The sequence below is a fragment of the Ponticoccus litoralis genome (assembly GCF_039769985.1).
Lineage (GTDB): Bacteria > Pseudomonadota > Alphaproteobacteria > Rhodobacterales > Rhodobacteraceae > Ponticoccus > Ponticoccus litoralis.
The window spans coordinates 3535147-3761224 of the sequence record NZ_JBDNCH010000002.1 but is presented as its reverse complement, the minus strand read 5'-3'; the positions used below and the strand labels follow the sequence as shown (position 1 = coordinate 3761224).

The window sequence follows — 226078 nt, the reverse complement described above, 5'->3', positions numbered from 1 at the left end:
TGCCGGAGGTCTCGCAGCCGATGAGGACGCGCAGCTGGAGGCTCATTCGAACACCCTCACAGCTGTAAGACAGGCGGCAGAAATCACGATGATCACGATTGCCCAGCGGACCGCCGCGGAACCGTAGGCTCGGGGTCTCAGTGTCCGCGAGGTGCGGCGACGGTCGCCGCTCTGGAAGCTGACCAATGCCTCGGGCGTGCGGGGGAGGTTGTCCTTGTCGGGCCTCATGTCTGGGTCTCCCTAGAGAGGGCGTGGAGGGCGGAGCGAGAGGCCTCGCTCCACCTACTGGGCGCTATTGATGCGCCTTCGTGTGCGTCGCTTGTCCAGCCATCCATCGCGTCACCGGCTGCGGTCAATTGCTGTATGTGCGTCTGCGCCTCTGCAAGCTGGCGCTCTAGGTCGGCTATGCGGGCGGTGTCTGCGTTGTGCCGGTTGTCGAATTCGGTCAGCAGTTTTCGGACGCGTTCATTCTCAGGCCCCAGCCGCTCGACCTGACAGATCAGGCTTTCGTTCTGGACCTGAAGCGCCTTCATCATGACGTCGCTCATGCGCTGCCACGCTTTCTGTAGGGGTCGAAGGTGTCGCGCATCATCGTCTCCATCTTGTGCCCCTGCCCACCGTGAACGACGCCCGAAGTTTCGGCGGGCAGGGGATGCGGGCCACCACGGCCCGGCATGGGGTCAGGTTTCAGTCTCGAAAGGTGGGTTCAGGCCATCCCAAGCGCGGCTTTGTACATTTCCATCACCGCCTCCTCTTCGGCGATGTCGTCGGCGTCGCGCTTGCGCAGGGCGATCAGCTTGCGCATGACCTTGGTGTCGTAGCCGCGGCCCTTGGCCTCTGACATGACCTCCTTGATCTGCTCGGCGACCTCCTTCTTTTCCTCTTCGAGGCGCTCGACCCGTTCGATGAACTGCGTCAGCTCGCCAGCGGCGATGCCGTAGGCCCGGTCCGAAACGGCCCTGTCTTCGTCGGTCTGTTTCGTCGGAGGCGCCTTCCTGATGTTTCGCGCGGCTGCGGCGAACTGGCCTTCGGTCATTGGGCCTGTGGTTGTCCCGTCCGCGGCGATGATAGAGAGGGTGGCTTGCTGGCTCATGGATACATCTCCTGCGGTCGGCTGGTGTCCTGCTGGTGCTGCGGCTCGGCGTGCCACGGCCAAGGCTGGCGCCGGGCCCGGGTGCGCTGTTCCAGCGTCTTTGCCCGGCCCCGGGTGCCGCACCATGACCACCTTGTGGTCCGCGTAGCGCCTTCACCCGACAGGTGAAGGTATTCGCCGGTCAGGGGGTTGCGCAGGCGGATCAGGTCCCCGCGGGCAATCTGGGGCTTCTCGGTGATGAAGGCGACCATGGTGCTACCTGTCGAAGAAGCCGGGGCCCCGGCTTTGTGCGTCGGTGGGGCGGGCGATGTGCACGACCTCGAGGACGGCGAAATCGGCGCCGTTCTTGCCCGCCAGCTGCTCGGCGGCCTCGATGGCATAGGCCTTCGTCACGTAGGCGCGCTTCGGGTTGCTCTTGCCGTGGCGCGCAGCCTCGGCATGGGCGACCATCCAGAACACGGACAGGGTCATGGCTGCGTCCTTTCACGGGGCGAGGGGATGCGCCCGCGCCATGCGTCGTATTCGGTGCGGAGCGCCTGCCAGCGCGCAGCAGCATCGCCGTCGCGGTCCAGTTCGGCGCGGCTGCTTACGCCACATTCCTGGCGCACGAATTCCGCCGCTGCGGTGGCGGTTACGGCGCCGGGGATCTGCAAGCGGGATGCGGCAAAAATCCGGAACGGATCCTGTCCGCAAAGGATGCCCGCCTGTTGCGCGGGCGGAAGGTTATCCAGCACTCGGCTCATGCGGTCTCTCCTTCGATCAGGACGCGCAGGTCGCGGGCGCGGTCCCGTTCGTCCGGGTCGGTGCTGTTGTTCTCGATCACGCTGCATGCGGCGGCGACGGTTGCGTCGTCATGAGACGTCACGTCCGCCACCGCCGCGCGGGCGTGCCACAGAGCGCTGTCATCAGTTCCGTGAGTAGGGCTGGCTGTGCGCGTCATGTGGCAATCCAGAGCGTGAGGGCGGAAAGGGCCAGAACGGACCCGGTGAAAGCGGCGATCTGGCGTCCCTCGACGTCCCCGTTGCGGACTGCCGCGCGCCACGCATGGGCGCAGCCTGCCGTGAGGAAGCAGAGCAGCAGGCCGGAAACCTGCATGAGGATCACGGCGGGCGTCATGGGCGGACGCTCCAGAGCGCGGCGGTGAGGGCCACCAGTAATCCGACGATGGCCGTGCCGAGGATCGCATCGCTGGCCGTGAGGTCCGGGCCCAGCGCGGCAATCCGCAGGGCAAGGAAAGCCGCGGCCAGCAGCGCGCCGGCGGCGATGACGCGCATGATGATGAATATCGCCCACATCACGCAGCGCCCGGCGAAGCGGTGGTTTCGTGCTGCGCCACCAGCGCCAGCAGCAGGGGCGTGTCTCCGGTGGTCCGGGCCGCGGCGCTGGCGACAGCGGCCTGTGCGACCATCTCGCCCAGCATCGGGTCGACGGCGCGCAACTCGCGCGTGGCCCGGACGATCAGCGCGGCCAGCGCCTCGGTCGGCGTGATGTCGCAAACCTCGGTCAGCGCCGTCACGGAGCTGTGCGTCAGGCCGCAGGCTGCGGTGTCCCGGAAGTGGGTTTCGGTGATGGTCGGGTCACAGGCGGCGGCGAACAGGCCCAGAGCGGCAGGGTCGAAGGTGGTCATGCCGCGCCACCCTGCGGGGAGCGGAGGCTGTCGATATAGGCGCGGATCCTCCGCTGGCGCCGCATGAACGCCTCGTCGTCATTGACGGCGGGGCGCATGCTGGAGCCGGGCAGTTGGCTGGGCATCTGTGCGAGGCGGCATTCCCGATCGGGGTCGATGCGGGCGGAAGTGCCATCAGAAAGCAGCTGTTCTGCTTTGAGGGTGCGCCAGCCGTCCCAGACCGCGGCGGGCAGGGCGCGACCATCGCTCGGGACGATAACGGCGGAGAGGGCGTAGGGGGAAAGCTTCATTCTTGTCTCCAGCAGTAACCCAGAATGGGATTGATGCCAGAAAACATAGATCGACGTTTTGTCGATAGTCAAGAGAATGAATCGAAGAAACTTCGATTGCGTAGAGGATATTGAGCCTAGATGATTTCGATAAAAGTTGCCCGAAGGATGATTCTGTCATGCAATACGATGTTGAGGAGCGAATACTCTTCGCATTTGCTGCCGTGTTCGCGGTGTCCGTGGATAACGCCTATTCTTGGCGCTTGGTGAGGTTCTGCATGAGGGTGTCGGCCAGCTTGGCCGGGATCTCGGTCAGGCGACCGCGGTAAAGGAAATCCATGCTGACACCCCACCTTTCCGCTATCCGATAAGCCATGTCGGCCTTCAGGGGTTTCTGACCTTTTTCAATCCGTCCGTAGCTCGTTGGGTCGATGCCTACGCTGGTTGCGAACTGGGCGCGGGTCATCTCGTTGTATTCGCGCAGGGCCTCCAGGCGTTCGCCTACAGCTTCGGGATGGAACGGGCTGTGGTTATCCATAGGTCTCACTTCTGCCAGTTGGTCGTATGGAGTGCCTATTCATCGACAAAACGTCTATCGACGTTTCGTCATGCGTTGACAGATCGAAGAAACGTCGATTAGAGATGCTGTCTATGAGCAACATCGAGACGATCCGCGAACTCCTCGCACTTTGGCCAAGTCGCCGCGACATCGTCGCGGAGCTTGCGATGGTGCACCCGGGGCTCAACGTCACGCTCCATCGCGTCAACAAATGGGCGGAAACTGGGTCTATTCCGGCCAAGTATCACCTCGCTTTGATTAGGAGCGCCAAGAGGCGTTCACTACCGGTCACTGCGGAACTTCTCGTAAAGCTGCATGCTCCTGCAGAAGGCAGCGGGGGCCTTCTGCAGGCCCAAGCGGGGGACGCCGCATGATGCTGCCCTCCTGCCTGCATTCCTCGCTGCTCCCTCTGGTCCTGCTCTTCGCTGGCTTGACGATTGCAGGCTTCCGGTCGGTGCGCCGCGCCGCGGCTCGCCGTCGCGCCGGTACGGCCCGTTTTCATGCCGTTCTCGATGAAATCGAGGACCAAATGCGCGCCGAGGCAGCTGTGACGGTCGAGCGCGGAAAGCGCTTCAATGCAGCGACCCCGCAGCTGGGTGAGACCGAAGCGGATAGGTCCAGGCTGCTGGCGAGGGTGCAGTGACATGACGAAACTCCATCGTGATCTGTCCTCACATCCTCGCACAGGCCGCCCGGAAACATCTTGGAAGGAAAGCGTCGATGGACCGCCGAATTCCGAAACATCCTGCGCGCCGGTCAACCGGGTGAGCCTTCAGGAGGTCTCTCGCGAACGTTTTGCCGACCTGTTGCGCGTGGCCTTCCCTGCGCGGTCGGATGCGGCCACGGCCCGGGCGGCGGCGGCTTTCCTCGATGTCTCGGACCGGGCGGTGCTGAACTGGCTGCGCGGCGAGACCTCGGCACCCTTCGACGCGGTCTTCGCGATCGGCTGCCGGGTCGGGGTGTTCCAGCTGATGGAGGTCATGACCCGCGGCGAGTCCCGCGGGTCGGTGCTGGGTCGGATCGTATCGGGGGCGCGTCGTGTCTTTGCAAGGTGAAGTCTGGGCCCTGATGATGTCGGACGTCTCGTCGGCTTCGGTCGACATGCTGGTGTCGAAAGCGGGCCTGTGGGTGCGCAACACGCTGATCCACGGCTTGGCGCCGTTCTTCCTGTTCCACGTTGCCTATCACTATCCATGGTCTCGGCCATACCTCTGGATCGGTCTGGCGCTCTACATCGCGTTGCAGGTGGTGCAACTGTGGTCGCCGGGGCCGTTCGGGTGGATCCTGATGGACTCGATCTTCGATCTCGTGCTGGCGGGCGCCTCAGTCGCCTTCGCCTGGACGCTGGCCATGCGGGGGTGCCGAGATGAGCGCCGCACGCGGTTGGACCCTTTGCCGCTGGAGCGCCTGCACGGGCGCGCTGTCGGCCACTTTCGCCACGCCTGTGGCGAAACCTGAGCCGGGTGCACCCGGCCAACTGGATCGCGCGGTCGCCAAGGGTGGGGGCCTCTCCTCCTCCTCCCGGCTTGCCGCCCCGGCGTCTCGCGCGGTCCTCTTTCCTTTGTGGTGGCGGTCATGAGTGGCGCGGCGCAGAAGATCGTGCCGACCCTGTCGGCTACCGTGCCTTTCGGCCACCTCGATTTGCTGCTGCGCGTCGTCGACGGCGCCGCGACCTGGGCGCTTTATGACCCCCTGCCGCCGGAAGAGCGCGCCAGCCGGAGGCCGCTGGTTTGCGGCTTCCTTGGCACGTCGGACGCGCTGGCGGGGCCGCAGCCGGATCTTCACCTGACACCGGACAGCCTGCGCGAGGCGGCCCTACACCTCGAAGAGTTCATCGGCATGGCGGAGGGCGCATGAGTGATCTCAACCCCCGCGCCGCCTTGGTGGCCTCGGCCACCGCAGTCGCCTTGCATCGGGGCGGCTTGTCTCTGTGCGGTTCGCAGATCGCTGCCCTTGCCGTCGCGCTGGAGCGTCTGCCGCGCCTGGCCGTCGGGGACCGGCTGGCGGTGCTGATGGGGCCGGTGGGGGACGTGATCAGCGCCCGGCTGGACGCAGACGAATTTGCCTTCGACCGCGCGCGCGATGCGTTGCAGCGGGCGATGTGCACCTACTGGACAGAAAGGATGGTAGCTTGAACACCATGCGACCGACCCTTGTGGCCTGCGAGGCTGGCGGGCTGCCGGAGTATCCGATCAGCGCCTGTGAGCGCCTCGACAGCCACTTCTTCCTGCAATGGAACATCAAAAGGCATGACCGGAGTATGTTCCGGCGGCTGTCTTACCGCGATCCCGAAGTCGGCTTCTTTGGCCTGCAGTTGATCTACAAGTCTCATGGCGAGACGCCCCTCGGCACCTTGCCGCAGGATGACGAAGAGCTCGCCTTCCTGCTTGGGCTTTCACTGGAGAAGTGGATTGGACTGCGCGAACGGCGGTTCAACCCGCTGTACAACTGGCACCCGGTCCAGTGCGACAACGGGCTCGTGCGGCTTGCCAATCCGGTGGTGACCGAGGTCATGCAGCTGGCCCTGGATGGGCACAAGGAGCTCAAGGCCAGCAATGAGGACAAGGCCATCTGGCAGAGGCAGAAGCGTCTAAAGGAGACCCTGAAGGCCTGCGGGTGCAGCGAAGACCTGCTGACAGATGATGTCGCCGTGGCCTGGGTCGACGAGTGGCTCATGAAGAACCATCCCGGCCAGCGGCGGATGCCGCAGTTTCAGGCCTCGATCGGTCGCGCCCTGAAGGCGGCGATTGAAAATGGCGTTCTGGGTCACCGTGCGCGGGGCCACTGAAATCACACGATAAATCGGCGCGTTTGAAGATGGAACAGTATCGGAACAGTTCCGCACAGAAGTGGAACAGTTCCAGACATAAGAGAAGAAACGAAATGATATTGATATGAAATCGCGCCGCCCAACACATCAACGGACAGCCTGTGGATAAGTCGCAAGGCATGGAAGAGGGGAAGGCCATGACAGCAGGGGTGGAGACAAAGAGGGGCCGGGTGCGCAGGCTGGTACTGGAGCCGCTGGCGGAGCTGGGCTGGATCAGGCCGAAAGGCATGAAGGCGGGCGCCCACGCGGACGAGCTGGTGCGCCTGAGCGACGACCTGACCTACATGTCGGACCTCTCGCTCGGCGCACTCTGCGACATGCTGCGATCCAAGGCGCAGGGCAAGGCGCGGAACGAATGGCCCAGTGCGCGGAACGATCCTGCATCTGGCCGAAATCGTGCAGCCGCGCCCGGTTGAGGAGATGCCGAACCTCGTCAGCTGGTTCCGGTCCGTCGAGGGTCCGCGCGCGGACCGTGAGGGAGTGTTGGTGCGCGAGTTCCTCTTCTTCGAGAAGTTCAAGCGCCCGCCGCTTAACGATGGTGACCGGCGCCTGATCCGGGACCGGACGCGGGACGACGAGCACTTGCGCCTTTTGGTGGCGGAAGGCCGGGTGCCGGATGAACAGGACGCAGCCAAGCTGCGCTGGCTGGACAACGCCGAGCGGCGGGTGAGGGCAATCATGGAACAAGACGAGGGGCGTGCGGCATGATGCAGGCATACCGGACGGACTATGTCGAGGTACTGCAGAGCGGCCCGACGATCGGTCGCCGCTGTGGGCAGCCTCTGGCGGCGGACGGCAGGGAGATGGTCAGTGTTCGCATCCTGCTGGATTGGGCCTTCGGAACCGAAAAGGCGCAGCTGGATCGGGATGAGATCGGCGCGTCTTCAGGGGGCCAGGGCCGCGGCAGAGGGGCAGAGGCGGCAATTGCGGAGCAGTTGGCCCTTGGCAAGCACTATGGAGAAGGGGTTCGGGTCGATCGATCCTTCGGCTCGACTGGTCCGCATCACGATGCCGAGCAGGTGGCGACCGTCCTGCGCAATGCCGTGCCATGGCGGTTGGCCGTGCAGGTAGCCGAGCTGGCACGGGCCGGGCGCGCTCCGCAGTGGGATCTTGGGCCGCAACGGTTCGTGCCTCGCAACTGGGGGCGCACCAACAGGTTCGGTCGTCTCGGGAAATCTGAGGTGTTGGATATCATTGAGTATCGTTCGGCTCGGCGTGGTCGCGTTCGCCGCGAGGTGCGGTGGACCCCAGTTTGTATCGTTCCCTCAGCTAGAGAGGTTGGCGCGGCCCGGCGCGCCTGGCTGGATTGGTGGGGCGCGCTGCTGGCTGTGCAGTCCGGGCTTCGGGGGAGCGATCTGGACCTGTTTGGCGTAACCGATGCCATGCCGCCGCTGGAGCCGTGGAAGAAAGGGCTTGACTGAACCGTAGTTGTATTGACATTTGGTCCCCGAACCGAATTGCGCCCGGAGCAGAGATGCCCCGGGCGCTTTGCGTTTGGAGGCCCCCTCATGTCAATGATCCTGACCGCAGCGCTGGAGCAGCGTTCCCTGCGGTTGCGCGCCTGATGGGGCGGCTCAAGGCGATGCCCGGGCGGCTGGCAGTGCCTGCACCGAGGATCGGTGCCGCGGCAGGCGATGTTCGGGCGCAGGATCGTGAGCGCGACCGGGTAAAGCCGTGGCGTTCTTGGTATCGCAGCAAGCGCTGGTATGCGCTGCGCTCTATGGTGCTGAAGAGGGCAGGATATGTCTGCGAGCAGACCGGCGTGCCGTTGATCGGCAAGGCGGGAGCGCCCGACAGCCCGGTGATCGACCATGTGCGCGAGCACAAAGGCAACCCGGTGCTGTTCTGGGATGAGGGCAACCTGCAGGCGGTTAGCAAGCGCTGGCACGACAGTGAAAAGCAGAGACTCGAGCGCCGGCGGCACTGACCGCCCCCCTGTCGACGCTACGGGTGGGGGTGGGTCGAAAGTCGCCAGGCGAAACTTCAGGGAACCAGCGCCCCCCACACTCGGAGATTTTTTCCCATGAGCGATGAAAATTCGCCGGGCTTGGAAGAGCGCGACCTCTTCGGCAATCCGATCCTGCCGCTGCGGGATCGGCGGGGCCGTCCATCCTTTGCAAAAACCCCAGAAAATCAGGACTTTGTGGCGGTTCGCGCGGCGGCGAACTGGTCGCACAAGGCCATCGCCGAGGCCATCGGATGCGATGAGAAGACGCTTCGGAAACATTTTTCCCGTGAGCTCCACGGCGGCGCGCTGATCCTCGAGGGGCTGTGTCTCGACGTCCTGATGCGCAAGGTGCGCGAGGGCCACACGCCGAGCATCCGGGCGCTACAGGATCGGTTGGATCGGACTGCGCCGCCGGCACCTCAGACGCCTAAGGGCGACGAGGCCAACGAGGGCACGCCCCGTGGCAAAAAGGAACAGCGCCTCGCCGATGCCGCGAAACCGGCGGCGGGTTACGGTGAGCTTTACGACCGGATCCGCGGCAAGGGTCGAGCGCAATGAGCGATCTTTCTTGGGCAGCCTGCCCGGACTGGTGGGAAAAGCTCCAGCGCGGGGCGACGCCGATTCCGCCGCTCGAGCTTGACCCGGATCTTTCCGAGGTCGCGGTTGAGCTCTTCGACAAGCTGGTGGTGCCCGACATCGAGGGCCAGCCCACCATGGGCGAGGTGGCAGAGGACTGGGCCCGCGACATCGTCCGCGCGGCCTTTGGGTCGATCGGCAGCGACGGGGCCCGGCGCGTGGGCGAGATCTTCTGCCTGGTCCCAAAGAAAAACACCAAGACCACGCTGGCGGCCTGCATCGGGCTCATCGCGCTGCAGATGAACACCACGCCCAACATCAAGGGTGTGGTGGTGGGGCCCACGCAGTCGGTGGCCGATACTTGCTTTGGCCAGATGTCGGGGATGATCGACGCCGACGAATGGCTCCGGAAGCGCTTCAAGGTGAACGAGCACAAGAAGGAGATCACCGACATCTTCCCGGATCCCGAGACCGGGCGACCGCTCAACGCCAAGTGCAAGGTGACCAGCTTTGACCCGGCGGTGACCACCGGCGGGATCCCGGCCTTCGCGATCCTCGACGAGCTACACGTCATGGCCGAGCGCCACTTCGCCACGCGGGTGATCGGCCAGATCAGGGGCGGGATGATCACCAACCCGCGAAGCCTGCTGGTGATCATCACCACGCAATCCGAGATCCCGCCGCAGGGCGTGTTCAAGACCGAGCTGGAGTATGCCCGCCGGGTGCGCGACGGCGAGGTCACCGAGAACGTGCGAATGCTGCCAATCCTCTACGAATTCCCGGAGGCGCTGCAGGCGGACAAGGAACAGCCCTGGCGGTCGCCGAAGCTCTGGCCGGCGGTGCTGCCAAACCTCGGCGCCTCGATCACGATCGAGCGCCTGGTGGGGGAGTTCGGCAACGCGCTCGAGCGCGGCGAGGATGAGTTCGCGCGATGGGCATCGCAGCACCTCAACATCCAGATTGGACTTGGCCACCACAAGGGCGGCTGGATCGGGGCCAGCCACTGGGTCGACGCCACGGACGTAACGCTCGATCTCGACGAGCTGCTCGAGCGGGCCGAGGTCTGTACGGTAGGAATCGACGGCGGCGGGATGGATGACCTACTTGGTCTCGCGATCCTCGGGCGCGACCGGGACACCAAGCGCTGGCTGCTCTGGTGCTCGGCCTGGGTTCACGAGGTGGCGCTGGAGCGGCGCAAGAAGATCGCCGAGAAGCTGCGCGACCTCGCCGCTGAGGATACGCTTACCATCTGCAGCGAGCCGACGCAGGATCTCGACGAGCTGATCACGCTGGTGGCGCGGGTGCACGAGGCCGGGCTGCTGCCCGAGCGCGGCGGCGTCGGGCTCGACCCCGAAGGTGTGGCGGCCATCGTCGATGGGCTCGAGCTGGCGGGGATCCCGTCCGAGACGATGGCGAGCGTGACCCAGGGCTACAAGCTCAACGGCGCGATCAAGGGCACCGAGCGCAAGCTCTTCGACGGATCGCTGGTGCATTGCGGCCAGCCGCTAATGGCCTGGTGCGTCGGCAACGCAAAGACAGAACCGAGGGGAAACGCGGTGATCGTGACGAAAGCGGTATCGGGGGCGGGCAAGATCGACCCGCTCATGGCAAGCTTCAACGCCATCTACCTGATGAGCCTCAATCCCGCGCGACCTAAGCGCAAGCGGCTGGACGGCATGCTCGCCAGCCCCGTGGGGGTGTGGTGATGCTAGGCCGGGTGATCCGTGGTGCCTGGCGCGGGGTGCGGCAGGAACTGTCGGCAGGGTCAAGCGGCTGGGAGGTGGTTTCAGGCTCGGACCCCTGGAGCGGATCAGGTCGGATGAGCAAGGCCGGGGCCATGGTCTCGGCCACCTCGGCGCTGTCGATCTCAGCGGCCTGGGCGTGTGTAAAGGGCAACTCCGAGCTGATAGGCGCGCTGCCGGTGGCGATCTACGAGCGTCAGGACAACGGCTCGCGCAAGAAGATCGAGCCGGACGTGTCCGAGGTGCTGACCGCCAACCCGAACCGGGTGCAGACCGCGCTCGAGTTCTGGGAAACGGCGGCGGCGCACCTGCTGCTGCAGGGCAATGCCTATGCCGAGAAGCTTATGATCGGGCAGCGGATCGTCGGGTTGCGGCCGCTATTGTCAGTGACTCTGAAGCGCCGCAGCGACGGGCTCTTCGATTACCAGTTCTACGAGGACGGCCAGCGATACATTCTGCCGCCCGAGAAGGTGCTGCACATCCGCGGTTTCGGCGGCGGTGACGGCCTCGGGATGAGCGCCATAAACTTCGGGCGCCAAAGCCTCGGCTCGGCCATCGCCGCCGACGAGGTCGCCGCCAAGGTCTTTGCCAACGGCATGACCGCCGGGGGCTTTCTTGAGTCCGACCAGGAACTGACGCCCGAGCAGCGGGCACAGCTGCAAAGCTACCTCGAGGGGTTCTCGGGCAGCTCCAAGGCGGGCAAGACCCTGATCCTCGAGGCGGGGTTGAAGTTCAACGGTGCCACCATGAACCCCGAGGACGCGCAGCTGCTGGAAACCCGGCGCTTCGCGGTCGAGGACGTCTGCCGCTGGTTCGGCACCCCGCCGGTGGTGATCGGCCACGCGGGGCAGGGCCAGACCATGTGGGGCACCGGCGTCGAGGCGATCATGCTGGCGTGGCTGCGCATGGGCATCAACCCACTGCTGCGCCGGATCGAGGCGCGGATCGGCAAGGAGATCATCCCGGCCAACCGCCGGGGCAAGTGGTTCGCGGAATGGAACCGCGAGGCAATGCTGCAGATGGACAGCAACGCCAAGGGCAACTTCCTGTCGCGGATGGTCGCGGCCGGGATCATGTCGAGCGACGAGGGCCGCGACAAGCTGAACCTGCAGCGTCGGGGCGGGGCCGCCGACGAGCTGCGTGCGCAGGTCGCGACGGCGCCGCTCGATCTTTTGGGAAAGGACAAGGCATGACCATTCGGAATCTGCCGAAGGCGCTGGCCAGCACCCGGCCCGGCGTGCAAAGCGACATCTCGCCCCGGGCGCTCGACCGCTGGGCGCCGGACCTGCGGGCATCGGTGGAAGAGGACGCGGCCACGATCTCGGTGCTCGATCCGATCGGCGCCGACATGTGGGGCGACGGGGTGACCGCGCGGCGGGTCGCCGGCGCGCTGCGCTCGATCGGGGACCGCGAGGTGGTGGTGAACATCAACTCGCCCGGCGGCGACTTCTTCGAGGGTCTGGCGATCTACAACCTGCTGCGCGAGCACAGGCAGAAGATCACCGTGAACGTGCTCGGGATCGCGGCCAGCGCCGCGTCGGTCATCGCCATGGCCGGCGACGAAGTGCGCATCGCACGTGCAGGCTTCCTGATGATCCACAACACCTGGATCATGGCCGCCGGTGATCGCCACTCCATGCGCGAGGTGGCCGATTGGCTCGAGCCGTTCGACGGCACCTCGGCCGAGATCTACGCAGCGCGCTCGGGCCTCGATGCGGCGACGGTGGCGGGAATGCTTGACCGCGAGACATGGATCGGCGGCGCCGCAGCCATCGAGCAGGGCTTTGCCGACGATTACCTGCCGTCCGACCTGGTCGACAGCGGGGCGGGTGATGCAGCCCGGGCGTCGCTGCGGGCCGAGCGCAAGTTCGACCTGATGGCCCGCCGCGCGGGCCTGACCAATTCCGCCTCGCGCAGCATCCTGCGCGAGCTGAAATCCGGCATGCCCGGCGCTGCCGATGACGTGCGGCCCGGTGCCGCCGATGTCCTGCAGGAGCTCGCCGGGCTGCTGCAAACCGCAAAATCCATCTGAGGATACCTTACATGACCAAGATGATCGCATCGGCAGCTTCGCTGGCCGCAATGATGGCGCACGCGCCCACCGCCGTGATCGGCACCCCGCGCATGGATGCGGCGGGCAACGTCGAGAAGCTGCTCGGTGAGGTGAAATCCGAGCTCGAGCGCGTGGGCTCAGATGTGCGCCAGACCGCCGAGGAAGCGCTCAAGCAGGCCAATCGGGTCGGCGATCTCAATGCCGAGACCAAGGCGGCTCGCCGACAAGGCGCTTGCCGAGTACAACGGCTTGTCGGGCGCGCTCTCGAAGCTCGAGGGCAAGCTCGAGGCGCTCGAGACGCGCAGCCTCGACATCGAGCAGACCGTGGCGCAGGGTGACCGGGGGCGCGGCGCGCCCGAGATGAGCGTGGGCCGCGAGATCGCCGAAAGCGATGAGCTCAAGGCGTGGGTGAAGGGCGGGCTGTCCGGCAACCTGATCCTGAAACCCAGCGCGGCGATCACCTCGGCCACCGGCTCGGCGGGTGGGCTGATCTGGCCGACCGAAGACCGCACGCCCACCAACATGCCGCGCCAGCGCCTGCCGATCCGGGCGTTGCTGTTCCAGGCGACGACTGACAGCGACGTGGTGAAATTTGCCCGCCAAACCCTGCGCACCAACGCTGCCGCGCCGGTGGCGGAAGGGGCGGCGGCGCCGGAATCCTCCTACGGCTGGACGCAGGCCGAGACCAACGTGCGTAAGATCGCGCATGTGACGCACATCTCGGACGAGGCGCTGGAGGATGCGGGCCAGCTGCAGGCGGCCATCGACGGTGAGATGCGCTATGGCCTCGACCTCGAGGAGGAAAACCAGATCCTCTCGGGCGACGGCACCGGGCAGAACTTGTCGGGCCTCATCACCGAGGCCACGGCTTTTGCGGCGGCGGCGGGCCTGCCCAACGCCACGCGGATCGACCGTCTGCGCCTTGGCCTGCTGCAGCTTGCGCTGGCCAACTACGCCGCCACCGGGATCACGCTCAACCCGATCGACTGGGCGGCCATCGAGCTGCTGAAGGACACGCAGGGCCGCTACGTGTTCGGCGATCCGAACACGCTCAAGACTCCCATGCTCTGGGGCGCGGATGTGGTGCCGACCTTGTCGCATTCGGCGGGGGAATGGATGGCCGGCAACTTCAGCATGGCGGCGACGCTCTATGACCGGAAGGCCGCCGAGGTGCTGATCTCGAGCGAACATGGCGACAACTTCGTGGAGGGCATGAAGACCATGAAGGCGTCCAAGCGACTCGCTATGGCCACCAAGCGCCCCGCCGCACTGGTGACCGGCGACTTCATCTTCGTCTGATCCGAACGGGGCGGGCGCGCGAAGCCGCCCGCCCGATGATCCATCCTCATGAAGGGCACTCCCATGCTGCTGAGACTCAAGCGAACCCAGACCACCGCCATCGGACGGCTACAGGCGGCGACGCCCTATGCCTTCGACATGAAGGACAGCCGCCATGCTGCCGTGGCCAACGCGCTGCTAAAGCGCGGCATGGCCGAGAAGCTCACGAAGGCCGATCTAGACGTGGCAGGGGCAGACCCGGCGGCTCTGCAGCGGGCCATGCAGGCCGCCACCAGCGACGGGCGCGGTATCGCGCCTGCGCTGGCCGAGCGCGCGGCGATCCTGGAACAGGAAGTTGCGGAGCGCCTCGCGCGGAATGATGCTGCCAAGGCCAAGGCGCCCGCTGCCGGAAAGGCGGACAAGGCGTGAGCCAGCTTGGCCTCGAGGAGCTCAAGCGGTTCTGCCAAGCGGTCGGCTTCGAGGACGACGACGCACTGCTGGAAGACCTGCAGGGCGCCGCCGAGGACTATGTGCGGGCGCATACGCGTCGCGACCTAGATGCCGAGCTGCCCGGCGCGTGGCCTGCCGATTGCATCCTCGCGGTCAAGCTTCTGGTGGCGACTTGGTACGACGACCGCTCGGCGGCGATGCCCGGCGCGGTGCGGGATCTGCTCTCCCGTCACCGGGATCTTAACTGATGGCGGGGCCTCATGCAGGTGAGCTGAAATGGCTCGTGCAGTTCCGCCGCGCGGTGACGGGGGATGACGGTATCTCGGAGGTTCAGACCTGGGAGGATCTCGGGCAGCCGCAACGTGCCCGCAAACTCGACGCGAGCGACAGTGAACGCTGGCAGGCCTCCGAGGTGGGATCCTCCATCACCACGCGCTTCGTGCTGCGTCGCTCGGGCCTGTCGGAAATTGTCGCCCCGAAGGACCGGCTGATCTGCGAGGGCGTGCTGCACGAGATCACCGGCAAGCGCGAGCTGGCCGGCAATCGCCGCTGGCTCGAGATCTCCACTGTTGCAAGGACGGATCGGACATGAGCGTGACCATGAAACTCGAAGGCTTCGCCGAGCTGGAAAAGGAGCTCGAGAAGATCAGCAATTCCGCAGGCAAGGGCGCGCTGCGCCGCGGGGCGCGCAAGGCGGCGCAGCCCATGGCTGATGACATGGCCTCCCGGGCGTCGCGTGACCAGGGCGACCTGGCGGACAGCTTCGCGGTGTCGACGCAGCTTTCGCCGCGCCAGCGCCGAGCGCATCGCAAGACCACCCAGGACGACAAGGCCTCCGTCGAGCTATTCATTGGGGCCGGTCCGCTGCCACAGGCGCACCTCGAAGAGTTCGGCTCGATCCACAACGCGCCGCACCCCATGGTGCGCCCGGCATGGGATGGCGGGCGCGAGGCCCTGCTGAACCGGCTCAAGTCAGAGCTTTGGGCTGAGATCCAGAAAACGGTCCGCCGCGCAGAGGCCCGTGCTGCCAAGCGCGCGAGGGGCTGACATGGAAGAAGAGCTTCGCGCACTCCTGCGCGCGGATCCCGGCATCGCCGCTCTTGCCCCCGGCGGGGTGCATTGGGGCGCGCGACCGCAGGGCGGGGCGCTGCCGGTGCTTGTGCTGCATCTCATCGACGCCTCGGAGGGCGCGACACTCCAAGGCGGTGACGGGCTCGAGACCGGGCGCGTCCAGGTCGATGCCCGGGCCGGTGATCTCGGGGCCGCGATCCGGCTGCGCCGGGCGGTGCATCGACTGCTGCACGGACACCGTGGGGGCGGGTTCGACAGCATCTTCGAAGACGGCTCGACGCGTCGATCGCGCGGGTGGCACCAACGACGCGGACCGGCCTTGGCGGGCCTCCGCAGACTTTTTCACCAACTGGAGTTCAGAGACATGACGAGAAGCAAGGCCAAGACCGGCTACAAGTCGAAATTCGGTATCGGGACAGAGACCGAGGGTGAATACCTTGACACTGCTGAGGTGGTGCGGATCAAGCCGGTGGGCTTCTCGCGCGACGAAGAAGAGGTGACACACCTGCAAAGCCCAGACGGCTACAAGGAGTTCATCGCCGCGATGAAGGAAGCGACGCCGGTTGAGATCGAGTTCAACTGGACGCCCTCGGCCACCGACCCGATGATCGCTGCATTCGAGGCCGATACCGGCAACTACCAGATCACCGCGCCGAACGGCGTTCGCATGCAGTTCACGGGCTTCTTCACTGCCTATGAGCCGGGCGAGCTTACCAACGGTGCCATGCGCGGCACCGCGACGCTGCGTCCCTCGGGCAAGCCTGTACTGCTGCCGGCGGTGTCGGCGTGAGCGGGCGATTCAAGGGCGAGATCTCGGCGAGTGCTGATGGTATCTCCTACAAGCTGCGTATGGACATGAACGCCTTCGCGGCCTTCGAGGATGACACCGGCCTTTCGGCGCTTGACTGGGCCGAGACCGCAGAGGCTGGAAAGGCCAAGATTGGCGACATGATCACCATGGTGCATTGCACCCTCTATCGTCACCACGAAGAGGCTGGCCGCCGCATCGCCGGGGACATCCTGTCGGAAGAGCCGGGCGTGCTGGCGCGGCTTTTCCAAGCAAGCTCTCCAGATTCTTCGGCAGGCATTGTGGGAACACCGCCGGGAAAGTGACGCGCCGCGATCCCCTTATGGTGGGCGATCTGCTGCAGGCTTACGTGGCGGCGGGGCTTGATCCTTCGGGATTCTGGGAACTGTCGCTGCATGCCTACGCACGGCACATGCAGGGCGCGCGGGACCGCCTTCAGGCCGAGCAGCAGGGCCGGGCGTGGGTGGCCTGGCATGCGGCGGCACTGCTGCGCCAGGACAAGCTCATGGGTTTTGCGGAGTTCATGGACGGGCGCGATACCGGCCCACAATCGCCTGAGGATCTGCAGGCAGCCTTTAACATGATGGCCACAGCTTGGGGCGCCGAGCCCTACTCGGGAGGGTAGCTCTCGCATAGGACGATTTGCGCATCAATGCGATTCTGCATGGCCTTCATCAAGGCCATTCTGGCAGCAATCAGGCTTTCACGCTGCTCTGCCAGTGCGCTTGGGACTGTCTCATACTCGGCAGCGTAAAGGGCTTCGTGATCCAAGCCAAAGCTGCCTGCACGCATGACCTGAGAGAGCTCGCGCAAGCACCCATCGCGGGTGCTGTAGTCGACCCCCAAGTCGAAGGCGGCGGCCGGGGTCGCGGCAAGAATGATCAACAGTGCGGTGCGCATGCAGCGTCCTTTCAATTGCAGTCTGCAGAGATGCTAGCTCTGCCTTCAATTCCGAGCAAGGAAACCAATTAGATGGCGCAATCGGTGATTGGGGCGCTGCGGGTCAATCTCGGCCTCGACAGTGCGAATTTCATGGGCGGGGCAAAGCGCGTCTCGCCCGCGATCAAGGCCATGCGGACGCAGTTCCTCGCGGTGTCGGCGGCGGCTTCTGCCTTCGGCGCGGCCCTGTCGGCGGCGGCGCTCAAGGGAGCGTCCGAAATCGATCGCACCGCCAAGGCCGCGCGGCGACTCGATGCGTCCATCGGCGCCTTCCGGGCGTTGGAGACGGCGGCAGGCGAGGCGGGCGTGCCGGTAACCGCCGTGGCTAACGACATCCAGTCCATGAACCGCGAGATTGCCAACATCGGCACCAGCGGCAACGGCGCCCGGGCGCTCGAGCGGCTTGGCCTCACTGCGGGGGAGCTAGCCGGGATCGACGCCGACGAGAAGGTGGCGCGGATTGCCGATCGGGTGGCGGCGCTTGGCCTGTCGGCTGGCGAGGCAACGGCGGTGCTGCGCGATCTCGGCGTGCGCAACCGCGAGATGGCGCTGCTGATGATCGGTGGCGGTGACGCGATCCGCCGGGCGCGGGCGGACGTTGAGGACTACGGCCTCGCGCTGAGCGCCGTCGAGGCGGGTAGCATCGAGCAGGCCAACGACCGGATCGGGCGGCTTGGCTATATAAGCCAGTACGCGGGCCAGCAGCTTGCCCTGGCGCTGGTGCCGGCCATGGGGCGGCTTGCCGAAGCGATGACCGACAGTCTGCGCGAGGGTGGCCTGCTGCGTGGTGTCCTCGATGCGATCGCCGACAACGTGGTGCGGCTGTCGACCTACGTGGCTACGGCTGCCGCTGCCTTCGGGGTGCGCTATGTGGGCGCGCTGGTGGCGGCGCGGCTGGCGACGGCGACTCTGTCGGGTACGCTTCTCGTGCTGCGCGGGGCCCTGATCCGAACCGGGATCGGGGCGTTGGTCGTTGGGGCGGGCGAGCTTGTCTACCAGTTCTTGCGACTGGTGACGGCAGCGGGTGGCTTCGGCGAGGCCATGTCGCTGATGCGCGACGTGGCGGTCGAGGTTTGGGAGCGCATCAAACTCGGGGGTGAGTGGCTCACCACCGCGCTGAAGATCGTGTTCAACGACATCCGCTATGACTGGGCCGTGATGGTCGGTAACATGGCAACCGACTGGGGGCGGCTCCTCGGACGGGATTGCCAGCACGAAGATTGGCGAGTTCATGGGCTTCGAGGGCGGTAACGCCGAGGCGGCGATGGCGTCTCTCGGGAAGACGATGAGTAGAACTCAACGACGCCTACGGCAACATGATCGAGGGGCAGCGGGCTCTTTCCTCCGGCATGCGCGCCCCGCTCGATAGTCTCCAGTGCGATGCGGCAGGCGGTCATCGGCGCCACCGAGGATGCGGACAGTGCTGCTGCGGTACCGCCGCCCGTCTTGATGAGGCGTTGGCGGGGGCCGAGGGTGGTGGCAAGTCCGGCGGCGGCGGGGCCGCGTCGGGCGCGGAGAAGCTCAAGGACAAGCTGTCAGAGGTTGAGCAGAAAGCCAGATCCGCGTCCGAAACCTTGCGCCAGAGCTTCACCGGCACCTTCAAGGAGGTGCTGTCTGGCGCCAAGACGTTCGGCGAGGGTGTGATGACTATTCTTCAAAAGATCACCGACATGATGCTCGACCAGGTCGGAAACCTACTGTTTTCCGGAGTGTCGGACTGGCTTGGCAATGCGATGATCACGCCATTCGCCAGCGCAGGCAACTTGCCCGGATTTGCGAATGGGACTGACAGCGCGCCTGGTGGACTTGCATGGGTCGGTGAACGGGGACGCGAGCTGGTCAATCTGCCGTCCGGCTCTCAGGTGATCCCGCATCACAAGATCAGACAGTCGGCTGGGCCTCGCTCCGTCGCCATGTCTGTCGATCCGGTCATCAACATGCCTATCAACATCGAAACGCTCCCCGGCGAAACCGCCGAGGTCACCCGGACGCCCGAGGGGGGCATGAACATCCGCATGGTTCGGCAGGTCATGCGGAACGAACTCGCCAGCGGCAGCATGGACAGCGCAATGCGTCAGCGCTGGGGCGGCCGCCCACTACCGAAAGGATCCTGATATGCCAGCATGGCCCGTCGGCCTGCCTTTCTTCCAGTCCTCGCGCGGCGCGCGCCGGGATGTGGAGCCGGACGTCATCCGCACGCAGATGAGCAAGGGCCCCGCCAAGGTGCGGCGGCGTTCGTCCTCGGCGCCGATGCCGCGCCGGGGACGGATGTCGCAGATCACCTTGGCGCAGCTCGATGTCTTCGAGACCTTCTTCCGCGAGGATCTGGGGGAGGGCGTCCTGTCCTTCACGGCCACGGATCCGCTCGACGGGCTTGAGCGCACGTTCCGGTTCGTCGGGGGCTATTCGGTGGAGCCGCGTGGTGTCCGCCGTGAAGTCACTGCCACCCTGGAGATCCTGCCATGACGCATGAGATCAGCACGCGCCTGCGCACGGCAATCTACGCGCAGGAGAGCCCCGAGGTCCTGACCACGATTTTGCGGCTGACCCATCCCGCACTGGGAGGCGCCTGTCTGCCTCGTCAGCAACGGCGAGCCGCTGGTTCACGGCGGAGAGACCTATCACCCGTTCCCCTTCACGCTCACCTTGCCAGAGAGCGAAGAGGGCGTGCTGCCGGTCCTCAAATGGGAGGCGCAGAACGTGACCCGCGAGCTGATCCCGCAGCTGCGCAGTGTCACGGGCGAGATCTACGCGCGGGTGGCCTGGGTGCTGACCTCAACCCCGGACGTGATCGAGCGGGGGCCGTTCGAGGTTCAGATCTACGGCGTCGAGTACAACGCACTCACCATCAGCGGAACCATGACCCTTGAGCCTGTGCTTGAGGAGCAGTTCGGCTGGCTCACCATGACGCCGGGCAACACCCCGGCGCTGTTCTGAAGGAGACCCCCATGAACGACGGACCGAAAATCACCGCTCAGGAAGTCAATGAGTCTGTCCATAGGGCGGTTGTACATCGGGTGGCCCAGCTTGAGGCGATGGTGTCCTATCTCCAAACCCGGTTGAGGATGCTCGAAGGCGAGGTGGGTACCAAGGCTGAGGCATCGGCCTTGGAAGACGTTGCCGACAGCGTTGATGCGATAGAGGCATTGATTGAGGAGAACACCCATGAAAGCTGAATACGCGAAAGAGGCTGCCGCCTACCTGCGTGGCTATGTCCAGCGCCCCGGCCATGATGCCGATCTCGCCGCCGCTCTGTGGTTGCAGATCCTGCGGGAGGAGCGCGGCGATGTGCAGGCTGCGCCTGTTGACACGCTTGTCAGTATCGAGCCGCCGGGCGGGCATTTCGTGGAAGCCAGCCGGACATCCGATGGTGGCATGAATATCCGCTTCGTCCCCCAGCTCACGGGCGGGAAAGATGCGGCCACGGCGGAAGGCACTGCCGAGCAAGAGCCGGAGCGGCCCCATGTCCATGTTTTCGGGAAGCATAATTGGAAGACCGCGGACGGCGGCGTCATGCTGCTGTCGGATGGTGCCCACCCGATCGCCTCGGCGCTCATCCGGGATGGGGAGATGCACAGCCGGTACGGGATGCGCCCGAAGCCCACGGGCTGCTGAACGCTCACCCCATCACCACGAACACGGAAAGCCCTCATGTGGACCGACAACTGGATCGGCCTGCCTTACGCGGAGCGGGGGCGGGGGCCGGAGGCGTTCGACTGCCTCGGGCTCTGGTTGGCGTTACAGCGCTTGCGGTTCGGGCGCGAGATCCCGGACCCGGCCTGCGACATGGTCGGGGCGGTGCGCCTCGGGGTGGTGGATCGCTACCGCACCGACTTCATCTCGGTAGAGCGCGCCCAGGAGGGCGATGCCCTGCTGTTCACGATGCGGGGGCGCCCGCTGCACCTTGGCTATGCCCTGAGCGATCAGGACATGCTGCACACCCTTGATGACATCGACCATTGCAGCCGCATCGAGCGGTGGCGCGGCCCCTTCTGGGGTGGCCGTCTCGAAGGAGTCTCATCGAATTGCTGGATGATCAGACCATGATCGAGGTGGCGGGCAACCGTCACCCGCTGCGCCGCGACCCGTTTTCGGCCTATGTGCCTGCCGGGACCACCGTGGCCGAGGCTGTGGGGCGGATGGATCTGGACATGCGCCGCTATGGCCCGCCGGTGGTGCTCCTGATCCGTGGCGTGAACATGTCGATTGTCCCACTCGACATGTGGGCCGGGACCCGCCCGACCATCGGCACGCGCGTTGAAGCCTTCTGGCCGCCGCAGGAGGGCGGGGCGCTGATCGGGATGATCGCCTCGGCGGCGCTGCCGTCTGCTGCGACCTGGGCGGCGGGGGCGTTGGGCTCGGCTGGCATTATCGGGGCCGCCGGTACTCTCTCATACGCCCTCACGGTGGCCGCCATCACCGTGGTCGGATCGCTGGCGATCAACAGCCTGATCCCGCCGGCACAGCAGGGCGGAACGCGTGACCCGGAGAACTACGCGATCACCGGCACCGGCAACGCGATCAACAGGTACGGGGTCTATCCCTATGTGCTTGGTCGTCACCGCATGTTCCCGCCGCTGACCGCCACCGGGTTCTCGGAGACGGTGGGCCGGGACATCTACTATCGCGTCCGCGCGACCTTCGGGTGGTGCGGGCCGACGGGGTTGGTCCTTGAAGATCTGCGCATCGGCTCGACGCCGATCTGGGAATACGACGGCGTCGAGCTGGAGTTCCTGAATGTCGACGAGGCGCGGACACTCGCGAACATGCCGCAGCTGGCGGACCTGGTGAAGCCGCGCACCGAAGAGGAGCATGTGCCCCGGAAACTGCTGTCCGGAGTCGGTGACCTCTATGAGTTCCAGCCCGCGCAGGCGGCTCGGTCGGCGGTGATCGCGGTCGAGCCGACCGCGCTGCGGCACGGCACTGTCTATTCGTTTGTGGTCGAGGTGGCCGAGGCGGGTGTTCCCGGATGGACCACGGTCGCGACCTATACCGACATCACCACAGGGCAGGAGTTCCAGGCGGACGGCTTTTCCGATGGGGTCGCGCGCCGCTGGCGCGTTCGGATCACCAACAAGCGGCGGCTCTATGAGGAGACCACCACCCTGCCGTTCATGCGCCCGGAGTCCGAGGGCATGACGGTCACCCGGGCCTCGGCGACCTATCAAGTTCCGGCTGCCGGGTGGCGGCAGGGCAGTGAGGTCATGCGCCTCTATTCGGATGACGTCGCCGAGGATGCCTATAGCGATGTCCCGCAGGAAAATGATCCCGTCATCAAGTACACCCGCCAGGAGACGGTTTCGGCGGCTGTTGATCTGACGTTTCCGCAGGGTCTCTACAACAGCACGTTCGACGGTGACCTCAGCAGCCACCGTGCGCGGTTCCGCTTCGAGTACCAGCGCACGGAAGGCGGCCTCGTTGAGGAGGACTGGGTGGACCTCGGCGAAACCGAATGGTCGGGCAAATACGTCAGCCTGTACCGGGTGACCCGCGAGATCGCCTTCCCGGCGCCGGACGAATACGCCATCCGGATCACGCGCACCAATGGCATCGATCAGGATGTGGGCGACGTCAACAGCGCCACGCTCACCGCGATCCGGTCCATTCGCGACGGCAAGCTGCCGAGTCACGCGGGCATTGCCGAGGTGGCGTTCCGCATCCGGGCCAACGAGCAGCTCAACGGGCGCATCGACAGTCTCAACGCCATCGTGCAGCAGCTGGCGCCGGAGCTGGACAGCAACCTGCAATGGACCGAGCCGCGCCCGGTGCGGCATCCGGCATGGCTCTACGCGCAGGCGCTGCGGGGTCCGCACCTGCGCCGCCCGGTCACCGATGACCGGATCGATCTCGCCGCGCTGCATGCCTGGGCCACGGAAGAACCGCATTGGACCTGCGATTACGTGGTGGATACGGCCACGCAGCTTGCGGACGTTCTCGACATCATCTGCGCCGCGGGGCGCGGGCGGCGCACGCTGGCCGATCTGCGCTACAGCGTTGTGCGGGACGGGGCGGCGGGGCCGGTGCGCCAGGTGTTCACGCCACGCAACAGCTGGGATTACCGCTCCAAGCTGACCTTCCCGCGCGAGATCCACGGCTTCCGCTGCATGGTCCGCTCCGAACGCCTGGACTGGCAGGAGGATGAGGTGCTGGTGCTGAAGGACGGCTACACGCGCCAGACCGCCACCGAGCTGGAGACGCTGCAGCTGCCCGGCACGGTGGTGACCGCCGAGGATGAAGACGAGGGCAACACCTATCGCCTTGGCCGCTATCACCTCGCCACCGCGCTGCACCGCCCGGAGACCCACTCCTTCAAGGCTGACTGGGAAAGCATCCACATCCAGCAGGGCGACCGGATCCGGCTGGTGCATGACGTGCCCCTGATCGGCGTGGGGGAAGCGCGCGTGAAGGCGCTGACCATCGAGAATGGCCTCGTCACCAGCATCACGCTGGATGATGTGTTCGACCTCGAACAGGCCAGCTTCCGGCTGGTGGTGCGCAATGTGACCGCTGGCATCCATGCCTTCGCTGCGGCCTCACCGGTGGACCCGCACATGCGCGTCTGGACCCCGTCCGTTGGGGTGGTCGAGGGGGACATCGACGTGGACGACCTCGTCGCCATCGAAGAGACTGAGCAGCGCAGCGCCGACATGCTGGTGATGGCGGTGCGCCCGGAGCAGGACGAGACCGCGCTGATCGAGGTGGTGGACGCGGCGCCGCATGTGCTGGACGCGGCCTCTGTAATCCCGCCCTATGATCCGGTCATCACCAACCCGCGTCCCCCGGCATCGGACCTGCCGCCCGCGCCGGTGATCACGGCGGCCCGTTCGTCGCAGCTGACCCAGATCGTTCTGCCGGATCTGTCGGTCCGCCCGCGCATTGCCGTGCAGCTCGCGCCCATTGCGTCCCGCGCGGACCTCGACGGGGTCACCGTGCAGCTGCGGTGGCGTGAGGCTGGCGAGGATGAGACGCCCCGGACCTACGGCGAGTCCGTGCCGGCGGGTGAGTATAACCTGCTGACCGGCGCGCTGGAGGAGGGTGCAAGCTATCTGGTCGAGGCCCGGACCGTTGGTCGGGCTGGGAAGACGCGCGGCTGGTTTGCCGCCCCCACGCAGGTCACGGCGACGACAGCCGCCCCTGCGCCGCCGACGATCGTTGCCTCTGTCGTGCCGGACAGCATCCAGGACGCCAGCGGCATCGCCCGGCGCGCGGCGATCCGCCTGTCCTGGTGGCGCCGGCCAACCGCACCCTCCGGGTGACCTGGCAGCTGCGCGTGGCCGCGACCGGCGAGGTGATCCCTCAGGGCCTGTTTGCCGATGCTTCGGAGCGCGTGATCACCCTCGCGGACGGGGTGCTGCCGGATGTCGATTACGAGATCCGCGCCAGCTTCGTGACCGGCGCCCCGGACCTGCGCAGCTGGTCGGCCTGGCTGCCGGTGACCACGCCTGACCTGCGTCTCTCGACTGCGGACTTTGCGGACGACATCCGCGACAGCGTCACCACGTTGAACCAATGGATCACCGACGGCGTCACCGACCTGGGCGGCGATCTGGCGGCGCTTGAGGACGGCCTGACCGCCGAGGCAGCGGCGCGCGCTCAGGCGATTGCCGACGAGGCGGCGCAGCGGATCGCCGACGCGGCGGCGCTGGCAGATCGCTGGCGCGGTCTTCGGGATGCTGTCCATGACCTGCAGTCCGAGGTTGTCGAGCTGGCGGCGGGCGATCATGCCGCCCGAGAGGAAATCCGGCGCACCCTGACCGCCACGCTGGAGGATGCGCGGGCTTTCTTCGAAGAGCAGATCGTCACGCTGGCCGACGAGGATCTGGCGGCGGTGCTTCGCATTGTGGGTCTTGAGGCAGAGACAGGCGCGTTGTCGGCCTCCATCACCAGCATCGACCAGGCGCGGGTGGATGGCGACAACGCGCTGGCAGCGACCATCGCCGCGCTGTCGGTCGGATCGGCCACCCAGTTCGATGCCGCGGAAATCTGGCACTTCGATGCCGACACCGAAGGCTGGACCGGGGGAGCCTGGCAGGCAGGCGGGTTCCTGCGGGCGACTGACACGCTGCACTCGCCCACGGGACTAGCGTTCGACGCGGCGCGATACTCGCAACTGCGGATGCGGCTGGTGCGCACCGGGACACCGACATGGACCGGGACGCTGGAATGGAACGCGGCGTCCGGCTGGGACAGCGTGTCGATCCCTGAGCCGACGTGGACCGACGACGTGGCGCTGGTCACGGTTACTGTGCCCTGGACCGGCACCGTCGATCAAATCCGGTTGGATCTGGTGACCGGTACGGTGGACGTCGACTGGATCGCCATGGGGCGGCCAGCGCCCGGGGCGTCCTCCGCCGATCTGGACGCGCTGCGGCAGGTCATCAGCGACGGCGACAACGCCAACGCCTCGGATATCGTGGCCCTAGAGGCCCGCATGACGGACGCCGAGGGTGAGGCGTCCGGGCTGGCCTCGGCTGTCGGCGGGCTTGATGCCCGTGTCGGCGTCACTGAGGACGGGGTGCTGTCGAACAGCAACGCCGTGAGCGCGTTGCAGTCCAAGGTGGACGACCCGACCACCGGTCTGGGGGCGCTGGCGGACGCGCTGGATGTCCTGTCCACCACGGTTGCCACCGGAGACGGATCGCAGCGTGTCCAGTCCGAGGCAATCCGCTCTGTGCGGGCCGCCCTGAGCCTGCTGGAAGCGGAGGCGACAGAGGCGGCGGTACGGGAGGAAGAGGCCCGCCGTTCCCTGCGCGACTACACGGCATCCGCCGAGCAGTCCCTGAACACTCGCATCGACGCGACGGACGGCCAGGTCGCGGTGGTGGCCGAGGCTGTGGCGCTGCTGGGCGTCGAGGTCGAGGGAAAGGCCAGCGCCTCGGTGTTGGATAGCCTGACGGCCACGGTCACGCAGCGGGGCGAGGACATCACGGCGAACACCGACGCGATCAACTTGATCAACGCGGCCTTGCCCGGCAAAGCCAGCACCTCGGCGCTGGCCGCCCTGAGTGGCACGGTCAGCCAGCAGGGCGAGGATATCGCGGCGAACTCGAACGCGATCACGGCGATCAACGCGGCACTGCCGGGCAAGGCCAGCGCTGCGGCGTTGACCGCCCTGTCGGGCACAGTCACGCAGCAGGGCGAAGACATCACGGCGAACACCGACGCGATCAACTTGATCAACGCGGCCCTGCCCGGCAAGGCCAGCACCTCGGCGCTGGCCGCCCTGAGTGGCACGGTCAGCCAGCAGGGCGAGGATATCGCGGCGAACTCGAATGCGATCACCGCGATCAACGCTGCCTTGGCCGACAAGGCCAGCGCTGCGGCGCTGACGTCCCTGAGCGGCACGGTCAGCCAGCAAGGGGATGACATCACGGCGAACGCGGAAGCACTGGTTGCGACCTCGGCGGCTGTTGGGCGCGTGTCCGCAAACGGGTATTTCCGCGTCACCAACAACGTGGACCAGCACGGCGCCTTGTCCCGAATTGGTTTGCTGGCCACCATTCTCGACGATGGCACCAGCGACGAGGCGGCAATCTATCTAGAAGCGCGCACTGGCGAACCCAACAGGGTTGTGGTCGATGCGGAGCGGTTCGCTATTGCCGACAACAACGGGGCGAACGTGGCGGTCCCCTTCGTGGTCGATGGCGGAAAGGTCTACATGGACTACGCGTTTATCCGGGATCTGTCGGCCACCGCTGCGACCATCGGCACGTTCAGAACATCACCCGCCGGAGAACGCACCGAGATCAGCGACAATGGCGTCGTCGTCTACGACAACGCGGGCAACGTCCGCGTGAAACTGGGGGACCTCAGCTGATGGCACAGGGGCTGGAGATACGGCGCGCGGATGGCACCGTGCAGATCTCGACAGAGGAGGGGCTGACCACGTTCCGGTATCTGTCGAGTCATGTATTCGACGAGTACTTGGACGGCTCCGAAAGCGGCGTCTATTTCGATGAAGCCGTGGGCACCATAGAAATCGTGTACCACGCGGAACGGACGGGGCACCCGGATTTCGCGCACCACTACGCGCCCAATGTTCTGGACGTGCCGACCGTGAATTTCAACGAGGGCACCCTGACGTACACCAAGCCCACCTCAAACAACAATACGGGCGTGGACCAGGTGCTCACCGTCAACCTGTACCATTTCTCATGACGCACGGGCTTCAGGTTTACAACAAGTTCGGCGACAACGTTTTCCGGGACGGACGCTGCCTTTTCGTAAAAGAGAAAGGGGTCTGTTTTCAGCACTCGGGTAGCGACCGAACCGTGGTGGGCTGCTGGCCCAACGTGAGCCCCACGGGGTCTCTAGCCTCTTGGTATCCGCTGGCCCACGCGTTCGACAAAAACGACTATTTGTCCGGCGCCCTGAATGCGTACATGAACAGGCATTGGCACTGGGCTTCCACAGGGCCTGAAGCAGGCATGTACACCCCGGGCCATAATGCGCAGTTGGTGCCGCATTCCGGGGCCACGGCGCTGTCGGATGTGGTCTTTTTCGAAGTCCCGCCGAACGGCTTCGTCTATTCAACCATGTTCTGGTACGACAAAACGCCGGGCGCCTACGGGCGTATCGTCTCGGGGATCTGCGTGCCGGAAATGGGACCGGGCTCGCCGCTGGACCCCGTGCGGTATTTCGTGGCGTCGTACCAAGGCCTTCCTGCCCCGACGGAAGATTACGGGCTGGTGATCAACAGCCCAGAAGGGGGCATCCTGTACGACAGCCGTTATGAAAACACGCGCGTCCGTGACTTCTTCGTGGTTCCACCCTCGGACATCGAGGACGTCTTGGAAAACAACGCGGTGAAGACCTACACCCCGAGAGAGCCGCTGACGAACCCTTTCGTCTCTACCTCCCTGAACTGGTCGGGCCACAGGCTGGCCGGGAATGGATGGATGAACTTCATAAGGTTCGCCTGGACCGGCACGGCTTTCCAGCTGTCCAGAGTTCGACACGACATTGGCTCAAGCTCAGGGGCGGGCTTCGACATCTACCGGGGTTTCACGGTCACCGTGGCCGACCCTGAAATCTAGCAGTTGAAACAATCCAAAAACGGAGGCCGACATGGCTCTTGATGGCGTCTTCACCGGCGGCACGGTATCAATTGGTGCGGGCAGCACCTCTGTCACAGGGGTGGGCACGACCTGGCTGTCGCTGAACGTGCAGCCGGGCGATCTGCTGGTGGTCGGGGGCATGATGGCCCGGATCGCGTCGGTGACCAGCAACACGGCCCTGACCCTCGCCCGTGGCTGGCCCGGCGGGGCGGTCTCGGGCGCCGATTACGACATCTACACGATCAGCGAAACGGGTCGCGCGCTGCCCGCCATGAACCGCATTGTGCAGGATCTCGGGAGCGGCAACATTTCCTCGTTGGCGGCGCTGAACGGCGCGGCGAACAAGCTGCCGTATTTCACCGGGCAGGGTGTCATGGCGCTGGCGAACTATGGCAACGCGGCGGGCAAGACCGTGCAGAGCGGCCCGCTGGACACCACTCCGGGCCGGGTGCAACTGGTGGGCGGGTTTGGCTGGGGCGCCTTGGGGGGTGGTGTGTCCTGGATCCCCGATCTGGATGCTTTCGATACGCCCACTGGGGTATACGGGGTGCAAACGGCAACTTCCGGGACGCGCCCCGACGGGGCGAGCAACTTCGCGTTTCTGCGTATCGAGCGTCAGGCCTCGACCGCCATTCTGCAGACCTGGGTCAACTCGAACAATCAGCTGGTTGCGCATCGCACCGCCACATCTGGCGTCTGGGATCCATGGCGGAGGCTGGACTCGCAGCAGGGCAGCAACGGGAACGGCGAATTCGTGCGGTTCGCGGATGGGATGCAGATTTGCCGGGGCCAGTTGACCGGCATCAACATCGATACGGCTTACGGAGCGCTTTACCGTAGCGCGGCTTTGAGCTGGGTCTTTCCGGCGGCTTTCTTCGGAGGGGGCGACAAACGGACCCCATGTTTTCGGTAGCGTCCTTCGCCCGTCTGGGCTTGTTGCTACGTCCCCCTACGGGGGCCGAAGCACGAGCGCAGACGATATGCGGGCTTACAGCGCTGCCTCGGAAACAAGCGCAAGCGTTCATCTGACTGCAATCGGTCGCTGGTACTAAGGGGCATCTCGAATGAAAATCACCGCACACCTGCAAGCCGCACTGCCTGGCGTCCCCGAGACAATCGCATCCGTCTCCGGCGATGCGCTGACCGTCGACGGCACGGTCTACGACCTGTCCGCCGTCCCGGAAGGCGGCGAGGCGTGGCCCGAGGGAGACCATCCGTTCTCCGGCCCGATCACGCGGACTGGCGGGGAGATCGCCTGTGCTGTCGCCTGGGCCTATGACCCGGCGACCGCCGAGGACCATCAGGGGCCGACGCATCCCGTCATGACCATCGCCAGTGGCCCGGTGCCCGACCCGGTGACCCGCAAACAGGAGGCGCAGCAGTGACCTTTTCCATGACGATCAAGACGCCTGCGGACCTGGCCGCAGAGCAGCAAGAGCGGCGCAAGGCCGGGCTCTATGCCGAGCGCGAGCGGCGCCTTGCGGAGGGCGCGACCTTCCTCCTGACCTTCGGCAGCATCCCGATGCAGGGCAGGCCGCAGGATCAGGCGACCATCACGGCACTGCTACAGATCGCGAACATGCGGGCGGCGGCGAATGACACCTCTCCGCTGACCTTCCGCGATGCTGCGAACGTCATCCACTCGCTCAGCCCTGCCGAGATGATCGAGATGGCCACCGCCGGCATTGCTTGGGTCGAGTCGGTCATGGCCGCCAGCTGGGCCATGGTGGACAGCGGCGATATCCCGGCTGACTACACCGCCGACACCCGCTGGCCCGCGTAAGCGCCCACAGAGAGCTGACCGGGTGCCATCGCCCGGTCAGCCGCATTTCCGCGTGGCTGGCGGTTTCCCCGTTCCGCTGCCGCTGACCATCGCCCGGCCATCGCGCCGGGCTTTTTCATGACCCCGGACCATCGGAGGCCGAATGGGAGATAGAAACATGACGGGAGACCAGTTCCCCAAGAGCAGAAGCGGGCGCCTGATCGAGGCCGGGAAGATCATGGGAGCCATCGCGGCGATATTCGGCGGGGGCAGCCTGATCTGGGGGCTGACCTTTGGCCCGCTCCGGGACATCTACGACATGGCCTCGGACTTCGTGGACGACTTCCGGCGTCTTGAGGTGACGGTCCAGCAGCTGCAGGCGGATGTGGCCCGCGCCAACGGCGAGGATCGCGTGATCCGGCAGCCGGAAGGGCTGAGCTACATCCAGGAGCCGGTGACGCAGGGCGACAACGTGGTGATGATCCTCGTCATTTCGCGGACCAGGCTGGGGGAGGGGTGCCGCCTGATCGACTGGGTGCCCATCTTCACCGACGAGCTGAACATCCCGACGCCCGGTGAGCGGGCGCGGCGCGGCCCGGTCAGTCGCCAGATCGACACCAATACGCAGCGCCTGCGTGTCGAGATGGTGCCGCCGGAGATCCTGCGCCCCGGGCGCATCGTCGTCTACCTCACGCTGACCTATCGCTGCCCCGGTTCTGACGGGGATGGGCCCCTGGAGGACCGCACCGAAGGCCTCCCGTACCGGCTGCTTCCGGCCAGCTGACCCACCCGGACATTTCATCCACCACGCCCCGCCTGCGGGGCCTTTTTGCATGGGAGATCGTCATGCGCACCATCTCAGAAATCATCGTTCACGCCACGGCCACACGTCCTGACTGGATGAATGGCTATCCGACCAGTGCCAAGGTGGCAGAGGTCAAACGCTGGCACATGGACGACAACGGCTGGTCTGATATCGGCTATCACTTCCTGATCGACCGGGATGGCACAGTGGCGACGGGGCGCCCGATTGAGCGCACCGGGGCGCATGTCCGGGGCCACAACAGCGGGACCATCGGGGTCTCGCTCTTCGGCGGCCATGGCAGCGCCGAGACTGATGACTTCACGGAGCACTTCACCGAGGCGCAGGACGCCGCGCTGCGCGCGCTTCTGGCCGAGCTCGACGGAACCTACGGGCCGGGCCTCAAGATTAGCGGCCACAACGATTTCGCGGCCAAGGCATGCCCGGGTTTCAACGTGGCCAAGTGGCTCTCCGGCCCGCTGCCGTCGCCCGACGTTGATCCGGCGACCAAGCTGCGCTGGCGGCTGGCTGAGATCCGCGACGCTGCCGATCGCGCGCTCGCGGGCAAATGAACTTCATCACCGACTGGCGGGCATGGCTCGCCCTTACCGCGGCTTCGTGCCGCTCTCCCCTGAAAGGATATGGCCATGGAATGGCTCACCTCACTGCTCGCTATGCCCGAGCTGCAAACCGCGCTGATCTCGCTCTTCGGCATCCTTCTCACGATCATCATCAACCGTGCCGCGGGCGCCTTCCAGGCGGCCACGGGTATCGCATTCGAAGAGAAGCACCGGCGCGCCCTGCACTCGGCCATCCAGTCCGGCGTCGAGGCGGCGCTTGCCGAGGGGCCGGAGGCCGGGCTGGACATGATCAAGGCCCACGCGATCTACCACGCACAGCAGTCGGTGCCCGATGCCATCGAGGCGCTGGTGCCCGGCGACGGCGTGCTCGACCGGATCGCGGTCCGCTACTACCGCGAGGCTATGGCCCGCGTTGGTGTGGCTGTCCCGGCGTGATCAGATCCCCGCCCGGAAGGGCGGGGGTATTGCTAGCTTCTTCGCCGGTCGACACGGGCGGAGAATCGACCTTCAATGTGGGTTCGGAGATGTAATCGTACCGCAGACACAAGCGATGCGGTGGACCTGAAGGGTGGATTTTCGAACCTACTTTCTCGCGAAATCTGGCGGTTCGAGGCGCTAATTTCTCCCTAGCCGGCATCTGTCGAACACTACCGCCACCAACGTTGCTCGTCTCCAAACTCGTTTGGCTCACCACACTTTCCGTGTGCAAGAATGGCTCCAATAATTTTCTGGAGAATCGTAACCATTACATTGCATGGTGTCCCAAGATCTCGAACAGTATGGAACGATTATCTAGAATGGCTCTTTCATCCACCTTTCGCTGGGTTACGATTGGAAAACTGAAGCTACAAAATGAAAAGCGCGCTCCTCTTGGCGCACCCACTGTAACTTTGGCCGAACTCATCGAAGCCCTCCGCGCTCTCGAAGGGACGCCGGCAGGGCAGCGTTCGTACCAGAACAATAACCGCCGAATGTGGTGCTCACCGGTGCAGGAATGCGGAGACTACTACCACCTTCTTTTCCAAACTGGCGACAAGACTGTCAGTGACATGGCCTATATCGACTTCGTTACGGGAGACTCGCGAGATGGCGGAAAGACCGATAGCGAAGGCGGCCACTTCTGCTCGCATGTCCTTGTCAGGAAGGTGGCTGACGCGGTCGGAAGGCACCTTATCCTCGTCGAAAAGGTTCCGGGAATAAATTTTACAACCCTTGAAGCGTTCATGAAATGGGTTCTCGCGATGCCTGCGAGTCTCAAGAAAGCGGACGAAGACGGCACGGAAAAAGAGTACCGTGCGACCGCTGACCTTGCGGGATTTCAATCGAAGACCGTGCAGGAAGCGATGACCACCGGCACAGTAATGGACGTCCAGTTTGTCGGCCACGAGGTGCAAGAGGGCGGTGTTGATGAAGACCCACTCGTCCGCGAGACTATCAGCGAGGTAAAGTGGACGATCAAGCGCACGCTTGACGGTGGCGGCGCACGTACTCTGATGCGGCGCGGTATCGACTACATCCGCGGATGGGATGCAGTCGAGCAGGATAGCAGGCAGCTTCTGGTTCGGATAAAGTCCGAAGACGGCCAGATAAGGACTGTTCCGATTTCCCCTGAGGCTCAGGAAGCCGAAGCAGCCGCGAACGAAGCACTGCAAAGCGCGGTCGTGCTCAACGAATTCATGAGCGGATTCGAGGTTCCTCTCACGCAGCGGCACGATGGCATCCGTGCAGACATACTTCAGAAGATGCGCACAATCGGCAATGGAGCTGGAGGAGCTTGATGCGCAGGGGTTACATAAAGTTTGTCGCAAACTTCAAGAAATTGTTAACGGCGTTTTCGTTTTTCCGCTTGCGCAGTGCAGATCTCGAGTATTTTCAATACAAATACCCGAGCATCTTTGCGGTTTTTCTCGTGGTATCGTATTGGGTTCTATCAAGGACAATATTCGAAATAGACCTCGACGCGGCGATAGCAAATGCTACGACGCTTATGGGTGTGCTTATTGGTTTCTACATAGCCGCGCTGGCAGCTGTAACGAGCTTTCCAAATGAGAGCCTGAATTCAGTAATGGCTGGAAACGCTCCAAGAATCAAGGAGAGGGGAGGAGCCGAGTTCTCCCCCATCACGCGACGACGATTCCTTTCAATTCTATTGGGGTACTGCGCCTTCCTTTCCATTGTGGTGTACATATTGGGGTCGGCATCAGCATCCGTAAAGTTCGCTGCTCGCACAAATGAATTTCTTGAGGTGATCTTGAAGGCGATATGGTGGAGCGGATATACTTGGCTTCTTGCGAGCCTGCTTACCGTCACCATGCTCTGCTTGCACTACCTCATCGACCGCATGCATCGCCCTTAGACCAAATAGCCTCCGTGACCTGCCACGGATCTTTTATCCAGTCGCGACTGGAGTCCGGTTTGCGTTTACGCTGAGCGGCGCAGGGTGAGCAATCGCCCGCCGCGCCAAGGTACGGTGATAGCGGCGCTGCAGCTTGAGATGTTCTGAGAAGGCGGGTTCTTGCTGCCGTGTGGCGGCCGGGGCGGCGTGTGGATTGGTGTCGGTAGGGGGAGTAGAATGTCCGGGGTTCATTCAAATGCGGACCTATTCGAGAAGATAGCAGAAGAGCAATTTGCTGAAATCGAAGCTGCGCGCAAGAGGTTCAGGCAGTCGCGACCCGATGGCGAGGGGTGGATTTTCGCTCTAGACCCAGCTCAGTCAGAGTTCAAAGCGGCTCTGATCTCGATAGCATTCTCTGCTATGTGGCTGGACGCAAAGTTGCATTTGGTAATGGTTGAGCGTTTAGGTAAATCCCTCGCGAAGAAACACGACACCAAGACATACGAAGGTAAGTTGGTTGAGTTAGGTGTAAGTGATGAGGCGCTCTTGTTGCGGGTAAAGGACTTCAGGGCGTTGAGGCGAGAGCTGATGCATGAGAAGGCGTTCCAATCGAATGACGACTTTCGTTTTGCTCAGGACGAGGCCAAAAAAACGCGGTCCTTAATGGCCGAGATCAGTGCACGCCTGATGGAGAGTTGAAGGTCTGGGAGTTCAGCGAGCGCGGCGACGGTTTGCTTTCTTACCGGCTGGGGCCTCGGCGCGGGTCATAGCGATTTCCACGGGCGGTGGTGGCTGCATGCCGACCCGCTGCTCATCATGTTCTGAGAGTTGGAGAGGGAAGCAATGCGCTCCTTGATCATCATCATCTGTCTCGCGCTGCCGGTCCAGGCTGTTGCGCAGTCCCTCCACGTCCGGGACGCCGACACTATCGTCGTGGACGGGACCCCGGTGCGACTGAATGGCGTGGACGCGCCCGAGCTCAAGACCCGTGCGGGCCGCGATGCAAAGCGCTGGATGGTCAACTATCTACGGGGCCGGTCGATCACCTGTGATCTGAACGGTGACCGAACCTACGACCGCTGGGTTGGCGTCTGCTTTGCGGACGGGCAGGACATTGGTGCGGCGGTTATCGCTGCGGGTCATGCCTTGGACTGCAGGCGGCATTCTGGGGGCCGCTATCGCCACCTAGAGACACCAGCGGCCAAGTCGCGGATCCGGCGCGCGCGCTACTGCGGTTAACCAGGAGCGGATCTGGTATCCGGTGACCGGGGCTGCAGGTCTAGGCTGAGGCGCGGGCGATCGGGTAGCGCGGGCGCGCATGACGGGCCGGATGGCGGCGCTGCTGGCGCGGTGATATGCCCGCGTCATGCACATGCTCTGGCTCAAATGCTCCTGCTGCGGCGCGGAGGCCGATGTTCCGGCACCTGACAATGTTCTGTCGCTGTCCCGCGCCGAGATACTGGCGCGGGCGCGGTGTCGTCGCTGTAGGGGCGGGCCTGCTGTGGATATGCGCCGGTACTGGTCGCCGCGGGCCAATGCGCTGGAAGGCGCGCGCGAGTCCGGGAAGGGGCTGGACTGGGATGGGTGAGGGGCTTCCTGACCCGCGGTCTGGCGGGGCTGGCGGAATGGTGGGGGCGGTAGTCCCGGCGTGGTCCACCTTGCATACAAGTCATTGAAAAGACTTGGACCGCTTCGAAAAATCGTGGTCCACATTTTTCCTATAAGATGTTGATTTATAATAGAAAAATTGAGACTTTGGTGGGCCCGGCAGGACTTGAACCCGCAACCAAGGCGTTATGAGCGCCCTGCTCTAACCAATTGAGCTACAGGCCCACCGTGGCGATGTCACTACGGCGCGCGGCAGGTCTGGTCAAGCGGCTGATGTCCGCGCTTCCTGTGCTCTTGCATCGTGCCGCGGGGCGCTCTGCGCTTCCCTTCTTTGCGCCCTTGCGGTAAGTGCGCCGCAAACCAAGCGGAGCGCAGACATGAGCGATGGCAAGAACGGCATCACCTATGCCGAGGCAGGGGTGGACATCGATGCGGGCAACGCCTTGGTGGAACGGATAAAGCCCGCCGCCAAACGCACGAACCGCTCGGGCGTCATGGCGGGGCTGGGCGGCTTCGGCGCGCTCTTCGACCTCAAGGATGCGGGCTACACCGACCCCGTTCTGGTCGCGGCCACCGACGGCGTGGGCACCAAACTGCGCATCGCCATCGACACCGGCACCGTCGACGGCGTGGGCATCGACCTTGTCGCCATGTGCGTCAACGACCTTGTCTGTCAGGGTGCCGAGCCGCTGTTCTTCCTCGACTACTTCGCCACCGGCAAGCTGGATACCGACACCGCCGCGCGTGTGATCGAGGGCATCGCCGAGGGCTGCGTCCTGTCGGGCTGCGCCCTGATCGGGGGCGAGACCGCCGAGATGCCCGGCATGTACCCGGCGGGCGACTTCGACCTTGCCGGTTTCGCCGTCGGCGCGATGGAGCGCGGCACCGCGCTGCCCGAGGGCGTGGCGGAAGGCGACGTCCTGATCGGCCTGACCTCGTCGGGCGTGCATTCCAACGGCTACAGCCTAGTGCGCAAGCTGGTCGAGGTCTCGGGCCTTGGCTGGGACGCCGATTGCCCCCGGGCGGAGGGTACGCTGGGCGCGGCCCTGCTGGCGCCCACGCGGCTTTACGTCAAGCAGGCGCTCGAAGCGATCCGGCAGGGCGGTGTGCACGGGCTGGCCCATATCACGGGCGGCGGCCTGACGGAAAACCTGCCGCGCGTGCTGCCGGAAGGCCTTGGCGCCAGCATCGACCTGTCCGCACTGGAGCCTGCCGCCCGTCTTCGGCTGGCTGCGCCAGACCGGCGGCATGGATCAGGCCGAGATGCTCAAGACCTTCAACTGCGGCATCGGCATGATCCTCGTGGTCGATGCCGCCCGCGCGCAGGCGCTGTCCGAGGCGCTGACCGCGATGGGCGAAACCCCGGTGCGGCTGGGCCACGTGACGGCAGGGCAGGGCGTGACCTACGAGGGCGCGCTTTCGTGAAGCGAGTCGCCATCTTCATTTCGGGTGGCGGGTCCAACATGGTCTCGCTGGTCGACGACATGACCGGCGACCACCCGGCGCGGCCCTGCCTGGTGTTGTCGAACAACGCCGACGCGGGCGGGCTGGCCAAGGCCGCCGCGCGGGGCATCCCTACGGCGGTGGTCGATCACCGGCCTTTCGGCGGCGACCGCGAGGCCTTCCGAGGCCGCTCTGAACGCCGAACTGGACAAGGCGGCGCCGGACATCCTGTGCCTGGCCGGGTTCATGCGGGTGCTGACCGCCTCTTTCGTGACTCCCTGGCGGGGACGGATGCTGAATATCCACCCCTCGCTGCTGCCCAAGTACCGCGGCCTGCACACCCACGCCCGGGCGCTGGAGGCAGGCGATGCAGAACACGGCTGCACGGTGCACGAGGTGACGCCGGAACTGGACGAGGGCCCGATCCTCGGGCAGGCCCGGATCGCTGTGAACCCGGGCGACACGCCGGACAGCCTCGCCGCGCGGGTGCTGGTCGAGGAGCACCGGCTTTACCCGGCGGTCCTGCGCCGGTTTGCCGCCGGCGACCGGACTCCGGTCCTGCTCTAGCGGCATGGTTTCCATTTCCGCCCGTGCTGTTGTATGGTCGGTCCCGGGGCCGGAGTGACTTTACGAGCAACGATAATACAGAAAAGACTGCACCGATGCGGACATTGACGACGACCGAAGACCTCGCGGCTTTCTGCGAGGAGGCCAAGGGCCAACCCTATATCACCGTCGACACGGAATTCCTGCGCGAACGGACCTATTATTCCAAACTCTGCCTCGTGCAGCTGGCGCTTCCGGGGCAGGGCGACGAGAATGCGGTACTGGTCGATCCGCTGGTCGAGGGGCTGTCGCTGGATCCGCTGATGGACCTCTTCCGGGACGAGAGCATCGTAAAGGTCTTCCACGCCGCGCGGCAGGATCTGGAAATCTTCCATATCGACCACGGCGTGATCCCCCGGCCTCTTTTCGACACGCAGGTGGCCGCCATGGTCTGCGGCTTCGGCGAACAGGTCGGCTACGAAACGCTGGTCCGCAAAATCGCCAAGCAGCAGCTCGACAAAAGCTCGCGCTTCACCGACTGGTCCCGGCGCCCGCTGACCGACGCGCAGAAGACCTATGCGCTGGCCGATGTGACGCACCTGCGGCAGATCTACGAATATCTCGCCGCGCAGCTGGAAAAGACCGGGCGCGACCGCTGGGTGGCCGAGGAACTGGCGGTGCTGACCGATCCCGAGACCTATGTGACCCATCCCGAGGACGCCTGGAAGCGGATCAAGACGCGGTCCAACTCGCCGCGCTTCCTCGGCCATCGTGCAGGAACTGGCCGCCTTCCGCGAAACCCATGCCCAGACCCGCAACGTACCGCGCAACCGCGTGTTCAAGGACGATGCGCTGGTCGAACTGGCCTCGACCAAGCCCGCCGACATGGCGGACCTCGGGCGGTCCCGCCTGCTGCTGCGCGAAGCCCGCAAGGGCGATATAGCCGACGGTATCCTGGCCGCGGTGAAGGCCGGGCAGGAACGTCCCAAGGACGGCCTGCCGCAGATCGACAAGAGCCGCGACAAGTTGCAGGTGAACCCGGCCCTGGCGGATCTTCTGCGGGTGCTGCTGAAGGCCAAAACCGAAAGCTCGGGTGTGGCCTCGAAGCTGATCGCGCCCGCCGCCGACCTCGATGCCATCGCCGCAGGCGAACGCGATGTGGCGGCCCTGAAGGGCTGGCGCAGGGAGGTCTTCGGAGAGGATGCCCTGCGGCTCTGCGAGGGCAGGATCGCCCTCACCGCCAAGGGTGTCGACGTCAAGGTCATCGAGCTGGACTAAGGCCTGCGTGGCCCCGGGCGTGACGGGGCCGCGTTCGGGTAGCCTGGCAAAAGGGGGTGGACCTGTCCCGGGGACAGGCCGCCATTGCCCGCTTGCGCGTGGTGTTTCGCGATGACGTGGGGCGGTCGGGCCGGGGCCTCAGCGCCGGACGGAACGGATGTTCCGGGCGCCCTTGACCTGGATGACACCGACCTCGGCTAGTTCGGCATCGGTCAGCCAGACGGCGGCGGTCAGGGTGCGCGACCAGTCGCTGCCGCGCGCGGCAACCACCTGCACGCCGCGCAGCTCGTAGGTCAGCGCGCCGTTGCCGGTCTCTGCCGCGACCGGGACCAGCCGCACCTCGAAGGGGCCCTGCATGTCCGACACGCCGGTGGCGCGGATCACGGCCCCGCCCGGGCGCCGCTCGACCAGAAGCTCCGAGACCTCTCCGATCAGCGAGCCGGCATAGGCGGCGTCTTCCTTGCTGCGCCGGAAGATGCTGTTGTTCCGGCGCGGGATCAGCGGGTTGGCCGCGGTGCCGTCTGCAACCGGGCGCGAGACGCTGTTGCCGAACCAGTTGAAGGGGTTGATCCGCGACTCGCGGACGGTGCCGCAGCTGGTCAGCACAAGTGCCGAGAGCACGAGAACGGAGATCGGTCTGAACATCACGGGCTGCCCCTTCTTGCCTTGTGCCGAAAGGCCTAGCGCAATTGACGGGCCTTGAAAAGCACCCGCCGGACCGGGGCGACGGAAAAGCCGGGACGGTTGTGGGGCGGCAGGGCTGGACCTTTGCGCTGTTCCTGCCTACCTCGGGCAGAAGAAGGAGAACTGGCAGATGGCACAGGCGGCATTCGAAGCGGTGGTCGAGGATTTCGAGTTCCTGGAGGATTGGGAAGACCGGTACCGCATGGTGATCGAGATGGGCAAGGCGATGGAGCCGCTGCCCGAGGCGCTGAAGGTGCCCGCCACCAAGGTCGAGGGCTGCGCCAGCCAGGTCTGGCTGCACATGACCCCGGATGCCGGGGTTTTCCACTTTCACGGCGAAAGCGACGCGCTGATCGTCAAGGGGCTGATTGCCCTGCTGCACCGGCTCTACGATGGTCTGCCGCTGGCGGAGGTGGCGGCCGTGGACGCCCGCGCCGAACTGGGGCGGCTTGGCCTGCACGATCACCTCTCGGCGCAGCGCTCGAACGGCCTGCGGGCGATGATCGAGCGTATCCGGGCCGAGGCGCAGGCGGCGGCGTAGCAAGGGGGCTCCGCCCCCGGCCTGCGGCCTCCCCCCGAGGTACTTTGGGACCAAAGAAGCAGGGGAGGCTTTCGGACGTGCAACTTCATGCGGCCCAGCCGTCGGGCCCTTGGTCGTCGCAGCGCCCAGGATCCACCCCCGCTCCCGATTTTGCCTTGAAACATGCACTCTGGGAGGCGGGGGCTTCTCCGGTCGCGGACATCGGCGCCTCCGCCTGTACCGCACAGGAAGGAGACACCATTCGGGTTAAGAAACCCTTACGCTTCTTTGGTCCAAAATACCTCGGGGGCGCGCAGCGCGGGGGCAGAGCCCCCTCCGGCCCCCGCAGCCGGATGCGCCCTCAGCGGTTGCCGTCGCCGGTGAAGCGGGCCGCATCGGCGGCCGCCCGGCGGATGGCGTTCGACTTGTGGACCGTCTCCATGTACTCGGCCTCGGGGTCGCTGTCGTAGACCACGCCGCCGCCGGCACTGGATATAGAGCTTGCGGTCCTTCACGATGGCGGTGCGCAGGGCGATGCACATGTCCATGTCGCCGCCCGCCGAGAAATAGCCCACGCCGCCGCCGTAGACGCCGCGCTTTTCCGGTTCCAGCTCGTCGATGATCTCCATCGCGCGGACCTTGGGGGCACCCGAGACCGTGCCCGCGGGCATGCCCGCGAAGAAGGCCGAGAGCGCGTCCTGATCCTCTGCCAGTTCGCCCACCACGTTCGAGACGATGTGCATGACGTGGCTGTAGCGTTCGATGATGAACTGTTCCGTCGGGCGCACGGTGCCGATCTTCGAGACCTTGCCGGTGTCGTTGCGCCCGAGGTCCAGAAGCATCAGGTGTTCGGCCAGTTCCTTTTGGTCGGCGAGCAGGTCTTCCTCCAGCGCCTTGTCCTCTTCGGGGGTGGCGCCCCGGGGCCGGGTGCCCGCGATGGGGCGGATCGTGACCTCTTGCCCGAAGACCCGCACGAGGATCTCGGGGCTGGCGCCGATCACCTGGAAGCCGCCGAAGTTGAAGTAGAACATGAAGGGCGAGGGGTTGGTCCGCCTGAGCGAGCGATAGAGCGCGAAGGGCGGCAGCGGAAAGTCCTGCGTCCAGCGCTGCGAGGGCACCACCTGGAAGATGTCGCCGGCGCGGATGTAGTCCTTGGCCGTCTCGACCGCCGCCTTGTAGCCCTCGCGGGTGAAGTTCGACACCGGCTCGCCCAGCTCTGCGGCATCACCCAGATCGCGGGTGGCCTGCGGCATGGCCCGTTCCAGGTCGCGCACCGCGTCCATGACGCGCTCGGCGGCCTGTGCATAGGCGGCGCGCGCCGACAGCCCGTCCTGCACCCATGCGGGCGAGACAACAGTGACCTCTCCCTTCACGCCGTCGAGGACCGCCACCACCGAGGGGCGCATCATCATGGCGTCGGGCAGGCCCAGCGGATCGGTGTTCACGTCCGGCAGGCGCTCGACCAGCCGGATCATGTCGTAGCCGAGGTAGCCGAAGAGCCCGGCGGCGGCCTGCGGCAGGTCGGCGGGCAGGTCGATCCGCGATTCCGCCAGCAGCGCGCGCAGGGCGGTCAGCGGGTCGTCGGACTGGTCCTCGAAGGCCTCGGGGTCGAAGCGCGCCTGCCGGTTCAGGCGGCTGGCGCCGTCGTGGCACTGCCAGATCAGGTCGGGCTTCATGCCGATGATCGAGTAGCGGCTGCGCACTTCGCCGCCGGTCACCGATTCCAGCATGAAGGCGTCCTTGGCGGCGCCGGTCAGCTTCAGCATCAGCGAGACCGGCGTGTCGAGGTCGGCGGCGAGGCGGGTGTAGACGATCTGGTTCTGCCCGGCCTCGTAGGCCTTGGCGAAGGCATCGAAGCCGGGGGTCAGAGCGGACATGGGCGGGACCTTACTGGAAGTTCGCGTGTACGGCGTTCAGTGCCGCCTGGTCGATGCTGACACCGGCGCGGTCCTGAATGTCGGTCGCCAGCGCGCGGAAGAGATCCTGCGCCACGTCCTGTGCCGCCTGATCGCCGAAGAACCGCGCCAGTTGCTGCGCCTGCGGGCTTTCGGTCTCGGCGGGCAGGATATCGTCCAGGCGCACCACGATCGCGCTGTCGCCGGTGGCGATGGCCGCGGTTTCGGCGGGGCGCATGGTAAAGACGCGTTCCAGCACCTCGGGCGGCAGGTCGGAGCCGAAAGAGGTGCGCGACAGCCCGGTTTCGGTGCGTTGCTCCAGCCCCATCTCCTCGAAGCTGGCATCCCCGGCCAGCGGCGCCAGCAGCGCCTCGGCCTGTTCCAGCGCGGCATTGGCGCGGGCCTGTGCATCGTAGGCGGCGCGGACGTCGTCGCGAACCTCGTCGAAGGGGTAGGGCGCGGCCTCGGCGATGCCGTCGACACGCAGCGCGAAGACGCCGCCGTCGCCCAGTTCGGCGATCTCGGGATAGTCGCCTTCTTCGGCGGCCTCGGCGGCGGCGCGGAAGGCCTCGTAGCCCGTCACCGCCCCTTCGGCCCGTGAATTCCAGTCGATCTGCCCCAGTTCCATGTCGGTTGTCTCGGCCAGTTCCTCCAGCGTCACACCGCCGGCGAGTTCATCGTCGAAGCCCTGCGCCTGCTGTTCGACCACGCGGCGTGCGCGGTCGAGCGCAAGTTCGCCGCGCAGGTCGGGCAGCGCGTCCTCGAAGCTGGTTTCCTGCGCGGGCAGCACGGCGTTGACGCGGTAGAGCGCGACGCCGAGGTCGCTTTGCGCGGGGCCGACGACGCCGCCGACCTCTGCGGCAAAGACCGTCTCGGCGGCCTCGCCCAGATCGGCGCGGCTGACGTCCCCAAGATCGACGTCGGCGAGGTCGAGATCGCGTTCCGCCACGAGGTCTTCGAAGGTCACTTCCCCGGCGGCGATGCGCTCTGCCGCGTCCTGCGCCTCTGCCTCATTGGCGAAGACGAGCCGTTCGGCCAGCCGCCGCTCGGGCATGTTGTACTGGGCCGAGCGCTCTTCATAGGCGGCGCGCAGCGAGTTCTCGTCGACCTCGACGGTCTCGACGATCATCTCGGGCGTCAGCCAGGCATAGGTGATGTCCTTGGTCCGGGGCCGGGTGAAGGCGCCGATGTTCTCTTCGTAGAAGGCGCGCAGGTCGTCCTCGGTGGCCTCGGTGGTGCCGGTGTCCAGACCACCCGCGTCGGCGCTGACCTCGGCCCAGCTGAAACTGCGGCGCTCGCCGGTATAGGCGATGAGCGTGTCGAGATAGGCCGGCGGCATCTTGATGCCGGCCAGGACCGCGCCCTGCAACAGTGTCGAGGCGCTTTCGCCGCGCAGCTGTTCCTCGAACTCGCGTTCCGACAGGCCCGCGTTTTCCAGTGTCATGCGGTAGGCTTCGCGGTTGAAGCTGCCGTCCGGCCCGCGAAAGGCCTGGATCGCGCGCAGGTCCTGCGCCAGCTTGTCGTCGCCGACCGAGATGCCCAGCGTGTCGGCCTCTTCCTTCAGGGCGGCGGTCACCACCATCTGCGACAGCACCTGCTGCGGGATGTTGCGTGCCTGCGCCTGCTGGAAGGTCATGGCGCCGCCCTGCTGGGCCTCGATGGCGCGGATCTCGTTCTGCAGGCTGCGGGCGTAGGTCGAGACCGGGATCGGGGTCTCGCCGACAGAGCCGATGCTGCGGAGGTTGCCCGAGAAGCTGGTCGCGCCGAAGCCCCCCAGCGCCAGCAGCAGAAGCCCCAGCAAGAGCCAGCCTGCCATACCGCCGACTTTCCCGGTTTTCCGTGCCATGCTGCGCTCCTCTGCCCGCGAATTTTCCGGGCTTGTCTACGCTGCGCCCGAAGGGGTGGCAAGGGGGCCCTCCACCCCTGCCAGCCGGTCGAGGACCCGGGCCAGACCGGCGCTGTCGGTATTGGCGAAGGCCACGCGCAGGCAGCGCTCGCCCGAGGCATCGCCGGATGGCGTGAACATGGTGGCGGGCAGGGTCAGAACGCCTGCCTCGCGCACCAGACGCGGGGCGAGGGCCGCGGCGCCTTCCGCGAAGGGATGGTCGAGATAGGCGAAATAGGCGCCCAGCCCGCGCAGCCGCCAGCCGCGATCCCGCAGGGGGGCGAACCCCTCGGCGATGGCGGCGCGGCGGGTCAGGATCTCCTGCCGCTGCGCGTCTTTCCAGTCGCCCAGGTTCTGCAGGCCCCAGAGCGCGGCCTTCTGGCCCGGGGTGGGCGCACAGATCGCCACGGTGTCCTGAAACTTCTCGATCTGGTGCAGCAGCTCCGGGTTGGCGATCACCGCGCCAACGCGGTGGCCGGTCAGGCGGTAGACCTTGGAGAAGCTGTAGAGCTGGACCAGCGTGGCGTCCCATCCGGGCGTGGTCAGAAGATCGTGCGGCGCGCCGGGCCGGGAATGGAAATCGCGGTAGGTCTCGTCGACGACCAGCTTCAGACCATGCGCGCGGGCCAGGTCGAAGAAGGCGCGCAGGGTCTCGGGCGGATACTCTGCGCCGGTCGGATTGTTCGGCGTGACCAGGACGATGGCGCGGGTTCTTGCGGTGATCAGCGGGCGCGCGGCATCGGCCTCGGGGATCAGGTCGGCGCCGGTGGGCAGGGGCACGGCGCGCAGCCCGCTCATGTCCAGCCACATCTTGTGATTGAAGTACCAGGGCGTCGGGACAATGACCTCGTCACCCTCGGTGGTGAGCGCCGAGAGGGTCGCGGCGAAGGCCTGGTTGCAGCCACTGGGTGATGCCGATCTGCCCGGCCGTGACAGGGGCGCCGTAGTGCCGGGCCCAGTCGTCGGCCAGAGCCGCGCGGAGGGCGGGCAGGCCGAGAACCGGGCCGTAGAGATGTGTCGCGGTCTCTTGCAGCATTGCGGCCATGGCGCCCAGCATCTCGGGCGGCGGCGGCTCGGCGGGGGCGGCCTGGCTGAGGTTGATCAGCGGGCGGTCGGGCGGAAAGGTCACGCCTTTCAGCCAGCGTTGTGCTTCGGGGATCGGGGGAAAGAAGGTGGCGTCGGTGCGTGTGGTCATGGGCGGCCTCTGGGCGAAGGGGGCGGGGCGCGGTCGCGGGGGCGGTCTCTGCTGGAGGGCGGAAGGGCTGCCGGGTGTCGCAGCGGCTTTGCCGCGCCACCGGCTGTGCCCGGGGGATCGGGGGGCCAGGGAAGCGGCATGGGCCGCAGGGCGGCGTGGCAGCGGATGCAGGCGGCGCGGGGGTGTGGCGTGGGTCTTTGCGCATCCGGCGGCTGCGGACGCTATCGCGGGAAACCGGATCCTGTCGCGGCTGATCGGGCGCCCGGGCAGGGGGTGGCGCCGGTTGAGGCGGGTTTGCCGCGATGGGCCCCCTTTCGGGGGCGCATTTCCCCCGGGGGCTTTGCCCCCAGACCCCCGTCCGGGGCGCTGCCCCGGGCCCCGCGGTATTTTAAGACCGAAGAAGCCGGGGTGTCCCCGGGACTTGGCGGAGGGTCCGCGCGGTCCCTGTCCCCTCAGTCGGTGCCGCGGTAGGGTTTGACGTATTGCAGCGCCATGTCCCAGGGGAAGAAGATCCAGGTGTCCTGGCTGACCTCGGTGATGAAGGTATCGACCTGCGGGCGGCCCTGCGGCTTGGCGTAGACCGTGGCGATCTGGGCCTTGGGCATGTGACCGCGCACCACCTCGAGCGTGCGTCCGGTGTCGACGAGGTCGTCGACCACGAGGATGCCGGTGCCGTCGCCTACGACCTCCGGATCGGGGGCCTTGATGATCCGGGGGGCGGACTGGGTCTGGTGGTTGTAGCTTTTTACGCTGATCGTGTCGACGGTGCGGATGTCGAGTTCGCGGGCGACGATCATCGCGGGGGCCATGCCGCCGCGGGTGATGGCGACCACGGCGCGCCACTGGCCCTCGTCCGGGCCCTGTCCCTGCAGGCGCCAGGCCAATGCGCGGGCGTCGCGGTGCAGCTGGTCCCAGCTGACGTGGAAGCCCTTCTCGTGGGGCAGGCGGTTGTCCATGGGGCTCTCCTTGGTTGTGGCGGCTGGGGTCGGTCAGGTGAAGGTGATCTTGAGGCCGAAGACGGCGATGAGCGATCCGAAGGCGCGGTCGATGCGGGCCTTGACGCGCGCATAGGCGGCGCGGGCCTTCGGCAGCGAGAAGACACGGCTGACAAGCGCGTACCAGAGGCCCTCGTTCAGGGCGATCACGGCAACCAGCGCCGCGCGGGCGGCCAGCGGCGTCTCGGCGGGCACCAGGCCCACGAAGACGGCACCGAAGAAGATCGCCGGTTTCGGGTTGGTTGCATAGGTCAGGAAACCGAAGCGGAAGGCGGCCCAGGCGCTGCGGGGGCGGGTCTCGCCCAGCTGCGGCAGCGGCTCGGGGGCGTGGCGCCACATGCCGATGGCGATCCACAGCAGGAAGAGGCCGCCGACCACCTTCAGCGCGGTGAAGAGCGGCGGGATCAGTTCGAACAGCAGCGCCAGGCCGGCCATGGCGCCCGCCGCCCAGAGCCCGGCGCCCAGGCCGAAGCCCGCCGAGAGCGCCAGCGCCGTGCGCAGCCCTTCCGAGGCCGCCGTCCTGACGCAGACCACGAAGGAGGGGCCGGGGCTCATGGCGGCGAGAAGGTGCACCAGCACGACAGAGGCAAAGAGGGCAGGGGTCATCCTAGCGGTCCAGCAGGAGCCGCAGGCCGAGCGCGCCGAGGATGGCGCCGGCCACACGGTCGATCACGGGTTTCAGACGCAAATAACCTGCCCGGGCGAGCCGGGTCGAGAGCAGCGCCGCGAAACCGGTGTAGACGACCAGTTCCACCGCCAGGTGATTGGCGACGATCAGGGCCTTTTCGGCGGGCGCGAGGTCGGGCGGAAAGATCACGATCAGCACCGAGGCGGCGAAAAGGATGCTTTTCGGGTTGGCGAGGTTCACCAGCATGCCGCCGAGAAAGGCGCGCGCGCCCGGCTAGGGCGCTGTCGGAGACCGGGCGGCGGGCATCGCGCCAGAGCGTATAGGCCACGTAAATCAGGTAGAGCGCGCCGGTGATCTTCAGCGCGAGATAGGCCCAGGGCACCAGCGCGAAGACCGCGTTCAGGCCCGAGGAGCGCGGCGCCGGTCCAGAGCGCCGCCACGGTTCCCAGCCCGGCGCCGGTGACCATGCCGGTGCGAAAGCCCCCGGCAATGGACTGGCGCAGGGCATAGAGCAGCGCGGGACCGGGCGCGGCCATGGCGGCCAGCAGCGTCAGGTTGAAGGCGATTACATGGGTCAGGGTCATGAAGCTGGCTCCGCCGCGCGCGTGGCCCCCTTTTGGCCCGGCGCGTTCCGGCAGAGTGGCCGGAAGGGGCGGGCGCCGCAAGAGGGCGCGCCGCCGCGCTCTCAGCCCTTGGTGATGTCGGGGGCGTCCACGGCCTTCATGCCGACGACGTGATAGCCGGCATCGACGTGGTGGGTTTCCCCGGTCACGCCGCTGCCCAGATCCGACAGCAGGTAGAGCGCAGAGTTGCCGACGTCCTGGATCGTCACGTTGCGACGCAGCGGCGAGTTGTACTCGTTCCACTTCATGATGTAGCGGAAATCGCCGATGCCCGAGGCCGCCAGCGTCTTGATCGGCCCGGCGGAAATGGCGTTCACCCGGATGCCGTCCTTGCCGAGATCCTCGGCGAGATAGCGCACCGAGGCCTCGAGCGCCGCCTTGGCCACACCCATGACATTGTAATGCGGCATGATGCGTTCGGCGCCGTAGTAGGTCAGCGTCAGGGCGCTGCCGCCGCGGTTCATCATCTTCTCGGCCCGCTGCATGACGGCGGTGAAGGAGTAGACAGAGATGTCCATGGTCAGCTGGAAGTTGCCGCGCGTGGTGTCGACGTAGCGGTCGCGCAGCTCGTTCTTGTCGGAAAAGCCGATGGCGTGGACGATGAAGTCGAGATTGTCCCATTCCTCGGCCAGCGCGTTGAACAGCATGTCGATGCTGCCCTCGTCACCGACGTCGCAGGGCAGCACGATCGAGGAGCCCAGCTGCGCCGCCAGCGGATCGACCCGCTTCTTCAGCGCCTCGCCCTGGTAGGAGAAGGCCAGATCGGCCCCCGCGTCGCCAAGCGCCTTGGCGATGCCCCAGGCGATCGACTTGTCGTTTGCCAGCCCCATGATCAGGCCGCGTTTTCCCGTCATCAAGCCGTTCGACATGACCACCCCTTCCACCTGTGGTTTATTTCGTGTCGTTTAGGCGATGGCCTCGTGGTCTTCAAGACCGCTTTGCTGTTAAGCCGTCATCGAGCCGCCGCCGCGCGGCGCCCCGAGCGGCCCATTGTCCGCCAGCGCAGGAGACCCGAGATGAGCGACAGAACAGGCATTTTCGCCGGAGACGACCCCTTTGCCATCGCCCGTGCCTGGCTGAAAGAGGCCGAAGGCAGCGAAGCCAACGATCCCAATGCCATTGCCCTGTCCACCGTGGACGCCGACGGCCTGCCCAATGCCCGCATGGTGCTGCTGAAGGAGATCGAGGCCGATGCCTTTGTCTTCTACACCAATTACGGATCGGTGAAGGCCCGGGAAATCGAGGGCTCCGGCAAGGCGGCTTTCGTGATGCACTGGAAGTCCCTGCGCCGCCAGATCCGCGTGCGCGGCACGGTCGAGCGTGAGGACGGCCCGCAGGCGGATGCCTATTACGCCTCGCGCTCGCTCAAGAGCCGTCTCGGGGCCTGGGCCTCGGACCAGAGCCAGCCGCTGTCGTCGCGTACCGCCCTGATGGCCGAGGTTGCGAAGGTGACGGCCGGCAAAGGCACCAACCCCGCGCGCCCGCCGTTCTGGGGGGGCTACCGGATCCGCCCGACGGAAATCGAATTCTGGGCAGATGGCGCCTTCCGGCTGCACGACCGCTTCCGATGGAGCCGGGAAACAATCGCGGCGGACTGGGCCGTGTTGCGCTTGTGTCCGTGACAATCCTTTGAGGTTGCTTGATCTTTTCATGTCACGTCAATTGCATGGGCGCGGCATTGGCGCGTCGTCTGACACAAAAAGACGGTAAACCTCTCTTGCACGCGGGGACCGTTTTGTTCCAAGCTTTGCCTGGGGGTAAGTCGGTACAGTGGACTCGGATTTGACGACGACCAGCAGCGAGGCTCCGCCGGTATTCGGCAGAGTGAAGTGGTTCGACCCGTCCAAGGGCTTTGGGTTCGTGATCGCCGATGACGGCGGGCCGGACATCCTTCTTCATGCCAATGTCCTGCGCAATTTCGGTCAAAGCTCTGTCGCCGACGGCGCCCGGATCGAGATCGCGGTGCAGAAGACAGAGCGCGGCGTTCAGGCCACCCGGGTGCTGAAGATCGAACCGCCAGAACCAGAGGCCGGGCTTCCGCTGACGGATTTCGAGAACATCGACCCCGAGGTCATGGCCAATGCGCCGCTGGAACCCGCCCGGGTGAAGTGGTTCGACAAGGCCAAGGGTTTCGGGTTTGCAAATATCTTCGGAAAGCCGGAAGATGTGTTCATTCATATCGAGGTCCTGCGCCGCTCGGGCACTGGCGGATCTGCAACCGGGCGAGGCCCTTGCGATCCGCGTGGTAGAGGGCAAGCGCGGGCGAATGGCGATGGAAGTGCACGCATGGGAAACCGCCTTGTCGCGTTGAGTTCGGTTCTGGTTCTGGGGCTGGCAACGGCACTCTGCGCTGCCGATGAGGGGGCGGAACGCTTGCGGATACCATCGCAGACGGTACGGAACCCCGGATGCGCCAGCAGCCGATCCAGCGACGGCGAAACCGGCAACCGAGGACGAGGCCCGATCCCCGGGCGCTGCCCTTGCGGGGTCCGATCAGCCATCCGCTATGGCACAGAGCGACGACCCCGACGCGGTCGCGGCACCGGCACGCGACAGGATCGCGACCCCGATTGCCCCGATCGGCCAAGAGGATGCGGCCCCGCCGCAAGGCGATGCCACGCTTCTGGCCGGGGAGTTCCCGGCGATTGATCCGACCGCGCCCGCCTGCCGCGAGGACACGATCCTGCTGCGCGGCGACTTCGGCAAGGCGCGGTTTTCGGTGACGGTGGCGGACGACGGCCCCGAACGCGCGCAGGGGCTGATGCACGTCAAATCGATGCCACCCAGTTTCGGCATGCTCTTCGTCTTTCCCTCGGCGCGGTACGGTTTCTTTCTGGATGAAGAACACGCTCATTCCGCTCGACATGATCTTCGCCGACCGGCACGGCGTGGTGCGGCGCGTTCACGCCATGGCGCAGCCGGGCGACCTGACGCAGATCCCGGGCGGCGACAACATCCAGTACGTGCTGGAAATCAATGGCGGGATGGCGGGCATGCTGGGGATCAAGCCCGGCAGCCAGATGCGCCACCCGGCCATTTCCGATCCGGCCTGGCGCTGCAACTGACGGGCGCGCCGTGGCAGCGCGCGCGCGCGGCGGGCTCTACAGTCTATTGCGGACCCGGGCGCAGGGCCGGGCGCTTTTGGGCTTTCCTTCGTGGTCCGCGGGCGCTAAACGCCAAGCCTGTCGGGGCGTAGCGCAGCCTGGTAGCGCGTCTGTTTTGGGTACAGAAGGTCGTGAGTTCAGAATCTCGCCGCCCCGACCATTTTCCACAGCGTCGACCCAATCCCGTGCCGCAGGCAATGTCGCCTTTTTGCGACAGGTCGCGGGGACAATTGCTACCTCCTCAAGATTCATGCGCAGGCAGATCTCTGACCGGGCTACCACAGGGGCATCTTTGAAGCGTGCCCGATTCCATTTCAGTCAGTGTTTCGGTCACAGGTACATATTTACACAGGGAGCTTTTTCATGAAGCAGCCAGTATCCCGCATTGCGCTTTGGGTGGCTATGGGCGGTTTTGTCCCCGGCATCGCGGCAGCGCAGGAAATCATCGACAACGGCACGGTCCAGCTGGGCATCAACCCGCGCGGCAACCTCGTCACCGGCGGAACCGGTCTGACCTTTCTGCCGACCGGCGGCGAGGCGCTGGCGCCGGGCTGCGCCTGTGAAGGCTGGGGCATCGCGGATCTGACCTCGGGCGCCTTCGGTATGGCCGGGCAGAGCTTCGGCTTCAGCAACATCGGCGCGGGCAGCATCGTCGCCGCCGGGACCGGCACCGACGCGGCCTCGGGCGGCGATTCGGCGATCAGCACCGTTACCGTCACCGACGGCGCCTTCGTCGTGGATGTCGAACATGACTTCTCGGCGTCGTCGTCGGACAACCTGTACCAGGTGGACGTGACCCTGCTGAACGCCGGTGCCGCCGAAATCGGCCAGCTGGTCTATCGCCGTGCGATGGACTGGGACGTGCCGCCCACGGAGTTCTCGGAATTCGTGACGATCCAGGGCTGGCCGGCCTCGCGGCTGATCGGCAGCTCTGACGACGGTTTCGTCTCGGGCAACCCGAACGTGCCGCTGACCACCATCGCCGGCGACGCGGTTCTGAACGGCAACTTCACCGACAGCGGCCCGGCGGACCATGGCGCCGCCTTCGACTTTTCCTTCGGGACGGTCGCAGCCGGAGACGAGGCCGATTTCACCATCTTCTACGGCGCCGCCGCATCCGAGGACGATGCCCTGATGGCCCTGTCGGAGGTGGGTGCCGAGGTCTATTCGCTGGGCCAGCCCAGCAGCGCCGACGGTGCCACGCTGGGCGTGCCGAACACCTTCATCTTCGGGTTCGCCGGGGTCGGCGGCACGCCGATCGGCGGCCCCCTCGGCCATGCGATCTCGCCGCTGGGCGATCTCGTCCTGATGGGGACCAACCACCACCTCGACATGGCGACGACGCGGTTCGACGCACTGTCCTTCTCGTCGCTCGACGCGGCCACCGTCTCGACTCAGGGCGACGCGCTGATGGCCTTTGGCGGGCTGAAATTCTCGCTGACCGGGCTTGGCGCAAGCGGTGAAATCGACTCGACCACCAACAACACCGGGCTGGATTACACCGCGCGCTACTTCGGCCTGAACGCCGAGTACAGCATGGGCCGGGCGGCGGGCTTCGAACGCTCGCTGATCGGCGCCAGCTTCGGCAAGGAGAGCTTTGACGCCAACCGCAAGGACGACCTTGGCTCTCTTGACGGGACGATCAAGTTCGCCTCGGTCTATGCGGCGGGGTACAATCCCAGCGGCCTGTTTGGCGACCTGCACCTGTTCCACGGCGATATCGAGATCGACCAGACCCGCCTGGGCATGCTGTCGAACTTCTCGTCCAATCCCGAGGCGGACCAGCGCGGTGCGCGCATCCGGCTGGGCTACAACTTCGGCCCCGAAGTGATCAAGATGCCGGGATCGCTTGGGTTCTACGGCGAGATCACCCGCAGCAACACCAGCTTCGACAGCTTCAGCGAAGACAACAACGGCGTGACCACCGATGCCTTCGACATCGACAGCAATATCGTCGGGATCGGCACGCGCTATGCCTACGAGGCCGCGAAGTCGAACGGCATGCTGTACGGGTACTTCGACCTCTCCGCGATGAAGGATACCATGGCGAAGGATTTCTCGGTGACCCAGACGACCGCGGGCGGCGCCAGCTTCCAGACCGCCGTTGACGGGCGGGACGATATGTTCGGCAAGGCCTCTGCCATGATCGGCTTCGACTTCAACAACGGCCTTCAGGGCCGCCTGGAAGGGCAGCGGATCTTCGGCAACGGTCGCACGGAGAATTCGGTTTCCCTCTCCGTGGGCATGGTGTTCTGACCCCGGGCCACAGTCATTTTCCAGGGCACCCCGGACGCGCTGCGCCCGGGGTGTTTTCGTTTCCAGAGACAGGCGGGCGACCGGCCCGGGCGGCGACTGACAGTGGTGCCGCTACAGGACATGGTGCCGGTTGCGCCCGCGCCATGCCGGGCCGGAACGTGGCATTGCGGCGCCGGGGGCGTGTTGTGCACAGTTTTCCGGCACCGGGTCGGAGCACCCGGGTTTTGCGGCAGAAACAGGCGTTTGCCTGAAAAGCAGGCAGGGTATTCCGAATCGCTTTTCCGGTCAGATATGTCGGTTGCCTGTGTCATTCCCGCTAGATGTGGTGCAGGACTGCCGCAGGTGCCTTTCGCAGGGATGCGCTGGCGGATGACCGGGCAGCACAAAGGGGCTGTGGATAAACCTCGGGATCAATAGGGCTTTTGGCTGGCTTTGCGGGGCCGGAACTCATCCACAGTCTGTGAGTGAATCGGAGCCCCTCACTGCCCCTAGTGGGGGCCGCACGGGTCAACACTAAATATATGGGGAAATCTCAAAAAACTTCGTTGACCTGAGGCGGTCAGATTAGCCATGTTGTGCGGGCCGGTTGGGGATGCCACTAGATGTTGTGGCACAGAGCGGCGCCAAGGACAGAGTGACACGATATCCAGCGGCGGGGACGGGCAGTTCCGCGATGCGATCGTCTTTCTGTCCTGCGCGGACCCGGGATCGGCAGGTGACTATCAGCACAGACCGCTTCAGGGGCAGCACAATGAAAATCGAGAGACAGTACACGAAGGCCGGACGGGACGCTTACGCAGGCATCTCTTTCGTCACCACGCGGTCCGAAATCCGCAACCCGGACGGTTCGACCGTCTTCGCTCTCGACAACCTCGAAGTGCCCAAAAGCTGGAGCCAGGTCGCCAGCGACGTCATCGCCCAGAAGTATTTTCGCAAGGCCGGCGTCCCGACCGAGCTGAAGCGCGTGCCCGAAGAGGGCGTGCCCGAGTTCCTGTGGCGCTCTGTCGCCGCCTCCAAGGACACGCCGCGCGTGGGCGAGACCTCGGCCCGTCAGGTCTTTGACCGTCTTGCAGGCGCCTGGGCCTACTGGGGCTGGAAGGGCGGCTACTTCACCACCGAGGCGGACGCCCGCGCCTATTACGACGAAATGCGCCACATGCTGGCCTCGCAGGTTGCTGCCCCCAACAGCCCGCAGTGGTTCAACACCGGCCTGCATTGGGCCTATGGCATCGACGGCCCCGGTCAGGGCCACTACTACGTCGACTTCCAGACCGGCAAGCTGACCCGGTCCAAGTCCGCCTACGAGCACCCGCAGCCGCATGCCTGCTTCATCCAGTCGGTTGCCGACGATCTCGTCGGCGACGGCGGCATCATGGATCTCTGGGTCCGCGAGGCGCGCCTGTTCAAATACGGCTCCGGCACCGGCACCAATTTCTCGTCTCTGCGCGCCGAGGGCGAAAGCCTGTCCGGCGGCGGCAAGTCGTCCGGCCTGATGGGGTTCCTCAAGATCGGCGACCGCGCGGCGGGCGCGATCAAGTCGGGCGGCACCACGCGCCGCGCGGCCAAGATGGTGATCTGCGATGCCGACCACCCGGACATCGAGGAATTCATCAACTGGAAGGTCAAGGAAGAGCAGAAGGTCGCCTCCATCGTCGCGGGTTCGAAGATGCACGAGAAGATGCTGAACGGCATCTTCCAGGCGATCCGCTCCTTCGACGGCACCGAGGATGGCGCCTATGACCCCAAGGTCAACGAGGCGCTGAAGGGGGCCGTGCGCGCCGCCAAGGGCGCCATGATCCCCGAGACCTACATCAAGCGCGTGCTCGACTACGCGCGCCAGGGCTATGCCTCGATCGAATTCCCGACCTATGACACCGACTGGGATTCCGAGGCCTATGCATCGGTCTCGGGCCAGAACTCCAACAACTCGATCCGCGTCACCGACGCCTTCCTGACGGCGGTCCGCGAGGGCAAGCCCTGGAGCTGATCCGCCGCACCGACGGCACGGTCGCCAAGACCGTCGACGCCAAGGAGCTGTGGGAGCAGATCGGCCATGCCGCATGGGCCTGCGCCGATCCGGGCATCCAGTTCCACGACACCGTGAACGCATGGCACACCTGCCCGCAGGACGGCGAGATCCGTGGCTCGAACCCCTGTTCCGAGTACATGTTCCTCGACGACACGGCCTGCAACCTTGCCTCGATGAACCTGCTGACCTTCCTCAAGGACGGTCACTTCGACGCCGAGCGCTACATGCATGCGACCCGCCTGTGGACGCTGACGCTGGAAATCTCGGTGACCATGGCGCAGTTCCCCTCGAAGGAAATCGCGCAGCTCAGCTACGACTTCCGCACGCTGGGCCTGGGCTATGCCAACATCGGCGGCCTCTTGATGAACATGGGGCTGGGCTATGACAGCGACGCGGGCCGCGCGCTTTGCGGTGCGCTGACAGCGATCATGACCGGCGTGTCCTACGCCACCTCCGCCGAGATCGCCGGAGAGGTCGGTGCCTTCGCCAAGTTCGAGAAGAACCGCGCCGACATGCTGCGGGTCATCCGCAACCACCGCAATGCCGCCTATGGCAGGACCGAGGGCTATGAGGGCCTCGCGGTGAAGCCGGTTGCGCTGGACCACGGCAACTGCCCGGTGCCCGCGCTGATCGACCTTGCCACCGGTGCATGGGACGAGGCGCTGGCGCTGGGGGAGAAGCACGGCTACCGCAATGCGCAGGTTTCCGTCATCGCGCCCACCGGCACCATCGGTCTGGTGATGGACTGCGACACCACCGGCATCGAGCCCGACTTCGCGCTGGTGAAGTTCAAGAAGCTCGCCGGCGGCGGCTACTTCAAGATCATCAACCGTTCGGTTCCGGCGGCACTGGAGAATCTGGGGTATGGCAGCGCCCAGATCGAAGAGATCATCTCCTATGCCGTCGGTCACCAGACGCTGGGCAATGCGCCCGGCGTCAACCACACCCGCCTGATGGCCCATGGTTTCGGCCCGGCGCAGATCGAAAAGCTCGAGGCCGCGCTGGCCACCGCCTTCGACATCCGCTTTGTCTTCAACCAGTGGACGCTGGGCGAGACCTTCTGCAAGGATACGCTGGGCATCCCGGCGGCCAAGCTGAACGACCCGACCTTTGACCTGCTGCGCCACCTGGGCTTCACCAAGGCGGAAATCGACGCGGCCAACGACCACGTCTGCGGGACCATGACGCTGGAGGGCGCGCCCTTCCTGCGCGAGGATCACCTGACGGTCTTCGACTGCGCCAACCCCTGCGGCAAGAAGGGCAAGCGCTACCTGTCAGTCGAAAGCCACATCACCATGATGGCCGCCGCGCAGAGCTTCATCTCGGGCGCCATTTCCAAGACCATCAACATGGCGAACTCGGCCTCTATCGAGGACTGCCAGAAGGCCTATGAACTGTCGTGGTCGCTGGGTGTGAAGGCCAACGCGCTGTATCGTGACGGCTCGAAGCTGTCGCAGCCGCTGGCCGCCGCGCTGGTCGAGGACGACGAAGAGGCCGCCGAGATCCTCGAAACCGGCAATGCGCAGGAAAAGGCGCAGGTGCTGGCCGAGAAGATCGTCGAGAAGATCGTCGTGAAAGAGATCATCAAGTCCGAGCGGACCAAGATGCCCGAGCGCCGCAAGGGCTATACCCAGAAGGCGATTGTCGGCGGTCACAAGGTCTATCTGCGCACCGGCGAATACCAGGACGGCAGCCTTGGCGAGATCTTCATCGACATGCACAAGGAAGGCGCGGGCTTCCGCGCGATGATGAACAACTTCGCCATCGCGGTGTCGGTGGGCCTTCAGTACGGTGTACCGCTGGAGGAGTTCGTCGACGCCTTCACCTTCACCAAGTTCGAACCGGCGGGCATGGTGCAGGGCAACGACTCGATCAAGAACGCGACCTCGATCCTCGACTACATCTTCCGCGAACTGGCGGTTTCCTACCTGGACCGCACCGACCTTGCGCATGTCAAACCCGAAGGCGCGTCCTTCGACGATCTGGGCCGGGGCGAGGAAGAGGGCGTCTCGAACGTCAAGGAACTGTCGGAAACCGCCGCGACCCGCTCGCTGGAGGTGCTGAAGCAGATCAGCTCGACCGGCTACCTGCGCAAGCGCCTGCCGCAGGAACTTGTGGTGCTTCAGGGCGGCATTCAGGGCGCGGTGGCCCTGAACAACGGCGCCGATGCGGACAGCGTGCTGAAAACGCTGGTGCCCGCCACGGCGTCGGGCCCGGTGGCGACAGCCTCGGCGGCGGTCTCAGTGTCCGGTGGATCGGGCGCGTCGGCCATGGCCATGAGCGCCGTGACCAAGGCCAAGATGCAGGGCTACGAGGGCGAATCCTGCGGCGAGTGCGGCAACTACACGCTGGTGCGCAACGGCACCTGCATGAAGTGCAACACCTGCGGCGGCACCTCGGGCTGTAGCTGAGGCAGGGTCGGGCAGGGGCCACGGTGATCCGGGCGCCGAGGCCGCGGCCCATGGCGCAGGCCCGCCGGGCCTGAGCGCCGCCCATACGGAACTTGCGCTCACCGGTGGCGCAACAGGGGGTCCGGCCCGAGACCTGTCGGCCCGGCCCCCGACGAACAGGGTGGGGGCGGAGGGCCTGTCCTTGCCCATCCTCGCACGGGGCCGGTGCGCTGGCCCTGACGCGGACAAGGACGCAGGCAGACAACCGTCACGGGCAGTGAATCACACGAGCCTTGTCAGCGAGACTACGGGGTCCCCGCCGGGGGCCCTTTTTCGTGCCAAGCGGCGCAGCGGCCCGGCGTCACGCGGCGGGGTCTTGGCGGTGAGGCCTCAGGACCGGGCGATATAGCGGTCGCGGCGGTGGTTCACGGTGATCATGACATTCAGGATCACCGCGCCCAGAAGCGACCAGAGCACCGTTTGCCAGTCGAAGAGGAAGGCCGCGAGGGTGAAGACGCCCAGATCGAAGACAAGCTGCACGTTGCCCGCGCGGATGCCGCGCGAGTCCTGCAACCACAGCGCCACCACGCCCACGCCGCCCAGCGTCGCCCCGTGCCGGAACAGCACGATCAGCCCGATGCCGCCCAGCACGCCGAAGAGGGTCGCGGCGATGGCCGGGTGCAGCGGGTCCAGCGTCAGGACAGAGGGCAGGGCGTCCGCCATGGCCGACATGATGGTGACCGCGGCAAAGCTCTTCAGCGTGAAACGCAGGCCCATCTGCCTCAGCGCCAGCAGGTAGAAGGGCAGGTTCAGGACAAAGAAGACCGCGCCGAAGGACCAGCCCGAGACGTAGGATCCAAGCAGCGACAGGCCCGCGATCTGGCCGGTGATCAGGTCTTCGGTGCGCAGGAACTGCACCGACAGCGCCATGATCACGCAGCCCACGGCAAGCCCCAGCGCATCTTCCCAGAGGCTGTGGCGGTCGGCGGGTGGGGTAGAGAGCAGCGTCATGGCGTCTCTATCCAGCCAAGCGGCGCGGGGCGCAAGGGCGCAGGCGCCCGGATTCTCCTGAAACCGCTGGGGTACAGAATACGCCCGGGCCCCGCGCGTGCCTGCCTAGCCGTTCAGTGCCTTGTTCAGGTTCTCGTCGATCTTCTCGAGAAAGCCCATGGTGGTCAGCCAGCCCTGATCCGGGCCGACCAGCAGCGCCAGGTCCTTGGTCATGTGCCCCGATTCCACCGTCTCGACGATCACCCGTTCCAGCGTTTCGGCAAAGGCGCGCAGGGCCACGTTCTCGTCCAGCTTGGCGCGGTGCTTCAGCCCACCGGTCCAGGCATAGATCGAGGCCACCGAGTTCGTGGAGGTGGACTCGCCCCGCTGGTGCTGGCGGTAGTGGCGGGTGACCGTGCCATGGGCGGCCTCGGCCTCGACGATCCTGCCGTCGGGCGTCATCAGCTGCGAGGTCATCATGCCGAGGCTGCCGAAGCCCTGCGCCACGGTGTCGGACTGCACGTCGCCGTCGTAGTTCTTGCAGGCCCAGACGAACTTGCCGTTCCACTTCAGCGCGCAGGCGACCATGTCGTCGATCAGCCGGTGTTCGTACCAGATGCCCTTTTCCTTGAACTGCGCTTCGAACTCCGCCTCGAAGACCTCCTGAAAGAGATCCTTGAAGCGCCCGTCATAGGCCTTGAGGATGGTGTTCTTGGTGGACAGGTAGACCGGCCAGCCAAGGGTCAGCCCGTAGTTCAGCGAGGCGCGGGCAAAGTCGCGGATCGACTCGTCCTGATTGTACATGCCCATGTAGACGCCCGCGTCGGGGGCATCGTAGACCTCGCGCTCGATCACCTCGCCGTTCGCGCCTTCCCATTTCATCGTCAGCTTGCCCGCCGAGGGGAAGTGGAAATCGGTGGCCTTGTACTGATCGCCGAAGGCGTGGCGGCTCGACGACGATGGGCGCGGTCCAGCCCGGCACCAGGCGCGGCACGTTGCGGCAGATGATCGGCTGCCGGAAGACCACGCCGCCGAGGATGTTGCGGATCGTGCCGTTGGGCGATTTCCACATCTTCTTGAGGCCGAATTCCTCGACCCGCTGTTCGTCCGGCGTGATGGTCGCGCACTTAACCGCGACGCCGACCTCTTTGGTCTTCTCGGCGGCGTCGATGGTGATCTGGTCCTCTGTCCGGTCCCGCTCTTCTATGCCGAGATCGTAATAGAGCAGGTCGATGTCGAGATAGGGCAGGATCAGCTTCTGCTTGATGAAATCCCACATGATGCGGGTCATCTCGTCGCCATCCATCTCGACGATGGGGTTGTCCACCTTGATGCGGGTCATGAAGACTCCCTTGCTCTGCTTGGTTGGGCCCGCTCCTGCCATAGCGCAAAAACCGCGCATCGGGAATATGGTATGCCGTTGTATACCGCTGTCGCGCCACTGAATGGGCGGTATGTGCACCACCAGCCTGCCCGATGCCCCCTAAGGAAACACTTTCGAAACGGGGTTTTGTCTTGCGGATTTGAGAATAAACAATTCGAGACCTGGGAAAGGCGAAACCGTCCCGGTTCCATGGCCGGACTGTCGGACATGGAGAAAGAGATATCCTTGCGGGGCTGTTGCCCTGCGCGGGTGCGCCATGGCGTCGATGCCACGGCACTGGTGCAGGACATCCGCAAGCGACACCCCCGGCCCGGCGGACCGGGGGCAAGCGGCGCTCAGGCCGCTCTCAGGCTTCTACGGCCTGCTCGATGCGGCGCAGGCGCGCCATGGTCAGTTGCGCGCAGATGGCGAAGAGGAAGGCGCCCGCCACCAGCGGCAGCGGCGTGCCGTCGAACAGCAGCCCGACCGGCACCGCAAGCACCACCGCGATCACCGTCGACACGGCGCCGATGATCGAAGCGGCCATGCCGGCGATATGCCCCATGGGCTCCATGCCGATGGCGTTCAGGTTCCCGATGGTCATGCCCATCTGGTAGAACAGCAGCAGTTGCCAGATGATGAAGACAACGAAGAGGCCGGTGCCCGACACGCCGCTGGCGATCAGTGCCGTGGCCACGGCGCTGGCGGCGATCTGAACCCAGAGCATCGTGGTCACAAGGCTGCGCATCCCCAGCCGCATGACCAGCCGGGCGTTCAGATAGCTGCTGGATGCGCCGATGATCGCGGTCAGCCCGAACCACAGCGGAAAGCTGTCGGCCCGGCCCAGTGCGGTCTCGTAGATCGGCTGGATCGTCGAAATGGTGGCGATCAGCATCGCGAAAATGAAGGCCTGCGCGAGGATCGACAGACGCACCACCGGATGCGCCATCATCTCGCGGATCGCCGCCCCGAGGGCGTTCAGGCGGAACGGACGGCGATGGGTCTCCGGCAGCGTTTCCGGCAGGCGGAGGGTGAACCAGATCGCACCCACCGCCGAGAACAGCGCGAAGGCATAGAAGACCGAGTGCCAACCGGCGGCGGCGATCAGAACCGCACCGATCGAGGGGGCGAGCGCCGGGACCAGCGTGAAGACCATCATGACGAAGGACATGATCTGCGCCATGGCCCGCCCCGAATAGAGGTCGCGGACGATCGCAATCGCCACGACCCGGGGACCGGCGGCGCCCAGACCCTGAAGCAGGCGCGCGGCCAGCAGCACCTCGAGCGTTTCGGCCTGCGTGGCCATCAGCGCGCCAGCAATGTACAGCACGGCGCCGACCAGCACGATGGGCTTGCGCCCGAAGGTGTCGGACAAGGGCCCGGTGAAGAAGGTGCCCAGGCCCATGCCCAGCATGAACATCGTCACCACCAGCTGCACCTTGTTGGGCGCCTCGGGGCTGAGCGCGGCGGTCAGCTCGGGCAGGGCGGGCAGCATGGCGTCGATGGAAAAGGCAATCGTGGCAAAGAGCATTGCCAGAAGCGCGATCAATTCCGCACGGCCCGGAAGGCCGTCGGGCGCGACGGTGTCATGTGCAGGGGTCATGGGAACCTCAAAGGGGAAATTGCCCCCGGGACGAGGCAAAAAGCGTTTACCCTTCGACCTATCAAGGCCCGGCGCCCTTGGCCAGAGCACGGGCCGGGTTATCCCTTCGATCCTCTGTGCGCTGGCGCAGGGTGATCCCGCCGTCCGGGCGAAGAGCGTGCCTAGCCCGCCCGAGTGGCGGCGGCAATCTCGGCAATGACCTGCGCCCAAAGCTCGGGCGGCTGGGCCCCGGGCACCGCGTGGCGCTTGCCGACCACGAAGGTCGGGACAGAGGTCACGCCCATGCCGCGCGCCGCCGCGTCCCGCTCGACGATCTCCTGCCGGTCCTGATCGGTGCTCAGAAGCCGCAGCACGAGGCTGGCGTCCAGCCCGGCGCCATCGGCCAGGTCGGCGAGGGTCTCGACATCGCCGATATCTCGGCCCTCGACGAAATAGGCCCGGAACAGCGCCGAGACCACGGCGGTCTGCACCCCCTCGATCTCGGCCCAGTGGATCAGCCGGTGCGCGTTCACCGTGTTGGGCGTGACCTTGATGCGGTCGAGGTTGATCTCGACACCGGCCTTCTCGGCGTGCTCCAGCACCGGCGTGTAAGCCTTGACCGCCCCGTCCTGACCGCCGAACTTCTCTTCCAGATACTGGCGCCGGTCCATGCCGCCCGCGGGCATCGCCGGGTTCAGCATGAAGGGCAGCCAGCGGATGCGGAACGGGTGATCGGGATGATCCAGCAGCGCGCGGTCTAGATTGGCCTTGCCGATGTAGCACCAAGGACAGATCGGATCGGAAAAGATGTCGAGTTGTGTCATTGCGGGAGCTCCCTTTCCCTCAGCCTTACCAAGCGGCGCGTGGAATGGCGACAGGGCTCAGCCCGGCGCGTGGTCGCGCAGCGCCCTGCGGATGACCTTGCCGTTGGCGTTGCGGGGCAGCGCCTCGACCCGGATGAAGCTGCGCGGGCATTTGTAGCGGGCCAGCCGCGTGGCGGCCTCGGCCTTCAGCGCCTCTTCGTCCAGCGCCTCGGGCGCGGTGTAGAAGGCGGCGACCACGCGCACATCGGCCTTCACGGCGATGTCGGTCACCGCCAGTTCCGTCACACCCGGCAGGTCCGCCAGCGCCGCCTCGACCTCGGCGGGCGAGACACGGTAGCCACCGGCGTTCATCATGTCGTCGCCGCGCCCCAGGTAGGTGACGCGGTCGTCCTCGTCCATCTGGCCGTGGTCGCCGGTCAGGAACCAGCCCCCGCGAAAGCGCGCCTGCGTGGCCTCGGGCGCACCCACATAGCCCAGCATCAACCCCGGATCGCTGCGGTCGATGGCAATCTGGCCGGGGGTGCCGCGCGGGACCGGCTGGCCGTCCTCGCCGAGGATGGCGATGCGGCGGCCCTGCTGGGGCCGCCCGAGATGCGCGGCCCCGACCGGGCGGGCGGGCGCGCCCGAGATGAAGGTCGAACATTCGGACATGCCGAAGGCCTCGTAGATCTCGGTGCCGGTGGCTGCGCGCCATGCCTCGAGGATGGCGGGCGACAGCTTCTCTCCGGCGGCGAGGCCGTGGCGCAGACGGGGCATGGGGGCCAGCGGCGCCTTGAGCAACTGCCGGTAGACGCCCGGCGCGGCGGCCAACAGGGTGGCATCGTTGCGCTTCATCAACAGGCCCAGCTGCGCCGGGTCGGTACCGGCGGCGGGGATCAGCGCCGTTGCGCCGCGCGTCCGAGGGATCCATCAGGCCGGTGCCCAGCGTGAAGGTCCAGTTGAAGGCCCCGGCATGCAACAGCCGGTCCTCCGGGGTCAGGCCGTACCAGCCCTCCATCATCATCTGCCGCGCCCAGATCGCGCGATGGGCATGGCCCACGGCGCGCGGCGTGCCAGAGGTGCCGGAGGTCATGACGATATAGGCAAGGCGGTCGGGATCGCCCAGAGCGTAGTCGGCGGGCGGCAGATCGTGCCAGCCCCGGAAGGTGTCGGTGTCGAAACAGGGCAGGTCGGTCGGCGGACAGGGAACGTCTTGTGCACGCAGCACGGCCTGCGGCGCCAGATGCGCGATGATGGCAGAGACTTCCGGCGCGGTCAGCTGCGACGAGGTCGGGATCGGCACGATCCCGGCGGTGATCGCCCCAAGGTAGGCGATGGGGAAGTCGACGGTGTTTCCCAGCCGCATCAGCAGGCGGTCGCCGGGCTTCAGCCCCTGTTGCAGGAGGCCGGTGGCGGTGCCGCGCACCGCTGCCTCGATCCGCGCGTAGGACCAGCGTTGCGCGCCGGTGGGCTTCAGGACCGCAAGGGCAATCTTGTCGGGCGTCCGGGGCGCGGCGCCCAGAACGTGCCGGGCAAGGTTGAAGGGCGCGGGGCAGGGCGCAAAGGGCCCCTGATCGAAGATCGACAGCATGCCAGTGGATTAGGCCGCGCCGGGTGGACTTGCAAGCTCCGGGGCACGGACCTATAGGCAATCCCCATGACGCAGGACCCTAAATCGCTGATCCGCATCGCCCGCGAGAGTGGCGAAGAAGGGCAAGCCGAACCGCTGGACCTTGGCAGCCGCGTGCGCGCCCTGCGCAAAGAGCGGAACTGGACGCTGGAGCAGGCGGCGAAGCAGGCCGGGCTTGCGCGCTCGACCCTGTCGAAGATCGAGAACGGACAGATGTCCCCGACCTACGAGGCGCTGAAGAAGCTGGCGCTGGGTCTGGAAATCTCTGTGCCGCAGCTGTTCACCGCGCCCCGGCAGGACAAGGTGACGGGCCGGATGACGGTCACGCGCGGGGAAGAGGGCCAGCATCAGGTCACGACCACCTATGAGCATACGCTGCTGGCGGAAACCCTGACCCGCAAGAAGATGCTGCCCTATCGCGCCCGCGTGCGCGCGCGGTCGATGGAAGAGTTCGACGGCTGGGTCCGTCACGACGGCGAGGAATTCCTCTACGTCCTGACCGGCGTCGTCCGGCTTTACACCGAGTTCTACGAACCGGTCGAGATGAAGCGCGGCGACAGCGCCTATTACGACGCGACCATGGGCCATAACGTCGTCTCGCTCTCTCCCGAGGATGCGACGATCCTCTGGGTCACATCGCTGTCCTGAGAAGGGGCCGCCGGACCGCTTTGCAGCGCTTGAGGGCGGCGTGATGCGGGAAGCGGTCGTTTCCCTGCGCAGGGTGCTCTGACAGGGGCGGCGTGCCGCGGGGTTCAGCCGAGCATGGTCCGTTTGCGCTCTGGAGTTTGCCGGGTGACAGGATGCGCGCGGCCCCGCCTTGCCCATTGCCCTGATCGCCCTGCTGTCCCTGCAAAGCCACCGTCCCCCGGGCGGGCATGCCGGAACAGGTTGACCCCGGCGTGGACACGGGCCATTTCCCTGCCATGTCCACGCAGAAGATCACAATCGGGGGCGCCCCCGAAGGCTTTGACGCGCAGCTTGTCCTGCGCGAGGTTGCCCGTGCCGAGGGCCCGGTTGTCCATATTGCCCGCGACGACAAGCGCCTTGCCGCCATGCGCGATGCGCTGGCCTTCTTCGCGCCCGACATGCCGGTGGTGGTCTTCCCGGCGTGGGATTGCCTGCCCTATGACCGGGTCTCGCCGAACGCCGATATTTCCGCCACGCGCATGGCGACGCTTGCGGCGCTGGTGCACGGCATGCCGTCGCGGTACATCCTGCTGACCACGCTTTCGGCGGCGATGCAGCGCCTGCCCGCCCGCGCGGTCCTGCGCGAGGCCGCCTTTGCCGCCCGCGTCGGCGACAGGGTGGATGAGGAAGCCCTGCGCAAGTTTTTGGTACGCATGGGTTTTTCTCAGGCGCCCACGGTGACGGAGCCGGGCGATTACGCGGTGCGCGGCGGGATCGTCGACATCTTCCCGCCGGGCGATCTGGGGCCGGTGCGGCTGGATTTCTTCGGAGATGTGCTGGACGGCGCGCGGCGCTTCGACCCGGCCTCGCAGCGCACCACCGAAACGCTGGAGATGGTCGAGCTGGCGCCGGTCTCCGAGGTGATCCTCGACGATGCGGCCATCACGCGCTTCCGCCAGAACTACCGGATCGAGTTCGGCGCCGCAGGCACCGACGATCCGCTGTACGAGGCGGTCAGCGCGGGCCGCAAACATGCCGGGATCGAGCATTGGCTGCCGTTCTTCCATGAAGAACTGGAAACGCTCTTCGACTACCTGCCCGGCGTGCCGGTGCTGATGGACGACCAGACCAGCGCCGCGCGGCTGTCGCGGTGGGAAGGGATCGCCGACCAATACGGCACGCGCAAACATGCGCTGAGCCAGAAAAAGACACTTGGATCAACGGTCTACAAGCCGATCCCGCCAGAGCTTCTGTATCTGGACGACGCCGCACTGGGACAGCGCGCTTGCGGACCGCCGTCAGGTGGCCTTCAACCCGCTGCCGCAGGCTTCGGGCCCCGGTGTGACGGATGCGGGCGGGCGCATCGGGCGCAATTTCTCGCCCGAGAGGCAGCAGGAAAACCTTAGCCTTTTCGGCGCCTTGGCGCAGCATGTTCAGGCAAAGATGCAGGACGGGCCGGTGGTCGTGGCCTCCTATTCCGAAGGCGCACGGGAACGGCTGTCCGGGCTGATCGAGGACGAGGGGCTGGCCGAGGCCATCCCGATCCCGCATGGCGGGCGGATCGGCAAACAGGGTCTTCACCTTGCGGTCTGGGCTCTGGAAGCGGGGTTCGAGGCGCCCTGGCAGGACGACCGGCGCATCACGGTGATCTCGGAACAGGACGTGCTGGGCGACCGGCTGATCCGGCAGCCCAAGAAACGCCGCCGCGCCGAGAACTTCCTGACAGAGACGCAAAGCCTGACGCCGGGCGATCTTGTGGTCCACGTCGACCACGGGATCGGGCGCTACATGGGGCTGGAGGTGGTGACCGCCGCCGGTGCCGCGCATGAATGTATCCTGCTGGAATATGCTGAGGCGTCAAAGCTTTACCTGCCGGTCGAGAATATCGAGCTGCTGTCGAAATACGGCCACGAAGAGGGGCTGCTGGACAAGCTCGGCGGCGGCGCATGGCAGGCCAAGAAGGCCGTGCTGAAGGAACGCATCCGCGAGATGGCGGACCGGCTGATCCGCATTGCCGCCGAGCGCGCGCTGCGCAAGGCGCCGATCATGGACCCGCCGCCGGGCAGCTACGAGAGCTTTGCGGCACGGTTCCCCTATAGCGAAACCGACGACCAGCTTGGCGCCATCGACGACGTGATGACCGACATGCATTCCGGTCAGCCGATGGATCGCCTGATCTGCGGCGACGTGGGCTTTGGCAAGACAGAGGTCGCCATGCGCGCGGCCTTCGTTGCCGCCATGTCCGGCGTGCAGGTGGCGGTGATCGCGCCGACGACACTGCTGGCGCGGCAGCACTACAAATCCTTCGCGGACCGGTTCCGGGGTTTTCCCGTGCAGGTGGCGCCCCTGTCGCGCTTTGTCGGCACGAAACAGGCCGCTGCGACGCGCGACGGCATTTCCAAGGGCACCGTCGATATCGCCGTGGGCACCCATGCGCTGCTGGCCAAGGGCATCCGGTTCCAGAACCTCGGCCTGCTGATCATCGACGAGGAACAGCACTTCGGCGTGCAGCACAAGGAGCGGCTGAAGCAGCTGCGTTCGGACATTCACGTGTTGACGCTGACCGCGACGCCCATCCCGCGCACCCTGCAACTGTCGCTGACCGGCGTGCGCGACCTGTCGATCATCGGCACGCCCCCGGTCGACCGCCTGGCGATCCGCACCTATGTCAGCGAGTTCGACGCCGTCACCCTGCGCGAGGCGCTGCTGCGCGAGCATTTCCGCGGCGGGCAGAGCTTCTTCGTGGTGCCGCGGCTGACGGACCTGCCGGACATCGAGCAATTCCTGCGCGATCAGGTGCCCGAGGTCAGCTTTGTCGTCGCCCATGGCCAGATGGCGGCGGGCGATCTCGACGAGCGGATGAACGCTTTTTACGACGGCAAATACGACGTGCTTCTGGCCACGACCATCGTGGAATCCGGGCTGGATATTCCCACCGCCAACACCATGATTGTGCATCGCGCCGACATGTTCGGCCTGTCGCAGCTTTACCAGATCCGTGGGCGGGTGGGGCGGTCGAAGACCCGGGCCTATTGCTACCTGACCACGAAGCCACGGGTGAAACTGACGCCGCAGGCGGAAAAGCGGCTGCGGGTGCTGGGGGCCATCGACACGCTGGGCGCGGGCTTCTCGCTGGCCTCGCAGGATCTGGATATTCGCGGCGCGGGCAACCTGCTGGGCGAGGAACAGTCCGGCCAGATGCGCGACGTCGGTTACGAGTTGTACCAGTCCATGCTGGAAGAGGCGATTGCCAAGATCCGCTCTGGCCAGATGGAGGGTCTGACAGAGGACGACGGCCAGTGGGCGCCGCAGATCAACCTTGGCGTGCCGGTGCTGATCCCCGAGAATTACGTGCCGGATCTCGACGTGCGGCTGGGTCTCTATCGCCGCCTCTCGGGCCTGACCACCAAGGTCGAGCTGGAAGGCTTCGCCGCCGAACTGATCGACCGCTTTGGAAAATTGCCGCGCGAGGTCAATACCTTGCTGCTCGTTGTTCGCATCAAGGCGATGTGCAAGAAGGCGGGGATTGCCAAGCTGGACGGCGGGCCGAAGGGCGCGACGATCCAGTTCCACCAGAACAAGTTCGCCTCTCCCGAGGGACTGGTGACCTTCATCAAGGCGCAGGACGGGCTGGCCAAGATCAAGGGCGACAAGATCGTCATCCGCCGCGACTGGCCGCGCGACAAGGACAAGATCCAGGGCGCCTTCGCCATCGCCCGCGACCTTGCGGAACAGGCGGGCGCGGTGAAGAAGAAGGCAAAGGCCTGAGGCGGATTTCGCCTTGCACTGTCGGGGGGCTTGGTTGTCCATTACCGGGCGCCGCGCGTCGACGGGTGCCAAGGTCCGGCACGGTTGCGGCGCAGGCAAAGGCCTTCCCTGAGACACGTTCAGGTTGTGTTTGACGGCGTTCAATCCGGCCTAAGCCCGGGTTGGATGCTCAGCGCCGCGCGGCGGCACGCTGTGGACCGTCGCCCTATAAAGCCTTCAGGCGGCGTGATTTTCAGGCGGAGGGAAGGCAGTGGAAAAGCGCCCGCTGTGGTTCTGGAAAACGGAATTTTCAGAAAGACCCTATCAACGCCTCAATTGAGACACAGAATTGTCCAAGATTGATTCAACCATTGGGAGAAATCGGGCGCAGCGAGTTTCGCGCCGACGATATCCGGCACTGGCGCCCGAAAGTGATCGCGTCGGCTCTGGAGGCAAGGGCCGGACAAGGCGCCCGTGACGCTGACGGTCTACAGCGCGGACCGCCCGGTCCGGCTGGAGCAGTCAAATCTTACCCTGGGTGGGGGCCCGGGAAAGACGGCGCCCGGTTCCTTCGACAAGGGGGAACCGGGCGCCGATCTCTCAGGCGCGGCGGCGGCGTCCACCGGCGCGGCGACCACCGGCCTCTCCGGCGGGCTTGTTGAAGGCGATCCAGTTGCCGCCGCCAGCGTCCTGATTCATCAGGAAATTCGCGGCGCGGATGGCCTCCATTTCCTTGCCGGGACGCGCTCTGGTCGACCCCATGCCGAAGAGGCTCACGAAGGTTTCGTCGTCCATGTCCGGCGGCAGCATGACGCCCGCCGCCTCGACCGCCGCGCGCTTTTCGGCGATGGCCTTGGGGCCGACGGGCAGGGCAACCGGGTTCATGATCGCGGACGTCATGCCCGCACCCATGGCCATGGGCAGGAAGGCGTTGTTGATGCCGTGGCGGTTCGGCAGCCCGAAAGAGATGTTGGACGCGCCGCAGGTGGTGTTCACGCCCAGTTCCTCGCGCAACCGGCGGACCAGCGTGAAGACCTGAAGACCGGCGCTGCCCATGGCCCCCACCGGCATGACCAGCGGGTCGACCACGATGTCATGCGCGGGGATGCCGAAATCGGCGGCGCGCTCGACGATCTTCCCGGCGACGGCAAAGCGGACCTCGGGGTCTTCGCTGATCCCGGTGTCGTCGTTCGAGATCGCCACCACCGGCACGTTGTATTTCTTGACCAGCGGCAGGACCAGTTCCAGCCGCTCTTCCTCTCCGGTGACCGAGTTCAGAAGCGGGCGGCCCTCGGCGGCGGCAAGGCCGTTTTCCAGCGCGCCCGGCACCGAGCTGTCGATGCACAGCGGCACGTCAACCACCGCCTGCACCTTTTCCACCAGCTGCCGCATCAGGTCCGGCTCGACGAAGTTGTTGTCGGCGTAGCGTGGGTCCTCGGCCATCTTGTTGGAAAAGACGGCGCCGGAATTGATGTCCAGCACCGTGGCCCCGGCGGCGACCTGCGCCAGCGCGTCGGCCTCGACCCGGCTGAAATCGCCCCGCTCCAGCTCTTCGTTCAGGATCTTGCGGTACGGTCGGGTTGATCCGCTCTCCGATCACGCAGAAGGGCTGGTCGAAGCCGATGATCGCGGTCTTGGTCTTCGACTCGACGATGGTGCGGGTCATTGGGCGGGCTCCTCCGTGAAGCGCTTCAGGACATCCTCGAGCGCGGGGTCTGTGTAATCTTCAAGCGTCGCGGCGGCGCCCGCCGCGCGCAGGGTGGCGTCATCGGCAGAGGACCGGATGCCCACGGCGTAGGCGCCGCTGGCGGCGCCAGCCATCATGCCCGAGGGGCTGTCCTCGAAGGCGATGCAATCGCCGGGCGCGACGTCTAACTGCTTCATCGCTTCAAGATAGGGGTCCGGCGCGGGCTTGCCGCGCGCGCATTCGTCGCCGATCACCAGAACCTCGAACCGCGCTTTCAGGCCGATCGCCGAGAGCATGTGCTCGGCGTTCACGCGCGGCGCATTCGTCACCACGGCGACCTTCCAGCCAGAGGCCGCGGCCCGGTCCAGCAGGGCGACAGCGCCCGGCATCGGCGGGTGGCCGTCATCCAGCCGCTCGCGAAAGCGCGCTTCTTTCTGGTCCGACAGGGCGACGGCGTCCTCGCCGGGGAAGAGATGCGGAAAGGTTTCCAGATTATGCGTGCCGTGGATCTTCTCGTAGTAGAAGGCCTCGTCGATGGTACGTCCGCGCTCTTCGAACATCTCCATGAAGACCTGAACGTGCAGCGGATCGGAATGCAGCAAGGTGCCGTCGAGATCGAAAAGAAGTGCCTTGCCCATGTTTGTCCCTGCGTCCCTTGTGATGTCAGCCGTTGGCGGGGCGGCCCGAGGCGCCGCCGTTCTGGATGGTCCAGTCCGCCGTGGCATTGATACCGCCGAGGGGAAAGAAGTGCACGCGCTCGATGTTGAAACCGGGGTTCGCCGCCTTGTGCGCGGCCAGCCGGGTCAGCACCTCGGTGGGCTCGTAGGGCAGCAGCAGCTTGGTCACATCCATGGCGCGCTTTTGCAGAACCTTGAGCGAGGGGCCGACGCCGCAGGCGATGGCGAACTTGATCAGGGTCTGCAGCTTGGCCGGGCCCGCGATGCCGATGTGGATCGGCAGGTCGATGCCCTCGGCCTTCAGGCGGTCGGCCCATGCGATGATCGGATCGGCGTCAAAGGCGAACTGCGTGGCCAGCGCCATCTTGGCGTCGGTGCGCTCCGCAAAGGCCTGCTTCCAGCGCAGCGCCTCCATCACCGCCGCGTCGCCGCCGTCGGGGTCGATGTCGCGGTTGCCCTCGGGGTGGCCGGCCACATGCAGGCGGGTGAAGCCGTATTTGTCGAAAAGCCCGGTCTCCATCAGTTGCATGGAGGAGTGGAACTGCCCATGCGGCTCGGACACGCCACCGGCCAGCAGCAGCGCCTGTTTCACGCCCGCTGCGTCGCGGTACATCTGCAGCCAATGCTCCAGCGTGGCGGCATCGGGGATGATGCGCGCGGGCAGGTGCGGCATGACGGCATAGCCCTCATTGGCGAGGCGCGCGGCGGTGGCGACCATGTCCTCGATCGGGGTGCCGTCGATATGGGCGATGTAGACCCGCGTGCCCTCGGGCAGCAGATCGCGGAACGAGCTGACCTTGGCCGCGGTGCGCGGCATGACCTCGATGGAATACCCATCCAGGAAGGCCTCGAGCGCGGCGCTGCCGGGCTGGTGCGTTTCGCGCTTGCGGAAGTTCAGCAGGGCCATGAGTCTCTCCTTCAGGGTCATCGGGGCGATGGTCAGGCGTGGCCGCCGTTGGCGATCAGCGCCTTCAGGCGGTCGCTGTCGTATTCGCTGTCGAGGCGGGTGGCCTCGGCTTTGGCGGCCTCGTCGGGATCGCCCTCGACCGTGCCGGAGGCGACCTTGCGCCATTCGGCGAGGTAGTCGTCGGTCCCGGCAGCGCCGGATTTCATCGCGGCGCGGTCGATGGCCTGCTCGAACCGCTCGGGCAGCTGCACCTTGGACCCGCGACGGCCCTTGCCGACGATGACCTGCGCCGGGATGTCGCGCCAGTAGACGATGGTGAGTTCTGCCATGGGGCTGATTCCGTTCCTGCTTGCACCGCTGTTTAGCGGCGCGGCGCGCGGCGTCTGTGTCGGATTTCGACCCCTGCGGTGCCGCGAGCGACAGCAGGCCGCCCAAGGTCGGGCCAGGCCACTGTTTGCCGGAACCCGGGAAATCGTAAGGGGGAGGCCGCATCGTTCTGCGACAGCTGTCACCGGCGACGTCGCATGCCCCGCGCGTTAAGGACATCCCGCCGGGCCGGTCAGGCCCGGCCCCGGTGGCACATATGCGCTGCTGCTCGTACCGAATTTTCAGCCCTGTCGGCGGGGCGCCTTTACGGCTCTTGCGCGGTGCCGGTCGCCCGCGTATCGTGATCCACAAGTAGATATCGGAAAAGGCGCATCGTCATGGCGCCAGAGCGTCCCAAGGCAGCGGGCGCTTTCCCGAAACCGGTCGAGAGTCCCGCGCCTGAACGGCCCGATCCGAATGCGTTGTATGCTGCGCTGGATCTGGGCACCAACAGTTGTCGCATGCTGATTGCCCAACCCAAGGGCAGCCAGTTTCACGTGCTGGACAGTTTCTCGAAGTCGGTCCAGCTGGGCCAGGGGCTTGAGAAATACGGAAAACTCAGCCGCGCCTCGATGGGGCGGACGGTTTCCGCTCTGCGCGTCTGCCGGCAGAAGATCGAACGGCACAAGGTCTCGCGCATGCGGCTTGTGGCGACAGAAGCCTGCCGCCGGGCGCGCAATGCCCGCGAGTTCATCCGGCACGTCAAGGCCGAGACCGGCCTGAGCCTGGAAATCATCCAGCCCGAGGAAGAAGCGCGTCTTGCGATGATTTCCTGCGCGCCGCTGGTGTCCACCAAGACCGAGCAGCTGCTGGTTGTCGACATCGGCGGCGGGTCCACCGAGCTGGTGTGGATCGACCTCAGCCGGGTCGAGCCGCGCGAACGCCCGCGGGCGATCATGCGCCTGCATGCCGGGTTCCACCCGCCCGACAGCCCCTTTCCGACCGCGAAGGTGGTGGACTGGATCTCTGTGCCGCTGGGCGTGGCGACCCTGCGGGACCAGTTCTCGGATGTGGTGGACGACGCCGGGCGCTATGCGCTGATGAGCTGGTATTTCGAAGAAAACCTTGCGGAATTCAGCCCCTATCAGGATGAGCAGGCGCGGGAGGGGTTCCAGATCGTGGGCACCTCGGGCACCGTCACGACGGTCGCGGCCTCGCATCTGGGCCTGCGGCGCTACGACCGGACCAAGGTGGACGGGCTGCGCATGACCTCTGACCAGATCGAAGCGGTGATCCGGGGCTATCTTGAATTGGGTCCGTACCGGGCGGCGGCGGGATCCGCGCATCGGACCGGACCGGCACGCGCTGATCATGTCCGGCTCGGCGATCCTTCAGGCGCTTTTGCGGGTCTGGCCGACGGATCGGCTTTCGGTGGCCGACCGGGGGCTGCGCGAGGGACTTTTGTATGCGCAGATGTCGGCGGATGGCGTTCTGGAAGATGGGCCATTATAGAACGATTTTTCGGGGAAAATCGTACGGGGGGCGCTGCCCCCGTCCTTCGGACTCCCGGGATATTTTTGGACAGAAGAAACAGGGGGCCGGGATGGCAAAGGAGCCGAAGAACTCTTCGGGACGCGGGCAACGCGATCTGAAGGTCAAGGTCAAGACTGCGCGGGGGCGCAAGACCTCGTCGACGCGCTGGCTGCAAAGGCAGTTGAACGACCCCTATGTGAAGCGCGCGAGGCTTGAAGGGTATCGTGGAAGAGCGGCCTTCAAGATTCTGGAAATAGACGATAAATACAGGTTTTTGGTGCCCGGCGCCCGGGTGGTCGACCCGGGCTGCGCACCCGGCGGCTGGTGCCAGGTTGCGGTGCCGCGCGTCAATGCGCTTGGCGAGAAGAGCGGCAAGGCGCAGGGCTTTGTGCTTGGGGTTGACCTGCAGGCTGTCGATCCGATTGCCGGCGCCGAGCTGCATCAGCTCGACTTCATGGAGGACGGTGCCGACGACAAGGTGAAAGCCTGGCTTGGCGGGCGCGCGGATGTGGTGATGTCGGACATGGCGGCGGCCTCGTCGGGGCATAAGCAGACCGATCACCTGCGGATCATTTCGCTGTGCGAGGCGGCGGCGGAGCTGGCCTTCGACGTGCTCGAACCGGGCGGGACCTTCGTGGCCAAGGTGCTGGCGGGCGGCGCTGAAGGATCCCTGCAACAGATCCTCAAGCAGCGCTTCGCCAAGGTGGCGAATTACAAACCTCCTGCAAGCCGTTCCGATTCCTCTGAAAAGTTTGTCGTCGCCACGGGGTTCAGGGGCTGAGCGCCAGGGTCTTGACCCTTTGACCGGCGCGCGCTTCGGGCTGCGCGCCGCATTGGATCCCTGTGGCCCTGTGCTTTGCGACACCTTCGCGGCGCCGAAAAAGCCGCGCCGGGGATTGACCATTGCCCTGGCGGGCGGTCTGTTTCCGGCAGGCTGGTTGAGGAGAGGTTGGGTGGCGATGATAGGGATGCGGTGGTGGGCCTTCTGCGTCCTGACGGGATGCACCGCACTGGAGGCGCCGAATACCTCTATATCGGTTCCGATGCGCAATCCGACCGCTTCGGTCGCGTCGCAATCCGACGTCACGGTCGGTCGGCTCTCCGGTCCCTGGTGGATCGTGCAGGGCGCCGGTGTGGCGCCGGGCGGCATGGTTCGGGTGGAGGCAGAGAGGATCGTTCTGGACGGCGTCGCCCTGCCGCTTCGCCCCTTGGGCGAAGGCCGGTTCCGCATGGGCGACGAGGTGGTCTGGGTGCATTGGCTGGACTTTGACAACCGGACGGCGGCCCTGGGCAATCCCGACGGCTCGCGGGTCTGGATCATGGATCGCATCGGTGATCCGGGGGAGAGGCTGGACGCCGCCCGCGACGTCCTGGCCTGGTACGGCTATGACGTGTCCCGGCTGGACGGGGCGCCGCAATGAGAAAGCTGGCCTGCGTCATCGGCGGCGGCGTGATCGGGGGCGGCTGGGTGGCGCGTTTCGCCTTGATGGGCTGGGAGGTTCGGGTCTTCGATCCGGATCCGCGCGCCGCCGAGAGGATCGGCGCCGTCGTGAAAGGCGCAGAGCGGGCCTTGCCGATGCTGTTCGAGTCCCCCATGCCAAAGCCGGGAGGGGTGAGTTATCACGCGACGCTCGCCGAGGCGGTGCAGGGTGCCAGCTATATCCAGGAAAGTGTTCCCGAAGATCTGGACCTGAAAGTCAAAGTTTTTCAGGAAGTTCAGTGCCATTGTTCCTGTGATGCTGTCATTGCATCCTCGACAAGCGGTTTCCGACCGTCGCAGCTGCGCGAGGGGCTGGAGCGGCCCGGGCAGCTTGTCGTGGCGCATCCCTTCAACCCGGTTTACCTTCTGCCACTGGTGGAGTTGGTTCAGGGCGCGAATGCCGATCCATACTTTACTGATAAAGCAGAGGAAATTCTGACGGGTATCGGGATGTATCCGCTGCGGATCAGGTCCGAGATCGACGCTCATATCGCCGATCGGCTGCTGGAGGCGGTCTGGCGCGAGGCACTTTGGCTTGTGAAGGATGGTCTCGCCACGACGCAGGAGATCGACGATTCGATCCGCTATGGCTTCGGTCTGCGGTGGGCGCAGATGGGGCTGTTCGAGACCTATCGCATCGCCGGGGGCGAAGCCGGGATGGCGCATTTCCTGGAAAAGTTCGGTCCGGCCCTGAAATGGCCCTGGAGCAGGCTGACGGAGGTGCCGGACCTCGATGCGGACCTGGTGAAAACCATTGCGGATCAATCGGATGCGCAGTCCGGAAATCGGGGCATCCGGGATCTGGAACGCTTGCGAGACGACAACCTCGTGGCGATCCTGCGGGCGTTGAAGGGGCAGGGTGCGGCGGCGGGCAAGCTGTTGAAAGAGCAGGATGATCGCCTGCGTCGCCCGCTTGGCGACGGGGTGCCGCTGGTGACGGTGCGAAGAAAGGTGCCGGTCGACTGGACCGACAGCAACGGGCACATGAACGAGGGGCGCTACGGGCAGGTCTTCAGCGATGCCTCGGAGGCGCTGATGGCGCATGTTGGTGCCGATCAGGCCTATATTGCGGCGGGGAACAGCTATTTCACCGCCGAAACCAACATCAGGTATCGCGCGGAAACCCTTGCCGGAGAAGATATTGTTGTCGAGACGCGTGTCGCGCTTGGCGCCGGGAAGAAGCTGCGCCTTTTGCATGAGATGAAGGGGGCCAATGGCGATCTGCGCGCCACCTGCGACCAGTTCCTGCTGCATGTATCGCTTCAGACGCGGCGCTCTTGCCCTCCGCTGCCGGATGTCCGACAGAGGATAGAGGCCTTGGCCAGCCTGCATGACAGGGCGCGCTGACCAAGGGGGAGGCAACCGGTCAGAGCGGTGTTCTGGCCGGGCCGAAGGAGGAGACAACGACATGGATGACCGCGCCTTTCTGACGGGGCTGTTCGAGACGGCGGTTGCTGCCGCCGATCCGAAAAGGGCGCTGGCGCCCGTCTTGCCGGAAAAACCGAAGGGCCGCACCGTGGTCGTCGCGCTTGGCAAGGGCGCGGCGCAGCTGGCCGCGGCCTTCGAAGAGCTGTGGGAGGCGCCGGTCGATGGGGTCGTCGTGACGCGCTACGGCTATGCGGCGCCCTGCCGCCACCTGCCGGTGCTGGAAGCGGCGCACCCGGTGCCGGACGCGGCGGGGGAAAAGGCGGCGCAGGCGGTTTTCGACGCGGTCGAGGGGCTGACGGAGGATGACCTTGTGGTTGCGCTGGTCTGCGGCGGCGGTTCGGCCCTGCTGCCTGCGCCGCCGGAGGGTCTGACGCTGGAGGACGAGCAGGCGCTGAACAAGGCCCTGCTGGCCTCGGGCGCGCCCATCGGCGTGATGAACGCGATCCGCAAGCATGTCAGCCGGATCAAGGGCGGGCGGCTGGCCGCCGCCTGTGCGCCGGCGCGGGTCGTCAGCCTTGTGGTCTCGGACGTGCTCGGGGACGATCCGGCGCAGGTGGCCTCGGGGCCGACGGTGCCGGATGCGGTGACCCGCGAGCATGCGCTGGCGCTGATCCGTGCCCGGGGCATTCGACTGCCAGAGCGGATCATGGCCCATATCGAGGGAGAGGGCGCCTCGGCCCCCTTGCCGGACGACCCGGTTTTTGCGCGCAACGAGGTCAGTGTCATCGCCTCGGCCCGGCTGTCGCTGGAGGCCGCGGCAGAGCGGGTCCGGGCGGCGGGGTTCGAGGCCGCGATCCTGTCGGACGCGATCGAGGGCGAGGCGGCGGATGTCGGCGCGGTCCATGCGGCCATCACGCGCGAGGTGGTCCTGCGCGACCGTCCCTTCACCAAGCCGGTGGTGATCCTGTCGGGCGGCGAGACCACGGTGACGCTGGGCGATACGCCGGGCCGGGGCGGGCGCAACACCGCCTTCCTGCTGGGCTTTGCCGAGGGCATCGAGGGGCTGGAGGGCATCACGGCGCTTGCGGCGGATACCGACGGGATCGACGGCAGCGAGGACAACGCCGGGGCCTTCGCCGACGGCGGGACGCTGGCGCGCATCCGGGAAAAAGGGCAGGATCCCCGGCGTTTCGTGCAGGATCAGGACCCTTACGGGGCATTCGATACCATTGGCGATATCTTTGCGCCGGGCCCGACCGGGACCAATGTCAACGATTTTCGGGCGATCCTCGTGCGCGAGGCCTAGCCGTAGTCGTAGCCCAGCCGCACCTCCAGCGTCAGGTCCAGCTGCGTGCGCAGAAAGGCGAGGTCGTCGACCGACAGCGCCCGGGGCGTCTCGGGGCGCTCTGCCACGGCGGGCCGGAACCCGGAGCCGAGGCGCCTGACGACCGTACCGGAAGGGCTGGGCCGGGGCGGGCAGCTCCAGCGCCGCGCTGACCGCCTGGACAAAGCCCTCGGGGTTGGCCTGCGCCAGTTCCATCCGGCACAGCAGCACCGTGCAGCCGCGTTCCAGATAGGACAGCAGCGCCTCCAGCTTGGTCCGGCGCAGGGCGAAGAGGTTGGCGAAGGCCTGCCCGGTCAGCGGGTGGCGGTCGTGTTGCAGGGGGCGCCCGGCGCCGCCCAGTGCGGCGACCTGCGGAAAATAGCGCGGATGGTCCGCGACCGTGGCCCATTCGGCGCGCAGGAACGCGTCAAAGGGCAGGCGCTGCATCGCCGCCGGGCAATGCCAGGGCTTGGCGTGCATCGACAGGGCCCAGGCGCGGGCGTCGCGGAGGCAGGCCACCACCATGGTCTCTGCCGGGATCGCCGTCATCTGGGGAAAGCCGTGTTTCCAGCCAAGCTCTTCCGTCGGTTTCAGCGCCGTGTTTCGCCCCAGCAGGCGCTTGACCAGATTGGTGCCCGAGGACCGCTCTCCGAAGACCTGAAAGCGGGTCGGTGCGGTGTCCGTGCGCAGGATCTGAAGGCCCTGTGTCGCGAAGGCGGGGCTGAGGCGGCTGCTCATGTCGCGTCCTTTTTCGCGCGATCCTAGGCCTTCGCCGCATGGAAGGCGATTCCGTTCTGCGCTAGGCTGCGGCAAAACAAGGAGCCCTCGCATGCAATCCGACGTGGCCGCCGTGACCATGGTCCGCGACGATCCCTTCTTTCTGAAGGCCTGGCTGCGGCACTACGGCGGCCTGCTGGGTCGCGAGAACTGCACGGTCATCAACCACGGGCACGGCGCGGCGGTGGCGCGGCTGGCCGAGGGCTGCAACGTCATCGGCATTCCCGGCGACCCGCACCCGAACTTCGACATGAAGCGGTGGCGGCTGTTGAACAACGTGGTGCAGGGGCTGCGCTGCTATTACCGGCACGTGATCGTGGGCGACGTCGACGAATTGGTGGTGGTCGATCCCGAGGACGGGCGCGACCTGCTGAGCTACCTGCGCGACACGCGTGGCAAGCGCATCCTGACGCCCTTGGGGCTGGAGGTGATCCACCGCACCGACCTTGAACCGGCGCCGGTGACGGACCGCATCCTGGGGCCGCGCCGCCACGTCCGGTTGGCGCCGCATTACTCGAAGCCCTGCATCGTCAGCCATGGCGCCAAGATCGCCCGGGGCGGGCATTTCACCCAGTACGACACGCTGCACACGCCGGAGGCGCTGTACCTGCTGCACCTGAAGTTCTGCGACTTCGACACCTATGTGCAGACCATGAACGCCCGCAACCGCGTCACCGAAGAGGTGGGGGCCAGCGTGCAGGAGGCGGCGATCGGGCGGCACTGGTTCGCCGAGGCGCGGGGCGAGGACCGGGCGGTGTTCGACGGGTTCCACGCGCAGGAGGTCCGCGAGGATTTTGACCTTGGCTGGGTGCGCAGGCGGATGCACCGATCCCGGGCGCCGCGCGGAGAGACCGGCTACTGGGCCTTCAAGCGGCCCGATTACGCCGAACAATACCGTCTGCCCGAACGGTTCACCGGGCTGGTCTAGCGGCTGGAAGAGGCGACGAAGGACACCGTCTCGATCCGGATGCCGGGGAGGGTGTCTTCCAGCGCGGCTCCGGCCTGCGACAGGACGGTCCGGGAATGCCCGTCCAGCATGCCAAAGCCACTGGGTCCAGAGGCTGGCGGGGGTGTAGAACAGCATCAAGGCGCCAAGCGCCCCAAGCAGGATGCCGCCCGAGTTCCGCTTCTTGTTGCCGCCATGGAACAGCCAGCGCGCGATATGCAGCAGGATCATCACCGCCGAAACGGCCAGAAGCACGGTCAGCCCGGCGAAGATCCACGGGTGATACTCTGTGGGCAGGCTGCCCTCTCGCAGCGATCCGGCGATGTGGTCTCGTGCCGTTGGCGATCGCGGTGACCGTGTAGATCCAGCCGAAGCCCAGCAGCGTCGAGACGGTGCGGCGGCGTGGCCTGCGGTCCTTCGCATAGGCCGCCTCGCCGTGGGTATGGAATTTCGGGTCCACGCGGCGCACGCGCAGCATGAAATCCGAGTGGGTCTGTTTCGTCAAGGTCCGTGCCATACCCTTGGTCTAGGGGGCGATTCAGGCAAATTCGGGGTGGATCTGGGCGAAACCGCCGTAATCCACCGCCGCAATACGCAAAGTTTTAACCTTTTGCGCGTGACGCTGCGTGAGGCGCGGGCCGGATCGGGGTGAACACCCGACCCGGCCCGCCTGCGGTCAGGTGATCGCGTCCAGAACGCGCGCCCAGCTGCGGATGCCCTTCTGAAAGCTCTCGACGTCGTATTTCTCGTTCGGAGAGTGGATCTGGTCGTCGTCCTTGGCCCAGCCGACCAGCATGGTGTCCATGTCCAGGATGGTCTTGAAGTAGCCCGCCACCGGGATCGACCCGCCGCAGCCGGTGAAGGCGGCGTCGTGGCCCCATTCGGCGCCCAGCACCGCGCGCGCCTGTTCGAAGGCCGGGTGCTCGGTCGACATCTGCCCGGCTCGGAGAGGCGCCGTGGCCGTGGAACTCTGCGGTCACATCCTCGGGCAGCTGCGCCTGCACCCAGGCGCGAAAGCTTTCGCGGATGGCGTGGGGATCCTGCTGGCCGACCAGCCGGAAGGACACCTTGGCCGAGGCCTTGGAGGGCAGCACCGTCTTGAAGCCGTCGCCGGTATAGCCGCCGATGATGCCGTTGACCTCTGCGGTGGGTCGCGACCAGATCATTTCCAGCGGGGTCTTGTCGGTCTCGCCCGCCGGTTGCGACAGGCCGACGCCGCCAAGGAAGGCGCCATGGTCGAAATTCAGCGCCTGCCACTGCTGCGCCATGTCCTCGGGCAGATCCGGCACGCCTTCATAGAAACCGGGCACCTGGATCCGGCCCGCCACGTCGTGCAGGTTGGCGAGGATCTTCGCCAGCACCCGGATCGGGTTGATCGCGGCGCCGCCGTACATGCCCGAATGCAGATCCTTGTCGGGGCCGGTCAGGGTGATCTCTTCGCCCAGAAGCCCGCGCAGCTGCGTCATGATCGCCGGCACGCGGGATTCAAAAAGGCCGGTGTCGCAGATCAGCGCGAGGTCGGCCTTCAGCTCTTCCGCGTTCTCCTTGAGGAAGGGGATCAGCGAGGGCGACCCGCTTTCTTCCTCGCCCTCGAAGAAGAAGGTGATGCGACAGGGCAGGGTGCCGTTGACCTCTTTCCAGGCGCGGCAGGCCTCTACGAAGGTCATCAGCTGGCCCTTGTCGTCGCTGGCGCCGCGTCCGCGGATCACCCGGCCCTTGGGCGTTTCCTCGATGGCGGGGTCGAAGGGATCGCGGTCCCACAGTGTCAGCGGGTCCACCGGCTGCACGTCGTAATGGCCGTAGAACAGCACATGCGGGCCGTCCCCGGGCACATGGCCCACGACCATCGGGTGGCCGGGGGTCGGGCGCTTCTCGGCGGCGATCCCGAAAGAGGCAAGGTCGGCCACCAGCCAGTCTGCGGCGCGGTCGCATTCCGCCTTGTAGGCCGGGTCGGTCGAGATCGAGGGAATGCGCAACAGGGCCATCAGCCGGTCCAGCGCGGCGGGCATGTCGGCGTCGATACGCGAAAGGGTGGCGTCGAGGGTCATCATCTGCTCCGGCGTTTTTGGTTTGACCGGACCCTAACAGGGCGGCGCCTGCTGTCCAGTGGACGGACTGTTGACGGACCGGTGCTGCCGGTGCGCGGCGGGGAAACCCGCCGAGCGGCCCCGTGCCCATGCTGCGACAGCCCGGGTTTCCCGCCCGCGGCGCGGTGCCGGGCGGCGCGCGCCCTGCCGGGCATCGCCGACATTCGAATCGCGGCCTCCGGGGTGGCGGGGCAATCCTGTTTCCGATATGCGCCTTTTCGCGCGGACCCGCGCCAATGGTCGCAAGTCCGGCTCCGGGCACTTGACCTGGATCAAGGCTGCGACGGAAGGTCCGAGGGCAAAGAGGTGGACAGACAAAAGCCTTGGCTTTAGTTATTCACGAAGCTGAATGCGGATCAACCACCCGCAGGCAAAGGGCCATTGCAGCGCAGGGCCCGAAGAACTGGAAGGACGCGCGCGATGGACTATACGGCGAAGCTGGACGAGGCCCTGAACCGCCTGCACGAAGAAGGCCGCTATCGGACCTTCATCGACATCGAGCGGACCAAGGGTCAGTTTCCGCATGCCATCCGCCGCAAGTCCGACGGGACCGAGCAGCCGATCACCGTCTGGTGCGGCAACGACTACCTTGGCATGGGCCAGCACCCGGTTGTTCTGGAGGCCATGCACGAGGCCATCGACGCCACCGGCGCCGGGTCGGGCGGCACGCGCAACATCTCGGGCACCACGGTCTATCACAAGGGGCTGGAGGCAGAGCTTGCCGACCTGCACGGCAAGGAAGCCTCGCTGCTGTTCACCTCGGCCTACATCGCCAATGACGCGACGCTGTCGACCCTGCCGAAGCTGTTCCCCGGCCTGATCATCTATTCGGATGAGCTGAACCACGCCTCGATGATCGAGGGCATCAAGCGCAACGGCGGCGCCAAGCGCATCTTCAAGCACAACGATCTCGACGACCTGCGGGCCAAGCTGGAAGCCGACGATCCCGAGGCGCCCAAGCTGATCGCCTTCGAATCGATCTACTCGATGGACGGCGATTTCGCCCCGATCGAGGCGATCTGCGATATTGCCGACGAATTCGGTGCGCTGACCTATATCGACGAGGTGCACGCGGTGGGCATGTACGGCGCGCGCGGCGCCGGCGTGGCCGAGCGCGACCGCCTGATGCACCGGCTGGACATCATCAACGGCACGCTGGCCAAGGCCTATGGCGTGATGGGCGGCTATATCGCCGCCTCCGAGAAAATGTGTGACGCCGTGCGGTCTTATGCGCCGGGCTTCATCTTCTCGACCTCGCTGGCCCCGGCGCTGGCCGCCGGTGCGCAGGCCTCTGTCGCCTTCCTCAAGACCTCTGCCGGTGCCAAGCTGCGCGAGGAACACCAGACGCAGGCGAAGATCCTCAAGACCCGGCTGAAGGCCATGGGCCTGCCGATCGTCGATCACGGCAGCCATATCGTGCCGGTCATCGTGGGCGACCCCAAGCACACCAAGCTGATGTCCGACATGATGCTGGACGGCTACGGCATCTACGTGCAGCCGATCAACTTCCCCACCGTGCCGCGCGGCACGGAGCGTCTGCGCTTCACCCCGTCCCCGGTGCATGGTCCGAAAGAGATGGATCACCTGGTTCACGCGATGGATGAACTCTGGAGCCATTGTGCGCTGAATCGTGCCGAAATGGCGGGCTGACCCCTGTAAAACCTGTCATGAACCTTGCGGTGTGGTAAGCTTGTCGTAATAAGCGGGCTACGCGAGTCGCTGTCCGTGGACAAGAACACGGGCAGTCACGGAAGTTGGGGAAGATGGGGCAGTCTCGCATGATTGGGCGCATGACCCAAAAACGCACCGATCCGGAGGACACGTCACAGCAAAGCTTTGACGACTACACGATGCGTCTGGGCGATGTCATGCGCGGCGAGCGGGCGACGCTGGGCAAGTCTCTGCTGGACGTCCAGAGAGAGCTTCGGATCAAGGCCAGCTACATCGCCGCCATCGAGAACTGCGACCCCTCCGTCTTCGATACTCCCGGTTTCATTGCCGGTTACGTCCGCTCTTACGCGCGCTATCTGGGCATGGACCCGGACGAAGCCTTTGCGCATTTCTGCGCCGAAAGCGGCTTTGCCGTTGCGCATGGCATGTCGCAGAAGGCCTCGACCATCCGCAAGGCCGATGCCGCCGATGTGACAGAGCGCGGGGGCCGGGCGCGCAATCCGCTGAGCGAACCGCTCATGCCCTTCGCCCCGGCTTCGGACGGGTTTCTTGCGAATATCGAACCGCGTGCCATCGGCTCTTCGCTGGTGCTGATCGGACTGATCGCCGGGATCGGCTACGGCGGCTACGCGGTGCTGCAAGAGGTCCAGCGCGTGCAGCTGGCCCCGGTGGACCAGACCCCCGTGGTCCTGAGCGAGCTGGACCCGCTGGATGCGGCGATCTCGCCTTCCGCCGCGCGCACAACCGAAGACGCCATGGCCGGTGTCTTCACGCCGCCCACGACAGAGGCCTTCGACCGGCTCTATCGCCCGCAGGCGCTGGACGTGCCGGTTCTGGTGGCCCGCGATGCGCCGATCTCGACGCTGGATCCCGAAGGCGTGGGTGTCTTCGGCGGCTCTGCCGCCGGTCTGCCGCGGGTTCAGGACAGCACCGTCGGCGCTGCTGCTCTGGCCGAGTCGCTGGTGGCGGGGGGCGCGCCGGGGGCCGGGGCGGCCGGTCCGCTGGCAGGGGCGCAGGGTGTCATGGTCGTGGCCGCGCGCCCGGCCTGGGTGCAGATCAAGGACGAAGGCGGTCGGGTCCTGTATTCCCGCGTCATGAATGCGGGCGACAGCTTTGCCGTGCCGCGCGACGCCCGCGCACCCGAGATCCGGGTGGGGGAATCCGGCGCCGTCTATTTCACCGTAAACGGCACCACCTACGGCCCGTCCGGTAGCCGGGGCACCGTGACCTCGGGCATCTCGCTGGCCGCCGCCGACCTGACGCAACGCTACCGGCCAGCAAGGCCCGGCGCCGACGACGATCTGATGTCGGCACTGGTTGCCCTTGATCTTCAGGCGCCGACCGCCGTTGCCGCCGCCCGGCCCGCGCCCGAACCGGTGCTGCGGATCAAGTCCCCGTCAGAGCCGTCGCCCGCGCTGCGTCCGCAGCATTTCGCGCAATACGCGCCGGCGGAACCGGTGATCCCGGTTTCCCAGCCAGAGCCCGCGCCGACCGCTGCCATCGCGGCGGCACAGCGTCCGGTCAACCCGCTGCCGCAGGTCATGGGCACCCCGGGCCGGCAGGCCGCACCGCGGCCCGATGCCCCGGTGCAACAGGCCGACGCCCGTCGCGACGTCCCTGCACAGGTGGCAGAGGCACAGCCCGAACGTCAGGTGCCGCAGGTCACCGCCACACCGGCGCCGGGCATCACCGTCGTCGCCACCGCCGCCACATGGGTCGAGGTCTCGCTGCCGTCGGGGCAAAAGATCTTCGCCGCCGAAATGCAGCCCGGCGACACCTACAAGGTGCCGCAGACCGCCGAAGCGGCCCGGATCTTCTCGGGCAACGCGGGCGGGGTCTATTTCGCGATGAACGGCCAGACCTACGGACCCTATGGCGAAAGCGGTCAGTTCGGGCGTGATCTGCAACTGGCCTCCTCGGACATCACGCAGCGCCTGCAGCTCGCCGACCTGAACCAGAACCAGACCCTGGCCAGGGTCGTGGCAGAGCTGAACCTGCAGTCGCAACTGCCGCCGCGCTGATGCGCGGGGCCTCTGTTCGGGGCAACCCCGACACATCTGGCGTGTGACACCTTCGTGACAGCAACCCCGTGACCCCGCGCCGCGCTTGAAGCGCATGGGCGGGGCCGCTACCTATGCCGCAACGGGCGCAGCCCATTCCGACCGAGAGGACGAACCGTCATGAGCCTCAATCCCGTCCGCCCCTGGCGCAATATCTACCGCCGCAAGTCGCGCCAGATCATGGTGGGCTCTGTCCCGGTGGGCGGCGACGCGCCGATTTCGGTGCAGACCATGACGAATACCGTCACCACCGACATTCCGGGCACCATCGCGCAGGTGCAGGCGGCGGCGGAGGCCGGGGCCGATATCGTGCGGATCTCGGTGCCCGATCAGGATCTCGTCCGGGGCGCTGAAAGAGATCGTGCGGGAAAGCCCGGTGCCGATCGTCGCGGACATCCATTTCCACTACAAGCGCGGGATCGAGGCCGCCGAGGCCGGCGCCGCCTGCCTGCGCATCAACCCGGGCAATATCGGCAGCCAGGAGCGGGTGCGCGAGGTCATCAAGGCGGCGCGCGATCACGGTTGTTCCATGCGCATCGGCGTCAACGCCGGTTCGCTGGAAAAGCACCTGCTGGAGAAATACGGCGAGCCGTGCCCCGATGCCATGGTCGAAAGCGGCATGGATCACATCAGGATCCTCGAGGACAACGATTTTCACGAGTTCAAGATCTCGGTGAAGGCCTCGGACGTCTTCCTTGCCGCCGCCGCCTACCAGGGCATCGCAGAGGCGACGGACAAGCCCATCCACCTTGGCATCACCGAGGCGGGCGGGCTGACCTCTGGCACGATCAAAAGCGCCATCGGCCTGGGCAACCTGCTGTGGATGGGCATCGGCGACACGATCCGCGTCTCGCTGTCGACCGATCCGGTCGAAGAGGTGAAGGTCGGCTACGAGATCCTGAAGTCGCTGGGCCTGCGCCATCGCGGGGTCAATATCATCTCTTGCCCCAGCTGCGCGCGGCAGGGGTTCGACGTCATCAAGACCGTCGAGGCGCTGGAACAGCGGCTGGAACATATCAAGACGCCGATGTCGCTGTCGATCATCGGCTGCGTGGTGAATGGCCCCGGCGAGGCGCTGATGACCGACGTGGGCTTCACCGGTGGCGGCAATGGGGCGGGCATGGTCTATCTGGCGGGCAAGGCCAGCCACAAGATGACCAACGACCAGATGATCGAGCATATCGTCGAAGAGGTCGAGAAGAAGGCCGCCGAGATCGACGCCCGCGAGGCGGCGCAGGCGGCGGAGTAGGGGAAGGCCCTTCGAAGGGCCTTCCGAAACGCTCTTCGAAGAGCGTTGAACGCCGCTTCCAGGCGGCTTTGTCTCACTCGGACAGGTAGCGTTCCAGCACGAAGGCGGGCATGTGGCCCCGGATCAGCCGGTCCGACATGACGTAGGCGGGCAGATCCTCCAGGGCCAGGGCCTCGTGCAGCGCCGCAGAGGCCGGGGCGCCGGTGTCGTGCAGGGCAACCGGATGGCCCGGGGCCTCCAGCTCTGTCCGGGCCGTGGCGCAGTCCGCACATTCGGGACCGACGAAAAGCGCGATCCGTTCCGCCTGCGGAAACAGCGCGCCCGCGTGCGCCGCGATCCGGTCGAGGTCGCGCTCGCGGTCCTCGGCATAGAGGTCGCCGGTCACCACCGGCACCTCGGCGGCGCGCAGGGCGTCGATGCGCTCGCGCAGGCTGTCCTGCGCCGAGGCGGCCCCCGCAAGGGCCGCCAGCATGAGTGTCAGGCGCAGGATCATTCCGCGCGCAGCTGCGCAACGATCTGTTGCATGCCCTGAAGCGGCACGTAGCCCCGCACCATCTGGTCACCGAAGACGAAGCTGGGTGTGCCGTTGATCTGCATGTCGATCGCCAGTTCGCGGGTCTCGGCGATGCGGCGCTGGACCTCGTCGCTGTCCATCTCGGCGGCGATGGCGTCGAAATCCAGCCCGAGCGTTGTCGCCATGCGGCTCAGCTGGGGCTCTCCCGGCGCGCCTTCCAGCGCGATCAGCGCGTCGTGCACCGCCTTGTAGGCCTCGTCGCCGGCGACGATCTGCGTGGCGATGGCGAATTTGGACGAGAGCACCGAGGCCTCTCCGAGGATCGGGAATTCCTTCACGATCAGGCGGATGTTGCCGTCTGCCGCGATCAGCTCGTCGACCTCGGGCTGGGCCTTGCGGCAGTAGCCGCAGCGGTAGTCCATGAACTCGACCACCGTCACGTCGCCCTCGGGGTTGCCGCCCACCCGGGAATAGCCGTCATTCAGCAGCCGGTCGAGATTGTCCGAGACCAGCGAGTCGTCGGCGGCGGCCTGCTGGGCGGCCTGCTGTTGTTCCAGCGCGGCGACCGCATCCATGATCACCTGCGGGTTCTCCATCAGGTAGGCGCGGACCTGGGCGCCGAAGGCGGCGCGCTGGTCTTCGGTCATGGCGTCGAAGTCAAAGCTGTCCTGCGCGAAGGCGGGCGCGGCGAGAAGGCTCAGCGCCGTGGCGGTGGCGGTCAGGGAAGGGCGTGTGAACATGGGGGACTCCGAATGGTTGAAGGTCAGTCTACAGGGTTGGCGGCGCGATCGAAATGGCCGGGCCGCGGATCATTTCGCGCGTTTGGCGGCGATCAGCACATCGTCGGCGCGCTGCCAGGCTGACGAGCCGCGCGGCAGGGCGCCAAGCGCGCGCTTGGCGTGCAGTTCGGCATCCTTCATGCGGCCCATCAGGGCGTAGCGCTCTGCCGTCACGACAGAGGCCATGGCCAGCTGGCCGGTCTGCGCATAGGCGACCGCGAGGTCGCGCAGGATGCGGGCGTCGCGAAAGTCGCGCGCGCGGGCCTGTTCCAGCGCCTGCAGGGCGCCCTTGGGGTTGCCGGCGGCAAGATGGGCGCGGCCCAGCCCGCCGAGGATCAGCGGCTCGCGCGGGGCGCGTGCGGCGGCGGCCTGATAGACCTGCACGGCGGCGCCGAACTGCCGCGATTCCAGCAGGATCTGGCCCTTGAGGTCCAGGAAATAGGCATCGCCCGGGCGGATCGCCAGCGCCCCGTCGATGGCCCGCAGCGCCTTGGACAGGTTCGACTGCCGGTGCCAGGCGACGGCCTCGCGCATCAGCGCGATGTCGCGGCTGCCCGAGGCGTCGAGCCGCCGCAGGGTCCAGTCCGGCGCCCGTTTGAAGGCCGAGAGCTTGCCGCTGGCGCGCTGGAACCAGTAGTTCGCCGTGGCGTCCTCGGGGATGCCGGTATGGCCCGCAATCATCCCCTCGACGGCGCGCAGCCGGTCGCGGGTCAGCGGGTGCGTCCGCATGTAGGGGTCCTGCCGACCGAGGCTCAGCGCCTCCTGCCCGCGAAAGAGGTCCAGCACTTCCTTCGCGCCGACGGGATCGGCCCCGGCCCGCAGCATGTAGCGTACCGAGGCCGCATCGGCGGCGGCTTCCTCGGCCCGGGTGTGGCTGAACAGCCGCCGCATGGCGGCGCTGTTCGAGCCGATGGCGATCCCGGCGGCCGCATCGGTCGATCCGGCGGCGGCGGCGGCCACCGACAGCAGCATGCCGAGGCCCGCGGCGGTACTGGCGTTGCGGACGTTCGACATGCGCCGGGTGATATGGCCATTGGCGATATGCGCCGCCTCGTGGGCGATCACCGCCTGAAGCTCGCGCGCGCTGCCCAGCCGCATGATCAGGCCCGAATGCAGGAAGATGTGCCGCGGGTCGGTCACGAAGGCGTTCAGGCTGCCGTTGTCGATCACCATGATCTTCACCCCCGACGACCCCAGCCCCGCCGCCGAGAGGATCGGCGCGGCAATCTGCTGAAGCGCGCGTTCCATGTCGGCATCGCGCAGAAGAACCGCGGCGGCGCGCGCGGGCAGGGTGGACAGCACAAGCAGCACCACGAGGGGCAACAGCCGAAGGAGAGACATTGACGCGGGGCTCCTGTCGCGGATAGGCGGACGGTATTCCGGCGCACAGTAGAGAGGCAGGCATGCGGAATTCAAGACGCGGTTCGGTCGATCCCTTCATCGTGATGGATGTCATGGAAGAGGCCCGCCGCCTCGAAGAGGCGGGGCGGTCCATCGTCCACATGGAGGTCGGCCAGCCCGGCACCCCGGCACCCGCAGGCGCCCGCGCCCGCGTGGCGGAGGCCATGGCGCAGGGCGCGCTAGGCTACACGGTCTCGCTGGGGCTTCCGGCCCTGCGGCAGAGGATCGCGGCACTTTACGGCGACTGGTACGGCGTGGACCTCGATCCCGGGCGGGTGGTGGTGACCAATGGTTCCAGCGGGGCCTTCCTGCTGGCCTTCACGGCCTTTCTGGACGCGGGCGACCGCATGGCGCTTGGCACGCCGGGTTACCCGTCCTACCGGCAGATCCTGCGGGCGCTGGACATCGAGGCGGTGGAAATCCCCGCCGCCGACGAGAACCGCCTGCAACTGGTGCCGGGCGATCTTGCCGGGGTGGACTATCAGGGGCTTCTGGTGGCCTCGCCGGGCAATCCCACCGGCACCATGCTGGATCGCGATGCGCTGGCCGCGCTGATCGCCGACGCGCAGGGGCGCGGCGCCTGCTTCTTCTCGGACGAGATCTACCACGGCATCGAATACGAGCGCAAAGCCGTCTCGGCGCTGGAAATCTCGGACGAGGTCTGCGTGATCAACTCGTTCTCGAAATACTTCTCGATGACCGGCTGGCGCATCGGATGGATGGTGGTGCCCGAGGACCGGGTGCGCCATGTCGAGCGGCTGGCGCAGAACATGTTCATCTGCGCGCCCCATGTCAGCCAGGTCGCGGCGCTCGGCGCGCTCGACTCCATCGAAGAGCTCGAGGCCAATCGCGCCGTCTATGCCGCCAACCGCAAGCGCATGATCGAGGGCCTGCCCGCCGCGGGCTTCGACCGGATCGCGCCGCCCGACGGCGCCTTCTACGTCTATGCCGATGTCAGCGAGCTGACCGACGACAGCCGCGCGCTGGCCAGCGAGATCCTGAACGAGGCCGGGGTGGCGGTGACGCCGGGGCTGGACTTCGACCCGGAACGCGGCGCCCGAACGCTGCGGTTTTCCTACGCCCAGTGGCACGGCGGAAATCGAAGAGGGCTTGGTGCGGCTTTCGGATTTCATGGCGCGGCGCGGCCCGGGCAAGGCCTGACCCGGCGCCCTGGTTGATGCGTGCATTGGCCCGGGCGGGGTGGTATCGTCGGGGCCAAATCACCGGGAACCGGGGCGGATGAGCAGAGCATTCCTTTACCTTTTGGCGCTTGGCCTCTGGGCCGCGCAGGCCGTGGCGCAGCCCGTGTCCGGCCTTGCCCGGTTCGAGGCCGGGCAGGTCAGCGACATCAGGGGCGGGGTCGCCGTGGACCTGGACCTCAGCCGGGGCGTGCCCTGGCGGCTGTTCACCCTCGACGAACCGCGGCGTCTGGTGCTGGATTTCCGCGAGGTCGACTGGACCGGCGCAGACCCGGAAGAGATGGCCCAAAGCGACAGCGTCGAGGCGCTGCGCATGGGGCCCTTCCAGTCGGGCTGGTCGCGGATGGTGGTGGATCTTGCGGAGCCGCTGGCGATCAGCAGCGCCTCGATGCGGGTCGACCGGGACAGCGGGCGGGCGGAACTGCGCCTGGCGCTGTCTCCGACCAGCGAGGAGGCCTTTGCCGAGGCCGCCGGGGCGACCGCGGACCCGGCCTGGGAGGGGCGCAGCCCGACCGCGCGCCGCACGGCGCCCCGGCAGCCCGGCGACCCGGTTGTCATCGTGCTGGACCCGGGACATGGCGGCATCGACCCCGGCGCAGAGCGCGACGGCGTCAACGAGGCCGACCTGATGCTGACCTTCGCGCAGGAATTGCGCGAGGTGCTTTTGCGGGCCGGGAACTACCGGGTGGCGCTGACCCGGACCGAGGATGTCTTTGTCTCGCTGGAGGCCCGGGTGGCCCGGGCCCATGACGCGGGCGCCGACCTGTTCATATCGCTGCACGCCGATGCGCTGGCCGAGGGTGCGGCGCATGGCGCGGCGGTCTATACCCTTGCCGAAGAGGCCTCGGACGCGGCCTCTGCCGCCCTTGCCGAGCGCCACAACCGCGACGACCTGCTGGGCGGGCTGGACCTCTCGGGCTCTGACGACCGGGTGGCGCAGGTGCTGCTGGATCTGGCGCGGGTCGACAATACCCCCCGTTCGCAGGCCCTGGCAGAGCATCTGGTGGATGGCATCCGCACTGCGCTGGGGCATGTCCACAAGGACCCGATGCGCCAGGCGGGCTTTTCGGTGCTGAAAAGCGCCGACATCCCCTCGGTGCTGATCGAACTGGGGTTTCTGTCGACGGCGCGCGACCTGAAGAACCTGCAGGATCCGGCCTGGCGTGCGGGCATGGCCGCGGGTATCCGCGACGGCATCGCCGCCTGGGAACTGGAAGACGCGGCGCTGGCGCGGTTGCGGCGGCAATAGGGGCGTTTCGGATCGGGATGCCGCCGGGCCCGGGCGGCGCGCGCGGGCCGAAGCGGTGTCACCCGGGGCCGGGCGGGGAGGGGGCTCTGCCCCCGCTGCGCTCCCCCGGAGGTATTTGGACCAAGAAGAAACATGGGGCGCGGCAGCCCGGTCGGGTGGTCGGTGCCCTGCCTCGCGGCGGGCGCAGCGGGGTCGGCGGTCTCTTGCGTGATCGTGTTTTGACGGCGGGCGAGGCTGGATATATGCAGGCGACAACGGGATTTCCGGGGGTTCACGCGTGACGCGATTCATCTTTTCTTTCTTCGGGGCGATCTTCGCGGTCGTGACCATGGGCGCCATGATGGTGGCGCTGACCGTCGGCGCGGTGTTCTGGATGTACGGGCGCGACCTGCCCAGCCACGAGCATCTTGCGCAATACACGCCGCCGACGATCAGCCGGATCTTCAACGGCGAGGGACGGGTGATCGACGAATTCGCGCAGGAGCGGCGGCTGTTCACCCCGGCGGCGCAGATCCCCGACATGGTCAAGCACGCCTTCATCTCGGCCGAGGACAAGAACTTCTACAACCACCAGTGGCTATGACATTCGCGGGATCGTCGCCGCCGGCGTGCAGGCGGTGCAGTCGCGCGGGCGCGATGTGCGCGGCGCCTCGACGATCACACAGCAGGTGATGAAGAACTTCCTGCTCTCCGGCGACCGGCGGGCCGAGCGCAAGATCAAGGAGATCATCCTGGCCTCCCGCGTCGAAGAGGCGCTGTCGAAGGAGAAGATCCTCGAGCTGTATCTGAACGAGATCTTCCTCGGGCAGAACGCCTATGGCGTCACCGCCGCCGCGCAGGTCTATTTCAACAAGTCGCTGGGCCAGCTTGCCCCGCACGAGGCGGCCTTTCTTGCCGCCCTGCCCAAGGCGCCCTCGTCCTTTCACCCGGTGCGCAACAAGGAGCGGGTGACCGACCGGCGCAACTTCGTGCTGCGCGAGATGTACGAGAACGGCTATATCGACGAGGCCACCTACCAGGCCGAGCGCGCGTTGCCGCTGGCCACGGTGCAGAACGGCGATTACGAGCCCTACCAGCGCTCGCTGCCGCCGCGCGACTATTTCACCGACGAGATCCGCCGCCAGCTGAGCCGCGATTTCGGCGAGGACCAGTTCTTCTCGGGCGGCTACTCCGTCCGGGCGACGCTGGACCCGGACATGCAGGAAGAGGCGGCACGGTCGCTGCGCATCGCGCTGGAGGATTACGACCGCGGGCTTGGCCGCTGGCGCGGTACCGGCAAGACCATCCCGGTCGAGACGCTGGGCGAAGAGGCCGCGTGGCGCGCCGCGCTGGCGGATGTGCGCGTGGCGCGCGACATCGTCCTGCCGCATCCCCGGCATGTGGCCGTGGTGCGCGAGGTGCGCGAGAATTCCCTGCTTCTGGGCATCGAGGACGTGCCGCTGGACGATCCGCGCGGGATGGAACTGCCGCGGTCGGACACCAACTGGTTCTCGGGCAGCCTGTTCGACAATTTCGAGGCGGGCGACGTGATCCACGTGCGCCAGATCACCGAAGACGGCAGCGGCGGTTTCGTCCGCTGGTCGCTGCGGCAGGTGCCGGGCGTGCAGGGCGGCTTCATGGCGATGGACGTCCACACCGGCCGCGTCATCGCCATGCAGGGCGGCTTCAGCTACCAGCACTCGGTCTTCAACCGCGCCACGCAGGCGATGCGCCAGCCCGGGTCCAGCTTCAAGCCCTTCGTCTATGCCTCGGCGCTGGACTCGGGCTATACCCCGGCCACGATCATCGTCGACGCCCCCATCGAGATCAACACGCCGCAGGGTGTCTGGCGGCCCAAGAACGCCTCGCACCGCTTTTACGGGCCGACGCCGCTGCGCACCGGCATCGAGCAGTCGCGGAACCTGATGACCATTCGCCTGGCCCAGGAGGTCGGCATCGACACCGTCGACCGCTATGCCGAGAAGTTCGGCGTCTACGAGAACATGGGCCGCAACCTTGCCAATGCGCTTGGCGCCGACGAGACGACGCTGTTCAAGATGGTCGCCGCCTACGCCATGTTCGCCAATGGCGGCGAGCGGGTCGAGCCGACGCTGGTGGACCGGGTGCAGGACCGCTATGGCGCCACGGTCTACAGCCACGACGCCGCCGAGGGAAACCGGCGGGTCTGCGTCGACTGTGACGATCCCAACATCGCCCCGGGCCGCAGCCCGCGCATCGTGAACGAGCGTGAGCGCATCATGAACGCAGTGACCGCCTATCAGCTGACCTCGATGATGCAGGGCGTGGTGGAACGCGGCACCGCGCGCAGTGCGGTCAACCTGTCGGTGCCCACGGCGGGCAAGACCGGCACCACCAACGATCTCGAAGGACGTGTGGTTCCCGGGCTTCACCTCGAACATCGTCGCCGGCTGCTACATCGGCTACGACACCCCCGGCCGCTGGGCCGCGGGGCCTCGGGCGGGCGTTTCTGCGGGCCGGTGTTCCAGCGCTTCATGCAGAAGGCTGTCGCGGAATATGGCGGAGGCGCCTTCAAGGTGCCGGCGGAATGCGAGTTCATCAAGATCGACCGCTTTTCCGGTGCGCGGCTGTCTGACAGCGCCTCCGGGCCGAACGTGGTGTCCGAATGCTTCCGCTTCGGCGAAGAGCCGATCTTCGGCATCCAGTTCGACGGAGGTTTCGCGATCTCCGGCAGCTTCGACCTGATCCGCCCCGAGGGCGGCAGCGCGGCGCGCGAGGTCACCACCTCGACCGGCGAGAAGGCCATCGTGGGGCCCAAGGCGGGCTTCGGCACGCTGTCCTCCGGCGGTCTGTACTGAGACGGATGGGGGCCGCCCCCGGGCGTGGGCCCGGGGCGGCGCGACCGGGTGCGACCGGACAAGACGCTGTCCTGAGGCGGTGGCAGTCTGCGCTGGGATCGACCCGCCGTGTGCGCCGCCACGGCCTGCGTGATGGGCCGGGGCAGGGCGGTCTGCAAAGGGAAGGCTGACCTTCCGCGCATCCGGTCCGACCCCGGTCTTTGGCCGTCCGCGCCCTTGCGCAATCCGCTGGCTGCCCTGCATGCGCGCTCTGCGCTTGCCCGTCCGCTGGCGCCTTGGTATCACGCGGCACTCAGGACATCTGAACAGGAACCCTCCCATGCGCGCCGAAGCCCAGAACAATGTCGAGAAGATCCAGAAATCGCTGGACCTGCTCAAGCAGCGGCTGGGCTGGGAGACGGCGCAGCACCGGCTGGAGGAATTCGACGCGCGGATGGAGAACCCCAACCTCTGGGACGATCCCGCCAATGCGCAGAAGCTGACGAAGGACCGGCAGGCGCTGGTTTCGGCGATGGAGACCTACAGCAACCTCAAGCAGGAGCTGGAGGATCAGGTCGAGCTGATCGAACTGGGCGAGATGGAAGAGGACGAGGAAGTCGTTTCCGAGGCCGAGGCGGCGCTGAAGGCGCTGGTGGAAGTCGCCGCCAAGAAAGAGCTCGAGGCGCTGCTGGACGGCGAAAGCGACGGCAACGACGCCTTCCTCGGAAATCAAGGCCGGCGCCGGCGGCACCGAGGCCTGCGACTGGGCGCAGATGCTGGCGCGCATGTATGTCCGCTGGGCCGAGAAGCGCGGCTTCGAGGTGGATCTTCAGGAAGAACAGGCGGGCGCCGAGGCGGGCATCAAGTCCGCAACCTACCAGATCAAGGGGCCGAACGCCTATGGCTGGCTGAAGTCGGAATCGGGCACGCACCGGCTGGTGCGGATCTCGCCCTTCGGCAAGGGTACGCGTGAGACCTCTCTTCGCCGCCGTGGGCGCCTATCCGGTGATCGACGACAATATCGAGATCGAGGTGAATCCCGCCGACATCCGCATCGACACCTTCCGGTCGTCCGGCGCGGGCGGTCAGCACGTCAACACAACCGACTCGGCGGTGCGGATCACCCACCACCCGACCGGCATCGTGGTGACGAGTTCCGAGAAATCGCAGCACCAGAACCGCGACATCGCCATGAAGGCGCTGAAATCGCGGCTGTACCAGCTGGAACTGGACCGCCGCAACGCCGAGGTGAACGCCCTGCACGAGGCCAAGGGTGACGCGGGCTGGGGCAACCAGATCCGGTCCTACGTGCTGCAGCCCTACCAGATGGTGAAGGACCTGCGCACCAGCTACGAGACGGCGGACACCCGGGGCACGCTCGACGGCAACCTCGATCCCTTCATGGAAGCGACACTGGCGCTTCAGGTCTCCGGCAAGAGCCGGGCCGACGCCCGCAGCGAGGACTGACGGCGCCAGGGCGGGGAAATCCTTTGGAAAGGATTTGAAAATTCCATCGATGGAATTTGCCCGCGCCCGCGGCCCATGTGCGTCGGAAGCCGCCAGCGGTGCGGGGCACAGCCGTCAGTTGCGCGGCGCGTAAAACCCGTCCCAATCCACGCGCTCGGGGAAGCGCCTTCCGAGGGCCCGCTGCCCCTGCGCCGTCAGCGTCCATCCGGTCATCGCCGTCGCCCATCCGCCAGCCGAGGCTGTCACGCGGCATGTCCGGACGCAAAAGCCGGGGCGGCTGAGCGAGCTGCTCCGGCAGGTCCGGCACGCCAGAGCGGATCTCCAGAAAGGCCGCGCGCAGCGCCTCGGCGCCGTTCGAGCGATCCAGCAGTGCCTTGACGCCGATACGCTGGGTTATGCCCTCCGGACCGCGCTGCATGGGGCAACTTGTCCCGGGGCATGGACAGTCCTGCCGCGCCCGAAACACAGCCTTTCCGGGCAAGGCAAAAATCTGCCGGCCATCGGGCTTGCGCAATGACCCTGTCCGCCATTTACTGCCCCACGTGATGACAACTCGTGCAGGGATGAGGCTCGATGCCCGATACGCCCAAACCCGGAGTGCCCGACCCGGGACCCGTATCGCCCGCGCTTCTGCGCGAAGCCCTGCGCCGTGGCTGGCGCGATCTGCTTCGGGCACCGGGCTACGCGGTCTTGTTCGCGGGCTTCTACGTCGCGGCGGGCTGGCTGATGACGCTGGTGACCTGGGCAACGGGGCAAAGCTACTGGCTGGTCTTCGCGGCCATCGGCTTTCCGCTTTTCGCGCCCTTCGCCGCCGTGGGCTTCTACGACATCAGCCGCAGGCTGGAACAGGGGCGCCCGCTGGAGCCGGGCCAGATCCTGTCGGTCGTGGCGCGCCAGTCAAAGCGGCAACTTCCGTCGATCAGCGCCATCATCATCGTGGTCTTCCTGTTCTGGTTCTTCCTTGCCCATATGATCTTTGCGCTTTTCCTGGGCCTGTCGGTGATGACCAATGTTTCCAGCAGCTTCGAGATCTACCTGACGGCCAACGGGCTGACGATGCTGGCGGTCGGCACGGCGGTGGGCGCGGGCTTTTCCGTGCTGCTCTACATGATCACGGTGCTGTCCCTGCCGCTGCTGCTGGACCGCGAGGTGGATTTCGTCACCGCGATGGTGACCTCGTTCCAATATGTGCAGGCGCATGCCGTGACCATGCTGGGCTGGGGCGCCTTCATCGCGGTGGTGACGCTGGCGTCGATGCTGCCGGGTTTCCTGGGGTTGTTCCTGACGCTGCCGCTGTTCGGCCACGCGACATGGCACGTCTATGACATGCTGGCCTATGGCAGGGCGCCCGCCCCTGCGGGCGTGACCGCCTGAGGCCTTCAGGCGAAGGGCTCGCCGACCTTCAGCAGCGTGCGGTGGTAGGGCAGCAGTTCCGAGGCGGCGCAGAACCCGGCGGCGCGGGCGACCGGCAGGACATCGGCCATGGCGTGCCCGAGATACTCGTAGACCAGCCGTTCGACCCGGCGCCCGGCGACGTTCTCGCGCACCGTGCGGGCGACATAGCCGACCCAGAAGTTGTTCTCGAAGCTGGGCACCCGGGCGAGGTAGTTGAAGGTGGTCGTGGTTGCGCCCCTGCGGCTGACCAGTGCCGCAACGCCCTCTTCCTGCGCCAGTACGGGGCCGCGGAACTCTCGTGTGGCGGGGGTGGTGGGCAGGCCCTGCCGGGCCATGGCGTCGCGTGCCTCGAACCCCTTCAGGAAGGTGTGGTCCTTGTCGCGGTAGACGAAGATCAGCCCTTGCACGTAGCGCGTTTCGTCCGAGAAGCTGCGCCGTGAAAAGCGGTAGAACCCCGAGGGCAGCTCCTTTTCGGGCACCACACCGGCGGTCGCGCCCATGAAGTCGACGACCGCGGGGTGGAGCAGCAGGCTGTCGCCGCTGGCGGTCACCTCCTCCACCGGCTCCAGCAGGATGCGGGCGTCGACGCTGAAATAGGTGCAGATGCGGTGCAGCACGTCGGGGCGCGGAAAGCTCTCGCCCGAAAGGTAGCGATTGTACTGTGTCCGGTTGATGCCGAGGTCCCGACACAGGGCCGAGATGGACGCGGCCTGCTTGGACAGCTGACGCAAATTCGCACCAAGCACAGAGCGGAGATCCGCCGGGCTGGGGCTACTGCTGTGGGAAGCTGTGGCGTTCACCGGCATGACGTGTACTCTTTTGGTTGAGGAGTCACCGGCTTGCACAGCCAATACACTCCTTTCGTACCGCGTTTGGGTAAAAGCTGATCCTGCTTGGCGTCACTGGTGATGCGTACTGGCGCCAATTTTGCGCATCAGAGACACAAAAATCAAGAAGCCGGCGCGGAAAAAGTCATACACAGCGATCGGGATTTCATTCACCCTGATCGCACAACCTTTTGGAACGGGTGAAAAATGTCGGACCAAATGATGGGCGTTGTTCTCTGGGCGGATGCTCACGACCGTAGGGCCGTGATCTGGTGCGAGGATCACGGAAATCTGGCCTACTATACCGCGCCGAACCAGACAGCGCATGATGGCGAGTGCCTCGACGCGGGCGACCTGATCGCCTTCGATATCCGCGAAGAGCACGATTGCCGCCTTGCGCGGAACCCGCGCCGCATGAACGCGGGCTTCGCACCCTATCTGGCACATGATCTTTCGGGCGTTCGGCGGACCACGGCCGATATGGCACCGGGTGGCAACGTCCTGCCCTTCGTCAAGCGCGCGGGCTGAGGCAGGCAGGGCAGGGCAGCGATCCCTGTCGCGCGTCTTGCAGGGCGCCGGGGCGACATCTGCCCGGCGCCGGGGTTTAGGGCGCCGGGATCCGACAGCGCCTAGAGCGCCGTCAGGCTTTCGGCAAAGCGCGCGGCTTTCGCGCGGTACGATGTGGCGGACCGGCGCAGTCCTTCGATGGCGGCCTCGTCCAGCTGCCGGACAACCTTGCCCGGCATCCCCATGACAAGCGAGCCGTCGGGGATCTCGCGGCCCTCGGGGATCAGCGCGCCCGCGCCGATCAGGCAGTTGCGCTCGATCTTGGCGCCGTTCAGCACCGTGGCCCCCATGCCGATCAGAGAGTTCTCGCCGATGGTGCAGCCGTGCAGCATGGCCTTGTGGCCGATGGTGCAGCCCGCGCCGATGACCAGCGGATGCCCCATGTCGGTGTGGCAGACCACGTTTTCCTGAAGGTTCGTGCCCTCTCCGACGCGGATTTCCTCGTTGTCGCCGCGCAGCACCGCGCCGAACCAGATCGAGGCGCCCGCCTCCAGCACCACGCGTCCCATGACATGGCTGCCGGGCGCCACCCGGGCATCCGCGGCGACCTGCGGCGAGACGCCGTCGAAAGCATACAGGGTCATTGGTCTCCTCCTCGAATTCCGCCTGAAGGCTGCGGACGTGATCCAGCAGCCCGGGCTGTTGCGTCCGCCGCAGCCGGGCGGCGGTGACGATGCTTTTCAGCCGCTCTTCGGTGCGGTCCAGATCCTCGTTCACCAGCACGAAATCGTAGGAGCCCCAGTGGCTGATCTCGTCCCAGCTTTTCTGCATGCGCCGGTCGATCACCTCGGCGTCGTCCTGCGCCCGCGCCTCCAGCCGCCGTTTCAGCTCGGCGATGGAGGGCGGCAGCAGGAAGATCGACAGCGTGTGCAGCGCCAGTTCAGAGTTCGTCATCTGCTGCGCACCCTGCCAGTCGATGTCGAACAGCACGTCCTTTCCGGCGATGATCGCATCGCGCACCGGCCCCTTGGGCGAGCCGTAGAAATTGCCGAAGACATGCGCGTGTTCCAGCATCTCGCCCTCGGCTGACCGCCTTCTTGAAGGCGCTTTCGGACATGAAGTGGTAATCCTCGCCGTCCACCTCTCCGGGGCGCGGCTTGCGGGTGGTGGCCGAGACGGAGAAGTTGATCGAGGGATCCCGGGACCGCAGGCGGCGGGCCAGCGTGGATTTCCCCGCGCCCGAGGGCGAGGACAGGATGATCAGAAGGCCGCGACGCGACGCCATGGGCTTACTCCACGTTCTGGACCTGCTCGCGCATCTGGTCGATGACCGTCTTCAGCGCCAGCCCGGTCGAGGTCAAGGTTGGATCGCCGCTCTTGGAGCACAGCGTATTGGCTTCGCGGTTGAATTCCTGGCAGAGGAAATCCAGCTTGCGGCCCACCGCGCCATCCTCGGCCAGCAGGGCGCGGGCGCGGGTCACATGGGCGCGCAGGCGGTCGATTTCCTCGGTCACGTCGGCCTTGACGGCGATCAGCGCCAGTTCCTGCGCCAGCCGCGCCTCGTCGACGCCCTCGGCGTTCTCCATCACGCGGGCCAGTTGCGTCCGCAGCCGTTCGCGGGCCTGCGGCATGCGCGCCTCGGCGGCCTCTGCCGCCTCGTCCACCAGCCGCGCGATCTCGTCGAACTGGCCCTGCAGGATCGCGGTCAGCGCGGCGCCCTCGGCGCGGCGGGCGGCGATGAACTCCGCCAGTGCCGCCTCGAAGTCCGACAAGAGCAGGGCGCGGATCCGGGCCACGTCGACCTCGGCGGCTTCGCTGGTCAGAACCCCGCGCAAGGCGACGATATCCGCAGAGGTCGAGGGCGCCAGCGACAGGCCCCGGGCCATGGCGGCCTCTTCGATCTCGTGCATGGCGGTCAGCAAAGCCTCCAGCTGCGCGGCATCCAGGCGCTGCGCGCCCTCGGTCCCGTCAGAGGCCAGCTTCAGCCCGATCTGCACATTGCCGCGATCCGGGGCTTTCGTCGCCAGCGCACGCACCTGCGGCTCCAGCCCTTCGACCCAGTCGGGCAGGCGCAGGCGCAGGTCCAGCCCCTTGCCGTTGACGCCCCGCATCTCCCGGGTCGAGGTCAGGCCAAGGCCCTGACCCTGCCGGCTGGCGAAGCCCGTCATGGATTGCCGCATCTCGTCTCCTTCGTTGCGGTTGGGCCTAGCGGCTCTGCAACCACAAGACAAGTCCATGAAGAGGGCGTTAACCTCGCCCGGACAAATGAGGCGAAAACTTGGTGCAAATCTGGTAGTAATACTTTCGTAACGAAGTTTAAGCAGGGTGGTGGCAGGGGGCTCGCCTACCCGCACCCGAGAGGAGCGGATCGTGTTGGGCAAAGGTGGAAACGATCATGGAAGCGATCACGGGATCGTCTCGATGACAGAGCGCGAAAAGCGGCGGCGGCTGGCCCCGCTGCGGCAGGTCGAAGCCTACTGGCACGGCCTGAGCGCCGAGAACCGGGTGCCGCTGCGGTCGCAGATCGACCCGCGCGGCATGGAAGACGCGCTGGAATACGCCTTGCTGATGGAACGCATCGCGCCGACCATGGCCAAGGTCCGTGTCGCCGGTTCCCATCTGAACGACCTGATGGGCATGCAGATCGCCGGCATGCCGCTGTCCTCGCTGATTGCCCCGTCCGACCGGGACCGCTTTGGGCAGGCGGTGCAGCATCTCTTCGACGATCCGGCCATCGTGCGCCTGAGGCTGACGGCAGAGGGCGGCTTCGGCAAGCCCGACATGGAGGCCGATATGGTGCTGCTGCCGCTGCGCTCGGATTTCGGCGACCTGTCGCGGGGGCTGGGCGCGCTGATCAGCCATGGCCGGATCGGGCGCACGCCGCGCCGCTTCCTGATCACCGGGATCGAGGTTCTGCCGGTGACGGGGCAGGGGGCGGCGGAGCCTGCGCCGGTCGGGACGGACGCAGCAAAGCCCGCCCCCGCGTTCCGGGAAGAGGGCGCGCCCTTCCGGCACCGGCATCCAGCCGCGATGGAAACCAAATCCTGCGCGTCCCGCCGGGGGCATCTGCGGCTGGTCGTGGACAACGACAACTGAGGGGCGCCCCGTACCCGTGACCCGGTTCGGGGTCGCCTTCGGGCTGGCCCCGGTTCTCGGGCGGGCGCCGTCCGGCTGGCCGCGATGGCGCAGCGCTGCGACCGGGGCATCCGGTCGTTACGGACATCCGGCGGAAACCAAAAGGGCGCCGGGTTTCCCCGTGCGCCCCGGCACTGTTTCTCTGTCAGCCTGTTACAGCCGGACGTTGACCTTTGCGGCCTCTGTACAGGCGGCAAGCTGCGTCAGAAGCGTGTCGGGCATCACCCGCGCCTCATGTTCGATGTCCGGCTCGTTGTCGGCCAGGTCAGAGGCGTGTGGCACCCCGCCCAATGCCGCCGCCAGACCGATCAGCGCGACCAGAGCCGCCGCCTTGCACAGTGTGAAATCCCGATAGTATAGATTGCGTGCCATCCCTGGCCCTCCCGGGGTCCCTTGCCCCACCTGCTTTTGGGTGCAAATCACCCTGTTTCTGTGTCATCAGGATCACAAATTTGACCCTTTCTGGCAATTCACAAACATGAGCGCATTGTTGCAATTGACTCTCTGCGCACAGGTCGGCGCGCATGCGCGCACCTGCCGGCAAAATACCGCGCAATAATCGCAAAGAAAAAACGCCGCGCGGGACAGATTTTTCGGGTGCGCCCGGTTGACCTGCCCGGACCCCGGTCATAATGTCTCGACGCGGAGTAAAGGAGCCTGAACAGGTGATCACGCTAGTCGTCATCGTAGGGAAAGCGCGCATGGGCCGGTAACGGTTTCCCAGATGAGGACCCATGCGCCCCCGCCAGACCGGACGGGGGCTTTTTTATACCCGCTAAACGCAGTGTCGGAGATGGAGATGAACCGATGACACGTCAGATGACCGGAGCGAAAATGGTGGTTCAGGCCCTGAAGGATCAGGGTGTGGACACGGTATTCGGCTATCCCGGCGGCGCCGTTCTACCCATCTACGACGAGATTTTTCAGCAAAACGACATCAAGCACGTTCTCGTCCGTCACGAACAGGGCGCGGTGCACGCCGCCGAGGGCTATGCCCGCTCGACCGGCAAGCCGGGTGTCTGCCTCGTGACCTCTGGCCCCGGCGCCACGAACGCCGTCACCGGCCTGACCGATGCGCTGATGGATTCCATCCCGCTGGTCGTCCTGACCGGGCAGGTCCCGACCTTCATGATCGGCTCTGACGCCTTTCAGGAGGCGGACACCATCGGCATCACGCGGCCCTGCACGAAACACAACTGGCTGGTGAAAGAGACCGACAAGCTGTCGGGCACCATCCACGAGGCCTTTCACGTCGCCACCTCGGGCCGTCCCGGTCCGGTGCTGATCGACATCCCCAAGGACGTGCAGTTCGCCAGCGGCCAGTATACCCAGAAAGCCAAGGCCAAGACCTCGCATTACATGCCGCAGGTCAAGGGCGACCCCGAGATGATCCAGGCGCTTGTCGAGGCGCTGGAAGTGGCCGAGAAGCCGGTCTTCTACACCGGCGGCGGCGTGATCAACTCTGGCCCGGCGGCCAGCCAGCTGCTGCGCGAACTGGTCGAGGCGACGGGTTTTCCGATCACCTCCACGCTGATGGGGCTTGGCGCCTATCCGGCGAGCGGCAAGGCCTGGCTGGGCATGCTGGGGATGCACGGGCTTTACGAGGCCAACCTCGCCATGCACGGCTGTGACCTGATGATCAACGTGGGCGCGCGCTTCGACGACCGGATCACGGGGCGCATCGACGCCTTCAGCCCGAACTCGAAGAAGGCCCATATCGACATCGACCCCTCGTCGATCAACAAGGTGATTAAGACCGATTTCCCCATCGTCGGCGATGTGGCCCATGTGCTGGAAGACGTGCTGCACCTGTGGAAATCGCGCGGTCGCAAGGTTAACCGCGAGGCGCTGGCCAAGTGGTGGACCCAGATCGAGAAGTGGCAGAAGGTCGATTGCCTGAAGTACAAGCCGTCCGAGGGCGCGATCCGTCCGCAGCACGCGCTGGCGCGGCTGGAGGCGCTGACAAAGGGCCGTGACCGCTATATCTGCACCGAGGTCGGCCAGCACCAGATGTGGGCCGCGCAGTACCTGGGCTTCGAGGATCCGAACCGCTGGATGACCTCGGGCGGTCTGGGGACGATGGGCTACGGCTTCCCGGCCTCCATCGGCGTGCAGATGGCGCACCCCGAGGCGCTGGTGATCAACGTGGCGGGCGAGGCCTCGTGGCTGATGAACATGCAGGAGATGGGCACGGCGGTGCAGTACCGCCTGCCGGTCAAGCAGTTCATCCTCAACAACGAGCGTCTGGGCATGGTGCGCCAGTGGCAGCAGCTTCTGCACGGCGAGCGCTACTCGCAAAGCTGGTCCGAGGCGCTGCCCGACTTCGTCAAGCTGGCCGAGGCCTTTGGCGCCAAGGGCATCCAGTGCTCGGACCCGGCGGATCTGGACGACGCGCTGATGGAGATGATCGAGCACGACGGCCCGGTGATCATGGATTGCCTCGTCGAGAAGCACGAGAACTGCTTCCCGATGATCCCGTCGGGCGAGCCGCACAACAAGATGCTGCTCGGCGACGCCAAGGCGACCAACGCGATTGCCGGCAAGGGCGCGGTGCTGGTCTGATCGGACTGGCATGAAGGATAAACGCCCGGGCTTCGGCCCGGGCGTTTTCATGTGTGGGGGTCCGATTGGTCCGGCTTTTGGCCCGGGGCCGGTGTCGGCAGTCCGGGACCGGGCGGCGAGGGGTCGCGGCCCGTTGGACGCGTCCCCTTTGATTTGACGGTGTCCACGTGGCCTTGCGCAGCAAGCGATCCGGCCTCAGCCCGGGCAGAGCCAGGCCGTCAGCTGCGTTTCCAGCCTGTTCTCAACATTCTGGCTGCTGTGAAGCGCACAAAAGCTGAAGGCGATCGAGCTGATGCAGAAGGCCTGAATGCCCTCTGACAACAATTCGGGCGAAACATCCTGCCTGAACTGCTCTCTGTCCAGCTTCTCGATGAGAATGCGATCCAGCCTGACCAGCGACTCCGCGATTTCGCCGATTTCCTCGACCTTCAGCGCCCCTGACAGGCGCAGGTATAGGTCGAAGACATAGCGCTCGCTGGATATGAAGGCCAGATAGGGCATCAGGCCTGCCACCACGTCCGCGACGCTCTGGAATTTCGGGGCCGTTTCCATCCCGTCAAGCAGCGCGTTCAGCCGCTCGGCGATCAGGATGTCCATCAGGGCGTCTTTGTCTTTGAAATGAGAAAAGAACGTGCCCTTGGCCATTCCCGCCGCCGAGACGATGTCTTCGACGCGCAGCGCGCCATAGCCGACGGCAGAGGCCTTTTCCCGCGCCAAACTTAAAAGCGTCTCTCTGGTTCGAATGCTTCTGGCTTGCCTGGCGCGCGTCATGGAATTTTCACTAATGCAAATATTGACCATGGTCAACATTGTCCGTATTAAAGTGACCACGGTCATTTATTGGATCATCATCTATGAAGAAACGAATATTCGTCCTGAACGGGCACCCGGGCGGAACCTCGCTGTCAAAGCGGCTGTCCGAGGCCTACGCGCAGGCCGCGACCAAGGCAGGTCACGACCTGCGGCTGACCCATCTGCACGATCTCACGTTCGATCCCGACTTTGGCGAGGGCAGCTACAAGACCCTGAAACCGCTGGAGGGTGACCTGAAGGCGGTTGCCGCCGACCTGGAGTGGAGCGAGCACATTGTCCTGTTGACCCCGATGTGGTGGGGTGGTGTTCCGGCCAAGCTGAAAGGCCTGTTCGACCGCGTTCTTCTGCCCGGCTTTGCCTTCGATCCGCGCCAGAAACGGCTGGGGCTGCCCAAGCCGCTTCTGGCCGGTCGGACCGCGCGGCTGATCATGACATCCGATACCCCGGACTGGTTCTTCCGGCTTGCCTATGGGCGGGCGATGGTGCGCCAGCTGCGCGCGCAGGTCTTCGGCTTCGTCGGGATAAAGCCTTTGCGCGTCACGCATTTTTCAGAAGCCAGCCATCCGGCGCCGAAAGACGTCGAGAGATGGTCGGACGCGGTGGCCGCGCTGGGGCGTGCCGCCCGCTAACCCTTTGGAAATGTTTCAGGTCCGCGCGCCGGTGTCCTCCGGGGCCGCGCGCCCTGCACAATGGAGAGACGCCTCATGGTAAAAATTGTAAAACGACTTCTGCTTTGGCTCACAGGCGCCTTGGCGGCGCTGATTGCGGTCTATTCCCTGCGCTATTTGTTTCAGGGGGCCGATGCGGTGGACGCACTGGCCGAAACAGATGCGTTCTTCAACAGCCTGTCCGGGCAAATGGGCAGCTTCTGGACCGAGTTCGCGTCCCATCAGAAGCCGCTTTACCATCAGCATGAGTTTACCCTCGTCGGGCATATTGCAGGGGCCTCTATCGCCCTGTTGGTCGGGATGGTTCAGTTTGTGCCCTATATTCGGGACAACATGCCGCTGCTGCACCGCGCGTCGGGATATCTTTACACGTTTACGGCGGTACTCGGATTGGGGCTTGGGGCCTATGTTTCTGCCGCTTTGCCCATGGAGGGCGGCCCCAAGGCCATCGTTGCCAATATCCTTGGCGGATGCCTGGGCATTGCCTTCATCGTGATCGCCTTCTTCCGCATCCGGCAGGGTCAGTATGAAAAACACGGCCAGTGGATGCTGAGAAGCTACGCGATCCTGATGGCAATCCTGACGGTCTATCTTCTGGTCACGCTATTTGCCGCGATGGGTATGGACTCCATGCTTGGCCTCACGCTGGCGCATATGGTCTGTTTCCCGATCAACCTCGCCATTGCCGAGATGATCATCCGGACATCCCCTCAGAGCTTCCGTGCAGGGGCGCAACCCGCGCAAACCGGCGCGAAGCTTGGGGTCGCGGCAATCTGACGGTCGTGAAATGACGGACGCGCGGCGCCTCGACAGGGGCCGCGCGTCCGGACGCAAGGCAGACCTTCTTGGCGGCGTTTGCCGCTTTCGGACCGAGGGCCGGTCAGCGCCTGGCGGGAAGGGCCGGGCGCGCGGCTTTGCCGGGTCCGGCGCGGCGGTCACTCCAGCGGCAGCAGGATGGTGACCGTCGTGCCTTCGCCCCCGGTGCTGTCCACCCGCAGGCGCCCGCGGTGGCGGTTGACGATATGTTTCACGATGGCAAGTCCAAGCCCCGTGCCGCCTTTTTCGCGAGAGCGGTGGCTGTCCACGCGGTAGAAGCGCTCCGTGAGGCGGGGCAGGTGGATGGCCTCGATCCCCGGTCCGGTGTCCGCCACCACCAGCTGAACACCGCGTCCGCGCAGGCGCGGCTCGAAATCCGGGACACTCAGCCGCACGGTGACAGAGGCATCGCCGCCCGCGTATTTGATGCCGTTCTCCACGAGGTTCGTCAGCACCTGCCGCAACTGGTCCGGATCGCCGGGCACGCGCACCGGCTCGTCGGGCAGCTCCTGCACCAGCGTGACCCCGGCGTCAGAGGCAATCGTCGTCAGGCCGTGCAGCGTCGCGCGCACCAGATCGCCAAGGTCGACCGGGTCAGAGGGGCGCACGCGCTCTTCGGCCTCCACCCGGCTCAGCGACAGAAGGTCCGCCACCAGCCGCACCATGCGCTGCGCCTCGCCCTCCATGATGTCCAGAAACCGCGCCTGTCCGGCCGGGTCGTTGCGGGCCGGGCCCTTGATCGTCTCGATGAAACCGATCAGCGCGGTCAGCGGCGTGCGCAGCTCGTGGCTGACGTTGGCGACGAAGTCGCGGCGCATCTGCACGGTCTGTTCGAGATGCGAGACATCCTCGAAGCTGACCACCACGCCGGTGCCACTGGCCAGCGGAAGCGGCACCACCAGCACCCGGTAGGTCATTTCCTGCCGCGCGTTCAGGCTCAGGAAATCGGTGCGCCGCGCGGTGCCGTCACGCAGGCAGCCTTCGATGGCATCCAGCAGGTCGGGCTGCCGAAGGGCGGTGATGAAGTGACGCTCGACGATTTCGCGGCCCAGAAGCGCCCGGGCCGGGGCGTTGGCGGCGCCGATGCGCTCGTCCCGGCGGATGATCAGCGCCGGAAGCGGCATGGCCTCGAGCATATGGTCGGCGGGAACCTGCATCGGGCTCAGCCTGCCACGGCCCGCGCCGCGGCGAGGCCGTCGGCGAAGGTAGCCAGAAGTGCCCGGGGATCCTCAAGGCCGACCGAGACCCGGAAGAAGCCTTCGGAGATGCCCAGTCCGGCCCGGCCTTCGGGCGTCAGGGCCCGGTGCGAGGACGAGGCCGGGTGCGAGAGCGTCGTGCCCACATCGCCCAGCGTCGGTGCAAAGGCGATGCCCTGCGCGGCGGTCGTCAGTGCATTGGCGGCGGCGCGCCCGCCCGCGATCTCGAAGCTGACCATGTTGCAGCCGCGTCCTTTCAGCAGAGACTGGGCGCGCGCGGCCTCGGGGTGGTCGGCGCGGGTGGGATACAGAACGCGGGTCACGCCGGGGGTTTCGGCCAGCATGTCCGCAAGCCGCTGCGCAGTCTCCTGCGCGCGGGCAAAACGCAGGTCGAAGGTGGCAAGGCCGCGCTCCGCCAGCCAGCAATCGAAGGGGCTGGCGGTCATCCCGGTGGTGACGGCGAAGACGCGCAGGCGCTCGTTGATCGCTTTGTCCTTCGCAGCGACCCAGCCCAGCGTCGCGTCAGAGTGCCCCGCCAGCAGCTTCGTGACCGAGTGCAGGACGATGTCGGCGCCGTGTTCGAAGGGTTTGACGGCGGCGGGCGTGGTAAAGGTGTTGTCCACCACCATCAGCACACCCTTGTCGCGGCAGAGGGCGGCGATGCCGTCGAGGTCGGCGATCCGCAGCGTCGGGTTCGAGACGACCTCGATCAGCACCATGCGGGTTTCCGGGCGGATCGCCTCGGCCACCGCCTCGGCGCGGGTGACATCGACGAGGGAGGTCGTCACGCCCATGCGCGGCAGGTCCTCGGCCATCATCCGCAGCGAGCGGCCATACAGCTGGTTGCCGCCGATCACGTGGTCGCCGGTCCGGGTCAGGCCCAGCAGGACGGCGGCGACGGCGGCCATGCCAGAACCGGTGACAATGCCGTTTTCGGCGCCTTCCATGGCGTCGATGCGGCGGGCCAGCATCTCGGCGTTGGGGTGGCCTTCGCGGGCATAGGTAAAGCCCTGCGTGGCGCCTTCGTATTGCGCATCAAGGCTGTCGGGCGTGTCAGAGGCATAGACGACAGAGGGCATGATGCCGGGCACCACCGGGGAAGAGACACCGGCGAGGGGCACGACGGGGCGTTGCAGGGTCTTCTTCACGGGCGGCTCTCCTTCGGGCGTGTTGGCGCATAGCTGCCGTGTCGGGAAGGCGGGCGCAAGGGGGATGCGGCGACGGCTGACCCGGAGGAGCGGAAAGGGGCGCGACGGTCAGAGGACAAGACAAGGGCTGCGTCGGCCCGTGGGGGGGCGCAGTCGGGTGTGCCCCGGGGGCACTAGGGGGGCTTGTGGGCCTGGAGGGCGGCGCCCATCCGTAGCGGTCTGTGTGATGGGCTGCGCATGCGGGTTCCGCCCGACGGCAGGTCGGGCTGCGCCTTCCCGCCCCTCTGAGGCGGCGCTTGTGCGCCACCCGCGCAGGATGGCGTAGCCCTTGTCGCTGATCGGCGAAGAAACGGGGCGCGGTGGATTTTTCGGTGCGCTTCGTGGCCCGCGTGCGCGCCACGACTCAGCCCGTCATGCGTTACGCGCCGCGGCTCAGCGCGGCTGGCTTGTTATGCGCCGCGGCTCAGCGCGGCGACGCCCGTCCGGGCCACTTCCATCAGGCCAAGCGAGTCGCATCAGGTCGGCAAAGGCATCGATCTTGTCCGGCGTGCCGGTCAGTTGGAAGACAAAGCTCTCCAGCGTCGAATCGACCACATTGGCGCGGAAGATATCCGCCAGCCGCAGCGCCTCGACGCGCTTTTCGCCACCGCCCTTGACCTTGAACAGCGCCAGTTCGCGCTCGACAGAGCCACCCTCGACCGTCAGGTCGTGCACGTCGTGGACAGAGACGATCCGGCCAAGCTGCGCCTTGATCTGCTCGATCACCTGCGGGGTGCCGCTGGTGACGATGGTGATGCGGCTCAGGTGGCCCTCGTGGTCGACCTCGGCCACGGTGAGGCTGTCGATGTTGTAGCCACGCCCCGAGAACAGGCCGATCACCCGCGCCAGCACGCCGGGCTCGTTTTCCACCAGAACGGCGATGGTATGGGTTTCGGTCACGTCCGAGAAGCTGGGCCGCAGGTTATAGGCGGAATGCTTCGACGATCCCTTCTTGATGTTCAGTGCGGACATGTCCCGGCCCCTTCTCGATACTGGCCGGGTCCTGCGCCGCCCGGCGCCCCGGCGACGGCCTGCTTAGACCGGATCATGCGTGAAGACCAGTCTTTAAGGGGGCCGTAGAGGCTGCTTTCCCCGGATTCACCGGGTCTGCCGGTCTCGCCCGACCATGGCCGGGGTCAGGGCCCCCTCGGATGGGCCGGGGATGCGCCGCCTTGGACAGAACGGGCGAAGCCGCTGCGCTATCCTGCTCTCGTCCCGGGCGGGGCGGCGGAGCGGCCTGTTGCCCGTGCTGCGCTGGTCGATACCTTCCTTGCCGGGCCGGACCGCTGCAAGGCCATCGGATCCGCGCCGGGGCGCATTCGGGCGCGGGGCAGGGCGCCGGGGTGTGGTCCCATGTCAGCCAGGGCCGCCCTGCACTCTGCGGTGGCGCAGAGCACTCAGGCGCAACCATAGGGTGTAGGGCTTGCCACCCGAGCGGCAATCCGCGCCGCCAATCTGACACTGTCATAAAATCGTTACGCAAGTGTCACAAAAGCTTGGTCCGCCGGGTCTAGGCGTCACACCCGGAGATCACTGGTTCGGTGATCGATTCCGAAAAGATACCTGGATGGAGTTTTCCACATGTCTGTCAAACTGACCGCCTCCGCTCTGGCGATTGCCGCCGTCGCAGCAACCTCTGCCGCTGCCCGCGACAACGTGCAGGTCGCCGGTTCCTCGACCGTGCTGCCCTATGCCTCGATCGTGGCCGAAGCCTTCGGCGAGAACACCGACTTCCCGACGCCGGTCGTTGAATCGGGTGGCTCCTCCGCCGGTCTGAAGCGCTTCTGCGAAGGCGTGGGCGAGAACACCATCGACGTCGCCAACGCCTCGCGCAAGATCCGCGAAAAGGAAATCGAAGCCTGCGCGGCCAACGGCGTGACCGACATCATCGAAGTCCGCATCGGCTATGACGGCATCGTCTTCGCCAGCCAGCAGTCCGGCCCCGCCTTCACCGCTTTCGAACCGGTCGACATCTACAACGCCATCGGCTCCAAGGTGATGAAAGACGGCGAACTGGTCGACAATGCCAACACCACCTGGGACGAGTTCAACGGCGACCTGCCCGCCGTCGAGATCGCCATGTTCATCCCGGGCACCAAGCACGGCACGCGCGAAGTCTTCGAAGAGAAGGTCCTGCTGCCCGGCTGTGAAGCAACCGGCGCCATGCAGGCGATGATCGACGGCGGCATGTCCGAAGACGACGCCGAGGACGCCTGCCTGGCCGTGCGCACCGACGGCAAGTCGGTCGACATCGACGGCGACTACACCGAGACGCTGGCACGCATCGACAGCAACACCAACGGCATCGGCGTCTTCGGCCTGGCGTTCTACGAGAACAACACCGACAAGCTGAAGGTCGCGACCATGTCCGGCGTCGAGCCCACCACCGAGAGCATCTCGACCGGCGAATACCCCGTGTCGCGCCCGCTGTTCTTCTACGTGAAGAAAGCCCACATCGGCGTGATCCCGGGCCTGAAGGAATACGCCCAGTTCTTCGTCGCTGACGAGCTGGCAGGCCCCTCCGGCCCGCTGGCCAACTACGGCCTCGTGTCCGACCCCGAGCTGGCAGCCACCCAGGCCGCCGTCGAAGCAGAAGAGACCATGTCCTCGGGCATGTAATCCGGTCTGACGACCACGGGGGCGGCGCATTCCGCCGCCCCCAATTTCCATCACGGACCGTTACCGAAAAGGAATACGGGGGGCATATGCCGATTTTCTGGCTCATCTTAATCGTGCTCGCGATCGCCGCGACCGGCTTTGTCATAGGGCGCAAGCGCGCCCTGCAAAGCGTCGGGGGCGACGGGCGCCGCCTGCATTCCCTGCCGGGCTATTACGGCTACAATGTCGTGCTCAAGGCCATCGTGCCGGCCTTCCTGCTGATGATCGTCTGGCTGCTGGTACAGCCGCTGGTCGTGAACAACAGCGTGTCGGGCATGATCCCCGAAGAGGCCGCGCAGACCGCCGGCAGCCAGAGCCTGGTGATGTCCGAGATCCGCCGCCTGTCGAGCGGGCTGGACGCCGTGACCGGCATGGGGCTTCTGTCCGAAGAGGCCGCCCGCGACCCCGGGGCCGATCCCGAAGCCATCTCGCAGACGCTGCGGGACGCGGGCCAGATCGTGACCTCCGAGGTGACGACACCGATCCTCAACGCGGCGCAGCGGTTCCGCGGGCTGAACGCGACCGGCAACCTTGCCATGAGCGCGCTTGTCATCCTTGTGGCGCTGGCCGGTGCGCTGCTGGCGATCCGCGAGACAAACCCCGAGTTCCGCGCCCGCAACACCGTCGAGCAGGGCGTCAAGGCGCTGCTGATCGGGGCCGCCTCGATCGCCGTCCTGACCACCATCGGCATCGTGCTGTCGCTGGTCTTCAACACCGTCGAGTTCTTCCGGCTGTACCCCGCGACCGATTTCTTCTTCGGCACCGAATGGGCGCCCAGCTTCTCGGGCCGGGGCGGGTCGTCCCAGCTTGGCATTATCGCGCTGCTCTGGGGCACCTTCTACATTTCCATCGTCGCGCTGGCGGTGGCCGTGCCCATCGGCCTGTTCGCGGCGGTCTACCTGTCGGAATACGCCTCGCCGCGCGTGCGGTCCTTTGCCAAGCCCATGCTCGAAGTGCTGGCCGGTATCCCGACCATCGTCTACGGCCTCTTTGCCCTGCTGACGGTCGGCCCGCTTCTGATGAGCGTCTTCGGTCGCGAGGGCTTTGGCTGGATGCAGTCCGGCACCGCCGTCATGACCGCCGGTCTGGTCATGGGCATCATGCTGATCCCCTTCGTATCCTCGCTGTCCGACGACATCATCAACGCCGTGCCGCAGGCCATGCGGGATGGCAGCTACGGCCCGGGCGCCACCAAGTCCGAGACCATCAAGCAGGTTGTCCTGCCCGCCGCCCTGCCGGGCATCGTGGGCGCCGTCCTGCTGGCGGCCAGCCGCGCCATCGGTGAGACCATGATCGTGGTGCTGGGGGCAGGGGCCGCGGCCCGGCTGTCGCTCAACCCTTTCGAGGCCATGACCACCGTCACCGCCAAGATCGTCAGCCAGCTGACCGGCGACGCCGATTTTGCCTCGCCCGAGGCGCTGGTGGCCTTCGCGCTTGGCATGACCCTCTTCGTCATCACGCTGGGGCTGAATGTCTTCGCCCTTTATATCGTGCGCAAATACCGGGAGCAGTACGACTGATGTCCGATCTCAGCCTTCACGACGGCGGCAGCGCTCCGCGCCGCTCTTCGATCCACTCTGTCAACGCCCGCACGAAGAAGCGCAACGCCTCGGAAAAGCGGTTCAAGGCCTATGGCATCGCCGCGATCTGCGTGGGCCTGTTCTTCCTGGTGGTGCTCGCCGCATCGATCCTGTCGAACGGCACACGGGCCTTCACCCGCACCGTGGTCTCTGTCGACTTCACCCTGACTCAGGAACAGTTCGACGCCGCCGAGGGCACGCTTTTCAAGACCAAGGCCTATTCCGACTACTTCATCGCCGCCGTGCAGCAGAAGCTGCAGGAGGACGGGGTCCAGATCGCCTTTGACGAGGCCACCATCGAGCGCATGATGGGCAAGGTCGGCTCTGCCATCCGCGAGCATTACACCGCGAACCCCGGCGACCTCGGGCAGGCGGTGGCCTTCAGCCTGCCGACCTCCAGCCGCGTCGACGGCTACTTCAACGACCGCGTGACCCGCGAGACGATGGAAGACAGCCGCTTCCTGATGGCCGCCGACCTCGACCTTGCGGACGCGCTGTCCGAGGCGGGCGTGATCACGTCAGAGTTCAACTGGCCCTTCATCACCGGCGCGGACTCGGGTGTGGACAACCCCGGCGGCGCGGGCATCGGCGCCTCTGTCATCGGCTCGTTCTTCATGATGCTGGTGGTGCTCTTCCTGTCGCTGCCCATCGGCGTCGCGGCCTCGATCTACCTCGAGGAATTCGCGCCGCAGAACAAGTGGACCGACCTGATCGAGGTGAACATCTCGAACCTCGCCGCCGTGCCGTCCATCGTCTTCGGTATCCTCGGCCTTGCGGTGTTCATCCAGTTCATGCACCTGCCGCAGTCGGCGCCGCTGGTCGGTGGCCTGGTGCTGACGCTGATGACTCTGCCGACGATCATCATCTCGACCCGTGCCTCGCTGAAGTCGGTGCCGCCGTCGATCCGCGACGCGGCGCTGGGGGTCGGGGCCTCGAAGATGCAGGCGGTGTTCCACCATGTCCTGCCTCTGGCGATGCCCGGCATCCTGACCGGCACCATCATCGGCCTGGCGCAGGCGCTGGGGGAAACCGCACCGCTGCTGCTGATCGGCATGGTCGGCTTTGTCGCCCGGGGCTATCCCGACGGCTTCCTGCAGGGCTTCGTGGAACCCAACTCTGCCATGCCCGCGCAGATCTACACCTGGGCGGCACGCTCTGACGCGGCCTTCTACGACAAGGCCTGGGGCGGCATCATCATCCTGCTGATGTTCCTGCTGACCATGAACATCATCGCCATCATCCTCCGCCGTCGCTTCGAGCGCCGCTGGTAACCACCCCCAGCCAAGGGCCGCGCAGACGCGGCGTTGGTAACCCGAACCGGGAGAGGTATATGAATATGTATGACGCACCGCACACGACGGAGAGAACCGTGACGCAGAACGACGTGAAGATCGCCGCCGGGGGCGTGCAGGTCTACTACGGCGACACCCATGCCATCAAGGACGTGAATGTCTCCATCGAGGACAAGACCGTGACCGCCTTCATCGGTCCCTCGGGCTGTGGCAAGTCGACCTTCCTGCGCTGCATCAACCGGATGAACGACACCATCGACATCTGCCGCGTCGAGGGCGACATCCTGATCGACGGCGAGGACATCTACGACAAGCGCGTCGACCCGGTGCAGCTGCGCGCCAAGGTCGGCATGGTGTTCCAGAAGCCGAACCCCTTCCCGAAATCGATCTACGACAATATCGCCTATGGCCCGCGCATCCACGGGCTGGCCAAGAACAAGGCCGAGCTTGACGAGATCGTCGAAAAGTCGCTGCGTCGCGGCGCCATCTGGGACGAGGTCAAGGACCGTCTGGACAAGCCCGGCACCGGCCTGTCCGGCGGCCAGCAGCAGCGCCTGTGCATCGCCCGCGCCGTTGCCACCGAACCCGAGGTCCTGCTGATGGACGAACCCTGCTCGGCGCTCGACCCCATCGCAACGGCGCAGGTCGAGGAACTGATCGACGAGCTGCGCAGCCAGTATTCGGTGGTCATCGTGACCCACTCGATGCAGCAGGCCGCGCGCGTCAGCCAGAAGACCGCCTTCTTCCACCTCGGCAACCTTGTCGAGTTTGGCGAAACCGGGAAGATCTTCACCAACCCTGAAGATCCCCGCACCGAAAGCTACATCACGGGACGGATCGGATAATGAGCGACCTGAAGCAGCATATCTCCAGCGCCTTCGACCGCGACCTCGAAGGCATCCAGGCGCAGATCATGAAGATGGGGGGCCTCGTGGAGGCCGCCATCGAGGGCGCCGCCAAGTCGCTGGACACCCGCGACCAGGAACTGGCCGAAAAGGTGCGTCAGGGCGATGCCGTCATCGACGCGCTCGAAGAGGCCCTTCAGGACGAGGCCGCCCGCGTGATCGCGCTGCGCGCCCCCTCGGCCATCGACCTGCGCGTGGTGCTTTCCGTCATGCGCATGTCGGCCAACCTCGAACGCATCGGCGATCTGTCCAAGAACATGGCCAAGCGGACCGGCGTGCTGGTGCAGCTGCACCAGGTCGGCGGCACCGCCACCTCGCTGCGCCGCATGGCGCGCGAGGTCGAGCTGATGCTCAAGGACGCGCTCGACAGCTACATCCAGCGCGACACCGCGCTGGCGGCGGACGTGATCGAGCGCGACCGCGACGTCGACGAGATGTACAACACGCTGTTCCGCGAGTTCCTGACCTTCATGATGGAAGACCCGCGCAACATCACCGCCTGCATGCATCTGCATTTCATCGCCAAGAACATCGAGCGCATGGGCGACCACGTCACCGCGATCGCCGAGCAGGTGATCTTCCTGACCACCGGCGAAAAGCCCGACGAACAGCGCCAGAAGGCGGATCTGACCTCGTCGGACCTCAGCCTTTCGCCGCAGCACGAGGCCTGACGCCTTGAGCAACGACCAACCCACGGTCCTCGTCGTCGAGGACGAACCGGCACAGCGCGAAGTCCTGTCCTACAACCTCGAGGCAGAGGGCTTTCGCGTGGCCCGCGCCGAGAACGGCGAGGAGGCGATGATCCTCCTTGCCGAGGAAAGCCCGGACATCATCGTGCTGGACTGGATGCTGCCGAATGTCTCGGGCATCGAGGTCTGCCGCCGCATCAAGACGCGGCCCGAAACCCGCAACGTGCCGATCATCATGCTGTCGGCGCGCTCGGAAGAGGTGGACCGCGTGCGCGGGCTGGAAACCGGCGCCGACGATTACGTGGTCAAGCCCTACTCGGTGATCGAGCTGATGGCGCGGGTGCGCGCCCAGCTGCGCCGCACCCGCCCGGCGGCGGCGGGGCTGCGGCTGGAGTATGAAGACATCGTGCTGGATGCCGAAACCCACCGCGTGACCCGCAAGGGCAAGGAGCTGAAGCTTGGCCCGACCGAGTTCCGGCTGCTGTCCACCTTCATGGAGAAGCCGGGCCGCGTCTGGTCGCGCGAGCAATTGCTGGACCGGGTCTGGGGCCGCGACATCTATGTCGACACCCGCACCGTCGATGTCCACATCGGGCGCCTGCGCAAGGCGCTTGGCCAGCACGGCGGCGCCGACCCCCTGCGCACCGTCCGCGGCGCGGGCTATGCCCTAGGGTGAGCATCGGGTCGCGCCTTCGGCGCGATGAAAGGTCCGGGGGACCTTTCAAGATGCGAACGGGCGGAGCCCCGGGGCCGGGTCGCGCCTTGGGCGCAACGGTTGAGATGCGGGGAAGGCGCTTCGAAGCGCCTTCCGTCCCGCCCCATGGCTCCGGTGTTTGAAAACCGGGCAGGTTGGCGAAGAGCCAAGAGCCAGCCAGTCGGGGGCGGAACCGGTGGTTTTTCGGAGCGCCGCAACCGTCGATCCCCCAAGGCTCAAGACAAATCCCTCCGGATGTGTCGGGGCAGGGCGCTCAGCCCCCATTCTCGCCAACCGGGACACGGCCCCCGTTCCACTTTCGCCGCGTGGCCTGCGGGGCAGTGCCTGCTGTGCCGATCCGCGCGCCACGGCCTTGACCGACCCTCTCGCCGCGTCATCTTCTGCCGAGGACTCCCGGACAAAAGGCCGCCTGCATGACCCGTCTTCTCTGCGCCGCGCTGGCGCTGTTTCTTTCGATCACCGCCGCCGCCGCGCATGAGGTCCGGCCCGCCATCGCAGACCTCGAGACCGAGGGCCGCGCCCTTTCGCTGGTGCTGCGGCTGACGGCGGAGCCGCTGCTGGCGGGCGTCGATCTGGAAGGGGTCGAGGACACCAACGACACAGCCGGATCGGGGGCCGTGGACGCGTTGCGCGCGCTGGCGCCCGCCGAACTCACGGCCCGCGTCGAAGCGGAGCGGGGCAGGCTTCTCGGTCCGGTCTCCGTCACCTCGGATGGTTCGGCGGTGCCGCTGAGCCTGGACCGGGTCGAGGTGGATGACATTGCAAACCCCGAGCTTCCGCGCGAGACCCGGCTGTTTCTCGGCGGCACCCTGCCGGAAGGCGCCGGCACGCTGGTGGTCACCTGGCCCGCGCAATACGGCACGCTGATCCTGCGCCAGCAGGGGGTCGAGGCGGGGTTTACCGGCTACCTGACCGGCGGTCCGTCCGAGCCGATCACCCTTGCGGGTGGCGATGCCCCCGGCGGCATCGAGACCTTCCTCGGCTATATCCCCGTGGGCTTCGAACATATCCTGCCCATGGGGCTGGATCACATCCTTTTCGTGCTGGGGCTCTTCTTCCTCTCGACCCGGCTGGGGCCGCTGCTTTGGCAGGTCTCGGCCTTCACGCTGGCGCATACGGTGACGCTGGCGCTGGGGGCACTCGGCCTTGTCACGATCCCGGGCAGCATCGTCGAGCCGATCATCGCCGCCTCGATCGTCTATGTCGCGGTCGAGAACATCTTTGCCCATGGGTTGCACCGCTGGCGCCCGGTGGTGATCTTTGTCTTCGGCCTGCTGCACGGGCTGGGCTTCGCCAGCGTTCTGGGGGAATTCGGGCTGCCCGCCGGCCAGTTCCTTCCGGCGCTGATCGGCTTCAACCTGGGCGTGGAACTCGGGCAGCTGACGGTCATCGCCATCGCCTTCCTGCTGGTGGTGCTGGCCCAGCGGGTCGATGCGCTGCGGGTCGATCCGCGCACCGGGCAGGTGGTCTACGGCGTGCTGGCCCTGAGCTTCCTGGCGCTTGGATTCCTGCTGGACGGCCCGGGTTTTGTCCAGAGGATGGGCGCGGGGGCGCCGGTCTTCCTGTGGCCGCTGGCGGGGCTGTCGGTGCTGTGCCTGCTGTCGGCAAGCTTCGTCGACCGCCTGCATGCCTACCGCCGCTTCGTCGCCGTCCCGGCCTCTGCCGCCATCGCGCTTGTCGGCTCCTACTGGGTCGTGGAGCGAGTTTTCCTGTAGCGCCGACCGCAGCGCCGGGCGCCTGCGGCCCGGGCGGAGGGGGCTCTGCCCCCGCTGCGCTCCCCCGAGGGTATTTGAGGGACCAGAGAAGCAGGGGGCGGGGCCGAGGTTTCGCGGGGCCTTTGCGACGCCCTGTTTTGGGGTGCCGCCCGGCGGCACAGGCGGGATTTGCGCTTGCCTTCGGGCGCGCCATGGTCTAATGGCGCGCTCACGAACCCCGCAGGCGGGGGCGGGCCCATTGGACAGACATCCCCGGGGGTCCACCGGTTGAGGCATACGCCTTGATCCCCCGCCGAGGCATGAAACCGGAAAGGATAGAAGGCATGGCTCTTCCCGAGTTCACCATGCGCCAGCTGCTTGAAGCAGGCGTGCACTTTGGCCACCAGACGCAGCGCTGGAACCCCCGCATGGGCGAGTTCATCTACGGTGCGCGCAACGGCATCCACATCATGGACCTGACGCAGACCGTCCCGATGCTGGACGCCGCGCTGAACGCGATCCGCGACTGCGTTGCCAAGAACGGCCGCGTGCTGTTCGTCGGCACCAAGCGCCAGGCCGCGCAGCCGATCGCCGAGGCGGTCGAGAAATGCGCCCAGTACTACATGAACCACCGCTGGCTGGGCGGCACGCTGACCAACTGGCAGACCGTCTCGCAGTCGATCAACCGCCTGCGTCAGATCGACGAGACGATGGAAGGTGGCGCCGAGGGGCTCACCAAGAAAGAGCGTCTGGGCATGGAGCGTGACCAGCAGAAGCTGCAGGCTTCTCTGGGCGGCATCCGTGAGATGGGCGGCGTGCCGGACATGCTGTTCGTCATCGACGTCAAGAAAGAGGCTCTGGCCGTTGCCGAAGCCAACAAGCTGGGCATCCCGGTTGTCGCCATCGTCGACACCAACTGCTCGCCCGAGGGTGTGGATTACATCATCCCCGGCAACGACGACGCGGCCCGCGCCATCGCGCTGTACTGCGATCTCGTGTCCCGCGCGGCCCTGGACGGCATGACCGGCCAGATGGAAGCCGCCGGCGTGGACATCGGCGCCTTCGAAGAGGCCCCGGTCGAGGAAACCCTCGCCGAGACCGGCGAGACCGCCTGATCCCGCTGTCGCGAAAGCGATACATCTGCGTGACAAGGCAAGGGGGCCCGGGGCCCCTTTGCCGCCCCGCAAGACAGACATGAGGAGAGCCAGCACATGGCAATCACCGCATCCCAGGTGAAAGAACTGCGCGAGATGACCGGCGCAGGCATGATGGACGCCAAGAAGGCACTGGTCGAGAACGACGGCAACATGGATGCCGCCGTTGACTGGCTGCGTACCAAGGGCCTTGCCAAGGCTGCCAAGAAGTCCGGCCGCACCGCGGCAGAGGGCCTTGTGGCCGTCGCCATCGATGGCGGCACCGGCGTTGCCGTTGAGGTGAACTCAGAAACCGACTTCGTTGCCAAGAACGCGGGCTTCCGAGGAAATGGTCGGCGGTATCGCCAAGACCGCCCTGACCGTCGACAGCACCGAGGCGCTGGCCGATGCTCCGCTGAACGGCAAGCCGGTCAGCGAGAACATCACCGACGCGGTCGCCAAGATCGGCGAGAACATGACCCTGCGCCGGATGGCCAAGGTCACTGGTGATGTGGTCGCATCCTACATCCACAATGCAGCCACCGATGGCATGGGCCAGATCGGCGTGCTGGTCGCGATGAAGGGCGGCTCGGAAGAGTTCGGCCGTCAGGTCGCCATGCACATCGCCGCCGCGAACCCCGCCGCGCTGAACGAGTCCGAGCTGGACGCATCGGTCGTCGAGAAAGAGCGTCAGGTTCAGATCGACATCGCGCGCGAGTCCGGCAAGCCCGAGCAGGTCATCGAGAAGATGATCGAAGGCCGCATGAAGAAGTTCCTCGCCGAGATCACCCTTGTCGGTCAGCCCTTCGCGCTGAACCCCGACCTGACGGTGGAGCAGGCCGCCAAGGAGGCCGGCGCCGAGATCACCGGTTTCGTGCGCATGCAGGTCGGTGAAGGCATCGAGGTCGAGAAGGAAGACTTCGCAGCCGAGGTGGCCAAGGCCGCTCAGGGCTGACACCGGTCCGGTACGACGGAGAAAACAGGGCGCGGGGGAAACCTCGCGCCTTTTTCTGTGCCTGCACGTCTTCCGCCGCGTAACCGTGCCGCACGGGGCAGGGGCCGCGCGCCCCGCGGCCGTAGCGGCAGGGGCATACTCAGCCGCGCAACGGAAGGTTTGGCGCCGGTCCTGCCTGTTTCGGAAAAAGAGCCGGTCCAGGCAAGCGATCACGCGGGTCGGACTGCGTGTCGGACTGGCGGGGGGTGCGCCCGTTGAGGGATCGGGGCCCCCGGAACGAGACATTGGGGATGATGTCCGGGGACCCCGAAGGGGATGCTGACTTGGTGGCGCGGTAATTGCACCACCAAGCCAGCCCGGCTTGCGCCGATGATGAGACTCCAGAGCCCGGAAATCCACGGGTTGGCGCCCCTTCGTTCCATGGCCAAAGCCACCACTCACGGAACGGGTTCAGATTGACCGCTTCCGCGATTCAAAGGAAGTCCGGATTTCCTGACCAACCGGTAAAAGAGGTGAATTCACGGGGGATTAACGCAGCTTACCCGGTTGGACCTGTCATAATTAGCAGGGCTTTCGGACGAAGGGCTCGGGCCGCGCCGCCTCGCGACGACCGGGGCGATTCACGCCTCGATGATGAACATCTGGTTGTGGAACGCGGCCTTGGCCACGGCCTGCGCGGTGGTCTCGACGTTCAGCGTTTCCCGGGCAAGGCGCAGGTGCTTTTCGATGGTGGCCTGGGTCAGGCCCATGATCTGCGCAATGTCCTGCATGGTCTTGCCGTCTCCGACCCATTCCAGCGCCTCGCGCTGGCGCGGCGTCAGGTTCTGGTTCGGCAGCGGAACGGGCAGGGTGAGGATCTTCAGATGCGCCAGGTTGTTGCACAGCACGATATCCGGCCCGTGTTCCGCCCAGATGGCATCCGCCTGATCCTGGTTCATCTCGGCCCGGGTGGTCAGCGAGATCGCGCCCTTGGTGCGGTGCGACACGGACTTGAAGCTGATGGTATAGCCCGCATGCACCTTGTGGGTCAGGTTGAAGGCCACGACCTTCTGCGCAAGCTCGTCCAGCGTGCCCTTGTTGATCTGCTCGGCCAGCGCGCGCCAGCTGCAATGGCCCTCGTTCTCCAGCGCCCAGCGGACCATGGGCGCGTGCTTGTAAAGCCCGTCCTCGACAAAGCCCTTGCGATAGGCCGCCGTGTGGTTCGACAGCACGACGAAGTCGTTGGGATCGCCGAAGGAGGTCGCGGTCATGAAGCGCGTGAAGCCGTAGATCAGACGGTCGAAACCATAGCCATCCATGCGCTGGCAGTGCATGGCCCACAGGTCTTCGACCGTGGCGGCATTGGTGAGCGCAATCAGGTATTCCCTGAGATCCTCCTTCATCACGCCGCTCCGAGATGCGCGGCCAGCGCGTCGATGGCCAGGATATAGCCACTGGGCGCCGAAGCCCGCGATGACCCCAATCGCCACCGGAGAAATGAAGGACCGGTGCCGGAATTCCTCCCGCGCATGGACGTTTGAAAGGTGAAGCTCAACCACCTTGGCCTCGGCGCCCTTGATGGCATCCATCAGCGCGATCGAGGTGTGCGTATAGGCGCCGGCGTTGAAGACGATACCGTCATGGGTGCCGCGCGCGTCACTGGATGGCGGTCACCAGAGCGCCTTCGTGGTTGGACTGGGCACAGGCGATGTCGATGCCACGGGCCTTGCCATGGCTGCGGCACATCTCTTCGACATCGGCGAGCGTGGTGTGACCGTAGATTTCGGGCTGGCGCGTGCCGAGCAGGTTGAGGTTCGGCCCGTTGAGGATAAGGATGGATGTCATTGGAGGCTCCGGAAAACTTGGCGGGACGGTAAAGGCCGGATCACGGCACTGTCCAGCGCCTAAAACCGGTCGGTCCGGGACGGTGACCCTTCAGACACGAAGGCGCTGCGGTCAAGAGATCCTCGCGGGCGGCGCGATATGGGCGCGCGCATGACCGGAGCACTGAGGGGCGCGGCGAGGCCGAAACCACGGCGGTGCCAGTCCGTGTCTTGATCCACTATTTACATAATAACGATTATCAGATGTATGGGTTGGTTGGGTGCAGGTGCAGGTTCGGGCCGATATTTCTCCATCAGGACAACGCCCTAAAGGGTTTTGTTGAACCTTTTTCATTGCGCACGGAAAGCCTTTGAAGACGACCGGACCGCTGCAGAGTGTGGCGAAGCCAAGAACCGGCTCCCGCAGGTTACAGATCCGCCCTCAGGTCCGACATGGGACCGGCGTCCCGGACGACAAGACAGGCCCATGCTGTCGCTGCCTTGACCCCCTGCGGGTGTCCGGCTGCATGCGCTTGCCGCCGGAATGCTGCCGGTTGACCATCACCGCCTCGCTGCCAGGAAGGCCGCCGCGCCGACACCGGTCCAGACATTCCGGGCGGTCCGGCTGTCCCTGTGCTTGGTGCGGATCACCATGCCCGATGGCGCCGTGGCGCGCGGCACAGCGCGCACTGACGGCGGCGAACAGCCCCAACCGGCGCCTGTCTCAGGCCATCAGCGAAGCCGTCTCGGGATGCGCCGCAACCCGCTGGCCCGTGGCGCTGTCGAAGACATGGGCGCGGGACAGGTCGGGCCGCAGGCCGACGGTCTCTTCCATCCCCTCGACCGCGCGGCGCGGCGCGGTGACCACAAGGCGGCCCGCGTCGGTATCGACGTGCAGGGTCACGTCGGAACCGGTCATCTCTGACAGGATCACCCGTCCCTGTAGCCCCTGCCCCGCTGGCGCCAGCGCGATCATGTCGGGCCGCAGGCCCAGCGTCACGTCCCGCGCACCCTGCCAGCCCGGCATATCCCCGGCGAGCAGGAAGTTCATCGGCGGCTGGCCGAGGAACCCGGCGACAAAGCGGTTCGCGGGCCGGTCGTAGATCGCGGCGGGCGTGTCGAACTGTTGTAGGTGGCCGCCATGCATGACGGCAACGCGGTCGGCCATGGACAGCGCCTCTGTCTGGTCGTGGGTCACGTAGACCAGCGTCGCGCCGACCGTGCGGTGCAGCGCCTTGATCTCGGACCGCATCTCGACCCGCAGCGCATTGTCGAGGTTCGACAGCGGCTCGTCCATCAGGAAGACACCAGCGTCCCGCGCCATGGCACGGCCCATGGCGACCCGCTGCCGCTGCCCGCCCGAGAGCGCGCCGGGCTTGCGGTCAAGGTACGGGTCGAGGTGCAGCATCCGCGCCACCTCTTCGGCACGCGCGGTGCGGGCGGCGCGTTTCATCCCGCGCAGCTCCAGCCCGAAGGCGATGTTCTCGCGCACCGTCATATGGGGATAGAGCGCGTAGTTCTGGAAGATCATGGCAATGTCGCGGTCGCGCGGCGCGATCTCGTTCACGCGGCGCCCGCCGATGGCGATTTCGCCCTCTTCACAGGTCTCCAGCCCGGCGATCATGCGCAGAAGCGTGGACTTGCCGCAGCCCGAGGGGCCGACGATCACCACGAATTCTCCGGCGCGGATGTCCATCGACACGCCGTGCAGCACCGGGGCGCCACCGGCATAGCTCTTGCGGATGTCGCTGAGCGTGATGCCGGTCATGCCGCCGCCCCCGGTGCAGGGCGCGGCGCGCGATGGCAAGGCTGGGCCGGTCGGTGGTGAAGACCTTGATCCCCAGCGCCAGGGCCCGGTCGATCTGCGCCGCCGTATGCGCGGCGAAACAGCCGAAATCCAGCCCGGCCTCGCGGACCTGCCGCATCAGCGCGGCATCGGCGCAGTCGATCGGTACGGCGATCTCGGGGATGGCATGGGCCTGCGCCAGCTCGATCACCCCGTAGCCGTTCCGACCTGCCGCAGCACGGCGGGGCTGACCAGCCACAGCCGGGGCCGGTCGGTCAGGCGCGCCAGCGCGTCCTGCGTCTCGATCAGGAAGGATGAGAAGGTGGTGCGGTGCAGCATGCCCTCGGCCTCCAGCACCGCCAGCGCCGGTTCGATCAGGCCCCGGTAGGCGCGGCCCTGCGCGTCGGGCTTGAACTCGCAGCGGAAATCCACGTGGCTGTCGCGGTAGAGCGCGCAGAGCTCGGCCAGCGTCAGCGGGTGGCCGCCCGCGCCGAAGTCGATCACCGCGGCGCGGACCCGGGCCTCTGTCAGCTCGGCGATGGCGCCACGGGTGTCGGTGGTGCGGTCCAGCGTGGCATCGTGGTGCACGATGATCGCCCCGTCACACGTCGGGTGCAGGTCGAATTCGACCTCGTCCACGGCCATTGCGGCGGTGGCGCGAAAGCCCTGCGGGGTGCTGTCGCCGAATTCCAGCGTGCCGCCGCGATGCGAAGCGATGCGGGTCATGCTCTGCCCTTTCTCTTGGGTCATTTGACCGCTCCCATGGTGATGCCGCGCACCAGATGGCGCTCGACCGCAAGGAAGCCGATCAGGATGGGAAGGATGGTGATGGTCGAGGCGGCCATGACGAGCGGCCAGTTGATGACGTCCTCGCCGGGGTTCTCGCGGTAGAGCTTGGCCAGACCGATCTGAAGCGTGTAGAGATCGCTGTCGCTGATCGCCACCAGCGGCCAGATGTAGTTGTTCCACTCGGCGATGAAGATATAGAGCCCCATCGACAGGATCGCCGGGCGCGCCAGCGGCACGATCACCCGCCAGAGCACCTGTAGCGGCGTGGCGCCGTCCATATAGGCGGCCTCGTCCAGCGCGCGCGGGATGCCCCGGATGTACTGGCGCAGGAAGAAGGCCGCGAAGCCGTTGGAAATGGCGGGCAGGATCAGGCCCGCGTAGGTGTCCAGCAGGCCCACGCGGGCCAGCGTCAGGTAGTTCGGGATCAGCGTGATATGGCCGGGGATCATCAGCGTCGCGACAACCGCGGCAAACAGGAAATCGCCGCCGGGAAAGTCGAAGCGCGCAAAGGCGAAGGCCGCCATGACCGCCAGCGCCAGACCGCCCAGCGTCACCACCCCCGACACCAGCAGGGAGTTCAGCAGGTAGCGCAGGAAGTCGTATTGCCCGAAGGCGGTGCGGTAGTTGTCCAGCGTCAGCACGGGGTCGCCGGCATAGTAGCTGTCGACCGTCAGGACCGACATCCAGATGGTGTAGAGCACCGGCGATAGGAACAGCAGCCCCGCCACAAGCGCGGCGCCGGTCCAGAGCGTCTCAGGCTTCATAGTGAACCCTCCGACCCAGAACCCGGGCCTTGAAGATGGCCAGCGCGATCAGCAGCACGAAGAGCAGCACGGCGATGGCCGACCCCTGCCCGATGTCGAACAGCGTAAAGCCGACGCGGTAGAGCATATTGACGATCATGTCGGTGGCGCCCGCCGGGCCGCCCCGGGTCATGACATCGACGACGGTGAAGACACGGAAGGCCTCGATGACAGAGATCACCAGCAGGAAATAAGTGGTCGGCATGACCAGCGGCACGGTCACGCGGCGGAAGACATGGAAGCGCCCGCCCCCATCGACATCCGCCGCGTCGTAAAGATCGTTCGAAATCGCCTGAAGCCCGGCAATGTAGAGCACGATGTCATAGCCCAGCTGCTTCCAGGTGTTGACCAGCACGATCACCCAAAGCGCCAGTTGCGGGTTTTGCAGCCAGTAGACCTTGGGGATGCCGAAGGCCGCGAGAGCGGCATTGATGACCCCGTAGTCGGTGGCGAAGAGCCACGAGAAGACCACCGCGATGGCCACGGTCGAGGTGACCGAGGGCAGGAACAGCGCGCCGCGCAACAGGCGCTGCGGCAGGGCCTCGCGCACGAGGTAGCTGGCAATGGCCAGCGCCAGCGCCAGCCGCAGCGGCACCGAGATCAGCGCGAAGATCCCCGTCACCCGGACGGCGTTCCAGAACTCGGACGAGGACAGCACCAGCCGGTAGTTTTCCATCCCGACCCAGGGCTTGCCATCGGTCAGGAAATCCCACTCGCGGAACGACAGGTTCACGCTGGACAGGATCGGCAGGTAGGTGAAGACCGCGATGAAGGCCAGAAGCGGCGCGATCAGTAGGTAGGGCGTCAGGCGGCGGGACATCGAAGGCTCCGGTCAGGGGCCGGACCCGGGGGCGCGGGTCCGGCAATGGGCGCAATGGCCTCAGTTGGTGCGGGCGGCTTCGTTGCGGGTGCGCGTGGCGAAGTCGGTCAGCGCCTCTTCCGCGTCGCGCTGGCCCAGCGAGATCGCCTGCCAGACGTCGTATTCGCTGGCCCGCATCCAGGTGACCACCGGCGGACGCGGACGGCCCCGGGCGACGTCCAGCTGCTCGATTGCCACGGTGATGCCGGGCTCGCCTTCCAGCGCCTTGGCGGCGAGGGGTTGGTCGGCGGTGTTGCGGTTGATCGGCATGTAGCCGGTGCCCGCGAACCACTTGGCGTTGGATTCCGCACCGGCGGCGAAGCTGATGAACTGGTAGGCCGCGTCTTTGACCGCGTCGTCAGAGGTCGACAGGATGCCGATCCCGGCCCCGCCGATGGGTGCCGCGCAGGTCTTGTTGCAGGGCATCGGCAGCACCAGCAGGTCATCCCCCAGCGCGTCCTTCGACCGGCGGTAGTTGCCGGTGGAGTTCATCATCATCGCGGCCTTGCCCGCGAGGAAGGCATCGCGGTCGTTGTTTTCCTTGGACACGCCGTCGACAGAGGCGACCTTGTGCTCATGCACCAGCGAGGCCATCCATTCGTAGGCTTCGATGGTATTGGGCGCGTCGATCAGGATCTCGCCCGAGACGCTGTCGATCAGGTCGCTGTCGTTGGCCATGATCAGGCCCCAGCGGGCGAACTGGCCCGGTGCGGCCATGCCGAAGATGCCCTCGCCGCCCAGCTCTGCCTGCACGGTCTGTGCGGCGGACAGGATCTCGTCGAAATCGGTCAGCGGCGGGATTTCTTCCATGCCTGCCTCTGCGAACAGCGCGGTGTTCACGTAAAGCACCGGGGTCGAAGAGTTGAAGGGCACGATGAAGTTCTTGCCCTCATAGACGCCGACCTCGCGGGCGAAGTCGAACAGGTCGTCCTTCAGCGGGTCCGCGTCGAGGTAGCCGGTCAGGTCGGTCAGCACGCCGCGATCCGCGAACAGGCCGTAGCGTGTAACCTCCATGATCACCGCGTCGGGGGCGCGGCGCGCCGGGATGGCGGCCTGAAGCTTGGTCACGATGTCGTTGTAGTTGCCGATGTGCTGGGCATCGATCTCGATGCCGGGTTTCGCGGCCTCGAAGTCGGCGACGATCTCGTCGAGGACGGCGCCGCTGTCGCCGGAGAAGCTGTGCCAGAACTCGACGGTGACGTCGGCGGTGGCGGTGCCCGCCGTCAGGGCCAGCAGGCTGGTGGCAAGGGCGGTCTTGAGCGTATCGAACATGGGGGTCTTCCTTTTGTTCGCTGCGTTGGGGTTGGGTGGTTTCTTGTTGTTATGACGGGCGCGCCTACTGCCATTCGGGCGGCAGCGCGGCGCGGAATTTGCGGTGCTCGTCCAGCGCCGCCAGCAGAGCGCCCGCCGTCGATCCGCGCAAGGTCGAGGATCACGGCATTGGCGACGGCCATGGGCACCGTCAGCGACTGTGTCTCGCCGATGCGCCCGCGCGAGGCGGCGATGGAATGGTCCGGGACAGGGCGGATCGGGGTGCCGCCATCGTCGGTCAGCGCCAGCAGGGTGGCGCCCCGGCTGCGGGCGATCCCGGCAAGGGTCAGCGTGGTGGCATGGGGCTTGCGGAAGGAGAACAGCCAGAGGGCATCCCCCTGCCCCAGCCCCTGCAGCGCCGAGGGCCATGCGATCCCGTTCGGCGCCAAGGTCGCGGGCGTCATAGCCCGAGCGGCCCAGCCGCAGTGCCGCCAGTTTCGACAGGCTGGCGGCGTGGCCCTGCCCGAACAGGAAGACCCGGCGCGCGCCGCGAAGGACCTCGGCGCAGGCCCGTATCCGGGCGTCGGTGACGGTGTCGCGCAGGGCCTCGAGCGCCGCGATCTCTCCTTCGACGACAGAGGCCAGCAGGCCGTCTTCCGCCCGCACCAGCCGCGCCGCCATCCGGGCCGAGGCGGTGCCGAAGTCGCGCCCACCCTCTGTCAGGTTGGCGCGCAGGAAGGCGCGGAACGCCGGGTAACCGTCGAAGCCCAGCCGCTGCGCCAGCCGCACGGCAGAGGCCGGGTGCACGCCCGCCCGGTCCGAGATCTCCTTGCCGTTCTCCAGCGCCGCGCGCATCGGATCCTGCAAGAGCACGTCCAGCAGGCGCCCATCGGTGGCGGTCAGCCTTTCGGCGTTGCGGGTCAGAAGCGCGTTCAGCGCGGATTGCGAAGCGGCATGGGTCATGGCAACGGCAATTGCATCCGCAATGTAAATTGCGGGCGTCGCTTCGCTGAAGGTTTTGTGACGTGTGACGGGCCGCCCCGGGCGGGTCAGCCCCTGCGCCCTGCGCCCACCTCAGGCGGCAGGCCAGCGCGGCGCAACAGCCCCGGCGCCGTCATTGGCGCCGGGGGTGCGTGCTGTGGGTGGTGGCCCCGTGGGGTCAGGCGCCGCCGCGGTAAAGGCGGGGCGCCTGTGCCGGGGGCCTCAGAAGAAGGCCTGAAGCCCGGTCTGCGCGCGGTAGAGGATCAGTGCGTGTACGTCATGCGTGCCCTCGTAGGTATTCACCGTCTCGAGGTTCAGCATGTGGCGGATCACCTGGAATTCCGCCGAGATGCCGTTGCCGCCATGCATGTCGCGGGCCATGCGCGCGATATCCAGCGCCTTGCCGCAGTTGTTGCGCTTGATGATGGAGATCATCTCGGGCGCGGCCTGCGCCTCGTCCATCAGCCGACCGACCCGCAGCGCGGCCTGAAGGCCCAGAGAGATCTCGGTCTGCATCTCGGCCAGTTTGCGCTGGAACAGCTGGGTCTGGGCGATGGGCTTGCCGAACTGCTTGCGGTCCAGCCCGTAGTTGCGCGCCGCGTGCCAGCAGAACTCTGCCGCGCCCATGGCGCCCCACGCGATGCCATAGCGCGCCCGGTTGAGACAGCCGAAGGGCCCCTTCAGCCCCGAGACATGCGGCAGAAGCGCGTCCTCGCCCACCTCGACGCCGTCGAGCACGATTTCCCCGGTGACCGAGGCGCGCAAGCTCAGCTTGTTGCCGATCTTGGGGGCGGACAGGCCCTTGGTGCCCTTGTCCAGCACGAAGCCGCGGATCTTGCCGTCATGCGCGTCGGACTTGGCCCAGACCACGAAGACATCGGCGATGGGCGCGTTGGAGATCCACATCTTCGAACCCGACAGACGATAGCCGCCGTCGATCTTGGTGGCGCGGGTCTTCATGCCGCCCGGATCGCTGCCCGCGTCCGGTTCGGTCAGGCCGAAGCAGCCGATCCACTCGCCCGAGGCCAGCTTCGGCAGGTACTTCTGCCGCTGCTCTTCGCTGCCGTAGGCGTAGATCGGGTACATCACCAGCGAGGATTGCACCGACATCATCGAGCGATAGCCCGAATCCACCCGCTCGACCTCGCGGGCGACCAGCCCGTAGGACACGTAGCCCGCGCCGATGCCGCCGTATTCTTCGGGCACCGTGACGCCCAGAAGGCCCATCTGCCCCATCTCGGCAAAGATCTCGGGCTCGACGGTCTCGTTCTCGAAGGCCTCGGTGACGCGCGGCGCCAGCTTTTCCTGCGCGAAGGCGCGGGCGCCCTCGGCCAGCATGCGCTCTTCCTCGGACAGCTGGTCGTTCAGGCGGAACGGATCGTCCCATGTGAAGGCGCCGAGATCGGGGGCGTCCTTGGGCTTCAGGGCGGGTTTCGCGGCGCTCATCTCGTTCATGACGACTCCTCCGGGTGGTTTGCGCGTCAGCATAACGCGGCGGGGGCAGGACGAAAGGGGGCACGCGCCCTGCCCCGGCCCCGCGCCGCCGCGTCAGCACCGCCATGGCTTGCGCAGAGAGCCCGCACGCGGCATGACGGGATATGACCCGCGCCCCGGATATCCTCTGCATCGGCTCCGTCCTCTGGGACGTGATCGGTACGCTCCCCTAGTGCCATGGCCTTTGGCGCCGACGTGCCCGGGCGCATCACCCGCATTCCCGGCGGCGTGGCCCTGAACATCGCCATGGGGCTGGCGCGATTCGACCTGCGCGTGGCGCTGCTGTCGGCCACGGGGTCCGATCCCGAGGGCGAGGAACTGGCCGCCGAATGCCGCAGGCTGGGGCTGGACACCGCGTTCCTGTACCGTTCCGAAGACCTGCCGACCGATCGCTACATGGCGGTCGAGGGCGCCAACGGGCTGATTGCCGCTATCGCCGACGCCCATTCGCTGGAGGCGGCGGGCGACAAGATCCTGCGCCCGCTGACCGACGGTCGCCTTGGCAGCGCGCAGGCGCCCTATTCCGGCGCCGTCGCGCTGGACGGCAACCTGACCGGCGCGCTGCTGCAGACCATTGCCGAGGGCGCGGCCTTTGCCGCCGCCGACCTGCGCATCGCGCCCGCCAGCCCCGGCAAGGCGGAGCGGCTTCTGCCCTTTGTCGCCGCCGGGCGCGGCACGCTTTACGTCAACCTCGAAGAGGCCGGGCTGCTGTGTCACGCCCGCTTCGCCTCGGCGCCCGAGGCGGCGCTGGCGCTGGTGGCCCGGGGCGCGCGGCGCGCGCTTGTGACCCATGGCGGCAAGCCCTGCGCCGATGCGGATGCCACCGGCGCGGTCTCTGCCGCGCCGCCCGAAGTTCTGGTGACCCGCGTCACCGGCGCGGGCGATACCTTCATGGCGGCCCATATCGCCGCCGAACTGGGCGGGTCGGCCCGCGACGACGCGCTGAATGCCGCGCTTCAGGCCGCCGCCATCCACGTCTCCGGAGAGCACCCGGCATGAGCCTGAACCTGAAGATCACCCCCGAAGTCCGCGATGCGATTGCAGAAAATCGTCCCGTGGTGGCACTGGAATCGACCATCATCACGCATGGAATGCCCTGGCCGCAAAACCTCGGAGATGGCGCAGAAGGTCGAGACGACAGTGCGCGAGGCGGGCGCGGTCCCGGCCACCATCGCGGTGCTGGACGGCGCCCTGCACGTCGGGCTCGAGACCGACCGGCTGGAGGCGCTGGCGCAGGCCAAAAACGTTGCCAAGCTGTCGCGCGCCGACATGGCCGCCTGCATGGCCCGGGGCGGCACCGGGGCGACGACCGTCGCGGCGACGATGATCGGTGCCCGGCAGGCCGGGATCGCGGTCTTCGCCACCGGCGGCATCGGCGGCGTGCACCAGGGCGCCGAGTCCAGCTTCGACGTCTCCGCCGACCTGCACGAACTGGCGCAGACCGCCGTGACGGTCGTGGCTGCCGGGGCCAAGGCAATCCTCGACCTGCCCAAGACGCTGGAAGTGCTGGAAACGCTGGGGGTTCCGGTCATCACCTACGGACAGGACCGCCTGCCCGCCTTCTGGTCGCGCGATGCGGGTCTGGCCTCGCCTCTGCGCATGGACAGCGCGGTCGAAATCGCCGCCGCCCATGCCATGCGCGCGGCGCTCGGCCTGCCGGGCGGCCAGCTGGTGGCCAACCCGATCCCCGCCGAGGCCGAGATCGCGCGCGACACCATGCTGCCGGTGATCACCCGCGCCACCGAGGACGCCGAGCGCCATGGAATCACCGGCAAGGCGCTGACACCCTACCTGCTGCAACGCATCTACGAGCTGACAGAGGGCCGGTCGCTGACTGCAAACATCGCGCTTGTTCTCAACAATGCGCGCCTCGCCGCTGAAATTGCACGGGAATTGAGCGTTCGCCCTGCTTGAGTGCCGCTTTGGTGAACAGACGTATTGTAGTGCGCCCGGCCAATGCCTAGTTTCCATGGGGCTGCCCATGGAAAGACGATGACGACCCCGAATCCTTCTCCGTTCGACCCGGAACCCAAGAAACGCTCGGGCCTCTTCGTCCGTCTGCGCACCTCCTTTCTGACCGGCATCGTCGTGATCGCCCCCGTCGGCCTGACGGTCTGGCTGATCTGGACGGTTGTCGGCTGGGTCGACGGCTTCGTCTGGCCCTTCGTGCCGGGCGCCTATCACCCCACGGAGCTGCTGAACCGCTTCCTCGGCCTCACCGGCGAGGACCGGATCGAGGTCAACGTGCGCGGGCTTGGCGTGGTGGTCTTCCTGCTGTTCACCATCATGGTGGGCTGGATCGCCAAGGGGCTGATCGGACGTTCGCTGATCAATTTCGGCGAAAGCCTCGTGGACCGCACGCCGGTGGTCCGCTCGATCTACTCGGGCATCAAGCAGCTGGCCGAAACCGTCTTTGCCCAGACCGAACGCAGCTTCGAAAAGGCCTGTCTGGTCGAATATCCGCGCAAGGGCATCTGGGCCGTGGCCTTCATCTCGACCGACACGCGCGGCGAAGTGGCGCAGAAGGCGCAGACCATGGGCGGGTTGGTGTCCGTCTTCGTGCCGACCACGCCGAATCCGACCTCGGGCTTCCTGCTGTTTTTCCCCAAGGAAGACGTGATCGAGCTGGACATGAGCCTCGAGGACGCCGCCAAGCTGGTGATTTCGGCGGGGCTGGTCTACCCGAACGGCACGGATGCCAAGCAGGCCGCCGAAGCGCGGTTCCGCGAGGCCTCCTAGGCGCGCCCGCCCGGGCCGCCCCGCGCGGAAACTGTGTGGAAAATGCACCGCGCAAGCAAGATTTTACTTTATATCCGCCAAAGACAGTCTATCCTATAGAAAGAAGGCGCCAGTCCCTCGGCGCTTGTGTTCAAGGCCACCACACGGTCGCGCGCCGCATCGTATCCCCGGTGCGGCGCGTTTGTTTCCATCGCTTTCTCAATCGAACATCTCGCGCAGATCCACGGTCTGGCGTCGGCCAAGATCGGCGCGATGCCTGCGCAGGAAGTCGCCCGCCGCGCGGCGCCCCGCCTCTTTCAGCTGCGCGATGACAGAGGGGATCGCCACCATTTTCGTCGCCACCGACAGCGCGTTCATCAGCCCGTCGTCGGCGATCATATGCACCAGCACGTTCTTCATCGCGCCCTCGACGACAGAGCCTTCGGCGATCAGACGCTGGACGAAGTTGATCGCCCGCAGGTCGCGCAACAGCGAGGCGTTGAAGCTGATCTCGTTGATGCGGTTCTGGATCTCGGGCGGGGTGACGGGCAGTTTCTCGCGATGGATCGGGTTGATGTTCACGATCACGATGTCGTCGGGCAGATGCGCCGCATACAGCGGGAACAGCGCCGGATTGCCCGAATAGCCGCCGTCCCAGAAGGCCTCTGTCACACCGGTGACCGGGTCTTCCATCTCGACCGCCTGGAACAGCGTTGGCAGGCAGGCCGAGGCCATGACCGCCTGCCCCGAAATCCTCTCTCCGGTGAAGGTCCGCACCTTGCCGGTCCGCACGTTGGTGGCGCAAAGATGCAGCTCCGGCCCGACACCGGAACAGACGTGGTCGAAGTCAAGCTCGGCAACGATGGGTTCCAGCGGGTTGCGATAGAGCGGACCCAGCCCGTAGGGCGACAGCATCCGCGTCACCGTATCGGCCCAGAGGTAGCCCGGCGAGGCCTCGATCGCGCGGCTGACCAGCCCCGGGTGCGGCATCCAGGGCATCATCCAGGCGGGCAGCGCCTGGTCGTTCAGCCGCGTCACCTGCCCCCACAGCCAGGCCAGCCTTGCCCGCGCGCCCTCGTGGCCGCCCTCGTGCCACCCGGCCTTCAGCGCCGCGCCGTTCAGCGCCCCCGCCGAGGTCCCGCTGATGGCGGCGATCTCCAGTGTCCTCCTCCTCCAGCAGCCGGTCCAGCACACCCCGGTATAGGCGCCATGTGCGCCGCCGCCCTGCAGGGCAAGATTGATCCGTACGGGCTGTGCCATCACCGGCCCCCTGTTTCTTCTGTCTGCAAATATCCCGGGGGGCGCCGAAGGCGGGGGCAGCGCCCCCCTGCCCGTACCGGCCTCAAAGCGCCGTCCAGCCGCCGTCGACGGAAATCGTGGTGCCGGTGATCTGCGCCGCCGCGTCCGAGCACAGGAAGACCGCCGTGCCGCCCAGCTGCTCGACGGTGGCGAATTCTTTCGAGGGCTGGCGCTCCAGCATGACCTTCTCGATCACCTCCTCGCGGCCCATGCCGTACTTCTCCATGGTGTCGGGGATCTGCGCCTCGACCAGCGGCGTCAGCACGTAGCCCGGGCAGATCGCATTGGCGGTGATCGGCTCCTTCGCGGTTTCCAGCGCCACGACCTTGGTCATGCCGACGATGCCGTGCTTGGCGGCGACATAGGCGCTTTTATAGGGCGAGGCGGTCAGCCCGTGCGCCGAGGCGATGTTGACCACCCGGCCCCAGCCCGCCCGGCGCATCAGCGGCAGCGCGGCGGCGGTGGTATGGAAGGCAGAGCTGAGGTTGATCGCGATGATCGCGTTCCATTTCTCGACCGGGAACTCGCCGATGGGCGCCACGTGCTGGATGCCCGCGTTGTTCACCAGGATGTCGCAGGCGCCCGCCGTCTCGATCAGCGCGCGGCACTGGTCCTCTTTCGACATGTCGGCCTGGATATAGCGCGCCTCGACGCCATGTGTATCGGCGATCTCTTTCGCGATGGCGTGGTCCGCCGCGCTGTCCGAGAAGGAGTTCACGACAATCGAGGCCCCGGCCTTCGCCAGTTCATGCGCGACCCCCAGCCCGATGCCCGAGGTCGATCCGGTGATGACGGCGGTTTTACCCTTGAGCGACATGGTCTCTACTCCTGTTGATGTATTGTGCTGTTGCAGCATATATGAGCATCCCACCCCTGTTGCTGCAATGCAGAAGAAGCGTTTCGCTGCGGGGCCGCAGGCCGGGGGCGCCGCCTTTGGCACGGAACCCTTTCGTGATTGGACGCGGCGCGCGGGATCGGGCAAAGCCCTGTCTGCAAACCCCTGTTGGCAAGGCCAAAAAAACCCCGGTACCGAGGCCGGGGTTCAGTCATTGAGGCAGGTTTCATACAGGCAAGAAACCTATCGAGCAGTGCCCCTGTTATAGGCGCTTTCGCGCCCGAGTCCAAGCTAAAAGTTTGAAAAGGCGTAAAAGCGCAGGTAATCATGGCTCAACAAAACAAGGGCAGTGCGGGGCGAACTTCAGAATGCGCATCAAATCTTCCATGTCCGGGGCATTTTCTTGCGCGATCCCGGCGCTGATTCTTTCGGCTGTTCAGGGAATCGCCGAACCGCAGCATGGAATCGCCATGTATGGCGACCCGGCGCTGCCTGCGGATTTCGCGTCCTTCCCCTATGCCAACCCCGATGCGCCCAAGGGCGGAAAGATCGTTCTGGGCGAGGTCGGAACCTTCGACAGCCTCAACCCGCATATCCTCAAGGGCACCACGCCCTGGCAGCTGCGCTTCCTCGCCTACGAGAGCCTGCTGGAGCGGAATTATGACGAGCCCTTCGCGCTTTACGGGCTGCTGGCAGAATCGGTCGAGACCGGGCCGGACCGCAAATGGGTGGAATTCACCCTGCGCCCCGAGGCCGAGTTCAGCGACGGCAGCCCGGTCACCGTCGAAGACGTGATGTGGTCCTACGAGACGCTCGGCACCGAGGGCCATCCGCGCTACCTGGGCGTCTGGAAAAGCGTCGAGAGCATGGAGCAGACCGGCGAGCGGTCGGTGCGCTTCACCTTCAGCGAGGACAACCGCGAGCTGGCGCTGGTCATCGGCATGCGCCCGATCCTGAAGAAGGGCCAGTGGCAGGACAAGGATTTCACCGAATCCGGGCTCGGCACCATCCCGGTCTCCTCCGCGCCCTATACCATCACCAGTGTCGATCCGGGCCGCTTCGTGGAACTGACGCGCAACCCCGATTACTGGGGCAAGGACGTGCCCGCGCGGCAGGGGTTCCACAACCTCGACACCATCCGCATGGAGTTCTTCGCCGACAGCACCGCCATGTTCGAGGCCTTCAAGGGCGGCGTCCTGAATTCGAACCGCGAAACGGATGTCGAGAAGTGGCGCAGCCAGTACGACTTTCCCGCCGTGCAGTCGGGCGAGATCGTGAAGTCCGAGATCGGGCACGAACGCCCCTACGGCATGTACGGCTTTGCCATGAACACCCGGCGCGACAAGTTCAGCGACTGGCGCGTGCGCGAGGCGCTGCTGAACGCCTTCAACTTCGAATACATCAACGACGTGCAGACCGGCGGCAGCCAGCCGCGCATCACCTCGTATTACGGTAACTCGGTGCTGGGCATGCAGGAGGGTCCGGCGACGGGCCGCGTGCGCGAGATGCTGGAGCCCTTCGCCGGCGACCTGCCCCCCGGCGTGCTGGAGGGCTATGCCCTGCCCGTCTCTGACGGCTCGGTGCGCAACCGTGCGAACCTGCGTCGCGCCATGGACCTGATGGCCGAGGCCGGCTGGACCGTCGAGGACGGGGTGATGCAGAAGGACGGGCAGCCCTTCACCTTCGACATCCTGATCCGTCAGGGCAAGGGCGAGGACGAGGCCATCGCGCTGATGTTCACCACCGCGCTGGAGCGCATGGGCATCCGCGCCACCGTGAACATGACCGATTCCGCGCAATTCGAGGCGCGGTCCAAGAGCTTCGACTTCGACATGGTCTATTACGAGCGCGGCCTCTCGCTGTCGCCGGGCAACGAGCAGCGGCTTTACTTCGGCTCTGAACAGGCCGACGAACCGGGGTCGCGCAATCTGATGGGCGCGAAGTCCGCCGCGGCGGACGCGATGATCGACACCATGCTGAACGCCGAAAGCCAGGGGGATTTCGTCGCCGCCACCCGCGCGCTGGACCGCGTGCTGACGGCGGGGCGCTACGTGATCCCGATCATGTACCGCTACGACCTCAGCCGGATCGCGCATGCCAAGGAACTGACCTATTCCCCCGACACGCCGATCTACGGCGACTGGCTGGGCTTCCAGCCCGATGTCTGGTGGTGGGAAACGAAATAACCAACCGGCGGGACGTCCCGAAGAGGCCGCCCGCCCCCAAGCAGAGCAGAGACATGAAACAGGCACTTCTTCTGACACTGGCCCTGATGCTGGCCGGCTGCGGCACGGTGGATGGCATCGGGCAGGACATCTCGGACGGTTCCCGCATGGTGCGCGGCTGGTTCTAGGGCGCTGTCTTCGGCGGTCTGCGCGGCACCTGCCCCGTCCCCGGCGCGGTCCCGGGCCGGGCGCCCTGTGGTGCCCGCCGGGGCAAGGCCGCTGCCGGTGGCAGGCGCGACCCTAGACCTTTGGGCAAGAGACCGCAGGACCATTGCCGCCTATGCTGGATGGACCGAAAGACAGGCGTGACCATGATCGAGAAAGCCCAGGACAGGACCCTCTGCACCGACCGGCCCGGCACCGCGCTGGTGGTCGACGACCACCCGCTGTTTTGCGACGCCCTGACGCTGACCCTGCAATCCATCGCCGACTTCGACGAGATCCGCACCGCCGGGACACTTGAAAAGGCGCTGGACGTGGTCACGCGGGAACCGGAGGTCGGGCTGATCGTGCTCGATCTCAACCTGCCGGACGTGAACGGCCTTGACGGGCTGGTGCGGCTCAGGAATGCCGCGCCGCGCGCCGCGATCCTGATCGCCTCGTCCATGGCCGAGAACCGCATGATCAGCCATGCCATGAAGGCCGGGGCCAACGGCTTCGTGCCCAAGCACTCGCAGCGCTCGGTCTTTCGCCGCGCCTTCGAGGCGGTCTCTGCCGGACAGCCCTTCGTGCCCGATGGCTATATCGACCCCAAGGGCGGCGAAGGCGCCGAACCGGACGACGCGCTGGCCCGGCTGGCCTCGCTGACCAACCAGCAGGCGCGCATTCTGCACCTGATCTGCGAGGGCAAGCTGAACAAGCAGATCGCCTTCGACCTGTCGATCGCTGAAACCACCGTGAAGGCCCATGTGACCGCGATCATGCGCAAGCTGGGCGTCCACAGCCGCACGCAGGCGGTGCTGGTCGCGCAAGAGGCGCGTTTCACCAACGTCTTGCCAAGCGAGGGATAGGCGCCCTATCCTGCCGCCCACCGGGAGGGGATGGACATGGACGGGGCGAATACCGGCTCCGCCGGAGAGGAGAGACTGGCCGAAACTGCCCTGCGGGTGGCACAGGTCGCCGTCGACGACCCCCGGCCCGCCGAGACGCTGGCGCGGCAGCTGGGCGCCGGTCCCTTCGCGATGGTCTGCCTTTTCGCCTCGCCGGAGGCGGATTTCCAGGCCCTGACCCGCGATGCCCGACAGGTCTTTCCGGGCACCGACGTTCTGGCCTGCACCACCGCCGGAGAGCTGGGCCGCCATGGCTACGAGAGCGGCCAGATCATGGCAATCGGCTTTCCCGCCGCGCTGTTCACGGCGATCACCTGCGCCATCGACGATCTTGACCGGCTCGACGAACGGGCGCTGATCGACGCGCTGATCCGCCAGCGGATGCAGTTGAATCGCGACGCCGCCGACAAGGCCTACGAGTTCGCCTTCCTGATGGTCGACGGTCTGTCGCTTTGCGAAGAACGGCTGGCCGCCGCGCTGGCCTCGGGCCTTGGGCCAATGCCGCTGTTCGGGGGGTCTTCGGGCGACGGCACCGCCTTCCGTGGCACCTGGCTGTCGCGGAACGGCGCGGTCCGGCGCAACGCGGCGCTGCTGGCCATGGTGCGCAGCCATTGCCCGGTGCGGGTCTTCAGCCTCGACAACCTCGTGCCGACGGATGTGCGCATGGTGGTGACCCGCGCCTCGCCCGACCGGCGGGTGGTGCACGAGATCAACGCCGAACCCGCCGCGCAGGAATACGCCCGGCTGCTGGGCAAGGACCCGAACCACCTTGGCAGCTTCACCTTCGCCGCGCATCCGGTGGTCGTGCGCGTCGGCGACAGCCACCATGTCCGCGCCATCCAGCAGGTGTCGGAAAACAGCGATCTCGTCTTCTTCTCGGCCATCAACGAAGGCATGGTGCTGACGCTGGCCTCGCATCAGGACATCGCGCAGCACCTCGAAGCGGGGCTTGGCGCGCTGGCCGGGTCCGGCGCGGCGGCGCCCGAGCATATCCTTGGCTGCGACTGCCTGCTGCGGCGCATCGACGCCGAGCAGGTCCAGAAGGGGCGCGAGATTTCCGATATCCTGCAACGGCACCGGGTCGTGGGCTTTTCCACCTACGGCGAGCAGATGGGCGGGCTGCATGTCAACCAGACCTTCACCGGCGTCGCGATCTACCCGCCGCCGCGCCGCTGAGCCCATGTCCCTGATCAATCCCTCCGACAGCCTCGAACGCCAGAACGAAAAGCTTCTGCGCATCGCCGAGGCGCTGATGAACCGGGTCGAATACGGCGCCGAGAACTCTGGCGATGCCTACGCCCAGTTCGAACGCGCGGCCCTGCTGGAAAAGCGCGTCCGCGAGCGCACGCTGGAGCTGGAGCGCACGCTTGACCTGCTGCACCAGTCCAACGCCCAGCTGGCCGAGGCCAACCGCGAGACAGAGGCCGCGCGGCGTAACCTCGCCGACGCCATCGAGACCGTGTCAGAGGGTTTTGCGCTGTTCGACAGCGACGACGTTCTGGTCATGTGCAATTCGCGATTCTGTCGCGATTTCAGGGATATGACGCAGCATCTTCGCCCGGGGATGCCATTTGCCTCCTACGTCGCCAAGGTCAGCCGCTCGCGCTATCTGGCGCTGCCCGAAGACCTGACGCCGGACACATGGGCCGAACGGCGCAACCGCCGCCATCAGGACCGGCACGTGATGTTCAACGTCCAGCTCTCGCAGGGCCGCTGGTTGCAGGTGTCCGAGCATCGCACCGCCAATGGCGGCACGGTGGTGCTGCAAACCGACGTGACCGACCTGATGCGGCTGGAGCGGGCAGAGCGCGACCGGCTGAAGGACAAGCAGGCGCGCATGGTGCGCGCGACGCTCGACCACCTGAACCAGGGCGTCTGCATCTTCGACGATCACGGGCGGCTGGTGGGCTGGAACCAGAAGACCGGGGACCTGTTGTCCCTGCCCGCCCGCCGGCTTCAGATCGGCGCCGATTTCGCCGGGCTGATCGACCGGCTGGACGACGAGGTGCAATTCACCCGCGGGCTGACGCGCGAGGGGTTCCGTCTCTGGGCCGCCTCGCCGCAACCGCGCCAGCCGGTCTCTTTCGAGATCCGGCGCGGGCCGCAGATGGTCTTGCAGATCTTCGGGCGCGGGATGCCGGACGGCGGTTTCCTCATGGCGATCACCGATGTCACCGCCGAACGCGAAGCGGCGCAGAAGCTGGCCGAGCTGAACGAGGTGCTGGAACAGCGCGTGATGGAGCGCACGCTGGAACTGGAGGATGCGCTCTCCGCCGCCGAGCGCGCCAATGCCTCGAAGTCGCGTTTCGTCGCCGCCGCCTCGCACGACCTTCTGCAACCGCTGTCGGCGGCCAAGCTCTATGTCTCATCGCTGGCCGACCGGACCCAGAACGGCGCCGATCAGGCCGTGTTGCACAAGGCCGAAAGCGCCCTGACCAGCGCCGAACAGATCATCGACGCGCTGCTGGACATCTCGAAGCTGGACGGCGACGGGCTGCACTTCGACATTCGCACGGTGGCCCTGCACGAGATCTTTCGCCCGTTGCGCGACGAGATGGCGGTTCTGGCAGAGCGCAAGGGGTTGCAACTGGGCTTTGTCGACAGCGGGCTGATGGTGCAAAGCGATGCCAGCTACCTGCGGCGCATCGTGCAGAACCTGCTGGCCAATGCGATCCGCTACACCGATGCGGGCCGCGTTCTGGTGGGGGTGCGGCGCAACGGCGCCTCTGCCCGGATCGAGGTCTGGGACACCGGACCGGGCATCGCCGAAGAGGACCAGAACGCCATTTTCGAGGAATTCCGCCGCCTCGACACCAAGGCCAGCCGGAACGAGGGGCTGGGCCTTGGCCTTGCCATCGTCGAACGCGCCTGCGCCCGGCTGGGTCACCCGCTGGGGCTGTGGTCCGAGGTCGGGCGCGGGTCGTGCTTCATGGTCAATGTGCCGATTGCAGGGCGGGCCTCTGCCGCGGTGACGCAGAACCCGCGCAGCGCGCGGCCCGTCGGGCTGTCGCAGGCCGGGCTGATCGTGCTTCTGGTCGAGAACGACCCGCAACTCAGCCGCGCGGTCACGGTGATGCTGGAAAGCTGGGACGTCAGCGTCCTGCAAGCCGCCAGCGCGGAAGAGGCGCTGGCCCTGCTGGCCGACCTGCAGATCGTACCGGATGCCCTGCTGCTGGACTACCAGCTTGGCCCCGGCCCCACAGGGATCGGCCTCTATCACAGCCTGAAGGAACACATGGGCGCCTTGCCCTGCGCGATCATCTCGGTCGACCGCAGCCCGGAGCTGCGGCAGGATTGCAAGGCGCTGGACCTGACCTTCCTGCCGAAGCCGCTGGACCGGCACCGGCTGGGCCAGTTCCTGACCGCCGCCGCCGATGCCCTTTGCCGGATGGGCTGAGCCTCTGCCGCCATGGCCGCGGCGTTACATCATGCCCTTGCAACTGCGCGGAGAGTTCGGCAGGCCGATGTGCTTCGGGTTCAGCACGAGGATCCAGCGCGGCGGATAGCCCGGCGCCTGCGTGCGGCGATAGGTGCAGCCCTGCGCCGTGGTCATGTAGTCGCCCTGTGGCGCGATATAGCCCTGCGTGCCGATGAAGGGCGCGGCCTGCGCAAAGATCAGGGTTTTGGGCGTCTCGGCCTCTGTTGCGGTCAGGGACACCAGCCCCAGAGAGGCGGCGGCGACGAGTGTTGTCAGGCTCATGATGTCTTGTCTCCTGTGGCATGGGGGACGCGGGCAGGCATCCGTGCGGGCCGCCGGGCAGCGCCGCCGACCACGGGGAAACTCGCCGACCGTGGCGGCGGAAAAGCGGCGCCATCACGTCGGATCCGTGTCTCAAACCCTTGATTTTACGAAAACTATAGCGGGTTTATGCCTGTTCCATCGGACCTGCGACGCGTCGTGCCGACAACACCCAAGCCGCGGCCAGACCGTCTTGTCCCATCGGCCTGCCGCGCGGGTCAAAGCCCGATGACGATATCGGCGCGCAGCCCGCCCATATCGGGGCTTTCCGACAGCCGCAGCACACCGCCATGGGCGCGCGCGATATCGGCGGCGATGGCCAGCCCCAGCCCCACGCCAGAGCCCCGGTCCTGATTGCGCGCGGGGTCCAGCCGCACGAAGGGCCGCAGCGCCTTCTCGCGATCCTCTGGCGCGATGCCCGGGCCGTCGTCCTCTACCCGGATGCGCAGGGATTTTTCGCTGACGGTGACGGACACCCGGCAGGTCTTGGCGTAGCGCCGCGCATTGGCCACAAGGTTCTGCACCGCCCGCCGCAAGGGTTGCGGATGCAGAGGCACCTCGCCCACGGGATCGCCGGGCGCCATGATGACCGCCTGCCCGCCGCGCTGCGCATCCTCGACGACGCCGCGCACGAGGGCCACCGGGTCGACCGGCTCTGCCAAGCCCTTCTCGGCATCGCCCCGGGCGAAATCCAGAAAGGCGTCGATCAGCGCCTGCATCTCTTCGACGTCCCGCTCCAGCGGTTCGCGGTCCGCGTCGTCAAGCAGCGACAGCCCCAGCCGCAGCCGCGTGATCGGCGTCCGCAGGTCATGGCTGACCCCCGACAGCATCATGGTGCGCTGCTCGATATGCCGTTCGATCCGCGCCCGCATGTCCAGGAAGGCATGGCCCGCCGCGCGCACCTCTGTCGCCCCCGAGGGTGAATAGCGCATCGCCCGCCCGCGCCCGAAGGCTTCTGCCGCCGCCGCCAGCCGGGTGATCGGGCGCAGCTGGTTGCGCAGGTACAGGAAGGCGATCAGCGTCATCAGCGCGCCGAAGAAGAGCATGTTCACGAACAGCTGGTGCGGGTTCGAGGCCGAGACCCGCTCGCGCGCCGCCTCGGCCCGATAGAGGACACCGTCGCGCCGGATATACAGCGTCACGCCGTAATCGTCCGGCAGCATCACCCGCTCCAGCCCGGGAATGTGGGCGTTCAGCTCGCGGATGACCACAAGCCCGGTCAGGTCGAACCAGCGCCGCTGGTTCGCGGCGGGCAGCGCCTCGGCCTCGACCCGGTGCAGGTCGATCCCCAGCAGCCTTTCCCCGGTGTCATCCTCGCCTTTCGCTTCCAGCGCGAAGGTCACGGCCCGCGCCAGTTCCCGGCTCAGCTGTTCCGTGACGCCTTCGAAGTGGCGCTGGATGAAGACCACGGAAACCACAAGCTGCAGGGTCACCACCGGCAGGATCAGGATCGCGGCGGCGCGCCCGTACAGGCTGCGGGGCATATATCGTTTGAGCCATGCAAAGGTCATGGGCTACATCTACCGCGCCCGACCCCCATCGAAAAGGTTTCCCGCATGCAGGACCCCCAACCCGCGTTCCGTCCCGAACCCGGCATCGCCGAGGACCTGGAACCCGGCCTGCGCCGGATCCTCGGCGCCCAACCCTTCGGCGATGACCTTTCGCGGCACGAACACCTATCTGCTGGGGACGCGCGGGATTGCGGTGATCGACCCCGGCCCCGACAGCCCCGGGCATCTGGAGGCGATCCTCGCGGCCCTGGGGCCAGGCCAGCATGTCTCGCATATCGTGGTGACCCACGCGCATCTCGATCACAGCCCCCTCGCCGGTCCGCTGGCGCAGCGCACCGGTGCGCCGGTTCTGGGCTTTGGGCGCCACGATGCCGGGCGCAGCGCGATGATGCAGAGGCTGGCGGTCGAGGGGCTGGTCGGCGGCGGCGAGGGTGTCGACGCGGGCTTTGCGCCGGATATCGCGCTGGCGGACGGTGCGCTGATCGCCGGGGACGGCTGGCAGATGCGCGCGCTGCACACCCCCGGGCACATGGCCAACCACCTCTGTTTCGACTGGCAGGGCCGGCTGTTCTCGGGCGATCTGGTGATGGGCTGGGCGACCTCGCTTGTCTCGCCCCCGGATGGCGACCTGACCGCCTTCATGGCCTCGCTGCGGCGGCTGGGGACCGAGCGCTGGCACAGCCTGTACCCGGGCCACGGCGCCCCGGTCACCAGCCCGGCGGCGCGACCTCGCGGACCTGCTGGCACACCGCGAAGGCCGCGAGGCCGAGATCCTCAGCGCCCTGCGCGCCGGTCCCGCCACGGCCGCAGGCCTCGCCGCACAGATCTACCGAGAGGTTCCGCGCCAGCTACTGCCTGCGGTACGAACGCAACGTCCTCGCGCATCTCATTGATCTGGTAGAGAGATCCCGGGTTCAGCCCGTAGAAACCCTCAGCGCGGCGGCCCGTTTTTCCCTGCTCTGAAAGAAACTGAAAAATATGTGACAAAAGCCTCTGGACGACCGGAATCTTGGTTGCTATACGGCCCGCATGTTCCGGCGTAGCTCAGCGGTAGAGCAGTTGACTGTTAATCAATTGGTCGTAGGTTCGATCCCTACCGCCGGAGCCAAAAATCTCGCAAGAGACTGATTTGGCAAAAAAACCACTCCCTCGGGAGTGGTTTTTGCGTTTCTGGTGCACACCAGTACTCAACGTCGGGCACAGGCTCGTGCACGGTCGCGCCTCCGTGGATGCCCGGGAAGTTTTCGGTGGCAGCCAAGTGGCCGGAGTCGCACATACCCCCTCCTTGAAAAACGCCCCTCGGGCTATGCTTTCCACCGCCGGAGCCCGGCGAGGACTGTTGAGATATCGAACCTTGATCAAGGTTCTGCGCTCTGCCTCTCGCTGCGTACCGACGTCTTCTCCGAGGCGAAAACCCTCACTCGCGCCCTGACGGCGCTCACGGACCTGGGTTTCGCCGTGATGACGGAGAGACGCATGGCCCACCTCGACGCAGACGGCCCGACCCTGTCGACAGAACCGGCGCGCTGCCAGATCGCCCTGCACGAGGAATCCCGCGCAATGGCCGACCCACGCTTGGAAGTGCCCGCGAATGCAACTGCCGCGGCTCGAGCGGGTCCCCGGTCGATAGGACGGCTGCACGGAGTGCGGCAGAAAACGACACGGCGGCCTCGACACCTGCCGTGCGTCGCATCGGCGCACCGGCAGTGGACGACGAGACTGCCTTCCGTCTCACGTTGCGGCCACCCTGGCTCGGGAACATCGGTCTGCGCGACCTGACCGGCGAAATGCGCCAGATCCTCCGGGGAAAGCCTCGCGGGATCAGCATTCAGGAGGAAATCGCGCTCATGTGGCAGCGGAAATGCGCGGGCTATGGTTAGGATTTCTCCGTCCAGCAGATCGGCGACGCGGTCGCGGGCAAGAAATGGCAGAGCGGCAGCGCGGGTAATCCCCCGTTTTTACGGGAGGCGTGGACGTTGGGTTTACGCAGCCATTCTTAGTTTCCGGGCGGGTGTTATGCCGCCGTTGCCCATGTCCGGGTGTTTGGTGTTGCAGGACCGGAGCCACCCGGCAGCAATCTGCTGCACCTCTCCTCCGCCATCTTTTTCCCGCGGGAATCAGGCACGCATCCATCCCGCCGTATTTGGCCCGCCACTTGTACAGGGTGGCACCGCGCATGCCATGCTCGCGGCACAGCTCGGCAGCTGGGACATCCAGCTGGCGCAGCACGTCCATGGTCTGGGCTTCGGCCAGTCACGTCTGCTCATCGGACTCTCCTTGTTCATCCTGCCGAGAAAAGTCCGCTTCCGCATCGCTTTGACATCGCGGGGGCTTACCCCTCCGACACCTCCAACCCGCCCTGTTTCGAGCGCCACTTGCAGAACCTCGTTTGGAGAACAGGCCAACCTCAAGCCGCGGGCGTCTCAGGGGAGCCGGTCGCGCTCCATGATCCATTCGACCTCGGGCGCGGCAACGAAGCGCCAGTTGCGGCGGGGCCCGGCCATAACGTTGAGATAGTACATCTCGAAACCATACGGCGCGCCGCAGGGGTGGTGGCCGCGCGGTACGCAGACCACGTCGCCGTCATGTACGGCCATGGTCTCGTCGAGCTGAAGGTCATCGGTATAGACCCGCTGGACCCCGAAGCCGTTCGCCGGGTTGAGGCGGTGATAGTAGGTCTCTTCGAGGTAGGTGATGCGCGGGAAATCATCCTCGTCATGGCGGTGGCTGGGGTAGGACGACCAGTTGCCCGCCGGGGTGAAGACCTCGGTCACCAGCAGCGCATCGCAGTAGTCCTCGCTCTCCATGGCGATATTGTTGATGAAGCGCGTGTTGCTGCCGGTGCCGCGCTGGGTCAGCGCGATCCTGTCCGGGCCGATGCGCCGCGCCTCGTGACCGCCCTTGCCGGGGGCGCTGCAGACCGCGATGGTGCAATCCGTGGTCGCCTCGGCGCGCCAGTCGGTGCCGTTCGGCAGGTACAGACAATGCGGCGGCGTCTTCTCGAAAACATTCATGCGCTCACCCAGCTCGCCCCATTCGCGCCCCGCGCCGGACAGCCGGGCCTTGCCCTCGACCATCACGAGGATGACTTCACGCTCTCCCGTGGCCTCGGCGACGGTCTCTCCGGCCCGCAGGCGGTGCAGGCTGAACCCGACGTAGCGCCAGCCCGCGCTTTCGGGTGTGATGCGGTGAACTTCGCCATGGGTGCCGAAGGGGCGATGCAGAAGATGGCTCATGTCCTGTCCTTTCCGTCAGTTGACCAGCCGCGCATTGGCGATCTGGCCGAGGTATTCCTGAAAACGGTCCCTTTGCTTCTGGCGCTCCGACACCTCCGGCACGGCGACATCCCAGAAGAAGCCGTGGTCGCCGGCGGAGGTCTCGAGCCCCGTGCCGGGGAAGTCCTTCGCCGGGGTCTCGATGACGATCACCGTGGGGATGTTGCGGCTGCGCGCCGCGGCGACCTCGGCCTCGAGCGCGTCGGTGCCCGCCACCTTCACCGCATGGGCGCCCATGGCGGCCGCATGCATGACGTAGTCGATCTCGGGCTGCACCTCGACGTTGCAATCGACGTACATGTTGTTGAACGGCTCGCCGCCGCAGCCCATGGTCTGCAGCCGATTGATGCAGCCGTAACCCCGGTTGTCCGTCAGCACCACGGTGAAGGGGATGCGCCGCATGACCGCCGTCGCAAGCTCTGAGTTGGCCAGCATGTAGCTGCCGTCACCGACAAAGCAGATCACGTCCCGCTCCGGTGCGCCGAGCTTCAGCCCCATGGCACCGGCCACCTCGTAACCCATGCAGGAATAGCCGTACTCCATGTGATAGCCGCCCCGGCTTGGCTTCCACAGCAGCTTGAGCGCGCCGGGCATGGTGCCGGCGGCGCACATGGCAACGGCGTCCGGGCCGGTAGCCCGCTGGACCGCGCCGATGACCTGCCCGTCCGTGGGCTTGGCGGCCTGATCCTCGGGGCGGGCGCAGTAGGTGTCGACCGCGCGCAGCCAGTCCTCGCGCGCCGCCTCGTCGGGGGCCTCTGCCCTGTAGTCGCCAAGCGCCTCGCCCAGTGCCTCCAGCGTCACCTTCGCGTCGCCCACAAGGCTCTCCGCCCCGTGCTTGGCGGCGTCATAGCCGTGGATGTTGATCGACACGAGCCGTGCGCCCTCGCCGAAGAGGGTGCGCGAGCCGGTGGTGAAGTCCTGGAACCGCGTGCCCACACCGATCACCAGGTCGGCGTTCTGCGATGCGGTGTTCGCCGCTGCCGAGCCATCCACCCCCGAGGCGCCGAAGTTCATCGGATGCGCCTGCGGCAGGCCGGATTTGCCCGCCTGCGTTTCGGCTACCGGGATGCGGTGCCTTGTTGCGAACTTTGCAAGCGTGTCCTCTGCCTGCGAATAGATCGTGCCGCCCCCGGAGATGATCACCGGGCGCTTCGCCCCGCGCACCATGTCGGCCACGCGGGCAAGCTCATCAAGATCGGGGCGCGGACGGCGGATGTGCCAGACGCGCGGCACGAAGAACTCTTCGGGGTAATCATAGGCTTCGCACTGCACATCCTGGCAGAAGGCCAGCACCGCCGGGCCGCAGTTCGCCGGGTCGGTCATCATGCGCAGCGCGCGCGGCAGGGCATAGAGGATATGCTCGGGCCGCGAGATCCGGTCGTAATACCGCGCGACGGGGCGGAAACAGTCGTTGGCGGACATGGTGCCATCGTCGAAATCCTCGACCTGCTGAAGCACCGGGTCCGGGCGCCGCGTGGCAAAGACATCGCCTGCCACCACCAGTAGCGGCAGGCGGTTCACATGCGCCAGCGCCGCCGCCGTCACCACATTGGTCGACCCCGGCCCGATCGAGGATGTCACGGCCATCGCCCGCGTGCGCTTTTTGGCCTTGGCATAGGCAATGGCCGCATGGGCCATCGTCTGTTCGTTCTGCCCGCGCCAGGTGGGGAAGACGTCGCGATAGGCATGCAGCGCCTCGCCCATCCCCGCCACGTTGCCGTGGCCGAAGATCGCCCACATCCCGTCGATGTAACGGTCCAGCTTTTGCTCGCCTACCGCTTCGCTGCCTGAGGCGGCGGGTGTCATCTGCACCGAAAGCCACTTCACCATGGCCTGCGCCGCCGTCAGCCTGATCGTGCCGCCACTCTTGCCCATAATGGCTCTCCCTTTCAGAGGCTCACGCCCCGTCTTTTCATCAACAATATTCCCGGGGTTCCGAAGACGCGGGGGCAGCGCCCCCTCCCCGTCTCAGGCTCAGGCCGCGTTGCGCCGGGCCTCTGCCCGCGCCGCATCCCACAGATCGCAAAGCCGCCGGAACCGCTCGGCCATCTGCGCCACCGCGTCCTCGTCCGACAGCGCGCCCTTCATCCAGGCCCGCGCCGCATCGCCAAAGATCGTGCGGCCCACCGCAAAGCCCTTCACCAGCGAAAAGCGCGAGGCGACCTCGAAGCTTGCGGAAAGCTCGGCCTCCGGTGCATCGAGGCCAAGCACCACGATGCCGCGCGTGTGCGGGTCGTTCTCCTCGATGGCCGCGACCGCCTGCATCCAGGCCTCTGCGGTCTTCAGCGGCTCCAGCTTCCACCAGTCGGGGTAGACGCCCGCCGCGTAGAACTGGCGGATCAGCGTCGCCGTGGTGCTGTCGTCGACGGCGCCGACCTTCGACGGGATCACCTCGAGCAGGAATTCGAGCCCATTGCGCCGCGCCGCCGTCCAGAGCGCCTTGACCTTCGCCTCCTGGTGGGCCCGCGTTTCGGCATCGTCATCGGGGTGGCAGAAGACCAGCAGCTTGACGACGTTTTCCCGCGCCCATTCGCGGAACTGGCCCATGTCCTCGCCCAGCTCCGGCTCGAAGCGTATGGGGCGCGAGCCCGGCAGCTCGGTCTGACCGCCCGATCCACAGGCCGGACCCCGAGGACGCGTGCAGCGCCGCCCGCCCGATGCGGTTGTCGCACAGGATGCCGTAGCCCCCCTGTCCGTCCTGCACCTGCATCGCCGCCTGAAGGCACAGCTCCTTGAACGCGCCGCCCTTCTCGAGGGTGTATCCCTCCATCTCCTCGAGCTGCATCCGGTGATCAAAGGCAAAGGTCCGCACCGTCGACCAGTCGCCATGCCGGTTGGTCGCCCAATGGACCTGTTCCAGCGCGGCATCGTTGCGCAGATCGGGGCGCTTGACGCCTCTTTCGAAGAAGAACTGCAGCTCGTCCCAGGACGGATAGGCCGGGGTGCAGCCATGGCGCGACACCGCGAAGGCCCCGCAGGCATTGGCGTACTTCAGGGCCACCGGCCAGCTTTCGCCGTCAAGCCAGCCCTTGAGCAGCCCGCTCATGAATCCGTCGCCCGCGCCCAGCACGTTGAACACCTCGATAGGGAAACCAGGCCCCGAGACACCGTCATCTAGGCTGTCCGGGATGTCGCCTTCGAAGGCCACCGCCCCCATGGGCCCGCGCTTGCAGACCAGCGTGGCCTTCGACACCGCCCGCACCGCGCGCAAGGCCGCAACCGTATCGGTGGAGCCGCCCGCGATGTGGAATTCCTCTTCGGTGCCGACGATCAGGTCGAAGAAATGCAGGCTTTCCTGAAGCTTGGCCGTGACCTTGGCGCTTTCGACAAAACGGCTTTCGCCGTCGCCATGGCCCGCCACGCCCCAGAGGTTCGGACGGTAGTCGATGTCCAGCGCGGTCTTCAGCCCGTTTTCGCGGGCGATCCGCAGCGCCTTCAGCACCGCCGCCTCGGTGCGCGGATGACTCAGATGCGTCCCCGTCGCCACCACAGAGCGCGACCGCGTCAGCAGCGCCTCGTCGATGTCATCCTCGCACAGGGCCATGTCGGCACAGTTCTCGCGGTAGAAGATCAGCGGGAACTGCTCTTCGTCGCGGATGCCCAGCAGCACCAGAGCCGTCAGCCGCTCCGGGTCCGTCGCGACGCCGTCGACACAGACCCCGTGACGCAGCAGCTCTTCGCGGATGAAGCGCCCCATGTGCTCGTTGCCGACGCGGCTGATCAGCCCCGAGCGCAGCCCCAGCCGCGCCGTCCCGCAGGCCATGTTGGTCGGCGACCCGCCGATATACTTGTCGAAGGACCCCATATCCTCCAGCCGCCCGCCAACCTGCGAGCCATAGAGATCCACCCCGGCGCGCCCGATGGTGATTACGTCCAGATCTGCCATGTTCTTTCCCCTCGCAGGCGTCTTGCGGGTCAGGAGACGTTTATCGTCTCGAAAGTGAAGTTGCGGTGGAACGGCTCGTGGAAGGCGATGAAGTCCTTCGTGTGCTGCTGTTCCATGTGGAAGCCGTGCGCCGCCTCGTCCGTCCAGGTCTCGACAAAGACCAGCCGGTCCGGATCATCGGTGCAGGTATAGAAGTCATAGGCGATGCAGCCCGGCTCGGCCCGCGTGGCGGCCTGCGCCCCGGGCGCACGGTCTAGGATCTTCGAACGCGTGCCGGGCTGGCAGTCGATGGTTATGATGAACTTGTACATCAGCCTGTCCTGTCGTGATCCCGGACGGAAAACCGGTGCCCACTTATCCTCGGGATCGCTTACCGGATGATCGTCGCCTGAAGCGCGTCGATGGAGGACCGGATGCCCGCTTCGGTGGACATGGTGAAATCCTCCATTTCCAGCGAGACCCAGCCGTCGTAGCCCATCATGCCGACTACCGAGAAGAACTCCTTCCACCATTGCAGGTCATGCCCCGCACCGACGGCGACGTAGTTCCAGGCGCGGTTGGCGACATCGGTGACCTCCTTCATCTCCAGCAGGCCGTTCACGTCACACAGGCCGCGCTCGATGCGGGTGTCCTTGCCGTGAACGTGGTGGATCGCCGGGCCAAGCGCGCGGGCGACGGCAATCGGGCAGGCCCCCTTCCAGAAGAGATGCGAGGGGTCGAGGTTCATGCCGACCATCGCGCCGACCTCGTTCCGCAGGCGGAACAGGGTCTCGGGGTTCCACACCAGCATGGCCGAGAAATTCTCGAGCGCGATCTTCTCGACGCCCATCTTGCCCGCGTGCTCGACCAGGCCGTGCCAATAGGGGAACGCGCGGTCCTCCCACTGGTAACGGTCGCGCTCGGGCATCTCGTCGGGCCAGCTCTTGGTATAGGTCAACCAGTTCGGCACCGTGTCGCCGGCGGCGGCCTCCGGCAGGCCCGACATGGTGACGATCTTCCTGACGCCGATCTCTCCGGCGAGGGTGAAGGTCTCCTCGATCTCCTTGCGATGCTTCTCGCCGAGGTGACCGGGGTCGAGCGGGTTGCCCGAACAGTTGAGCGCGGCGATGGTCAGGCCACGCGCCTCGATCTCGGCAAGGCGGCGGGACAGCTCACTCGGGTCGGCCAGAAGCGTCTCGGCGCGGAAATGCGGCGCGGGCGACCAGCCTCCGCCAGTCATCTCGATGCCCTCGACGCCCAGCGCGACGCATTTGTCGAGCATGTCGGTGAAGGACAGGTCGCCCATCACGTCGGTGCAGATGGAAAGTTTCATTGTCGGGTTCCTGCTCAGGCGTAAAGCGCCGGTTTCTCGATCATGCTGATGACTTCGTGCCCGCCGCTGTCCACGGCGCGCAGCGCGGCGTCGGCCACCAGGGTCGAGGCATAGCCGTCCCAGGCCGACGGCCCGGTCGCGGTGCCCTGCCCCGCGGCAACGATCCATTCGCGGAATTCCTGGTCGTAGGCCTCGATGAAGCGCTCGCGCCAGTCCTCGGGGATCGCCTGCCGGATGCCGAACTGGTCGGACACCACCGTCGCGGGCCGGTTCGGCAGCGCGGCAACGCCGGTCTCGCAAGAGACCTCGCCGCGGATGTCGTAGCCGTAGGCGATATTGACCGAGATCTCGACGATCACGATGGCCCCCGACGCACAATGCAGCAGCACGATGGTGGGATCGCGCAGGTCCTTGCCGACGGTCGAGCGGCGCGGCAGCCGCACCTCGACGCCGGTCACCTCGTCCGAAAGCAGCCAGCGCGAGATATCCGCATCATGCACCAGCGTGTCGTTGAGCGGCATATCCGAGGTGTAAAGCCCCTCGGGCACCGAGGCATTGCGGTGCACCGACTTGTACATCAGCGGCGCGCCAAGGCTGCCGGTGTCGATCACCGCCTTGAGGCGACGGTAGTCGGCGTCGAAGCGGCGCATGAACCCCACCTGCACGAGGCGGCGGCCAAAGGCGGTTTCCGCCTCGATCACGCGCAGGGCGGCGTCTTCGCTGGTAACCATGGGCTTTTCGCAGAACACCGGCTTGCCCGCGTCGATGCAGGCCAGCAGCTGTTCCTCGTGCGCAGGCCCCCACGAGCAGATCACCACCGCATCCACCGTGTCGGACGCAATCAGCGCCTTAGGGTCATCGAACACGGCGGCCCCCTCGGGCGCGGCCGCCTCGGCGCGTTCGCGCGAGATATCGGCCACTGCCGTGACCGCCACGCCGCTCAGCACCTGGGTGAGGCGGCGGATATGGTCCTGACCGATCATGCCGGTCCCGATGACTCCGACCTTCAGGCTCATTTGCCCACTCCGTATTTCTCGACGTAACGCTTGGTTTCGGCCAGCATGAAGCGCGCGCTGTCCTCGGCGCGGTCTTCCCAGCCGAAGACGCAGTTCGACAGGACGCCGTCGAACTTCATGTCGGCGAGGGTCTTGAAGAACAGATCCCAGTCGATCTCGCCCTGGCCGAAATCGAGATGCTGGTGCACCCGAACCTTGGATTCCGGCGGGTTGACGATGTAGCGCAGCTCGGACGACTTGTTGTGATCGTAGGTGTCCGCAAGCCGCACATGCTCTAGCAGCCCGGCGGTGGCGCGCAGGTTCGCCTCCATGTCGGGGCCGTAGAAGAAGGTGTGCGGCGCGATGAAGGACGCGCGGACCATCGGCGAGTTGATGGTCTTGATGATGTCGATGGCGGGGTGGATCTCCTCGATCCAGTCCTCGGGGTGCGCTTCGAGCGACAGCTTGATGCCCTCGCGCTCGAGGATGGGCACCAGCACATCCATCGCCTTGAAGAACTGGCCCTCGCAGACCTCGGGGCGGTGGATGCCGGAGGTGTCGTTCAGCGAGCGGTTGGGCGATCCGCCACGACCGAATTCCGACACGAACATCGGGCATTCCAGCTCGACCGCGAACTCGATGGCGCGCTTCCAGTTGTCGATTGCCATGTCCCATTCATCGGCATAGGGGGACGCCCAGCGGTACATCGGCTGGATCGTGGCAAGGCCGACATTGTGGTCCTTCAGCGCCTTTTTGAAGGATTGGATGCGCTCGGGGTAGAGCTTGGGCCGCGTCCACCACGAGAAGAAATCGGGGCGCGGCGACATCTCGACGCAATCATAGCCCAGCTCGGCGACCTTGCGGATCGTATCCTCGAGCGACAGGTGCCGGATCATGTGGGGGTCGAGGGTGTACTTCATGATGTCCTCCCAGAGGGTCGTTGTCGGGCCGCGCCTCCTCTGGCGCGGAGTGGTTCAAAGGGCGACCGAGGCGCCGATCTCGGCGCTGCGGCGGGCGGCATCCAGCACCGCGATGGTGCGGGACGCCTCGATGGCGGTGACGGGCGGCGGGGTGCCGCCGGCGACCGCCTTGGCGAAGGCGGCGTAGTAATCGTGGTAGCGGCCCTGCTGCGCGGGCAGGCGTTCGTCGCCATGGCCCACGCGCAGGACGGGCCAGTTCGCCTCGGGCTCGTAGCCCCAGTTTTCCGGGTCGTCCGCCGGGCGCTCCCCGGCGAAAAGCTGCTGCGCCTGCACGTCGGTGGCCTGGCTGGTGAAGCTGCCCTTCGCGCCATAGGCGCGCAGCTCGCGCAGGTGCAGGTGGTTGCACTTGGAGGCGTTGATATGGCTGTGCGCGCCGCCCTCGTGGCGCAGGGTGATGGTGAAGCTGGCGTCGGTCCGCCCCTCGGGCAGGTCGAGGTGATCCATCTGGCAATCGACCGACGCCACCGGCCCCAGCAGGTAGATCATCTGGTCCACGAGATGGCTGCCCAGATCGCGCAACAGCCCGCCGGTCGGCCCGGCCTCCAGCGTCGCGGGATCGTCGAAATCCATCCGTGAATGGATGCGCCAGACCTCGCCCAGCGCGCCGTCCTTCAGCACCGATGCCAGCGTCTGCAGATCGCTGTCGAAGCGGCGGTTCTGGTAGACGCCCAGCACGATGCCCGCCTCTTGCGCAGCACGATCCAGATCCAGCGCCGCGCCTTCGGAGGGGGCGAAGGGTTTGTCGGCGATGACGTGCAAACCAGCCTCGATGGCTTCCAGCACCAGCGCGCGCCGGGTGTGCGGCGGGGTCGTGATGGTGACCGCATCGCAGGCGCCTACCGCGATCATGGCGGCAAGGCTGGGGAAGACCGGCACGGCGGGCCAATCGGCCTTTGCCTGCGCGACGGTCTTCTCGGCGCGGGCGACGATGCCGGTCAGGGTGCAGCCCGTCGCGGCGTCGATAAAGGGGGTGTGGAAGTGGCGTCCACCGGTTCCGTAGCCGACGCATCCGATCCGCAATGTCATGGTTCGTGCTCCGCTTCGGGCATGAGGGGGAATGCGGTGGCCCGTCCCCGAGGAGACAAAGGCCGCGCCACCGCGACTGGACGGTGCAGGGCGCACCGCCGATGGGGCAGAACGGGTCAGCCCGCAGGGGGCGGCACGTGCCCGTCGTGGGTATCCATGTAGCCCTCGATGGAGGCCTCGAGATCGGCCATTGACTCGCCGCCTGCCATGAGGTCGGCAATCTCTTCGCGGGACTTTTCGCCCTTGCGGAAGTCTGCGGCGATGGCGCCCCGGATGAGAACCGCGAAATGGTCCCCCACCGCCATGGCATGCATCACCTGGTGGGTGATGAAGATCACTGCGAGCCCCCGGCGCCGTGCCTCGCCGACGATGCGCAGGACGTGCGCCGCCTGCTTGACGCCAAGCGCCGCCGTGGGCTCGTCTAGGATCAGCACGCGGGCGCCGAAATGCACCGCCCGGGCAATGGCGAGCGACTGGCGCTCGCCGCCCGACAGGCCGCCGCAGAGGCGGTCGCCGTCGGTGATGCGGGTGATGCCGAAGTTCTGCACCGCCTCGACCGCAATGGCGTTGGCCTTGTGTCGGTCGAAGATCTTGAACGGACCCCAGCCCTTGGTCGGCTCCTGGCCGATGAAGAAGTTCCGGCCCACGGACATCAGCGGATAGGTGCCGCCGAACTGGTGCACCGTGGCGATGCCCGCCGCCTGCGCCTCTTTCGGCCCCGAGAAGGTGACCGGCTTGCCGTCCATCAGCATCTCGCCGCGGGTGGGCTTGTGAACGCCCGAGAGGGTCTTGATCAGCGTCGACTTGCCGGCGCCATTGTCCCCGAGCAGGCAGAGCACTTCGCCGGCGCGGACCTTGAGGGTGATCTCGTGCAGCACGTCGATGGGGCCAAAGCTCTTGTCGACGGCTTTCATTTCAAGAACGGGTGCGGTGGTATCGGTCATTGGATCACTTCCCCTTTTTCGAGGCGGACATGGAGGTCGCCATGTTGCGGAAGGTGTCGTTCATCAGGACCGCGATCAGCAGCATGACACCGATGATGAGGGACGACAGGTTCCGGTCGAAGGGCGTGTAACCGATACCCTGCTGCACGATGGCCAGCGTTGCGGTGCCGAAGAACACCCCGGCCACGGTGCCGAAACCGCCGGTCAGAAGCACGCCGCCGACGACCACCGCGATGATGCAGTTGAAGATCAGCGCGAAGTTGGTGGTGGTGGTGGCAGAGTTCGACAGGATCGCCTCGCAGGTGCCGGACAGGGCGGCGGCCATGGCGGCCAGCATGAAGAGCGCGATCTTCAGCTTGTCGATGGGGATACCGGCGTTGCGGGCGCTTTCCTTGTCACCGCCAAGGGCGAAGATCCAGTTGCCCCAGGGCGACAGGTGCAGGATGTAGTACAGCACCGCCGCCATGCCGAGCCACCAGAACACCGAGCTCTGGAACCCCCGGGCGTGGTAGTCGCCGAACACCGCCTTGGCCCATGCCGGAGAGGTCAGCGCCTGGCTGGTGGTGTCCGTCAGCCACAGCGACAGGAACAGCGTCAGGCCCGAGACGGCAAAGAGCGTGGCCAGCGTCACGATGAGCGAGGGCACGTTGGTACGGGTGACCAGCATGCCGTTGACCCAGCCGATGAAGGCCGCAAGGCTGAAGGTGATCAGCAGGCCGACGCCCACCGGCAGGCCATAGTAGCCGACCGCAATGGCCATGGACATCTTGGCCGCGGGCACCACGGCGCCGATGGAGATATCCAGTTCCCCGGCGATCATCAGGAAGCCGATGGGGATGGCGATGATGCCCACGGTCGAGGCCATGTTGACCCAGGACGAGGTGCCGTAGGGCGACAGGAAGTTCCGGTCATAGCCAAAGTAGGCGAAGAAGAGGAAGACCAGCACCATGCCCATGAAGGCCCCGGTTTCGGGACGCCGGAACAGGGCGCCGACAGAGAACGGCGTCGAGGTTGCGGGCCGTGATGGCCGCGAGGTCTGCGATGTGGTTTCCATGGTCATATCTGTCTCTCTCGGCAGGGTGCGGTGCCAGGCCTCGGTTCGAAGCGACCCGGTTCTGGCGGGCATCCCGGGCCTGACGCGGCCCGGGAGAAAGGTCAGCGGATCAGCGGGCGCCCGCAGAGACCCCGGCCAGTGCGGTTTCGATGTTCGAGGCATCGACGATGGCGGGGCCGGTCAGCACCGGATCGGTGGCCAGCTCGGTGCCGAAGTCGATATGCGCGGCCAGCATCGAGGTGGCGAGAAAGCCTTGCAGATAGGGCAGCTGGTCGATGGCCATCTTCTGGGTGCCCGCCTCGGATGCGGTTCAGGGCCGCTTCGCTGAGGTCGAAGGCGCCGACCATCACCCGATCCCCTGCCCCGATCTGCTGCACCGCGTTGGTGGAGGCATCGGCGGAGGACGCCGACAGCGAGATCACCGCGTCGAAGCTCTGGTCGGCGACCAGTTCGGACTTGATCGCCTCTGCAAGGCCGGTGATGTCACCGTCGAGGTTGGCGGGGGTGCGCAGGATCACCACCTCGGCGCCTGCCTCGGTGCCGCCCTTCTCGACGCCGCCGCAGCGGGCTTCGTGGTTGACCGCGCCGGGGGTGTGGATGTGGCAGAGGATCTTCTGGGCGCCCTGCTCGGCCATGTAGCGGCCACCGGCCTCGCCGGCGACGAACTCGTCCGAGCCGAAGTAGTTGATGCCCGAGATGTCGCCCTTCACGTCCATGCCCGAGTTGTACATCATGATCTTGATGCCCTGCTCGAGCCGCCTTCTGCAGCGCGGGAACCTGTGCCTCGGGCACCCAGACCGGGATCGCGATGCCGTCGACGCCCTGCGCCACGGCCTGGTTGATCAGGTTCACCAGGTCAGGGCCGAAGTTGTCGTAGTTCGGGGTGCGCAGGTAGTTGACCGAACCGCCATTCGCCTCGACCACGAGGGTCGCATCGTCAACGCCCTTCTTGATGAGGTTGAAGAAGCCGTCCTCGATGGACCCGGCGATCACCGCGATGTCCGCCGCGGATGCGGGAACGGCGGTCAGCGCGAGGGCAGCTGCGGCAACGGTGGCCTTGAGGGTCTTGGTCAGGTTCATCCGGGTTTCCTCCCTTGGATCGTGGGTGCCGCCCCGGGGGCGGCGGTCTGGCATCTGTCGGCCCGCATCTCCTGTCCGCATCGGCGGACGCCCTGTGCGGGGCGTGCTTCCACCGCACCGGCACGGGGTGCCGGGGGCGTTTGGTCCCGTGTGCTGCGCGGCCCTGCCACGCGACACCCGGTCATCGGGTCTGTCTGCTTGCTCCGGCCTGCCTCCCAGCGGGACCGGATTCTGCCTCGGCACTCCTCTGTACCCGGCACCTACTGAATGCCTCATTGACATTGAATGGATCAATATCCGTAATCTGTCTCAAAGCGTTTCGTTTCAAATCATCTCATAATCGAGATTAAATGAGACAAAATGAAACACTGGATCACGACCGGAGAAGCCATGTCCCGACCCACCATCAAGGACCTTGCGCAGGAGGCAGGGGTGTCCGTTTCCACGGTGAACCGCGTCATCAACAATGCCCAGGCGGTGCGGGGCTCAACGCGCGAAATCGTTCTGGGAGCCGCTGAAAGGATTGGATTTTATGGCCTCGGCAGCATCGAGCATTCGGTCCTGCAAAGCCGTGAGACCATCCGCCTCGGGGTCATCCTGCACCAGGGGCACCGGGTGTTCTACCGCGAGCTGGGCGCCGCTTTGCGCCGTGCGGCAGAGCAATACACCGGGGCCAACGTCACCCTCGAACTCGAGTACATGGACGACCTGTCACCGGACCATATCGCGCACAGGATTACCGAGGTCGGGCAGCAGTGCGATCTCGCTCGGCGTGGTGGCGGCAGAGCATCCGGTGATCTCCGACGCGATCACCGCGCTGCTGGACAGCGGCACCCCGGTGTCGGCGCTGATCGGGCCTTTGTCGGCACAGGGCAACGTCGGCTACATCGGCCACGACAACTGGAAGAAGGGGCGCACCGCCGCCTGGGCCTTCCACCACACCTGCCGCAGCCCCGGCAAGATCGGCGTCCTGCTGGGCAATCACCGCTACCGCAACCAGGAAATCAACGAGAGCGGCTTCCGGTCCTACCTGCGCGAACAGGATGCCGGGTTTTCCGTACTCGAGCCGCTGCAGACCTTCGAATCCGCCGCCGTCGCCCGCGAGATGACGGAAAAGCTCCTGGGCGAACATCCCGACCTGTGCGGTCTCTTCGTGTCCGGTGGTGGCATCACCGGGGCGCTCGCCGCGCTGAAGGACCGGCCACGCCGCAAGGATTTCGTCTGCGTCGCCTACGAGATCTTCGACGCGACACGGGCCGGGCTCATCGACGGGACGATCACGATGACCCTCTCTTATCCGATCAGGACCTTCGCCCGTGAAATCGTCGCCACCATGGTCAAGGCCCACAAGGCCGGTCCGGACGCGGGTGCACAACGCGTCAACATTCCGATTGCGATCCATACCTCTGAGAACGTCTGAGCCTTACCCGACCGCCACCATGCGACGGCTGCCAGCCCCAATGCCGGGTGCAAAGTATCGTCGCGAAGGATGGCCAGGCATCACAAGTTCTCGAAAGGCCTGGAACCGGCCATCCGCCCCGGCGCCTGACGCACCGGCTGCGCGGTCTATTGCGGGCCAACGGAAGCCTGTGTGCCTGCGTGATGCGGAAGACTTGATCGGGGGCCCGGGTGCCGCGCCTTCGGCCTTGAGCGGACAAAAACGTGTCCTCGGCGTCAATGGACATTTTTGGCAGCGATGCCTATCTTTCAGGCATGTTCGCCCGTGTCCTCTCCATGCTTGTCATACTCTCGATCGCCGTGGTTACGACGATCGGCGCAGCCCATGCTGCGCGGATGGATGGCATGCAGGCGGATCACGCGCTTCATCCGGTCGAGACGTCTCACGCATCGACTGTCGTTCATTCCTCTTGTGAGGGTGGCCAGCATTGTGGATCCGCAGAGGCAGTAATGTGCGACGTCGTCTGCGCGGGTCTGCCGGTCTTGCTGACGAGCCCTGATATGGACGCCGGAGTTGCCTACGGACCCGCCGGCCACGATCTTCCCGCAGAGGAAATCCATGCCGGCCGGGTGCCGGGACTGAACAAACGACCGCCGAAGCCTCGTCTCCTCTGAACGCGCCGCAGGCCGACGCCCGCGGCGTCCCACAGGCATTGAGACACGGGACGGAATGTCCCGAGGAGAAGACCATGAATACCCTTTCGAGACGCGGCTTTCTTGCCGCAGGTGCAGCAACCTTTGCAGTTGCGCAAATGCCCCGTCATGCCCTCGCGCAGTCGGCGGCCCCGATCCGGCTTTCCGCCGCCACGCGCACGCTGGACATCGACGTACCGCGCGGCCTCTGTCTTCGGCCTTGCCGGACCCGGCGGCCGAGGGGCTGATACTCGACCCCGGACAGCGGTTCCGGGTCGATCTGACCAACGATCTGGACATCGGCACGATTGTACACTGGCACGGGCAGATCCCGCCCAATGCACAGGACGGCGTGCCCGACATGCCGATGCCCCTGCTCACACCGGGAGAGACACTGTCCTACGACTTCGAGGCGCGGCCCGGCACGCATTGGATGCACAGCCATGTCCCGGTCCAGGAGATGCAGCTGCTTGCCGCGCCGCTGATCGTGCGGTCTGCCGAGGAGGCCGCCGCCGACAGGCAGGAGGTGGTGATGTTCCTGCACGGCTCACCACTTCTCATAAATTATCCTTTCCCTGTTTGGGTTTGGTGTCGTATTTGACGAACCTCTTGGGAAGGTTCGCCAAATTGCGCTCGCCATTGGGGCGGGCGATCAGTTTCTCAATCGCGGAATCGGCCATGCCTTCGCGGCCAGCGGCCTCGGTGTAGCGCTGCACGAGGGCCAGCGTTTTGTGGCCTGTGACCGCGCCGATCTGGTGCGCAGTAGCCCCGGCCTCGGCCAAACGACGTGCGCAAGCCTTGCGCAGCCCGTGGGCGGAACACTGGGGCAGTTTGGCCTCTTCGGTCCAACGTTGCATGAGATTGCCCAGGCCGCCGGCGGACCGCATGGTGCCTTTCTGGGTGGCCAGAAAGGGCCTGTCCTTCGGCAATTTGTCCAGCACCTCCGCCAAGTCCGGGTGGATCGGGACGGAAACCAGCACACCGCCTGAGCGTTGCGTCTTCTGCCGCCGATACTCGATCTTGCCGCTGCGGACGTTCTTAGGCCCCAGCGTCACCGCATCGACACGCGCCGCGCCGGTATAGAGCATCAGCGTCACCGCCGTATGCGCAAGTGTGCCGGGCTTGTGGACCTTGAAGAACTGCGCCAGTTCCTCTTCGTCCCAGGTATGAAAACCATCACCGCCCACGCGGAAAGGCTTTGTCGCCCGTGCCGGATTATCACCGCGCCAGTCCAGCGTAATCGCGAAATCCATCAACTGGATCAGCCGCTTGCGCAGGTTGTTCGCCGCTGTCGGGGTCTCGGCTTTCTCGGCCAGGATCGTCTGCACATGCCGCCGCTGCATCAGCCGCACCGGCTTGTCGCCATGCTCTCCCCGGAATTTTTCGACGACCCCGCGATACACCTTCTGCGTACTGGGCGCGAGGTCGAGGAACTCGGGCGAGCGATACCAGAGCGCCACGAGCTGGCTGACGCTGTAGGGCTTGGTCCGGTTCGCCCCAATCAGGCCGCGCGTCTTGTGCCCGTTCACCGCGTCCTCATAACGGCGAACGAAATCCTCCGACCCGTAGTCACTTCCCAACTCCGCCGAAAACCCACCCTTCCGAAACCGCCACCGCCGTTTCCCGTGCCGGTCGAAATAGGCCGTCGCGCCGGGAAACTGCTTGCGGCGTTTCACGGGCGATCCCACGGGTTGTTGACCTCGTCGGTCTGTTTCTCGGTGCTGTAGATCACGACCTTACCGTCCCGGCTGATCTCAGACCGTACGACCGGAATACCTGCGTCCCGGTACGCCTTGAGGTATCGGGTCAATTCGCTCTGCGTCAGCGTTGCGCGGGGCATGGCCATAGGGGTTCCTTCCACGTCAAAGGCTTGAGTGCTGCGGCTCGCCCAAGGGCAGGCTCGGTTGCTCGCCTTCAGGGCGTTTGAACCTGGTCGCGTTGCGCTGGAACCGCTCCCAACCACTCATGGTCAGCATCTTTGTCTTCGCGGAAATCTCCACGAACTCTAGCCGTCCGTCGTTCATCAACGCGCGAACTTGCGCGGCGCTCAGCCCGACAAGCTCGCCCAGTTCTTTCGGGGAAAGCAACTTTTCCTGTGCCAAAACCCTCTCCTTTTAGTAACGTGGCGCGAATCGGGTTGAATGCGCTCAAGCGTCATGGCCCGACAACGAAACACAACGAATAACGTTCATTTGTGCATATAGCATTCATATGAGCGCAACCGCAAGTGGATTGCTCACGATAATGGCTGATCGTCCGTATGACTACTTGAGCGCCCTTGGCGCGCGCATCGCGATCGCACGCAATGAGCTTGGTATGTCGCAGGTGAAAATGGCCGAAGCTCTCGGAATCTCTCTCCGCGCTTATCAGAGCTATGAGCTGGGCAAGCGCTCGATCCCTGTCGAAGCATTGGTCGAGTTGCACCGTCAATTTCGGGTAGACCTGAACTGGATTCTGTTAGGAGTCGAGGCCGTCCGGTTGGAGCATGATCTGACTGCGCTGGAAGACTTCGAGGTCGCTCTGGACAAGTATTTGTCTGACAGCGGGACCAAGCTGAAAAGCGAAAAGCGCGGGGCGATTGCCGCGCGCTGGTACCGATCCTTCCTGGAAGGAAAGGAAATAGCCATGGACGATGTCCACACCTGGATAGAATTGTTGAGAGAATAAAAATGGACCTGAGACAACCCGATACTTGGAGGCGTCACCAATTAGCGGCAACCGAACGGATGCAATGCGACATTGGCCGTTTCACGCGCCCTGTGATCGACGTTATGTGTGTTTTTCATTGACTTACTTGATGGCGTGGGGTGCGCTATGTGTCCTCTGGAACGGAGATGGCATGCCATGGGCGCCACTCCTGACTGCCACGGTTGCGGGTTTTGTCGTGGTGGCGGCCCTTCCGGCCTTTATGCTAGCCGTTGGGATTGAGAGCTATTTCTCTCGGCGCCTGCGTTCAATGAGTAGAAACGATATAATCTGACTCGACCACGCGGATTCACACCATTTCTGAAACGGAATGTATTGATGATCAACGATGTTGCTCCATTGGGTGGTGAGGTAATTGGCAAAGCCGCAAGCCGCGAAGATGCCTGGTGGCTTTGTAAGCGCTATGGACTGAAGCCATTTCCATTGGATGACGCCTCAGCGGTGAGCCTTGAGGACGCCGAGAATGGATCGAAGGTGTGGACTGTTCCCTGTGAGCATACCCAATTCCCATATGATCGTGCTGCCTTTGAAAACCGGCGCCGTGATGGTTTGGCTGAATTTGAGAGCGGTCTCCCAGCTTGGCCGGTTGCTGAAGAAAATGGGATAGCATTTCAAACCTTCAGACAGCGCCTCAAACGAGGTTGGTCGGGTGAAAGGGCTGCAACTGAAGGTGTTCGGGACATAGCGCATAATCCGAATGATGAGTGGGAGGTAATTGCGCTGGAAAACGGGCTATCTGTACGCGCATACCGAAGTCGTGTTCAAGCTGGCTGCCCTGAACCTATCGCGGCAACAATGGGACTAAGCTGGCGACGGTGGTAAGATGCCACTCTTGGCGTGCATATACGGCCCAAATCCACCCTTCGATGGTGGTCACGGGCGCTGCGGCGCAGCCCGTTAGAACGGACTTTCGCTGCAGGCGCAAATTTTTTAGGGCGTTGAAAAACAGCAAGCGAACTTCCGGCCCTTCGCGAGGGCGGTCAAATTGACTTTTCTCGCCTCACGGACGATAACGCCCGCATGGTTGAGAAGGACATCCACATAGTCGCCCGGTCGGTACGGTATCCCCTTGGCGGGATGCCGGGAAGACAATCACGCGACCTGACCACGCCGATTGCCAGCCTCGGCCTCGCCCTTTTGGACGAGGTACTTTGGCGTGGAAAACGTGCCTCGTCCTCCCCTTTCTCTGGAGACACACATGGCACAGAATATCTACGACGATCCCGATTTTTTCGCTGGCTACAGCCAGCTTCCCCGGCAGGTGCAAGGGCTAGATGGTGCGCCGGAATGGCCCGCCATCCGCGCGTTGCTGCCGGACGTCACAGGCAAGCGTGTGGCCGATTTGGGCTGCGGCTTCGGTTGGGCATCCCGTTGGTTCCGCGAGAACGGTGCGGCCTCGGTTCTGGGGCTTGATCTGTCACAGAACATGATCGAGCGGGCGCGGGCCGACACTGACGATGCCGCCATCACCTATCGCATTGCCGATCTCGACGCGCTCGACCTTCCGGACGCCGCGTTCGATCTGGTTTTTAGTGCGCTGACCTTCCACTACGTGCAGGACTTCGGGCGGCTGATGCGGGCGATCCACCGCGCGCTGACGCCCGGCGGCGATCTGATCTTTACCATCGAACACCCGATCTTCATGGCCGCGACCCATCCGCATTGGATCAAGGACGAGGACGGTCGCAAGACATGGCCGGTCAACGGCTATTCGATGGAGGGCGAACGCCGCACCGACTGGTTCGCGGAGGGGGTGCTGAAGCATCACCGGACGCTGGCGACCACGCTCAACACCCTGCTCGGCGCGGGCTTCGCGCTGCGCCGGATCGAGGAATTTGCGCCGACGCCGGATCAGATCGCGACGATGCCGGAGCTGGCCGAAGAGATGGAACGTACCGATGATGCTGATGGTTTCGGCATACAAGAGCTGATCTGGTTGCCGCCCGGTCCTTCTGGCCGGGCGGCATACTACAGAATGGCGTGAAAGGGCTCGAGCGGTCATGCGGCGCTGCAACCGATCGCTTACACACCTGGCAGGGCGCGATGATGCGCTCGGCCCAAACCTGCCGTCCACATAAGGAAGCGGTGCTGCATTGCAGCTTCCCCAAAATGGTCATCCGGTCTAAGTAGCTTTCCAACTTCCAGTTCGTTCAGAGTCCGTATGATCCAGTACAGAACCCTTGTTGGTGCGACCGCCACAAAAGAAGAGGTGGATACCTTCGTCGAGTTGGTTGGGTCAGGCGGTGCCGTTGATGAGAACTATGTCCGGAGAGGTGCGGTAAGACCGGGCGCTCAAATCATCTTCGCAGAAGTTGATGGCCAAACGGTTGGCGTTGCTGCCTTGAAAGTTCCGCTGGTCGGATACCGATCTGGCCTTCAAGAAGCCGCAAAGGCGGGCTACTCGCTGCCGGAAAGCGAATATCCGTATGAGCTCGGCTATGTCTCAGTTTCGCCCAAATATTCCGGCCAAGGTATAGCGAAAGCATTGGTCGCAGAAGTGCTGCTCCTTGCGACCGGAAACGGCGTCTTTGCGACCACAAGCAATCCCACGATGAAAAAAGGTGTGCTACCATCCTTCAAGTTCGTCCCTGTCGGCAAGACCTGGAGGAACGGATCGGGAGACATCCTCAGTCTTTTCGTTCGGAAGTCACAAACGAAATGACGGTACCCAATCGTGTCCGGCCCAATCCAGACATTGGTGGGTTCGTTCGACGCCGGACCGCAGCTTCCTCAATCCCGGCATTCGCTTAGCTAGAAGTTTAGGTGCGCTATTTGGACTCGCCTAGCCGTTCGGGCAACGAGTTGGAGATCGAATGTGTGCGCTTGATCACCTTGCCTCTGCGGTTCTTATGCTCGGTAAAGATAAATGGGATATCGGTGCGCTCACAGATATTCGCAACGAGTTTCTCTTTCTGGTACCAAAACCCGATTCCGCAAGCCCAGTCGCGAGCGCTCATGAGCCAGACATCTTCTCCACCGAAATCAAATGCGACTATGACCCGAAGATCGAACCACTCCTCAATCAAACGCACGTCGTAAGGCGACATTCGCGAAAGAGTCGGTTTTTCAGGCCGTCTCCAAAATTCAGACCCGAGCGCTTTCTCGAACTGGGTCTTATCTGTTTTGCGTCGAAGTCCATCAACCACCCAAATCATAGGGGCGTGAAACAGAGTGCGTTTTTTGGCTTCCACTGACTTGATGGCGGAATGCTGAACCTCGACCACGAGACCATTAGGAACCTTGACATCGGCGATATGCAACTCGCCAGCCTTGTCTCGGGAGGGAATCTCTTGCCAATCGGCAGGAAAATAGTTCTTCCACGATCTGTGCCAGTCGGTTTCAGGCTCCCACCAATCATCACAATGGCGTTGTCCCTTATGGGCCCAGTGCCAAACTTTCTTCGAGCCGCACTTTGCGATCAGCGGTGCTCCGCACCCAGGGCAGAGCCCAACAGCGCCGGGAGTGGCCTCTACTCGTATGTCTTCGGAAAGCGCAAATCTCATCTTGAAGACCTAGGCATGGGGTGCGGGAGCAACAAGGTATAGTGGGCTGAAATTTTTCAGAGCCTTGATGTCCTACGAACACGATAATCAGCTGAGGATATCGTCCACAAAAGCCAAAATCCACTCGGCCCAAAGGAGACCTCAATGGACACGCTCTACGCCGCAGCACAGCGCCGCCGGTCCAGCCGTTCGTGCATCGCGCAACATTGGTATGCCGACTTAATACTTGACCCAACGAAGGTAAGATGCGGTGAATGGTCCGCCTATTGGCTGGATACTGCGAACCTCCAAGTCTCTTGGATATCCTTCTTGCCAGATTTCTCAGTGCGTCGCCACGAGTGGGATTTGATTGAGATCGGGCCAAAATATTGCTCGTATGCCTCCCGACCTTTCTTTGACAAAGTCACCATTTGACCGTTCCCATAGCGCCCATCGTCGTCGATGGATTGACACAAGCCATCACGCCAAACAATCGTCTTGGCGCGCCAATTTCCATCGCTATCATAGTACACGTAAGGATCATTGGTGATACTGTGCCAATTCAGTAGCTTTGCAACCTCGGGATTGAGAACGATAACTTGCGAAGGCTTCAGGTCGAGCTGATGTGGCAAAAAACGGCACACTGGGTCTGGCTTCTGAGACTTGCTTGCGTCCAGAGCGACCAAATATCCGATGCGCACAACACGACCGAGCTTGGAGAGCGCCTCATCAAGGCTCGGCACTACCGGAAACTCCAGCCTGTCACACATCAATTGCTCAACAATCAAGACATCTCGCGAATCCTTTGCCTTCCATTCTCGGAACTCTCCGATCACAATTCCAAAAAACGGATCTGCTTCTGCGACATCTAGGGCAACATTTTCCAACCACTCATCCAGATTGTCCCCCCAAAGATGCCGAGGAATATCTGGCCAGGGCAGCGTGGGCGGCCTCTCTTCGATCATCGGGAGTTTCGCGCGATCCGGATCACAATGTAGTTCATGGAGAACCAGGCGTACTTGGTCAAAACTGAGATGATCCGCAAACCAAAGCTCGCGGGCAACGTGCCGCAGTGCTCGAATTGCCACCTCCGAGTGCGGGCGGCGGTAGGTCAACTTTATGCCAACCCGCGATAGCTTCGCCTCTTGTTGTTTTGAGGCCTCGTGCCCAAACACGTTGATGCCGCCCCATGAACTAACCAACCGAGCCACTCGAATTCGAATTTTCACGGCGGGGATACCAGAGAAGTCCTCCAGTACTTCGACGACACGCAACCAGTGTTCAGTCCAACCCAGGGCATCGTCTAACAACAGCGCATGTGAGTGATCGTCTCGCAATGCCGTCCCTTTCGCCCTATCATCCAGTGCGAATTCCAGTGAATAGAAGGGCGGTAGTTCGGTTGCAGGCATTTCCAAGGGTTGCCCCCACTTAGAACCCAAGAAGAATGCCGAAGCAGAAACACCAACGTCCGGATCGGAAACCAAGTCTGAAAGATCATCCCGAAATGCCCGTCGGACATCTCTGTTTTCATGTGATTGCACCAACAAATCCATGGCACGCATTCGTTTTTCCCCACCGCCGCCAAGTAACCTCCTTATGAGCGACTCGACGATAGGTTCTTGTCTCTGATCCAATAGATCGCAGACTAGGTTGGACGCTTGAAGTGCCAAGTCAGTTGCGCCCAAATCCAAGCTCATTTCCACCAGCCTGACGACAAGTTCATCATCGTCCTTCAACACGTCGGAGAGCGGCAGATCGCTCCCGGCCTGAAAATCTCGTCCCGCCCGAATGTTGTCTTCTAAACGGTTCCACAATCCGGCCCATGGCACCGTTTCAAAAAGGAGCGGGAAAATCTCATCAATCGACCACAGCGTTGTTGAGACGCCGTACTTGGTCACCGCAATGTCTTCGACGAAATCGTGAAGCGCGACATTGTGTACATCGCTCTCCCCAACGATGTGCCTAATCTGGTGATGCCGGAAACGACCGCGGCTGCTAGGCCAACTCCATCCGGTCTCCAGATCTCCTTTGAACGGTTTTAGGATCTCCCTAGCACGTTCGCTTCTGCCCGCTTGAACTGCTTTTTCCGCAAAGGCCTTCGCGATTTCCCAGTCTTTTGTGACCTTCGGGTGTTCTCCTAGGAAGCTATCCGTTTCTGCCCATGTCGCAGCCCCAATCACCCGAACGATGGCTTTCCGTAGGCCATGGCTAATCCCGCCAATGTGCCAGTTTTCGTTTCTTTTCTTGTGGTATTGGGCCTCGTGTTCGATCTCGACGGAGATTTGCCCGAAGTCCACCAAGTGACCGTAGTCTCGGTTGTCGGGGTTTTCTTCATCTTCGGGTTTCTCCTCGGATTGCCACCTGTTTCTGGCGGTTTCCGCCAGCCCCCCACCATACCGTTTTTTCGCAGCGTCCTCGACTATTCGAAGGAGCGTGGTCTTGACGTAGGGTGGAGCGTTTGTTCCGATCGCGTGGACAACTACTTCTTCGAGACCGTCGAGTTGTTCGCGAGGTGCAACCTGGAATAGCCTTTCAAGGAAGGCACCCGTTTCAGTCGTGCTCCTCCAGCCATCATGAAGCCATGGCAGTGCAAGATGGCACCACACCAGTAGTGCGACATTCGCCTTTTCCGGGCTCCTGACGACCAAGCCATGCAGGCACGAGTCAAGAACACCAAACCACGAAAATGCTCCACAATCCGTGGCCCATTGCACTGCGCTCCAAGCCGTAGTTGCGTCTGGAACCGATGCTTCAAAAAGCACCTGTTGCGCCATTCGCGCCGCTTTGTCATATCCGCTAGTGTTCTGCAGCCCATCAACGAGGCGAACCGCAACAAGAGAACGGGATTTTCGGTTGGAGGGATCATCCTGGTTGGCAAGCGCCAACACGTCGGTCCAAAGTTCGTAGTCACCATCTTTTTTTGCGGGTCGATACGAACCGAGAGCTTCCGACCGGAGACCTCGCAAGATCGCCTGTGCGGGTTCAATATCGCCAACCTTCGCGCAGGCGATTGCGAACTCAACTTTCTCTGAAAGCGCCTCTTGCGGATCATCAACTCGGATATCCTGGAGCGCGGCGTTCAAGCGTTCGATCGCGCGTTCGCGATCACCATCCAAGTTGAAGAGACCAAGGATCAGTTTCCGGCGAAAACCAAGCCACCAACGAAACGCCGTTCCTTCTTGCAGGATAAGTTGATCATACGCGCGAACCAAGGGCGTGTAGTCTGCTTTGGCCTGCTTGATCAATTCTATGAGTGCCAACGCAATCTGCGCCGCCAGGGTCGGCATCAGATGACCGACAGACCAGTCGTCGTCGTTGGTTAGTCTCGCCGACGCGAGGAACTGCATCGCTTCTGATGTGACGCGAGAAACCTCGCCAACTTGGAGGGAACCACGTGTGCGGGCTGCACCAAGTTGACGGCCCAACTCAATCAAGTGGTGTTGCGCACCCCTGAAAAGGCGTTCTTTGGGCGTCACGATGTCCGGCAGAGGCAAATCGAGCGCCGAGAACAAGGACGCAACGGACACCAACTCCACGCTGGCTGCACCAATTGCCTCAAACAGCTGGTATCGCTCGTGGTCGAGTGGCTTGGGTGACAACAGCTTCGCGATCGATCGCGCAAGCGCCTGATCACCGGCACGGAATGCCATTCGAGCTGCAGAGAGATGCCATGAGGAATGCAAGTCCTGGAACGAAGAACATTCGGTGAGAGTCTTCAGAACTTGCAACCCGCTTTCCGCGTCGCCACCGGCGAACAGGTTTTCTGCGTGCTCCAAACGGAGCAGCGGTATTGCGTTTTCGTCTACAGCCCAGAAAGCTAGGAGTTCGTCTACATTTGAGTACTCTGTGAGCTCGACCGAAGCCCGAGCAAGGCAGTATCGCAAGTGCTCTGTGACCTCTTCGAGATCAGCCTCGTGAGGAGAATGACGGTTTTCGTGCTGCAGCCCCGTCAGGTAGTCCTTCAGGGTTGTGACAAGCGATGAACGATCCATGAAACGCACGGCTCGTCGCGCCCACTCTAATGCGGCTCGGTCTTCGCCTCGGGTATGCACATTTAAACTGGCGAATGCCCCCCAAAAAGGTCAGCCTCTTCGAACAAATCCCTTGCCTGATCGAGCCGCCCTTGTTCGAGGAGGGCATCCACCACCAGCCATTCCTTCCCTGCCGGATGGGTGTGACGTAACTGCTCAATCGCCGTATCAAAAAGCCCCGCCGCGAGGTAGGCATCGATCAGCGGATCGACGCCCTCAAAAACTTCAGACCGGCGAGATACCTCATCGCCGGCAAGCATGAGATCAAAGAGTTTTTCCGGATCACGGTCATTCTCGACCAACCGATAGGCATCAGAGATGTCCCCGTGAACATCGTATGGAGACCGTCCATCCAGATACTGTTGGACAAAAAATTGCCGCCCCGACATCGCCAGTGCTCGCTCATGTTCACCGGCAAGAAAAAGATATCGAAATGCGAGCCATCTCTGTGGGCTGGATTCCATTGCCCTCCCAGAGAGTTCCGCGAGAGTTGAGTAGACCTTTGGAGCCCGGAAGGCCTCGTCCGGTTTTCCAAAGCGGAGTACAGCCTTCTCTCTCAAGAAGAGGCGAAAACTGTTGTGGAATACGTCCCAATAATCGCGCTTTTTCTGGAGTAGGTGACCCGCGTATTTGAGCGCCGTTTCCACGGCTTCGTCAGAGGTGGCTGATGCAAGAAGGTCTGGCTCGATCCCTCCCTGTGCAAAAGCGATCAAGAGCAAGACTTGCTGAACGAGAGTGGCACCGTCGGAAGACGACGCGCCAAGCCAAGCTGTTTCGTAGACCTTTTCGAGATCGCCGTCGAACACGAAGGCCCCGCCCAGCAGGTCATCCGCTTTGGTGGGGTCCTGTCGGAGCAGTTCCACCAAATATCGAGTGACCAAGGGGTGCCCTTGCCCGACGTCATGAACCGATCGTCGGTCTATTTCAATTGGAAGACCGAGTTGATCGGACATGCGTTTTGTCGCGCCGAAGTTCAGAGGCTGGACGCTGACTTGTCGCCCTTTTTTACTAGCTTGGCTCCTCACCGCTACGGGCATGTCTGATAGATCGATCCGCTGCGTTCCCAACACAAACACGACACCATCCGGCACAGCATCGGGTAACGGCAACGCGGAGAGAAGAGACCTATCGGGCATCTCTTCCCTTGGAATGTGATCCAATCCATCGACCACAACCATGAATCTGGTGCCGTTCTCGCTGAACTCCTTGCCCGCACGGAGCAAAGAACCTTCAAAGGCACGTTGGCGTCCGAGCCGACTGGTTTCAAACAGCCGCTTGCTGCCGCCGAGGATTTCCGAAAACTGAGCGTTCAGGTCGTCAAAAAAGTTGTCTGCTTCCCCGCGTCCCTGCCCCTGAGCGCTACCGGGTACGAATGCGAGGTAACGAAGCACTTGAACGCCAGGTTTTCCTTTGAGGGCTCGCTGAAGTAGCGTCGATTTCCCAGAGCCGGGTGGGCCAACCAACCCAAGATACCCGGACGAACAGTTATCAATTGCCGTTTGCAGTTCGGCTTCCGTTTGTTCGTTCTTTTGGACGAAATTCCCTAGCGGAAACCGGTGGTCAAAACGAAGCCGGTAGCTATCCGGCCAGTTGAGTGCCTGAAGGAGCTCTTGCCGCGACCATCGGCTCTTCTGATCGTTTTCCACGATCAATGCTGGAATTCTGTCACGCAGGCCTAGGATTTGTTGCTCGACCTGAACATCGTCAGAAGATGGGATCAAACGCGAAACGGAACTTCCGGCGACCACTTCAAAACAAGTAAAGAAGTCGGCGAACTCCGCGTCATTTAGTTCCGAAACCCGACGCAGCTGATCAAGTAGCGGCTTCCATTTGGTGTTTTTGAATTTCTCAAATAGGAAACGGTTGGCATTCCAGTCTCGCATGAACTGCTCAGTGGATGCCTCGTCCTCATCCTTCAACAGGCAATCATTCTTAGTGAGAGGATCGTCGGTTACATAGATCAGCCGCAGTTTTTCATCTGGAAATTGCTTCCGAAGCATTAGAAAGGATGATGCGAGCCGCTTGACCTCTTCACCTTTTCCCAAGAGCAGCGCCGTTACGCCTATACCTTGAGGGTTCTTCGAACTCTTAATCTGGTGCGCCAAAACGCCGTCAGTAGTACCTAGGACAAGATCATCCAGAACACCTGCATCGCGATCCGCCCATCCCACCCAGGCGAACGAGCGTTCAAGAAGCAATGAGTAGATGCGGCGCGCGGAAAAATCATCTTGACGCAAGTAGCCACGACGGGCAGCACGTTCGCCTTCGCTTGGAGGTTTTTGGGGATCAATGGTCAATTTTGGCATACTTAAAACACTCTTCGGCGTCAGGTTGAACGTAAGCGTCCGTTGAACCCTACCTAACCCTTGCGTTTGGCGGAGGCTCAGTCTCCACCATCGATAGTGGTACTATGCGGCACTCCTTGAGCGGGCGGAAGAAGCGTCTTTGGGCAGATGAGGAGAAACGGGAGATCTAGAGACCGTCTACGTCTAGCCGCCTCGGCATCGCTGAAGTCGGAGTGAACGACTGCTTTCAGCGATACGCCATGCGGCAATCGCACCTGCAGCGAATGGCAGTTCTCCGCCCTTCGTGCTAGCGCCCAGGTTCATCTGCGTTTTCTACGAATGCCCTGATTGGGCTGACTACAATAGTGCAACTTGCCATGCGCGGGGCTGTGATCAACAGAGACACGCATTGCATTGTCGGAAGACGGCACCGAGCCATTCTGTTCGATGCATAACTTTCGGTCTTGAGGGCTCAAGTTGGCTTCCTGACGCCTCAAGTTTGAAAGTTGTTATGCAATTGAAATTTAAAAATAAATTCCACCTCCTGTAGCGTTTTTGACCTGTCCGGTAGAATCGGGTCAGCGAAAAAGGAGGGCAAAATGCTCACTATTAGAAAGCAACTTTCGGCAATCACGATGGCGACATCGTTGATCGCTTCCCCAGTGATCACTATCGCTGCGGAAAATGCCTGGCATTGCGATGGCGCGACCAACATCGACGATGATGAAATCAGGGCGCGCGCACCCAACCGCGCAATGATGCGTGTGCTTCAGGAATACCGTGACCGGTGGGATGCCCAACACATGCGCGCCCAATGTGAAGCCTTCGCAAAGGGCCAGCCATATGAAATCGCCTGCCTGAACGACCGGCGGAACTGGGACGAGATTGAAGCGATGGTACCGGAAGAGTTCTGGGAGCTGCCACGCAGCGCGGTTCGTCCGATTTATTTGGCCCTGCAAGAAGAGGATAGCGGAGCCAGTGCCGCGCTAGCCTACTGCCGCGACGTCGGCGCTATCGAGTAACGGAGGCACGAGTATGGCGACGCATATTGCAGATACAATGAAGCTGATTGACGATGCTGTCGAAGGATATTCCAAAAGCGTTTTCGAAACATTTGGCGAGCCCGTCGCAAAGATGGTGGATGCCATGGGGATCGTAGGGGTCGCTTTCATCGCCGCGAATGCTCTCCTTCAATGGGCGCCGATACGGGCCTCGGATTACATGAAATGGAGTATACGCTACATTCTGGTCTTCGCCGTGGCGACCAGTTGGGCATCGTTCCAGCCAATCTACACCATCATAACAGAAACGCCGGGTTCCATCGGTGCAGCCCTATTGGGCGCGACGGACGCGCCAAACCTGAATGAGGCGTTGGATCGCATGATTACGGGGCTGTTCGATTTCTCGGATCGCGCCGGAGATCAAAGCGGGTTGATCGGGATCAGCATTACATCCGTGCTGGTATGGGTTTTGGGAGCATTGATGGCTTGCGTGGCGATCATCGTCACCTCCATCGGAAAATTGGCCTGGCCATGTCGGTCTCTCTTGCCCCTGTCTTCGTTCCGACTTTGCTATTCAAGGCCACCAACAGCCTGTTCGAAAGCTGGGCGAAATTTACGATTGGCTTTGCCATGATCCCACTGGTCTCAGCTGGCATCATGGGGGCGGTCGTCGGCGTCGGGGAGGGAGTGATCGACGACGCTGGGAAGGCGAAAGAGTTGAGCCAGGCAGCAGGCTTTCTGATCGTGGGGCTTGGTGCCGTCATTATGATGGCGAAGGTGCCGGATATGGTGAGTGGCCTGGCTGGGACAATCGTAGCGACGACCAGCGGATTGCAGGAGGCGCGGAGCGCCGCAAGCGCGAGCAAAACGGTTGGCTCCCGCGCGATAGACGCGACCAGACCACGGGTTACGCAAGGCATGTCGGCAGCTGGCGCGGCGCGCGCCGCACAACCCGGAAATCGGGTTGCTGCCGCCCTGCAAGACGCCAAGATGACCTCGGATGCGATGAAAAGGAACCGTGAGACAATCGGCCAGAAACATGCCGAGCGCGGCTCCGTGGTCAGCCGCGCCGAACGGCGGGAGGCCGGTCGCGCAGGCATGATTGAAGCCGCTCGCTCCAACAAGGCTGCCCGCACCACCGAAGAGATCCGTCGGCACAAAGGCGAAGGCGAAGACAGCGCCAAAATCAAGCTCATACGCGCTCAGGTGGCGAGGTCTTCCCAGCGGAGGGGATCATGATATTCGCCCCAATGCGCCACGCGGTGCAAGAGGTAGAGGTTAACGTGCCTATAGGCACACCAAGCCAAAGCCAGCCTAAGTTGTAGGCTGTCCCGAACAGCCTTGCTCCTGTCAGACCTCTTTAAAGCCCGCGTCCACCATCGCGTTCGCGGGCTTTCCTTTCTGCGTTGCGCCGCTCTTGATCGAGGCGCTGTTGGTCTTCGGGCGCGGTCTTTTTCGTAGCGTTCACTTCGGTTGCGTGGCTTGCGCCCGCCGCATCCATGCTCGGAACGGTTTCCGTATGCTGTTTAGGGCCTTCAACGGTCCCGCCGATCTCGCGGGCCATCGCATTGGCGGCAGCGTAGATCACGGCGATCTCGTCGTGCATCCGGGCAAACTCCTGGTCGCGTTGCGCAGCGGTTTCCTTATGGTCGCCATGCTCGCTGCGGTGACGTTCTCGCTCCCTCGCCTCTGCATCGCTATACTGATCGGCCAGAGCCTTCGATGGTGAGCCCCCGGAATACCGTTCGACAGTGGCGCTCGGGTTTACTCCATACTTCTCGGCAATCTTGCGGACCTGTTTGTCGGCTTCCTTTTTGATTTCGATTTCGCGGGGTGTTCTTGCCACCATACCCTCAAAGCGCCCCCGCTCGGCAGGTCGCTGATAATCGGTCATTTGGGGCTGGCCCATGTAGGGGGCCGCTTCGGCCTTCAAAGCTGCAACCTGGCGCATGAACCGGACATGGGTGGCCGCATCATCAATATTCTCAAGCCCCTCGTCCATCTGCCTAAACTTCTCGCGGGCTTCGGCTCGGGCCGTCTCAACACGCTCGGCCATAGTCGTGATTTCCTTCGCGCTGACCGTCGATCTGTGGAATTTCTCTGTGACTTCCTGGCCGTTCTGGATGGCTTCGGCGGTGTTACGCAGAAGTTCGGCCAGCTCGGGCGCCGGCCCTTTCAGCAATTTCGCTTCGGCAGAGAAGCTGCGGGCATAATGGATGATGGCCGCCGCGCTGCGCGCGACCGTCACCGGCGTATGCTCCGGTGCTTTCGGTTCGCGGCTCTCCGCCTGCGCACGACGATACTCGGCATCGGGGATAGGGCGGCTTCATGCGCCCCGTGCCAAACGCGGTGTCGCCTCAAGCTCGATGCCTTCCGCCTTCCCTACCTGCACAGCCACATCACGCATGTTCTGATAGTTGAAATCGCTACGCTTCGACACTTTTAGCCACGTCTCGTTGTCTACCCCGCGCCGGTGAACGACAACATGCGTATGGGGATGATCCCGGTCGGTGTGAAAGGCCGTGTAATAATCGAAGCTGTCGCCGCCATAGTTGCCCGATCCGAACATTTCCTCGGCCCAGGCCCGTCCGGCCCGTTCGACCGCCATCACGCCGGTTTCACGAGGAAAGCTCACGATGAAATGCGACGTGCGATCTGCCTTGCCGCGCCCATCTGTCGGCATGTTCCAGCCTGCCACCATACTTTCGACTTCTTCCGGCCCGATCTCTATGCCCATGAATTGTTCAGAACGATGCAGCTTCACATCACCGTCTCGTACGAGATAATTCATTTGCGCCTTCAATCCGGTCGCGTCGCGCGCTCCCCCGGTTCGCACCATCTTGACCACCACCTGCGCGCTGTAGCCCGGCACCGTCGTGGGCATGGGAGAACCGCTCAAAGCAATGTCACGCCGGTGAGCTTCCATAAGAGATCGGCGTATTTGTTGCCGCGTCGGACCACCTTCCCCGAAATCGACGATGGCCCAATCCTCGCCCATGATGGCATCGAGCGGAGACACATGAAGCGGCGCGGCCCAACCACGAGCGAGCATGTTCAGAACAAGGTCGCTCATTGTTTCCCCGCCTTTTGCAAGCGGGCGTCTGCGTCACCACGTCGCTGCGCAGTGTCCATGATCTTTCGAATCTTGTCCTGGACCCGCATCAACTCCTTTCCGAGAAGGGCACGCTCTTTCATAAAATCCTGATAATGCGGGTCGTCCTTCTGGTTTGCCGCCTTCGCGATCTGGTTCACGTTTCGGGCGATACCGGAAAGCTGTGCGTCCATGTTCTTCAGGAGGGCCAAAGTCTCTGTATCGACCTCCACGAACCTTGCGACCCGGCGAACGGCGATCCGTAGCGCCCGGTTTCGGTTCAGGCCACGGCGTTCGATCTCCCTGTCGAAATCAGTCAGTTCATCAGCCGTCATCTTCACTGAAATTGGACGATCAACGCGACCGGTCTCTCCGGTTTTGGGAGCCCCCACCCAGTTGCCGCCCTTCATGCGGCGGCTCTTCCATGGCGCCTGGCCTTTGTCATCTCTGATCATTGCGGATGGCCTGTCGGCGTTGGGTTTTCTCTATACTCGCAAAAGTTCTACTTTTGAATATATCCTGCCTCGCAAAAAACCCAACCCTTCTCCCTTCTCTCTCTCAGATGCCTCTCACGCCCGAAGGGTGCGAGACACAAAAGCGACGCCTCCGGCAGGGGCCAACCTATTGTAAATGAACAACGCCACGGAACGGTTGTAAGGGGGAGGAGGTGCAAAGCGCCGTTCTATGACCCCGAAACAACCGGGCACACCAGTGCGGCCTCCAGCGGACCGCTATGGCGTTCTTTGTGTTCCAGGCTCCAATTTTGGGACATCAGGGCAGCAATATCCCAATGCAGCAATGCCCCGTTGCAGCAACGCAGCAATACATCAAAACCGCTATCCCCCATTACAGAAATACAGCAATATCCCATTGCAGCATTGCAGCATTGCAGCATTGCAGCATTGCAGCGGTGCGGCAACGTACCGGCACGTCACTTCAGTAACGGAAAAGTCCGAAAAGGCCGCAAAGCCCCAGCTACGTTCTGAAACTTGACTGCGAAGAAGCCCCTATTTTCGGAAACTTTCCCGTTTTTCTGTTGATCTTGCGGCCAGGTCACTACTTGACCCGCGCCCGCTTCGGAAAATCAAGCAAAAGGTAGTAAGTTTTACATTGACAGTGCATGTGCGCAGGTTATTTTGCGGCCATGGATGACATTGACCTCAAAATCATCGGCCTTCTGGCCCTGGATGCGAAAAGATCGCTGGCGGATATCGGCAGCACTGTCGGACTGGCCCCGTCCAGCGTGAACGAGCGCATCCGGCGGCTGACCGCCTCGGGCGCCATTCGCCGGTTTACCCTCGATCTCGATCCGGCGGCGATGGGGATGCAGACGCTGGTGTTCGTCTGGATCGCGCTGCGCGAAGATGCAGATGAAACGGCTTTTCGCGAATATGCGGAAAACCACCCGCTGATCCTGGAATGCCACCATGTCACCGGGGCATGGGCCTACTTGGTCAAGCTCCGCGTCAACGCCCCGCCCGAGATCGAGGGGTTTCTGACCGACCTGAAGGAGCATCGTTTCCTCGGGCGCAGCGAAACCGTGATCGCCCTGTCCTCGCCCGTGCCCGGCTCGTTTACGCCAAAGGAAGTGTAACCATGGACCCCACCCTGTTCCTGAAGTCCGTTCTACTCGGGCTGGCCATCGCCGCGCCGCTCGGCCCTATCGGGGCGCTTTGCATCAACCGCACGCTGGAGCGCGGTTTCATTGCCGGGGCGGCGGGCGGCTTGGGCACGGCGCTGGCCGATGGTGTCTACGCGACACTCGCGGCCATGGGGTTTGCCGCGTTCTCAGGCGTGCTGGCGCAGATTGACACGCCGCTGCGGCTGATCGGCGGAGCGTTCATGCTGTGGCTGGGCTGGAAAAGCCTGACACCGAAACCGCCCCGTGCGGCGGCGAAGATATCGGCGCGCGATTTGCTGGGAACGACCGCGGCAACCTTCCTGCTGACGATCACCAACCCGATGACGATCCTGTCCTTCGCGGCGTTGTTCGCCGGTCTGGGGCTCGCCTCGGCCTCGGGGTTTTCAGGCGCATGGCCGGTGGTGGCGGGAGTCTTTGCCGGATCAATGCTGTGGTGGAGCTTGCTCAGCGGCGGTGTCGCGCTGGTGCATCACCGCCTGCCCGAAGGCTTCACGATCTGGGTCTCACGCCTGTCCGGCGCTGTTCTGATCGGCTTTGGCGTCTGGGCGGTAACATCGGCCTTGGTCTGAACCAGCCAGTAGGAAGGTACAGGAAATGTATTCGGTGCTGCTATGGATGTTGACGGTCTCTTGTCGGATCGGCGGCGTAGACAGTAACGCAATTGAAAAGGCGCGCGCAAAACGCAACGCAACTGATTCAGAGCGCTTTGATCGATGACGAAGTGGGCATGGGGCAGTCGAAGACTGTCGGCAGGCCTGGGCAGTTCAACCGACAACGCCAATGTTCATGAAAAGAGCAGCGGCGGACGGCTGAGCCCCAAAACAACGAACGCAGCACAGCCGATGATTGTCGGCTTTTTTCAAGACATATCATCTCGATGGGGTGTAGTGCCAACTTGCATCAACCCTGTCTGAGGACCTTTAAATGATCTTTCGCTATACAATTTTATACGTGGATGACGTCCCGGCGTCCGTGGATTTCTTCGAAAAGGCATTTGGTTTTGAACGCGCTTTCCTTCACGAAAGCGGCGACTACGGTGAGCTGATGACTGGAGCCACCAAACTGGCCTTTTCCTCAAAAGCGCTGATGCGCCAGCTGGAGAAGAATCCTGCTTCACCCAGACCGGACGCCCCGACATTCGAGATCGCCTTCGAGACGGATGACGTTAAGGGCGCTTTGAAAAGGGCCGTCGATGCTGGCGCTACGCTCATTCAGGATGCGCGGGATGAGCCATGGGGGCAGACGACCTCATATGTTGCCGATCTCGAATGGCTACCTGATCGAGATTTGCTCTGCGGTGCAACTGCCGGAGTGACGCCATGATGAACGAGATATTCGAGCAGGTGAAAGCCCTGATCCTGACGGTTGAGCCCAACGCGGCATTCTTTGAAAAATATGGCGGCATAATTGTCGAGAGTGCCCCCGGACATGCCAAATCGCAGTTCTGCGGTGTCTTCGCCTACACAAACCACGTGTCCCTGGAATTTACCCATGGCGCGGAGCTGGACGATCCCGATGGAATTCTGGAAGGCCGTGGCAAACATCGCCGCCACATCAAAATCGCCCGCCTGTCTGACATCACCCAAAAGCGATGCGAAGATTTTCTACGCCAAGCCCGCGGGCTTCAGGGGGATTTCCTCTGACCAGTTACCCAGACCAGGTTGCGCCAGATCGTCCATGGCGCTTGAGTTTCGGCGTAGTTGTTCGGGCGTCCGTCCAAACCACCGCACGAACTCTCTCGTCATATGGGCCTGATCGCTGTAGCCATATTCCAATGCGATCTCTGAGAGCGGAACGCGGTATGGCAATGCCTGAACAGCCCGTCTGGCCCGCCCCAGCTGACGCCAGAAGACCGGAGTGGGAAGGGACAGTTTCTTGAAGTGACGTTGCAGGGTCCGCTCCGATACGCCCTGCTGCCTGGCCAGCCGCTCCACGCTGCTGCCTGGAAGGCCGAGGGCATCAATGATCTCGGTAATTTCCTGATCATGCCTTATTCTATCCCCGATCTCTGCGCCCAGATTTGAAGGGTCGTGGTTTTCGATCTGGAGATCGGCCAGCGATACGGTAGCCCCAGGCCGTAAGCGATAGCCAATCAAGGACATTCCCGCCGTGAGCCTCACCTGTCTTGGCGAAAAATCCCAATCAGTAACGCGAACCAGATCGCGTCCGGTCTTACCACAGGAAGAGACGAGGATATCGACACATCCATCGGGCAATACGACCGATACTTCATCCGCCGCAGAGGTGTAGGTCCAGCGATGAACGCGCGGATTGTTATCATTGGCAGGGCAACGCATAGGCCCAACATGAACCAAAGGCGGTCCTTGATCCAGTGGGCAGGAACACCTGCTTTTCCCTCGCATGTCGTACCGCGAACCGGAAAGATGTGGGACAACATGCCGTTAGCCCGGTCAGCAGAAGTGGCTGCTTTGCTTTCCGTGCCATCAACAGTCTTCAGCGGCCTAGAGCTGGTCTGCGGGGCAGTTTGCCCGACAACCGCAATCCGTCGCGCATATTTAGTGCAAGGAGCGTGATGTTTGCCGCCCCGGCGATAAGCTCCAATGCCTGGATGACATAGAACCCGGTGTCGAAAGCGCCGGCCTGGGCTTTGACCGACAGGTAGAGCGCGGATGGAATAAGCACCAGGAGTCCATTGACCGCAATGATGGGCATTCGCTTCCGTTTCCGTGTAACCACTTTCCCACGCCAGGTTTTGCCAAGCCTGAAACCGGACGCTCCGGTTATTGCCAAAGCGGGCACAAGGATCAGGAAGCCCCAGGGGATCAATGTCTTGATCGTGGTGACAACTACGGTGCTCGCGAAGAGTTCGGAAAATACGGTCGACGCCCAGAACGTCATGATCATGACAAGCGCCAGGGTACCGGCGATGGGATGGGCAACTTTCATCATCGATTTTTCTCCGTAAATTATATAGCCTGCTATATATTATTGCATAGCTTGCTATGCAAGTGCTAAAAAGCGCTATGGAGTTCAAAAAAACCAGTCTGCGGGCTACCTACTCAACCATCTGGCACGCATCTTCGCGCGCGGTCTGACGGCACGCATCAAACCGCTCGGCCTCACAACCGGTAATTTTCCGGCACTGCTTGAACTATGGGAAGCGGACGGCCTCACCCAGAAAGAGCTGGTTGAACGGCTGGACATTGAGCAGGCGACGATGGCCAACACCCTGGCGCGGATGGAGCGCGATGGTTTGATTGTTCGAAAGAAAGACGAAAACGACGGGCGCGTGCAGCGGGTCTGGTTAACCGAGCAAGCCAAGGGCCTGCGCGTTCCTGCCGTCTCAGCAGCCCTGGACGAGAATGAATTTGAACTGGCTGGACTGTCGAAAGCCGAAAGGGACCAGTTCGTCGCCCTGATGCAAAAGGTGATCACGAGCATTTCTAATGAGACAGGCAGCAAAAGCTAACATATGCGCCTTCGCGTAGACCAGCTATTACCTCACAGCCAGATTTCGCCGCGCATGTCACAAACCTCCGCTCTGCCGCTCCCGCAAGGGCATCAAGCGTTTCGATATTTTGGGGTCTCCACGCTCGATGCCCTTGCTAACCTCTCGCGAAGGCGTTGACCGAAGATGCACGGTAGATATTTCCAGAAGGTGAGGAACAGGCGCAATTTCGCCTATGGCGCTTCTGTGGATTCAGCTATGGACTGTAATTTTCTATTCCGTCACAGAACAAAAAAGTGAGGTAGGAATGCGGTTTAACACAATTTTCATTTCTGGATGTGCGGCGCTGGCTCTCGCGGCCTGTAAGCAAGACTTGGCTGAAATCAGCGACGAACAGCTTATCGCCCTTCTGGGCGACGGCGGTGAGCCTGCGCAGATCACGACGAAAACGCGCGAATGCGCCGAGGTCCTGGGCGGGATCAATGAGGCGGTTTATCAGGACGTGCCTCAGGACATGCTGGGCATGGTGAAAACCGAATGTCGCAAGCGGTTTCAAGGCTGGCTGAACGATTCAGAGCGCAACAGCACGGAGCTGACCTTGGAAGATTTCGAACGTGCGGAGCTGGCCGAACGGATCGTTGCGCTGGATGATGCGCAGGAAGCGGCGCGGGCCGAGCAACGCGCGGCTGAGGACGCCGCAAAGATCGAGGCCATGAAAGCAGAACTGGCCGAGGCCGCCGCCGCAGGGCAGGAACTGAAGGCCGGGCTTCAGGAACGGCGCGATATTCTGGCCCCCGCCTGCACAAACCTGCGGGGGCTCCGTGAAGAATTGCAAGAGGTGAACAGGGTGCATAGCCTGTTCAACCGGGGCCTGCCGGCGGTTTGCACTGGCGAGCCGCTGCGGCGTGAGGTCGAGCAGATCGAAAGATTCGAGGCTCGGATAGACGGCTTTGAGTTGCCGGAGCCCGGCGACCGCATTTTCTCGTCCGTGCCGCCGCTGCCGCGCATCGATCTCGACGAGATCGACGGGCAGATTGCGCAGGTCGAAGCCGTCACAGCGGACTATCGCGCCGCACTGGCGGAAAACTGACGCCCCGCCGGGTTGCTTTTGATGGCCCGGCCAGTAACCTGATCGAGCGGAACGGGCGGAGACGCCCGTGGCCGCGACGGCCGGCGCGCAAGCACCGGCCGATCAGTTGCCGCCTGAATCGAGGAGCGTCATAGATGAAGTTTGGCAAAGCCTTGGTTCGGAGCGCTGAGGAAGCCTTGGACATTGCGCAAGGCAAAGCCGAACCGGCCCGGGAATGGGTGTTCAAAGCTCATGATGAGGATGTTTCTGGCTCTCCTCCAGCGCAAGAAGACCCGCGAAAGTAGCACGGTACCGTCAAGCGCCGGAGACGTTCAGGACGTATTCGTGACGGTCGATGAGGCAGCGTCACCATGGGGCCGAGTTCAGCCAACATGGCGATAATCCTTATGTGCCCATGCCTGCCGGTACATATCGCGCATCACGACAAGCTGTTCTCGCCATTCTGAACTGTCCCGTGGTGCGGGAGTCCGTGCAGGCAACCAGAAACCGACATGCTGACCATGAGGCGATACAGATAGGTTTCGCTCCAACGCCCCCATACCATATTCTTCCAGCCTCTTGTCCCAATCCCTGACGAAACAGATACCCCTTGGCACAAAAACCAGCCGCCGACCATCTGGGCGTGTTTCGCCGGATTGCCCCTCATCAGGCAAATCCGGCGCAGACGCGACCAGCCGTTCTTTTCTAAGTTCTTGTTCTCTATTCGGGGGGCGATTTTGTCCCCCTTTGCTGGACAAATCTGTCCCGCTTTGCGGACAAGGTTGTCCCCCTTTGGTGCGGCTAAGGGGGACAACCTTGTCCCCTTCACGGCGCCGATCCGAGGCCCGCTGCATAGCCGCCTCGGTCGGGCGGTAGCGGGATGATTTCCCCTTGTTGGTCCCGCGCTCCACGGTCATATAGCCTGCCGCCTCGACCTTGTTCAGCGCCCGCTTGACGGATTTGGCATGTTTGCCGATAGCCGCACCGATGGTCTCAAAGGAGGGGTGGCTTTCGCCGGTCTCATGATCCGCATGGGCCAACGCCAGGTAGAGCGCCACGCGCAGAGCGTTGTCGTCCAACTCGTGATCGGTGACCATCTCCAGCAGGTATTGCAGCTTGATCTTGCAGAAGGGCAGAAACTCAGACATCGGCCCCTCCCGCGATTGCGATCACGCCTGCGATCTGGTATCCAGTCGGAGCAAACTTTTCGATTTGGCCGTTGACACGGGTGCCAGCCCAGTCAGCGGCCTTTCGGTTTCTGGGACCTCCGAAACGGTTCGCCAGAGGCCTGAAAAGCCCAATCAAATCAAGGGGTGGGATTTTTCGGTTCACCAGCGCAAGCCGTTGATTTCCCTCACCCCGCACAGTCCTGCACGACTTCTCGTTCAAGACCCCGGAAGAGGTGCTGGACGAGATCAGCCAAGGCCACGCAGGAGGCGGCCACGGCGCGCACGCGCATCACGGCGGCGCCGAACCCGCGCCGGGCACACCCATGGGCGGCACCGGCGCCATGCCGGGCATGGATCACGGCGCGACGGGCCGGATGCCGGGCATGAGCGGGATGACGGCCATGGGCGGTCAGAGCGGCGGCATGGCCATGGATCTGAACGACTACGACTGGGATGCCTATCTCGCCAACGACCGGACGCTGTCGGATCCCGAGGTGGTGCAGGTCGAGCGCGGCGGACGCATCCGGCTTCGCGTCATCAACGCTTCGGCGGCCACGGTGTTCTGGATCGATACCGGCGCGGCAGAGGCGCGCATCGTCGCGGTGGACGGTCATGCGGTACAGCCGCTGACGGGCAGTCGGTTCGGGCTGGCCATGGGACAGCGGCTTGATCTCGAGATCGACCTGCCGGACGAAAGCCGCGCCTGGCCGATCCTTGCGCTGCGCGAAGGCGCGCGAGAGCGCACCGGCCTGATCCTTGCCACGCCCGGCGCCGAGGTGCGGCGCGTCGATGCCCTGGCAGAGGCAGACGCGCCCGCGTTCGACATCGATCTTGCGCAGGAAGCACGGCTGATCGCGATGGAGGCCCTGCCGGAGCGCTCTGTGGATCGCAGCCAGATGCTGATGCTGGGCGGCTCGATGCAGCCCTATGTCTGGACGATCAACGGCGCCGTCTGGGGCCAGCACAAGCCGGTTGTCGCGCGCAGCGGCGAACGGGTTGTTCTTTCGTTCCACAACATGTCGATGATGGGGCACCCGATGCATCTGCACGGCCACGTGTTCCAGGTGGTCGGCATCAATGGCCGGCGCTTTGCCGGCGCATTGCGCGACACGGTCTACGTGCCGCCGATGTCGATGGTGGACGTGGCGCTGGACGCGGGCGAAGCGGCGCGCTGGATGCTGCATTGCCATCACATGCCGCACCTGGAGACCGGGATGATGACCGAGTTCGCGGTCTCGTCTTCGGTCTGAGCGCAGGCGGGGCGTTCGCTTCGGGCGCCCCACCCTTCCGACCGCTGCGGCGGTGCTGTCTTGCGAAATCCGCAGAGACGGGCCTCTCGCAGTCCGGAGAACAGGAGGAAGACGTCATGAACTGGAACGACATGGGCACCGGAATGGGTTTCGGCATGGGGTTTGGCTGGCTGCTCGGCCTGCTGATCCTCGTTCTGCTGGTCTTGGCCATAGCGGCGCTGATCAAGTATCTCCGGAAATAGGAAAAAGCGCTTGGTCATGTCCGGCGGGATCAATTGCATGATCCCCGGGACAGGGACCGACGAAGTCGACGCCCGGGCGCGAAAGGCACTGGCGGATCGCGGCTTCGGCCCTCCCACCGGGCGGCGACCGTGCCGCTGGTCATCCTGGCGATGGGCAAACTGGTGGCCTTGCCGGTGCGCGGCTGGATCGGGCACCGAGTGGCCGTCCATCGTGAGTGCCCGCTGGCGACGCCCATCGTCCCCTGGGCAGCCCTGCCCTTCTTCCACCGCGGGATCGAGCCAATCCGCATCCTCTCGCCAGACATGCGGACGCTGATTTCGCTTGGGGTCGGTGCCGCGTCTCTCTGCTCGCTGGTCGCGATGGTCGGGGTCGGCGTGAACGACGCCCCTGCGCCGGCGGCTGCCGATGTCGGAATCCCCATGAGCACCGGGGCCGGCGTGGCCGTGGAAAGCACCGGGATCACGCTCATGCGCGGCGATCTCGCGGGGCTTGTCCGCGCGCGAAAACTGGCCGCCGCCCTCATCCGGTTCTTGCCAAGCGCCCCCATGCCGAGGCATTCGGATGGGCGGCTTGCCCTGAGCAGAATACGCCGGGCCGATACAGGCGCGTCGCGGCCCGTTGGGCTCGATGCCGGAAGACCTTCTTCGGGCCATCGCACTCGCGGCAACCGTCATCGAATGGTCCTGAAACCCGACCCTGGAACGACTGCGCTTGATGGCGCCGGCCTCCGGAAAGCCTTGGCGAGGGATCACATCAACCCGCGCCCCGATCTGTGCAAATTTTGCACAGATGCCCCATCCACATCATGAAGGCGGGCCTATACCCACCGATCATGCACATTTTGCACCGGAGGAGACCATGAAGACACTTGCAACGATCACAGCTGCCATCGCCGTGCTGGCAAGCCCCGCCCTGGCCCAGCAGACCTTGAAGTTTGCCCATGTCTACGAGGCAAACACCCTCTACAACGAAGCCGCCGAATGGATCGCCGACGAGATCGAGACGCGTACCGACGGCGCCTTTGTCGTCGACGTGTTTCCCGGCTCGCAGCTCGGAAACGAAGAGACGATTACCGAGGGGCTTCAGATCGGCTCGATCCAGATGGCCTATACCGGGCCGACCTTCCTTGGCCAGTTTCACAAGCCGATGGCGATCTCGGAAGCCCCCTTCATCTGGAAGGACTACGCCCACTGGAAGTCCTACCAGGAGAGCGATGTCTTCGCAGAGGTCAGCGAGGGCTATTTCGACAAGACCGGGAACAAGGTGACGTCGATCCTGTACTTCGGGTCGCGCCAGACCAGCTCTCGGGACAGGATCGAGACGCCCGAAGACATGCAGGGCATGAAGATCCGCGTGGCCAACGCGCCGCTGTGGAAGATCTTCCCGACCGCGGTCGGGGCCAACCCGACGCCGATTTCCTTTGCCGAGGTCTATCTCGCGCTTCAGCAGGGTGTCGTCGAGGGGCAGGAAAATCCGATCACCATCATCGAGTCGAACAAGTTCTACGAGGTTCAGAACTACGTCGCGCGGACCAGCCACATCACCTCTTCGGTGGTCTCGGTCTTCGGCGGCCCGCTCTGGTCCGGGCTGTCCGACGAGGAAAAGGCGCTGTTCACCGAAATCACCCGCGAAGCCTCGGCCCTGTTCAGCGACAGGATCGTGGCGCGCGAAGAGGAACTTTTCGACAAGTTCCGTGCCGGTGACGATGTCGAGATCGTCGATGTCGACCGCGCACCGTTTGCAGAGCTCGTGATCCCTGCCGTCAAGGCGGAATGGGGCGAAGAGCTGGTGGACCGCGTGACCGCACTGGCGGACTGACCGCGCCTGTCGCGGGCGCCTGCCCGCTCTGAAATCATCGCCGGGCGGAGAACCTTCTCGCCGCCCGGCACCATCCGAAGGAGGACACCATGCTTGGCACCCTGCGCAAGCTCACCGGCCTGATCGAGGAAAGCTGCCTGCTTGTCGCCTTCTGGGCGCTCGGCCTTGCCGTCTTCGCCCAGTTCTTCTTTCGCTATTTCCTCGACATGCCCCTTGGCTGGACCGAGGAACTGGCCCGCTATCTCCTGATCTCCGTGGCCTTCCTCGGCCTGCCGGTGGTGACGCGCCGGGGCGAACACATTGCCATCGACCTGTTCGTCGAGATGCTTCCCGTCACCGCCCGGCCCTGGCTGGAAGGCATCGCAGAGCTGATCCAGCTGGCCATCGTCGGCACCCTCGCCTGGCAGGCCTGGGCGCTTGCGCAGCTTTCGGGCCAGCAGATGAGTGCCATCCCGCTGCCCAAGTCGGTGATCTACTACGTCGTGTTCACCGGTCTCCTGCTGAATCTTGCCGCGACGCTGTTGCGCCTGGCCGACCGCCTGCGCGCTGTATCAACGGAGGTTCGCGCGTGACCGTCCTTTTCGTCGCCCTTGCCGTCCTGCTGGTGCTTCGGGTCCCTGTGGGCCTCGCCCTTGTCGGCGCCTCTATGGCCTACCTATTGCTGACCGAGGGCCTGGGCACACCGCAGGTGCTGTTCCGCATGATCAACGGGGTCGACAGCTTCACCCTGCTGGCCATCCCCTTCTTCGTCTTTGCCGGCGCGGTGATGAACGTGGGCGGGGTGACAGAGCGCATCTTCGGCTTTGCCAATGCCATGGTCGGCTGGATGAAGGGCGGGCTGGGCCATGTGAACGTGGCTGCCAGCGTGCTGTTCTCCGGCATGTCCGGCTCTGCGGTGGCCGATGTGGGCGGGCTGGGCGCGATCGAGGTGAAGGCGATGCGCGAGGCAGGCTATGACGATGACTTCTCGATCGGCATCACCGGCGCCAGCGCGATCATCGGGCCGCTGATCCCGCCCTCGCTGCCGCTTATCATCTATGGCGTCGTTGCCTCTGAATCCATCGGCAGCCTGTTTCTGGCGGGCATCCTGCCCGGTGTCCTGCTGGCGGGCCTGATGAGCCTGATGATCTTCGTCATCTCCTGGCGCCGCGGTTACAAGCCCAGCCTCGCCTTCAGCCTGCCGACCGTGCTGCAGCGTGGGCGCCGTGCGATCTTCCCGCTCTTTACGCCGGTTCTGATCATCGGCGGCATCATGACAGGCGTTTTCACACCCACAGAGGCCGCGGTGGCCGCCTCGGCCTATGCGCTGCTGCTCAGCGCGATCGTGTTCCGCTCCCTGAGCCTGCGGGACTTCACCCGGCTCAGCCGGGAAACCGCCACGACCAGCTGTTCGATCCTGATCATCGTGGCCGGATCGGCGATCTTTTCGTGGCTGCTGACCGCCAACAACGTCGCGCGGCTGGTACAGGACATGGTGACGGGCGTCACCGAGAACGCCTGGCTCTTCCTGCTGATCGTGGCCGTCGTCACGCTGGTGGTCGGCTGTTTTCTCGACATGATCGCCGCGATCACGATCCTTGTGCCAATCCTCCTGCCGACCGCAACCGCGCTGGGGATCGACCCGATCCATTTCGGCATCTTCTTCATGTTCAACCTGATGCTGGGCCTGCTCACCCCGCCGGTCGGAATGGTCATCTTTGTCCTTGCCAAGGTGGCAGACGTGACGCCGGGCTTCGTCAGCCGGAGCCTGCTGCTCTTTGCGGCGCCGCTCCTGCTGACCCTGTTGGCCCTTCTCTTCATCCCGGGGCTGAGCACCGCCCTGCCCGACTTCCTGAATGGAGGCTCCCAGTGACCGACTCCGCCCTGCTCGGCGCCGTTCTGCACGGACCGAAGGATCTTCGTCTCGAACCCGTCCCCGCCGAACCGCTTGGCCCGCGCGATGTACGCGTGACCCTCGGCGCGGCTCGGGATCTGCGGCTCCGACCAGCACTACTACCACAACGCCCGGATGGGGAACTTTGTCCTGAAGAGTCCCTTCGCCCTTGGTCACGAGATGAGCGGCGACATCAGCGAATGCGGCGCAGAGGTACAGGGTCTTGCCCCGGGCGACCGCGTGGTGATCGATCCGGCCCTGACCTGTGGCCAGTGCCCCGCCTGCCGCAGCGGTCGCGCCAACCTGTGTCACAAGGTGCGCTTCATGGGCTCCGCCAGTCATGACCCGCACCTCGACGGCGGGTATCGAGAGAGCTTCGTGGTCGAAGCGCGACGCTGCGTGCCGGTGCCGGGGGACACGCCGCACGACCTGCTGTGCGTGACAGAGCCGCTTTCGGTGGCCGTCCATGCGGTCGAGCGCGCCGGCCCGGTGCTGGGGCGCGACGTGGTGATCGCCGGGGCGGGCACCATCGGCGCGCTCATCGCAGCCGTCGTGCGCGCGGCAGGCGCGGCGCGGGTCTGCGTATCGGACCCCAGCGCCTTTCGCCGCGAGACCGCGTTGAGGATGGGGGCGACCGATGTGATGGACCCGGTCGCGGGCGACCTGGTGCCGGTGATCGACGCCCGCGGAGGCGCCTTCGACATCGCCTTCGAGGCTTCGGGCCATCCCGCGGCCTTCCTCGACATGGTGCGGATGACGCGGCGCGGCGGGCGGGCGGTGCTTGTCGGCATGATCCCCTCGCAAAGCTGCGAGGTGCCCTTCAACCAGATGACCGCGCGGGAGATCGACCTGATCTCGACCTTCCGGCAGAACGGCGTGTTCGAACGCTCGGCGCGGATGCTGGTGGACGGCATGATCGACCCGGGGCCGATCCTCACCGCGCGGTTTCCCCTCGCCGACGTGCTGGAGGCCTTTCGGGCATCCTTCCGGACCGAACAGCATATCAAGGTGCTGCTGACGGGTGGGGCCGGCCCTGGGGCGCGGCGTGACGCAAAAGGTGACCGCCCCGGAGATCGCCACCCGGCTTGATGTGTCGCGCTCTACCGTGTCGCGCGCCTTCGACCCGATGTCGCGGATCTCGCCCGACGTGCGCCGCCGAATTCTGAAACTGGCCCACGAACTGGGCTATCGTCCGACCACCGCCGCCCGCCTGATGATGCGAGACTATCCGCATGTCATCGCGGTGATCGTGCGCGATGTGACCAACCCGGTGCGGGCCGGCATCATGAGCCGCCTGATCCGCGAACTGGAACGCGGCGGCACGCTGCCGCTGGTGTTTCAGGTGCCCAATGCACGCAGTGCAAGCGCCCGGATCGAAGCGATCCTCAGCCACCTGCCCTCGGCCGTGGTGATGACAGGTTTCGTGCCGACCTCGAGCATGCTGACCCTGTGTTCGCAGCGGGGGACGCCGACGCTGATCCTCAACAGGGGTGGGATAAAGGGGCTTGCCGCCAATTACGTCACCAGCGACCATTTCAGCGGCGGGCGCATGGCCGCCGCCGAACTGGTCGCGCGGGGGGCGCGAAAGATCGGCTTCGTCTCGGGCCGGGTGGAAACGATCCGGATGCCAGCGCCGAGCGGCTGCGCGGCTTTCTTGCCGGTCTCGAACAAGCGGGCGTGGTGGCGATGGCCGCCTATGACGGCGACCACACCTATGACGCGGGCCGTCGCGCCGCGCGCGAGTTCTGCACCGCCCGCACGCGCCCCGACGGGGTGTTCTGCGGCAACGACCTGATGGCGATGGGCTTCAAGGATACAGCCGAGGAAGAGTTCGGCCTCACGGCTCCCTCGAACTACCAGCTGGTCGGTTACGACAACATCGAGACCGCAGGCTATCGCCCCTACCGGCTGAGCACCGTCGCGCAAGACATGGCGGCGGTGATCGCCGCCGCGGTACGCGGCATCAACGAACTGGTGGAAAAGCCCGAGAAGTCGATCCGGGTGACGGTTCCGGTCGAGTTCATTGCGCGCACCACGACAACAGAAAGGGTTCCCGAATGACCAGTCCGGAAAGCAGGCTGCGCTTCATCGTCGTGGGTCGGGCGGGGATGGATCTCTATCCCGAACCGGCAGGCACCAAGATCGCCGAGGCCGCGCAGTTCTCTGCCATGCTTGGCGGATCGGCGGCCAATATCGCCGCGGGTCTCGCGCGGCTTGGCGCTCAGGTTGACCTGATGACGGCGCTCTCGGACGATCCGGTGGGGCGGTTCTGTGCCGCCCGGCTGGACGCCTTCGGGATCGGCCAGCGGCTGATCAGCCGGTCCGGCCCCGAGACGCGCACCTCGCTTGCGCTGTCCGAGACCCTGATGGACCAGCATGAGACAGTGATTTATCGCAACGGGGCGGCAGATTTCGACCTTGGGGCGGATCTGCCGGACCGGATGGACCTGACCGGCCTTGCCGCGCTGGTTGTGACCGGCACCGCGCTTGCGCGCGAGCCGTCGCGCATGGTCACCCTGCGTGCCATCGCGCTTGCGCAGGAGGCAGAAGTGCCGGTGGTGCTTGACCTCGATTACCGGCCCTATTCCCGGGCCAGCGCCGAAGAGGCCAGCGAGATTTACACCGCCGCAGCACAGCACAGCAGCATCGTGGTGGGGAACGATCTGGAGTTTGCCGTGCTGCGCGGGGCATCCTCCCCGACCGCCGATCACGCCCGCACGCTTTGCCGCGAAGGGCCCGGGGCCTGCATCTACAAGATGGGGCAGGACGGCGCGATCACCTTCCACGCGGGTCAGGAACAAGCCAGCGGCATCTTCCCGGTCAGGGCGCTGAAACCCGTGGGAGCGGGCGATGCCTTCCTCGCATCGTTTCTCGTGACACGCTTCGCGGGCAGCGGGATGGACGAGGCCGTGCGCCGGGGGTCGTACCGCGGCCGCGCTGGTGGTGTCCCGACCGGGCTGCTCCGAGGCCATGCCGCGCGCCGAGGACGTTACCGCCTTCATGCAGGCCAACCGCATGACGATCCCCACCGTGATCGAGGCCTGACGCATGGCACTGGTGACCCTGAAAGAGGCGATGGACGCCATCCCGGCGCAGCGGGGCGCGCTTGCGGGCCTCGTGGTGTTGGGATGGGAAGATGCCCGGGCCTACGTGGCCGCCGCCGAACGCCTCGGCTGCCCGGCGGTGTTGCAGGCCGGACCCGGGTGCCGGGCCCATACGCCGCTGTCGGTCCTGGCAGAGATGTTCCGCGTCCTCGCCGAAGCGGCAGCGGTGCCCGTGGTGGCCCATCTGGATCACGGCAAGACCCCGGAAGAGTGCCTTGCCGCAATCGAGGTCGGCTTTTCCTCGGTCATGTATGACGGGTCGGCGCTGCCGTTGGCAGAGAACATCGAAAACACGGGTCGGGTGCTTGAAGCGGCCCGCCGCGCCGGGGTGAGCGTCGAGGCAGAGCTTGGCGTCGTCGGCTATGTGGGGGCCGCCCCCTCGGTCGGCACGGACCCCGACGAGGCCCGCCGCTTCATCGCGGCGGTGCCGGTGGATGCCCCGGCGATCTCGGCGGGAAACACCCACCTGAGCACATCCGACAGCGTGCCGGTGGATCTTGCCGCGATCCGTGCCGTGCAGGCCGAGGTGCCCACGCCCCTCGTGCTGCACGGCGGCAGCGGCATCCCCCGCGCGCAGCGGCGACAGCTGGCGCTGGACACGCGCGTGATGAAAATCAACATCGGCACCGAGTTGCGACAGGCCTTCGGAGGGGCGCTGCGTGCGACCTTGCAAAGCGACCCGACGGTCTTTGATCGCAACGCGATCCTTGGCAGCATCATCGAGCCCGTGACAAAGGTGGCAGAAGACTCGCTGAGACAGCTCTGGGCCTGAGGCGCGGCTCCGTCGCAGGCGCGCCGCCCGCCAGCTGGCGCAGCGCGCCCTCGATCCCGGCGCCTGCGAGCCCTGCCCTGTTCAGCGGACGCCGGTCATTCATCCTGCCCGGAAAATCCGACCTCCGCATGCCCCCGGCATCGGGGCATGGACCGTCGCCATTGGCCCCGGTTTCAGTCGGGCGCGCTTTGCTCGGGCAGCGTGGACGGCGGCGTGATCTGCCCTATGCCGCTGCGAAAGCCGGCGAGGGAAATCGGTATCTGAAATCCGTTGCTGTTCGGCTGGGCAATGGTGATCGAGGCCGCGCTGCCCTGTGCCAGGCGCGCGATCAGCTCTTGTGAAAGCGGCGCTTCGACCAGACAGCCCCGGGCAAGGCACCGGGACCAGGAGAACGCCTCTGCTGCCTCTCCATCGATGCTCAGAACCGGTTTGCGGGTCAGATCCGTTCCGAGGGGAAGCGAAAGCTGCAGGCGCAAAGCGCCCTCCGCCGGTGTCCATGCCAGGGCGACAACCATAGCCGCCACGTTGGGATCCTGCGTCAGCACCCTTTGGTAAAGCTGGCAGGCCCCGGGCTCGGGCTCGCCGGGCTGCACGCATTCGACCACCCAGTCGCCGATATCCTTGCGGCTGTTCCGGTCGAATTCCGCCCGTTCCTGTGCCGATGCCTGAGACGCCGCCAGAACGGCCAAGAGAGCCGCCGAGGCGAGGGCCGGACGCTTAGTGCGGCACATCGTTTTCGGCCAGCTGACGCGTGGAAAGGGCCGGAGCGTTTTCCATCGACGCGCGTGTGACGGTCCCCCTGATCGGAACGTTCTTTCCAGACGCGTTCACCAAGGCCAGCCGCTGCTTCTGACGGGCGATCAGGTTTCGCTGGACCGCCGGGTCCTGGAACCCCCAAATGCCCTCTTCCGCGCCTTCCAGAAGCAGATCGTAGACCGCCAGCTCGACCGCTTGCCGGACGGCAATGCCCGTCGGCTCGTTGACCGAATAGCCGGCATCCAGCTCCAGAAGCTCGTCTACGGCGACAAACCGGAAGGCCGAGACCTGATCCGAAACGGAGTAAATCGTCTTTTCTGTCTGTACCGAGGCAAGGACTTCGCCGGTCTGAACACTGACCGCGCGCAGGATGACCGAGATGCGATCACGCCGGTATTCCGCGTTGCTGCCGATCCCCAGGATCCGGGCCCCGAAGCCGCCCGTCAGAACATTCGTATCGTAGTCGATGACACCGCCGGAAACCATCAAACCCGCGAACCGCAACGGTTGCAGGGCCGAGCGCTGCAGTCCGCGATAGTTCTGGTTCGTTTGGTCGATCAACTGCCGCTCTGTCAGCAAGTCCTGAACATTTGCCCTTTCGACCACGTTGAACCATTGACCGTCGCCGACTTCGGTCAGCACATCGATCAAGACATCCGACATGCCCTGAGAAACGGCGCGGGAAAAACGCGTCAGAAAATCCGACTCTTCGTTCTGGCCGGTTTTGTCGTCGTACTTGTAGACGGCGACATCGATTTTCTTGCGTGGAGGCGGCAATTGCTGCAGTGCAAGACCAGTGTTCGTCGCGGGTGTCGAAAGCGGCGGAACAGCGTTTTCATCGAAACGTGTGCCGATTCCCTGAAGGCCTATCCCATCGCAGCCACTCAATGAAATCGCCAGGAGCGGGACCAGGGCCACCGCTTTTGACCGCATCAAAATTCCATGTCCCATACTGCTTCTGCCCTAACCTCTTGGCCCGCCGTTATCGACGGTCTGCTTTAGTTTGTGGAGCTCGAGTTATCTATTGAGAACCTGCCTGCATTGGATGCGGCGTACCGGTGCGGGTGGTGTTGGTGTCCCGCCAACGCCGCCAAGATCTATAACGATGGGAGGAAAATTGATTTCGGGCGGTGCGTTTCCGCCGCCCCCTCCGCCCTGCTCGGCGAACTGGTTCTGAATCTGTGCGGTACCAATAAGATAACCAAATACGTCGGGATTTCCGCCGAATCCGGGGTTCAAGGGCTTGTAGACAAGATCGCCTGCCATTGCCGCCCCTGGACTCAGGATCAATACCGCAGAGCCAATGCGGAGTAACATGTTGATTTTAATCATACCCGTTCCCCTTTCAGCCTCAGTGACGCTCCTGATTAATTAAGACGCACTACGGTACCCTCAGGGGCGTTTTTGATAACCACACCGCCACTGTAGCCCTCACCGGCCTGTCCGTATACAACCCGTGTGCCTTCGGAGTTGACGAGCGCTATGGAATTGTGAAGACTGTTGCCAATCTGCGCCACTGCAATACCGTTATTGGATCCGCCGACGATAGCGGCAGTCGAGGTATTGTTGCTTCCAATCTGAAGCTGGGCAATCACGCTTCCGGGCGAATCCTGAACAGCGGCGACCGCGTAATTTTCGGTGCCCGCCTGAAGAATGAATGCGCCTGCATTCTGGCTGTTCGTGATCGCCGTGGAGGCGCTGTTGTTTTCACCCCTTTGCGCGATCAATGTGCGCGCGCCGGATGCCGCAGAGCCGGAATTGCCCCCCGATCCGGTTTCAAGAACGGCTTTGCTCTGCCGGCTGGCGACAACCTCTTCCAAGGTCAGACCATTGTCGATCTGGAAGCCGAATTCTTGCGCGGACGCAGTGCTTGCGATGCCAAGAAGCATGGCGGCCACGATTGGCGGTCTGCTGACTTTCATGTCGAAGCCCTTCCGTGAGACGTTAACGTTCATAGGCGAGCGAGCAGGTGGTTTGCCGTTCGGCGCCCTCGATCTTGAGGCTGACGGCCAAACGGCTTCCTTTCGATAAATAAACCGTCGTTGACGATACGACAAGCATACCGTCCATACTTTGCCTGGCACCATCGAATTTTCCGCCCTGACGCGACAAAGAGCGGCTTCCCGCTTGGCGCGCCTCGACCGCCATGCTGTAGGTGCCGCTCGGCCATTGCGCGGCATCGACGACGCCCTGAAGCGTCACGAAGTTCCCGTCTTCCGACATTCTGATTATGCAGTTTTTCGACGGCACGCCTTCAAGCTGCGTTGACGTCAGCATGGGTAATTGAAGAAATACAATGAGAAGCAACATGTTACGCCCCTTCACCTGAAATAATCCGAGGGCATCGCGATGATGCCCCCGAACACTGTCATTCCGCTCCGTCCTGGCGCGGTGTCTTGGCCTCAGTTCTGCTGGTAGTTCACAGCTTCGTTGCTGCTGCCCAGCTGGACGATGGCCGAGGTGTTGTTGCTGCCGTACTGGACCGATGCGGCAGAGTTGAAGCTGCCGGGGCCAGAGCCGGGGGACGTGATCAGGCTGACGCCTGCCGGAAGCCCATAGCTGCGCGTCGTTCCGTCGATCGCCGCAAGCGTGCCGCTGGTGCCGCCACCCTGGGAGATGAACGAGTTGTTGTCGTCCCCGATCTGCAGGTTCGCCGCGGTGTTGTCGCCGTTGCTCTGAACGGTCACGGTACCGTGTTGCGATCACCGAACTGACCGTTGGCGGCAATGTTGTCGTTGCCGGACTGCAGGATCAGCGAGGTGTTTTCGTTGCCGCTGGTTGCAGAGGCAGCACCGTTGTCGACGCCCTGCTGGACAATCGCCGTGTCGTTCATGTCACCCAGCTGCATGATGGCAGCTTCGTTGGACGCGGTTGTCTGGCTGATCAGGGCGTTGTTGTCGTTGCCCTGCTGCACGGTCGCCGATTCCTGACCCGAGCCGACCTGGACGTTGACGGCCTGGTTGTTGTTGCCGACCTGGAACTGCACGTTGGCATTCGCGGCCTGGCTGGTGACACCCACTGCGGCGGTGAAGCTGCCGCTGCCTGCGGAAAGGCCGTATGCGTTCACGTACCGCCTGCGCTGCATCGGCACCGGATCCGACATAGGCGTCAGCGGTTTCGTCAAGGCCGCCACCGGTACCGTGTCGAGTGCTTCGGCATAGTTGCCGAACGAAGAAGTGTCCTGATCAGCAACGGCGGCAGTGCCGGAGGTGGCCGACGATTGGGTCGGGTCGGCTCCGGTCCCTGTCTGAGTTTGAGCGAAGGCCACGCCCGAAGACAGCAGCAGGGCCGAAGACATCATAAGTAGCTTTTTCATGGTGATAATCCTGTTAAATACTTGATCCGAACGATTGCAGGGCCTCGGGGGGCACATGTGCTGCCCAAGACGACCTGTTCCAAATTTATTCAGCTGATGGTGGATCCGATATTCCCGGGATCACCTACTTGGACGGGCGCCTCGGCTCACCGGATCACTGGATTGCCACCACCGATTCCCGGGTGTGGGCCCCAGGGACTAGGGGATTCCCGCGAGGCCGGGTGCGATGATCTGATGGAAATTGACTAGTTCCCCGATTCGCCCGCGGCGTCCAGGCGGGGAAGCGCTCTGCAAATGACTGTATCTGCGGAAAAAGTTAACACATTCTTGACAACCACTTGACCCCGAGTAAACTTGGTCACCAGTTGAGTAATATATAGTTATAATTCATTGGCTTTTTTGCCAGCCGCCTTGATCGAAAGAAGAGGCTCATGCACCAAGTAAGACTTTACTGTGGGGTGTTTTTTTTAGGATTCGCTCTTAGCGCATCGCCCGTTTTTGCCGATGACCGTGTTTATGTTGGGCAGGCGTCTGTTGCCAAGGGCAGTGTATACGTGTTGCAGGCATCCCAGATACAGGACCAACGGACCCTAAGACGCGCTGTGACCCAGCCGAGAAGAACCGAACGCACCATTGTCCGCGCGGCACCCGCGCGCAGCACTCGGATTCTCGAACTGGCCGGAAGCGGAGTACCGAAGTTACCTGACGCACACATAGAAACCAATTGATATGCGACGCGCGCGAAGCGCCTTGTCTCTTCATGGAGGAGCTTATTATTGATTCATTTCAATCCTCATTGTGCTTTGGACAGGAGGAGGGGTTTATGCTGGATAGCGAGGTAAGTGAACTAGGAATTCTTGGTAACTATTTTTTAATCAACAGTGCCTTGGGAGTAATCGTTTCAGAGTTGGGCATACGCTATTCCACCTGCGAGAGTCCTTCGCAGGTTCCGACACACGCAAGCGTTGTTCTAATCAGCTTTGACGCGATCGATGACCTTCTTTCCGATATGGACGTTATTCTGAGCCGTTCGGACTCTCCGCCCAGGCTTATATTGTTTCCGCGTTTCAATGATATTCCCGTGAATCTGCCCAAACTTCCGAAAGAAGTCGCCGCGGTGGTACATCCCAAGATGGGCCACGCGGAAATCAAATCCATCATCATCCTGGTCATGGAGGGTCACAAGATTGTCCCGTTTGGCTCTCCGAACAACCCTCTGTCGAAGAACACGCTTGAGAACACCGAGATCACTCAGGAGGTGCTGACGCGGCGACAGCGCGAAATTCTTCAGGAAGTGGCCAAGGGGCAGACGAACAAGGAAATTGCCCGCAGCCTGAAAATCTCGACCAATACGGTCGAGGCGCATGTGTCGTGCATCATTCGCAAGTTGAATGTGCAGAACCGAACGCAGGCCGCCCTGGCGCTCAACGATCCGGTTCTTTCCGCTTCGGTTCCCGTTCGAACGGAAAGGGAGACACAGCGCCAACAGGCCTAGGTTGTAGAAGGGTTCGGATGTGAAGCCATCCGGGATCGGGTGCCCTCGATCCCCTCGTGCAAGCAAGCCTCGCCGTTCGAAGTCGCGCGGCGAACTTGTCAGGTTTGTCCTGGTGCGCGCTGCCCGGGTCTGCCCGGGTGGCGCCACTGCCCTTGCGCGGGCGGCGGCCGCACCCGGCACGAAGCCCTGAACAGGCGTGCCGCGCCGCCCGAGAGCCCGGGGCTGACACGGCCCCGCCAAGTCCGCATGCCGCGCCGGGAGGTTGCCCGCCGCGCGTCCCTTTGCCGCCCGATGCCGGTATTGGCATCCCCGGGCGATGCCCTGCGCCTCGCCCCCTTCGCGGTCAGGCGTAGAAGGCGGGCGGCACGTGGCGGTAGGGTAACAAGGACATATCCGCCGGCGCCACGCCGGGACAGTCGATGTCGTGGATCGGACCGCAGAGCGGCTCGAACCCCGCGCGGAAGTGGTTCTTCGCCTTGATGCCGAAGACCGCGATGCGGCTCAGGTCGATCCCGTGCAGGTCGCACCAGGCCGGGTCGTTGGCGCTTTGGCAGGTCTCGCTGACGACCACCTGCATCTGGCCCGCGCGCAGCACGGCGGTGCGCCCCATGTCGATCTCGCGCCCATATTCGAAAGGCCCCCGGTTGCGGAAACGGCCATCGGTCAGGCGCTCGACCATCCCGTGGAACGGGACCGGCGCCCCGAACGCGGGGGCGATGCGCCCGCCGAGGGTGCAGTCGATCGCCGCCCCCTCGCCCAGCCCATGCGCCCGCGCCACCAGGTCGGGATTGTAGAAGAAGCAGAACAGCATCGGCAGATCCGGGCCGCTCTCCATCATCGCCCGGAAAAGCGCCGTGGTGTCCCCGATCCCGCCCGACAGCGGGTTGTCGGCGGTATCCACCAGGGTCACGGGCCAGCGGGCGCCCTGATCCAGCTGCCGGGCGGCAAGGGCCAGGCCCTCGCGGGGGCCGGGCAGCGAAACGCGGAAGGCCTCGCGCCGCGCCTGATAGGCGGCGGCCAGACGATCCAGCAGCGGCTCCGGCGCAAGGCCCCGATCATGGGTCACCGCCACGGCGGCCCGGGTGTTGGGGGTATCGGCATAGGTGAAACCACCGAAGAAGGTCACGTCCGCGACCCCTTCGGCGCCGCTTGCCTCCTGCCCGAGCGCCACCAGTTCGGCCATCGGCCCGGCCTCGGTGCGCATCCCGTGCGACAGCGGGGCGAAGTCCAGCTGGCGCAGCGCGACAGCGGGCCGCCTGCCCTGCTCGAAGGCGCGCTCCATCATGGTCAGCGCACGGTGCGCGGCGGCATCCATGTCGACATGGGGATAGGTGTGGTAGCCCGACAGGATGTCGACCGCCCCGGTCAGCGAGGGATCGAGGCAGGCGTGCATGTCCAGGCTGACCGCCAGCAGAGGCTCTGGCCCGATCGCCGCGCGCAGGGCGCGGATCAGGCTGTAGTCCGGCGACAGGTCGTCCTCGGCCACCATGGCCCCATGCAGCGACAGGTAGACGCCGTCCCAATGCTGGCCCGCAAGATCCGCAAGGATCTCGTCGCGGATCGCCGACAGCGCTTCGGTGGTGACCGGGCCAAGCGGCGGTGCCGAGGTGCAGCGCGAGACCGTGACCTGCCAGTGCGGATGGTCGTCGAGGAAGCGCACCAGCCCGCCCAGTTCTGTCGCCGTGCCCCGTGCACCGGTCAGGGCCTCTTCACCCCGCATCCACTCGCGGCGCCGGAAATCCTCCAGCCGTGTCGGGATCGGGTTGAAGGAATTGGCCTCGTGCCAGAGACGGGCAACGGCGATGCGGCGGGGCTGGGCCATGGGCGGTCCTTGGGTTTGGTCAGATCCGGCGGCGCGGGATCGTGTTGGCGTAGATGTCGAGCGTCGCAAGATGCTGGTCGGCGGCCTGCAGGGCCTTCAGAGAGCCTTCGCGATCCCGCGCGGCGAGCAGCCCGCACAGGACCTCTGACACCGCCAGCGCCGGGGTCAGCGTATGGAAGAAGGTGCGGCTTTCGGTCGAGCACAGGATGACCTGGTTCGAGATCGGGATCAGGGGCGAGACCTCGCTGTCGGTGATCGCCAGCACCGACAGGCCCTTCTCGCGCGCCAGCGCCGACAGGTCCAGAGACTGAACCGCATAGGGGCTGATCGAGATCACCAGTAGCACGTCCTCGGGCCCGGCGCGCAGCAGCCCATCGGCCCCGGTGCCCGCGGGCCCGTCCAGATGCACCGTGCGGTCGCCCAGCAGGGTCATGACATAATGGAAATGCCAGGCCACCGAATGGCAGGAGCGCAGGCCCAGCACATAGACCCGCCTTGCCCCTCCCAGGAGGTCCGCCGCCGCGTCCAGCCGGGCCAGCGACTCGGGTTCGCTCAGCCGGGCGATCTGCGCCGAAAGGCTTTGCAGCATGTCGTGCGCCAGCCCGCTGCCCGCCGGTCCGTGCTCTCCCTCGCGTTCGCGCGCGCGGGCGGCGAAACCATCGGCCCGCAGCCGCAGCGCCTCGGAGAAATGGGTGCGGATGTCGTCGTAGCCCGCCAGGTCCAGGAACTTCGCCAGCCGGGTCATGGTCGCCGGTTGCACGCCGGCCTTGCGCGACAGTTCCCGCATCGAGACCAGCGCCACCTCCTGCGTGTTCTCGAGGATGTAGCGGGCGGCCTGCTGCAGTTGCGGCGACATCTCGTCAAAGCGGGCGACGATCCGGTCCCGCAGGGCATCCTTTTGCAACATTCGTTTCAGCCCCTGTCCTGATCCGTCCCTTTATCTGCGCCTGATGGCCAGAGATGGCAATTTTTACTGTTGGGTTGACGCGGATCGACGCCAGACCCGGAAGATTTGAACGTTTCATGAGCAAAACTCAAGTATCAACCGTTGCGTCGGATAATTTTTTGAAACATTTGTTGCACTGCGCATCGAGTCCTGCGACCAAGTGTCAGCCGCGGCCTGTTCCGCGATTCCCCTCCGGCCCCGGCCGGAACGCAGTATGGACGAGACCATGACCAGACTCCTTCACCGCAAGATCGGCGCCCCCCTGCCCCATGCCGTTTCGGGCCAGGGTGTGACGATCACCGATTCCGCCGGGCGCAGCTACATCGACGGATCGGGCGGTGCGGCGGTCAGCTGCCTTGGCCATGACCACCCCGAGGTGCTGGCGGCGATGAAAGCCCAGATGGAGCGGCTGTCCTACGCCCATACCTCTTTCTTCACCACCGATGCGGCAGAGGAACTGGCCGAGCGCCTGACCGCCCTGGCGCCCGACCCTCTGAACTGGCTGTACCTTGTGTCGGGCGGGTCCGAGGCGGTGGAGGCCGCGCTGAAGATGGCGCGCCAGTATTACGTCGAGATCGGCCAGCCGCAGCGCCGGCACATCATCGCCCGGCGGCAAAGCTATCACGGCAACACCATCGGCGCGCTTGCGGCGGGCGGCAATGCCATGCGCCGTGTGCAGTTCCAGCCGATCCTGCCCGAGACGCATCATGTGTCGCCCTGCTACCCCTATCGCGACAAGGGCCCGGACGAGACGCCCGAGGCCTATGCCGCGCGGCTGGTCCAGGAGCTGGAACAGAAGATCGAGGAACTGGGCGGCGATCAGGTCATGGCCTTCGTCGCCGAGCCGGTGGTCGGCGCCACCATGGGCGCGGTGGCCGCCGTTGCCGATTACTTCCAGCGCATCCGCGCGCTCTGCGACCGCCACGGCATCCTGCTGATCCTCGACGAGGTCATGTGCGGCATGGGCCGCACCGGCAGCCTGTTCGCCTTCGAGCAGGAAGGCGTGGTGCCCGATATCGTGACCATCGCGAAGGGCATGGGTGGCGGCTACCAGCCTGTCGGCGGCGTGCTGTTGTCGCAGCAGATCTACGAGGCCTTCCGCGACGGCTCTGGCCTGTTCCAGCACGGCCACACCTATATCGGCCATCCGATCGCCACCGCCGCCGCCAACAAGGTGGTCGAGATCCTCACCCGCCCGGGCCTGATGGATCAGGTCACCCACCTTGGCACGCGGTTGCAGGCGGGGCTTGATGCCGCGCTGGGACAATCCCCCCACGTCGGCGACATTCGCGGGCGCGGCCTGTTCCGGGGCATCGAGATCGTGTCCGACAAGGACGACAAGATCCCCTTCGACCCGGCGCGCAAGATCCATGCCGGGATCAAGGCAGAGGCCATGGCCGAGGGCCTGCTGTGCTACCCCATGGGCGGCACCATCGACGGGGTGCACGGCGATCACGTGCTGCTGGCCCCGCCCTACATCTGCACCGAGGACGAGATCGACCAGATCGTCGAGCGCCTCGCGCGGGCCATTCGCCGCGTGACCGAAGGCTGACCCGATGACCCGCCGGATTGCCTTTGCCGGGTTCAACCTCGGAATCCGTCACTGCCGTGCCGCAGGTCTCGACCCGGGCGGATTTCGAGCGGGCCTGCTTTCGCGGTGCGGAGATCCCGGCGCAATACCGCGGCAGCAACACGGTGGCGGGCGGCGTGCTCTCGGTGCTGGACGCGGCGGGCGTCGAAATGGTGCCGCTGTTCCACAGCCTGCTGGGCGCCCTCGGCCCCGCCGCGGATGACGCCGTCACCGCCTTTGCCGATGAGCTGGTGCAGGGCCTGCGGGACGCGGGACCGCTGGACGGGCTGGTCCTTTACCTGCACGGGGCATGCTGGGCCCCGGGGTTTCCGGACGTGGAACGCTACATGATCGAGCGCGCCCGCGCCGCCTGCCCGGATCTGCCGATCTCGGTGCCGCTGGATTACCACGGCAACGTCGACGCGGCGACCTTTGCCGCCGCCGATATCGCCGTGGCCTACCGCCATTCCCCCCATATCGACATGGGCGAGACCGGCGAACGCGCCACCCGCGCGCTGCTGCGGCTGATCGAGACCGGCGAACGGCCCGGTCTCGCCGTGGCCCGGCCCGGCGTGGTCATCCCCTCGATCCTCTCGGCCACCGCGCTGGAACCGCTGGCCAGCCTGATCGCCATGGCCCGGGCCGAGGAAGCCTCGGGCGATTGCGACATCTCGGTCATGGGCGGCTTTGCCTATGCCGACAGCGCCAATACCGGCATGTCGGTGATCTGCCTCGACTGGCAGGGCCAGCAGGCGGCGCAGGAGAAGGCCACGCGGCTCTCAGCCGCGCTGCAGGCCGCCCGCGCCGCGCTCTCCGATGCGATCCCGATCTGGCAGATGGACGCGGCCATTGCCGAGGCGGCGCGCCTGCGCGGCAGCGGCGCGCCGGTGGTGATCCTGGAGCATGCCGACCGGATGAACGACAGCACCCACGGGCTGCGCGCCGTCCTCGACGCCGATCTGGGCCGGGTCATGGTGCCCTTCCTTCTGGATCCCGGCAGCGCCGCAGCGGCCCATGCCGCCGGGGCCGGTGCCGAGATCACGCTGCAGCTTGGCGGCAAGAGCGCGCCGGAAACCGGCGGCCCGCTGGAGCTGACCGCCCGCGTCCTCTGGACCGGCGAGAAACGCTTCAACGTCTCGGGCCGCTACCAGCAGGGGGCGCCGGTCGATCTGGGCCTAACCGCGCTTGTCGAGGTCGGGCCGGTGCGGATCTCGATCACCTCGCATTTCGCCTTCGCGGTGGATGGCGACCCCTTCTTCATCTTCGACGAGCGGCCAGAGGACTACGACGTGATCCTGCTGCGCTCGAAGACCCATTTCCGGGATTACTACACCCCGCTGGCAGCGGCGATCCTGGTCACGGATACCCCCGATCTGGGCCCCGCCGACGTGCGACTGGTCCGCTATACCCAGCTCGACACGGGCCGGGTCTATCCCCGGTGCGCCGAAACGGCGGACCCAACCGAATAACAACAAGAAACTGACCCACCAACACGGAGAACGACAATGACCTTCCACTCGCTGAAGTCCCTCGGCATGGCCGCCATTCTGGCAGGCAGCGTGGCCCTGCCCGCCTTTGCCGAAACCACCCTGACCGCCGTCATGCAGGCGCCGCTCCGCTCGCTCGACCCGCACCTCAGCACCGCGCAGATCGTCCGCACCCACGGTTTCATGGTCTTCGAGACCCTGCTGGGCATGGATGACAGCTATCAGCCGCAGCCCCAGATGGCCGATTACACCGTCTCGGACGACATGCTGACCTATACCCTGACCCTGCGCGACGGGCTGATGTGGCACGACGGCACCCCGGTCACCGCCGAGGACTGCGTTGCCTCGCTGATGCGCTGGTCGCAAAGCGACGGGTCGGCCAAGACGATGATGGAGTTCGTCGACAGCATCGAGGCCACCTCGGACAAAGAGCTGGTCATCTCGATGAAATCGCCCTTCGGCCCGGTGCTGGAACTGCTGGCGAAACCTTCGCCCATTCCCGCCTTCATGATGCCGAAGCGCCTCGCCGACACGCCGGTGGGCGAACAGATCCCCGAGGTCATCGGCTCGGGCCCGTTCAAGTTCGTGGCCGAGGCCTACCGCCCCGGCGATCAGGCGGTCTACGTGAAGAACGAGGACTACGTGCCGCGCGAAGAGCCCGCCAGCTGGACCGCGGGCGCCAAGGTCGTGAACGTGGACCGCGTGGTCTGGCAGGCGATGCCCGACATGCAGACCTCAATCAACGCGATCCAGTCGGGCGACGTGGACCTGATCGAACAGGTCACCATCGACCTGCTGCCGCTGCTGGCGATGAACGACGAGGTCGACACCGGCATCCTGAACCCGCTGGGCGCGCAGGTGACGGGCCGTTTCAACCACCGCCTGCCGCCCTTCGACGATCCGCAGGTCCGCAAGGCGGCGATGTATGCGCTGGATCAGGAAACCCTGATGCAGACCGCGATCGGCAATGCCGAATACTACCAGCTCTGCGCCTCGATCTACGGCTGCGAGGTGCCGCTGGCCTCTGACGCGGGCGCGGAATACCTCGAAGGCTCGGCGGACGAGCGGATGGCCAAGGCGCAGGAACTGCTGGCGGCCTCAGACTATGACGGCACGCCGGTGCTGATGATGCAGCCCACCGACCTGACCGTGCTGACCACCCAGCCCATCGTCGCCGCAGAGCGGATGCGCGAGGCGGGATTCACCGTCGATGTCGCCTCGATGGACTGGTCGACCCTGCAATCGCGCAAGAACGGCTGGCAGCCGGTCAGCGAGGGCGGCTGGAACTTCTTCTTCACCTACTGGGGCGTCGCGGGCATCTGGAACCCGCTGGTGCATTCGCTGATCAACGGGTCGGGCGATGACGACACATGGGCCGGCTGGCCCGTCAATGCCCGCATGGAAGAGCTGCGCGCCGACTACCTGACCGCCGGCACCCTCGACGAGCAAAAAGAGATCGCCGAAGAGGCCCAGCAGATCGCCTGGGACGACAGCTTCTACTTCAACGCGGGCGAGTTCAAATCCGTCGCCGCCTGGCGGACCGAGCTGAAGGACATCCAGTCCGGCCCGATCACCCTGTTCTGGGGCGTCGGCAAGTAACCTTACCCCCGACCGGGCGGGCGGCTTTTTCCTAGCCGCCCGCCCCTTTTCCATTCCTTCGCCCCCTGCGCGCGCGCCCGCGCCGCCCCTAGCCCCGGAGGCCACGATGCTCAGCTATTTCCTGCGTCGGCTGCTGATGGCGATCCCCGTGATGTTCTTCGTCGCGGTCTTCGTCTTCCTGCTGCTGCGCCTCACGCCCGGCGATCCGGCCCAGGCCATTGCCGGGGATCAGGCCTCGCTTGCCCAGCTGGAAGCGATCCGCGACAGCCTTGGCCTGAACGACCCGCTGTCGGTGCAATTCCTGACCTGGATCGGCAACATGGCGCAGGGCGATTTCGGTCGCTCGCTGATTTCCGACCGACCGGTGCTGGAGATGATCGGCCAGCGCCTTGGCCCGACCGTCGCACTGGCACTGGTGGCCATGGCCCTGACGCTGATGATCGCCCTGCCCATGGGCGTGCTGGCCGCCTGGCGGCACGGCGGCCTGACCGACCGGCTGGTCATGGCGGTCTCGGTCATCGGATTCTCGGTGCCGATCTTCGTCATCGGCTACGTGCTGATCGGGGTCTTCGCGGTGAACCTGCGCTGGTTCCCGGTGCAGGGCTACAAGGCCCTGTCCGAGGGCATCGGCCCCTTCGCGCATCGCATCTTCCTGCCCGGTCTCGCGCTGGCCTCGATCTACATCGCACTGATCTCTCGGATGACCCGGGCCTCTATACTGGAGGTCCTGCGCGAGGACTACGTCCGCACCGCCCGCGCCAAGGGCCTGCCCGAGGGCATCGTCCTCTTCCGCCACGCCCTGCGCAATGCCGCGATCCCGATCCTGACCGTGATCGGCACCGGCTTCGCCATGATGATCTCTGGCGTGGTGGTGACCGAAACCGTCTTCAACATCCCCGGCCTTGGGCGGCTGGTCGTCGATGCCGTGCTGGCCCGCGACTACCCGCTGATCCAGGCGATCATCCTGTTGACCGCCGGGACCTACGTGCTGATCAACCTCCTGATCGACCTGTCCTACGCGCTGACCGACCCGAGGATCCGCTACCAATGAGCCAGACCCCAAGCGCCTCCGCCGCATTGCGCAAGCGGCTTCTGGAAACGCCGCCGCACTGGACCACCCTGCTGGCGCTGGCGGTGCTGCTGGCGATCGTCGCCATGGCGCTCTTTGCGCCGCGCCTCGCCAACTTCGCCCCGACCGAGCTGAACGCCATGATGCGGCTGAAGCCCGCGGACGGCACCTACTGGATGGGCACCGACAGCTTCGGGCGCGACCTTTATTCCCGCGTGATCTACGGCGCGCGCGTGTCGCTGATGGTCGGCGCGGGTGTCGCCGTCGGCGCCATTGTCATCGGTCTTCCGCTGGGGCTGCTGGCGGGCTGGTTCCGCGGGCTGGACGCCGTGCTGATGCGCGCCATGGACGGGCTGATGGCGATCCCGGGCATCCTGCTGGCCATCGCCATCGTCGCCCTGACCGATGCCGGGCTGACCACCGTGATCATCGCCATCATGCTGCCCGAAATCCCGCAGGTGGTGCGGCTGGTGCGCTCGCGCGTGCTGGCCACCCGGTCGGAAACCTTCGTCGAGGCCGCCGTGCTGCTGGGCACCCGACCGATGCGGATGATCTGGCGCCACCTGCTGCCCTCGACCGTTGCGCCGCTGATCGTGCAGGGCACCTACATCTACGCCTCCGCCATCCTGACCGAGGCCGCCCTGTCCTTCCTGGGCGTCGGCATCGGCACCGAGACCCCGACCTGGGGCAATATCATGGCCGAGGGGCGCCTTTACTTCGCGCTGAACCCCTGGCTGGTCTACTGGCCCGCCATCGTCCTGTCGCTGTGCATCCTGTCGATCAACCTGCTGGGCGATGCCCTGCGTGACCGGCTGGACCCCAAGATGAAAGGCCGTTCGTGATGAGCCCTTCCCAATCCGGCCAACCCGTCCTGTCGGTCCGCGACCTGCGCGTCGCCACCATGGGCCGCCGCCCTGCCGAGATCCTGAAGGGCCTCTCCTTCGACATCGCCCCGGGCGAAACGCTCTGCCTTGTGGGCGAAAGCGGCTCGGGCAAATCCGTCACCTCGCTGGTCACCATGGACCTGCTGCCGCGCGGCGAGTTGCAGGTGACGGCGGGCCGCGCCGCGCTGAACGGCGAGGATATCATCACCGCGACCCCGGCCCGGACCAAGGCCCTGCGCGGGGCCGAGATGGCGATGATCTTCCAGGAGCCGATGACGGCGCTGAACCCCGTCCTGTCCATCGGGCTGCAGATGGACGAGATCTACAGGGCCCACACCCGCATGCGCGGTCCCGAGCGCAGGGCCGCCGCCATCGCCGCCTTCGAAAGCGTCCACCTGCCCGACCCGCCGCGCATCTATGACAGCTATCCGCACCAGCTTTCGGGCGGCCAGCGCCAGCGCGTGATGATCGCCATGGCGCTGGCCCTGAAACCCAAGCTCTTGATCGCGGACGAGCCGACCACCGCGCTGGACGTGACCACCCAGAAGCAGATCCTGGAACTGATCCGCAATCTGCAGGACGAAATGAACACGGCTGTCCTCTTCATCACCCATGACATGGGCGTCGTGGTGGATATCGCCGACCGGGTCTGCGTCATGCGCCACGGCGAAGTGGTGGAAACCGGCACGACAGAGCAGGTCCTGAGCCAGCCGAAGGCGCAGTACACCCGCGACCTTCTGGCTGCCGTGCCCGCCCTGACGCCCCGCGCCGCGCGGGTGCAACCGGCCCCGGACCATGCGCTGGAGCTGGTCGATGTCAACAAGGTCTTCGAGTTCCGCTCGTTCCTCAGCAAGATGATGCGCCGCCCCGGCCATCGGGTGCAGGCGGTGCGCGACGTCAGCTTCCGCCTCGACCGCGGGCGCACCCTTGGCATCGTCGGCGAAAGCGGGTCCGGCAAATCCACCGTCGCCCGCTGCGTGCTGCGGCTGGAGGATCCCAGCTCGGGCGCGATCCTGGTCAACGGCCATGACATCGCCCCGCTGGAGGGCCAGAAGGCCCCGGCCCCGGCCCGGCGCGCGGTGCAGATGATCTTCCAGGACCCGAACCGCTCGCTCAACCCGCGACTGACCACCGGCGACAGCCTGATCGAGGGCGCGCTGAACGCGGGCGAACCGCGCGCCGAGGCGCTGGCCCGCGCGGCGGAGCTGCTGGAGGTCGTCGGCCTGCCCCGTGATGCGCTCAGCCGCTACCCGCACCAGTTCTCGGGCGGGCAGCGCCAGCGCATCGCCATCGCCCGCGCCCTGATGATGTCGCCCGACGTGATCGTCGCGGACGAGGCGGTCTCGGCGCTGGACGTCTCGGTGCAGGCGCAGGTGCTGGACCTGCTGGCCGAGGTGCAGGCCAAGCGCAACCTTGCCATCCTCTTCATCACCCATGACCTGCGGGTCGCGGCGCAGATCTGCGACGACGTGATGGTGATGCGGCGCGGCGAGGTTGTGGAATTCGGCACGGCGGGGCAGGTTCTGGCCGACCCGCAGCACGACTACACCCGCGCCCTGCTGGACGCCGCCCCCGGTCGCGACTGGGATTTCGCCAAAGGTTGCCGCATAACGGAGCCCGCATGATAGCCGCCCATCTGGTCCAGTTCGACGTCGCCCCGCTTGACCCTGCGCGCAACTTCGCCCGTATGGCCGAATTCATCCGCGCCGAGGCGGCGGCGGGCGCCGACCTGATCCTCTTCCCCGAGCTGTCCAACACCGGCTATGTCGAACCGCTGATGCCCGGCGGCCCCTTCGTGTCGGCGGTGCCGCACTACGGCGAAGCGCTCTGCGCCGCCTGCGCCGAGCCCGGGGGCAAGGAGATCGCCGCGCTGGCCGCGCTGGCCGCCGAGCTGAAGGTGACCCTTGTCGCGGGCCTCGGGCTGCGCGATGCGCGGCTGGCGGGGGTGATCCACAACGCCTCTGTCCTGATCACGCCCGAGGGGGTCGCGGGCCATTACGTGAAGACCCATCAATGGCAGACCGAGAAGCTTTACTTCACCCCCGGTGACGCCCTGCCGGTCTTTCCGGCGCTTGGCACCCGGCTGGGGATGCAGATCTGCTACGACATCCGCTTTCCCGAGGTGACTCGCGCCCTTGCCGCGCAGGGGGCCGATATCGTCACCTCGGCACTGGGCGTCCTTCGGCGCCGATGGTGCCCCGGTGGCGGACGAGGACCTTTTCGTGCATCGCGCCTATACCCGCGCCGTCGAGAACGGCGTCTTCTTCCTGTCCTGCAACCGCGTTGGGGTGCAGGGCGACCAGCGGTTCTTCGGGCGCTCCTGTGCCCTTGCGCCCGACGGTCGCGTCCTGGGCCGTCTGGACCATGACCGCGAGGATGTGCTGCGCGTCGCTCTCGACCTCGCCGAGGTGGCCCGCTACCGCAGCTTCACCGGGATCTGGGCGGACCGCCGCCCCGACCTCTATGCCCGCACCCTCGGCCCCGGGAAGGACTGACATGACCGACAGCCCCTGCCCGCCCCTGTCAGACGCCGATTGGCCCGAAGAGATCGCCGCCCTGCGCGACGGGTTCGCCGGGCAGCTGAACGTCTATCGCACCATGGCCCATCATCCCGCGCTGCTGCGCGCCCAGGCGCCGCTGCGCCAGCACGTGGTGAAGGACAGCGCCCTTGGCCCGATCCGCTCCGAGGTGGTGATCCTGCGTACCGGGGTCCGGCTGGGATCCTCCTACGAATGGCAGCAGCACGTCAGCCGGGCGCGCAAGCTGGGCATGTCCGACACCCGGATCGCCGCGATCCGGGACATGCCGGTCGGCGCGGCTGGGCCCGGGGTGAAGACGGGCTGCTCGTCCGCGCCGTCGATGCCCTTCTGGACATGCGTTGCCTGTCCCCCGCACAGGAGGCAGAGCTGGCTGCCGCCCTCGGTCGCCCCGCCGTCATCGACCTGATTGCCACGGTCGGTTTCTATTCGGTTCTCGGCTACCTCCTGATGACCTACCGCACCCCGCTGGACGACGACATCGCGCGGGAACTGGACGCGGACCCGGCCCCCTGAACGGGGCCACAGCGGCCCTGCCGCCAAGCCCCCCTTTACAGGGCCGCCACAGGGCACCGGCGGCCCCTTCCCGGTCAGAAGCCACCTGCCCGGATGTTCAGGGTAAGCCCGCAGGTATGAAGGTTTCGTTACCGGATGTTCAGGCGCGGCGCAGGCGCGCGTCATCGCGCCGATCCGGACACCGCCTGAGCGCCCGCATGTCTCTGCCGGAACGATCCGCTCGGCTGCCAATCCGCGCTTGGCCCCGCCTTCCGCGCGACCGCCTCGGCTTGAAGGATACTGGCCGCCACGGAGTGAGCGGAGCGCGCCGCCTGAGCGCCGCATTGCCGGCTCCCCTCTTTGGCAGGTCGGGCACACACTCTCTAACCATCTGGATTCGCTGCGTGAATTCCACACCCCCGTTTATGCATGAAGGCCTCTCAGCCACGGCAACGAAGAGCCTTGTGGAAACGCTCGGCTTGGTGCTATCAGAACAGCGCGGCGGGTGTAGCTCAATGGTAGAGCAGTAGCTTCCCAAGCTAACGACGAGGGTTCGATTCCCTTCACCCGCTCCATTCCCCATGATATTTCCCATATGTGACAAGACCTTAGGGCCAAATGTGTCCAATGTCGGATGCGCCTGTGGGACACCGTCGCTGCTAGTGTTTTGAGATATGCCAAGACACTGCCCCGATTGCCGCGCCCAGATGGAAGACGATTCCTTGCACTGCTGGTGCGCAGCGGCGGGGTGCACAGGTGGTCCTGCAGACCGGAAAAATCCTGCACGTCCCGGAGCCAGAAGACAAAGATGACGGGTGGTGGAACGACCACTCAGCCCGGCACAATGGCCGGTCACCGGATCCTAGGCCCGCTGCCGGTCAACCGCAGTAGCGCGCGCCGGATCCGCGACTTGGCCGCTGGTGCCTCAAGGTGAGAATATCGGCCTAAACAATCTTTTCAGGCATTACATGCGCAAGGACCGCACGGGCATGTTTTCGAAGCTCGTCCATCTGAACCTGCGAAGCGACCTCGGCCGTTACAAGTTTTTCTATATTAAGGCGCACCACTGACTCGGCCTCTTCCAGCCCTTCCGATGACAGCCGGAACTCGCGGAGTAAATGAAAGTATCCAGAAAGGCTATCATCAAAATTCCCGCCACTCAGATTGCCAATCTCCGGAATCGTCAAACGTGCCAAGTCTTCTGGCAAGACATGCGACTGCGCCTTCTTTACGACTGCATTCCTGTCCGGTCCTGAGACACGTACCCCCCTGCGAGCACCTCCAATGAAAGCGCCTCTGCGAATGCAGGAGAAATTGAAACGTTCGACATTTCTCTTTTACAAAAGGGAGGCCTATCCAAAATATCGGGGATACGGTCGAAGCCAATTTTCAAGAAGCGCTTTTCCAATGGGGCGGAAATCCCCTCGACAGGGCAGACCCGAATATCATCAGAATAAGCTCTAAACCTATCCAAATGTGATCGAACCCGATTAATAGCACGGTGCGGACTTGTGGCCTTGCCTGCAGAGAAATCAGAAAAACCGGATCGCAACCACCCGCTGTATGCGAAGTTAGATATTGCCTGAAGTGGTGGAAAACGAACCGAGAAAATTACGCGTTTTATTTCGAAACGACGGGCTAATTCATCTAGAAAATCGGCATTTGACGACAGCGCCTCATTTGAAAGGAAATGGGTTCGGTCGGGCAAGAAGTCACCCTTCCTCAACTCATTCTTCACTGTTTCAGGTTCGTACATCAGCTTCGAAACATCTGGGTATCCATTTCCAACCTGAAAGTTTCTGCCGATCACGTCAACGTCGAGAGCCTTTCCAACCGCATGATCATCGAGCACGAACATCCTCTGGATCGAACTGGAAGCGCACTTGGGGAGGCCCGGATGCAGTATCATCGGGGGCCTGCGGTTCATCTCGGATTCCATATTCTCGACTTTCGTACGTAAAAAAATCAATAGGCACCCATGACCACCCTTAACGCGCATAGAAATTTCATCAAATGCGGTCACGGCATATAAAGGCAGACCTAAATCCACGCTTCAAGCGATCGAGCTACGACCTGACATGAAGCTGTTGCGAAAATAGCGAAACCCCAGGGAACGGTCAACTTCAGCATGCACTCATCATCGTTGTGCAGCAATGCACGACCCATGCAAAAAACCTCCGGCTCGCCCGCAATAGGGTCAGGACTCGATCTCATTCATAGCTATGAATTGACGGTTTCGGGGCGAATGTCGCCCCTCAGGCCAGCCGACCCACCAGCTTCCGGATCGCCGCCCGCAGCTCGTCGCGCAGCGGGCCGGGCCGGGGCGGGTCGGCGAGCGTCGTCAACAGGGCCGGGGCCGGGCCACCCCGGCGCGACCAGCGCAGGGCGCCCAGCACCGCGCGGGCCGGGTCCGGCAGGCTATCGGGAATGGCGAAGCCGGCCAGCTCTGCCCAGACCCCGGCCCAGCAGCGCGCCACGGACCACGGGTTGTAGCCGCCGCCGCCCGAGACGATCAGCCGGGGCGCCGGGGCCGCAGCGCCCGGACGGCCAGGCGGTGCGCGTTGTTCGACAGGGCCAGCCGCGAGAGCGGATCCTCGGCCAGCGCGTCGGCGCCGCATTGCAGGTAGATCGCATCCGGCGCGAAACCCGCGACCGCGGGCAGGATGACGCCGTCGAGCGCGGCCTCGAATTCGGTATCGTTGAAGCCGCGCGGCACCGGCAGGTTGATCGCCGCGCCCCCCGCCGTATCGTCGAGCGCGCCGGTGAAGGGCCAGCGCCGCGCCTCGTGGACCGAGATCACCCGCACCCGGGCGCTGCCGTGAAAAGCCGCCTCGACGCCGTCGCCGTGATGGGCGTCGATATCGACATAGGCCACGCGGTCCAGACCCATTTCCAGCAGGCGCAGGATCGTCAGCACCGGCTCGTTCAGGAAGCAGAAGCCCTCGGCCCGGTCGGGCATGCCGTGATGGGTGCCGCCACCGGGGTTGTAGACGGCGCCGCCCCGGGCCACCAGTTCCGCCGCCAGCAGCCCGCCGCCCACCGCCGTGGCGGGCCTGCGGAACATCTCTGCAAAGACCGGATTGGACAGGGTGCCGAGATTGTGCCGGTCCCGCACCGCGTCAGAGACCGCCTGCTCGGCCTCGGCCCGGCGCAGGGCCGCCACGTAGGTCTGGGTGTGAAAGCGCGTCAGCGCCTCGGGCTTGGCGCGGGGCGAGGTGCGGTAGCGCCCGGGCGGCAGCCAGCCAAGGGCGCGGCACAGGTCGGTGACGGCCGGCACGCGCTGGATCGAAAGCGGGTGGCGCGGCCCGTAGACAGAGCCGCGGTAGATGGCCGACCCGATGAATTGCACCTGCCTCATGGTCCCGGCCTACAGGCTTTCCGGCCCCCGTTGAAGCAGGCCTTGCGTGTTTTCACGGAGAGGCGGGCAACGCGCCCTCGGCCCCGGGCGACGACGGCAGGCAGGACCGGGCCCGCGGGCTTCCGGGCACGCCACCAGCGCAAAGTCGGCGGGGTCTCGGCGAGGATTGTATACGCCCGGATGCAGGTATATTGGATGCACATGGCATTCAAATTCCCCCTCTCGCGCTGGTCTGGCGCACGGCCCTGTTCCTCGCCATCGGCGGCCTCGGTGGCTATGCGGCCAGCCTGATCCGCCTGCCGATGCCCTGGATGCTGGGATCGCTCTTTGTCTCTGCCGTCATGGTGCTGGCGGTGCGGCCCCGGGTGCTGGAGGCCTACACCTTCCCGCCGCCGCTTCGGACCTTCTTCATCGCGCTGATCGGGGTGATGATCGGCACGCAGGTCACACCCGAGCTTTGGGACATGGCCGGCGACCTCGGCCTGTCCTTTCTCTGCCTGATCTTCTTCGTGATCGCGGCCCATGCGGGCAACTACCAGATCTTCCGGCGGGTCGGCGGCATGGACCCTGCGACCGCCTTCTATTCCGGCACACCGGGCGGGCTGATCGAAAGCATCGTGACCGGCGAGGCGGCGGGCGCGGATATCCGCATCCTGACGGTGCAGCAGTTCCTGCGCATCATCGTGGTCATCACCACCCTGCCCCTGGCCCTGTCGCTCTGGGTCGGAGAACCGGTGGGCAGCGCCGCCGGGATCCTCTCTCCGAACGCATCAGAGCCGGTGGGGCCGCTGGCCATCGGGATGATCGTGATGATCGCGGTGGCGGGCATGGCCCTGGGCGGCCCGCTGCGCCTGCCCGCCGCCCGGCTGACCGGCCCGCTGCTGCTGGCCGGGGGGCTGACGGTGACGGGGGTACTGCACACCCACCTGCCCGGCTGGCTGATCGCCGCCGCGCAATGCGTGATCGGCGTCAGCCTCGGTCTGCGGTTTCACGGCGTGAAGCTGGAGCTTCTGCGCCGGTCGCTGGGGCTGAGCCTGCTTTCGGTGTCCTATATGCTGGTGCTGGGCGGGGCCATCGCGATGCTGCTGCATGTGGTGACGGGCATTCCCTTCCTGCACCTTCTGATCAGCTACGCCCCCGGCGGCGTGGCCGAGATGTCGGTGATCGCGCTCAGCCTTGCGGCCAACCCGGCGCTGGTCAGCCTGCATCACGTGATCCGCATCCTGCTGACGGTGGTGGAAATGCCGCTGGCGGCACGGGTGACGGGAATTACCGCAAGGAAGTAGCGCGGGTTCATCGGGTTTCGCAGGCCTGCCGGCCTGCGACCGATCGGGGGCTCTGCCCCCGAACCCCCGAGGTATTTGGAAGACCAAAGAAGAGCGGGTGATCCGCGTGGCGACGCGGGGCAGTGCCCTACGCCTTGTCAAGGCGCAGGGCGGTCAGGGCGCCTCGGCCTTTTCCTCCAGCGTCAGCCATTCTTCTTCGGCGTCGGAGAGGGCCGTCTGGCGCTCCACCAGCGCCTCTGTCGCCTTCTTGAACTTCAGCGGTTCGCGCGTGAAGAGGTCCGGCGCGGCGAGGAATTCCTCCAGCTTGGCGATCTCGGCTTCCAGCCGTTCGATCACCGCGGGCAGTTCCTCCAGCCGGTGCTTTTCGGTGAAAGAGAGCCCTGCGGCGGCTGCCTTTTGCTTCGTCTTTTCGGATGCCGGGGCGACGGCGGCCTTGGGTTTTGCGGCCGGGGCCGCCTCGGCCTTGCGTTGCGCGCGGTAGTCCGACCAGCCGCCCGCGTAGAGCACCGTGCGGCCCGCCCCCTCCATGGCCACGGTCTGGGTGGCAACGCGGTCGAGGAAGTCGCGGTCGTGGCTGATCAGCAGCACCGTGCCGTCGTAATCGTCCAGCAGCTCCTGCAGCAGGTCCAGCGTCTCGACGTCCAGGTCGTTGGTCGGTTCGTCCAGCACCAGCAGGTTCGATTCCCGCGCCATCAGCCCGGCCAGCAGCAGCCGCGCCTTCTCGCCGCCCGACAGGGAACGCACCGGCGCGCGGGCCTGCGCCTCGTCGAAGAGGAATTCCTTGAGGTAGCCCACGACATGCTTGGGCTGACCTCGGACCATGACCTGATCCGCCTGCCCCGACACCCGCATCTCCTTGTCGCCGGTCAGGCTTTCCCAGAGCGACAGGTTGGGGTCCAGCTGCGCGCGCGCCTGGTCGAAGACCGCGGGCACGAGGTTGGTGCCCAGCTTCACCGTGCCCGCGTCGGGCGCGATTTCGCCCATCAGGATGCGGATCAGGGTGGTCTTGCCGACGCCATTGGGCCCGACGAAGGCCACCCGGTCGCCGCGCTGCACGGTGATCGAGAAATCGCGCGCGATCACCTTGTCGCCGAAGGCGTGGCGCAGGCCCTGCGCCTCGATCACCTTCTTGCCGGACTTGGGACCGGAGGCGAGGTCCATCGCCGCCGCGCCCTGCCGCCGGATCTGCGCGCCGCGCTCGGCCCGCATGTCCTGCAGGCGCCGCACCCGGCCCTGGTTGCGCTTGCGTCGCGCGCTAATGCCCTCGACCGCCCAGCGGGCCTCGGCCTTGATCTTGCGGTCCAGCTTGTGCCGGGCCATGTCCTCGTCTTCCCAGGCCTTGTCGCGCCAGGCCTCGAAGCCCGCGAATCCCTGTTCCTGCCGCGCCACCACGCCGCGGTCGATCCACAGCGTCGCGCGGGTCAGTTCGGTCAGGAAGCGCCGGTCGTGCGAGATCAGCACGAAGGCGCGGCGGGTGGCCTTGAGTTCGTCCTCAAGCCACTGGATCGCCTCGATGTCGAGGTGGTTGGTCGGCTCGTCCAGAAGCATCAGTTCCGGTTCCTCGGCCATCAGCTTGGCCAGCGCGGCGCGGCGCCGCTCGCCGCCCGAGGCGGTGGCCACCAGGCGGTCGGGGTCGAACTTCAGCCCCTCGGAGGCGCGTTCGACCTTGTACATTTCGGAGGGGTCGAGTTCCGAGGTGGCGAACTCGCCCAGCGTCTCGAAGCCCGAAAGGTCCGGTTCCTGCTGCATGTAGCCGACCGAGACGCCCGGCCCCAGAACCCGGTCGCCGCGATCCACTTCGACCAGTCCCGCCATGACCTTCATCAGGGTCGATTTGCCGGATCCGTTGCGGCCCACAAGGGCCACCCGGTCGCCTTCCTGCACCACGAGGGACAGCGCGTCGAAGACCGGGTCGCCGCCGAAGGTGAGGGAAATGTCGGAGAGTTGCAGAAGGGGTGCCTGTGCCATGCCGCGCAGCTAGGCAAAGCCGGGCCTGCCGTCAAGTCGGGCCGTGCCGCAGCCGGCCCCCATCGCGGCCCGGCGCTGCCCCGGGCGACCCATTCCGCCCGGGGATCTCGGGCGGCCTATGCCCGCGCCGCAGGGATTGCCGTTACCCGGCCACCGCCCGCAGCAGGCGTTTGCGGGCCGGGGGAATCGCCGCGATCTCGACGCCGGTGAAGACGTGCAGCGTGTTCATCTGCGCATCCACCACCGCGTGATCCGAGACCCAGCCGCCCATGGTCAGGTAGGTTTTCAGCAGCGGCGGCATCCGCAGCATCGCCATCTTGCGGTCGGGCTTGCGGCGCAGCCGTTCGGCGAAGCGGAAGACGCTGGGCGCCTTGACCCGGGGCAGCCAGCGGCGCGGCGCGAGGTGCCGGGCCTTCAGCACCGCGAAGGCATCGTAGTATTCCCGCGCGTCGGTGCCCGCGAAAGAGGCGCAGCCAAACAGCAGTTCGACCCCCTGCGCATCGACATAGGCGGTCATCGCCCCCCAGGCCACGCGCAGGATATCCGGGTCGTGCCAGTCGGGATGGATGCAGAACCGGCCCATCTCGACCATCGGACCCTCGAAGGCGGAAAGCGCCGAAAGCTCGTAGAACTGCGCCGAATAGCTGCGGTCGATCTCGGCCCCGCCCGCCAGCGGCATCAGGCGAAAGCAGCAGACCACGGCGCCGGTGGTCATATCCTCGACCAGCACGTGATGGCACACCGCATCGAAGGCATCGGCATCGGGTCCGTCGCGATGGAAGGCCAGACCGCGCAGCGCCTGCGCCCGGGCCAGATCGCCCGGTCCCTCGGCAAGCCGGGCGCGGTAGCGCCCCCGTCTCAGGTCGATCTTTGTGCCTGCCATGCCCGCCTCTTGTGCCACGCCATCCTCGAAGGATTTATATTGCCCCTGATTGCGCGAATTGCATGACAGCAGCGTGACGACTCCTCGCCGGGCCGGTGCGCGGCCCCGGCCATGCCGTTACTGGCCGCCCAGAAGCTGGCTGGCGTCGAGCCCGCCGATATTGCCGAAGAGCTTGCGGATGAAGCCGATCTCGCCGTCGGTGCTCTTGGTCACGCGGCGGGTGATCGGCACCACGCGGCTCGTCTTCCAGACCGTAGGTGCTGATATTGTCCACGATGCCGGCCTGGTCGAAGGTGATGGCAAGGATCTGGCGGTCCATGATCTCGGGGCGGCGCCACGCGAAATGGCGCATCTCTGTCTCGATGTAATAGAACCCCGAGTTGTCGCGCACGCCGGAGGCGTTCGGCACGCCGATCAGATCCTCGACGGAGGCCTGGGTATCCACGCCGGGCACGATCTGCTGCAGCTCGTCCTCGGGCGGCATGTACCCATGGGTCCGGTAGCTTGCCGAACACGCGCCAAGCGCCACAACCATCACCGTGGCTGCCGCCAATCGCGCCCTGCCCGTCTTGCCCTGCATTACCCTGCCCCTCTTGTCCTGGTTCTCTTGGCCCCGTAATCCGATTACAGAAGGAATGCCCGCCATTCAAGCACAGGAAAACCGGACCCTATGCCCCATGCATCGACCTCCGACCCCCGCCTGCGTGTCTCTACGCTGGGGCGCGGGACGGACCACGCTTTCAACCTCGAACCCGAGGCCGAAGACCGCGCCGCCCTTGCCGGGCACCTTGGCGCCCAAACAATCCGCAAGCTGCGCTTTCAGGGCCGGCTTGTGCCGCTGGGCAACCGCGGCTGGGAACTGACCGCAGAGCTGGGCGCCACGGCGGTGCAGGCCTGCATCGTGACGCTGGCCCCGGTGACAACGCGCATCGACGCCCCCGTCAAGCGCCGCTTCGTGCCCGCCGACCGGCTGGACAGCTTCGAGGCCGGTTCCGAGACCGAGGTGCCCGAGGACGACAGCCTCGAACCCCTTGGCGATGTCATCGACCTTTGGGCGGTCATGGCCGAGGCCCTGGCGCTGGCGCTTCCCGCCTATCCCCGGGCCGAGGGCGCGGACCTCGATCAGGCGCAATTTGCCGAGGATGGCGTGGCCCCGCTGAGCGACGAAGACGTCAAACCCTTTGCCGGTCTGGCCTCCCTGCGCGAAAAAATGCGGAAGGATGACGAGCAAGGCTGAGAAAGCGCTTGCCAAATCAGACTTTCCGCGTATTTTCGCGCCTTCATGAGAACGCCAGCCTTGCAACGCCCCGCACGCCGGGTCATATGGCGCGGCAAGGCTCCAGACATCGCGGGGACGCTGTCCCCTCACCAAGATAGAGGTTGAGACATGGCCGTCCAACAGAACAAGGTTTCCAAATCCCGCCGCAACAACCGTCGTGCGCATGACGCACTGACCGCGGCAAACCCGAACGAGTGCGACAACTGCGGCGAGCTGAAGCGCCCGCACCACGTCTGCCCGTCCTGCGGTCACTACGCAGAGCGCGAAGTCGTCGCCATGGCCGACGAGATCGACCTGGACGAAGACGCGGCATAATTACCCCGGCGGGGCCTACCGGCATGAGTTCCTTGCAGGATCGACAGGCGGCAGGCGGCACGCGCGTGGTGATTTCCGTCGACGCCATGGGCGGCGACAGGGGACCGGCGGCCGTGGTCGCCGGTATTTCGCATTCGGCCAAAAAGAATCCCGAGCTGGATTTCCTGTTGCACGGCAACCGGGAGGAGCTTGACCGACTCGTCGGCAAGCGCAAGATCCTCGATGGCCGCTGCACGGTGATCCATGCCGAGGATGTCGTCCGCATGGACGACAAGCCCAGCCAGGTAGTCCGCCACGGCAAGAGCACCTCGATGTGGTCGGCTCTCGAATCGGTGCGCTCGGGCGATGCCACCGTGGCGGTCAGCTGCGGCAACACCGGCGCGCTGATGGCGCTGTCGATGATCCGCCTGCGCAAGCTGCCCGGCGTCAACCGTCCCGCCATCGCGATCCTCTGGCCCTCGTCCAATCCGCAGGGCTTCAACGTGATGCTGGATGTCGGCGCCGATATCCGCGCCGACGCGCAGGACCTGCTGCAATATGCGCTGATGGGCACCTCTTACGCGCGCAACGCGCTGGATCTCACCCGTCCCCGCATCGGCCTGCTGAACGTCGGCACCGAAGAGCACAAGGGCCGCGCCGAACTGCGCGAGGCCCATGACCTGATCGAGAACCACGCCAGCGACGGCGCCTATGAATTCGTCGGCTTCGTCGAAGGCGGCGACATCCCGGGCAAGCGCTGCGACGTGATCGTGACAGACGGGTTCACCGGCAATGTCGCGCTGAAGACCGGCGAAGGCACCGCCTCGCTGATCGGACAGCTGCTGAAAGAGGCCTTTGCCTATTCGCCGCTGTCGCGCATCGCCTCGGTGCTGGCGCTGACCTCCATGAGCCGCCTCAAGAAACGCATCGACCCACGCCGCGTCAACGGGGGCGTCTTCCTCGGGCTGAACGGCACGGTGGTGAAGTCGCATGGCTCCGCCGATCCGACCGCCATTTCCGCCGCGGTGAAGCTGGCCTTCCAGCTGGCGCGTTCGGGCTTCGGTGACCGACTGGCTGCACGGGTTGCCTCTGCCGCCGAGCTTGCGCAAGATGACGGCGAGCAGAAGGACCATAACAAGACATGACACTGCGGGCAAAAGTTGCCGGGGTGGGCCACTACCTCCCCGAACGAGTCGTCGAGAACGCCGAATTCGAAGCCAGCCTGGACACCTCGGACGAATGGATTCGCTCGCGGTCCGGCATCGAGCGGCGGCATTTCGCCGCCGAGGGTCAGACCACCTCTGACCTTGCGACGCGGGCCGCCAAGGCCGCGCTGGCGGATGCGGGGCTGGAACCGTCGGACATCGACGCCATCGTGCTGGCGACCTCGACCGCTGACCTGACCTTCCCCTCTGCCGCGACCATGGTGCAGGCCGCGCTTGGCATGACCAAGGGCTTTGCCTTCGACGTGCAGGCGGTCTGCGCCGGCTTCGTCTACGCGCTGACCAATGCCAATGCGCTGATCGTCTCGGGGCAGGCCAAGCGGGTTCTGGTCATCGGCGCCGAAACCTTCAGCCGCATCATGGACTGGGAAGACCGCGCGACCTGCGTGCTGTTCGGCGATGGCGCGGGCGCGCTGGTGCTGGAAGCCTCCGAAGGCGACGGCAGCAACGCCGACCGCGGCATCCTGTCGACCGACCTCAACAGCGACGGGCGTTTCCGCGACATCCTTTACGTCGACGGCGGCATCGGCTCCGGGACCACCGGCTACCTGCGGATGCAGGGCAAGGAGGTCTTCCGCCACGCGGTCGAGAAGCTCGCCGCCACCGCAGAGACGGCGATGGGCAAGATCGGCCTCCAGGCCTCGGAACTCGACTGGGTGGTGCCGCATCAGGCCAATATCCGCATCATCGCCGGCACCGCCGAGAAGCTGGGCCTGCCGATGGACAAGGTCGTCGTGACCGTGCAGGATCACGGCAATACCTCTGCCGCCTCGATCCCTCTGGCGCTGTCCGTGGGTCGCGCCCGTGGCCAGATCAAGCCGGGCGACCTGATCGTGACCGAAGCGATCGGTGGCGGCCTCGCCCGGGGCGCTGTCGTTTTGCGCTGGTAAGGCCCCGAATTCCGGACGATGCGTCAGCCAACGCCCGGTCTTCGGGCAATCGCGCGCATCGCTCTGGTCAACCTTTGCCTAAATCGCACCGCACAAGTCATTGAACTTGACGGGCCTTTTCACATCCGCCTAATCTCGGGCAAACTGCGGGAGGGATGACGTATGGGGGACAAGACCCTGACGCGAATGGATCTGAGCGAATCGGTGTTTCGCGAAGTCGGCCTTTCGCGAAACGAAAGTGCCGAGCTGGTCGAGGCCGTGCTTCAGCACATGTCCGATGCGCTGGTTTCGGGCGAACAGGTCAAGATCTCGTCTTTCGGCACCTTCTCGGTGCGCGAAAAGGCGGCGCGGGTTGGCCGCAACCCCAAGACCGGGGAAGAGGTGCCGATCCAGCCGCGCCGCGTGCTGACCTTCCGCCCCTCGCACCTGATGAAAGACCGCGTGGCCGCGGGCAACAAGCGCTGAGGCGCTAGGGCATGTCGAAATCGCGTGACGCCTTCCGCACCATCTCCGAAGTCGCGGACTGGCTGGAAACGCCAGCCCATGTGCTGCGGTTCTGGGAAAGCAAGTTCAGCCAGGTAAAGCCTGTGAAGCGCGCCGGCGGGCGCCGCTACTATCGCCCTGCCGACATGGAATTGCTGGGCGGAATCAAGAAGTTGCTGCACGAGGACGGGATGACCATCAAGGGCGTCCAGAAAGTCCTGCGCGAGCAGGGCGTGCGCCATGTCTGCAGCCTTTCGGCCATGGTGGGTGCCGAGGACGACGGCATCCCGGACGCCGCGCTGATCGAAGACGCCCCCTTCGAGGAAGTGGCCGAAGCGCCCGCGACCTCCGAGATCCTGACCTTCCCCACCTCGGCCACGGCCCGGCCATCGGCGCGACAGCCCCAGACCGAGACGCCCGCTGCCGGGGAAACCGGCGCTCCGCCGCTCGCTTCGGGCGCGGATCCGGCAGCCAGCGGAACCGACAGAACCGCCACCGGGGCGGCTGACACGGCGCGCTCCGAGGATTCGGGCGCCCCTGTCCCCGCGACGACGGACCCGGCCCCGGCACTGGACGAATCGGCGCAGCAACCGGACCCGGAAGAGACCGGGCCCCCGCTCGAAGTCGACCAAACCGACCGGCGCACCGAAGAAACCCCCGAAGCACCCGCCGACGCCGCAGAGGCTGCGGAAGCGCCGCCGGGGGCCGGTCGCGAATCGATGATGGACAGCGGGCTGCCTGCGCCCGAGCCCCTCACGGACGGTGACGCCATGGCGGATCTGCCGGACGCCACGCCAAGCGATGCAGCGCCTGCCACCGCCGAGGCGCCCGCCTTGGCCCCGGCCCCGGACAGCCCCGAGCCGTCGCACGGGATCGAGGCGGGCGAAGATCCCGTGCCTGCCCCGCAGTCGGAAACCGCGCCCAGCCCGGCCCCCGAAGACCGGAACGACACACCCGCGGGCGCCGCAACGCCGGTCTGACCGCGCGGTGGATCTGCCGGATTTCACCGCGCAGGCAGAGGCCACGCAGGTGCCCGGCCCCCTGACCCATCTGGCCCGAATCGGCGGCTTGACCAAACCGCAGGCTCAGGCGCTTGCCGCTCCGCTCGACCGGATGAAAGCCCTGCGCGACCGGCTGAACCGGCCTCTGCCCTAATCATTTTATTTTTGCGTGGGCGGGGGTTGCACGTGCCGGAAAAACCGGTATGACACGCGGACAAGTCGGGCTATGGCGCAGCCTGGTAGCGCGTCCGTCTGGGGGACGGAAGGTCGCAGGTTCGAGTCCTGCTAGCCCGACCATAAATTCGCTACCGATCACGGAAACCGGGGCCGCAGCGCCCCGCGCGTACCCCCCGGGGTTCACCCGTCCCTCCCGTATCGCCTCTTCCGCAGCCTCCGCAAAGATCCGCGCTCTCGCATGGCGCGGCAATCCAAGGCCGATCCGCAAGCTGCAACCTGTCCGGCACGCTCGGAGGGCGCGGCACCGGACAGCCCATGTGGCGCGGGAATCCCGGCGTTCCTGTCGCGCAACGCGGCCCGTCGGGGCGGCTCGGCAAAACAGGAAATCCCGCACCACCGCGCAGTCGAAGACAAGCCGCCGGGCCGGGCCGTCTGAAGGTCGCATTTCGCTCCCCCTTCCCGCGCGGCCTTGTTAAGAGGGGCGCAAAGGAGAGATCGGCATGACGGGTGTACTGGCCAGCCAGCAAATTGAGACGCTGATTGCAACAGGCGCGATCGGCGCCACGGAAGCGTTTGTCGACGGACAGGTGCAGCCCGCAAGCCTCGACCTGCGGCTGGGCGCGGTGGCCTACCGGGTCCGCGCCTCCTTCCTTGCCGGCAAGGGCACCAGCGTCGAAAGCCGGCTTGCCCAGTTCGAGATGCACCGAATCGATCTGTCGGACGGCGCGGTGCTGGAAAAGGGCTGCGTCTACGTCGTCCCGCTGATGGAACGGCTGGCCCTGCCCGAGGGCACGCAGGCCATCGCCAATGCCAAAAGCTCGACCGGGCGGCTGGATCTGCTGACCCGGGTGATCACCGACGGCGGGGTGGAATTCGACCGCATCGCCGAGGGCTATACCGGGCCGCTCTATGCCGAGATCTGCCCGCGCAGCTTCTCGGTGCTGGTGCGACCGGGCCAGCGGCTGAACCAGATCCGCTTTCGGCACGGGCGGACGGTGCTGACCGACGCCGACCTGACCCAACTGCATCGCGACCACGTGCTGGTTTCCGGCGGCGAGCCGGTCATCAATGAAGGGCTGGGCTTTTCGGTCGACCTCATGCCCGGCGACGAGGGGCTCGTTGGCTATCGCGCGCGGCCCCATACCGGGGTGATCGACCTCGACCGGATCGGCGAATACGACCCCGCCGACTACTGGGACAGGCTGCGCTCGCAATCCGGGCGGCTGATCCTCGATCCCGGCGCCTTCTATATCCTCGTCAGCCGCGAGGCGGTGCATATTCCGCCCGGCTACGCCGCCGAAATGGCGCCCTACCTTGCCATGGTCGGAGAGTTCCGCGTGCATTACGCGGGCTTCTTCGATCCCGGCTTCGGCCATGCCCCTGCGGGCGGTGAAGGCGCCCGCGGCGTCCTGGAGGTGCGCTGCCACGAGGCGCCCTTTGCGCTGGAACACGGGCAGGTCGTGGGGCGGCTGGTCTATGAGCGCATGTCCGAGATCCCGGCACAGCTCTACGGATCAGGCATCGCCTCGAATTACCAGGGTCAGGGTTTGAAGCTGAGCAAGCACTTCAAGGCATAATATCAAGGCATTACGCCACCATCCCGATGTTTCACGCGAAGAGCGCAGGGCGCTTTTCGCACGCCATCCAAGGCAAGGAAACAGGCGCCTCCGTGGCGGGTAGAGACACCTGCAAACAGGAATGCCCGCTGCAGCCCCAGGCGCCGACCGCGGGTTTCTTCTTGGCAAAAATACCTGATACCCGGCCCGCAAGGGGCGCGAGAGACCGGTTCTAGCGGTTCGCGGCGCGGGCCGCGCGCCGGGCCTGGCGCACCTGCATCTGCGCCCGACGCTCGGGCGTGACCGCCTTGGGCCCCTGCTCCTTGGCGCCACTGCGGCGGCCCGACATCCGGTTGAACCCGGCGTTCACTCCCCGGTTGATCAATTGCCGCATCACCGTGCGGACGATCATGCTGACGATCTGGTTGGCGTTCATGGCGCGGTCCTGTCCCTGCGAGTAGCCTCGCCGCCCGAATACCAGCAAATTGCGCCGATTTTCGGGCATATCGCCGTGACCGGGGATCAATCCTCGAACAGCTCGCTTTGTCCTTCGTCGGTCTCTTCCTCGGCGTCCGCATCCTCGCCGACCTGCGGCACCCCCAGCGGCGACGGGCGGCTTTCCAGCAGCCCGGCGGCGCGCAGTTCCGCCAGCCCGGGCAGGTCACGCGCCGATTCCAGCCCGAAATGCTCCATGAAGGTCTGCGTCACCACGAAGGTCACCGGGCGGCCCGGGGTCATGCGGCGGCGCCCGAAGCGGATCCACTCCATCTCGATCAACTGGTCGACCGTGCCGCGCGACACGGCGACACCGCGGATTTCCTCGATCTCGGCCCGCGTGACCGGCTGGTGATAGGCAATGATCGCCAACGTCTCGATGGCGGCGCGCGACAGCTTGCGCGTCTCGACGGTTTCGCGCTGCATCAGAAAGCCCAGGTCGGGCGCCGTGCGGATCGCATAGGCATCGCCGACCCGCACCACATGCACGCCCCGCCCGGCGTAGCGCTTGCGCAGATAGACCAGCGCCTCGGCTGCGTCGCAGCCATGCGGCATCCGGTCCTCCAGATCCTTGACCGTCACGGCCTCGGCGGTGGCAAAGAGGATCGCCTCGACCATGCGCTCCTGCTCGGCCATGGGCGGCGCCTCGAACAGGCTTTGGCGTGGCAGGCTCTCG

At 65.3% G+C, this 226078-nt stretch carries 205 protein-coding genes, 5 tRNA genes and 33 pseudogenes (2 of these 243 running past the window's edge); 142 read left to right on the top strand and 101 right to left on the bottom strand.

All coding sequences use genetic code 11. The features are described 5' to 3' along the window. The 12 genes from ABFB10_RS19720 to ABFB10_RS19665 form a co-directional block, all read right to left on the bottom strand. A protein-coding gene (locus tag ABFB10_RS19720) for a hypothetical protein (protein WP_347167809.1) crosses the window boundary here: on the bottom strand, nucleotides 1-46 show its 5' portion. Its footprint begins 647 nt before the window's first position; only the first 46 of its 693 coding nucleotides appear in the window; the start codon lies at nucleotides 44-46; the stop codon falls past the left edge of the window. Between the two features lie 178 nt (nucleotides 47-224). Beyond that, on the bottom strand, nucleotides 225-548 hold the full coding sequence (locus tag ABFB10_RS19715) for a hypothetical protein (RefSeq protein ID WP_347167808.1): 324 nt from the start codon (nucleotides 546-548) through the stop codon (nucleotides 225-227). A 158-nt stretch (nucleotides 549-706) separates the two neighbouring features. After that, the gene (locus tag ABFB10_RS19710) at nucleotides 707-1036 is read right to left on the bottom strand and encodes a DUF2312 domain-containing protein (RefSeq protein WP_347168074.1); all 330 of its coding nucleotides are present in this window, start codon (nucleotides 1034-1036) and stop codon (nucleotides 707-709) included. A 53-nt stretch (nucleotides 1037-1089) separates the two neighbouring features. Further along, nucleotides 1090-1344 carry a hypothetical protein gene (locus tag ABFB10_RS19705; protein ID WP_347167806.1) on the bottom strand — a complete coding sequence of 85 codons (255 nt, stop codon included), beginning with the start codon at nucleotides 1342-1344 and terminating at the stop codon, nucleotides 1090-1092. 4 nt (nucleotides 1345-1348) lie between these two features. Continuing rightward, on the bottom strand, nucleotides 1349-1564 hold the full coding sequence (locus ABFB10_RS19700; protein WP_347167804.1) for a hypothetical protein: 216 nt from the start codon (nucleotides 1562-1564) through the stop codon (nucleotides 1349-1351). Further along, nucleotides 1561-1836: a hypothetical protein gene (locus ABFB10_RS19695; protein ID WP_347167803.1), complete on the bottom strand. Its 276-nt coding sequence runs from the start codon at nucleotides 1834-1836 to the stop codon at nucleotides 1561-1563. Before ABFB10_RS19695 ends, ABFB10_RS19700 begins: the two co-directional genes overlap by 4 nt. Beyond that, complete coding sequence (locus ABFB10_RS19690) at nucleotides 1833-2033, bottom strand: hypothetical protein (RefSeq protein WP_347167802.1); 201 nt, start codon at nucleotides 2031-2033, stop codon at nucleotides 1833-1835. The genes ABFB10_RS19695 and ABFB10_RS19690 overlap by 4 nt, the downstream gene beginning before the upstream one ends. After that, nucleotides 2030-2209, bottom strand: coding sequence for a hypothetical protein (locus ABFB10_RS19685; RefSeq protein WP_347167801.1), 180 nt, complete (start codon nucleotides 2207-2209; stop codon nucleotides 2030-2032). Before ABFB10_RS19685 ends, ABFB10_RS19690 begins: the two co-directional genes overlap by 4 nt. Then, on the bottom strand, nucleotides 2206-2388 hold the full coding sequence (locus tag ABFB10_RS19680; protein WP_347167800.1) for a hypothetical protein: 183 nt from the start codon (nucleotides 2386-2388) through the stop codon (nucleotides 2206-2208). The genes ABFB10_RS19685 and ABFB10_RS19680 overlap by 4 nt, the downstream gene beginning before the upstream one ends. Next, the gene (locus ABFB10_RS19675) at nucleotides 2388-2720 is read right to left on the bottom strand and encodes a hypothetical protein (RefSeq protein WP_347167799.1); all 333 of its coding nucleotides are present in this window, start codon (nucleotides 2718-2720) and stop codon (nucleotides 2388-2390) included. The genes ABFB10_RS19680 and ABFB10_RS19675 overlap by 1 nt, the downstream gene beginning before the upstream one ends. After that, complete coding sequence (locus ABFB10_RS19670; RefSeq protein WP_347167798.1) at nucleotides 2717-3010, bottom strand: hypothetical protein; 294 nt, start codon at nucleotides 3008-3010, stop codon at nucleotides 2717-2719. Before ABFB10_RS19670 ends, ABFB10_RS19675 begins: the two co-directional genes overlap by 4 nt. Before the next feature lie 229 nt (nucleotides 3011-3239). Further along, nucleotides 3240-3527 (bottom strand): helix-turn-helix domain-containing protein, encoded by a 288-nt coding sequence (locus ABFB10_RS19665; protein WP_347167796.1) that lies wholly within the window; start codon nucleotides 3525-3527, stop codon nucleotides 3240-3242. Nucleotides 3528-3640: 113 nt separating this feature from the next. Here ABFB10_RS19665 and ABFB10_RS19660 point away from each other — a divergent pair, with 113 nt between their 5' ends. The 24 genes from ABFB10_RS19660 to ABFB10_RS19545 all read left to right on the top strand — a co-directional run bounded on the left by ABFB10_RS19660 (nucleotide 3641) and on the right by ABFB10_RS19545 (nucleotide 16929). After that, complete coding sequence (locus ABFB10_RS19660; protein ID WP_347167794.1) at nucleotides 3641-3922, top strand: hypothetical protein; 282 nt, start codon at nucleotides 3641-3643, stop codon at nucleotides 3920-3922. Beyond that, on the top strand, nucleotides 3919-4191 hold the full coding sequence (locus ABFB10_RS19655; RefSeq protein WP_347167792.1) for a hypothetical protein: 273 nt from the start codon (nucleotides 3919-3921) through the stop codon (nucleotides 4189-4191). Before ABFB10_RS19660 ends, ABFB10_RS19655 begins: the two co-directional genes overlap by 4 nt. A gap of 1 nt (nucleotide 4192) precedes the next feature. Continuing rightward, nucleotides 4193-4603: a hypothetical protein gene (locus ABFB10_RS19650; protein ID WP_347167791.1), complete on the top strand. Its 411-nt coding sequence runs from the start codon at nucleotides 4193-4195 to the stop codon at nucleotides 4601-4603. After that, on the top strand, nucleotides 4587-5006 hold the full coding sequence (locus ABFB10_RS19645; protein ID WP_347167790.1) for a hypothetical protein: 420 nt from the start codon (nucleotides 4587-4589) through the stop codon (nucleotides 5004-5006). The genes ABFB10_RS19650 and ABFB10_RS19645 overlap by 17 nt, the downstream gene beginning before the upstream one ends. Nucleotides 5007-5123: 117 nt before the next feature. Then, nucleotides 5124-5405 (top strand): hypothetical protein, encoded by a 282-nt coding sequence (locus ABFB10_RS19640; protein WP_347167789.1) that lies wholly within the window; start codon nucleotides 5124-5126, stop codon nucleotides 5403-5405. Continuing rightward, complete coding sequence (locus ABFB10_RS19635; RefSeq protein WP_347167788.1) at nucleotides 5402-5683, top strand: hypothetical protein; 282 nt, start codon at nucleotides 5402-5404, stop codon at nucleotides 5681-5683. The genes ABFB10_RS19640 and ABFB10_RS19635 overlap by 4 nt, the downstream gene beginning before the upstream one ends. Before the next feature lie 5 nt (nucleotides 5684-5688). Next, a complete protein-coding gene (locus ABFB10_RS19630; protein WP_347168073.1) occupies nucleotides 5689-6336 on the top strand; it encodes a hypothetical protein in 648 nt (215 codons plus the stop codon). Nucleotides 6337-6515: 179 nt separating this feature from the next. Further along, nucleotides 6516-6794 carry a hypothetical protein gene (locus ABFB10_RS19625; protein ID WP_347167787.1) on the top strand — a complete coding sequence of 93 codons (279 nt, stop codon included), beginning with the start codon at nucleotides 6516-6518 and terminating at the stop codon, nucleotides 6792-6794. Next, nucleotides 6742-7086, top strand: a complete 345-nt coding sequence (locus ABFB10_RS19620; RefSeq protein WP_347167786.1) for a hypothetical protein — start codon at nucleotides 6742-6744, stop codon at nucleotides 7084-7086. The genes ABFB10_RS19625 and ABFB10_RS19620 overlap by 53 nt, the downstream gene beginning before the upstream one ends. Further along, nucleotides 7083-7799 carry a hypothetical protein gene (locus ABFB10_RS19615; protein ID WP_347167785.1) on the top strand — a complete coding sequence of 239 codons (717 nt, stop codon included), beginning with the start codon at nucleotides 7083-7085 and terminating at the stop codon, nucleotides 7797-7799. Before ABFB10_RS19620 ends, ABFB10_RS19615 begins: the two co-directional genes overlap by 4 nt. 143 nt (nucleotides 7800-7942) lie before the next feature. Next, complete coding sequence (locus tag ABFB10_RS19610; RefSeq protein ID WP_347167784.1) at nucleotides 7943-8305, top strand: HNH endonuclease; 363 nt, start codon at nucleotides 7943-7945, stop codon at nucleotides 8303-8305. 96 nt (nucleotides 8306-8401) lie between these two features. Beyond that, nucleotides 8402-8884 (top strand): hypothetical protein, encoded by a 483-nt coding sequence (locus ABFB10_RS19605; RefSeq protein WP_347167783.1) that lies wholly within the window; start codon nucleotides 8402-8404, stop codon nucleotides 8882-8884. Further along, the gene (locus ABFB10_RS19600) at nucleotides 8881-10608 is read left to right on the top strand and encodes a terminase large subunit (protein WP_347167782.1); all 1728 of its coding nucleotides are present in this window, start codon (nucleotides 8881-8883) and stop codon (nucleotides 10606-10608) included. The genes ABFB10_RS19605 and ABFB10_RS19600 overlap by 4 nt, the downstream gene beginning before the upstream one ends. A gap of 113 nt (nucleotides 10609-10721) precedes the next feature. Further along, complete coding sequence (locus ABFB10_RS19595; RefSeq protein WP_347167781.1) at nucleotides 10722-11837, top strand: phage portal protein; 1116 nt, start codon at nucleotides 10722-10724, stop codon at nucleotides 11835-11837. Further along, on the top strand, nucleotides 11834-12676 hold the full coding sequence (locus tag ABFB10_RS19590) for a head maturation protease, ClpP-related (RefSeq protein WP_347167780.1): 843 nt from the start codon (nucleotides 11834-11836) through the stop codon (nucleotides 12674-12676). Before ABFB10_RS19595 ends, ABFB10_RS19590 begins: the two co-directional genes overlap by 4 nt. Nucleotides 12677-12687: 11 nt before the next feature. Beyond that, nucleotides 12688-13035, top strand: a complete 348-nt coding sequence (locus ABFB10_RS19585) for a hypothetical protein (protein ID WP_347167779.1) — start codon at nucleotides 12688-12690, stop codon at nucleotides 13033-13035. Next, nucleotides 12947-13996, top strand: coding sequence for a phage major capsid protein (locus ABFB10_RS19580; protein WP_347167778.1), 1050 nt, complete (start codon nucleotides 12947-12949; stop codon nucleotides 13994-13996). Before ABFB10_RS19585 ends, ABFB10_RS19580 begins: the two co-directional genes overlap by 89 nt. Nucleotides 13997-14059: 63 nt before the next feature. Next, complete coding sequence (locus ABFB10_RS19575; protein ID WP_347167777.1) at nucleotides 14060-14404, top strand: hypothetical protein; 345 nt, start codon at nucleotides 14060-14062, stop codon at nucleotides 14402-14404. Further along, nucleotides 14401-14673, top strand: a complete 273-nt coding sequence (locus tag ABFB10_RS19570; protein WP_347167776.1) for a head-tail connector protein — start codon at nucleotides 14401-14403, stop codon at nucleotides 14671-14673. The genes ABFB10_RS19575 and ABFB10_RS19570 overlap by 4 nt, the downstream gene beginning before the upstream one ends. Next, the gene (locus ABFB10_RS19565; RefSeq protein WP_347167775.1) at nucleotides 14673-15017 is read left to right on the top strand and encodes a phage head completion protein; all 345 of its coding nucleotides are present in this window, start codon (nucleotides 14673-14675) and stop codon (nucleotides 15015-15017) included. Before ABFB10_RS19570 ends, ABFB10_RS19565 begins: the two co-directional genes overlap by 1 nt. Next, nucleotides 15014-15472, top strand: a complete 459-nt coding sequence (locus tag ABFB10_RS19560; RefSeq protein ID WP_347167774.1) for an HK97-gp10 family putative phage morphogenesis protein — start codon at nucleotides 15014-15016, stop codon at nucleotides 15470-15472. The genes ABFB10_RS19565 and ABFB10_RS19560 overlap by 4 nt, the downstream gene beginning before the upstream one ends. A 1-nt stretch (nucleotide 15473) precedes the next feature. After that, complete coding sequence (gp17, locus tag ABFB10_RS19555; RefSeq protein ID WP_347167773.1) at nucleotides 15474-16286, top strand: tail completion protein gp17; 813 nt, start codon at nucleotides 15474-15476, stop codon at nucleotides 16284-16286. Then, entirely contained in the window at nucleotides 16283-16609 is a 327-nt protein-coding gene (locus tag ABFB10_RS19550) for a hypothetical protein (protein WP_347167772.1), read from the top strand. The genes gp17 and ABFB10_RS19550 overlap by 4 nt, the downstream gene beginning before the upstream one ends. Before the next feature lie 17 nt (nucleotides 16610-16626). After that, nucleotides 16627-16929, top strand: a complete 303-nt coding sequence (locus ABFB10_RS19545) for a hypothetical protein (RefSeq protein WP_347167771.1) — start codon at nucleotides 16627-16629, stop codon at nucleotides 16927-16929. Here ABFB10_RS19545 and ABFB10_RS19540 read toward each other — a convergent pair. Beyond that, nucleotides 16914-17204, bottom strand: a complete 291-nt coding sequence (locus ABFB10_RS19540; protein ID WP_347167770.1) for a hypothetical protein — start codon at nucleotides 17202-17204, stop codon at nucleotides 16914-16916. The two genes, ABFB10_RS19545 and ABFB10_RS19540, sit on opposite strands and share 16 nt — an antisense overlap. Nucleotides 17205-17276: 72 nt before the next feature. Here ABFB10_RS19540 and ABFB10_RS19535 point away from each other — a divergent pair, with 72 nt between their 5' ends. The 21 genes from ABFB10_RS19535 (at nucleotide 17277) to ABFB10_RS19435 (ending at nucleotide 35019) form a co-directional block, all read left to right on the top strand. Further along, a complete protein-coding gene (locus ABFB10_RS19535; protein WP_347167769.1) occupies nucleotides 17277-18494 on the top strand; it encodes a hypothetical protein in 1218 nt (405 codons plus the stop codon). 65 nt (nucleotides 18495-18559) lie between these two features. Further along, nucleotides 18560-19357, top strand: coding sequence for a hypothetical protein (locus ABFB10_RS19530; RefSeq protein ID WP_347167768.1), 798 nt, complete (start codon nucleotides 18560-18562; stop codon nucleotides 19355-19357). Nucleotide 19358: 1 nt separating this feature from the next. Then, the gene (locus ABFB10_RS19525) at nucleotides 19359-19709 is read left to right on the top strand and encodes a hypothetical protein (RefSeq protein ID WP_347167767.1); all 351 of its coding nucleotides are present in this window, start codon (nucleotides 19359-19361) and stop codon (nucleotides 19707-19709) included. An 84-nt stretch (nucleotides 19710-19793) separates the two neighbouring features. After that, a complete protein-coding gene (locus ABFB10_RS19520) occupies nucleotides 19794-20180 on the top strand; it encodes a DUF1833 family protein (protein ID WP_347168072.1) in 387 nt (128 codons plus the stop codon). An 11-nt stretch (nucleotides 20181-20191) separates the two neighbouring features. Then, entirely contained in the window at nucleotides 20192-20419 is a 228-nt protein-coding gene (locus tag ABFB10_RS19515; protein ID WP_347167766.1) for a hypothetical protein, read from the top strand. Beyond that, nucleotides 20409-20858: a hypothetical protein gene (locus tag ABFB10_RS19510; RefSeq protein WP_347167765.1), complete on the top strand. Its 450-nt coding sequence runs from the start codon at nucleotides 20409-20411 to the stop codon at nucleotides 20856-20858. Before ABFB10_RS19515 ends, ABFB10_RS19510 begins: the two co-directional genes overlap by 11 nt. A gap of 36 nt (nucleotides 20859-20894) precedes the next feature. Continuing rightward, nucleotides 20895-21290, top strand: coding sequence for an NlpC/P60 family protein (locus ABFB10_RS19505; RefSeq protein ID WP_347167764.1), 396 nt, complete (start codon nucleotides 20895-20897; stop codon nucleotides 21288-21290). Next, nucleotides 21269-24499 (top strand): TipJ family phage tail tip protein, encoded by a 3231-nt coding sequence (gene gpJ, locus ABFB10_RS19500; RefSeq protein WP_347167763.1) that lies wholly within the window; start codon nucleotides 21269-21271, stop codon nucleotides 24497-24499. The genes ABFB10_RS19505 and gpJ overlap by 22 nt, the downstream gene beginning before the upstream one ends. After that, nucleotides 24496-27060, top strand: a complete 2565-nt coding sequence (locus ABFB10_RS19495; RefSeq protein ID WP_347167762.1) for a phage tail tip fiber protein — start codon at nucleotides 24496-24498, stop codon at nucleotides 27058-27060. The genes gpJ and ABFB10_RS19495 overlap by 4 nt, the downstream gene beginning before the upstream one ends. After that, the gene (locus ABFB10_RS19490) at nucleotides 27060-27401 is read left to right on the top strand and encodes a hypothetical protein (protein WP_347167761.1); all 342 of its coding nucleotides are present in this window, start codon (nucleotides 27060-27062) and stop codon (nucleotides 27399-27401) included. The genes ABFB10_RS19495 and ABFB10_RS19490 overlap by 1 nt, the downstream gene beginning before the upstream one ends. Then, nucleotides 27398-28279, top strand: a complete 882-nt coding sequence (locus tag ABFB10_RS19485) for a hypothetical protein (RefSeq protein WP_347167760.1) — start codon at nucleotides 27398-27400, stop codon at nucleotides 28277-28279. Before ABFB10_RS19490 ends, ABFB10_RS19485 begins: the two co-directional genes overlap by 4 nt. A gap of 31 nt (nucleotides 28280-28310) precedes the next feature. Further along, nucleotides 28311-29213: a pyocin knob domain-containing protein gene (locus ABFB10_RS19480; RefSeq protein WP_347167758.1), complete on the top strand. Its 903-nt coding sequence runs from the start codon at nucleotides 28311-28313 to the stop codon at nucleotides 29211-29213. Nucleotides 29214-29364: 151 nt separating this feature from the next. Next, complete coding sequence (locus tag ABFB10_RS19475) at nucleotides 29365-29685, top strand: hypothetical protein (RefSeq protein WP_347167757.1); 321 nt, start codon at nucleotides 29365-29367, stop codon at nucleotides 29683-29685. Continuing rightward, a complete protein-coding gene (locus tag ABFB10_RS19470; protein ID WP_347167756.1) occupies nucleotides 29682-30083 on the top strand; it encodes a DUF4376 domain-containing protein in 402 nt (133 codons plus the stop codon). Before ABFB10_RS19475 ends, ABFB10_RS19470 begins: the two co-directional genes overlap by 4 nt. Nucleotides 30084-30240: 157 nt before the next feature. After that, nucleotides 30241-30846 (top strand): hypothetical protein, encoded by a 606-nt coding sequence (locus ABFB10_RS19465; RefSeq protein WP_347167755.1) that lies wholly within the window; start codon nucleotides 30241-30243, stop codon nucleotides 30844-30846. A 62-nt stretch (nucleotides 30847-30908) separates the two neighbouring features. Then, nucleotides 30909-31436, top strand: coding sequence for an N-acetylmuramoyl-L-alanine amidase (locus tag ABFB10_RS19460; RefSeq protein ID WP_347167754.1), 528 nt, complete (start codon nucleotides 30909-30911; stop codon nucleotides 31434-31436). A 75-nt stretch (nucleotides 31437-31511) separates the two neighbouring features. Then, nucleotides 31512-31880, top strand: a complete 369-nt coding sequence (locus ABFB10_RS19455) for a hypothetical protein (RefSeq protein ID WP_347167753.1) — start codon at nucleotides 31512-31514, stop codon at nucleotides 31878-31880. 362 nt (nucleotides 31881-32242) lie between these two features. Beyond that, a complete protein-coding gene (locus ABFB10_RS19450; protein ID WP_347167751.1) occupies nucleotides 32243-33223 on the top strand; it encodes a hypothetical protein in 981 nt (326 codons plus the stop codon). Continuing rightward, a complete protein-coding gene (locus ABFB10_RS19445) occupies nucleotides 33223-33801 on the top strand; it encodes a hypothetical protein (protein ID WP_347167750.1) in 579 nt (192 codons plus the stop codon). The genes ABFB10_RS19450 and ABFB10_RS19445 overlap by 1 nt, the downstream gene beginning before the upstream one ends. A gap of 216 nt (nucleotides 33802-34017) precedes the next feature. Then, nucleotides 34018-34479, top strand: a complete 462-nt coding sequence (locus ABFB10_RS19440; RefSeq protein ID WP_347167749.1) for a hypothetical protein — start codon at nucleotides 34018-34020, stop codon at nucleotides 34477-34479. Nucleotides 34480-34623: 144 nt separating this feature from the next. Next, nucleotides 34624-35019, top strand: a complete 396-nt coding sequence (locus ABFB10_RS19435; protein WP_430523033.1) for a thermonuclease family protein — start codon at nucleotides 34624-34626, stop codon at nucleotides 35017-35019. A 517-nt stretch (nucleotides 35020-35536) separates the two neighbouring features. Here the strand turns inward: ABFB10_RS19435 and ABFB10_RS19430 are convergent. Then, a tRNA-Ile gene (locus tag ABFB10_RS19430) sits at nucleotides 35537-35613 on the bottom strand. A gap of 152 nt (nucleotides 35614-35765) precedes the next feature. Between ABFB10_RS19430 and purM the strand changes: the two are divergent. The 3 pseudogenes from purM to rnd all read left to right on the top strand — a co-directional run bounded on the left by purM (nucleotide 35766) and on the right by rnd (nucleotide 38655). Beyond that, nucleotides 35766-36813 (top strand): annotated as a pseudogene (gene purM, locus ABFB10_RS19425) (phosphoribosylformylglycinamidine cyclo-ligase). Then, a pseudogene (purN, locus tag ABFB10_RS19420) lies at nucleotides 36810-37398 on the top strand (phosphoribosylglycinamide formyltransferase). The pseudogenes purM and purN overlap by 4 nt, the downstream one beginning before the upstream one ends. Nucleotides 37399-37493: 95 nt before the next feature. Then, nucleotides 37494-38655: pseudogene (gene rnd / locus ABFB10_RS19415) on the top strand (ribonuclease D). A gap of 138 nt (nucleotides 38656-38793) precedes the next feature. On the opposite strand, the gene ABFB10_RS19410 reads toward rnd, so the two are convergent. Then, nucleotides 38794-39300, bottom strand: a complete 507-nt coding sequence (locus ABFB10_RS19410; RefSeq protein WP_347167747.1) for a hypothetical protein — start codon at nucleotides 39298-39300, stop codon at nucleotides 38794-38796. 169 nt (nucleotides 39301-39469) lie between these two features. Between ABFB10_RS19410 and ABFB10_RS19405 the strand changes: the two genes are divergently transcribed. After that, complete coding sequence (locus ABFB10_RS19405; RefSeq protein ID WP_347167746.1) at nucleotides 39470-39880, top strand: SufE family protein; 411 nt, start codon at nucleotides 39470-39472, stop codon at nucleotides 39878-39880. Nucleotides 39881-40220: 340 nt separating this feature from the next. On the opposite strand, the pseudogene trpE reads toward ABFB10_RS19405, so the two are convergent. The 8 genes and pseudogenes from trpE to fabI form a co-directional block, all read right to left on the bottom strand. Continuing rightward, a pseudogene (gene trpE, locus ABFB10_RS19400) lies at nucleotides 40221-41736 on the bottom strand (anthranilate synthase component I). A gap of 10 nt (nucleotides 41737-41746) precedes the next feature. Next, complete coding sequence (locus ABFB10_RS19395) at nucleotides 41747-43600, bottom strand: peptidyl-prolyl cis-trans isomerase (protein ID WP_347167745.1); 1854 nt, start codon at nucleotides 43598-43600, stop codon at nucleotides 41747-41749. Between the two features lie 36 nt (nucleotides 43601-43636). Beyond that, nucleotides 43637-44834: pseudogene (locus ABFB10_RS19390) on the bottom strand (aminotransferase). A 452-nt stretch (nucleotides 44835-45286) separates the two neighbouring features. After that, nucleotides 45287-45790, bottom strand: coding sequence for a xanthine phosphoribosyltransferase (gpt, locus tag ABFB10_RS19385; RefSeq protein WP_347167744.1), 504 nt, complete (start codon nucleotides 45788-45790; stop codon nucleotides 45287-45289). Between the two features lie 33 nt (nucleotides 45791-45823). Next, entirely contained in the window at nucleotides 45824-46435 is a 612-nt protein-coding gene (locus tag ABFB10_RS19380; RefSeq protein ID WP_347167743.1) for a LysE family translocator, read from the bottom strand. A 1-nt stretch (nucleotide 46436) separates the two neighbouring features. Continuing rightward, entirely contained in the window at nucleotides 46437-46697 is a 261-nt protein-coding gene (locus ABFB10_RS19375; RefSeq protein ID WP_347167742.1) for a LysE family transporter, read from the bottom strand. Next, nucleotides 46694-47041 carry a LysE family transporter gene (locus ABFB10_RS19370; protein ID WP_347167741.1) on the bottom strand — a complete coding sequence of 116 codons (348 nt, stop codon included), beginning with the start codon at nucleotides 47039-47041 and terminating at the stop codon, nucleotides 46694-46696. Before ABFB10_RS19370 ends, ABFB10_RS19375 begins: the two co-directional genes overlap by 4 nt. 101 nt (nucleotides 47042-47142) lie before the next feature. Beyond that, nucleotides 47143-47949 (bottom strand): enoyl-ACP reductase FabI, encoded by an 807-nt coding sequence (gene fabI, locus ABFB10_RS19365; protein ID WP_347167740.1) that lies wholly within the window; start codon nucleotides 47947-47949, stop codon nucleotides 47143-47145. Between the two features lie 147 nt (nucleotides 47950-48096). Here fabI and pdxH point away from each other — a divergent pair, with 147 nt between their 5' ends. The 7 genes and pseudogenes from pdxH (at nucleotide 48097) to ABFB10_RS19335 (ending at nucleotide 56880) form a co-directional block, all read left to right on the top strand. After that, nucleotides 48097-48702 carry a pyridoxamine 5'-phosphate oxidase gene (pdxH, locus tag ABFB10_RS19360; protein ID WP_347167739.1) on the top strand — a complete coding sequence of 202 codons (606 nt, stop codon included), beginning with the start codon at nucleotides 48097-48099 and terminating at the stop codon, nucleotides 48700-48702. A gap of 160 nt (nucleotides 48703-48862) precedes the next feature. Next, nucleotides 48863-49391, top strand: a pseudogene (locus ABFB10_RS19355) (cold-shock protein). A gap of 45 nt (nucleotides 49392-49436) precedes the next feature. Then, nucleotides 49437-49850 (top strand): annotated as a pseudogene (locus tag ABFB10_RS24280) (hypothetical protein); the annotation flags it as partial. Between the two features lie 67 nt (nucleotides 49851-49917). Continuing rightward, the gene (locus tag ABFB10_RS24275; protein WP_430523032.1) at nucleotides 49918-50145 is read left to right on the top strand and encodes a DUF192 domain-containing protein; all 228 of its coding nucleotides are present in this window, start codon (nucleotides 49918-49920) and stop codon (nucleotides 50143-50145) included. Nucleotides 50146-50266: 121 nt separating this feature from the next. Continuing rightward, nucleotides 50267-50344, top strand: a tRNA-Pro gene (locus tag ABFB10_RS19345). Nucleotides 50345-50547: 203 nt separating this feature from the next. Continuing rightward, nucleotides 50548-52440, top strand: coding sequence for an autotransporter outer membrane beta-barrel domain-containing protein (locus ABFB10_RS19340; RefSeq protein WP_347167738.1), 1893 nt, complete (start codon nucleotides 50548-50550; stop codon nucleotides 52438-52440). A 751-nt stretch (nucleotides 52441-53191) separates the two neighbouring features. Then, nucleotides 53192-56880 (top strand): annotated as a pseudogene (locus tag ABFB10_RS19335) (vitamin B12-dependent ribonucleotide reductase). Nucleotides 56881-57249: 369 nt separating this feature from the next. Here ABFB10_RS19335 and ABFB10_RS19330 read toward each other — a convergent pair. The 5 genes and pseudogenes from ABFB10_RS19330 to ABFB10_RS19310 form a co-directional block, all read right to left on the bottom strand. After that, nucleotides 57250-57870, bottom strand: a complete 621-nt coding sequence (locus ABFB10_RS19330; RefSeq protein ID WP_347167736.1) for a YitT family protein — start codon at nucleotides 57868-57870, stop codon at nucleotides 57250-57252. 105 nt (nucleotides 57871-57975) lie between these two features. After that, nucleotides 57976-59191, bottom strand: a pseudogene (locus ABFB10_RS19325) (NADP-dependent isocitrate dehydrogenase). Between the two features lie 388 nt (nucleotides 59192-59579). After that, nucleotides 59580-60815 carry a multidrug effflux MFS transporter gene (locus ABFB10_RS19320; protein ID WP_347167735.1) on the bottom strand — a complete coding sequence of 412 codons (1236 nt, stop codon included), beginning with the start codon at nucleotides 60813-60815 and terminating at the stop codon, nucleotides 59580-59582. 161 nt (nucleotides 60816-60976) lie between these two features. Beyond that, nucleotides 60977-61618, bottom strand: coding sequence for a DsbA family oxidoreductase (locus tag ABFB10_RS19315; RefSeq protein WP_347167734.1), 642 nt, complete (start codon nucleotides 61616-61618; stop codon nucleotides 60977-60979). Nucleotides 61619-61675: 57 nt separating this feature from the next. Continuing rightward, nucleotides 61676-63188, bottom strand: a pseudogene (locus tag ABFB10_RS19310) (class I adenylate-forming enzyme family protein). Nucleotides 63189-63254: 66 nt separating this feature from the next. Between ABFB10_RS19310 and ABFB10_RS19305 the strand changes: the two are divergent. Next, a complete protein-coding gene (locus tag ABFB10_RS19305; RefSeq protein WP_023850726.1) occupies nucleotides 63255-63875 on the top strand; it encodes a helix-turn-helix domain-containing protein in 621 nt (206 codons plus the stop codon). A gap of 275 nt (nucleotides 63876-64150) precedes the next feature. Continuing rightward, nucleotides 64151-67622 (top strand): annotated as a pseudogene (gene mfd, locus ABFB10_RS19300) (transcription-repair coupling factor). Nucleotides 67623-68201: 579 nt separating this feature from the next. Here mfd and ABFB10_RS19295 read toward each other — a convergent pair. The 4 genes and pseudogenes from ABFB10_RS19295 to ABFB10_RS19280 all read right to left on the bottom strand — a co-directional run bounded on the left by ABFB10_RS19295 (nucleotide 68202) and on the right by ABFB10_RS19280 (nucleotide 71201). Beyond that, nucleotides 68202-69267: pseudogene (locus tag ABFB10_RS19295) on the bottom strand (methyltetrahydrofolate cobalamin methyltransferase). After that, nucleotides 69264-69926 carry an HAD family hydrolase gene (locus tag ABFB10_RS19290; RefSeq protein WP_347167733.1) on the bottom strand — a complete coding sequence of 221 codons (663 nt, stop codon included), beginning with the start codon at nucleotides 69924-69926 and terminating at the stop codon, nucleotides 69264-69266. Before ABFB10_RS19290 ends, ABFB10_RS19295 begins: the two are co-directional and overlap by 4 nt. Nucleotides 69927-69951: 25 nt before the next feature. Next, the gene (locus ABFB10_RS19285) at nucleotides 69952-70872 is read right to left on the bottom strand and encodes a methylenetetrahydrofolate reductase (protein ID WP_347167732.1); all 921 of its coding nucleotides are present in this window, start codon (nucleotides 70870-70872) and stop codon (nucleotides 69952-69954) included. A 32-nt stretch (nucleotides 70873-70904) separates the two neighbouring features. After that, nucleotides 70905-71201 carry a virulence factor gene (locus ABFB10_RS19280; protein WP_347167731.1) on the bottom strand — a complete coding sequence of 99 codons (297 nt, stop codon included), beginning with the start codon at nucleotides 71199-71201 and terminating at the stop codon, nucleotides 70905-70907. A 375-nt stretch (nucleotides 71202-71576) separates the two neighbouring features. On the opposite strand from ABFB10_RS19280, the pseudogene ABFB10_RS19275 reads away from it, so the two are divergent. The 6 genes and pseudogenes from ABFB10_RS19275 (at nucleotide 71577) to ABFB10_RS19250 (ending at nucleotide 78588) form a co-directional block, all read left to right on the top strand. Beyond that, nucleotides 71577-72690: pseudogene (locus ABFB10_RS19275) on the top strand (Ppx/GppA phosphatase family protein). Between the two features lie 91 nt (nucleotides 72691-72781). Next, the gene (locus ABFB10_RS19270) at nucleotides 72782-73492 is read left to right on the top strand and encodes an RlmE family RNA methyltransferase (protein WP_347167730.1); all 711 of its coding nucleotides are present in this window, start codon (nucleotides 72782-72784) and stop codon (nucleotides 73490-73492) included. Between the two features lie 178 nt (nucleotides 73493-73670). Next, complete coding sequence (locus tag ABFB10_RS19265; RefSeq protein WP_347168071.1) at nucleotides 73671-74132, top strand: lipocalin; 462 nt, start codon at nucleotides 73671-73673, stop codon at nucleotides 74130-74132. Continuing rightward, nucleotides 74129-75538, top strand: a complete 1410-nt coding sequence (locus ABFB10_RS19260) for a carnitine 3-dehydrogenase (RefSeq protein WP_347167729.1) — start codon at nucleotides 74129-74131, stop codon at nucleotides 75536-75538. The genes ABFB10_RS19265 and ABFB10_RS19260 overlap by 4 nt, the downstream gene beginning before the upstream one ends. A 61-nt stretch (nucleotides 75539-75599) precedes the next feature. Further along, nucleotides 75600-76865 (top strand): glycerate kinase type-2 family protein, encoded by a 1266-nt coding sequence (locus tag ABFB10_RS19255; RefSeq protein WP_347167728.1) that lies wholly within the window; start codon nucleotides 75600-75602, stop codon nucleotides 76863-76865. Between the two features lie 847 nt (nucleotides 76866-77712). Next, a complete protein-coding gene (locus ABFB10_RS19250; protein ID WP_347167727.1) occupies nucleotides 77713-78588 on the top strand; it encodes a glycosyltransferase family protein in 876 nt (291 codons plus the stop codon). Nucleotides 78589-79282: 694 nt separating this feature from the next. Here the strand turns inward: ABFB10_RS19250 and ABFB10_RS19245 are convergent. Beyond that, nucleotides 79283-80654: pseudogene (locus tag ABFB10_RS19245) on the bottom strand (M20/M25/M40 family metallo-hydrolase). Nucleotides 80655-81113: 459 nt separating this feature from the next. Between ABFB10_RS19245 and hemA the strand changes: the two are divergent. From hemA to ispG, 3 genes and pseudogenes are all read left to right on the top strand, one after another. Beyond that, the gene (hemA, locus tag ABFB10_RS19240) at nucleotides 81114-82343 is read left to right on the top strand and encodes a 5-aminolevulinate synthase (protein ID WP_347167726.1); all 1230 of its coding nucleotides are present in this window, start codon (nucleotides 81114-81116) and stop codon (nucleotides 82341-82343) included. Between the two features lie 140 nt (nucleotides 82344-82483). After that, nucleotides 82484-84385: a helix-turn-helix domain-containing protein gene (locus tag ABFB10_RS19235; RefSeq protein WP_347167725.1), complete on the top strand. Its 1902-nt coding sequence runs from the start codon at nucleotides 82484-82486 to the stop codon at nucleotides 84383-84385. A 159-nt stretch (nucleotides 84386-84544) separates the two neighbouring features. Continuing rightward, nucleotides 84545-85673: pseudogene (gene ispG, locus ABFB10_RS19230) on the top strand (flavodoxin-dependent (E)-4-hydroxy-3-methylbut-2-enyl-diphosphate synthase). Nucleotides 85674-85746: 73 nt separating this feature from the next. Here ispG and ABFB10_RS19225 read toward each other — a convergent pair. The 3 genes from ABFB10_RS19225 to ABFB10_RS19215 form a co-directional block, all read right to left on the bottom strand. Beyond that, nucleotides 85747-86166, bottom strand: a complete 420-nt coding sequence (locus ABFB10_RS19225) for a disulfide bond formation protein DsbA (RefSeq protein WP_347167724.1) — start codon at nucleotides 86164-86166, stop codon at nucleotides 85747-85749. Further along, entirely contained in the window at nucleotides 86163-86927 is a 765-nt protein-coding gene (locus tag ABFB10_RS19220) for a DsbA family protein (protein WP_347167723.1), read from the bottom strand. The genes ABFB10_RS19225 and ABFB10_RS19220 overlap by 4 nt, the downstream gene beginning before the upstream one ends. Before the next feature lie 69 nt (nucleotides 86928-86996). After that, nucleotides 86997-88307: a M48 family metalloprotease gene (locus ABFB10_RS19215; RefSeq protein ID WP_347167722.1), complete on the bottom strand. Its 1311-nt coding sequence runs from the start codon at nucleotides 88305-88307 to the stop codon at nucleotides 86997-86999. Between the two features lie 62 nt (nucleotides 88308-88369). Here ABFB10_RS19215 and ABFB10_RS19210 point away from each other — a divergent pair. From ABFB10_RS19210 to prfB, 4 genes and pseudogenes are all read left to right on the top strand, one after another. After that, nucleotides 88370-89528 (top strand): annotated as a pseudogene (locus ABFB10_RS19210) (pyridoxal phosphate-dependent aminotransferase). Nucleotides 89529-89606: 78 nt separating this feature from the next. Next, nucleotides 89607-90815 carry an N-acetylmuramoyl-L-alanine amidase gene (locus tag ABFB10_RS19205; RefSeq protein WP_347167721.1) on the top strand — a complete coding sequence of 403 codons (1209 nt, stop codon included), beginning with the start codon at nucleotides 89607-89609 and terminating at the stop codon, nucleotides 90813-90815. Between the two features lie 277 nt (nucleotides 90816-91092). After that, nucleotides 91093-93631 (top strand): annotated as a pseudogene (locus ABFB10_RS19200) (penicillin-binding protein 1A). A 319-nt stretch (nucleotides 93632-93950) separates the two neighbouring features. Next, nucleotides 93951-95077, top strand: a pseudogene (gene prfB / locus ABFB10_RS19195) (peptide chain release factor 2). Between the two features lie 114 nt (nucleotides 95078-95191). Here prfB and ABFB10_RS19190 read toward each other — a convergent pair. Further along, entirely contained in the window at nucleotides 95192-95323 is a 132-nt protein-coding gene (locus tag ABFB10_RS19190) for a hypothetical protein (protein WP_347167720.1), read from the bottom strand. Nucleotides 95324-95650: 327 nt separating this feature from the next. Here ABFB10_RS19190 and ABFB10_RS19185 point away from each other — a divergent pair, with 327 nt between their 5' ends. Beyond that, nucleotides 95651-96451 carry a DUF2189 domain-containing protein gene (locus tag ABFB10_RS19185; RefSeq protein WP_347167719.1) on the top strand — a complete coding sequence of 267 codons (801 nt, stop codon included), beginning with the start codon at nucleotides 95651-95653 and terminating at the stop codon, nucleotides 96449-96451. Nucleotides 96452-96456: 5 nt separating this feature from the next. On the opposite strand, the gene ABFB10_RS19180 is transcribed toward ABFB10_RS19185, so the two are convergent. Beyond that, nucleotides 96457-97218, bottom strand: coding sequence for a helix-turn-helix domain-containing protein (locus ABFB10_RS19180; RefSeq protein ID WP_347167718.1), 762 nt, complete (start codon nucleotides 97216-97218; stop codon nucleotides 96457-96459). 300 nt (nucleotides 97219-97518) lie between these two features. Here ABFB10_RS19180 and ABFB10_RS19175 point away from each other — a divergent pair, with 300 nt between their 5' ends. After that, the gene (locus tag ABFB10_RS19175; protein WP_347167717.1) at nucleotides 97519-97827 is read left to right on the top strand and encodes a hypothetical protein; all 309 of its coding nucleotides are present in this window, start codon (nucleotides 97519-97521) and stop codon (nucleotides 97825-97827) included. Between the two features lie 101 nt (nucleotides 97828-97928). On the opposite strand, the gene ABFB10_RS19170 is transcribed toward ABFB10_RS19175, so the two are convergent. The 3 genes and pseudogenes from ABFB10_RS19170 to ABFB10_RS19160 all read right to left on the bottom strand — a co-directional run bounded on the left by ABFB10_RS19170 (nucleotide 97929) and on the right by ABFB10_RS19160 (nucleotide 99986). Further along, a complete protein-coding gene (locus ABFB10_RS19170; protein ID WP_347167716.1) occupies nucleotides 97929-98450 on the bottom strand; it encodes a gamma carbonic anhydrase family protein in 522 nt (173 codons plus the stop codon). A 7-nt stretch (nucleotides 98451-98457) separates the two neighbouring features. Then, nucleotides 98458-99091, bottom strand: a pseudogene (gmk, locus tag ABFB10_RS19165) (guanylate kinase); the annotation flags it as partial. Between the two features lie 4 nt (nucleotides 99092-99095). After that, on the bottom strand, nucleotides 99096-99986 hold the full coding sequence (locus ABFB10_RS19160) for a YicC/YloC family endoribonuclease (protein WP_347167715.1): 891 nt from the start codon (nucleotides 99984-99986) through the stop codon (nucleotides 99096-99098). 190 nt (nucleotides 99987-100176) lie between these two features. Here ABFB10_RS19160 and ABFB10_RS19155 point away from each other — a divergent pair, with 190 nt between their 5' ends. Next, the gene (locus ABFB10_RS19155) at nucleotides 100177-100902 is read left to right on the top strand and encodes a PAS domain-containing protein (protein WP_347167714.1); all 726 of its coding nucleotides are present in this window, start codon (nucleotides 100177-100179) and stop codon (nucleotides 100900-100902) included. Nucleotides 100903-101094: 192 nt separating this feature from the next. On the opposite strand, the gene ABFB10_RS19150 is transcribed toward ABFB10_RS19155, so the two are convergent. Further along, entirely contained in the window at nucleotides 101095-101313 is a 219-nt protein-coding gene (locus ABFB10_RS19150; protein ID WP_347167713.1) for a hypothetical protein, read from the bottom strand. A gap of 435 nt (nucleotides 101314-101748) precedes the next feature. Between ABFB10_RS19150 and ABFB10_RS19145 the strand changes: the two genes are divergently transcribed. After that, nucleotides 101749-103503: an acetolactate synthase 3 large subunit gene (locus ABFB10_RS19145; RefSeq protein WP_347167712.1), complete on the top strand. Its 1755-nt coding sequence runs from the start codon at nucleotides 101749-101751 to the stop codon at nucleotides 103501-103503. A gap of 195 nt (nucleotides 103504-103698) precedes the next feature. On the opposite strand, the gene ABFB10_RS19140 is transcribed toward ABFB10_RS19145, so the two are convergent. Next, a complete protein-coding gene (locus tag ABFB10_RS19140) occupies nucleotides 103699-104340 on the bottom strand; it encodes a TetR/AcrR family transcriptional regulator (protein WP_347167711.1) in 642 nt (213 codons plus the stop codon). 17 nt (nucleotides 104341-104357) lie between these two features. Between ABFB10_RS19140 and ABFB10_RS19135 the strand changes: the two genes are divergently transcribed. Both ABFB10_RS19135 and ABFB10_RS19130 read left to right on the top strand, forming a co-directional pair. Further along, nucleotides 104358-104945, top strand: coding sequence for an NAD(P)H-dependent oxidoreductase (locus tag ABFB10_RS19135; RefSeq protein WP_347167710.1), 588 nt, complete (start codon nucleotides 104358-104360; stop codon nucleotides 104943-104945). A gap of 75 nt (nucleotides 104946-105020) precedes the next feature. Further along, nucleotides 105021-105761: a DUF2306 domain-containing protein gene (locus tag ABFB10_RS19130; RefSeq protein ID WP_347167709.1), complete on the top strand. Its 741-nt coding sequence runs from the start codon at nucleotides 105021-105023 to the stop codon at nucleotides 105759-105761. A 158-nt stretch (nucleotides 105762-105919) separates the two neighbouring features. Here the strand turns inward: ABFB10_RS19130 and ABFB10_RS19125 are convergent, their stop codons facing one another. The 3 genes and pseudogenes from ABFB10_RS19125 to ilvN all read right to left on the bottom strand — a co-directional run bounded on the left by ABFB10_RS19125 (nucleotide 105920) and on the right by ilvN (nucleotide 109155). Beyond that, entirely contained in the window at nucleotides 105920-106957 is a 1038-nt protein-coding gene (locus ABFB10_RS19125) for a sensor histidine kinase (protein WP_347167708.1), read from the bottom strand. A gap of 5 nt (nucleotides 106958-106962) precedes the next feature. After that, nucleotides 106963-108075: a trans-sulfuration enzyme family protein gene (locus ABFB10_RS19120; protein WP_347168070.1), complete on the bottom strand. Its 1113-nt coding sequence runs from the start codon at nucleotides 108073-108075 to the stop codon at nucleotides 106963-106965. 518 nt (nucleotides 108076-108593) lie between these two features. Next, a pseudogene (ilvN, locus tag ABFB10_RS19115) lies at nucleotides 108594-109155 on the bottom strand (acetolactate synthase small subunit). A gap of 609 nt (nucleotides 109156-109764) precedes the next feature. Between ilvN and ABFB10_RS19110 the strand changes: the two are divergent. From ABFB10_RS19110 to tsf, 9 genes and pseudogenes are all read left to right on the top strand, one after another. Beyond that, a complete protein-coding gene (locus ABFB10_RS19110; RefSeq protein ID WP_347167707.1) occupies nucleotides 109765-110802 on the top strand; it encodes a substrate-binding domain-containing protein in 1038 nt (345 codons plus the stop codon). Between the two features lie 86 nt (nucleotides 110803-110888). After that, a complete protein-coding gene (pstC, locus tag ABFB10_RS19105) occupies nucleotides 110889-112361 on the top strand; it encodes a phosphate ABC transporter permease subunit PstC (RefSeq protein ID WP_347167706.1) in 1473 nt (490 codons plus the stop codon). Further along, on the top strand, nucleotides 112361-113692 hold the full coding sequence (pstA, locus tag ABFB10_RS19100; RefSeq protein ID WP_347167705.1) for a phosphate ABC transporter permease PstA: 1332 nt from the start codon (nucleotides 112361-112363) through the stop codon (nucleotides 113690-113692). Before pstC ends, pstA begins: the two co-directional genes overlap by 1 nt. Before the next feature lie 65 nt (nucleotides 113693-113757). After that, nucleotides 113758-114558: a phosphate ABC transporter ATP-binding protein PstB gene (gene pstB / locus ABFB10_RS19095; RefSeq protein ID WP_347168069.1), complete on the top strand. Its 801-nt coding sequence runs from the start codon at nucleotides 113758-113760 to the stop codon at nucleotides 114556-114558. Continuing rightward, nucleotides 114558-115289, top strand: coding sequence for a phosphate signaling complex protein PhoU (gene phoU, locus ABFB10_RS19090; protein WP_347167704.1), 732 nt, complete (start codon nucleotides 114558-114560; stop codon nucleotides 115287-115289). Before pstB ends, phoU begins: the two co-directional genes overlap by 1 nt. Before the next feature lie 4 nt (nucleotides 115290-115293). After that, the gene (phoB, locus tag ABFB10_RS19085; RefSeq protein WP_347167703.1) at nucleotides 115294-115983 is read left to right on the top strand and encodes a phosphate regulon transcriptional regulator PhoB; all 690 of its coding nucleotides are present in this window, start codon (nucleotides 115294-115296) and stop codon (nucleotides 115981-115983) included. A gap of 452 nt (nucleotides 115984-116435) precedes the next feature. Further along, nucleotides 116436-117737, top strand: a complete 1302-nt coding sequence (locus tag ABFB10_RS19080) for a HupE/UreJ family protein (protein ID WP_347167702.1) — start codon at nucleotides 116436-116438, stop codon at nucleotides 117735-117737. 323 nt (nucleotides 117738-118060) lie between these two features. Continuing rightward, nucleotides 118061-118831 carry a 30S ribosomal protein S2 gene (gene rpsB / locus ABFB10_RS19075; RefSeq protein WP_347167701.1) on the top strand — a complete coding sequence of 257 codons (771 nt, stop codon included), beginning with the start codon at nucleotides 118061-118063 and terminating at the stop codon, nucleotides 118829-118831. Between the two features lie 96 nt (nucleotides 118832-118927). Then, nucleotides 118928-119804, top strand: a pseudogene (tsf, locus tag ABFB10_RS19070) (translation elongation factor Ts). Nucleotides 119805-120424: 620 nt separating this feature from the next. Here the strand turns inward: tsf and ABFB10_RS19065 are convergent. From ABFB10_RS19065 to ABFB10_RS19025, 9 genes and pseudogenes are all read right to left on the bottom strand, one after another. Next, the gene (locus tag ABFB10_RS19065; RefSeq protein ID WP_347167700.1) at nucleotides 120425-121186 is read right to left on the bottom strand and encodes a helix-turn-helix transcriptional regulator; all 762 of its coding nucleotides are present in this window, start codon (nucleotides 121184-121186) and stop codon (nucleotides 120425-120427) included. Continuing rightward, nucleotides 121186-121628: pseudogene (gene aroQ, locus ABFB10_RS19060) on the bottom strand (type II 3-dehydroquinate dehydratase). The gene ABFB10_RS19065 and the pseudogene aroQ overlap by 1 nt, the downstream one beginning before the upstream one ends. A 702-nt stretch (nucleotides 121629-122330) precedes the next feature. Continuing rightward, the gene (locus tag ABFB10_RS19055) at nucleotides 122331-123320 is read right to left on the bottom strand and encodes an ABC transporter ATP-binding protein (RefSeq protein WP_347168068.1); all 990 of its coding nucleotides are present in this window, start codon (nucleotides 123318-123320) and stop codon (nucleotides 122331-122333) included. Beyond that, nucleotides 123205-123603: a hypothetical protein gene (locus ABFB10_RS19050; RefSeq protein ID WP_347167699.1), complete on the bottom strand. Its 399-nt coding sequence runs from the start codon at nucleotides 123601-123603 to the stop codon at nucleotides 123205-123207. Before ABFB10_RS19050 ends, ABFB10_RS19055 begins: the two co-directional genes overlap by 116 nt. After that, nucleotides 123600-124142, bottom strand: coding sequence for a glycerophosphodiester phosphodiesterase family protein (locus ABFB10_RS19045; RefSeq protein ID WP_347167698.1), 543 nt, complete (start codon nucleotides 124140-124142; stop codon nucleotides 123600-123602). The genes ABFB10_RS19050 and ABFB10_RS19045 overlap by 4 nt, the downstream gene beginning before the upstream one ends. After that, nucleotides 124139-124945 (bottom strand): ABC transporter permease subunit, encoded by an 807-nt coding sequence (locus tag ABFB10_RS19040; RefSeq protein ID WP_206565976.1) that lies wholly within the window; start codon nucleotides 124943-124945, stop codon nucleotides 124139-124141. Before ABFB10_RS19040 ends, ABFB10_RS19045 begins: the two co-directional genes overlap by 4 nt. Further along, nucleotides 124935-125804: a carbohydrate ABC transporter permease gene (locus ABFB10_RS19035; RefSeq protein WP_347167697.1), complete on the bottom strand. Its 870-nt coding sequence runs from the start codon at nucleotides 125802-125804 to the stop codon at nucleotides 124935-124937. The genes ABFB10_RS19040 and ABFB10_RS19035 overlap by 11 nt, the downstream gene beginning before the upstream one ends. A 60-nt stretch (nucleotides 125805-125864) precedes the next feature. After that, nucleotides 125865-128057, bottom strand: a complete 2193-nt coding sequence (locus ABFB10_RS19030) for an extracellular solute-binding protein (protein WP_347167696.1) — start codon at nucleotides 128055-128057, stop codon at nucleotides 125865-125867. A 240-nt stretch (nucleotides 128058-128297) separates the two neighbouring features. Then, nucleotides 128298-129521, bottom strand: a complete 1224-nt coding sequence (locus tag ABFB10_RS19025) for an acyl-CoA dehydrogenase (protein ID WP_347168067.1) — start codon at nucleotides 129519-129521, stop codon at nucleotides 128298-128300. A 152-nt stretch (nucleotides 129522-129673) separates the two neighbouring features. On the opposite strand from ABFB10_RS19025, the pseudogene ABFB10_RS19020 reads away from it, so the two are divergent. From ABFB10_RS19020 to ABFB10_RS19010, 3 genes and pseudogenes are all read left to right on the top strand, one after another. Then, nucleotides 129674-130568 (top strand): annotated as a pseudogene (locus ABFB10_RS19020) (PfkB family carbohydrate kinase). After that, nucleotides 130565-131483 (top strand): annotated as a pseudogene (locus ABFB10_RS19015) (pseudouridine-5'-phosphate glycosidase). Before ABFB10_RS19020 ends, ABFB10_RS19015 begins: the two co-directional pseudogenes overlap by 4 nt. 78 nt (nucleotides 131484-131561) lie before the next feature. Then, nucleotides 131562-132308 (top strand): DUF502 domain-containing protein, encoded by a 747-nt coding sequence (locus tag ABFB10_RS19010; protein ID WP_347167695.1) that lies wholly within the window; start codon nucleotides 131562-131564, stop codon nucleotides 132306-132308. Between the two features lie 198 nt (nucleotides 132309-132506). Here the strand turns inward: ABFB10_RS19010 and ABFB10_RS19005 are convergent, their stop codons facing one another. Together ABFB10_RS19005 and ABFB10_RS19000 are read right to left on the bottom strand one after the other, a co-directional pair. Next, complete coding sequence (locus ABFB10_RS19005; protein ID WP_347167694.1) at nucleotides 132507-133547, bottom strand: patatin-like phospholipase family protein; 1041 nt, start codon at nucleotides 133545-133547, stop codon at nucleotides 132507-132509. An 82-nt stretch (nucleotides 133548-133629) separates the two neighbouring features. Then, nucleotides 133630-134403 carry a 3-hydroxybutyrate dehydrogenase gene (locus ABFB10_RS19000; RefSeq protein ID WP_347168066.1) on the bottom strand — a complete coding sequence of 258 codons (774 nt, stop codon included), beginning with the start codon at nucleotides 134401-134403 and terminating at the stop codon, nucleotides 133630-133632. 386 nt (nucleotides 134404-134789) lie between these two features. Here ABFB10_RS19000 and ABFB10_RS18995 point away from each other — a divergent pair, with 386 nt between their 5' ends. From ABFB10_RS18995 to ABFB10_RS18975, 5 genes are all read left to right on the top strand, one after another. After that, nucleotides 134790-136607, top strand: coding sequence for an extracellular solute-binding protein (locus ABFB10_RS18995; RefSeq protein WP_430523031.1), 1818 nt, complete (start codon nucleotides 134790-134792; stop codon nucleotides 136605-136607). A 53-nt stretch (nucleotides 136608-136660) separates the two neighbouring features. Beyond that, a complete protein-coding gene (locus ABFB10_RS18990; RefSeq protein WP_023848062.1) occupies nucleotides 136661-136774 on the top strand; it encodes a hypothetical protein in 114 nt (37 codons plus the stop codon). A gap of 183 nt (nucleotides 136775-136957) precedes the next feature. Beyond that, complete coding sequence (locus ABFB10_RS18985) at nucleotides 136958-137656, top strand: response regulator (protein ID WP_347167693.1); 699 nt, start codon at nucleotides 136958-136960, stop codon at nucleotides 137654-137656. A gap of 36 nt (nucleotides 137657-137692) precedes the next feature. Continuing rightward, nucleotides 137693-138871, top strand: coding sequence for an FIST N-terminal domain-containing protein (locus tag ABFB10_RS18980; RefSeq protein ID WP_347167692.1), 1179 nt, complete (start codon nucleotides 137693-137695; stop codon nucleotides 138869-138871). Between the two features lie 4 nt (nucleotides 138872-138875). Beyond that, a complete protein-coding gene (locus ABFB10_RS18975; protein WP_347167691.1) occupies nucleotides 138876-141092 on the top strand; it encodes a PAS-domain containing protein in 2217 nt (738 codons plus the stop codon). A gap of 24 nt (nucleotides 141093-141116) precedes the next feature. On the opposite strand, the gene ABFB10_RS18970 is transcribed toward ABFB10_RS18975, so the two are convergent. Continuing rightward, the gene (locus ABFB10_RS18970) at nucleotides 141117-141395 is read right to left on the bottom strand and encodes a hypothetical protein (RefSeq protein WP_347167690.1); all 279 of its coding nucleotides are present in this window, start codon (nucleotides 141393-141395) and stop codon (nucleotides 141117-141119) included. A 257-nt stretch (nucleotides 141396-141652) separates the two neighbouring features. Then, a complete protein-coding gene (locus tag ABFB10_RS18965; protein WP_347167689.1) occupies nucleotides 141653-142945 on the bottom strand; it encodes an ATP-binding protein in 1293 nt (430 codons plus the stop codon). Between the two features lie 45 nt (nucleotides 142946-142990). Between ABFB10_RS18965 and ABFB10_RS18960 the strand changes: the two are divergent. Continuing rightward, a pseudogene (locus tag ABFB10_RS18960) lies at nucleotides 142991-143908 on the top strand (MBL fold metallo-hydrolase). A gap of 70 nt (nucleotides 143909-143978) precedes the next feature. Continuing rightward, nucleotides 143979-144053, top strand: a tRNA-Asn gene (locus tag ABFB10_RS18955). 1007 nt (nucleotides 144054-145060) lie between these two features. Here the strand turns inward: ABFB10_RS18955 and ABFB10_RS18950 are convergent. The 12 genes and pseudogenes from ABFB10_RS18950 to ABFB10_RS18895 form a co-directional block, all read right to left on the bottom strand. After that, nucleotides 145061-145180, bottom strand: a pseudogene (locus ABFB10_RS18950) (transposase); the annotation flags it as partial. 188 nt (nucleotides 145181-145368) lie between these two features. After that, nucleotides 145369-146181, bottom strand: coding sequence for a 5-deoxy-glucuronate isomerase (iolB, locus tag ABFB10_RS18945; RefSeq protein ID WP_347167688.1), 813 nt, complete (start codon nucleotides 146179-146181; stop codon nucleotides 145369-145371). Between the two features lie 15 nt (nucleotides 146182-146196). After that, nucleotides 146197-148095 (bottom strand): 3D-(3,5/4)-trihydroxycyclohexane-1,2-dione acylhydrolase (decyclizing), encoded by a 1899-nt coding sequence (gene iolD / locus ABFB10_RS18940; protein WP_347167687.1) that lies wholly within the window; start codon nucleotides 148093-148095, stop codon nucleotides 146197-146199. Between the two features lie 99 nt (nucleotides 148096-148194). Continuing rightward, a pseudogene (locus ABFB10_RS18935) lies at nucleotides 148195-150106 on the bottom strand (bifunctional 5-dehydro-2-deoxygluconokinase/5-dehydro-2-deoxyphosphogluconate aldolase). A gap of 29 nt (nucleotides 150107-150135) precedes the next feature. After that, nucleotides 150136-150417 (bottom strand): putative quinol monooxygenase, encoded by a 282-nt coding sequence (locus ABFB10_RS18930; protein WP_347167686.1) that lies wholly within the window; start codon nucleotides 150415-150417, stop codon nucleotides 150136-150138. Between the two features lie 59 nt (nucleotides 150418-150476). Beyond that, complete coding sequence (locus ABFB10_RS18925) at nucleotides 150477-151418, bottom strand: sugar phosphate isomerase/epimerase family protein (protein WP_347167685.1); 942 nt, start codon at nucleotides 151416-151418, stop codon at nucleotides 150477-150479. Nucleotides 151419-151432: 14 nt separating this feature from the next. After that, entirely contained in the window at nucleotides 151433-152434 is a 1002-nt protein-coding gene (locus ABFB10_RS18920; protein ID WP_347167684.1) for a Gfo/Idh/MocA family oxidoreductase, read from the bottom strand. Continuing rightward, a complete protein-coding gene (locus ABFB10_RS18915) occupies nucleotides 152431-153333 on the bottom strand; it encodes a sugar phosphate isomerase/epimerase family protein (protein WP_347167683.1) in 903 nt (300 codons plus the stop codon). Before ABFB10_RS18915 ends, ABFB10_RS18920 begins: the two co-directional genes overlap by 4 nt. A 54-nt stretch (nucleotides 153334-153387) precedes the next feature. Continuing rightward, nucleotides 153388-154419, bottom strand: coding sequence for a Gfo/Idh/MocA family protein (locus tag ABFB10_RS18910; protein ID WP_347167682.1), 1032 nt, complete (start codon nucleotides 154417-154419; stop codon nucleotides 153388-153390). A 116-nt stretch (nucleotides 154420-154535) separates the two neighbouring features. Further along, nucleotides 154536-155363 carry an ATP-binding cassette domain-containing protein gene (locus ABFB10_RS18905; protein ID WP_347167681.1) on the bottom strand — a complete coding sequence of 276 codons (828 nt, stop codon included), beginning with the start codon at nucleotides 155361-155363 and terminating at the stop codon, nucleotides 154536-154538. Between the two features lie 4 nt (nucleotides 155364-155367). Further along, a complete protein-coding gene (locus tag ABFB10_RS18900) occupies nucleotides 155368-156417 on the bottom strand; it encodes an ABC transporter permease (RefSeq protein WP_347167680.1) in 1050 nt (349 codons plus the stop codon). 101 nt (nucleotides 156418-156518) lie between these two features. Then, nucleotides 156519-157151, bottom strand: coding sequence for a substrate-binding domain-containing protein (locus ABFB10_RS18895; RefSeq protein WP_347167679.1), 633 nt, complete (start codon nucleotides 157149-157151; stop codon nucleotides 156519-156521). A gap of 706 nt (nucleotides 157152-157857) precedes the next feature. On the opposite strand from ABFB10_RS18895, the pseudogene ABFB10_RS18890 reads away from it, so the two are divergent. Both ABFB10_RS18890 and ABFB10_RS18885 read left to right on the top strand, forming a co-directional pair. Continuing rightward, nucleotides 157858-157968: pseudogene (locus ABFB10_RS18890) on the top strand (LacI family DNA-binding transcriptional regulator); the annotation flags it as partial. A 322-nt stretch (nucleotides 157969-158290) separates the two neighbouring features. Beyond that, nucleotides 158291-158917 (top strand): substrate-binding domain-containing protein, encoded by a 627-nt coding sequence (locus ABFB10_RS18885; RefSeq protein WP_347167678.1) that lies wholly within the window; start codon nucleotides 158291-158293, stop codon nucleotides 158915-158917. 287 nt (nucleotides 158918-159204) lie between these two features. Here ABFB10_RS18885 and ABFB10_RS18880 read toward each other — a convergent pair whose 3' ends face one another. After that, on the bottom strand, nucleotides 159205-159384 hold the full coding sequence (locus ABFB10_RS18880) for a hypothetical protein (protein WP_347167677.1): 180 nt from the start codon (nucleotides 159382-159384) through the stop codon (nucleotides 159205-159207). Nucleotides 159385-159644: 260 nt separating this feature from the next. On the opposite strand from ABFB10_RS18880, the pseudogene ABFB10_RS18875 reads away from it, so the two are divergent. After that, nucleotides 159645-160132 (top strand): annotated as a pseudogene (locus ABFB10_RS18875) (multicopper oxidase domain-containing protein); the annotation flags it as partial. Nucleotides 160133-160145: 13 nt separating this feature from the next. Here the strand turns inward: ABFB10_RS18875 and ABFB10_RS18870 are convergent. Genes ABFB10_RS18870 through ABFB10_RS18860 form a run of 3 tightly spaced genes read right to left on the bottom strand, consistent with a single transcriptional unit; the run spans nucleotide 160146 to nucleotide 161690 of the window. Then, nucleotides 160146-161264, bottom strand: coding sequence for a tyrosine-type recombinase/integrase (locus ABFB10_RS18870; RefSeq protein WP_347167676.1), 1119 nt, complete (start codon nucleotides 161262-161264; stop codon nucleotides 160146-160148). Next, nucleotides 161261-161434, bottom strand: a complete 174-nt coding sequence (locus ABFB10_RS18865) for a hypothetical protein (protein WP_155846068.1) — start codon at nucleotides 161432-161434, stop codon at nucleotides 161261-161263. Before ABFB10_RS18865 ends, ABFB10_RS18870 begins: the two co-directional genes overlap by 4 nt. 16 nt (nucleotides 161435-161450) lie before the next feature. Beyond that, nucleotides 161451-161690: a hypothetical protein gene (locus ABFB10_RS18860; protein WP_066703202.1), complete on the bottom strand. Its 240-nt coding sequence runs from the start codon at nucleotides 161688-161690 to the stop codon at nucleotides 161451-161453. Nucleotides 161691-161832: 142 nt separating this feature from the next. Here ABFB10_RS18860 and ABFB10_RS18855 point away from each other — a divergent pair, with 142 nt between their 5' ends. The 4 genes from ABFB10_RS18855 (at nucleotide 161833) to ABFB10_RS18840 (ending at nucleotide 164956) form a co-directional block, all read left to right on the top strand. Further along, a complete protein-coding gene (locus ABFB10_RS18855; protein WP_066703580.1) occupies nucleotides 161833-162255 on the top strand; it encodes a helix-turn-helix domain-containing protein in 423 nt (140 codons plus the stop codon). Between the two features lie 357 nt (nucleotides 162256-162612). Continuing rightward, nucleotides 162613-163116, top strand: a complete 504-nt coding sequence (locus tag ABFB10_RS18850) for a hypothetical protein (protein WP_155846067.1) — start codon at nucleotides 162613-162615, stop codon at nucleotides 163114-163116. Between the two features lie 376 nt (nucleotides 163117-163492). Next, nucleotides 163493-164278, top strand: a complete 786-nt coding sequence (locus ABFB10_RS18845; RefSeq protein ID WP_347167675.1) for a class I SAM-dependent methyltransferase — start codon at nucleotides 163493-163495, stop codon at nucleotides 164276-164278. 177 nt (nucleotides 164279-164455) lie between these two features. Beyond that, nucleotides 164456-164956 (top strand): GNAT family N-acetyltransferase, encoded by a 501-nt coding sequence (locus ABFB10_RS18840; RefSeq protein ID WP_347167674.1) that lies wholly within the window; start codon nucleotides 164456-164458, stop codon nucleotides 164954-164956. 106 nt (nucleotides 164957-165062) lie between these two features. Here ABFB10_RS18840 and ABFB10_RS18835 read toward each other — a convergent pair whose 3' ends face one another. From ABFB10_RS18835 to ABFB10_RS18825, 3 genes are all read right to left on the bottom strand, one after another. After that, nucleotides 165063-165797: a competence protein CoiA gene (locus tag ABFB10_RS18835; protein ID WP_347167673.1), complete on the bottom strand. Its 735-nt coding sequence runs from the start codon at nucleotides 165795-165797 to the stop codon at nucleotides 165063-165065. Between the two features lie 263 nt (nucleotides 165798-166060). Next, a complete protein-coding gene (locus tag ABFB10_RS18830; protein WP_347167672.1) occupies nucleotides 166061-169768 on the bottom strand; it encodes a hypothetical protein in 3708 nt (1235 codons plus the stop codon). A 62-nt stretch (nucleotides 169769-169830) separates the two neighbouring features. Further along, the gene (locus ABFB10_RS18825; protein ID WP_347167671.1) at nucleotides 169831-172113 is read right to left on the bottom strand and encodes an ATP-binding protein; all 2283 of its coding nucleotides are present in this window, start codon (nucleotides 172111-172113) and stop codon (nucleotides 169831-169833) included. 578 nt (nucleotides 172114-172691) lie between these two features. Between ABFB10_RS18825 and ABFB10_RS18820 the strand changes: the two genes are divergently transcribed. Continuing rightward, nucleotides 172692-173114, top strand: a complete 423-nt coding sequence (locus tag ABFB10_RS18820; RefSeq protein ID WP_347167670.1) for a hypothetical protein — start codon at nucleotides 172692-172694, stop codon at nucleotides 173112-173114. Between the two features lie 13 nt (nucleotides 173115-173127). Then, a pseudogene (locus tag ABFB10_RS24270) lies at nucleotides 173128-174332 on the top strand (TrbL/VirB6 family protein). 121 nt (nucleotides 174333-174453) lie between these two features. Here ABFB10_RS24270 and ABFB10_RS18805 read toward each other — a convergent pair. The 3 genes from ABFB10_RS18805 to ABFB10_RS18795 all read right to left on the bottom strand — a co-directional run bounded on the left by ABFB10_RS18805 (nucleotide 174454) and on the right by ABFB10_RS18795 (nucleotide 176639). Then, complete coding sequence (locus ABFB10_RS18805) at nucleotides 174454-175341, bottom strand: hypothetical protein (RefSeq protein ID WP_347167667.1); 888 nt, start codon at nucleotides 175339-175341, stop codon at nucleotides 174454-174456. A gap of 78 nt (nucleotides 175342-175419) precedes the next feature. Next, nucleotides 175420-176166: a relaxase/mobilization nuclease domain-containing protein gene (locus ABFB10_RS18800; RefSeq protein WP_347167665.1), complete on the bottom strand. Its 747-nt coding sequence runs from the start codon at nucleotides 176164-176166 to the stop codon at nucleotides 175420-175422. Further along, entirely contained in the window at nucleotides 176163-176639 is a 477-nt protein-coding gene (locus tag ABFB10_RS18795; RefSeq protein ID WP_347167664.1) for a DNA mobilization endonuclease VirD1/MobC family subunit, read from the bottom strand. The genes ABFB10_RS18800 and ABFB10_RS18795 overlap by 4 nt, the downstream gene beginning before the upstream one ends. Before the next feature lie 689 nt (nucleotides 176640-177328). Here ABFB10_RS18795 and ABFB10_RS18790 point away from each other — a divergent pair. The 4 genes from ABFB10_RS18790 to ABFB10_RS18775 all read left to right on the top strand — a co-directional run bounded on the left by ABFB10_RS18790 (nucleotide 177329) and on the right by ABFB10_RS18775 (nucleotide 179469). Continuing rightward, the gene (locus ABFB10_RS18790; RefSeq protein ID WP_347167663.1) at nucleotides 177329-177778 is read left to right on the top strand and encodes an Lrp/AsnC family transcriptional regulator; all 450 of its coding nucleotides are present in this window, start codon (nucleotides 177329-177331) and stop codon (nucleotides 177776-177778) included. 2 nt (nucleotides 177779-177780) lie between these two features. Beyond that, a complete protein-coding gene (locus ABFB10_RS18785; protein WP_320177623.1) occupies nucleotides 177781-178395 on the top strand; it encodes a LysE family translocator in 615 nt (204 codons plus the stop codon). A 355-nt stretch (nucleotides 178396-178750) separates the two neighbouring features. Further along, nucleotides 178751-179149, top strand: a complete 399-nt coding sequence (locus ABFB10_RS18780; RefSeq protein ID WP_347167662.1) for a VOC family protein — start codon at nucleotides 178751-178753, stop codon at nucleotides 179147-179149. Then, a complete protein-coding gene (locus ABFB10_RS18775; protein ID WP_347167661.1) occupies nucleotides 179146-179469 on the top strand; it encodes a DUF1801 domain-containing protein in 324 nt (107 codons plus the stop codon). Before ABFB10_RS18780 ends, ABFB10_RS18775 begins: the two co-directional genes overlap by 4 nt. Here the strand turns inward: ABFB10_RS18775 and ABFB10_RS18770 are convergent. Both ABFB10_RS18770 and ABFB10_RS18765 read right to left on the bottom strand, forming a co-directional pair. Continuing rightward, entirely contained in the window at nucleotides 179431-180123 is a 693-nt protein-coding gene (locus ABFB10_RS18770; protein WP_347167660.1) for an AraC family transcriptional regulator, read from the bottom strand. The genes ABFB10_RS18775 and ABFB10_RS18770 overlap by 39 nt on opposite strands. A gap of 157 nt (nucleotides 180124-180280) precedes the next feature. Then, nucleotides 180281-180736 (bottom strand): hypothetical protein, encoded by a 456-nt coding sequence (locus ABFB10_RS18765; protein WP_347167659.1) that lies wholly within the window; start codon nucleotides 180734-180736, stop codon nucleotides 180281-180283. A gap of 31 nt (nucleotides 180737-180767) precedes the next feature. Between ABFB10_RS18765 and ABFB10_RS18760 the strand changes: the two genes are divergently transcribed. Then, complete coding sequence (locus ABFB10_RS18760; protein WP_347168064.1) at nucleotides 180768-181256, top strand: MarR family winged helix-turn-helix transcriptional regulator; 489 nt, start codon at nucleotides 180768-180770, stop codon at nucleotides 181254-181256. Between the two features lie 286 nt (nucleotides 181257-181542). Beyond that, nucleotides 181543-182325, top strand: a complete 783-nt coding sequence (locus ABFB10_RS18755) for a hypothetical protein (RefSeq protein ID WP_347167658.1) — start codon at nucleotides 181543-181545, stop codon at nucleotides 182323-182325. A gap of 362 nt (nucleotides 182326-182687) precedes the next feature. Here the strand turns inward: ABFB10_RS18755 and ABFB10_RS18750 are convergent, their stop codons facing one another. Then, a complete protein-coding gene (locus ABFB10_RS18750; protein WP_347167656.1) occupies nucleotides 182688-183452 on the bottom strand; it encodes a helix-turn-helix domain-containing protein in 765 nt (254 codons plus the stop codon). Nucleotides 183453-183673: 221 nt separating this feature from the next. Between ABFB10_RS18750 and ABFB10_RS18745 the strand changes: the two are divergent. The 10 genes and pseudogenes from ABFB10_RS18745 to ABFB10_RS18700 all read left to right on the top strand — a co-directional run. Beyond that, nucleotides 183674-184723: pseudogene (locus ABFB10_RS18745) on the top strand (multicopper oxidase family protein); the annotation flags it as partial. A 116-nt stretch (nucleotides 184724-184839) separates the two neighbouring features. Next, entirely contained in the window at nucleotides 184840-184965 is a 126-nt protein-coding gene (locus ABFB10_RS18740; protein ID WP_347167655.1) for a hypothetical protein, read from the top strand. 129 nt (nucleotides 184966-185094) lie between these two features. Beyond that, nucleotides 185095-185775 (top strand): hypothetical protein, encoded by a 681-nt coding sequence (locus tag ABFB10_RS24265; protein WP_430523052.1) that lies wholly within the window; start codon nucleotides 185095-185097, stop codon nucleotides 185773-185775. Nucleotides 185776-185824: 49 nt separating this feature from the next. Further along, nucleotides 185825-186784: a DctP family TRAP transporter solute-binding subunit gene (locus tag ABFB10_RS18730; protein ID WP_347167654.1), complete on the top strand. Its 960-nt coding sequence runs from the start codon at nucleotides 185825-185827 to the stop codon at nucleotides 186782-186784. 89 nt (nucleotides 186785-186873) lie between these two features. Then, the gene (locus ABFB10_RS18725; RefSeq protein WP_347167653.1) at nucleotides 186874-187356 is read left to right on the top strand and encodes a TRAP transporter small permease; all 483 of its coding nucleotides are present in this window, start codon (nucleotides 186874-186876) and stop codon (nucleotides 187354-187356) included. Then, nucleotides 187353-188636, top strand: a complete 1284-nt coding sequence (locus tag ABFB10_RS18720) for a TRAP transporter large permease (protein WP_347167652.1) — start codon at nucleotides 187353-187355, stop codon at nucleotides 188634-188636. The genes ABFB10_RS18725 and ABFB10_RS18720 overlap by 4 nt, the downstream gene beginning before the upstream one ends. Before the next feature lie 117 nt (nucleotides 188637-188753). Then, complete coding sequence (locus tag ABFB10_RS18715) at nucleotides 188754-189746, top strand: alcohol dehydrogenase catalytic domain-containing protein (protein ID WP_347168063.1); 993 nt, start codon at nucleotides 188754-188756, stop codon at nucleotides 189744-189746. A gap of 360 nt (nucleotides 189747-190106) precedes the next feature. Then, complete coding sequence (locus ABFB10_RS18710; RefSeq protein WP_347168062.1) at nucleotides 190107-190718, top strand: substrate-binding domain-containing protein; 612 nt, start codon at nucleotides 190107-190109, stop codon at nucleotides 190716-190718. Beyond that, a pseudogene (locus tag ABFB10_RS18705) lies at nucleotides 190715-191572 on the top strand (PfkB family carbohydrate kinase); the annotation flags it as partial. The gene ABFB10_RS18710 and the pseudogene ABFB10_RS18705, both read left to right, overlap by 4 nt. A gap of 133 nt (nucleotides 191573-191705) precedes the next feature. Next, nucleotides 191706-192533, top strand: coding sequence for a class II fructose-bisphosphate aldolase (locus ABFB10_RS18700; protein ID WP_347167651.1), 828 nt, complete (start codon nucleotides 191706-191708; stop codon nucleotides 192531-192533). A gap of 173 nt (nucleotides 192534-192706) precedes the next feature. Here ABFB10_RS18700 and ABFB10_RS18695 read toward each other — a convergent pair whose 3' ends face one another. From ABFB10_RS18695 to ABFB10_RS18665, 7 genes are all read right to left on the bottom strand, one after another. After that, nucleotides 192707-193222 carry an invasion associated locus B family protein gene (locus ABFB10_RS18695; RefSeq protein ID WP_347167650.1) on the bottom strand — a complete coding sequence of 172 codons (516 nt, stop codon included), beginning with the start codon at nucleotides 193220-193222 and terminating at the stop codon, nucleotides 192707-192709. Nucleotides 193223-193250: 28 nt separating this feature from the next. Then, on the bottom strand, nucleotides 193251-194222 hold the full coding sequence (locus ABFB10_RS18690; protein WP_347167649.1) for a CsgG/HfaB family protein: 972 nt from the start codon (nucleotides 194220-194222) through the stop codon (nucleotides 193251-193253). 84 nt (nucleotides 194223-194306) lie between these two features. Beyond that, nucleotides 194307-194621 carry a curli assembly protein CsgF gene (locus tag ABFB10_RS18685; protein ID WP_347167648.1) on the bottom strand — a complete coding sequence of 105 codons (315 nt, stop codon included), beginning with the start codon at nucleotides 194619-194621 and terminating at the stop codon, nucleotides 194307-194309. A gap of 35 nt (nucleotides 194622-194656) precedes the next feature. Then, the gene (locus ABFB10_RS18680; protein ID WP_347167647.1) at nucleotides 194657-195211 is read right to left on the bottom strand and encodes a hypothetical protein; all 555 of its coding nucleotides are present in this window, start codon (nucleotides 195209-195211) and stop codon (nucleotides 194657-194659) included. A gap of 22 nt (nucleotides 195212-195233) precedes the next feature. Beyond that, entirely contained in the window at nucleotides 195234-195599 is a 366-nt protein-coding gene (gene csgH / locus ABFB10_RS18675) for a curli-like amyloid fiber formation chaperone CsgH (RefSeq protein WP_347167646.1), read from the bottom strand. Between the two features lie 92 nt (nucleotides 195600-195691). Then, nucleotides 195692-195976 (bottom strand): hypothetical protein, encoded by a 285-nt coding sequence (locus ABFB10_RS18670; protein ID WP_347167645.1) that lies wholly within the window; start codon nucleotides 195974-195976, stop codon nucleotides 195692-195694. Then, a complete protein-coding gene (locus tag ABFB10_RS18665) occupies nucleotides 195973-196605 on the bottom strand; it encodes a hypothetical protein (RefSeq protein WP_347167644.1) in 633 nt (210 codons plus the stop codon). Before ABFB10_RS18665 ends, ABFB10_RS18670 begins: the two co-directional genes overlap by 4 nt. Before the next feature lie 823 nt (nucleotides 196606-197428). Between ABFB10_RS18665 and ABFB10_RS18660 the strand changes: the two genes are divergently transcribed. After that, nucleotides 197429-198100, top strand: a complete 672-nt coding sequence (locus ABFB10_RS18660) for a response regulator transcription factor (protein ID WP_347167642.1) — start codon at nucleotides 197429-197431, stop codon at nucleotides 198098-198100. A 343-nt stretch (nucleotides 198101-198443) separates the two neighbouring features. On the opposite strand, the gene ABFB10_RS18655 is transcribed toward ABFB10_RS18660, so the two are convergent. Then, entirely contained in the window at nucleotides 198444-199922 is a 1479-nt protein-coding gene (locus tag ABFB10_RS18655; RefSeq protein WP_347167641.1) for a M81 family metallopeptidase, read from the bottom strand. A gap of 19 nt (nucleotides 199923-199941) precedes the next feature. After that, nucleotides 199942-200829 carry a MurR/RpiR family transcriptional regulator gene (locus ABFB10_RS18650; protein WP_347167640.1) on the bottom strand — a complete coding sequence of 296 codons (888 nt, stop codon included), beginning with the start codon at nucleotides 200827-200829 and terminating at the stop codon, nucleotides 199942-199944. A gap of 265 nt (nucleotides 200830-201094) precedes the next feature. Here ABFB10_RS18650 and ABFB10_RS18645 point away from each other — a divergent pair, with 265 nt between their 5' ends. The 10 genes from ABFB10_RS18645 to ABFB10_RS18600 all read left to right on the top strand — a co-directional run bounded on the left by ABFB10_RS18645 (nucleotide 201095) and on the right by ABFB10_RS18600 (nucleotide 211084). Then, entirely contained in the window at nucleotides 201095-202420 is a 1326-nt protein-coding gene (locus ABFB10_RS18645; protein ID WP_347167639.1) for an aspartate aminotransferase family protein, read from the top strand. A 23-nt stretch (nucleotides 202421-202443) separates the two neighbouring features. Next, nucleotides 202444-203907 carry a M81 family metallopeptidase gene (locus ABFB10_RS18640; RefSeq protein WP_347167638.1) on the top strand — a complete coding sequence of 488 codons (1464 nt, stop codon included), beginning with the start codon at nucleotides 202444-202446 and terminating at the stop codon, nucleotides 203905-203907. A 36-nt stretch (nucleotides 203908-203943) separates the two neighbouring features. Further along, nucleotides 203944-205524 (top strand): ABC transporter substrate-binding protein, encoded by a 1581-nt coding sequence (locus ABFB10_RS18635; protein WP_347167637.1) that lies wholly within the window; start codon nucleotides 203944-203946, stop codon nucleotides 205522-205524. A 106-nt stretch (nucleotides 205525-205630) separates the two neighbouring features. Next, complete coding sequence (locus tag ABFB10_RS18630) at nucleotides 205631-206575, top strand: ABC transporter permease (protein ID WP_347167636.1); 945 nt, start codon at nucleotides 205631-205633, stop codon at nucleotides 206573-206575. Next, nucleotides 206572-207435, top strand: coding sequence for an ABC transporter permease subunit (locus ABFB10_RS18625; protein ID WP_206566000.1), 864 nt, complete (start codon nucleotides 206572-206574; stop codon nucleotides 207433-207435). The genes ABFB10_RS18630 and ABFB10_RS18625 overlap by 4 nt, the downstream gene beginning before the upstream one ends. Continuing rightward, nucleotides 207435-209102, top strand: a complete 1668-nt coding sequence (locus ABFB10_RS18620) for an ABC transporter ATP-binding protein (RefSeq protein WP_347167635.1) — start codon at nucleotides 207435-207437, stop codon at nucleotides 209100-209102. The genes ABFB10_RS18625 and ABFB10_RS18620 overlap by 1 nt, the downstream gene beginning before the upstream one ends. Further along, nucleotides 209099-209845 carry a carbon-nitrogen hydrolase family protein gene (locus ABFB10_RS18615; RefSeq protein WP_347167634.1) on the top strand — a complete coding sequence of 249 codons (747 nt, stop codon included), beginning with the start codon at nucleotides 209099-209101 and terminating at the stop codon, nucleotides 209843-209845. Before ABFB10_RS18620 ends, ABFB10_RS18615 begins: the two co-directional genes overlap by 4 nt. Beyond that, nucleotides 209766-209972, top strand: a complete 207-nt coding sequence (locus tag ABFB10_RS18610) for a nitrilase-related carbon-nitrogen hydrolase (protein ID WP_347167633.1) — start codon at nucleotides 209766-209768, stop codon at nucleotides 209970-209972. The genes ABFB10_RS18615 and ABFB10_RS18610 overlap by 80 nt, the downstream gene beginning before the upstream one ends. Before the next feature lies 1 nt (nucleotide 209973). Continuing rightward, the gene (locus ABFB10_RS18605) at nucleotides 209974-210423 is read left to right on the top strand and encodes a carboxymuconolactone decarboxylase family protein (protein ID WP_347167631.1); all 450 of its coding nucleotides are present in this window, start codon (nucleotides 209974-209976) and stop codon (nucleotides 210421-210423) included. A 587-nt stretch (nucleotides 210424-211010) separates the two neighbouring features. Next, nucleotides 211011-211084, top strand: a tRNA-Gly gene (locus ABFB10_RS18600). A gap of 369 nt (nucleotides 211085-211453) precedes the next feature. Here ABFB10_RS18600 and ABFB10_RS18595 read toward each other — a convergent pair. From ABFB10_RS18595 to ABFB10_RS18585, 3 genes and pseudogenes are all read right to left on the bottom strand, one after another. Further along, on the bottom strand, nucleotides 211454-211705 hold the full coding sequence (locus tag ABFB10_RS18595; RefSeq protein WP_347167630.1) for a hypothetical protein: 252 nt from the start codon (nucleotides 211703-211705) through the stop codon (nucleotides 211454-211456). Between the two features lie 32 nt (nucleotides 211706-211737). Further along, entirely contained in the window at nucleotides 211738-212361 is a 624-nt protein-coding gene (locus ABFB10_RS18590) for a hypothetical protein (protein ID WP_347167629.1), read from the bottom strand. Nucleotides 212362-212764: 403 nt separating this feature from the next. Further along, nucleotides 212765-213867 (bottom strand): annotated as a pseudogene (locus ABFB10_RS18585) (acetoin utilization protein AcuC). Nucleotides 213868-214058: 191 nt separating this feature from the next. Here ABFB10_RS18585 and ABFB10_RS18580 point away from each other — a divergent pair. After that, complete coding sequence (locus ABFB10_RS18580; protein ID WP_347167628.1) at nucleotides 214059-215153, top strand: AbrB family transcriptional regulator; 1095 nt, start codon at nucleotides 214059-214061, stop codon at nucleotides 215151-215153. 153 nt (nucleotides 215154-215306) lie between these two features. Here ABFB10_RS18580 and ABFB10_RS18575 read toward each other — a convergent pair whose 3' ends face one another. The 3 genes from ABFB10_RS18575 to ABFB10_RS18565 form a co-directional block, all read right to left on the bottom strand. Next, on the bottom strand, nucleotides 215307-217121 hold the full coding sequence (locus ABFB10_RS18575) for an ABC-F family ATP-binding cassette domain-containing protein (protein ID WP_347167627.1): 1815 nt from the start codon (nucleotides 217119-217121) through the stop codon (nucleotides 215307-215309). A 142-nt stretch (nucleotides 217122-217263) separates the two neighbouring features. Continuing rightward, entirely contained in the window at nucleotides 217264-218004 is a 741-nt protein-coding gene (locus tag ABFB10_RS18570) for a GNAT family N-acetyltransferase (RefSeq protein WP_347167626.1), read from the bottom strand. 34 nt (nucleotides 218005-218038) lie between these two features. After that, the gene (locus ABFB10_RS18565; protein WP_347167625.1) at nucleotides 218039-218584 is read right to left on the bottom strand and encodes an outer membrane protein assembly factor BamE; all 546 of its coding nucleotides are present in this window, start codon (nucleotides 218582-218584) and stop codon (nucleotides 218039-218041) included. 90 nt (nucleotides 218585-218674) lie between these two features. Here ABFB10_RS18565 and ABFB10_RS18560 point away from each other — a divergent pair, with 90 nt between their 5' ends. From ABFB10_RS18560 to ABFB10_RS18520, 9 genes are all read left to right on the top strand, one after another. Further along, nucleotides 218675-219241, top strand: a complete 567-nt coding sequence (locus tag ABFB10_RS18560) for a YceD family protein (protein WP_347167624.1) — start codon at nucleotides 218675-218677, stop codon at nucleotides 219239-219241. A gap of 150 nt (nucleotides 219242-219391) precedes the next feature. Next, entirely contained in the window at nucleotides 219392-219598 is a 207-nt protein-coding gene (gene rpmF / locus ABFB10_RS18555) for a 50S ribosomal protein L32 (RefSeq protein ID WP_347167623.1), read from the top strand. Nucleotides 219599-219621: 23 nt separating this feature from the next. Continuing rightward, on the top strand, nucleotides 219622-220722 hold the full coding sequence (plsX, locus tag ABFB10_RS18550) for a phosphate acyltransferase PlsX (protein WP_347167622.1): 1101 nt from the start codon (nucleotides 219622-219624) through the stop codon (nucleotides 220720-220722). Beyond that, a complete protein-coding gene (locus ABFB10_RS18545) occupies nucleotides 220719-221690 on the top strand; it encodes a beta-ketoacyl-ACP synthase III (protein WP_347167621.1) in 972 nt (323 codons plus the stop codon). The genes plsX and ABFB10_RS18545 overlap by 4 nt, the downstream gene beginning before the upstream one ends. A gap of 162 nt (nucleotides 221691-221852) precedes the next feature. Continuing rightward, nucleotides 221853-222155, top strand: a complete 303-nt coding sequence (gene ihfA / locus ABFB10_RS18540) for an integration host factor subunit alpha (protein ID WP_023852358.1) — start codon at nucleotides 221853-221855, stop codon at nucleotides 222153-222155. A gap of 11 nt (nucleotides 222156-222166) precedes the next feature. Further along, complete coding sequence (locus ABFB10_RS18535; RefSeq protein ID WP_347167620.1) at nucleotides 222167-223153, top strand: MerR family transcriptional regulator; 987 nt, start codon at nucleotides 222167-222169, stop codon at nucleotides 223151-223153. Between the two features lie 7 nt (nucleotides 223154-223160). Next, nucleotides 223161-223328: a hypothetical protein gene (locus tag ABFB10_RS18530; RefSeq protein ID WP_347167619.1), complete on the top strand. Its 168-nt coding sequence runs from the start codon at nucleotides 223161-223163 to the stop codon at nucleotides 223326-223328. Nucleotides 223329-223394: 66 nt separating this feature from the next. Beyond that, a tRNA-Pro gene (locus ABFB10_RS18525) sits at nucleotides 223395-223471 on the top strand. A gap of 380 nt (nucleotides 223472-223851) precedes the next feature. Beyond that, a complete protein-coding gene (locus tag ABFB10_RS18520; RefSeq protein ID WP_347167618.1) occupies nucleotides 223852-224928 on the top strand; it encodes a 2'-deoxycytidine 5'-triphosphate deaminase in 1077 nt (358 codons plus the stop codon). Between the two features lie 211 nt (nucleotides 224929-225139). Here the strand turns inward: ABFB10_RS18520 and ABFB10_RS18515 are convergent, their stop codons facing one another. Together ABFB10_RS18515 and scpB are read right to left on the bottom strand one after the other, a co-directional pair. Further along, nucleotides 225140-225343, bottom strand: a complete 204-nt coding sequence (locus ABFB10_RS18515; protein WP_347167617.1) for a hypothetical protein — start codon at nucleotides 225341-225343, stop codon at nucleotides 225140-225142. Between the two features lie 86 nt (nucleotides 225344-225429). After that, nucleotides 225430-226078 carry the 3' portion of an SMC-Scp complex subunit ScpB gene (scpB, locus tag ABFB10_RS18510; RefSeq protein ID WP_347168061.1) on the bottom strand. 11 nt of this gene lie beyond the right edge of the window, so 649 of the gene's 660 nt are visible here — the last part of the coding sequence; its start codon lies off the right edge, out of view — the gene reads right to left on this strand; the stop codon is at nucleotides 225430-225432.

Bases quoted from the DNA above. Each gene is read 5' to 3' on its own strand.
- ABFB10_RS19715 (WP_347167808.1), bottom strand. From the start codon at position 548: ATGAGCGACGTCATGATGAAGGCGCTTCAGGTCCAGAACGAAAGCCTG.
- ABFB10_RS19710 (WP_347168074.1), bottom strand. From the start codon at position 1,036: ATGACCGAAGGCCAGTTCGCCGCAGCCGCGCGAAACATCAGGAAGGCG.
- ABFB10_RS19705 (WP_347167806.1), bottom strand. From the start codon at position 1,344: ATGGTCGCCTTCATCACCGAGAAGCCCCAGATTGCCCGCGGGGACCTG.
- ABFB10_RS19700 (WP_347167804.1), bottom strand. From the start codon at position 1,564: ATGACCCTGTCCGTGTTCTGGATGGTCGCCCATGCCGAGGCTGCGCGC.
- ABFB10_RS19695 (WP_347167803.1), bottom strand. From the start codon at position 1,836: ATGAGCCGAGTGCTGGATAACCTTCCGCCCGCGCAACAGGCGGGCATC.
- ABFB10_RS19690 (WP_347167802.1), bottom strand. From the start codon at position 2,033: ATGACGCGCACAGCCAGCCCTACTCACGGAACTGATGACAGCGCTCTG.
- ABFB10_RS19685 (WP_347167801.1), bottom strand. From the start codon at position 2,209: ATGACGCCCGCCGTGATCCTCATGCAGGTTTCCGGCCTGCTGCTCTGC.
- ABFB10_RS19680 (WP_347167800.1), bottom strand. From the start codon at position 2,388: ATGTGGGCGATATTCATCATCATGCGCGTCATCGCCGCCGGCGCGCTG.
- ABFB10_RS19675 (WP_347167799.1), bottom strand. From the start codon at position 2,720: ATGACCACCTTCGACCCTGCCGCTCTGGGCCTGTTCGCCGCCGCCTGT.
- ABFB10_RS19670 (WP_347167798.1), bottom strand. From the start codon at position 3,010: ATGAAGCTTTCCCCCTACGCCCTCTCCGCCGTTATCGTCCCGAGCGAT.
- ABFB10_RS19665 (WP_347167796.1), bottom strand. From the start codon at position 3,527: ATGGATAACCACAGCCCGTTCCATCCCGAAGCTGTAGGCGAACGCCTG.
- ABFB10_RS19660 (WP_347167794.1), top strand. From the start codon at position 3,641: ATGAGCAACATCGAGACGATCCGCGAACTCCTCGCACTTTGGCCAAGT.
- ABFB10_RS19655 (WP_347167792.1), top strand. From the start codon at position 3,919: ATGATGCTGCCCTCCTGCCTGCATTCCTCGCTGCTCCCTCTGGTCCTG.
- ABFB10_RS19650 (WP_347167791.1), top strand. From the start codon at position 4,193: ATGACGAAACTCCATCGTGATCTGTCCTCACATCCTCGCACAGGCCGC.
- ABFB10_RS19640 (WP_347167789.1), top strand. From the start codon at position 5,124: ATGAGTGGCGCGGCGCAGAAGATCGTGCCGACCCTGTCGGCTACCGTG.
- ABFB10_RS19635 (WP_347167788.1), top strand. From the start codon at position 5,402: ATGAGTGATCTCAACCCCCGCGCCGCCTTGGTGGCCTCGGCCACCGCA.
- ABFB10_RS19630 (WP_347168073.1), top strand. From the start codon at position 5,689: ATGCGACCGACCCTTGTGGCCTGCGAGGCTGGCGGGCTGCCGGAGTAT.
- ABFB10_RS19625 (WP_347167787.1), top strand. From the start codon at position 6,516: ATGACAGCAGGGGTGGAGACAAAGAGGGGCCGGGTGCGCAGGCTGGTA.
- ABFB10_RS19615 (WP_347167785.1), top strand. From the start codon at position 7,083: ATGATGCAGGCATACCGGACGGACTATGTCGAGGTACTGCAGAGCGGC.
- ABFB10_RS19610 (WP_347167784.1), top strand. From the start codon at position 7,943: ATGGGGCGGCTCAAGGCGATGCCCGGGCGGCTGGCAGTGCCTGCACCG.
- ABFB10_RS19605 (WP_347167783.1), top strand. From the start codon at position 8,402: ATGAGCGATGAAAATTCGCCGGGCTTGGAAGAGCGCGACCTCTTCGGC.
- ABFB10_RS19600 (WP_347167782.1), top strand. From the start codon at position 8,881: ATGAGCGATCTTTCTTGGGCAGCCTGCCCGGACTGGTGGGAAAAGCTC.
- ABFB10_RS19595 (WP_347167781.1), top strand. From the start codon at position 10,722: ATGAGCAAGGCCGGGGCCATGGTCTCGGCCACCTCGGCGCTGTCGATC.
- ABFB10_RS19590 (WP_347167780.1), top strand. From the start codon at position 11,834: ATGACCATTCGGAATCTGCCGAAGGCGCTGGCCAGCACCCGGCCCGGC.
- ABFB10_RS19585 (WP_347167779.1), top strand. From the start codon at position 12,688: ATGACCAAGATGATCGCATCGGCAGCTTCGCTGGCCGCAATGATGGCG.
- ABFB10_RS19575 (WP_347167777.1), top strand. From the start codon at position 14,060: ATGCTGCTGAGACTCAAGCGAACCCAGACCACCGCCATCGGACGGCTA.
- ABFB10_RS19565 (WP_347167775.1), top strand. From the start codon at position 14,673: ATGGCGGGGCCTCATGCAGGTGAGCTGAAATGGCTCGTGCAGTTCCGC.
- ABFB10_RS19560 (WP_347167774.1), top strand. From the start codon at position 15,014: ATGAGCGTGACCATGAAACTCGAAGGCTTCGCCGAGCTGGAAAAGGAG.
- gp17 (WP_347167773.1), top strand. From the start codon at position 15,474: ATGGAAGAAGAGCTTCGCGCACTCCTGCGCGCGGATCCCGGCATCGCC.
- ABFB10_RS19545 (WP_347167771.1), top strand. From the start codon at position 16,627: ATGGTGGGCGATCTGCTGCAGGCTTACGTGGCGGCGGGGCTTGATCCT.
- ABFB10_RS19540 (WP_347167770.1), bottom strand. From the start codon at position 17,204: ATGCGCACCGCACTGTTGATCATTCTTGCCGCGACCCCGGCCGCCGCC.
- ABFB10_RS19535 (WP_347167769.1), top strand. From the start codon at position 17,277: ATGGCGCAATCGGTGATTGGGGCGCTGCGGGTCAATCTCGGCCTCGAC.
- ABFB10_RS19530 (WP_347167768.1), top strand. From the start codon at position 18,560: ATGATCGAGGGGCAGCGGGCTCTTTCCTCCGGCATGCGCGCCCCGCTC.
- ABFB10_RS19525 (WP_347167767.1), top strand. From the start codon at position 19,359: ATGCCAGCATGGCCCGTCGGCCTGCCTTTCTTCCAGTCCTCGCGCGGC.
- ABFB10_RS19515 (WP_347167766.1), top strand. From the start codon at position 20,192: ATGAACGACGGACCGAAAATCACCGCTCAGGAAGTCAATGAGTCTGTC.
- ABFB10_RS19510 (WP_347167765.1), top strand. From the start codon at position 20,409: ATGAAAGCTGAATACGCGAAAGAGGCTGCCGCCTACCTGCGTGGCTAT.
- ABFB10_RS19505 (WP_347167764.1), top strand. From the start codon at position 20,895: ATGTGGACCGACAACTGGATCGGCCTGCCTTACGCGGAGCGGGGGCGG.
- ABFB10_RS19490 (WP_347167761.1), top strand. From the start codon at position 27,060: ATGGCACAGGGGCTGGAGATACGGCGCGCGGATGGCACCGTGCAGATC.
- ABFB10_RS19485 (WP_347167760.1), top strand. From the start codon at position 27,398: ATGACGCACGGGCTTCAGGTTTACAACAAGTTCGGCGACAACGTTTTC.
- ABFB10_RS19480 (WP_347167758.1), top strand. From the start codon at position 28,311: ATGGCTCTTGATGGCGTCTTCACCGGCGGCACGGTATCAATTGGTGCG.
- ABFB10_RS19475 (WP_347167757.1), top strand. From the start codon at position 29,365: ATGAAAATCACCGCACACCTGCAAGCCGCACTGCCTGGCGTCCCCGAG.
- ABFB10_RS19465 (WP_347167755.1), top strand. From the start codon at position 30,241: ATGACGGGAGACCAGTTCCCCAAGAGCAGAAGCGGGCGCCTGATCGAG.
- ABFB10_RS19460 (WP_347167754.1), top strand. From the start codon at position 30,909: ATGCGCACCATCTCAGAAATCATCGTTCACGCCACGGCCACACGTCCT.
- ABFB10_RS19455 (WP_347167753.1), top strand. From the start codon at position 31,512: ATGGAATGGCTCACCTCACTGCTCGCTATGCCCGAGCTGCAAACCGCG.
- ABFB10_RS19450 (WP_347167751.1), top strand. From the start codon at position 32,243: ATGGCTCTTTCATCCACCTTTCGCTGGGTTACGATTGGAAAACTGAAG.
- ABFB10_RS19445 (WP_347167750.1), top strand. From the start codon at position 33,223: ATGCGCAGGGGTTACATAAAGTTTGTCGCAAACTTCAAGAAATTGTTA.
- ABFB10_RS19440 (WP_347167749.1), top strand. From the start codon at position 34,018: ATGTCCGGGGTTCATTCAAATGCGGACCTATTCGAGAAGATAGCAGAA.
- ABFB10_RS19435 (WP_430523033.1), top strand. From the start codon at position 34,624: ATGCGCTCCTTGATCATCATCATCTGTCTCGCGCTGCCGGTCCAGGCT.
- ABFB10_RS19410 (WP_347167747.1), bottom strand. From the start codon at position 39,300: ATGTTCAGACCGATCTCCGTTCTCGTGCTCTCGGCACTTGTGCTGACC.
- ABFB10_RS19405 (WP_347167746.1), top strand. From the start codon at position 39,470: ATGGCACAGGCGGCATTCGAAGCGGTGGTCGAGGATTTCGAGTTCCTG.
- ABFB10_RS19395 (WP_347167745.1), bottom strand. From the start codon at position 43,600: ATGGCACGGAAAACCGGGAAAGTCGGCGGTATGGCAGGCTGGCTCTTG.
- gpt (WP_347167744.1), bottom strand. From the start codon at position 45,790: ATGGACAACCGCCTGCCCCACGAGAAGGGCTTCCACGTCAGCTGGGAC.
- ABFB10_RS19380 (WP_347167743.1), bottom strand. From the start codon at position 46,435: ATGACCCCTGCCCTCTTTGCCTCTGTCGTGCTGGTGCACCTTCTCGCC.
- ABFB10_RS19370 (WP_347167741.1), bottom strand. From the start codon at position 47,041: ATGACCCTGACCCATGTAATCGCCTTCAACCTGACGCTGCTGGCCGCC.
- fabI (WP_347167740.1), bottom strand. From the start codon at position 47,949: ATGTCGAACGGCTTGATGACGGGAAAACGCGGCCTGATCATGGGGCTG.
- pdxH (WP_347167739.1), top strand. From the start codon at position 48,097: ATGAGCGACAGAACAGGCATTTTCGCCGGAGACGACCCCTTTGCCATC.
- ABFB10_RS24275 (WP_430523032.1), top strand. From the start codon at position 49,918: ATGAAGAACACGCTCATTCCGCTCGACATGATCTTCGCCGACCGGCAC.
- ABFB10_RS19340 (WP_347167738.1), top strand. From the start codon at position 50,548: ATGAAGCAGCCAGTATCCCGCATTGCGCTTTGGGTGGCTATGGGCGGT.
- ABFB10_RS19330 (WP_347167736.1), bottom strand. From the start codon at position 57,870: ATGACGCTGCTCTCTACCCCACCCGCCGACCGCCACAGCCTCTGGGAA.
- ABFB10_RS19320 (WP_347167735.1), bottom strand. From the start codon at position 60,815: ATGACCCCTGCACATGACACCGTCGCGCCCGACGGCCTTCCGGGCCGT.
- ABFB10_RS19315 (WP_347167734.1), bottom strand. From the start codon at position 61,618: ATGACACAACTCGACATCTTTTCCGATCCGATCTGTCCTTGGTGCTAC.
- ABFB10_RS19305 (WP_023850726.1), top strand. From the start codon at position 63,255: ATGACGCAGGACCCTAAATCGCTGATCCGCATCGCCCGCGAGAGTGGC.
- ABFB10_RS19290 (WP_347167733.1), bottom strand. From the start codon at position 69,926: ATGGGCAAGGCACTTCTTTTCGATCTCGACGGCACCTTGCTGCATTCC.
- ABFB10_RS19285 (WP_347167732.1), bottom strand. From the start codon at position 70,872: ATGGCCCTGCTGAACTTCCGCAAGCGCGAAACGCACCAGCCCGGCAGC.
- ABFB10_RS19280 (WP_347167731.1), bottom strand. From the start codon at position 71,201: ATGGCAGAACTCACCATCGTCTACTGGCGCGACATCCCGGCGCAGGTC.
- ABFB10_RS19270 (WP_347167730.1), top strand. From the start codon at position 72,782: ATGGCAAAGGAGCCGAAGAACTCTTCGGGACGCGGGCAACGCGATCTG.
- ABFB10_RS19265 (WP_347168071.1), top strand. From the start codon at position 73,671: ATGATAGGGATGCGGTGGTGGGCCTTCTGCGTCCTGACGGGATGCACC.
- ABFB10_RS19260 (WP_347167729.1), top strand. From the start codon at position 74,129: ATGAGAAAGCTGGCCTGCGTCATCGGCGGCGGCGTGATCGGGGGCGGC.
- ABFB10_RS19255 (WP_347167728.1), top strand. From the start codon at position 75,600: ATGGATGACCGCGCCTTTCTGACGGGGCTGTTCGAGACGGCGGTTGCT.
- ABFB10_RS19250 (WP_347167727.1), top strand. From the start codon at position 77,713: ATGCAATCCGACGTGGCCGCCGTGACCATGGTCCGCGACGATCCCTTC.
- hemA (WP_347167726.1), top strand. From the start codon at position 81,114: ATGGACTATACGGCGAAGCTGGACGAGGCCCTGAACCGCCTGCACGAA.
- ABFB10_RS19235 (WP_347167725.1), top strand. From the start codon at position 82,484: ATGACCCAAAAACGCACCGATCCGGAGGACACGTCACAGCAAAGCTTT.
- ABFB10_RS19225 (WP_347167724.1), bottom strand. From the start codon at position 86,166: ATGATCCTGCGCCTGACACTCATGCTGGCGGCCCTTGCGGGGGCCGCC.
- ABFB10_RS19220 (WP_347167723.1), bottom strand. From the start codon at position 86,927: ATGTTCACACGCCCTTCCCTGACCGCCACCGCCACGGCGCTGAGCCTT.
- ABFB10_RS19215 (WP_347167722.1), bottom strand. From the start codon at position 88,307: ATGTCTCTCCTTCGGCTGTTGCCCCTCGTGGTGCTGCTTGTGCTGTCC.
- ABFB10_RS19205 (WP_347167721.1), top strand. From the start codon at position 89,607: ATGAGCAGAGCATTCCTTTACCTTTTGGCGCTTGGCCTCTGGGCCGCG.
- ABFB10_RS19185 (WP_347167719.1), top strand. From the start codon at position 95,651: ATGCCCGATACGCCCAAACCCGGAGTGCCCGACCCGGGACCCGTATCG.
- ABFB10_RS19175 (WP_347167717.1), top strand. From the start codon at position 97,519: ATGATGGGCGTTGTTCTCTGGGCGGATGCTCACGACCGTAGGGCCGTG.
- ABFB10_RS19170 (WP_347167716.1), bottom strand. From the start codon at position 98,450: ATGACCCTGTATGCTTTCGACGGCGTCTCGCCGCAGGTCGCCGCGGAT.
- ABFB10_RS19160 (WP_347167715.1), bottom strand. From the start codon at position 99,986: ATGCGGCAATCCATGACGGGCTTCGCCAGCCGGCAGGGTCAGGGCCTT.
- ABFB10_RS19150 (WP_347167713.1), bottom strand. From the start codon at position 101,313: ATGGCACGCAATCTATACTATCGGGATTTCACACTGTGCAAGGCGGCG.
- ABFB10_RS19145 (WP_347167712.1), top strand. From the start codon at position 101,749: ATGACACGTCAGATGACCGGAGCGAAAATGGTGGTTCAGGCCCTGAAG.
- ABFB10_RS19140 (WP_347167711.1), bottom strand. From the start codon at position 104,340: ATGACCGTGGTCACTTTAATACGGACAATGTTGACCATGGTCAATATT.
- ABFB10_RS19135 (WP_347167710.1), top strand. From the start codon at position 104,358: ATGAAGAAACGAATATTCGTCCTGAACGGGCACCCGGGCGGAACCTCG.
- ABFB10_RS19130 (WP_347167709.1), top strand. From the start codon at position 105,021: ATGGTAAAAATTGTAAAACGACTTCTGCTTTGGCTCACAGGCGCCTTG.
- ABFB10_RS19125 (WP_347167708.1), bottom strand. From the start codon at position 106,957: ATGCAGGTTCCCGCCGACCATATGCTCGAGGCCATGCCGCTTCCGGCG.
- ABFB10_RS19120 (WP_347168070.1), bottom strand. From the start codon at position 108,075: ATGCCCTCTGTCGTCTATGCCTCTGACACGCCCGACAGCCTTGATGCG.
- ABFB10_RS19110 (WP_347167707.1), top strand. From the start codon at position 109,765: ATGTCTGTCAAACTGACCGCCTCCGCTCTGGCGATTGCCGCCGTCGCA.
- pstC (WP_347167706.1), top strand. From the start codon at position 110,889: ATGCCGATTTTCTGGCTCATCTTAATCGTGCTCGCGATCGCCGCGACC.
- pstA (WP_347167705.1), top strand. From the start codon at position 112,361: ATGTCCGATCTCAGCCTTCACGACGGCGGCAGCGCTCCGCGCCGCTCT.
- pstB (WP_347168069.1), top strand. From the start codon at position 113,758: ATGTATGACGCACCGCACACGACGGAGAGAACCGTGACGCAGAACGAC.
- phoU (WP_347167704.1), top strand. From the start codon at position 114,558: ATGAGCGACCTGAAGCAGCATATCTCCAGCGCCTTCGACCGCGACCTC.
- ABFB10_RS19080 (WP_347167702.1), top strand. From the start codon at position 116,436: ATGACCCGTCTTCTCTGCGCCGCGCTGGCGCTGTTTCTTTCGATCACC.
- rpsB (WP_347167701.1), top strand. From the start codon at position 118,061: ATGGCTCTTCCCGAGTTCACCATGCGCCAGCTGCTTGAAGCAGGCGTG.
- ABFB10_RS19065 (WP_347167700.1), bottom strand. From the start codon at position 121,186: ATGAAGGAGGATCTCAGGGAATACCTGATTGCGCTCACCAATGCCGCC.
- ABFB10_RS19045 (WP_347167698.1), bottom strand. From the start codon at position 124,142: ATGACCCAAGAGAAAGGGCAGAGCATGACCCGCATCGCTTCGCATCGC.
- ABFB10_RS19040 (WP_206565976.1), bottom strand. From the start codon at position 124,945: ATGAAGCCTGAGACGCTCTGGACCGGCGCCGCGCTTGTGGCGGGGCTG.
- ABFB10_RS19035 (WP_347167697.1), bottom strand. From the start codon at position 125,804: ATGTCCCGCCGCCTGACGCCCTACCTACTGATCGCGCCGCTTCTGGCC.
- ABFB10_RS19030 (WP_347167696.1), bottom strand. From the start codon at position 128,057: ATGACCCATGCCGCTTCGCAATCCGCGCTGAACGCGCTTCTGACCCGC.
- ABFB10_RS19025 (WP_347168067.1), bottom strand. From the start codon at position 129,521: ATGAGCGCCGCGAAACCCGCCCTGAAGCCCAAGGACGCCCCCGATCTC.
- ABFB10_RS19010 (WP_347167695.1), top strand. From the start codon at position 131,562: ATGACGACCCCGAATCCTTCTCCGTTCGACCCGGAACCCAAGAAACGC.
- ABFB10_RS19005 (WP_347167694.1), bottom strand. From the start codon at position 133,547: ATGGCACAGCCCGTACGGATCAATCTTGCCCTGCAGGGCGGCGGCGCA.
- ABFB10_RS19000 (WP_347168066.1), bottom strand. From the start codon at position 134,403: ATGTCGCTCAAGGGTAAAACCGCCGTCATCACCGGATCGACCTCGGGC.
- ABFB10_RS18995 (WP_430523031.1), top strand. From the start codon at position 134,790: ATGCGCATCAAATCTTCCATGTCCGGGGCATTTTCTTGCGCGATCCCG.
- ABFB10_RS18990 (WP_023848062.1), top strand. From the start codon at position 136,661: ATGAAACAGGCACTTCTTCTGACACTGGCCCTGATGCTGGCCGGCTGC.
- ABFB10_RS18985 (WP_347167693.1), top strand. From the start codon at position 136,958: ATGATCGAGAAAGCCCAGGACAGGACCCTCTGCACCGACCGGCCCGGC.
- ABFB10_RS18980 (WP_347167692.1), top strand. From the start codon at position 137,693: ATGGACGGGGCGAATACCGGCTCCGCCGGAGAGGAGAGACTGGCCGAA.
- ABFB10_RS18975 (WP_347167691.1), top strand. From the start codon at position 138,876: ATGTCCCTGATCAATCCCTCCGACAGCCTCGAACGCCAGAACGAAAAG.
- ABFB10_RS18970 (WP_347167690.1), bottom strand. From the start codon at position 141,395: ATGAGCCTGACAACACTCGTCGCCGCCGCCTCTCTGGGGCTGGTGTCC.
- ABFB10_RS18965 (WP_347167689.1), bottom strand. From the start codon at position 142,945: ATGACCTTTGCATGGCTCAAACGATATATGCCCCGCAGCCTGTACGGG.
- iolB (WP_347167688.1), bottom strand. From the start codon at position 146,181: ATGAGCCATCTTCTGCATCGCCCCTTCGGCACCCATGGCGAAGTTCAC.
- iolD (WP_347167687.1), bottom strand. From the start codon at position 148,095: ATGGGCAAGAGTGGCGGCACGATCAGGCTGACGGCGGCGCAGGCCATG.
- ABFB10_RS18930 (WP_347167686.1), bottom strand. From the start codon at position 150,417: ATGTACAAGTTCATCATAACCATCGACTGCCAGCCCGGCACGCGTTCG.
- ABFB10_RS18925 (WP_347167685.1), bottom strand. From the start codon at position 151,418: ATGAAACTTTCCATCTGCACCGACGTGATGGGCGACCTGTCCTTCACC.
- ABFB10_RS18920 (WP_347167684.1), bottom strand. From the start codon at position 152,434: ATGAGCCTGAAGGTCGGAGTCATCGGGACCGGCATGATCGGTCAGGAC.
- ABFB10_RS18915 (WP_347167683.1), bottom strand. From the start codon at position 153,333: ATGAAGTACACCCTCGACCCCCACATGATCCGGCACCTGTCGCTCGAG.
- ABFB10_RS18910 (WP_347167682.1), bottom strand. From the start codon at position 154,419: ATGACATTGCGGATCGGATGCGTCGGCTACGGAACCGGTGGACGCCAC.
- ABFB10_RS18905 (WP_347167681.1), bottom strand. From the start codon at position 155,363: ATGACCGATACCACCGCACCCGTTCTTGAAATGAAAGCCGTCGACAAG.
- ABFB10_RS18900 (WP_347167680.1), bottom strand. From the start codon at position 156,417: ATGGAAACCACATCGCAGACCTCGCGGCCATCACGGCCCGCAACCTCG.
- ABFB10_RS18895 (WP_347167679.1), bottom strand. From the start codon at position 157,151: ATGATGTACAACTCGGGCATGGACGTGAAGGGCGACATCTCGGGCATC.
- ABFB10_RS18880 (WP_347167677.1), bottom strand. From the start codon at position 159,384: ATGCTGGCCACCCTCACAAGAGGAATGAACGACAGTCGATGCGTGAGA.
- ABFB10_RS18865 (WP_155846068.1), bottom strand. From the start codon at position 161,434: ATGGCCATGCCCCGCGCAACGCTGACGCAGAGCGAATTGACCCGATAC.
- ABFB10_RS18855 (WP_066703580.1), top strand. From the start codon at position 161,833: ATGGCTGATCGTCCGTATGACTACTTGAGCGCCCTTGGCGCGCGCATC.
- ABFB10_RS18850 (WP_155846067.1), top strand. From the start codon at position 162,613: ATGATCAACGATGTTGCTCCATTGGGTGGTGAGGTAATTGGCAAAGCC.
- ABFB10_RS18845 (WP_347167675.1), top strand. From the start codon at position 163,493: ATGGCACAGAATATCTACGACGATCCCGATTTTTTCGCTGGCTACAGC.
- ABFB10_RS18840 (WP_347167674.1), top strand. From the start codon at position 164,456: ATGATCCAGTACAGAACCCTTGTTGGTGCGACCGCCACAAAAGAAGAG.
- ABFB10_RS18835 (WP_347167673.1), bottom strand. From the start codon at position 165,797: ATGAGATTTGCGCTTTCCGAAGACATACGAGTAGAGGCCACTCCCGGC.
- ABFB10_RS18830 (WP_347167672.1), bottom strand. From the start codon at position 169,768: ATGGATCGTTCATCGCTTGTCACAACCCTGAAGGACTACCTGACGGGG.
- ABFB10_RS18825 (WP_347167671.1), bottom strand. From the start codon at position 172,113: ATGCCAAAATTGACCATTGATCCCCAAAAACCTCCAAGCGAAGGCGAA.
- ABFB10_RS18820 (WP_347167670.1), top strand. From the start codon at position 172,692: ATGCTCACTATTAGAAAGCAACTTTCGGCAATCACGATGGCGACATCG.
- ABFB10_RS18800 (WP_347167665.1), bottom strand. From the start codon at position 176,166: ATGAGCGACCTTGTTCTGAACATGCTCGCTCGTGGTTGGGCCGCGCCG.
- ABFB10_RS18795 (WP_347167664.1), bottom strand. From the start codon at position 176,639: ATGATCAGAGATGACAAAGGCCAGGCGCCATGGAAGAGCCGCCGCATG.
- ABFB10_RS18790 (WP_347167663.1), top strand. From the start codon at position 177,329: ATGGATGACATTGACCTCAAAATCATCGGCCTTCTGGCCCTGGATGCG.
- ABFB10_RS18785 (WP_320177623.1), top strand. From the start codon at position 177,781: ATGGACCCCACCCTGTTCCTGAAGTCCGTTCTACTCGGGCTGGCCATC.
- ABFB10_RS18780 (WP_347167662.1), top strand. From the start codon at position 178,751: ATGATCTTTCGCTATACAATTTTATACGTGGATGACGTCCCGGCGTCC.
- ABFB10_RS18775 (WP_347167661.1), top strand. From the start codon at position 179,146: ATGATGAACGAGATATTCGAGCAGGTGAAAGCCCTGATCCTGACGGTT.
- ABFB10_RS18770 (WP_347167660.1), bottom strand. From the start codon at position 180,123: ATGCGTTGCCCTGCCAATGATAACAATCCGCGCGTTCATCGCTGGACC.
- ABFB10_RS18765 (WP_347167659.1), bottom strand. From the start codon at position 180,736: ATGATGAAAGTTGCCCATCCCATCGCCGGTACCCTGGCGCTTGTCATG.
- ABFB10_RS18755 (WP_347167658.1), top strand. From the start codon at position 181,543: ATGCGGTTTAACACAATTTTCATTTCTGGATGTGCGGCGCTGGCTCTC.
- ABFB10_RS18750 (WP_347167656.1), bottom strand. From the start codon at position 183,452: ATGTCTGAGTTTCTGCCCTTCTGCAAGATCAAGCTGCAATACCTGCTG.
- ABFB10_RS18740 (WP_347167655.1), top strand. From the start codon at position 184,840: ATGAACTGGAACGACATGGGCACCGGAATGGGTTTCGGCATGGGGTTT.
- ABFB10_RS18730 (WP_347167654.1), top strand. From the start codon at position 185,825: ATGAAGACACTTGCAACGATCACAGCTGCCATCGCCGTGCTGGCAAGC.
- ABFB10_RS18725 (WP_347167653.1), top strand. From the start codon at position 186,874: ATGCTTGGCACCCTGCGCAAGCTCACCGGCCTGATCGAGGAAAGCTGC.
- ABFB10_RS18700 (WP_347167651.1), top strand. From the start codon at position 191,706: ATGGCACTGGTGACCCTGAAAGAGGCGATGGACGCCATCCCGGCGCAG.
- ABFB10_RS18690 (WP_347167649.1), bottom strand. From the start codon at position 194,222: ATGCGGTCAAAAGCGGTGGCCCTGGTCCCGCTCCTGGCGATTTCATTG.
- ABFB10_RS18685 (WP_347167648.1), bottom strand. From the start codon at position 194,621: ATGATTAAAATCAACATGTTACTCCGCATTGGCTCTGCGGTATTGATC.
- ABFB10_RS18680 (WP_347167647.1), bottom strand. From the start codon at position 195,211: ATGAAAGTCAGCAGACCGCCAATCGTGGCCGCCATGCTTCTTGGCATC.
- csgH (WP_347167646.1), bottom strand. From the start codon at position 195,599: ATGTTGCTTCTCATTGTATTTCTTCAATTACCCATGCTGACGTCAACG.
- ABFB10_RS18665 (WP_347167644.1), bottom strand. From the start codon at position 196,605: ATGAAAAAGCTACTTATGATGTCTTCGGCCCTGCTGCTGTCTTCGGGC.
- ABFB10_RS18660 (WP_347167642.1), top strand. From the start codon at position 197,429: ATGCTGGATAGCGAGGTAAGTGAACTAGGAATTCTTGGTAACTATTTT.
- ABFB10_RS18655 (WP_347167641.1), bottom strand. From the start codon at position 199,922: ATGGCCCAGCCCCGCCGCATCGCCGTTGCCCGTCTCTGGCACGAGGCC.
- ABFB10_RS18650 (WP_347167640.1), bottom strand. From the start codon at position 200,829: ATGTTGCAAAAGGATGCCCTGCGGGACCGGATCGTCGCCCGCTTTGAC.
- ABFB10_RS18645 (WP_347167639.1), top strand. From the start codon at position 201,095: ATGACCAGACTCCTTCACCGCAAGATCGGCGCCCCCCTGCCCCATGCC.
- ABFB10_RS18635 (WP_347167637.1), top strand. From the start codon at position 203,944: ATGACCTTCCACTCGCTGAAGTCCCTCGGCATGGCCGCCATTCTGGCA.
- ABFB10_RS18630 (WP_347167636.1), top strand. From the start codon at position 205,631: ATGCTCAGCTATTTCCTGCGTCGGCTGCTGATGGCGATCCCCGTGATG.
- ABFB10_RS18625 (WP_206566000.1), top strand. From the start codon at position 206,572: ATGAGCCAGACCCCAAGCGCCTCCGCCGCATTGCGCAAGCGGCTTCTG.
- ABFB10_RS18620 (WP_347167635.1), top strand. From the start codon at position 207,435: ATGAGCCCTTCCCAATCCGGCCAACCCGTCCTGTCGGTCCGCGACCTG.
- ABFB10_RS18615 (WP_347167634.1), top strand. From the start codon at position 209,099: ATGATAGCCGCCCATCTGGTCCAGTTCGACGTCGCCCCGCTTGACCCT.
- ABFB10_RS18605 (WP_347167631.1), top strand. From the start codon at position 209,974: ATGACCGACAGCCCCTGCCCGCCCCTGTCAGACGCCGATTGGCCCGAA.
- ABFB10_RS18575 (WP_347167627.1), bottom strand. From the start codon at position 217,121: ATGGCACAGGCACCCCTTCTGCAACTCTCCGACATTTCCCTCACCTTC.
- ABFB10_RS18570 (WP_347167626.1), bottom strand. From the start codon at position 218,004: ATGGCAGGCACAAAGATCGACCTGAGACGGGGGCGCTACCGCGCCCGG.
- ABFB10_RS18565 (WP_347167625.1), bottom strand. From the start codon at position 218,584: ATGCAGGGCAAGACGGGCAGGGCGCGATTGGCGGCAGCCACGGTGATG.
- ABFB10_RS18560 (WP_347167624.1), top strand. From the start codon at position 218,675: ATGCCCCATGCATCGACCTCCGACCCCCGCCTGCGTGTCTCTACGCTG.
- rpmF (WP_347167623.1), top strand. From the start codon at position 219,392: ATGGCCGTCCAACAGAACAAGGTTTCCAAATCCCGCCGCAACAACCGT.
- plsX (WP_347167622.1), top strand. From the start codon at position 219,622: ATGAGTTCCTTGCAGGATCGACAGGCGGCAGGCGGCACGCGCGTGGTG.
- ABFB10_RS18545 (WP_347167621.1), top strand. From the start codon at position 220,719: ATGACACTGCGGGCAAAAGTTGCCGGGGTGGGCCACTACCTCCCCGAA.
- ihfA (WP_023852358.1), top strand. From the start codon at position 221,853: ATGGGGGACAAGACCCTGACGCGAATGGATCTGAGCGAATCGGTGTTT.
- ABFB10_RS18535 (WP_347167620.1), top strand. From the start codon at position 222,167: ATGTCGAAATCGCGTGACGCCTTCCGCACCATCTCCGAAGTCGCGGAC.
- ABFB10_RS18520 (WP_347167618.1), top strand. From the start codon at position 223,852: ATGACGGGTGTACTGGCCAGCCAGCAAATTGAGACGCTGATTGCAACA.
- ABFB10_RS18515 (WP_347167617.1), bottom strand. From the start codon at position 225,343: ATGAACGCCAACCAGATCGTCAGCATGATCGTCCGCACGGTGATGCGG.